The sequence below is a fragment of the Streptomyces sp. NPDC048434 genome (assembly GCF_043200375.1).
GTDB lineage: Bacteria > Actinomycetota > Actinomycetes > Streptomycetales > Streptomycetaceae > Streptomyces.
The window spans coordinates 1-227,616 of sequence record NZ_JBICXQ010000008.1; the positions used below are offsets into that span (position 1 = coordinate 1).

Genomic DNA, 227,616 nt, shown 5'->3' on the forward strand with positions numbered 1-227,616 from the left:
CAACCCGGCTCGGCCGGACACTCCCCGCGCGACGCTGGTCGGCCCGACCAAGACCAGACCTGCCAGCCGGAAAACAACCTAAATCACCGGTATTGGGGCTAGGGGGGTGATTGGAGGCGGGTTTCCACCGCCTTCCCGACAGCTCGCTCCTGGTAGGTTCTCGCAGAATCTCGTCACCAGATGCAGACGTCTGCCGTGATCATCTCCCATTCATCTCCCACTCCCCGGTACGTCAATGCTGCCCCAGGGCCACCCACTTGGGAGGTGGGACGGGGGCCCGGGGTCAGCGTCAGCAGGGGAGTGCGGCGCCCGCTGGCGAAGGTTCTCCAACCCCCTCCGATCGCACGGTACGGGTGGCGTGACTGAGCGCTTCAGTTGGTTCTGGCCGCTCTGCAGTGATGATCACGCATTGATAGAGAGCTCCACTCGACACGTCGGAATGGCTCTCAGCATGTGTCGCGTCACCGACGCAGGCGGAGCGATCAGCACCACAGCACCGGGGCGCACTGTCACTTTGTGTTAGCCTCAAACGTTTGGACGGCCATGACGGTCGGCAATTCCGTCCGTTCCGTCCGTCCGGTTCCCATTGTTCGTCGGCTGCTCATTCCTGCCGGGCCTTCCTCGGTATGTTCCCCACGCGGAAGGCTCTTCATGAACCACTCGGACCGCCTCGGCACCTCGCACGGCGACCTCGCCCGGCCGGTGGCCCTGACCCCGACGGTGTCCCCGGTCGCCTCCTTCGCCGAGCTGGAACTGCCGGCCGAGGTGCTGCGAACGCTCACCGAGCTCGACGTGCGCCAGCCCTTCCCGATCCAGGCGGCCACACTGCCCCACGGCCTCGCGGGACGCGACGTCCTGGGGCGCGGGCGCACCGGATCGGGCAAGACGCTCGCCTTCGGCCTGCCACTGCTCGCACGGACGGCCGGACGGCGCGCGGAGCCGAAGCAGCCCCTCGCCCTGATCCTGGTGCCTACCCGGGAACTGGCCCAGCAGGTCACCGAGGCACTCGCGCCGTATGCCGACGCGCTCCGGCTGCGGATGGCCACGGTCGTCGGCGGCATGTCGATCGGCCGGCAGGCCGCTGTGCTGCGCGACGGCGCCGAGGTCGTCGTCGCCACCCCTGGCCGCCTGCACGACCTCATCGAGCGCAAGGCCTGCCGCCTTGGACGGGTACGGATCACCGTCCTCGACGAGGCTGACCAGATGTGCGACATGGGCTTCTTGCCACAAGTCACCGAGGTGCTCGACCAGGTGCACCACGACGGCCAGCGGATGCTCTTCTCCGCCACCCTGGACCGCGACGTCGACCACCTGGTCCGGCGCTACCTCCATGACCCCGTCGTCCACTCGGTCGACCCGTCCGCGGGCGCGGTCACGACCATGGACCACCATGTGCTGGTCGTCCACGGCCCCGACCGGTACGCCGTCGCCACGGAGATCGCCGCCCGCGACGGCCGCGTACTGCTGTTCCTGGATACCAAGCACGCGGTCGACCAGCTCACCCGGCACCTGCGGGCCAGCGGGGTGCACGCCGCGGCCCTGCACAGCGGCAAGTCCCAGCCGCAGCGCACCCGGACCCTCGCGCAGTTCAAGAACGGCCAGATCAGCGTCCTGGTGGCGACCAATGTCGCGGCCCGTGGCCTGCACATCGACGACCTCGATCTCGTGGTCAGCGTCGACCCGCCCACCGACCCCAAGGACTATGTGCACCGCGCGGGCCGCACCGCCCGGGCCGGTGAGTCCGGCCGCGTCGTCACGCTGGTCCTCTCGGGCCAGCGCCGCGAGATGAGCCGCCTGATGGCCGAGGCCGGCATCGAGCCGACGACCACCAAGGTGCGCTCGGGGGAGGCGGAGCTGAGCCGGATCACCGGAGCCAAGGCCCCCTCCGGCACCCCGCTCGGCGGTGGGCCCGCCGCACCCCGGGCCAAGAACACCAACGCCCCCTTCCGCGGCCTGGGCACCAGCAAGGACACCTCCCGCGGCACCGGCGGCAAGTCCCGCAAGGCCGGCGAGGCCCGCAAGCTCGCCGAGGCCCGCAAGGCGGCCCGGGTACGCCGCGGCAACTGAGAGCCGCTGCACTGATAGCCGGATACTCCTCATGTCATGATCGAGAGCCACGGCCGCCTTGCCCGAAGCCCTCCGGTGAGTACACCTACGAGATGAACGCCCCCGTGGTGTGCCCGGCCGCGAGCGGGTCCTGTCGAGGCGAGAGCCGAGAGGGGGGACCGCGCCCAGGAGTGCGTGGTCAAGGACGCAGTCGGCAAGGCGCTGAGGCCACCATGCGTGGCGTCTACTCCGCCCACACCTGTACCCGGTGGATGGGGCTCGCTGGACACGGCTGTGACCGTACTTCCGTAGAGCTTCAACTCCATAAGGTGAGCCTGGTCGTGTATCCGCCCTAGCAGTCACGCAACCGCGGCCAGAACCCGTTAGTTGGCCACACTGAGCGCTGTACCTGGCCAGCCTGCCGTTGCTTGTGCAGTGAGGGGGCTGGCGAGATCGCGTCCACCCCAACTGGCTCCGTCCGTATGAATAACCCTGGGCGGAGGTGCGGTCCGCGAGCAGACCGCGACCGGACAGCGTGAGCGCCGATAAGGCGTCCAGCAACCGCAAGATCCGCACCTACCTTCGTGAGCGCGGCATCCGGCACGGCATCCCGGAGCAGAAGGACCCCAAGACCGCCCGCCTGCACGGGGGTTGACGGGGTGGGGTGGACCGGCCTCTGCCCTTCGACAAGGACCGGTACCAAGGTCGCAACACGGTGGAGCGGGCCATCGGCAAGCTCAAGCAGTTCAGTGCCGTCGCCACCCGATTCGACAAGCGAGGGTACGTCTCCCTCGGCACCGTCACCGCCGCCGCTCTCCTCATCTGACTCCGCTCGTGACAGGAGTCCATGAGAGGCGAGCACCACTATCCATAACCGGACCTACCGTGCTCGGATTCCCGATTTCGCTGTGACATTCACCCAACCCCAGGTGCCTTCTCATCATGGCTCTCACCTGGGCATACTCCACGCCTGCCGCGTCCAAAACCTCCACAGTACGGGGGGTGTTGGGAAGGCGCGTCCGTGATCGCACAGTCTTTCAACGAGCAGTTCGCCGCCTCGTGATCCTCGCGGCGAAGCAAGCCATGCGGCACACCGGCTTCACATGCACACCCCTGATCCCGGAACGCACGATCGACAGACATTACAGACTTTGGAGCACAGGGTGAGTCAAGCCCCGACCACGTCAACCCACAGCACCCCTGGGGAAATCGGCGACGCGAACCCATCCTGGCTGGTACGGCGAGGACTGCTGCTGGAGTCCGGCCCCCAACGGAAGCTGGCCCTCGCCGGCTTCGTCAACCAGCTCGGCACCGCAGCCTTCCTGGCAACCGTGCCGCTGTACGCCCTTCGGGCGATCCAGCTGTCCATCGGGCAGGTCGGCCTCGGCCTCAGTGTCGCGGGGGTGGTCGGTCTGATCGCCGGGATCCCGGTGGGACACCTCGCCGACCGCCGCGGCCCGCGGGACATCTTTCTGATCACTCTGCTGATCCAGACCCTGTCCATGACGTCGTTGCTGTTCGCCCACTCGTTCCTGGCGTTCACGCTGGCCGTGGCCGTGACAGACCTCGCCGGTTCGTCCGGCGGTGCGGCTCGTGGCCCGATGATCCGCCGCTTCGGCGGTGACGAGGTGCCGAAGTTCCGCTCCTACCTGCGATCGGTGGCCATGCTCGCCAGCACGTTCGGCGCGCTGGCGGCCGGTGCGGTGGTGCAGATCGACAGTGACTTCGCCTACCGCGCCCTCATCTTGGCCAACGCGCTGACGTTCATCGGCAGTGCCGCCGTCCTGGTCAAGCTGCCGAAGCTCGAACCCCTGCCGTCCCCGCGTGAGGAAGGCCAGTGGATCGCGCTCAAGGACAAGCCGTACGTGGCGTTCGTCGTGCTCGACGGCATCATGTGGATCCAAAGCGAGGTGCTGTCGTTCGCCCTGCCGCTGTGGGTGGTCCTGCACACGGACGCACCACGGTGGTTCGTCGGTCTGGCAATCGCCGTCAACACCGTGATGGTGGTGTTCCTGCAGATCCGGACCAGTCGCGGGATCAAGGGCGGCACGGTCGCCGGCCGGGCCACCCGCCGCGCCGGGCTGGCGTTCCTGATCGGCATGGCGGTCATCGCAACCGCCTCCGGACTACCCGGCTGGGTCGCCGTGACGATCATGATGGTCGGCGTCGCCATTCATACGGTGGGCTCACTGTGGCATGCGGCCGGATCGCTGGAGCTGCGGTTCCGGCTGGCTCCCGCACACGCCCAGGGCCAGTACTCCGGGGTGTTCGGCATGGGCATGGGCCTGTGCTACGTGGTCGCACCGAGCCTGCTGGGCCTGCTCTGCGTGACCTGGGGTGCGCCCGGCTGGCTCGTGATGGGCGGTGTGTTCGTCGCAGCCGGTCTCGCCATGCCGTACGTGATCCAGTGGGCAGGCCGCAGCCGGGAGATAGCGGACACCGCCGACTGAGATGCCGCCCAGTCTCTGGGCACTCCTCGATTGGGCGTGGACGCCACCTACAAGGAGGGGGTCGCCTCCGCGGAACGCAAGCGCGCCGGCACCATCGCCCGCGCCATCGCCGAAAGATGGGCGTCGAGTTCGCGTACACCCCGACCAGCAGTTCCTGCCACAACCGCATCGAGGCCCGTTCACCGCCCTGCGCTACTTCGTGCTGGACGGTACTGACCACGCCGGCCGTAAGGAGCAGGGCAGCATGATCCGCCGCCACATCAACTGGCGGAACAAGCACACCGCCGAAATTGGCTTGCGCACCCTCGTCACGCGGGTCAACGTCGCCTGATGACTACGCAGACCCCCCACGTCGACCACGAACTCATCCAGGCCGCCGCTCACGTCGCCCGCACTCGCTGCCGGGGCGACAACCACACCATGGCAGCCGCGGCCCGCGCCCAGGACGGCCGGATCGTCACCGCGGTGAACGCCTACCACTTCACGGGAGGCCCCTGCGCCGAGCTGGTCCTCATCGGCGCGGCAGCCGCCCAGGGCGCCTACGAACTGGACACCATCGTCGCCGTGGGAGACCGCGACCGCGGAGTTGTTCCCCCGTGCGGCCGTTGCCGTCAGGTCCTCCTCGACTACTTCCCCGCCCTCAAGGTCATCGTCGGCGAAGACGACCGCATCCGAACGGTCCTTATCACCGACTTGCTGCCTGAAAGCTACGTCTGGGCCGACCACCAGCTCGACGACGAGTGAACCGCACCACTCAGCACGGGCTGACACCGCCACACCGCCGGCCGGCAACAGGGCGACGTTGCCTGATGCGGCACTAGAGCGTGAGGACTGCCATCGTCATGACACGGCAGCGGAGGAAATGACACGGAGCCTGAGAACCTTCAATGGGATGTAGGGTCTCGCGCTCGGCCTCCTATGGCGGCTCTGTGACCTGTGCCTGCTGCGCTGCCTCAGACTTCTTCATCGGTGGGCCGTCTCAACTCCACTGCGTTTCCCCGAGGTTCGCCGGGTCACAGATGAAATTGCACGCCGCTGACCTGCCGCGACGACCTTCGCCTCCCTCGACACCGGCAGCTCACTGTTCTTCGACCACCACGACCCCGAGATCGTCACCTGGCTCGCCAAGCGCCGACTGGACGCCTGAAGCGCGTTCACCCGGGGCGAACAGCAGGCCGCACCGCCGGCCACCGCTCGCCCCTCCCGCTGCCAGATCCCTCCGCGAAGGGCACAGCTGTGAAGGGCACATCTGTGAACCAGCAGACCCCACCGCCACAGCCCGGCGACGCACCTTCACCCGGTGGCGGCGCGGGCGGCACGGGCGGCGCGGGCTACTTGATGCCCTGCGCCCGGGCGTTGGCCAGCAGGGCCTTCAGGCCGGCGGTGTCGAAGCCCGTGAGACGGCCCATGCTCGTAGAGGTCCGGTAGCCGCCGTTGGGCGAGCACATGACCGGCGTGTTGCCGTAGCGGGTGGCCACGCACTCGCCGTCGCCGGCCTTCCCGTCCTTGTTGAGATCCAGATTGGGGTGATCGAGGCCCAGCGCGTGGAGCGGCTCATGCACCAGCGTGTTGCGCAGCTTGTACTCCGGCATCGGCCAGCTGCCGTCCCAGTACTCGGTGTCGATGGCGACGATTCCGCCGGTGCCGACGCCCTTGGGCGGGTGGGGACAGGGCATGGCCTGGCTGTAGCCGCCGCGGCCGAGCGGCCGGTACATCTCGGTGTACTGAATGTGCCCCACGGGACCGCACTTCGCCGGGTTGACGGACTCGACGCCGCCGATGACGAGCTTCACCCCGGCCGCCTTGACCTGGGACACGGCAGCCGTCAGGTAAGGCGTGTAGCGAGACTTCATGGCGGCCGTGGCAAACGTGAGCGTGTACTGGCGGGACGGGCTGAGGCTGGTGACGCCGAGCCGGGTCGCGAGCTTCCAGCCGGAGCCCGTCGCGAGGAGCTCCGCCGGCCGTCCGGGCGCGGCCGTGAGCGCGCACGCCGCGAGGGCCGCGGCTACGGCCAGGGTCTTACGCATGGGAATTCCCCTTATGCAGTTGTGGGGATAACGTGACGGTCCTTTCACCAGTCAGACTCATGAGCCGCGCAAATGGTTACATCGTCAACTTGATCGTTCTCGCCGGGAGTTGAACTCCGCGCACAGGGCCGCGCACATTCACCGGTGCGGGGCGAGGTGAACACCGTCGTGGCGGCAGCGCCATCGGGACGGAGTCCTACGAGGCGGATCCTTGTGGCCGGGCCACGGAGGACCTGGCGACCGGCCGGCGACCACGCGGGCAGCCATCAGCGATAGCCCGTGTCATCGGCGGGAAGGCCCCGGTCCTGGACCTCGACGACATAGCGCCAGCAGTCCGGGCGGGTGCCGTCGGTGTCGGTGAACCCGTAGAGGGGGGCGAGTTGGCCGCTGGAGACGACCGTGCCCGTCCAGCGCGCGACGTCCGGGTCGGCGGCCAGGGCGACCACCGCCCGCGCGACATAGCTCGGGGACTCCGCGATGCAGAAATGCGGCACGTTCACGGTCGCCTCCCGCCAGTTGTCCTCGGTCACCCCGAAGGCCTCGAGCATCTTCTCCGAGCGCAGCCAGCCCGGTGTCACGGCGACGGCGGCGCCCTGGTGCGGGGCGAGTTCATGGCTCTGGGCCAGGGTCATCCGCTGTACGGCGGCCTTGACCAGGTCGTAGTAGAAGCCCTCGTGGTGACGGTAGGCGGCGTTGTACTCCGCGGTGCCGTCGGTCATCTCGATCACCAGCCCGCCGGGGCGGCGGATGAGCAGCGGCAGCGCGTGGTGGCTGGTGATCGCGTGGGTGTCGATGCCCATGCGCAGCATTCGCAGGCCGCCGGGGAGATCGTGCTCCCAGAGGGTGGTGCCGAACTGGGCGTATGCGTCGCCGCCGAAGATGTCGTTGACGAGGATGTCGAGGCGCCCGTGATCCCCGTCGATGCGCTGGACGAGGTCGCGGACCTGCTCGCTGTCGAGGTGATCCACCCGCAGGGCCGTGCCGGTGCCCCCGGCCGCGGTGATCAGTTCCCCGGTCTCCTCGATCGTTTCCGGCCGGTCGATCTCCGAGCGGCCCGCGGTCCGGCTGCTGCGTCCGGTGGCGTACACGACGGCACCGGCGCGCGCGAGTTCCACCGCGATCGCGCGCCCGGCGCCTCGCGTGGCGCCGGCCACCAGCGCGACCTTCCCGTCCAGCGCACCGGCCCACGCGTCATCCGTCGCCATGGCTTCGGGCTGCTCCCATCTCCTCGTCCCCGCTCAGGAATCCGGGCGGGGACGCGTCGTCCCCCGCAGGGCCGATGCCGGCCTGCGAGGCACGGTACGTACGCATCGCAAGTGAATCGTGCCGTGTCAGGAACTGAGGTGGTATTGGGCCCAGGGCTGGTGAGCCGGTGCGGAATCCTCGTGGGAGGGCGCGAGGGTCCCCCACGGCGCGAGAGCGTTGTCCCATTCCGAGGCCAGGGCGGCCATGTCCGGGACGGACTCCGCGGTCGGCATCGTGCCGGTGTGCCAGGCGGACGCCATCGGGTGTCCGGTGGGCGCGGCATTCCAGGCGGCCGTCTGCTGTGCGGGGATGGTGTATTCGGACTCGTGCACATCGCCGGGGCCGCGCCGGTGGCGTCCCGCATGGTTCTCCGCCGGGCCAGGATAGAACCGCCCCTGGGCGGAGAGCTGTTGGGCACGGGTGACCAGGCGGGTGAGGTCGAGCCCGAATTCGGCGGCAAGTTCGCGCAAGTCCACCCCGGTCTGCCAACTGCCGATGAGTACGGCGTCCATCGCCGGGGACCAGGTCTGTTCCGCTGTCCCCGTGCCGCCGGCACCCTCGCGGGGCAGGCCGGTGGGGCGCGTTCCGGCAGAGAGGTTCTGGTGGGAATATTCGGCGGCGGGATCGGGACCTGGCGAGGCCTCCTCCGCCTCCCGCGGTGCCGCGGCGGACGTGGTGGCCGCGAGCAGCTCCTCGGCGACGGCGCGGGCGTCGTCCTTGCCCACCGTGCGCCGGGCGATCCGCACTTCCCGCTCATTCAAACCGAACAGACCGGCCACCGCGCCGGTACTGCCCACCGTTACCGCAAATGCCGCCAATACGCGTGACCGGTCGGCCTGCGCCTCGTCAAGTCTGGCCTGCGCCTCGCGCACACGCTCATCGCCCAGACAAAACGCTTCTGCCAGCACGGCGTTGCGGTCCCACAACTCTCTAGGATCCATACCCATTCAACGGCTCTTGGGCAGAGGTGTCCCGATCTGGTTCAGCAAAGCACCCCAAAGCACCCATCGAACCACCAGATGAAAATCACTCCGGTGCGCGGCCCTTGATCGCCCTCAGCGTGGTCTGGATGTCATATTCCCTGGTCACGCGCCCGCGTAAATACGCAACGCGGATTGTCAGTGCCGTGGGCTACTGTCCTGATCGATGACATTTTCATAGTTCCATGTGTTCTTGGGGGGGCCATGACTCATTTTTCCCGTACCTCGTTCCGCGTCGCAGGGACGCTGCTCACCGGAGCCGTGCTGTGCGGCACGGCGGCCTGCACGGCGTCCGGCGGCCGCACCGCCGCGTCGGGGAGCATCAACGCCACGCCGGTCGCCGCGGTGCAGAAGGCCGTCAACAAGGGCGCCAAGCTCAACTCCGTCTCGTACTGGCTCTCCGGCCGGATCCCGGGCCAGGGGACGGTCGACGGCAAGGTGTCGTTCAGCATCCGCCCGCGCGCCATCGATATGCGGATGAAGGCCTCCGGAGGCAAGGAGGAGGGCGAGTTCTCGGTGCGGCTCGTCGGGGACACGGTGTATCTCGGCGGGGGCGGGAAAGCGGCGGCCGCCATGGACGGCAAGCACTGGATCAAGTTCGCCATGAAGGGCAAGGGGGCCGGCGGCCTCGGGGGGATGCAGCGGCAGGCCGACCAGGATCCGGCGGCACAGGCGTCCTTGCTCCCCCAGTCCGATGACGTCAAGAAGGTCGGCGAGGAGACCGTCGACGGGGTGCGGACGACGCACTATGCCGGCGTGGTCGAGGTGGCGGACCTGCTGAACAAGCGGGCCGCCAAGAGCGCGCTGGATGCCGAGCGCCGCAAGAAGGTGATCGAGCAGTACCGGCAGCTCGGGGTGAGCAAGCTCAACCTCGACATGTGGGTCGGTCCCGGCGACCGCACCGTGAAGTTCCGTGAGCGTGCGCAGGCGGCCCAGGGCCCGCTGGACGTGACCATACGGTTCTTCGACGTCAACAAGCCGGTCACGGTCCAGGCGCCGCCCGCTTCCGACACGGTGGATCTGGCGCAGAAGCTCAAGGAGGCCGGAAAACGGCTGGGTTAGAGCGCGTCCTTCGGATCGGCCCGGAGCGGGCCGCGGCGTCCGGTGCGGTGGGCCGCACGGCGGAGCGTCAGCCGCGTACGGGGCGTACTCGGGTGAGGCGACAACGCGGCGAGGTGCTGTGTCGGGCTCCGCGGCCCCGGGGGGACTCCATCGATGCGGTCCTACCGGGGGTTGGCGCCGCGCGGCGCGGGCTCATCGAGGTGCGGCAGACCGATCGGGTTGGGGAAGGGCAGCACATCCGCGGCCAGGAGGCGCCGGACCAGGGGTTCCAGCGCATGCAGCATCCGGTCCGTCTCCGCCTCGGGCAGCGGGTCCAGAAGCCGTCCGGCCAACCGGTCGGTCGCCTCCTCGATGCGCTCCCGTTCCTGCCGGCCGTGTTCGGTCGCGTCGCCCTGTGCGTCCACGAGGCCACGGGCGCGCAGCCGGTCCGCCGCGGCGGCCCAGTCCTCTTCGCTCCAGCCGCGGTCCTGCCGCATGGTGTCCCTGGGGACGCGGCCCGATGCGGCGGCCAGGACCAGGGCCTCGCAACCGTCGAGACCCTCGTCGGCGAGCACGGTGAGATGTGCGTCGCCCCTGAACTCCCTTACGGTGGTGACCAGTTGCCACAGGCGCTCGACAGGGTCGGCATGGTCGCAGAGCACACGGTTGGCGGCGAACAGGGGGCGGGCGATGGCCGGTGCCTTGTCGACGATCGTCTGGAGCGGGGGCAGCACTTCGGCCGCGGTGCGCTCCAGCTCGGGGTCGATCCCGCGCAGTGCGTGGGCCGCACGGCTGCCGCGCTCGTCGAGGACATGTGCCGGACTGACGACGCTCCAGGCCGCGGGCAGCGCACGGGCCACCATCCCCGGGGCGAACACACCGAGTACGGCCGTGGCGGCCGCGGGTTCCACGGCTCCCAAGGGCGCCGTGCGGGAGGCGAAATACCCCATCCAGAAGCCCTTGAGGCCGAGGTCCTTGCCCAGGCCACGGCACTCGTCGTCGAAGTAGAAGACCGCATGCAGCGGCTCGGTCAACAGCCAAAGCGATCGTGCGTGCGGCTCCATGAACCGCACGCTACCGCCGGCGGCCGCCGGGCGCACCGCACCGCAGCGCGAAGACACCCGCACCGGCGCCCTAAGGGCGCTGTCCCGACCCGAAGCGAGGATCAGCAGTGATGCCCGGCAACGCAGAGATCATCAACAGTGGCCTAGACCGGATAGTGGCGGGCTATGTCTTCCCCGAGCGCGCCGCGGAGGCCGACCGGGCGGTCCGCGCTCGGCTGGCGGCCGGTGAGTACGACGCCCTGAGCGGTGCCGCGTTCTGTGCGGCGGTGACCACGCATCTGCAGGAGGCCTGCCCGGACAAACACCTCAGGCTGTTGTGGCAGGACGAGCCCCGGTCCGTCGAGCCCGCGGACGACGACAAGGGCCGGGCAGCCTTCCTGGCGCTGATGCGGGCCGAGAACCAGGGGATCCGCCGCTCCGAGCAGCTCGACGGCAATATCGGCTATCTGGACGTGCGGTGGATACCCGACGCCGGGCAGGGTGCCCGCGCGATCGGTGCGGCCATGGAGCTGGTCACGCACACCCGGGCTCTCCTTCTCGATCTGCGGGGGTGCCGGGGCGGCTCGCCCGCGGGCGCCGCGATGTGGTGCAGCTATTTCTTCCCCGACGACGAGGTGCACCTCAACGACTTCTTCGAGCGCTCCACCGGCTCCACCCGGCAGTACTGGACCCTCCCGTATCTGCCCGCGCCGCGCTATCTCGACCGTCCGGTGTATGTGCTCACCAGCGCCACCACCTTCTCGGGCGGCGAGGACGTGGCGTACACGCTGCAGGCGCACGGGCGCGCCGAGGTGATCGGTGAGGTGACCGAAGGCGGTGCGCACCCCACCGACCGCCATCCGGTGACGGAACACATCACGGTCACCGTTCCGACAGCCCGCACCGTCAATTCCGTCACGGGCACCAACTGGGAGGGCGTCGGGGTGCAGCCGGACCGTGCCGTACCGGCTGACAAGGCGCTGGAGACGGCGTACGGGGAGGTCAGGAAGCGGCTGATGTAGCGGGCGAGCGACGGTGAGGAGCGGTGCGCCGGGCCGCGGGCGGCCGGTGGCGGTTCCGTACACGTCGGCGGTCCGGCGGCGGGCGGTTGCCCGGGGCGGCGTCAGCCGTCGGTGCGGCCGCCCGCTCCGAAGCCCGACTGCCAGGCCCACAGGTGGGTGCAGTTGGGGCACTGCAGATGCAGCACGCTGCCCTTGTTCGACAGGAGGTAGCGCCAGTGGTCGCCGCAGGTGCGGCCGTCGAGGCAGGTCGCGCAGTCCTGGTGGTCCTGGCAGCCGGGGCACGGGACCCAGGCGCGGCGGCCGATATCGGCGGTGGGGTCGAGCGGCAGCATGCTCAGGCCTGCCCGGAGGCCGGCAGCACGTCGGCGGCGACCAGCATGTCGTAGGTGGCCTGCTGCTCCGCGTCCAGGCCCGAGTAGAGGAGCCGGTACGCCTCGTCCTCGCCCTCCATCACCGCGATGGGGTCCCAGGTGTCACCCAGCGCCGCGACGACCTCGGCCCGCCGCCGGGCTTCGTGAGTGACGAGGTCGAGCTCGAATATCTGGTGGTCAGAGGTGTTGCGGTCGTTCATGGTGCGCGTCCTGTGCCACTTGCGGATGATGCGGATGTGTCTATCAAGCGGCGCGGCATTGAGGAAGCGTCAGACGGAGGGCGGCGGACCGGGGGGCCGGCAGACGGAAGGGCCGATAACTCAGTGCGATGCGGTGAAGCACAAGAGAAGCGGAGAAATGGGAATTTACGGGCAGAATGCGGCGTGAGCTATGCCCGATATTGCCGGGAATCTTCAGTGTGACGGAATTCATCCCTGAGATATCGGATCGTCCCCGTAGTCAGGTCCGCTGCCCGGTAGTCAGGCCGCCGGCCCCCCGGTGGGCTGTGGCCGGCCGGACAGGCGCCGCACCGCGACCGCGGCGGCGTCGTCGCCGAGCCGGCCGTTCGTATGCGCGAGCAGGTCCGCGCGCAGCCGGCGCAGCACCTGCTGCGGGCTGCCGTGGTTCCAGGCGCCGGCGCGCTCGACAAGGGGGTAGAAGGTGCCCTTGTCGTCACGGGCCTCGCTCACCCCGTCCGTGTAGAGCAGCAGCACATCTCCTGGCTCGAAGGGGAAGGTCTCGACCTCGTAGTCCGGGGCGCCTGCCAGGCCTCCGAGGCCGATCGGCAGCGCGGTCCGCTCGCCCCACAAGGGGATGGCCCGTCCGTCGCGCAGCAGCAGCGGAGGCGGGTGACCACAGTTGATGATGCGCAGCACGGACAACTGGTCGGGGATGTCCAGCAGGGCGACGGTCGCGAAGGTCTCGTCGTTGTCGACGACGGGGGCGGGGCCGGGCGCCGGAGCGGCGGGAAGGGAGCCGGCGTCCTTGCCGGGGTCGGGGGCCAGGTCGGGGGCGGGGTCCGGGTCCGGGGCCGCCTCCGTCTCGGTCTCGGCGCCCGGCATGTCGTACCACTGGCTGCTGTCCCAGCGGACGGCCCCGTCGAGATGGACGGCCAGTCTGGGCAGGGTGGCCTGGCGGTGGGCGGCCGCCCGGAAGGCGCCGAGGATGAGGGCGGTGTGACCGTAGGCGGGCAGCCCTTTGCCCCGGACATCGCCGATGATCAGCCGGGTACTGGTGGTGGTGCGCGCCGCCGCGAACAGATCACCGCCCATCCCCGCCTCCTCCTCGGCCGGGAGGTAGAGGGAGGCGATCTCCAGGGCGCCACTGCGCGCGGGCAGCGGCCGGAGCAGCACCTGCTGGGCGACCGCGGCCACCGAGCGGCTCTGTGTCAGCCGGCGCTCATTGCGCTCCCGTACGACGCTGAAGAGCACGACCAGCCCGGAGACCACCACCAGCGCGGCGATCTGGGCCTGCAGATTCGCGGTGAACAGCATCTGGCGCGCGATGCCGATGAATACCTGCGCGGCTACCGCCAGCGCACCGATCGCCGCCGTCAGGCGCGGCCCGGCGAAGGCCGCGGTGATCGCGGGAGCCGCGACGAGAAGCGGCCCCAGATGGATGTCGGGCGGCGCGAGAACATCGATCACGCAGACCGCCGCGATGAGCCCGATCGGGAGCAGCACCAGGACGTGGCTCAGTTCCCGCCGTCCGCGTAGCTGCATCCGCCGTGGAAGGGGCATGCCTCATGTTTGCACCCGGTTGCACGAAATGCCCGGATCGCCCGTCACCCCTCCCGCTCGCCCGCCTCCCGTCGCAGGGCCGCAATGAGCAGATCGAGCGCGGGCTCGACGGCCGAGCCCGCCATGAGCGGAAGGTGTTCGCGTACGCGGTGCAGGCTGGGGAAGTCCTCCGCGGGCAGACCGGCGTACTCCTCCTGCCAGGCCTGCTCGTCCGCCGCGCGCTGGGCGGGAGCCAGCCGCAGTACGCCGGCGTCCAGGGCCGCGTGACCGAGGGCGGTGTCGACGAGTGCGTGGTAGTGGCGGACGGCGGCGGCCTCGTCGAACCCGGCCTGGAGCAGCAGACCGATGCCCGTGTCGACCGCGTGCTGCTCATGGGGCCGGCCCGTGACCCGGACGGTGCTGAAGACGGCGATCTGCGGGTGGCGCAGCGCGGAACGGTAGGCCCGCAGCCCGAAGTCGCGCAGGTCGGCGGCCCAGTCGCCGGTGGGCGCGAAGCCGGTCATCGACTCGCCGATGAGACGGTCGGCGAGCGCCAGCAGCAGATCCTCGGTGTTGCGGAAGTAGCGGTAGACGGCCGACGGATCGGCGCCGAGAGCCGCGCCGAGTTTGCGCACGGTGAAGGCCTGCGCCCCCTGGGCGTCGATCAGTTCACATGCGGCGTCGACGATGAGGTCGGCCGACAGGACCACGCCTGAGCTGGTCGGCCGGCGCCGCTTGCGCTCCACCGGGACGCGCTCGCTCTCCGTCACGCCGAACCCCTCCGCTTCGCTCCGCCCCGGCCCCCGGGCCCTCTCGGGATCAGTTAACCACCAGGTTACGTCAACACCGTTGACACAAGGGTGAAGGGGCTGTTTCATCGGCGGACATACACGGATCACCGCGGTGCCACATCCCGCACCACTCCCCTTCCGTACGACGCAGCCGTCCCGCGACCCCGGGCCCGGCCCGCGCCGCCCTGCCCCGCCGCCCCACCCGCACCTCCCCGTCACCCTGGCCCGGCCGAGACCGGTCCGGCCCGCCGTCCAAGGAGTGAGTGCCATGCCTTCCGCAGTGCAGCAGGACCCCGGCCCGGCGAGAATGCGTCGCTCGCTTGGGGTGAAGGACGGGGTGGCGATCGCCGCGTCGAGCACCGCCGCGACCACCAGCATCGGCATCGGAATGGGCACACTGGCCGCCTACACCGGGCGGCAGACGCCCGCCCTGTTGCTGCTGGCCTTCGTGCCCATCCTCGGCATCGCGCTGTCGTACGCCCGGCTCAACCGCACCGAGCCGAACTGTGGCAGCGGCTACACCTGGGTGGGCCGGTCCATCGGCCCCTGGCCCGGATTCCTGACCGGGTGGGTGGTGCTGGTCGGAAACGTGATCTTCATGGCGTACACGGGTGCGGTGACCGGCTCCGTCGTGCTCCAGTTCCTCAACAAGATGGGCCTGCGCAGCGTTTGGGGACTCCAGCTGGACCCGGCCTCGACGGGCATCAGCACCGCCGTCGGTCTGGGCGCGCTGGTCGTCGTCACGGTCACCGCGATCACGGGCGTGCGGGCCGCGACCCGGCTGCAGATGTGGCTGCTGGTCTTCGAGTACACGGTCCTGCTGCTCTTCTGCGGCTACGCCCTCTTCACGGGTGACCAGCCGTTCTCGCTGTCCTGGCTCAACCCCTTCGAGATCTCCTCACCCCAGGCACTGGCCCAGGGGATGGTGCTGGCGGTGTTCTTCTACTGGGGCTGGGACGCCGCGTTCAGCGTCAACGAGGAGACCCGCAGCGCCACCGACGCGGCCCGCGGCGGACTGATCGCACTGGTGGCGATGCTCGGGCTGTTCCTCGTCGGAGCGCTCGCCTTCCAGCGGGTGATGAGCACGGGCGAACTCATCCACAACGGGCCGCAGGCGCTCACCTTCCTCGGCCGCGAGCTGGCGCCGGAACCCTGGGCCTCCCTGCCCCTGGCCGCCCTGATGTGCTCGGCCTTCGCCTCGCTCCAGTCCAGCGTCATCCCCACCGCCCGCGGCACGCTGGCGATGGCCCGCGACCGCACGCTGGGCCCGGTGTGGCAGCGGGTGCACCCGCGCTACGGCTCCCCCGCCGTGGGCACCCTCGTGATCATGGCGCTCGCCGCGCTGCTCGCCGTGCTCGCGGTCGGCATCCCCAAGCTCAACGACATGATCCTCACCGCCGTCAACTCGATCGGTCTGACCGTGGCCCTCTACTACGGACTCACCGCGCTCGCCTGCGCGGTGCGCTTCCGCGACAGCCTGCGCCGCGGAGCGGTGCGCGCGCTGCGGGACGTGGTCGTCCCGGCGATGAGCGCGCTGGCGCTGTTCGGGCTCGGCATCTACCTCGTCTGGGACTACGCGACCATGAGCGACCACTTCGAGGCGAGCCCGGACAACGGCTGGTTCATGCTGCTGCTGCCCGCGCTGTTCATCCTGCTGGGTCTGGCCACCGCCGCCTGGGCCAAGTGGGTACGCCGCGCCCCGTACTTCCGTACCGGCCGGGGGACGGATGCCGATGCGATCAGCCTGCCGATGGACGCGGAGGCCGCCGCCCTCCCCAGCCCGTCGGAGGGCTGACCGTACGCCCGAGCCGCCCTCCCCTTTCCCGTACGACACCGACGCCGGACACCCAGCACACCCGCAACACACCTGGAGCGACTGCCCTATGGATCTCAGCACCGCCGTGGACCCCGAGCCGAACCCGGACGCCGCCCCCCGTGGCACCACCGGTGACGGCGCCGCCGACCTCGTCTTCCTCTCCGGCCCCGTGCACACCGTCGACCCCGCGCGCACCCGGGCGAGCGCGGTGGCGGTACGCGGTGACCGCATCATCGCCGTCGGGCACGACGCGGAGGTCAGCGAGCTGATCGGGCCCGCCACGGAGGTCGTCGATCTGCACGGCAAGCTGCTCATCCCCGGTTTCCAGGACGCCCATGTCCATCCGGTCGGCGGCGGGCTGGAGTTGGCGCTGTGCGATCTGAGCGCGGCGGTCACCGCTGAGGCGTACCGCGAGCTGATCGGCGCGTATGCGGCAGCGCATCCGGAGGCGGCGTGGATCACGGGTGGCGGCTGGTCCCTGGAGGCGTTCCCCGGCGGCATGCCGACCCGGGAGTTCCTGGACGCCCTCGTGCCCGACCGCCCGGTGTTCCTCGTCAACCGTGATCACCACGGTGGCTGGGCCAACTCCTGCGCCCTGGAACGGGCCGGGGTCACCTCCCGTACACCGGATCCGGCCGACGGGCGCATCGAGCGGGACGCCGGCGGCCGCCCGACCGGCATGCTGCAGGAGGGGGCCATGCAGCTGGTGTCCGACCTGATCCCGGAAGCGACGCTCGCCGAACAGACCGCAGGCCTGCTCAGGGCGCAGCGTCTGCTCCACGGCTACGGGGTGACCGCCTGGCAGGACGCGATGCTCGGCCGCGGCCCCGGAACGGTCGAGTCCATCCCGGCGTATGCGGCCGCCCGGCGCGACGGGACGCTCACCGCACGGGTCACCGGGGCGCTGTGGTGGGACCGGTCCCGCGGGGCCGAGCAGATCCCCGAACTCCTCGCCCTGCGCGAGGAGTTGACGGGCGGGCGGCTGCGGGCGACCAGCATCAAGATCATGCAGGACGGCATCGCCGAGAACCACACGGCCGCCATGCTCAGCCCCTACCTCAGCGCCTGCGGCTGTGCCTCCGACAACAGCGGCATCTCGTTCATCGACCCCGCGGACCTGCGAAGCTATGTCACCCTGCTGGACGCGGAAGGCTTCCAGGTGCACTTCCACGCCCTGGGCGACCGGGCCGTACGCGAGGCGCTGGACGCGGTCGAGGCGGCCCGGCGGGCGAACGGCCGGCGCGACACCCGGCCGCACCTCGCCCATCTCCAGGTGGTCCACCCCGACGACATCCCGCGCTTTCGCCGGCTGGGTGCGACGGCGAACATCCAGGCGCTCTGGGCGGCCCACGAGCCGCAGATGGACGAGCTGACCATCCCCTTCCTGGGCCCCCAACGGGCCGCCTGGCAGTACCCGTTCGGAGATCTGCTGCGCTCGGGCGCCACCCTCGCGGCGGGCAGCGACTGGCCGGTCAGCTCCCCCGACCCGATCGCCGCCCTGCATGTCGCGGTCAACCGCCGTGCGCCGGACGGCCCGCCCTCGGCGCCGGTCTTCCTCCCCGAGCAGCGCATCGACCTGGGCTCGGCGCTCGCCGCGTACACGGCCGGCAGCGCCTACGCCAACCACCTCGACGACAGCGGCACCATCCAGCCGGGCAAGCTGGCCGACCTGGTCGTCCTCGACCGTGACCCCTTCGACGGCGCCGACGAGGAGATCGCCACGACCCGCGTGCTGCAGACGTTCGTCGGGGGGCGCCGGGTGTACGCGGCCGAGGACGCCTGAGGGGACAGCGCAGGGCTCGCCCGTCGGCGGGAGCGGCCGGCTGCGGCGCGTTCCCGCCGACGGGCTCAGGCCTCCCGCGCGGGCGCCGCACCACCGCGCCGCTTCACCCACCCCGCCCCAACGGCACCGTGCGCTCTCGCGGCGCCGCGGCCCGCTCCTCCGGCGTGCGGGCCGGTGCGGCGCGCCGCCCCCCGTGGGCGAAGAAGTCCGCCAGCGGCAGCGTCGCCGCGCCGACCGTGACGGCGTCGGGACCGAGCGTGCCGAGGCCGATGGTGACGCGGCCGGCGGGGTGCGCGAGGGAATAGGCGGTGGCGTAGGCGCGGACGGCGGGCAGGATGTGCGGGCCCAGCTGGAGACCGGCCCAGCCGCCGATGAGGACACGTTCGGGGCTGAAGAGGTTGATCAGGTCGGAGATACCGGCGCCGAGGTACTCCGCGGTCTCGTCCAGGACGGAGCACGCGACCGGATCGGCGGCGGCACTGCCGTCCCGCGGGTGGGCGGCGGCGATCAGGGCCGTGACCGCCGTCTCCTCATCGGCGTCCGTGGGCAGTTGACCGCCCGCTTCCTGCCAGCGCTGCAGCAGCGCCTCCGACCCGGCGTACGCCTCCAGACAGCCGCGGGCACCGCAGCGGCAGCGCCGGCCGCGGACGCTGACCGTCAGATGCCCCCATTCGCCCGCACTGTCGCGTGCGCCGCCGTCGATGATGCCGTCGGTCACGATGCAGGCACCGACGCCGGAGCCGAAGAGCACGATGACCGCGTCCTTGGTGCCGCGGCCGCCGCCGAACCACATCTCCGCCTGGCCGAGCGCCTTGGCGCCGTTGCTGAGGAAGAAGCCCACACCGGCGGGGAGTTCGACGGCGCCCCGCAGCAGCTCCTCCAGGGGTACGGCGTCCCAGCCGATGGTCTGGCCGTGCACGATCGCACCACCGGCCCCGCCCCGTTCGAGGATGCCGGGGACGCCGACGCCGATGCCGAGCAGCCGGCCGGGGGCCGTACCGCTCTCCCGCAGCACGGTGGCGATGCCGTCGGAGATATGGCGGACGATCAGATGCACGTCGTAGCCGTAGTGGGTCAACGGGAGTTCCGAGCGGGCCAGTTCGGTCATCGCGAGGTCGAAGAGCTCGACCCTGACCCGGGTCTCGCCGACGTCCACACCGATCAGGCAGCCGCTCGACGGGGCCACCCGGAGCAGGGTGCGCGGCCGGCCGCCGTCGGATTCGACCACACCGGCCTCCTCCAGCAGTCCGTCCTCGGTGAGTTCGGTGACCACGTTGCTGACGGAGCCTGAACTGAGGCCAGTTGCGGGCACGAGCTCCTGCCGGCTCATGGGACCGTCGAAATACAGCCGTTCCAGAACTGCGGTGCGATTGGCTCTCCGCAGGTCACGCACGGTCCGTTGGGGGCGCTCGGCCATCTGGTTCCCTTCCCGCCCGCAACCCGGCGGCGTCCGATCCCTTGACGCACCCTTCTCTCGGGCCTTAACTCACATCCTAAGTTAAGCCATGAGGCCGTTCAGGAACTGAACATGGCCGACCTCCGGACTCCTCAGAGAGAGGCGTATCCGTCATGCGCATACTCCGAGCCGCGACCGTCACCGCCACCGTCACCGCGCTCGCCGCCGTGGCATCCGGATGCGGGGGCGGGACGAGCCCCGGAGGGGGCAGCGACGACTCCCCCAAGACGCTGACGTATTGGGCGTCCAACCAGGGACCGAATGTCGAGGCGGACAAGAAGATCCTCGGTCCCGAACTGAAGAAGTTCGAGCGGCAGACCGGGATCAAGGTCAAGCTGGAGGTCATCCCCTGGCCCGAACTGCTCAACCGGATCCTCACCGCCACCACCTCGGGCCAGGGCCCCGACGTCCTCAACATCGGCAATACCTGGTCCGCTTCACTGCAGGCCACCGGTGCGCTGCTCCCCTGGGACAAGGCGAACTTCGACGCGATCGGCGGACGTGACCGCTTCCTGGCACCGGCACTGCACGCCACGGGCACGGCGGGCAAGGACCCGGCCGCAATCCCGCTGTACTCGCTGGCCTATGCGCTGTACTACAACAAGCAGATGTTCAAGGACGCCGGGATCACCAAACCCCCGTCCACCTGGGACGAGTTGGTGGCGGACGGCAAGCGGATCTCGAAGGACGGCAAGTGGGGCCTGGGCGCCGAGGGCGGTCAGCTGACCAACAACATCCATCAGGCCTTCGCCCTCGGCAAGCAGCACGGCGCCGACTTCTTCGACGGCTCCGGCAAGCCCACCTTCACCTCGGACGGCGCGGTCGCGGCGGTCAAGCAGTACATCGACTTCATGGCCAAGGACAAGATCATCGCCCCGGGCAACGCCGAGTACGGTCAGAACCAGTCGCTGAGGGACTTCGCCACGGGCCGGACCGCGATGGTGCTGTGGCAGGCCGCGGCCACCACCTTCACTGCCGACGGGATGAAGCCGGACGAGTGGGGCGTCGTCCCAGTGCCCGTCCCGGCCGGCACCCCGGGCACCGGCCAGCAGACCAACTCCATGCTCGCCGGCATCAATATCGCCGTCTTCAAGAACACCCACAATCTGCACGGCGCGCAGAAGTTCGTGAAGTTCATGACGAGCGACGGCGAACAGCGGCTGCTCAACAAGACCTACGGCTCCATACCGCCCGTCACCGCCGCCCAACAGGACCCGGCGTTCGACCGCCAGGACACGAAGGTGCTGCTCGACACTCTCACCACGAGTGCCACGCCGCTGCCGCAGGTCGTCGAGGAGTCGCAGTTCGAGACGTCCGTCGGCACCGCCATCAAGGACCTGTTCGCCGACGCTGCCGCCGGCCACCCGGTGACGACCGCCTCGGTCAAGGCGCGGCTGGCCAAGGCCGAGCAGCAGATGGCGAAATGAGGGTCGCCGCCAGGCTGCGCCGCGTCGGCCTGCCCTATCTGCTGCTGCTCCCCGCGCTGCTGCTGGAGCTGCTGGTCCACCTCGTCCCGATGGTCATCGGCATCGTGATGAGCTTCAAGGACCTGACCCAGCTCCATATCGGCAATTGGGGCACGGCCCCCTGGAAGGCGCTGGGCAACTACCGCGTCACCGTGGATTTCGACGCCCCGGTCGGCGCCACCCTGCTGCACTCGTTCTTCGTCACCTGTGCGTTCAGTGCGCTGACGGTCGGTCTGTGCTGGCTCCTGGGCACCGCGGCCGCGATCTTCCTGCAGGAGAACTTCCGTGGCCGTGGTCTGCTGCGCGCCGTCTTCCTCACGCCGTACGCGCTGCCGATCTACGCCGCGGTGATCACCTGGGCCTTTATGTTCCAAAGGGACAACGGCCTGGTCAATCATGTGCTGCACGACCAGCTGCACCTCACCGACGGCCGGCCCTTCTGGCTGCTCGGCAACAACAGCTTCCTCGCGCTGGTCGTGGTCTCCGTCTGGAAGACCTGGCCGTTCGCGTTCCTCGTGGTGATGGCCGGGCTGCAGAACATCCCCAAGGACCTCTACGAGGCGGCGGCGCTCGACGGGGCGGGCATCGTCCGGCAGATCCGCCGGATCACCCTGCCCTCCTTACGGCCCATCAACCAGGTGCTGGTGCTGGTGCTGTTCCTGTGGTCGTTCAACGACTTCAACACGCCGTATGTGCTGTTCGGCAGGGCCGCGCCGGAGGCCGCCGATCTGCTCTCCATCCACATCTACCAGTCCTCGTTCGTCACTTGGAACTTCGGTACCGGCTCGGCCATGTCCGTCCTGCTGCTGCTCTTCCTGCTGGTGGTGACGGCCGGCTATCTCCTGGCCACCTCGCGCGGAAGGAAGCATGCCGATGCCTAGCGCCACCGCCCGTACGGCCGGCCGCCGGCGCTCCCCCACCGCCCCGCCCCGCTCCTTCCTGTGGACCCGCCGGATCTTCCTCACCGCGCTGACCGGCTTCGTGCTGCTCCCGGTGTATGTGATGCTCAGCAGCTCGCTCAAGCCGCTGGAGGATGTCTCGGGCGCCTTCCGCTGGCTGCCGAGCCGGCTGACGATCCGCCCGTACCTCGACATCTGGCACACGGTCCCGCTGGCCCGGTACTTCAGCAACTCGCTGATCGTGGCGGGTGCGGCCACCGTCTGCTCGGTGGTCATCGCGGTCTTCGCCGCGTACGCGGTGAGCCGCTACCAGTTCCGCGGCAAGCGGGTCTTCACCGTCACCGTCCTGTCCACGCAGATGTTCCCGGGCATCCTCTTCCTGCTCCCGCTCTTCCTGATCTACGTCAACATCGGCAACTCCACCGGAGTCGCCCTCTACGGCTCCCGCGGCGGCCTGATCCTGACCTATCTGACGTTCTCCCTCCCGTTCTCCATCTGGATGCTGACCGGGTACTTCGCCTCGGTGCCGCGCGAGCTGGACGAGGCCGCGTACGTGGACGGCTGCGGCGCGCTCGGTGCGCTCTTCCGGGTCGTGGTGCCGGCCGCGCTCCCCGGGATCATCGCGGTCGCCGTGTACGCCTTCATGACCGCCTGGGGCGAGGTGCTGTTCGCCTCGGTGATGACCAACGACACCACCCGCACCCTCTCGGTCGGCCTGCAGGGCTACGCCACCCAGAACGACGTGTACTGGAACCAGGTCATGGCCGCGTCCCTGGTCGTCAGCGTCCCGGTGGTCGTCGGGTTCCTGCTGCTGCAGCGCTATCTGGTCGCCGGGCTCACCGCCGGGGCCGTCAAATGACCCACGCCGAAAGGACCTCCGTGACCGACCGGATCGACTTCGCCGCCCTGCCGGACGGCTTCGCCTGGGGCGTGGCCACGTCGGCCTATCAGATCGAGGGAGCGGTCGCCGAGGACGGCCGCGCCCCCTCCATCTGGGACACCTACGCGCACACCCCCGGAAGGATCGACAACGGTGACACCGGCGACCGGGCCTGCGACCACTACCACCGCTGGCGCGAGGACATCGCGCTGATGCGTCAACTGGGCGTCGGTGCCTACCGGTTCTCGGTGGCCTGGCCGCGGGTCGTGCCGGACGGCGACGGCCGGGTCAACGCCGCGGGCCTGGCCTTCTACGACCGGCTCGTCGACGGTCTCCTCGAAGCGGGCATCGCCCCGTACGCCACGCTCTACCACTGGGATCTGCCGCAGGCGCTCCAGGACCGTGGCGGCTGGCCCATACGGGAGACCGCCGAGCACTTCGCGGCATACGCCTCGGTGGTCGCGGAGAAGCTCGGCGACCGTGTCCCGCACTGGGCCACGCTCAACGAGCCACTGTGCTCGGCCTGGATCGGCCATCTCGAAGGCAGGATGGCGCCCGGCCTCACCGATCTCCCGGCGGCGGTACGTGCCTCCTACCATCTGCTGCTCGGGCACGGCCTGGCCGTACGGGCGATCCGGGCCGCTGCCCCGGGCGCCGAGATCGGCATCGTCAACAATCTGAGCACCGTCGAGCCCGCGACCGGGTCCGAGGCCGATGCCGCGGCGGCGCGGCGGATGGACGGGCACACCAACCGCTGGTGGCTCGACCCGGTCCACGGCCGCGGCTTTCCGGCGGACATGCGTGAGGTGTACGGCGTCGAGCTGCCGGAGCGCGCCGGCGATCCGGAGACCATGGCGGAGCCGCTGGACTGGCTGGGGCTGAACTACTACTTCCCGGCCGTGGTGGCCGCCGAGCCGGCCGGCCCGCCGCCGTTCGCCCGCCCGGTGCGCCGGCTGCATGTACCGCGCACGGGCATGGACTGGGAGATCGACGCGGGCGGCCTGGAGACGCTGCTGCTGCGGCTGACCGAGGAGTACGCGGCGCCCAAGATCTATGTCACCGAGAACGGCTCCGCCTACCCGGACGTCGTCCGCCCCGAGGGCACCGTCGAGGATCCCGAGCGCACCGCGTATCTGCACCAGCATGTGGCGGCCTGCGCCCGCGCGGCCCGCAAGGGCGCACCGCTCGCCGGCTACTTCGCCTGGTCGCTGATGGACAACTTCGAGTGGGCCTACGGCTACGACAAGCGCTTCGGCCTGTTCCATGTCGACTTCGCGACCCAGGCCCGCACGCTCAAGGACAGCGGCCGGCACTACGCGGAGCTGATCGGCGGCCGGCCGCACCGCGGCACCCCGCGCGCGGTCTGAGCTGTACCTGCCCGGCGGACCGGCCGACGACCTCGCCGGGGCCGGTCCGCCGGACACCCGCGTGCCTACTCGATGACCAGCTCGACATCGATGTTTCCGCGGGTGGCCTTGGAGTACGGGCAGTACTGGTGGGTCGCCTCGACCAGCTGCCGCCCGGTCTCGCCCGCGAGGGTGTCCGGCAGCTCCACCCGCATGACGACGGCCAGGCCGAAGCCGGTGTCGTCCTTGCCGAGGGAGACCTCGGCGGTGATCGAGACGTCCTTGGTGTCGAGCTTCATCTGGCGGCCGACATTGCCCATCGCGCTGGCGAAGCAGGCCGCGTAGCCCGCGGCGAAGAGCTGCTCCGGGTTGGTGCCGGCGCCGTTGCCGCCGAGGGCCGGAGGCATGGCCAGGGCCAGGTCGATCTGGCCGTCGGAGCTGACGGCCCGGCCTTCGCGGCCGTTGGCGGTGGCGACAGCGGTGTACAGCGCGTCCATCACAGTTCCCCTTCATTGGCGCGGCGGCCGTTCCCCGGCCGCTCGATGCCCTCACAGTGGCACACATTTAAATTGCTCGCAACTAGATTGCGCGCAACTTAATCGCTCGGGGCGAGCTAACCTGGACCCATGACCTCCGCGACCAGGCCTCCGGTACCCGACGCCGAACTGCTCCGCCTCGACCACCAGGTCTGCTTCTCGCTGCACGCCGCCTCACGGGCCTTCGGCGGCGTCTACCGGGATGCCCTGAAGGACCTGGGCCTGACCTACCCCCAGTACCTGGTCATGCTGGTCCTGTGGGAGCACGGCTCCCAGCCGGTCAAGGCCATCGGTGAACAGCTCCGGCTCGACTCCGGCACCCTCTCCCCGCTCCTCAAACGCCTGGAATCGGCCGGCCTGGTACGCCGCGAACGGAGCACCGAGGACGAGCGGTCGGTCACCATCCACCTCACCCCCGCCGGCGACAACCTGCGCGAAGCGGCCCTGCCGGTCCCCCGCAGGATGCTGGCCGCGACCGGCCTCACCATCGAGGAACTCCGTACGCTCCAGGGCCTGTTGGGACGGGTGACCAGCGCCCTCGACGAGGCCTGACACCGGAAGATTCCGGAGTCTGCCGGCGCGTGGCCCGTACCTCTCGCCGGTCCGCGGCGTTACGTACGTAGGTGCTTTCCGCGGCGTCCGCAAGGCGAGGCGCCAACGCCCTGTCCACCCCGGTGCGCTCATCACCCCATTGAGCTACCAAGGTTGGGGAGTCATCAGGACAAAGGCGTATAAAGGGTGGTCAAACCAGCCGGAGCCGCCGGTGAAATCCCGCCCACGACGCGGTTGGCAGCATCGCCTACGACAAGCGGAGGAGCGCCACGTGAATGCGGCAGAAGTTGTCAACACGTTGCTGGTCCAACGGTTCGGGGTCGCCCCGGCCGACATCACCGATGAGGCTCCGCTGCGCGGCCTGCGCCTCGACTCCCTGGCGCTGGAAGAACTCCGCGTCCTCATCGAGGAACGGCTGGACATCGACCTCGATGAGGTATCGCTGACCCCGCGGAACAGCGTGGGCCAGCTGGTGGCGGCCGTCGACGGCAAAGTGCCGGCATGACGGCCCGCCAGGAGCCGTTCTCCGCGGCCGTGACAGGACTGGGACTGGTGACCGCGGCGGGCGTGGGGGCGAAGGCCACCTGGCATTCCGTCACCCAGGAAACCGTGCCCGGCGGAGTGAGCCACCAAGAGGAACTCGCCGATCTGCCCTGCGACTTCATGTACACCATCGCCGATCTGGACACCACCGAGCTGCTCGGTGTGGCCACCCAGCGGCTGATGGACCGCTTCTCGCAGCTCGCGGTGATCGCCGCCCGGGAGGCCGTCGCCGATGCCGGACTGGACCCGGAAGCGTGGGACAGCAGCCGCGTCGCGGTGGTCATCGGCTCCGCGCACGGCGGGCTGCCGTTCTACGACCAGCAGCATGTCGCCATGGCCGGGCGCGGCGCTCGCCGGGTCTCCCCCAAACTCGCCCCGCTGACCGTCGTCAACAGCGCCGCCAGCAGTGTCTGCATGGATCTCGGCGCCCACGGCCCCAGCCTGGGCGTGGCCACGGCCTGCTCCTCCGGGACCGTCGCCCTGGGCACCGCGCACCAGCTGCTGCGCGCCGGGGCCTGCGATATCGCCATCGCCGGCGGGGCGGAGTCGGTCCTCTCCCGGCTGCTGATCGCCAGCGCCTGCCAGATGAAGGCGGTCTCCACCCGCCGGGACGATCCGGCCACTGCCTGCCGCCCCTTCGACGCGGGCCGGGACGGCTTCGTGGTCGGCGAGGGCGCCGGGCTCCTCGTACTGGAGCGGCCCGAGCACGCCAGGGCCCGCCGCGCCCCCGTCCGCGCCCACATCCGTGGCTACGGCGCGTCCAGCGATGCCTACTCGGCGGTGGCCCCGGAGCCCGAGGGCAAGGGCATCGAGCTGGCGCTGCGTACCGCACTGGCGGACGCGGGGGTGCAGGCCGACGAGGTCGGCCATGTCAACGCGCACGGCACCTCGACGGTCGCCAACGACCACATCGAGGCCGCCGTGCTGCGGCGGGTCCTCGGCGATCACCCCATGGTCACCTCGACCAAGGCGATGACCGGGCACGCACTGGGCGCCGCCGGCGGGATCGAGACCGCGCTCACCGTGCTCGCCCTGGAGCATCAGCTGGTGCCCCCGACCGCCAACCTCGAGGTACTGGATCCGCGGATCCCGCTCGACATCGTGCACAAGGAGGCCCGGCAGGCGGCGTTCGACTGCGCGGTCAAGACGTCGCTCGGCTTCGGCGGGCACAACGCCGCACTGGTGCTGACCCGCTAGACCGCCCCGCGCGCCGCGTCGGCGCGCGCCCGTTCCCGCCGGTGCCCCGAGAAGGAATCTCACATGTCCGAGGAAACGATCCGCTCCTTGTCGGTGCACGGGGTGTCCTATTCCTACCGGCGGTTGCAGCAGCCGGAGCGGATCACCGAGCCCGTGCTGGTGCTGGGCGGCGCGCTGCAAGGGATGTTCGGCTGGCCGCAGATGGAAGATCACGTGGGGCCCCTGGCGGACGTGGTGACCGCCGACCTGCCGGGAATGGGGAGCGCCGACCCGCTTCCCCCGGGGCCGAGCATCGATGTCGTGTGCGCGGCGATCGAGGGCATCATCGACGATCTCAAGGTCCCGCGGATCAATCTCTTCGGCTTCTCCTACGGGGCGGGCCTGGCCTACGGATGCGCCCGCCGGTTCCCCGGGCGTATCGCACGGCTCGCCCTGGGCGGGGTTCCGGCACACATCAGCGAGGCGCAGAGGGAGCTGTGGCGACGGGCGTCCGACCATCTCTCGCGCGGTGACACCGAGGCCTTCGCCACCCTGGTCGCCCAGGGCCTGATGTGCCTCGACGACCGTCGGCACGTCGCACACCGGAGGCTGGCGTACCGCTATGTCCGGCGCTCGATGCTGCATGCGGCCCGCAACTCCCGGCACGCCGTCGACTCGCTGCGGCGCGGGATCTCGGACCGTCCGGACTTCTCCGGCGGCCTGACCGGCATCCCCACGCTCGTCTTCAGCGGCGAGCACGACACGGTGACCTCCCCGGCCCGGCAACGGGCCTTCGCGGCCACCATCCCGGGCAGCCGCTTTCTGACGATTCCGGACGCCGATCACTGGGTGGTGCTCGAACGCCCGCAGGAAGTCGCGGACTTGGCTGCGCGGTTCTTCACCGATGGGCCGCTGAGCTCGGCGCCCTGCCTCGCGCCGGTGGTGCGCGAGGAGGCGGCGGCGGCCGATCCGGCGTGCGTGTGACCGGCCACGGACGATCACATTCCCTTGCAGTTATATAACCTCTACCGCATACTGGGGTCATGCCCCTACCGTTCGACGTACTCGCGGAGCCGAGTCGGCGCAAGATTCTCGACCTGCTCCTGGAGCGCCCACGGCTGGTCGGCGAGCTCACGGAGCAGCTCGGGCTGAGCCAGCCCGGCACCTCCAAGCATCTGCGGGTGCTGCGCGAGGCCGGCCTGGTCCAGGTCAGGCAGGACGCCCAGCGCCGCTGGTACGAGCTCCGGCCCGAGCCCCTGGCAGAGCTGGACGCCTGGCTCGCGCACTACCGGCATCTGTGGACCGGGAGCCTCGACGCCCTGGAACGGCATCTCGACGTCATGGAGGACGACCCCCAATGAACCCGCACTCCGACAGCCTCACCACCAGCGGCGGCCGCAACGCGCTGCGCATGGAGCGCAGGCTCGCCCATCCGCCCGCGAAGGTCTGGTCAGCGATCACCGACCCGGCGCACATCGGGCAGTGGTTCCCCTCCGAGGTCACCGTGGACCTCCGGCCCGGCGGGGCGATGACCTTCCACATGCCCGGCGTGAGCGGTATCGCCATGAGCGGTACGGTCACCGACGCCGATGAGCCCCGGCTCTTCGCCTTCACCTGGGGCGAGGACCATCTGCGCTGGGAGATCACACCGGACGGCGACGGCTCGCTGCTGACCTTGGTGCACACCTTCGGCGACCGGTTCGGCGGCGCGAGCTTCGCCTCCGGCTGGCATCTGTGCCTCACCGCGCTCTCGCAGCTGCTCGACGGCGCATCGACGGCCGTCCCCCGCGACACGGGGGAGCTGCACGAGGCGTACATCGAGCAGTTCGATCTCGGTCAGGGTGTGGTCGAGGACACCCCGGACGGCCCGCGGATCCGTTTCGAGCGCCAGCTCGTACGGCCCGCCGAGACCGTCTGGGCGGCGCTGACCTCGGGAGAAGAGCCCGCGGAAGGTGCGCAGGCGCCGGCGGGCTGCACCGCCCGGGAGGCGCCGGCCGGGCCCGTCACCGAGGTACGGGCCCCCGCGGCGCTCGCCTACCGCTGGCACCCGGAGGGCACGGTCCGATGGGAGCTGGGCCAGGGCACCGGCCACGGAGCCCGGCTCACCCTCACCCAGACCGGCCCGCGGGGATTTGACGCGGACGCCGCACTGGATGCGTGGCACGACCGCATCGAGCATCTCGCAGCGCGCCTGCTGGAGAACTGAATACCGCGGCCGGCTCAGCCGCATACTCGCGCCCCCTATGGATTCCATAGGGGGCGCGAGCGTTATCGCCGCCCTTCTCCGGGCGCGGTAACACCCCTCGCCGTAATGGCCCGATGACCCGCCGGCGCCCTTGGAGAATTGCCTCTTCCTGGTGTGAGCCAGACAACTTCGCGGTGCCTCGGCAGGGCCGTTGACGCCGGTGCCGGGTGATGCCCGGCACGCGACGTACGTCACGTACGAGCAGGCCTAGTCGATGCCCTGCCGCGTGTTTAAGGAGAAACACGGCATTTACAACGGACATCTCGCTCTATCTCACGAAGATAGGTAGTACAAGGCACCTTTGCCACCATCCAGGGCCCGCGCTAACCATGTTCGGCGTAGCACCGAGAACGAGCCTGCGACCTCGGCCAGACCGGCGAACGCGGCCATGCCCCTCGGTCTCACGCGCCAACCGAAGGCCGCCTCCCCCGCTGCCACGCCCTGGAAGAGGTCACATCCACATGCCTAACTTCACCCTGCCCCGCCCTGCCCGCATCACCCGCACCCAGAAGGTCTCCGCAGCTGTGGTGACCGCCGCGAGCTGCGCCGCCGCGCTGGCGTTCACCGCGGCGCCGAGCAACGCCGAGACCACCGCCGCCCACGCACCGGCCGCGGTCAAGCCCGTCAGCGCCAACGGCCTTCCGCTCACCGCGAAGGACCGCGCCGACGACGGCAAGAAGGACCAGCAGGTCGCCTCGTCCGTCGCCGCCCGCCTCAAGGTCACCGCGGTCGAGAAGCAGGGCCACGTCGCCAAGCAGGCCGCCAACCGGTCCGTCGAGCGCAAGGCCATAGCCACGCCGAAGCTCGCCCCCAAGGCGGCGCCGAAGGCTGCCCCCAAGCAGTACGCGAACAACCTCGACGGCTGGATCCGCGAGTCGCTCGACATCATGAAGGCCAAGGGCATCCCGGGCTCCTACAACGGCCTGCACCGCAACATCATGCGCGAGTCCAGCGGCAACCCGAACGCCGTCAACGACTGGGACATCAACGCCATCAACGGCGTGCCCTCCAAGGGCCTGCTCCAGGTGATCCAGCCCACCTTCGACACCTACCACGTGTCCGGCACGCCCAAGAAGCTCACCGACCCGATCGCCAACATCACCGCCGCCGCCAACTACGCGGCCCACCGGTACGGCTCGATCGACAACGTCAACTCGGCCTACTGAGCCGGAGAGACGCGACCGTGAGGACGGTCGGAGCAGACTGATACGGGTGCCGCAGTGCGGCCCCAGGCATGGCAACGGCAGTGGCCCTGCCCGCATCTCGCGGGTGGGGCCATTGCCGTTGCCGTTCGGCGCCGCTGCCGGTGCCGGGCATCAGTCGTGGTGCCGGGCGTCGCTGCCCGGAGCCGGGCGTCGCTGCCCGGTGTCGCGCGTCAGAAGCGGTCGCGTCGCGCCGTGCCGCCGCCGAAGAGGGTGTCGAGGATCTGGCCGGCGAAGCGGAGTCCCGCCCGCTCCCTGGGCGTGAGTTCATGCCGGCTGTGCTCAGCACGCTGGTGGTGGCCATCGGCCGGCGCCGCGGCGGCGACGCCCGTCGCGAGGAAGCCCGAGACGAGAAGACCGGTGAGAACGGCGGTAAGACGACGGAGCATGAGTACGTCCCTACGATGAGTGATGGCTGTGTGCGGTGTCACCTTCGGGGAGCGGAGGGCCCGTAGTCATGCGACAGCCCCGGGCGCTGCTGCGAACGGACCAGCAGCACCGCCGTATCGCCGTATCGGGGACTCACCAACGGCCCATCCGGCACACCCCCTTCCCCCGCGCCGCACTTCAGCAGAACCGGACTCCGGCCCGCTCGTGAAACAGGGCACAATTGCCGCCCTATTTGGCCCCGGACACAGTGCCCCGCACCACATTTGGGGATTCTCGGCCTTCCCCGTCAGGCAGTTGCCCGGATAAATCGGCTGCCGTCAGCGGGCGAAACGGTGCCGGAGACCGGTAATTCCGGTGTGAGCCAGGCAACTTATGCGGACCACGCAAGCGGCCTTTGTGGCCGCTCTCAGGTGACTCGGGGCACGCGACGTACGTCACTTACGAGCCTGCCTAGTTGATTTCCATGCGGCCATTCCGGTCCAACGCCGCCAGGAACGCTTATCACTTCAGGGATCCGGGTTTATCTCACGAAGATGAGTAGTACCGAGCACCATTGCCTCGATCCGGGACGGGCGTTAACCATGGATTCCGACGCACTGAGAGCGAGCTTGCGAATCACGCCCCACGGCGATCGCGGCAAAGACCTCCGGTGTGGAACGCGCCGCCAAAAAAGGCCGCCTCCCCGTCCCCAGTACCTGGAAGAGGTCAATCTGCATGCCTAGCTTTACCCTGCCCCGCGCTGCCCGCATTACCCGCATCACCCGCATCACCCGCACCCACAAGATCGCCGTGGCCGTTCTGGCCGCCGCGGGTGCCACCTCGGGCCTGGCCCTCACCTCGGCTCCGGACACCGCTCAGGCGGCGTCTGCGCACGCCCCGGCCGCGGTCAAGCCCGTCGATGCGAAGGGCCAGCCGGCCAAGGCGGACGACGCCAAGACCGGCCGTGCCGTGACCGCCTCGGCCGTCGACCACGTCAAGGTCGCCGACGTCGCGAAGCAGCGCAGCGCCCAGCAGGCCGCCAACCGCTCCACCGAGCGCGCGGCCGTCAAGGACTACCCGAACAACCTGGACGGCTGGATCCGCGAGTCCCTGGACATCATGAAGGCCAAGGGCATTCCGGGCTCCTACGAGGGCCTGCACCGCAACATCATGCGTGAGTCCGCCGGTAACCCCAACGCCGTCAACGACTGGGACGTCAACGCCGTCAACGGCGTGCCGTCCAAGGGCCTGCTCCAGGTGATCCAGCCCACCTTCGACTCGTACCACGTGTCCGGCACGCCGAAGAAGCTCACCGACCCGATCGCCAACATCACGGCCGCTGCCAACTACGCGGCCGACAAGTACGGCTCGATCGACAACGTCAACTCGGCCTACTGAGCCGACAGAGCCGAAGGGCCGTCGCCGGCCCTCACAGCCGGCCCGGCCGGATGAGGCAACGGGAATGACGGACAACACAAGCGAGCCGACAGGCTCTGCATAAGGCAGCTTGCGAAGCGGCGGAATGGCGCGTTCGCCGCTGCGCGGTGGAGCGGGTCCCGGCAGTAGCCGGGGCCCGCTTCGCTCTGTCGTGCGACACCTGGGCCCGGACCGGGGGCGTGGGCGACCGTTTCCGACCGCCAGACGGGTGAGATGCGGGGCCGGTCGGCGGACCGACGGCCTGTTGGGCCATAGAGTCAGGCGGTTCTGCGTATAAGTCTCTTATCGGCAGGATTCTGCTCAAAAGCTGCCGAACCTGACTCAACCGAAGGCCTTCGGAGGCATGCGATGCCCTTGCGCAGATCCGGTCCGGCCCGCCGTACAGTCCCTATTGCGGCCGGAACTCTCGTTTCTCTCTTCTCCGTGCTCGCTCTGCCCCTCGCGCTGCCCGGCTCAGCCACGGCGTCGGATGCCGAGAAGAGACCCGCCCACCCCGAACAGGACTGGATGGGTTCCACCATCGCGGCCCACGAAGGCAGCGGCGACCGGGCAGGGGGTTCCGAGCCACGGGCATCGTCCAGAAGGGCCGTGTCCGGCGTCGATGTCTCCAGCCACAACGGCAAGGTCCGCTGGAAGGCGCTGCACAAGTCCGGGGTGCGTTTCGCGTACGTCAAGGCCAGCGAGGGGACCAGCTATACGAACCCGTACTTCGCGCAGCAGTACAGGGGCTCGTACTCATCCGGCATGATCCATGGCGCGTACCACTTCGCGCTGCCCGACCACTCCAGCGGCAGTTCCCAGGCGGAGTACTTCGCCGACCACGGCGGCGACTGGTCCAGGGACGGCAAGACCCTGCCCGGCGCGCTCGACATGGAGTACAACCCCTACGGCGCGACCTGCTACGGCAAGAGCCACAAGGCGATGGTCAGCTGGATCCACGATTTCGTGCGGACCTACCGGGAGGAGGTCGGCCGCTACCCGGTCATCTACACCTCCACCAACTGGTGGAAGCGGTGCACCGGCAACTCCGGCAAGTTCGGCAGGACGAATCCGCTGTGGATCCCGCGCTACAGCTCCTCCGTAGGCTCGCTGCCGGCCGGCTGGCAGTACCACAGCATCTGGCAGCACACCTCCTCGGGCCATCCGGTCGGCGACCGTAACCGCTTCAACGGCACGTACACCCGCCTCAAGGTCCTCGCGAACGGCCACTGATCCCGCCGCGACCCCACGCTCCCCCGGCCGGTCCCCGGCGCCTCCCCCGGCGCCGGGGACCGGCCGTTGTTCCGCCTCGTCCGCCGCGGCACCGTTCGGGCACCGTTTTCGACAACACCGGTCGAACAACGGGCAATTCACTTCCGCGGTACAACCTTCCACGGCCGACCGCTGTCCAACACTGCGAAATGACCACGCGACGCACTCCACCCAACGGGGGTATTCCGATGAAGCGTTCACGTGCCATCGCAGGATCCGCAGTGCTGGCAGTGGCGAGTATCGCCACGATGACAGCGGCCACCACCGCATCCGCGACCACGAAGGCCGCCGCGTACAACGGAGCCTGTGGAAGCGGCTACAGCGTAGTGAATTCCGTGCCGGTCACCGGAAAGGGGACCGTGTACCTGACCTACAGCGCAAAGACCGGAAAGAACTGCGTCGTGACGGTGCGGAACAGCCCCGGTAAGCCGGTGTACATGTACACGTATCTCACGGCGACCGACGGCAGTTCCGATTGGGTTTACGACAGCGGGCAGTACACCTCCTACGCCGGTCCCGTCTATCTGCCCGCGAAGGGCATCTGTGTGGACTGGGGCGGCTCGATCGAGTCGGTCAGCGTCAGCGTTTCCGGCTCCAACTGCGGCCGGATGGCAGCCGGCGTCGTGAAGCACCACTGAGTCGGCCGTGACGGCGGGTTTCCGGGCAGCGCGCGCCCGGGAGCCCGCCGTCCGCGTGCCGCGCGACGGGTCGCCGTCAATGACGGCCACCGCGCACAGCGCCCGGCCGGTCACCGTGCGCGGTCAGGCCTGCTCATCGCCCGCAGCGCGGATCGTGCCGCGTTGTGGCCGCTCATCCCGTGGGCGCCGGCCCCCGGTGGGGTGGCCGCCGAGCAGAGGAAGACACCGGGGACGCCGGTGCCGTACGGGTCGAGGGCGATACGGGGGCGCATCGTCAGCTGCCGCGGGGTGTTGGCGCCGCCGATGATGTCGCCTCCGACGAGATTGGCGTTGCCCCGCTCCAGACCGGCGGTCGAGGTGGCGGTGGCGGCGACGATGCGCTCCCGTGTCCCCGGCGCAAAGCGCTCGAACTGCGCCAGCATCGCGGCGGTGGCGTCGCCGGTGTAGCCGTACGGCACATGCGCGTACGCGGAAACGGGGTGGCGCTCTCCTGCGGAGCGGCCGGGGTCGGCGAGGTACTGCTGTGAGACCAGGAGGAACGGCCGCTCGGGCATCCGCCCCTGGTGGACCTCCCGCTCCGCGTGGGCGATCTGCTCGAAGCTGCCGCCGAGATGCACCGTCCCGGCCCGCCGGCAGACCTCGGCGCGCCAGGGCACCCCGCCCTCGACCGTCAGATCGAGCTTGAAGGCGCCGGGGGCGGGCCGGTAGCGGGCGTAGGCGCGGCGCACCCGGGGCGGCAGCCGGTCGCCGATCACCGCTGCCGCGGCCGCCGGTGTCAGATCGAGCAACACCGTTGCGGCGGGCGGGAGTTGATCGAGCGAGCGGATGGGTACGCCGGTCTCGATCCGGCCGCCGGCCTCGGTGAGCAGTGCGGCCAGCGCCGCGGCGATCGCGGCGGAGCCGCCCTTGGCCACCGGCCAGCCGTAGCGGTGCCCGGCCGCGATGATCATGAGTCCCACGGAGGCGCCGAGCAGCTGGTCCAGCGGGCCGAAGAGATGGGCCGCCGCCCCGCCGAAGAGACCGCGGCCCGCGTCCGTACGGAAACGGTGGGCGACCAGAGTGGCCGGCTGCAGGGCGTGCAGCCCGAACCGGGCGAGCCGCAACGGGTGGCGGGGCACCTTGAGGAGCGGCCGCATGACCTCGTCGGTCAGCGCCTCCGCGTCGGCGGCCAGCGGCCCGAACAGCCGCCGCCAGGCAGGTCCGTCGGCGCCCAGCCCCTCGGCGGTCCGCCCGACGGAGCGGTACAGCGCTCCGGCGTCTCCGGAGTCCACCGGGTGCGCCAGGTCGATCTCGGGCCAGAGCCACTCCAGCCCGTACGGCGCGAGATCGAGCGTACGCAAATACGGGGAGCCGGCGCCCATCACATGCGTCGAGGAGCAGTGGTCGAACAGCACACCGGGGACGGACAGTTCGCCGCTGCGGACACCACCGCCGATCTCGTCGGCCGCCTCGAACACCGTCACCTGCAGCCCGCTGCGGGCCAGGGTGACCGCCGCGGCCAGACCGTTCGGCCCGGCCCCCACCACGACTGCCCGCTCGCGCGCACGCCCGGTCCGTTCCGTCATCGGCCCAGCATCCCAGGCGTGCCGAAGTCCGCCCGGAACGGCCGCGGAGCGCGCCTCGCTCCCTCCGGGCGGTTCATGCCGGACGGGCGTGCTCGGCCGCGGCGGTGGCCGCGATATTGCGGGCCATGCCGCCGAACACCGCGGCGTGGAACGGCGAGATGGACCACCAGTACGCGTGACCGGTCAGTCCGTGCGGGTGGAACAGGGCCCGCTGGCCGTAGAGCGTGCGGCCCTGGGCGTCCTGGCCGACCGTCAGCTCCAGCCAGGCCAGACCGGGGAGCCGCATCTCGGCGCGCAGCCGCAGCAGCCGGCCCGGCACGACCTCCTCGACGCGCCAGAAGTCGAGCGAGTCACCGACCCGGAGCCGGCCCGCGTCCCGCCGGCCGCGGCGCAGCCCCACCCCGCCGACCAGCCGGTCCAGCCAGCCGCGCACCGACCAGGCGAGCGGGAGGGAGTACCAGCCGTTGCCGCCACCGATGCCTTCGACCACCCGCCACAGCACCTCGGGCGGGGCGTCCACGGTCCGCTCCCGCCGGTCGGTGTAGAGGCTGCCGCCGGACCAGTCGGGGTCGGTGGGCAGCGGATCGCTCGGTGCGCCGGGCACTGCGGCGTTGGACCAGCGGGTGGTGACCTCGGCGTCCCGTACCCGGCGCAGCGCCAGTTCCAGCGCGTCGTCGAAGGCGATGGGGTGGCCCGGCGGGTCCGGGTCGGGGACGTGGCGGGTGATGTCGTGCTCGTGGCAGACGACCTCGTAGCGCAGTGATTCGGCCAGCGGGCGGGCCAGGCCGGGGGGCACGGGGGTGACCAGTCCGATCCAGAGGCTGGACAGGCGTGGGGTGAGCATCGGGACGGGGAGGATCAGCCGTTCGGGCAACCCGGCGACCCGTGCGTAGCGCTGCATCATGTCGCGGTAGCTGAGGATGTCGGGTCCGCCGATGTCGAAGGCCCGGCTGATGTCGTCGGGGAGGCGGGCGCAGCCCACGAGGTAGCGCAGCACATCGCGGACGGCGACCGGCTGGATGCGGGTACGCACCCAGCTGGGGGTGACCATGACGGGCAGCCGCTCGGTGAGATAGCGCAGCATCTCGAACGAGGCCGAGCCGGAGCCGATGATGACGGCGGCGCGCAGTACGGCGGTGGGGACGCCGGATGCCAGCAGGATGTCGGCGACCTCGGCGCGGGAGCGGAGGTGGGGCGACAGGTCCCGCTCGGGGATGCCCTGGGGACTGAGTCCGCCGAGGTAGACGATGCGGCGCACGCCGGCCGCGCGTGCCTGACGGGCGAAGATCTCCGCGGCCGTGCGGTCGGTGTCCTCGAAGGTCCGGCCGCTGCCCAGGGCGTGCACCAGGTAGTAGGCGACCTCGACGCCGTCCATGGCGGTGCGGACCGATGCGGCGTCGGTGACATCGCCGCGCAGGATCTCGGTCCGGGTGGCCCAGGGGTGGTCGCGCAGCTTCTCGGGTGTCCTGGCCAGCGCCCGTACGGCGTATCCGGCGGCGAGCAGCTCGGGCACCAGCCGGCCGCCGATGTAGCCGGTGGCACCGGTGACCAGGGCGCGCGGGCGGTGTGCGGGCGGCGCCGGGTCCTCGCCGTTGTCGGCCATGTGCACAGCCTCCTCCGGCTGGTGGCAGCACGATGAGCCTGCCCGCCAAGTGTGGCACCGGCGTCGGCGCGGAGCATCACGGCGCAGGACGGGCACGTCCGGCCGGATGAACGGCGCGGCGCCCCTCCCGGGGCGGTCGGAGCCTTTGCCGCCTACGGTGCGCCGGGCGGCCCGGTGCTCTCCCGTGCCTCCAGATGCGGCAGTTCACCCTGTACGGTCCGCAGCGGCCCGCCGTCGAGGACCGCGAGGAGTTCCTGGGCGGCGAGCCGGCCGAAGCCGGGGGTGTCACGGACGAGTGCGGTGAGCCGGGGGTGGGTGACCCGGCACAGGGCCGAGTCGTCCCAGGCCACGATCGACAGCGCGCCCGGTACGGGGATGCCGCGCTCGGCGGCGACCGAGGCACCGGCCACGGCCATCACATCGTTGTCGTAGATGAGCGCCGTGGGCGGTTCGGCGCCGTCGAGGAGGCGGCGGGTGGCCTCGGCTCCCTCGGCGTCGGAGTAGTCGGTGGTCACCGAGTGGACGTGCCGGTGGTCGAGACCCCGCAGGTCGGCTTCGGTGCGCAGCGAGCGGATCCGGCGTGCGGTGTGGGCGAGGCCCGGCATCCCCGCGATATGGACGATACGGCGGTGTCCGAGGCCGTAGAGGTGGTCGAGGACCCGGGCCATGGCCTTGGAGTCGTCGGCCCAGACGGTGGAGAGCAACGGGCGGGGCGGGGCGGCGGCCGCTCCGGGCGCGGCCGGCCCGGAGGCGCGGCCCGGTTCGTCGACCTGCCGCTCGCGGGTGGCCGGTCCGCCGACGACGACGGCGGGCAGGCCGAGTGAGGCGAGCAGTTCGGGCCGTGGGTCCTCGGTGCGCGGGTCGACGACGAGGACGCCGTCCACCCGGCGTTCGGCCCACCAGCGTCGGTAGAGCGCGCACTCGGCGTCGAGATCCTCGACGACCTGGAAGAGGAGCGCGATCTTCCGCGCGGAGAGCACTTCCTGGATGCCGGAGACGAGCTGGAGGAAGAAGGACTCCACGCCCAGGGTCTGCGCGGGCCGGGCGAGCACCAGCCCCATGGCGCCCGCGCGTTCGCCGGACAGCGCGCGGGCGGCGCTGTTGGCCTGCCAGCCGAGTTCCTCCGCGACACGGCGTACCCGGGCACGGGTGTCCTGCGAGACGCCGGGCCGGTCGTTGAGCGCGAAGGAGACGGCGCTCTCCGACACCCCGGCCCGACGAGCGATGTCCTTGATCGTCGGCCGGCGCGCCGGCTTGGGCCGGGCCGCCTCACCGGGCGCTGTCATGGCGGGCTCCCCCTCGAACTTAACCGCATTAGTGCACCTCAGTCTGATCAGCGCACAGTGGACTGTCAAACCTTGCACGGGACCGGGATCGGGAACACCTTCCCGGTCTCTTCCAGGGAAGCTTGGCACCGGGGTATTGACACCTACTAAAACGCATTAGTAGCGTCTGCCGCATCGTCGCCGAGGCCTCATGCAATAGGGGGCCCAACGGCCGGAAAACGTCCGCCGCATTCATTACGGCTGCCGAAAATCAAGGGGACACCCGGCCCGTCGCGGCCACCCCGTCTGTGTCTGGTCCGAGCAAATCCGAGCAAATCCAGGCTAAGGAGCCGCCAGTCATGCGTATATCCCGTCGAGCAGCCGCCGCCACCGCGGTCCTGGTCACCTCGGCGCTCGCCTTGACCGCATGCGGGTCCTCGGAGGGATCCGGCGGTTCGGACAGCGCCTCCGGGAAGGTCGAGGGGCAGGTCACCTTCCAGACCTGGAATCTCAAGGCCAACTTCAAGAATTACTTCGAAGGCGTTATTGCGGACTTCGAGAAGAAATACCCTGACGCCAAGGTGAAATGGGTGGACCAGCCGGCGGAGGGATATCCGGAAAAGTTGAGCGCGGACGCCGCGGGCGGCACCCTGCCCGATGTCGTCAATGTGTCACCAGATCTCGCGTATCCGCTGGCCAAGGCCGGGCTCGCGCTCGACCTGGAAAAGGCGGCGGGGAAATACCGTGGGGAGTATCTCGACGGGGCGTGGCGGAGCAACCGGATGCCGGGGATGCCGGGCGTCTACGCCTTCCCCTGGTATCTGAACACCGGGCCGACGTTCTACAACAAGGAGCTCTTCACCAAGGCCGGGCTCGATCCGGCGAAGCCGCCGACGTCCTACGACCAGCTGTTCAAGGACGCGGTGACGATGGCGAAGAAGAGCGGCCGCAAGATAGCGATGCTCGCCGGCACCCCGTCGGTCGAGGACTTCGGGCGCTATGGCGTGCGGCTGATGAACGCGCAGGGTACGGAGTTCACCTTCAACGAGCCCAAGGGCGTCGAACTGCTCCGGCACTACAAGGACCTCTATGCGGCCGGGGCACTGGACTCGCAGGCGCTCACCGCGCAGGCCGAGTCCGCCGGGCGGAAGTTCCAGCAGCAGTCCGTGGCCATGAATCCGGGCAGCGCGCACGATCTGGAGAACTTCAAGAAGGAGGCGCCGAGCCTCTACCGGCACATCGGCATCACGGACGCGGTCAACAACACCGGCAAGGCCAATATGTACGTCCAGGGCCTGATGGTGAATGCGCAGAGCAAGGTCAAGCCGGCGGCGGTCGCGTTCGCGCACTTCGTCACCGACAAGAAGAGCCAGATGGCCTTCGCCAAGGAGGTCACCATCTTCCCCAGCACCAAGGGCTCGCTGGACGACCCGTACTTCACCAAGGAGGACGGCACCGATGCGACCCGGGTGCGGGTGGCCTCGGCCAAGTCGCTGAAGACCGCGGTGAATTACACCCCGGTGCTGCTCAGCGACCAGATGAAGACCGTGCTGCGCAATGCGGTCGCCAAGGCGGTGCAGAGCAAGCAATCGCCCCAGGCGGCGCTGGACGGCGCGGTCGCCGCGTGCAATCGCCTGCTCAAGACCGGCTGAGACCGAGGCGCTTCGTGAAGACCGATACGACACCGCACAGGCGGGGCGCCACCGCCCTCTCGCCGGCCACCGCTCCCCCGCCGTCCCCGGCACCGCGGCGACGCAGCGGCATCCGTACGCATCTGCCGTCCAGCCCCTGGCTGTTTCTGGCCCCCGGGCTGCTGATCGTCGCCGCATTCAGCCTGTATCCGTTCCTGAGCACGGTGGCCCATTCCTTCACCGATGCGCGCACCCTCACCACGGGGCAGTTCGTCGGCGGCGCCAATTACCGGGAACTGATCCATGACGCCATGTTCTGGACGGGGCTGCGCAACAGCCTGCTGTACGTCCTCGGCGTCGTACCGCTGCTGGTGATACTGCCGCTGCTGCTGGCGATGCTGGTGCAGCGGCAGATTCCCGGGATCACCTTCTTCCGGGCCGCGTTCTACACGCCGGTGGTCGCCTCCGTCGTGGTCGTCGGGCTGATCTGGGTGTGGCTGCTGGACGACCGCGGGCTGATCAATGCGCTGCTGGAGGGCCTGGGCTTCGGCAGGGTCGGCTTTCTCAGCGATCCATGGCTGCTGCTGCTCAGCGCGATGGCGGTCACGGTCTGGAAGGGCCTCGGCTACTACATGATCATTTATCTGGCGGCGCTGGCCAATGTCCCCAGGGAGCTGCACGAGGCATGCGCCGTCGACGGTGCGGGGGCGGTGCGCCGCTTCCTGACCGTCACGGTCCCCGCGGTGCGCTCCACGATGGTGCTGGTGGCCGCGCTCTCCTCGGTCGGCGCCTTCAAGGTGTTCTCCGAGGTCTATCTGATGGCCGGTCCGACCGGCGGCCCAGGCGGTGAGGACACCACCTTGGTGATGCTCGTCCAGCAGATCGGCACCGGCCTCAGCGGGCGGGTCGGCTATGCCTCCGCGCTGTCCGTCGTGGTCTTCGTGCTCACGCTGGGCCTGATGCTGCTGGTGCTGCGCGCCAACCGCAAGGAGGACCGATGAGCATCCTCGCCCGGCAGGAGCCGGACCGCCGGGCCGGGCGGGAGCGTGCCGGGCGGCGGCGGATGCCGCGGTGGCAGCTGCTGCTCCGCTATCTCCTGCTGCTCGCCGTGCTGGGACTGACCATCGGGCCGTTCCTGTGGCAGCTGTCCACCTCGCTCAAGGGCGCCGGCGAGGACATCTACCGCTCTCCGCCGAGCCTGCTCCCGCACCGGGTCACGCTCGGCAACTACAGCGGCGTCGCAAGGATCATCCCCGTCTGGGACTTCGCCCTGAACTCCCTCAAGGTCGCCCTCGCCAATGTGCTCACCAACTGCGTGGGCGCGGCGCTCGCGGGCTATGCGCTGGCCCGGATGCGCTTCAAGGGCCGTCGGACCGCGCTGGTCGTCTTCGTCATGGCGATGCTGGTGCCGGTCGAGAGCATCATGATCGCTCAGTTTGTGACGATGCGGGAGCTGCAGCTCAACAACACCCTGCTCGGGGTGGTGCTGCCCGGCTGCATCGGGGCGATGAATGTGCTGCTGATGCGCAACGCCTTCGCGGGTCTGCCGTACGAGGTCGAGGAGGCCGCGTACGTCGACGGCGCCAACGCCTGGCAGCGGTTCGTGCGGATCGCGCTGCCGTCGGTCCGGGGCACCCTCGCGGTGGTGGCGATCTTCGCCTTCATGGGGGCCTGGGACGACTTCCTGTGGCCGCTGATCGTGCTGAGCGACCAGTCGAAGTTCACCCTGACCATCGGCCTGAACTTTCTGCACGGCACCTTCGCCGACAATCAGCGGCTGGTCGCGGCGGGCACCGTCATCGCCGTGCTCCCGCTGATCGTGCTGTTCGCCTGTCTGCAGCGCTCCTTCTTCCGCGGTGTCGGCGAGGGCGCCGTCAAGGGCTGACCGCTCACCCGGCCACGCCCCCGCCCCGCCCCGCTCCCCACTCACAGGAAGCTCCCTGCCCGTGCCGCACACCACCCGCCGCCCGGCGCACTTGTGCGCCGACACCCCACCCGGCCAAGGGCCCCGGCCGCGCTTCGGCGCCAACTACACGCCCACGCACGGCTGGTTCCACCACTGGCTGGACTTCGACCTGGACTCCGTACGCGCCGACCTCGACTCCCTCGCCGCCCTCGGCCTGGACCACATCCGGGTCTTCCCGCTCTGGCCGGTGTTCCAGCCCAACCGCACCCTGATCCGGCCGCGCGCCGTGGAGCAGCTGGTGCAGCTGGCGGACGCCGCTGCCGAACGCGGCCTCGATGTCAATGTCGACGGGCTGCAGGGCCATCTGTCGAGCTTCGACTTCCTGCCTGCCTGGACGCGGACCTGGCACCGCCGCAACCTCTTCACCGACCCCGAGGTGCTGTCGGGCCAGGAGGAGTATCTGCGGACGCTGGCGGCCGCGCTCGCCGACCGGCCCAACTTCCTCGGGATGACACTCGGCAACGAGATCAACCAGTTCTCGGACGGTCCGCACCCGGACCCCGACCGGATCACCGACGCGCAGGCCACGGCCTGGCTGGAGCGGATGCTGGCGGCGTGCGAGGCGGGCGCGCCGGGGCGGATGCATCTGCATGCCGCGTACGACGCCGCCTGGTACCGGGACGGTCATCCCTTCACCCCCGCCCAGGCCGCCCGGCTGGGCGCCGTCACGGCCGTGCACTCCTGGGTGTTCAACGGCACCGCCCAGCGGCACGGCCCCACCGGCACCGCCACCGAGCAGCACGCCGCCTACCTCATCGAGCTGTCCAAGGCCTGGGCGAGGGACCCGCACCGCCCGGTGTGGCTTCAGGAGGTCGGTGCCCCCGCACCGCACATCCCCGAGGGGCGGGCGGCACGGTTCACCGAGGCCACCGTCGTCAACGCGCTGGACTGCCCGGACGTCTGGGGCGTCACCTGGTGGTGTTCGCACGATGTGTCGCGCTCGCTGGCGGACTTCCCCGAGCTGGAGTACGGGCTGGGGCTGCTCGACAGCGACCGTACGGTCAAGCCCGCGGGGAAGGCGATGGCGGCGCTGGTCGCGGAGAGGCGCGGCCGTACGCACCGTCCGCCGGTACGGACCACCGCGCTGGTCGTCGACGTCGGCGGGGGCGAGGCCGCGCCGGACCGCTCGGTGTGCGCGCCCGGCGGCCCGGTCTTCGAGTCCTGGGCCGAGCTCACCGCCCAGGGCGCCCGCCCGGCCCTCGTACTGGCCGAACTCGCCGCCGACAGCGCACATTTGACGTCCCGTGGCATCACCGAGGTCTGCACACCCGACGCGGTCGGCCGCCGGCCGTCGCCGGCCGTCCCCCACCGGAGGAGCACCTCATGAACCGGCAGCCGTCCCCCGTCCCGCGCCGCCGTGTGCTGCTGGCCGGGGCGGGCGCCGCGGCCGCCCTGCTCGGTCCGTCCCTCGGGGGTGGCCCCGCGGCGGCGGCCGGCCGGCCCCGGGCCGGCGCCGCGGATTCCCTGCAGCCGTATGCGTCGTACTGGTTCCCCGACTCGCTGCCGTCTGGCACGCCCGGGGACGGCATCACCTGGCGGAGCCTGGCCGCCTGGACTCCCGGAGGCGACCGGGATCTGGCGTTCAACACGGCGACGGTGCCGCTCGCCGAGCGGTTCACCCCGGTCCCGGCGAACACCACGGCCCGCGCCTGCCAGGCCCGGATCAGCGCCCTTGCGGCCTTCGACCACACCGCGGGCAACCCGTCGCAGGGCTCGGCGACCGCCGACTACTACGCGCCGACCCACTGGGCGTACCTCGATGAACTCGTCTTCTGGGGCGGCTCGTCCGGCGAGGGCCTGATCCTGGCGCCGAACGCGCCGGTCGTCGATGCCGCTCACCGTCATGGCGTCCCCGTGCTGGGCACGGTCTTCCTCCCGCCGGTCGCCTACGGCGGGCAGCTGCGCTGGACCCGCGACCTGGTGCAGAAGGACTCGGCGGGGCGCTTCCCGCTCGCCGCGAAGCTGGTGCAGGTCGCGACGGTGTACGGCTTCGACGGCTGGTTCCTCAACGCGGAGACCGGTGGCGGCGACGCCGCACTGGCCGCCGATATGCAGGCCTTCCTGCGGGCGCTGCGCGCCGCGGGCGCCGGGCACGGTCTGCGGATCACGTGGTACGACGCCATGAACACGACCGGGCAGGTCGGCTGGCAGGGTGCGCTCGACGCGCTCAACCAGCCGTTCTTCCAGGACGCTGCCGGACCGGTCGCCGACTCGCTGTTCGTGGACTTCCGGTGGAACGCCCGGCGGCTGGCGGACTCGGGGCGGCTGGCGGAGCAACTGGGCCGTAGCCACTACGAGTTGTGGGCCGGGGTCGATGTCGAAGCGGCGGGCTGGGACAGCGACACGGACTGGGACGCCATCATCCCCGGCGGGCGTGATCATGTCGTTTCGTACGGCTTCTACCGTCCCGAGTGGACTCTCGGCCATCTGCCCGAGGGGCGTACGCCCGGCCAGTTCCATGCCGCTGACGACCGGTTCTGGTCCGGTGCGGGCCTGGATCCGACCCGCCCCGGCGGCAGCGGCTGGCGGGCGCCGGCCTCCGCCGTCGCCGACCGCTCGACGCTCACCACGCTGCCCTTCGCCACCACCTTCAACACCGGCCATGGTCTGCGCTGGTACGAGGACGGCGTGGCCACCTCCGCCGCCCCCTGGAACCACCTCGGCCTGCAGGACCGGCTGCCCCCGAGGCGCTGGGCGGTGCGGACGGCGGGGCAACGCCCCGAGGTGTCCCTCGACTTCGCCGAGGCGTGGCGCGGTGGCAGCAGTCTGCTGGTGCGGGGTGTGCTCGACGCCCCTGCCACCCTGGAGCTGTTCCCTGCCCGGCTGCCGGCCGGCGCCACCACGGTGCTCGACCTCACCCATCGTCTTGACCCGGCCTCGGGGCCGGTGACCGTCGAGGTGGCGGTCGCGCTGCGGGAGGCGCCGGCGCCGGGCGAACCGGCCCCGTACTCCTATCTGCCGGCCGGGGTCCTGGAGCCCGGCAGCGGCTGGCGCACCACGTCCCTGCGCCTCGGCTCCCCCGGCCCGGGGACCGTGCACGCCCTGGGGGTGCGGCTGACCGGCCGCGCGGGCGCCGCGGTGGCCTGGCGGCTGGGGGCGCTCGCGGTGCGCGATACCGCCGGATCCCCCGCCGCGCCCAGCGGGCTGACCGTCATCGGCACCGCCACCACGGACGGGGCGACCGCGGTACGGCTGAGCTGGCGGCGCGCCACGGGCCCGGTGCGCCACTACGAGCTGCACCGCCGATTCCCGGACGGGAAGCGGGAGTTCCTCGGCGGCACCTGCGGTACGGCCTTCTACGTACCGGGCCTGCGGCCTGCACCGGGCGAGCCGGCCGCCCGGCTCGAAGTGCGCGCCGTGCACGAACTGTTCACCGTCTCGAAGCCGTCAACGACCCAGCTGCCCTGGTAAGTCACGACGGTCACCGGTTCGCCGCCGCCCCACCCCCACCCCCACCCGCAACGCTAGGGAGCCCTCCCCCATGCATGACGACCGCGCACTGATCGAAGCCCGCCTCCAGCGGGTCCTGGACGAGCGCATCCGGCCCGCGCTGTATCCGGAGTCGGTTCCCCTGGAGGTCGCGGCCTGGGTCGCGCCGGGCGAGCCCGTGCCGGTGGCCGAGGGCCTGGCCGCCACCCATACGCCGGTGTCGGTGGGTGACGCCTGGGGCGCGCCCTGGGGTACGACGTGGTTCACGGTCCGAGGCGAGGTGCCGCGGGCGTGGGCGGGCCGCACCGTGGAGGCGGTGCTCGATCTGGGCTTCGACGAGCGGATGCCGGGCTTCCAGTGTGAGGCGCTGGTCCATCTGCCCGACGGCACCCCGGTCAAGGGGATCAATCCGCGTAATCAGTGGGTGCGGGTGGGCGCGCCGGTGCGCGGCGGTGAACGCGTCGAGTGGCATCTGGAGGCCGCGTCCAACCCCGTCGTCCTCGATGTCCACCCTTTCCGGCCCACCCCGTTGGGTGACCGGGAGACGGCGGGCAGCGAGCCCCAGTACCGGCTGGCACGGATGGATCTGGCCGTGTTCGACACCGAGGTCTGGGAGCTGATCCAGGATTTCGAGGTGCTGGGTGAGCTCATGAGGGAGCTTGCGCTGGACAGCCCGCGGCGCTGGGAGCTGCTGCGGGCGGTGGGCCGGGCGCTGGACGCGGTGGATCTGCAGGACGTCAACGCGACGGCGCTGGCGGCCCGTGCGGAACTGCGTGGTGTGCTGTCGGCGCCGGCCGGGGCTTCCGCGCACCGCATCAGCGCGGTGGGGCATGCGCATATCGATTCGGCGTGGCTGTGGCCGCTGCGCGAGACGGTACGGAAGGTGGCCCGTACGACGTCGAACATGACGGCGCTGCTGGAGGACGAGCCGGAGTTCGTTTTCGCCATGTCGCAGGCGCAGCAGTACGCCTGGATCAAGGAGCACCGGCCCGAGGTCTACGCCAAGGTCAAGAAGGCGGTCGCGGAGGGGCGGTTCGTGCCGGCGGGCGGTATGTGGGTGGAGTCGGACACCAATATGCCCGGATCGGAGGCGATGGCGCGGCAGTTCGTGCACGGGAAGCGGTTCTTCCTGGAGGAGTTCGGCGTCGAGAACGAGGAGGCATGGCTGCCGGACACCTTCGGTTTCGCCGCGGGGCTGCCGCAGATCATCAAGGCGGCGGGGTCGAAATGGCTGCTGACGCAGAAGATCTCCTGGAGTCAGATCAATGCGTTTCCGCATCACACCTTCCGCTGGGAGGGCATCGACGGCACCCGGATCTTCACCCACTTCCCGCCGGTGGACACCTACAACTGCCAGCTGGCGGGCAGCGAAATCGCCCATGCGGCACGGAACTTCAAGGACAAGGGGGTGGCCAGGCACTCGCTCGCACCGACCGGCTGGGGCGACGGCGGCGGTGGCACCACCCGCGAGATGATCGCCAAGGCCCGCAGGCTGCGTGATCTGGACGGTTCGGCGACGGTGGAGTGGGAGCGGCCCGCGGACTTCTTCGCGAAGGCCGAGGCGGAGTATCCCCAGGCGCCGGTGTGGGTGGGCGAGCTGTATCTGGAGCTGCACCGTGCGACCCTCACCAGCCAGGCGAAGACCAAGCGCGGCAACCGGCGCAGCGAACAGCTGCTGCGGGAGGCCGAACTCTGGTCGGCGACGGCGGCCGTGCTGGCGAAACACCCCTATCCCTACGGGGCGTTGGACCGCGTGTGGAAGACGGTGCTGCTCCACCAGTTCCATGACATCCTGCCCGGTTCCTCCATCGCGTGGGTGCACCGGGAGGCGGCGGCGACCTACGCGGCGGTCGCCGCCGAGCTGGAGGACATCATCACCTCCGCCGTGGCCGCGCTGGCCGGCCGCGGAGACGCGGAGCTGGTGGTGAACTCCGCGCCGCACGCCCGCGGTGGGGTCGCGGCCGGGGCCGTGGCCCCCTCGGTGGGCGAGGGGCCCGAGGTGGTAGCCGTGCCGCGCGACGGCGGAGGATTCACGCTCAGCAACGATCTGCTGCGGATCGAGATCGACGGGCGCGGCCTGGTGGTCTCCGCCTACGACCGGGCGGCCGGACGCGAGACCGTCGCGCCCGGCGGTGCGGCGAATCAGCTGCAGATCCACCCGGACTTCCCCAACATGTGGGACGCCTGGGACGTCGACGCCTTCTACCGCAATGTCGTCACCGATCTGACGGACGCGGACGAGGTCGTGCTCGGCGAGGTGTCCGGGGACGGCGCGACGGTGCGGGTCACCCGTACGTTCGGCGACTCCCGCGTCGTGCAGTCGCTGACGCTGGCGCGCGGGCAGCGGCGGCTGGACATCGACACCGAGGTCGACTGGCACGAGACCGAGAAGTTCCTCAAGGCCGCGTTCCCGCTGGACCTGCATGCCGGACGCTATGCGGCGGAGACCCAGTTCGGCCATCTGTACCGGCCCACCCACACCAACACCAGCTGGGAGGCCGCCAAGTTCGAGGCCTGTGCGCACCGCTTCGTCCATCTCGAAGAACCGGGCTGGGGCGTGGCCCTGGTCAATGACGCGACATACGGCCATGACGTCACCCGTACCGTCCGGGAGGACGGCGACCGTGGCACCACCACGACCGTCCGGCTCTCCCTGCTGCGGGCTCCGCGGTTCCCGGACCCGGAGACCGACCAGGGTCTGCACCGCTTCCGCTATGCGCTCGTCCCCGGCGCCGCCATCGGCGACGCGGTGCGCGAGGGCCATCGGATCAACCTGCCCGAGCGCCGGATCACCGGTGCCGGAGCGGTTGCGCCCCTGGTCACGGTCGACAACGACGCGGTGGTGGTCACCGCGGTCAAGCTTGCCGACGATGCGAGCGGCGATGTGATCGTCCGCCTCCACGAGGCACGCGGCGGGCGCGCCACGGCCACCCTGACCACCGCCTTCGAGCCGGCCGACGCCATCGCCACCGATCTGCTGGAGCGCCCCGCCGACGACGGTCCGGTGCTCGACCGGCAGGGGCACGCCGTCCGGATGAGGCTGCGCCCGTTCCAGATCGTGACGGTGCGGCTGGCCCGCGCGGGCGGCCGGTAGCAGCCGGGGAACGGCGGGCGGGCCCGGGGTGCGGCTTACGCCCCGGGCCCGCCCGAGGGCCGCCGTGCGTCACGGCAGGTGTCACGGCGCTGCTCCTGCCGCCGCTCACGCCCGGTGCCGCGCCCGGCTGCCCGGCCACGGTCCGGTGGGCGGCCGTACGCCGCTTCGTGGTCCGGATCGCGGCCCGGGTCCAGGCCCAGCATGTCCATCAACAACGACAGATCGTTCCCGTCCCGCGCACGGCCGGCCAGCGCCTTCCTGGCGAGCCGCCGTTCCTCGTCGCACGGCACGGCGCGCGGCGCGGGGTCATCGGCACTGCGGTGTTCATCGCTCACCGCTGCATTCTCGGCCGGACCGCACGGCCGTGCCCGTCGAGCGAGCCGACGGCCGCCCGGAGGATTCCGCCGGGGCCGCACTGCTCCACATGGGTGAACCAGGCCCGGAAAGACGGCTCACGGCAGGGGAACCCTCGACGCCTCTTTTCCCTCTTTATGGGCACTTGCACTTGATCATCCAGTCGCGGAGTCCCCCTTGAAACGCCCTTACGCCGTCGCGCTCGCGGCCATGCCCGTCGCCGCCTGCGCACTGCTCACCGGCTGCTCGGAGACCGGAAACCCGGTCGACTTCAACGCCGGCGCCAAGAATGACGGCGCCGCGCGGGTCCGGCCCGTCGACGACGACACCCTCATGCCGACCGGCCCCAAGAGCGACTTCCGTAGCACCCGGACACTGGACGACGGCACCCATATAGCGCGGACGACGCTGCGGGGCCCGAAGTCCGGCGTCACCGGAAGCGTCTGGGTCTGGGCGCCGAAGGAGTACCACGACCCGAAATACGCCAAGAGCGGATTTCCGGTGCTGATAGCCCTGCCGGGTGGCCTGGGCAGCCCGAAGGAGCCCGGCGGTGTCACGAATTACTGGGTGGGCGGAGATATCGAGCTGCCGGAGAACCTCACCCGGTGGACCGCGGAGGGCAAGAGCCTCCCGTTCATCGTGGTGATGCCGATGCTCAACCCGGACACCCGCTATCACGACGCCAGCGACATACCCGGCCGGCAGAAGATGGGGACCTGGCTGACGGACGACGTCGTCCAGCTGGCCAGGGCCAATTTCCGTACCTTCAAGTCCCGTGACGGCTGGGCCTTCATGGGGTCGTCCTCGGGCGGCTTCGCCGGGCTGAAGTCCGTGCTGAAACACCCGGAGAAGTTCAAGGCCGCGATAGCCAGCGGCCCGGACATGGTGCCGGATTCGCCGTTGTGGGCGGGGCATCGGGCACAGCAGGAAGCCAACAGTCCGGAAAAGCTCGCCCAGCGGCTGCTGCGGAAGGGCGGTCCGGACGTCTACCTCGCCTTCCAGGCCGGCACCAAGGAGTCCGCCGCCGTCACCGCCCCCGTACAGCGGTTCTGCCGGACCTACGGCAAGGGCCCGATCCACACCGCCCTGCAGCTGATACCCGGCGGCCGGCACAACGCCTGGGACTACCAGAAGGGCATGGCCGCCGGTTCGATCAAGTTCATCAGCGAGCGGATGAAGGCACCGGTACCGAGCGGCTCCTGAACCGTGCGCCACGGCGGGCCGGGGAAGCCCCGGCGGTGCCCCGCCGCGCGGATGCAGATCACCTGGGGGAGGGCGATGCTGGAGACGTGGGGGGTCCGTGGTGAGGAGGACGACTCATGTCCATGATGGACAAGATCAAGAACATGCTGAAGGGCCACGAAAGCCAGACGGACAAGGGCATCGACAAGGCCGGCGACATGGCCGACGACAAGACCCAGGGCAAATACAAGGGCCAGGTCGATACGGCCCAGGAGAAGATGAAGGACCAGTTCGGCGGACAGGGCCAGGACCGGCCCCCGCAGACCTGAGCCGGCGGCTCCTCGGCGGAGGCCCGCCCGCCCGCGAGGGCAGGCGGCCCTTTGCCGCCGTCCGCGGCCGATCGGGTGAGGCCCGCGGCGCACCACGCGTCGGCGCCCGCCCCCGGGCCGGGAACGGGCGCCGACGGCGAGTCCGCCGGACCTACGCCAGGCGGATCTTCTCCGCCTGGGGGCCCTTGTGCCCCTGGGTGACCTCGAAGGTCACCTTCTGGCCCTCCTGCAGCTCGCGGAAGCCCGTGGCATCGATGTTGGAGTAGTGCGCGAAGACGTCGGCGCCGCCACCGTCCTGCGCAATAAAGCCGAAGCCCTTCTCCGAGTTGAACCACTTCACCGTGCCGGACGCCATTTCCGTCTCCTTCGTTCAATGGGCTCGAATCGGGTTCCGCGCACTGCGGACCCCGGAGGTGATCGCCCTGGTCCGGAGACGCGCTACACAGCAAGGACGCCCGTGAATGCGACACGGGCGCCCGGCACTTCGGAACCACGACAGCTGATCAGGACGCTACACCGAGCGACGCCCGGCAGGCCGCACAACCGTGACGGACGCGTCGCCCTTCACCGGGCAAGGCCATCGTGCGTCCTCCGTATCCCTGACCGATCGGATGGATGTACGACGGCCGGCGGCGGGAGGGCACGGCCTCAGTCGGACTCCTCGCCCGCCCCCTCGGCCGGCTTGCGCCGACGCCACCACAGACCGGTGCCGAGCCCGGCGAGGGCAATGACCCCGACGGCTCCGGCGGCGGAGAGGAACCACCAGTACCGCGCATGGGCGTCGACGTCCGGCTGCGCCGCGACCGCTGCCCTGTGCAGCGGCATGACGGACCGCGGCCGGTGGGCGACGGGCTGCGACCGGCCGCTGCCCTCGCCGAGCTCCAGGGTGGGCAGTGCGCCGACGGCCGCGGCCCGGGGAGCCGCCTCGAATCCCCAGTCCAGCAGGTTGCGGGCCTCCTCGTAGACGGCGTTCCGGCTGCCGGACTGCGGGTTCATCACGGTGACCAGCAGCGTCCGGCCGTCGCGTCGGGCGGCGGCGATCAGGGTGTTGCCGGCGTGGCTCGTATAGCCGTTCTTCACCCCGATCAGGCCGTCGTACGGCTTGACGCCGTGCGAGCCGACCAGCAGCCGGTTGGTGTTCTGGATGCCGAACGCGTCCGGACCGCCTTCCTCCGGCAGCTCCGTCTGCTTCGTCGAGGCGAAGTGGGCGAAGTCGGGGTCGGTCAGGCCGGCCCGCCCGAAGAGCGTCAGGTCATAGGCGGACGAGAACTGGCCCGGCGTGTCGAACCCGTCGGCGGACGCCACGGTGGTGTCGCGGGCGCCGAGGCTGTACGCCATCTCCTGCATATCGTCGATGGTCTTGTCCCAGCCACCGTTCATGCCGGCCAGGGTGTGTACCGCATCGCTGCCCGAGCGGAGGAAGACGCCGTGCCACAGGTCGGCGACGCGATAGGGGAGGTCTTCCTTGAGGCCGGCGAGCGAGCTGCCCGCCTCGACACCGGCCAGGTCCTGGAGGGAAACGGTGTGGACCTCCCCCTGGGAGAACTTCGGCAGCACCGTCACGGCGAAGAGCGTCTTGAGGGTGCTGGCGGGGGGCAGTGGCCGGTGGGCGTCCTTGGCCGCGAGGACCTTGCCGCTCGCCATGTCCGTCACCATCCACGACAGGGCGGAGACATCCGGTGGCTCCGGCACGTCCGGCCTGGGCCGGAACCGCACCCCCCGGCCGTCCAGCCGGCTGGTGGCGTGGACCGGATCGGCCACGTGCGCGGCGGCCCGCAGGTCGTCGATGCCATGGGGGCCATCGGCGGCCGCCGGGCCGGGCACGGCCAGCAGGCTCACGGCACAAACGGTGGCTGCGGTAACGACTCTGACGGGGGCCCAACTCGCGGTCGACATGTGGCCCACGCTAAAAACGACCTCGGCCGGGCGCTGGTTGGCCTACGCCATCCGATGCGCGAGCGCCCCGACTGCCGTACGCGCCACGCCGGGACCGGCGAAATTGACCGCCGGCCCCGGCCCGGCTGGCCGGATGCGGTCTACCAGATCGCGTCGACCCACTCCGGGTGGTCGATGAACGGGTTCCGGTTGTGCTGGTACTTATCGAAGATCACCTGGTTGCGGCGCTGTTCGAAGGAGTCCGGCGGGTCCTGCTTGCTCCACTGCTTCAGGACGGAGAGCCGTCCGATGTGCGGCTGGGAGCCGTTGCCGACCTGGTCATTGGGCTCCAGGTCGGCGAAGCCGTCGCCACCGTCGTAGCGGACGGCCATATAGAGGATCATGCGGGCGACATCGCCCTTGACCGCGTCACGGGGCTCGAAGGAGTCGCCGTCGGTGTAGTTGCCCGGCGCCTCACCGACCTCCGTACCGCCCTTGTCGAAGTCCTTGTCGCCGCGGGCGCTGTTGACGGACACATCCGCCGGGCGCAGATGGTGGATGTCGGTGCCGGGACCGGTGGCGGTACCGAAGTCGCCATGGGACTTCGCCCAGACGTGCTCGCGATTCCAGTCGTCGGGATTTCCGCCGTGGGCGTCCTTGCTCTGCGATCGGCCGGTGTACAGCAGAATGACGTTCGCGCTGTTGGCCGGGTCCTGGTCGGTGTCCTTGAGGGCGTCCCAGACCTGGGAATACGTCAGCTTTCCGGTCTGGGTGGTGCTGATGATCCGGTGCAGCGAATCCTTGAGCGCCTGGCCGGTCTTGCCGATGGCGTCTTTGTAGTACGTGTCGTCAAAGGCGCCGACGGATATGGATGAGTGCCGGGTGACGGACGCGGCAGTGGCACGGTGATCTGCGGCCGGAGTGGCCGCCGCACCGGCCGGGATCTGTGCGACCACCGCCGTCAATACCGTTCCGGCGGCGACGGCCAGCGCGATACGGGCGCGACGGTTCACGCGGGTGTTGTCCACGAAGGGTGTCCTCTCCCCGATTTGTGGCACCGAGTCGCGAAAATGTGGGGCACGACCGGCGCCGGCCGTTGGGAATACGGCCGCAGAAAGCTTTCCATTGCGGTAATCACCACGGTGTGAACAAAAGGGGTGAGTTATGTGTCCACACCGTGGCAACCGCAGAATTCCCCCGAAAATGCCGTAGCGCCGTCGATCACCGATCGTTCGTCAGAAGTGCTTTACGCACCCCGTTTTCGGCTCGACGGGCCGAAAAGGCAGCCGGTCCCGGCGTCGGGTCCAGGAGGGGCGAGCGGCTCGGCCATCCGATGTCCGGCGCCCGGCCGCAGCCGTCCGGCACGGCATCCAGCGCCAGCCGGTGGTGGTGCACCGTGTGGTTCCCGTACGCATGCAACGGTGCGTCAGGGCGGGGCATCCGGCGACAGTGACGCGAGCGGCCGGTGCCCCTTGGGCCCATCGGGTGAACCCGAGCCTCATCCGCAACCGAACGGGCACCGTCCGGCTTCCGAAGAACTGACACAGTCTTCGCCGAATCCCATGAACCCTTCGGACCGCGAGTTGTGGAGGCCCCCATGTCGCCTTTCCGCCCCACTCCCCCGCCGTACGGTGCGACGCCGGAATATGTGCTCGCTCCCCCGCACCCCGAGGAGCGCCTCGGTGCGCCCGCGCACCCGCACGAACCGCCGCACCCGTCCACGTACGCCGCACACCCCTTCCTCCCGCCGCCCCGCCCGGAGGACCGACTGCCCTTCGAGCCTCCGCGGCCTTACGACCTGCCCGCTCCCCCGCGCCCCGAACAGCAGCGGCAAGGGCCGGTGGCGATGCCCGATCACCGGCGGCTGGAGCTCCAGGCCGCCTTGACCGCGGCCGGTGTCGCGCCGGCCGACGCGGACCTGGCGGCCCTGGCGGAGATCGCGCGCCTGGGTGACACCACGGTCGGTGCCGTTATCGGCTGGCTCGCGGTCGCCGCGCAGGCGTCCTGGCCGCGGTCGCGCGCGGTGTGAGCCGGTCCGCCGCCCGGGTCACCGCAGTCCGAGCAGGCTGCGCAGCTCACCGATCTTCATGGCGCGGGCCAGCGCCAGGAAGATCAGCGCCATGCTGAGTCCGCCGGCGGCCAGGGCCAGGGCGGGGAGCCAGCCTGCCGGGACGGGCACGCCGGTGCAGGCACGGGCCGCGAGCCAGCCGACCGCTGCGGCCGTGGCGGCGGACGCGGCCAGCTTGCCGTACGTGCGGCACAGGCGCCGGCCGTCGAGGCGTCCGGAGAGCCGCCGGCGCAGCAGCAGCGCGGTGACCACCAGCCCGACGCCGTACGCGACGGCGTAGGCGGCGGCCATACCGGTGACCGCCCAGCGGGTGGGCAGCAGCAGATGGCACGCGGTGGCCAGGGCTATGTTGACGGCGGCGATCCAGACGGCCATCCAGAACGGTGTACGGGTGTCCTCGAAGGCGTAGAAGCCGCGCAGCAGCAGGTACTGGGCCGAGTACGGGATCAGACCGAGCCCGAAGGCCTGCAGCATGTGTCCGGCGGGCGCGGCCGACACGGCGTCCACGGCGCCGTGCGCGAACAGGAGTTGGGCGGTCTGCGGGCCGAGGGCGAGGAAGAAGAAGGCGGCCGGGACGATGACGACCCCGCTGATGCGCAGCGCACGGGAGAGGTCACTGCGCAGCTCGTCCGGACGGTTCTCGGCGACCGCGCGGCTCATCCGTGGCAGCAGCGCCGTCACCAGCGAGACGGTGACGATCGACTGCGGCAGCGTCCAGATGATCTGGGTATAGCTGTAGGCGCTGTATCCGACGCCTGCGGTGGGGAGTTGCTGGTCCGCGGCGCCGGCGTAGTGCGTGACGACGACCATCGCGACCAGGTTGGCGAGCACGAACAGCAGGGTCCAGCGGGCGGCCGTGATGCTCTTGCGCAGACCGGTGCCACGCCAGTCGAAGCGCGGCCGGAAGCGGAAGCCGGCGGCACGGACGAAGGGGATCAGGGCCAGGCCCTGCACGGCGATGCCGGCGGTGGTGGCGAGGCCGAGGAGATCGATCTGGCCGGGGGTGATGTCCTCGATGCGGCCGGGCCCGGCCAGCAGGCCGAGGTAGATCCCGAACATCGTGATCAGCACGATGTTGTTGAGGACCGGCGTCCACATCATCGCGCCGAACTTGCTCCGGGCGTTGAGGACTTGGCCGAGGATGAAGAACAGACCGTAGAAGAAGATCTGCGGCAGCAGGAAGCGGGCGAACACCACGGTGAGTTCGAAGGCGGCGTGGTGTCGGGGCGTGTCGGGTGTGTAGAGGGCGACGATCCGCGGCGCGGCCCAGACCGAGAGCAAGGTGCCCACCGCCAGCACGCTCAGGACGAGGGTGACCAGGCGCTGCTCGTGGGCGCGGCCGCCGTCCGCGTGCTCGGCCCTGGCGCGTACCAGCTGCGGCACCAGCACCGAGTTCAGTGCGCCGCCGATCAGCAGGGTGTAGATGCTCATCGGGACCGTGTTGGCGGTGTTGTACGTCGTGGCGAGCAGTCCGGTGCCGAGTGCGCCCGCCTGGAGCACCTGCCGGATCAGTCCCGTGCCGCGGGAGACCACGGTCCCCAGCGCCATCAGGAGCGAGGAGCGCTGCAGTCCCCCGCCCTCGCCGCCGCGTTTGCCGTCGGCCTGCCGGTGCCGCCCCCGCCGCGGCGTCCGCCCGTCCGGTCCCCCCTCGGCGCCGGGCGCCGGCCCCTCGTCGGCTGTCCCGCCATCCGTCCACCGGTCCGGCAGGCGCAGCGGCAGTGTGTCGTGTGGTGTGTGTGGTGTCCCCTCCAACATGCCGTCAATCTACGTCGAACTCCGGGTGGGCCCGCGCCGATCGGGGGCCGTGGGCGCACGGGAGGGTGGGGATCCGGGCAGTGGGCGGGCCCGGTCGGGGTCGAGGAGCGGGACGAGCAGGTCGCCGTGGCGCGCGAGGCGGGGGGCGATCTCGCTGAAGAGGAAGGTGAGTTGCCGTGGTTCGGTGCACTCGGCAACCTCGTCCCAGGTGACCGGGGCAGAAACGGTGGGGGTGGGGCGGGCGCGCAGGGTGTAGGCGACGGCGGTGGTCTTGGCGGCGGCGTTCTGGGAGAAGTCGATGAAGACCTTGCCGGGGCGCAGGGCCTTGGTCATCTTGTGCACGACAAGGTCCGGTAGCGCCGCCGCGGCCTCGACGGCGAGAGTCTTGGCGTAGGCGGTGACCCGCTCGGAGGGGGTGGGTTCGATGGGCACGGTGAGGTGCAGGCCCTTGGAGCCGCTGGTCTTGGCGTAGGCGTCCAGGCCGTCGGCGGCCAGCCGGTCGTGCAGCCACTGCGCCGCGGCGCAGCACTCCACGATGGTGGCCGGAGCGCCGGGATCGAGGTCGAGGACGAGGCGGTCGGCGATGCCCGGGGCCTGGCACTTCCACTGCGGGGTGTGCAGTTCGACGACCAGGTTCGCGGCCCAGACCAGTGCGGGCAGGTCCTGCAGCAGGACCTGCCGGGTGGGCGCGGACGTCGAATGGGGGACCTCGCAGGTCTTCACCCAGGAGGGTGTGCCGGGCGGCACGTTCTTGGTGAAGAAGCGCTGGCCGTCCGGCCCGTCGGGGTAGCGCAGGAAGGAGAGCGGCCGGTCGTGGAGGTGGGCGAGCAGCGGGTCCGCGACGGTGGTGCAGTAGTGCAGCACCTCACCCTTGGTGGTGCCGGTCCCGGGATAGAGGACCTTGTCCAGGTTGGTCAGTGGGAGGCGCCGCCCCTCCACGACGGTGATCGGCGACATACGATGAGAATCCCACATAAGGGATGAAAGATGCGATCTATCTGGAATGGCTCCATATCGTTTGGTTTGGTCACCATCCCCGTGAAGACCTACAGCGCCACCGACCGCACCTCGTCGGTCTCTTTCGTACGCATCCATGAGAAGGACGGCGCGCAGATCCAGTACCGGAAGATCTGTGAGCTGGACGGCGAGGAGGTCCCGAACGAGGAGGTCGGCAAGGGCTATCAGCCGCCGGGCGACGAGACCGTCGTACCGATCACCGACGACGACCTGTCCCAGCTGCCGCTGCCGACCGCCAAGACGCTGTCGATCCTGTCGTTCGTCGACCCCGCCGAGATCGACCCGCTCCAGATGGACAAGGCTTATTACCTGGGACCCAACGGAGCTACCGCCACCAAGCCGTACACGCTGCTGCGGGAGGCGCTGGAGCACCATCAGAAGGTCGCCGTGGGCAAGGTGGCGATGCGGGGGCGGGAGTCGCTGGCGATGCTGCGGGCGTACGACGGGGCGATCGTGATGCATACGCTGCTGTGGCCGGATCAGATCCGGCCCGCCACCGGTGTGGCGCCGGACGATGTCGAGCTGCGCGAGAACGAGCTGACGCTGGCCGAGACGCTGATGGACTCTCTGGGTGAGCTGGACCCCGCCGAACTCCACGACGACTACCGCGAGGCCGTGGAGGAGCTGGTCGCCGCCAAGCTGGAGGGCGAGGAGCCGGCCGCCTCCGCCGCGTCGGACACATCCGGCGCCCAGGTCATCGATCTGACGGCGGCCCTGGAGAAGAGCGTCCGGGCGGCGCAGGGCGGCGGGGAGCCCGACGCGCAGGCGGAGTCGGCGTCCGTGACACCCATACAGGGACGGAAGACGAAGAAGAGCGAGGCGGAGCCGCGCGCCACCAAGGGGAGCGGCACGGCCACGAAGAAGGCGGCAACGAAGACCGCCTCGGCCACCGCGAAGAAAGCTCCCGCGAAGAAGTCGGCGGCCGCCCCCAAGGACTCCGGCGGCCGGGCGAAAGCCGCTTCGACGGCCAAGAAGAGCAGCACCGGCACCCGCAGCAAGGCCGCGGGCACGTCCGGGAAAACGGCGTCGAAGAGCACCGCCAAGAAATCCGCGGCCAAGAAGACGGGCCGTCGGTCGTCCGCGTAGGACCTGTCCGGCGGAAGGCCGGGACAGACCCCGGGCCCGTTGGGCCGCCGCGCACCGGGGCACCCGTTCTAGAGTCTTGGTATGGCTTCAGACGAGGGGACCACCCGCATCGACAGCTGGATCTGGTCCGTGCGGCTCACCAAGACGCGGTCGCTGGCGGCGGCGGCTTGCCGCGCGGGGCACGTGCGGGTCAACGGAGAACGGGTGAAGCCGGCCCATGCCGTACGCAACGGCGACGAGGTGCGGCTGCGGCACGCGGGCCGGGAGCGGATCGTGGTCGTCTCGCGGCTGGTGCGCAAGCGGGTGGGCGCGGCCGTCGCCGCCGAGTGCTTCATCGACAACAGTCCGCCGGCCCCGCCGCGCGAGGAGGTTCCGGTGATCGCGCTGCGCGAGCGCGGCACCGGACGTCCCACCAAGCGCGACCGCCGCGAGATCGACCAGCTGCGCGGGCTCTGAACGGGACGGCCCCGGGGCCCTGAGGAACTGTCGCCGGACGAAGCGGTGACAGGGGCTCGTCCGGCCTCGGTCCGCCGGGGACGCCCGGCGGACAGGGCTACACCGACGGCAGCGCGTCGAGATAGACCCACTGGCCGCCGTCGCGGACGAAGCGGCTGTGCTCGTACTGGCTGTCGGCGCGGCCGTGCAGGATGAAGTGCGCCCGGAATTCCACGGTGCCTTCGGTGTGGAAGGCACTGCCGCCGGTGGTGCCGAGGATGTCCAGGCCGGTCCAGCGCTGTGCCGGTTCGAGGTCGAGGCTGCCGGGGCGGGTCGTCGGGTGCCAGGTGCGCAGCAGGTAGCCGGTGTCACCGACAGCGAAGGCGCTGTAGCGCGAGCGCATCAGGCGCTCCGCGGTCGGGGCGGTGGCGTGCCCCTGATGAAACGGGGCGCAGCAGTCGCGGTAGGCCTCGGGGCGCCCGCACGGGCACGGTGCGGCGGGGGCGACAGCGGCGGCCGGGCGGCGCGGCGCGTTCTTCGGCCTGTTGGGCTTGTTCGGCTTCGACACCCCACGATTGTGCCGGGTCGGCGGAACCGGACCGCGACACGCCGAGCACACGCCGATGCGGCACGCCCTGGAACTACGCCCATTTGGGGAATTTCCACGACAAATCACCCATTTGCAGCTTTTCGTGGCTTGATAGGTGCTGTGAGGCTGGAAGAACTCATGGTGACCGTCCCCACCACCCAGGAGAGAACCCCCATGATTCTGTCCATTTCCGGCGTCGTCCTGCTCGGTGTCATCGTCTTCCTCTTCTTCCGCAAAGACGGCCTGAAGTTGTCGCATGCACTGGTCTCCGCGCTCTTCGGGTTCTATCTCGCCAGCTCCGCCATCGCGCCCAGCATCAAGGCCGGCGGGGCGAGCCTGGCGAGCCTCCTCGGGGGGATCAAGATCTAGGGCCCGGAGTCCTCGTCCGGTACCGCTCCACGGGTCCCGCCCGAACGGGCCGTACCCCCTACCGTCCGGGCGGCTCCGCGTGCGGCACCTCCCGGCTCGCCGCCCGCACCGAGCCCGCCCGCACGACCACCGCCACGAGCAACAGGAGACGATGTGGCCCGGCGCCCCCTGCCCCGCATCCTGACCGACAGCACACCGCTCGCCCGCATGGCCAACAGCACCTCGCTCGCCCGCAGCCGAGAACTCGCTCGGACCGCTGCCGACAGCGCCTCCGATGTGTTCCATCCGCTGATCACCATCGGCCGGGGGCTGCGCCGGCTGGCTGCGGCCGGCCGTGCGCGCTGGGTCGAGACGCCCCGGGACCACCGCGGCCCGCTGGCCTTCTTCGTCGGCGCATGTGTGCTGGTCATGTGTCTGGTGCCGTACGGGCCGCTGCTCGCCCTGATCGCCGTGATGGGTGCGGGGGCCTGGGCGGGGCGGGAGCGTACGCCCGTGGAGACCGGTCCCGGAGAGGCCGAGAGGGAACGGCTGAGGGCGCTCTACGAGGCGCTGGTGCCGTACTTCTCGGTCGATGGCGACCCGAGCCCCCTGTATGCGCACGACGGTGGCTGGGAGCGGGTCTTCACCGAGTACGCCTTCGACGGCAGCGGACGGCTCGACCGGCTGCAGCTGAAGTACCCGGCGTACTTCACCGACGGTGAGGACCAGTCCCGGGTCCGCATCGAGCAGGTGCTGTACGCCAAGGCCGGACGTGGCCGGGAGTACCACTTCGGGTGGGACGAGCTGGCCAATCAGCTCACCCTGACCGCGCTCGGCGCGCTGCCCGCCGATATCGGTGCGCAGCGCTTCGTCACCTCACCCGGCGAGACGGTGCTCGGGTTCACCGACCCCGACGCCGTCCAGCGGACCCTGCCGGTCACCGCCGGGGAGGAGACGCGGGATGCGCCGCCGGTGGTCTGGCGTACCGGGCAGCGCTCCACCGAGCCGCATCTGCTCGTCCTGGGGCAGCCGGGGACGGGCGCCACGACCCTGCTGCGCTCGATCGCGCTGCAGGCGCTGCAGCACGGGGATGTGCTGGTCATCGACGGCAGCGGCACCGGCGAGTACGGGTGTCTGGCCGGGCGCCGCGGCGTGCTGGGGGTGGAGAGCGGTCTTGCTGGGGCGCTGGCGACCCTGGAGTGGGCGTCCCACGAGACCGAACGGCGGCTGATCGCGGCGAACCGGGCACGGCAGGCCGGCCGGTCCGCGCCGGAGGACACCCGGCGGCCCCTGTGGATCATTGCGGACCGTCCGACGGCGCTGGCCCATGTCGCGGTCGCGGAGGGCCGGGACGATCCACAGGGGTGGCTGCAGCTGCCGCTGCGGCACGGCCGGGCCGCCCATGTCACGGTGGTCGTGGCCGACCAGTTCGAGAGCGCCGAGCTGCTGAGCGACCCCGTACGGGCGCACACCAAGGCGCGGGTGGTGCTCGGCCCCGCCACGGCGGAGGAGGTACGGGCGGTGCTCGGGGCGCCGCCGCACACCACACCGACCGCGAGCGTGCCGCCGGGCCGCGGCTATGCGCGCCTGGGGTCCGCTCCGGTGCTGCGCCTCCAGGTGCCGGCCACGCCCGACCCGCTCGACGACGCCACCGGGCAGGCGCACCGACAGGCCGTCCTGTCGCTGCTGCCGGAGCGTACGGTCCCGGCCGACGGGGCGGGCCCGGCCAAGCCGGTGGCCGGCGGCAAGCCGGGCGCCGCGAGCGCCTCCGCGGATGCGGATGCCAACAGGCCGGTGAGCGTCAGCAAACCCGCGGACGCCCGGAGGCCGGTGAGCGTCAGCAAGCCCGGGGACGCCGCTGCGGCGGAGCCGGACGGCGAAGCCACGGCGGCCGACGCGGCACCGGACGCCGGGAAGTCCGGGTCCGCCGCCGAGCCGGTGGGCGCGGCCCCGCGGGTGCGGACCGGCAAGGGCGGCGAACCCCGCGCGGTCAACGGGTCGGCGGAGGCCGTCCGCACGGAGAGGTGATCCCGGTCGGCCCGGCGGGCCCGCCGACCGGTCTGCCGTCAGGCCACGAACGTATGCCGCATCTCGGTGTCCACCGGTGCGCCCGTCGCGACCAGTTGCGCGGCGCCCGCCAGCCGGACCGCGGCCTCGTCGGCGACGGCTCCGTTGACCGTGAAGGGCAGCCGTACGAAGCCCTCGAAGGCGCCGTCGACACCGAACCTCGGGCCGGAGGGCACCCGCACCCCGAGCCGCTCCCCCGCCTCGGCGATCCGGGAGCCGGAGAGCCCGCCCGTACGCGCCCACAGGGTGAGGCCGCCGCGGGGCACGCTGAACTCCCAGTCAGGGAGGTGCCGGTGCAGCGCGGCGACGATCGCATCGCGGTTCTCGCGGGCCTGCTCGCGGCGGATGTCGACGGCCTGTTCCCAGCCGCCGCTCTCCAGGAGCGAGGCGATGGCCAGCTGTTCGAGTACCGGTGAGCCCAGATCGGAGTAGGCGCGGGCGGCGACCAGACTGCGGATGATGTCGGGGGCGGCGCGCACCCAGCCGATCCGCATCCCGGCCCAGAAGGCCTTGCTCGCCGAGCCGACGGTGATCACCGCGCTGCCGGCGGGGTCGAACGCGCAGACCGGACGGGGCGGCGCGGCGTCCTGGTCCAGCTGGAGTTCGGTCATGGTCTCGTCGACGACCAGCAGGGTGCCGGCCGACCGGGCGGCATCGACGAGGCGCCGGCGCTGCTCCTCGGTGGCGAGGGTGCCGGTGGGGTTGTGGAAGTCGGCGACGACATACGCCATACGGGGCGCGGCGTCGCGCATCACCTGGCGCCAGGCCGGGATGTCCCAGCCGGCCAGCTTCTCGGCGAGCGCGACCGGGACGAGCCGGGCGCCGGCGTCCCGCATCAGCTGGAGGATGTTGGCGTACGACGGGGAGTCGACGGCCACCCGCTCGCCGGGGCTCGTACACAGCCGGCAGATCGCGGCCACCGCGCCCATCGCGCCCGTGGTCACCATGATCTGCTCAGGCATGGTGGGGATACCGCGGGCGGTGTAGCGGTCCGCGAGGGCCTGGCGCAGGACGGGCAGACCGGCCGGGTAGTCGCCGTGGGTGTGGGCGTAGAGCGGCAGGTCGGCCATGGCGCCCTGGACGGCGCGGGTGAGCCAGGGCTCGGGAGCCGGGAGGGCGGCACAGCCGAGATCGATCATGGAGCCGGCGGCTTCCGGGGGCAGCGGTTCCAGGCCACGGGTGGGCAGCGGGTTGCCGGCCGGGACGGCGGTCCAACTGCCCGAGCCGCGCCGGGACTCCAGGAATCCCTCGGCGCGCAGCGCCTCGTAGGCGGCGGCGACGGTGGTGCGGCTGACGCCGAAGGCCGCGGCCAGCTCGCGCTCGGCGGGCAGCCGCGCGGCGACCGGTACCCGGCCCTCCAGTACGAGCAGGCGGACGCCGTCGGCGAGGCTGCGGTAGGCGGGCAACCGGCGCCCGGCGGCCGTGAGTTGGGCATCGCGCGGGTCCTGCGACCGGAGCAGCCGGGCGAGTTGGGGCGCACCCACCGCTGAAGTCCACTGAGCCATGAAGATCAGTCCACCTTCGCCGAATTGGCTCTACTTCCCGAGCCCGGACATGCCACATGGTGTCATGCGTCGGTCCAATCCTGCCAGGAGGGGGAAAAATCGTGTCCATATTCGGGGAAGCCGGCCCGGGGAGGGGCCTGCCGGTGCGCCGGCTGGTCCAGCTCTATACGGGACTGACGCTGTACGGCGTGAGCATGGGGCTGATGCTGCGGGCCGGGCTGGGCCTGGAGCCATGGAGCGTGCTGAACCAGGGCATATCCCGCCATACGGGACTGTCGATCGGCACGGTCACCATCGTGTCCGGCGCGCTGATCCTGCTGCTGTGGATCCCGCTGCGCCAGCGCCCCGGCCTGGGCACGGTGTCCAATGTGGTGATCCTCGGGCTGGTGATGGACGCGACGCTGGCCTGGACGCCGGAGCTGCACTCGCTGGGCGCCCGTATCCCGCTGCTGGCGGGCGCCGTGCTCCTCAACGGTGCCGCGACCGGTCTGTACATCGCCGCCGATTTCGGCCCGGGGCCGCGCGACGGGCTGATGACCGGGCTGCATCTGCGGACCGGCCGTCCGGTGCGGCTGGTGCGGACCTGCATCGAGGTGACGGTGCTCGCGGCCGGCTTCCTGCTCGGCGGGTCCGTCGGGGCCGGCACGGTGGTCTATGCGCTGGCCATCGGGCCGCTGGCGCAGTTCTTCCTCCGCCGCTTCGCGATCAAGGACGGGCCCGCGAAGCCCTCGCAGGTGGTGGCCCGCGGAGGGGCTTCACCCGAGCGCGCAATACTGCCGGAGTGACCTCAGCGATACGCACCCGCCACGCCTATCTCGACCACCCCGTGCCGCTCGCCTTCGCCCACCGGGGCGGGGCAGCCGAGGGCCTGGAGAACACCGCCGCCGCCTTCCGCCGCGCGGTCGGCCTCGGCTACCGCTACCTGGAGACCGATGTGCATGCCACATCGGACGGAAAGCTCGTCGCCTTCCACGACGCGACGCTCGACCGTGTCACCGACACCCGCGGCGCGATCGGGCAGCTCCCCTGGCGGGCGGTGAGCCGGGCCCGGGTCGGCGGCCAGGAACCGCTGCCGCTGTTCGAGGAGCTGCTGGAGGAGTTCCCCGGGGCACGCTGGAACGTCGACCTCAAGGCGGAGGCGGCGCTCGCGCCGCTGCTCGGCCTGCTGCGCCGCACGAAAGCCTGGGACCGGGTGTGCGTCGGTTCGTTCTCGGAGGCCCGGGTGGCCCGGGCCCAGCGGCTGGCCGGACGGCGGATGGCGAGCTCGCTCGGCACCCGTGGCGTGGCCGGTCTGCGGCTCCGGTCGTACGGCCGCGGGGTGCTGCCGCTGGACCGGCTGCTGGGTGCGGCGGTGCGGCGCAGCGCGATCTGCGTACAGGTCCCCGAGCGGCAGTCGGGCATCCCCGTCGTCGACCCGCTCTTCCTGCGCGCCGCGCATGCGCTGGGCATGCAGGTCCATGTCTGGACGGTCAATGACGCGGATCGGATGGCGGCGCTTCTGGACCTCGGGGTGGATGGCATCATGACGGACCACATCGAGACGCTGCGGACGGTGCTGACCGAGCGAGGGTGCTGGGTCTAGGCCACGGCCTGGGGGATGTCGCGAGCCGGACGGTAGTGCGGACACACCCCGGTACCCGGGTCCGTCGGCCGTCGTCCGCCGCCGTGAACGGGGACAGGAAGACGGGGTGGGCGTGGAGAGCGCACAAGTCGTGGCCGAGGACGTCGACGAGACGGCGGCCCGACGCCGTGAACAGCGCGGCTGGTACTGGTACGACTGGGCCAACAGCGTCTATTCGACGACCGTCCTGACCGTGTTCCTGGGGCCGTATCTGACCTCGGTGGCGAAGGCCGCGGCGGACGCGGACGGCTTTGTGCACCCCCTGGGCATTCCGGTGCGCGCGGGCTCCTTCTATGCGTATGCGGTGTCCGCCTCGCTACTGCTGTCGGTACTGGCGATGCCGCTCGCCGGGGCACTGGCCGACCGGACCGGCCGCAAGAAGCCGCTGCTGGGCTGCTGCGCCTACACGGGCGCCGTGGCGACGACGGGGATGTTCTTCCTGGGCGGCGAGCGCTATCTGCTGGGCGGGGCGCTGCTGGTCATCGCGAATGTGTCGTTCGTGGTGTCGATGATGCTCTACAACTCCTTCCTGCCGCAGATCGCCCGGCCCGAGGAACGGGACGCGGTCTCCTCCCGCGGCTGGGCGTTCGGCTACGCGGCCGGGGCCCTGGTCCTGGTCGCCAACCTGGTGCTCTACGGCGCGCACGACTCCTTCGGCCTGTCGACGGGCACCGCGGTGCGCATCTGTCTGGCGTCGGCGGGGCTGTGGTGGGGCGCGTTCTCGGTGATTCCGCTGCGCCGGCTGCGCGACCGGCGGGCGGCCGTCACCACGGGGCCGGCCGGCGCCGCGCTCGGCCACGGGTGGCAGCAGCTGCGGGGGACGCTGCGCGAGATGCGCCGCCATCCCCTCACCCTCTCCTTCCTCCTGGCCTACCTCGTCTACAACGACGGCGTGCAGACGGTGATCACCCAGGCGTCCGTGTACGGGTCCGAGGAACTCGGCCTGGACCAGACGACGCTGATCGTGGCGGTGCTGCTGGTCCAGGTGCTGGCCGCGGCGGGCGCCCTGCTGATGGGGCGACTGGCCGGACGGTACGGCGCACAGCGGACGATCCTGGGCTCCCTGGTGGCATGGGTGCTGACGATCGCGGCCGGCTACTTCCTGCCCGCGAAGGCACCCGGGTGGTTCTTCGGGCTGGCCGTCGGCATCGGACTGGTCCTGGGCGGAAGCCAGGCGCTGTCCCGTTCGCTGTTCTCCCATCTGGTGCCGCGCGGCAAAGAAGCGGAATATTTTTCCGCGTACGAGATGAGCGACCGGGGCGTGAGCTGGCTGGGACCGCTGGTGTTCGGGGTGGCCTATCAACTCACCGGGAGCTACCGGGACGCCATTGTGTCCCTGGTGGCGTTCTTTGTGATCGGTTTTGTCCTGTTGGCGAGGGTGCCGGTGGGGCGGGCGATCGCCGCGGCCGGAAATCCTGTGCCTGACCGGATTTAGTGCCAGGGCGTGCGGGCGGGTAGTGTACGCCTTTGGCTCACCAGGCGGACCGTTACTGCGCGCTCAACTAAGGATAGCGCTGGGTGACATCTGCTGCCAGATGTGACAAACCGGGCGCTGGTGGGTACAACAAGGGGCGGCACGAAGGAAGGCAGCGGCACACAGCGCCTCCATCATGGGCGGTGGTGGGCGACGGGTGGGCGCATGTCCCGAATCACGATTACGGGAATCTTCACCGCCGACCGGACGTTGACCGGATGACGACGACAGCGACACCTGTCCTGTGGGCGACAAGCCCGGGAGGCACGATTCATGAGTGAGCGAGCTCTCCGCGGCACGCGACTCGTGGTGACCAGCTACGAGACCGACCGCGGCATCGACCTGGCCCCGCGCCAGGCGGTGGAGTACGCATGCCAGAACGGACATCGATTTGAGATGCCGTTCTCGGTTGAGGCCGAGATTCCGCCGGAGTGGGAGTGCAAGGTATGCGGTGCACCTTCGCTTCTGGTGGATGGCGATGGCCCTGAGGAAAAGAAGGGTAAGCCCGCGCGTACGCATTGGGACATGCTCATGGAGCGGCGCACCCGCGAGGAGCTCGAGGAGGTGCTGGCCGAACGGCTGGCAGTCCTGCGCTCCGGCACCATGAACATTGCCGTGCATCCGCGCGACACCAACCGCAAGTCCGCCTGACAACGGACCTGCGCCAAGCAGCACGAAGGGCCGGGGCCACTGCACTTCGCAGTGGCCCCGGCCCTTGCTGCGTCCTCGGCCCGTACGCCACGGACACCGGCGTGCTCAGCCGGTCAGCGGCGGGTCCTGGCGGCGCGGCGGAGAAGGCTCGTCCTCGCGGATGACCTCGCCCTGGACGACCTTGCCGTCGGGCCGGTGCATCCGGGCCTGCTGGAAGGCGTCGCCGAACGAGCCCGGGGTGGGACCCGCCCGCCGGTTCAGCAGCTTCTCGGCGCGGCGCTGGATCAGCTTGCCCGTCGGGGGGAAGAGGCAGAGCAGCCCCAGTGCGTCGGACGCCAGCCCGGGGATCATCAGCAGCAGCCCGCCGGCCATCGGGAGCGAATTGCCGCTGCCCGGCTTGCCGTCGCGGGAGGTGCCGTTGCCGGACGAGGTGGAGTCGCCGGCCGCCGCCGGGTCGCCGGGGGTCTGCAAGCTCTCGGTGAGGTTGCGCCAGGCGCGGCGGCCGGCCCGCTTGACCACATAACCGCCGACGATCACCCCGGCGACCAGCAGAAGAAATACCGTCAGGCCGTTGGTGGCCCCCGCGACCACGGTCAGCAGCCAGATCTCCAGCACCATCCAGGCGGCGATGCCCAAGGGGACGAACCGGCGGGCGCGCGAGCGCTGGGGCGGGCGGGGACTCGGCGGTGGCGTGGCTCCGAACGTCATGCCTCAAGTGTGCCTGGCCCGCTTCGCCGCATCCCCTAAGGGTCGCGGGAGGGATCACCTCCGGGCGGCCGGGCGCGGGTCCGGCGTCAGCGGCCGCGGATCTTGTCGACCCGGGAGCCGACACCCCACGCCGTGACCCGCCACAGCGCCTCCACGACGATGTCACGGCTCATCTTGCTGTCGCCCAGTTCCCGTTCGACGAAGGTGATCGGCACCTCGACGACGTGATAGCCGGCCTGCACGGCACGGCGGGCGAGGTCGACCTGGAAGCAGTAGCCCTGGGAGGCCACGTCGTCCAGGCCCAGTCCCTCGAGGGCCGCCGCGCGAAAGGCCCGGTAGCCGCCGGTGATGTCGCGCAGCGGCAGGTCCAGCACCAGCCGGGAGTACGTACTGCCCCCACGGGAAATGAGCTGGCGGTACTTGGGCCAGTTGACGGTGCGGCCACCGGGCACCCAGCGGGAGCCGAGGACGAGATCGGCGCCCTTGAGGGCGGTGAGCAGCCGCGGCAGCTCCTCGGGCTGGTGCGAGCCGTCGGCGTCCATCTCGACCAGCACGTCGTAGCCGTTGTCGATGCCCCAGCGGAAGCCCGCGAGGTAGGCGGCGCCGAGGCCTTCCTTGCCCTTGCGGTGCAGGACATGGACCTGCTCGTCGCCGACGGCCAGTTCGTCGGCGAGCTTGCCGGTGCCGTCAGGGCTGTTGTCGTCCGCGACGAGGACATGCGCCTGGGGGACGGCTGACCGCACCCGCGAGACGATCGGCTTGATGTTCTCCGCCTCGTTGTAGGTCGGAATGATCACCAACGTGGTGCCGAGCGGACCGTACCGCCGCTGCCCGTCTGTCACTGCTGCCCCTTCTCGTCCTTCGTACGCCCGCGCCGGCCGACGACTACCGCGGCGGCGCAGGACAGAAGCCCCACGATAGCGAGCGCCCACTCAGGAGCGGCACCGACGCGGTCGGCGAGCGTCGTTTCGTCGCGCAGCGGAATACGCGCGGAGACCACGCCCTGGGTGAACTCGGGGATCTGGTGGGTGATCTTGCCGTCCGGGGCGACCACCGCGCTGATCCCGCTGGTGGCCGCGGTGACCACGGCACGGCCGTGTTCGACGGCGCGCAGCTTGGACATCGCCAGTTGCTGCTCGGGCTGGCCGGAGCGGCCGTAGGTGGCGTTGTTGGTCTGGATCACCAGGGCGCGGGCGCCCGCGTCGACGGTGTCGTGCACGATCTGGTCGTAGGCGACCTCGAAGCAGATGACGTCGCCGAGCCGGGCGGGGCCGACATGGAGCACGCCGGTGTGGTCACCGGGGTAGAAGTCGCGGGGCACCCGCTGAAAACGCGTGATGATCTTGCTGAGCTGCTCCCGGAACGGCACGTACTCGCCGAACGGCACCGGGTGCTGCTTGGTGTAGGAAGCGCCCGGCCCCTTCTTCGGGTCCCAGACGATGCCCTCGTTGAAGACATAGCCCTTCTTGGAGGGGTGGTCGATCAGGGCGCCGACGAGGACGGGCACGCCGATGGCCTTCACGGCCTCGTCGATCCGGTCGTAGGCCTGCGGGTACTTGTACGGGTCGAGGTCGGAAGAGTTCTCCGGCCAGATGACCAGGTCCGGCTTCTTGGCCCGGCCGGCCTTGACGTCGGCGGCGAGCTTCTCGGTGGCGGTGGCGTGGTTGTCGGTGATCATCATGGGCCGGCCCAGGAAGTCCATGCCGGGCTGCTCGACGTTGCCCTGGACGACAGCGATGTCGACGGTGTCGTCGGCCTTCGTGGGAACGGGTACCAGGACGCCGGCCAGGGTCACCGCGGCGGCGAGCCCGAACGCTTCCAGGGCCGGGACGGCCCGGCGCAGTGAACCGTTGTCGCGCAGCTGCCAGAGGGTGGCCACACACGCGGCGAACAGCGCGCCGGCCAGCGCGACGGCGAAGGTCACCAGCGGGGCGCCGCCGAGCGCGGCGAGCGGGGTGAACGGCGAGCCGGTGTTGGCGAAGGCGAGCCGGCCCCACGGGAAGCCGCCGAACGGCAACCGGTCACGGGCCCACTCCTCGGCGACCCAGAGGCAAGCGGCCCACAGCGGTCCGCCCGGCAGCCGGGAGGTGACGGCGAGCGCCGCGCCGAGCAGCGTCACGAAGAGCGCCTCGGCGACCGAGAGGCCGAACACGGCGTCCCAGCCGACGACATGCAGCCACTTCAGCAGGATCAGGAAGAACGGCAGCCCGAACGCGAAGCCGGTCCAGGCGCCTTGCCGGGCGGTCCGGCCACGGGTGAGCAGCGACAGCGCGGCGACGGCCACCAGGGACAGCGGCCACAGGTCGTACGGCGGGAAGGCGAGTCCGAGCGCGATGCCGCAGACGGCCGCGAGGCCGGTGCGCAGCGCCTCGCGGCGGACCAGGGCGGCGAGGCGCCGGGCCCGTCCCGGGCGCGGGGGTGCGTCAGCGGAACCCGTCTCGGCGCGCGGCACCGGGCCGTCGGGCGAGGTGCCGCTGACGGCTTCTTCGGTGGTGTCGGAACCCGATGGCACGGTCGCGGGCCTTCCTGCAGGTCGTGCGGTGGTGAGCTGACCGTACATCGGGAGGCCGGGATTGCGGATATGGGGTGCACAAAAGGTGAAGGGGGCACCGCGGGAGGGCGCGGGCGGGCCGCGGTGCGGTGCGGATAGGGGCCCGGTGCCCTTCGGGCCGACCTGGGACCCGCTGGCTGCGGGTCGACCGAGAGCCGTTGTCTACTGAGCGTCCGGGCCCCACCCGGGTCGCACCTGCCGACCGGCCGAAACTTTCCGTCGCCCCGTGTCGCTGGTGCTGGACCTGGCTCCCAGTGGTGGTGTGCCCAAGTGGCGCACCGCCCCATGGCCCAGCTGCGTTCGACGACTGCGCGGAGGTCTCCCGGTCGGACGTCCTGTGGTGGACTCGGCCGAACCTACCGGCCGTCGACCGCCTGCTGTCAACAGGTGCTCCGCCTGCGTCGTTTTCGCGTCGTCCCAGGTCAGCCGCGAGCGCCCTCAAGTGGGGCAAGGAGCGGCAAGCGCAGCCCGCGCCGGCACCTGCCCGCGCGATGTCACTCGTTCGGCGGCCCGAAGACCGTTCGCCCGCCGACGACCGTGGTCAGGCACACCGGGAGGTCGTTGCCGGGGGTGAGATCGGGCAGGCCGGGGGTGCCGGAGCGGGGGTCGGTGGACCAGCGCTGCACCCGCTCATCGGGTGCCTGGACGATCAGATCGCCGGTGCGCCAGACCGCGTAGTCGGCAGGGGCGCCGGGCACCAGGACGCCCGCGTCGTCCCGGCCGATGGCGCGCCAGCCGCCGCGGGTGTGGGCGGTGAACGCGGCGCGGGCGGAGATGCCGTGGGCGCGGGTGCGGTGGAAGACGGCGGCGCGCACGGTGCCCCAGGGGTCGAGCGGGGTGACCGGGCTGTCGGACCCGAGCGCGAGCGGGACACCGGCCTTGAGCAGCGCTGCGTACGGGTTGAGGGTGCGGGCCCGGTCGGCGCCCAGGCGGGCGGCGTACATGCCCTCCGCGCCGCCCCACGCCGCGTCGAAGGCGGGCTGGACGGAGGCGGTCAGGGCCAGGTCGGCGAAGCCGGCGATGGTGTGCTCGGTGAGCATTTCGGCGTGCTCGACGCGGTGCCGGGCGGCGCGGACACGGTCCAGGCCGACCCGGTCGGCGGCGGCGCGTACCCCGGCGACGACGCTGGTGAGGGCGGCGTCACCGATGGCGTGGAAGCCCGCCTGGAGCCCGGCCTCGGTGCAGGCGGCGACATGGGCGGCGACGGCCTCGGCGTCGAGCTGGGCCGCGCCGGTGTGGCCGGCGTCCGCGTAGGGGGCGTGCAGATGGGCGGTGTGCGATCCGAGCGAGCCGTCGACGAACAGATCGCCCGCGGCGCCGATGGCCCCGAGTTCACGGACCCGCTCCGCGTCCTTTGCGGATGCGATCACCTCCGCCCAGTAGCCGAGGACACGAGGGCCGTTGCCCTGCCGGGCGAGGGCGAGCAGCCCGGTGAAGTCGTCCTCGCCGGAGATGTCGGGACCCGCGCACTCGTGGATGCTGCCGATGCCGAGCGAGGCGGCGCGGGCGAGCGCGGCCGCCTGGGCCTCGGCCCGCTGGGCGGGGGTGACCGTGGCGTAGGCGGCCTTGCGCGCCGCGTGGTGGGCGGCACCGGTGAGCGGGGCACCGTCGTGGAACCCGTCCCGCTCGCGGATGCCGGGGACCAGATCCAGCAGCGCCGTCGTCACGACCGCGGAGTGCACATCGACACGGGTGAGATAGAGCGGACGGCCACCGGTGGCCTCGTCGAGCTCCGCGCGGGACGGGGGGCGCCCCTCCGGCCAGACGGCGGCGTCCCAGCCGTGTCCGAGCAGAATCCGGTCCGAGGGGCGCGCGTCCGCGAAGGCACGGATCCGGGCGAGCGCGCCGGAAAGCGTGCCGACGCCGACCAGATCGAGGCCGGTGAGGGCGAGGCCGGTCGCGGTGGTGTGCACATGTGCGTCCGTGAACGCCGGCGTGACCAGCGCACCGTCCAGCTGGACGACCTCGTCCACACCCTCGGCGAAGGAGTCGGCCGCGCCCTCCTCGCCGACCCAGGCGATGCGGTCACCTTCCACGACCAGGGCGGTGGCGAAGGGGTCCGCGGGGCTGTGCACCTCACCGCCACGCAGCAGGACCGTACGGGGCCGGGCCGGGCGGGAAAGGTGCTGCCGGGCCGGGCGGGAACGGTGCTGCCGGGCCGGGTCGGGATCGTGCTGCCGGGCCGGGTCGGGAAGGTGCTCGCTCATACCGGACAGTTTGGCCCCTGCCGACGGACGGGCCGCGCGCAGGGGGCGATTGCCGGTCAGATGCGCGGCGGGCGGGCCTCGTAGGGGGTGGAGAGCACGACCGTGGTGCGGGTCGATACGCCCGCGAGGGTGCGGATGCGGGTGAGCAGATGCTCCAGCTCCAGCGGGGTCGCGACCCGGACCTTGAGGATGTAGTTCTCGTCGCCGGCGACGCTGTGGCAGGCCTCCAGCTCGGGGACCTCGGCAAGGCGGTCGGCGATGTCGTCCGGCGCGCTGGGGTCGAAGGGTTTGACCGAGATGAAGGCGGTGAGCGGCAGGCCCACGGCTTCGGGGTCAACGATGGCGGCATAGCCCCGGATGACACCGCGCTGCTCGAGACGGCGCACCCGCTGGTGCACCGCCGAGGTGGACAGGCCGGTGGCCTTGCCCAGGTCGGTGTAGCTCATCCGCCCGTCCTTGACGAGCAGATCCACGATTTGTCGGTCCAACTCCTCCACCCGCTCAACCTACTGCGCGCGGGGGCGTATGCGCACCGCGCGCCGGATCGTGGACACCCCCGCGCCGGTCCATGTGACCAATGCCACACGCGTGACCCGGTGTCGATGGGGTGCCGGCGATTATGCGTGCGGCATGAAGGGAATTGCTGCTGGTGGCCGGGACCGCCCGTCACAGGAAGTCAGCGGTACGACCGGCCCACCCGAGGGGGATGGACATCATGCGACGCCTTAAGCAGGACTCCACTGCTGCGCACATCGGCACCCAGGAGGGCGACAGTCCCGGCAGCTCCGGCGACGACGGTGCGGACGACGCTTTCGACACCTACGAGATCTACCGCGTGACCTGCCCCGACTGCCTGCAGCCGATCGCGCTGCTGGCGGACGAGGACACGCTCCCGGAGCACGCACTGTGCGCCTCGCCCTGGGACCCGTTCGGTCTGACGGTGTGCCACGGCTCCGGGCGGACGGTGTCCGAGGCTCCGGAGACCGCTGACACCCTGGACGCCCAGGAGCAGGACGCGGCCATGCTGCTGACCCTCCCGGAGAGCCTGGACTGGCGCCGCCAGCCGTTCTCGCACCTCGGCGGGCCCGGCACCCGCCCGGTCCGGGTGCCGGGGATGCGCCCGCTCTCCTGAGCGTCCCGGCGCCAGGGCCCGTACGACCGGCGCCCCGCTTCACCAGTAGCGGCCCTCGATCATCGCTTCCAGGGTGTCCCGGTGCAGGATCAGCGCATCGGCGTCGGCCGGGACCGGTACCTCGCCGAAGTGGACCTGTCGGTAGGCCACTCGCAGCATGACGATGGCGTGCCGCAGGGCCGCGTAGAGGGTGTGGAACTCCATATCGCGGGGCCGGTGTCCGGTGAGGTCGGCGTAGCGGCTCTCGATGCGGTCGCGGCACAGGAATCCGGGCAGTCCCCGTTGGCCGCTGCTCTCGGTGAGGTCCTGGAAGAAGCGGTGGAGAAAGACCATCCAGCCCAGGTCGAGTTCGCGGGGGCCGAGGGCGGCCATTTCCCAGTCGAGTACGGCCGCCGGCTCGAAGCCGTCGTAGACGATATTGCCGATCCGGGCGTCGCCCCAGGTCAGAACGGTTTCACCGGGGTCCGAGGGCCAGTGGTCGGCCAGCCGGGCGAAACCGCGCTCGATGAGCCGGGAGCGAGGCCGCCCCTCAACGACCCAGTGGTAGTAGGCCCGTTGGGCTTCCATATGACGCTGCAGCGCACTTCCCGTCCCCGCGGTCGCGAGGAAGTCGGCCGCGCTGGAAGGGACTTGGTCGTGCAGTCTGGCGAGGACCGAGACGCTGGCGGCTTCCAGGTGGTCGCGCTGGGCGTCGGTGGCGTCGTACAGCCAACTCCCCTCGTACGTATAGGGCATGACGTCCGGTGGGACGCGGCCGGCCGCGCGGGCCATGACGAAGAACGGCGCGCCGAGATGCGACGGGTCCTCTTCGAGCCAGAGGGTGCGGGGCACGGGCAGGTCGCTGTGCTCGGCGACCAGGCGCATGGTGCGGTACTGCCGGGCCATGTCGTACCGCGGGAAGACGGTGTACGCGGCGGGGTCGGCGGCGAGGCGCAGTGCGCAGGCCGTTGGCGCCCCTCCCCGCTCGTGGGGGTTTCCCCGGTTCGAGGGGAGTGGGGAGCCTGGGGAAGAAGCCGGGAGCGTGGGGGACGGCGGCCGGGGGTGGTCGATGTCGAAGAGCAGTGTCTCGCTGGACATGCCGTTGGACTCCGGGACGGTCACCGCGACGGCGCGGGCGCCGGGGATCCGGGTGCCGAGCCAGGTGGTGAGCCGGCGGGCGAGCGCTTCGGGGTCACGGGTGGTGGTGCGGGGGCGAGGCGCCGTGGTCACTTTCCGGCCTCCCCCGCGACGGAGTCATAGCCGGTGAAGCCGCTCGGGTCGTGCCGGCCGAAGCTGCCGTGCTCGAAGATCCCGTAGCCGGTCCGGCCGTTGAGGGTGAAGCGGGCGGCGTGGTCGGTGACTCCGTAGGCGGCATGGGGGTGGGCGGCCGGGTCGGAGAGGTCGTAGCTGCGGCGATCGGTCCAGCCGCGCCCCTGCCAGGTGCCGTGCTGCCAGTCGTCGGCGGGTGGGTCCCCCTTGCCCGAACGGAGTTGGGAGCTTCGGGGAGGGTAGCCGGCGCCCACGGCGAGGGGTGAGGAGGTGAGGATCTCGGCGGTGAGTTCGAGGGGCTTACGGGCGGGGCCGGTGAGGTGGATGACGGCCCGTTCGGGGTGGCGGGTGCCGGGGCGGTAGCTGATGTCCGTGTGCGGCCAGCCGAGTTGGGCATCGTGGACGCCGTCGCGGACCATGGTGGCCTCGTTCAGGGTGCGATGGCCGTCGGCGTCCTCCTGGACGATGACCATCACGAAGCGGTCGTCGAAGCGCACCGGGCACCAGATCCAGTGGAAGCCCTCGGGCCGTAGCTCCTCGGCCGCCCGCCCGGCGTCCTCACCGGGGATCGGGCGTACGCCCCAGCTGCGGTCGCGGGTGCCGGTCCACTCCCCCGCCGTGACGGCGAGCTCCTGGCCGGCGACGCGGATGCTGCCGCTGCAGGTGCCCGCCTGGACGAACCGCCGGCCTTCGAGCAGCAACCGGTTGCCGCGGTACTGGGTGTGGTGCGGCTCCCAGGTGGCGGGAAACGCCGCGGTCCAGGTCAGGTCGTACGCCAGGCCGTCCGGGTCGTCGGGGTCCGCGGCGCAGGTCAGCCGCAGGCGGGCGAGCGGCTCCTCGACGGTGATGGTGAGCGGGCCGACGGTGAGGGCGAGGCGGTCGTCGCCGAGTGCGTCGGAGGCCCGTACGGCGTGCAGCCGGTCGCCGAGGCGGAGGGTGGCGTAGGCGTCGATGACGCCGGTGTTGGGATAGACGCCGAGGCCGGCGATCAGCAGGGCGCGGCCGGAGTGGTCCATGACGTGGAAGATGCACCGGTCGTAGGCGTTGCGGTCGCCGGTGGCGACATGCCGCATGGACAGCGGGACCTGGTGGATCGGGTACTCGTCGAGCGCGATCGGGCGGTCGGGCACGGTCTCCTCCTGGGCGCGCGGTCGGCAGGGCGTCGCCCGGGGTACGGTCCCCGCGGCGGGAGTTGACGGTACGTCAGCTCAGGGCGGACGGCCAGACCCACGGAAATCGTAGGGGTCCAAGCACCCCTTCACCTGTTACCTTTCGGAGTCGATGCCGAACCGATCCCTGGAGCCACGGTGACCTCACGACCTCCTCTGCACTGCCTGCGCTGCGCCCGCGCCGCGGAGGGATTCACCGGCTGCCCGACCTGCGCCGCGGAGGGCATCGGCGTCAATACGATGCCGCCGCTCGCGGATCTGGCCGGTGTGGACCTCGCCGCCTATCCGGGCGGGCCATGGGGCCTGCCCGCGGGGCTGCCGGTGCCCGGTCCGCCGGTCACGCTGGGAGAGGGCAACACCCCGTGCATCCGGCTGCGGAGCGGCCCGGACGGGACCCAAGAGAGCCGTGCCGGCGGGGAGTTGTGGCTCAAGTACGAGGGCGCGAACCCGACCGGTTCCCACAAGGACCGGGCGATGGCCGTCGGGGTGGCCGCGGCGGTGGCAGCCGGAGCCGGCACCGTGGTCGCCGCGTCCTCCGGCAATGCGGGGGCGGCGGCCGCGGCGTATGCGGCACGGGCCGGGCTGCGCTGTGTGGTGTTCACGAACGAGGCGGTGCCGGCGGGGCTGCGGGCCCAGATCGATGCGCTGGGCGCCGAGCGGAGGGTGCACCCGGGCACCACCGCCGCCCGGAACGCGGCGATGGCCCGCGCCGTCGAGGAACACCAGTGGTACCCGCTGACCAGCTACTCCTCGCCCTCGCCGGGCGGGAATCCGTATGCCAACGAGGGGTACAAGTCGGTCGCCTACGAGCTGGCGCGGGACTTCGCCGGGCGGCGGCTGGACGCGGTGGTGGTACCCACCAGCCGGGCGGATCTGCTGGCCGGAGTGGGCCGCGGCTTCCGGGAGTTGGCGGACGCGGGACTGATCGCCCAAGAGCCCCGGCTGGTGGCCGCGGAGCCCTCCGCCGCCGCGCCGTTCACGGCCGCGCTGCGCTGCCAGGACCGCGCGGACCAGGAGCGTACGCGGGTGGCGCACGGGCCGACGGTGGCGTTCTCCCTCGGGGAGGAGCGGCCCTGCTGGCAGGGGCTCGACGCGCTGTGGCGCACCGCGGGCACGGCCGTCGCCCTGGACGACGAGGCGATCACGGCGGAGCACCGGAGGCTGGCTGCGGAGGGCCTGGTCCTGGAGCCGTCCTCCGCCGTCGGGTCCGCCGTGGCGCGGGACCTGGCCCGTACGCCGGGCACGCTCGTGGTCGCGATCGGGACGGCGACGGGGCTCAAGGGGCTGGTGGACTGAGGGCGCGGGCCTGACGGGCAAGGAGCGCGTGGGGCGGCGGGGCGGACCGGAGAGGCCCCGGTCCGCCCCGCCCCCGCTCAGCGCGTTTCGGGGCCCGCGAGATGGCGGGCGATGACCATCCGCTGGATCTGGTTGGTGCCCTCGACGATCTGCAGGACCTTGGCCTCGCGCATATAGCGCTCGGCCGGGAAGTCGAGGGTGTAGCCGTAGCCGCCGAGGAGCTGGACGGCGTCGGTGGTCACCCGCATCGCGGCGTCCGTGCAGAACAGCTTGGCCATCGCCGCCTCCTTGGAGAACGGCAGACCGGCGTCGCGCAGCCGGGCGGCGGTGAGGTAGAGGGCGCGGCCGGCCTCGATCTGGGTGGCCATGTCGGCGAGCATGAAGCGCAGGCCCTGGAAGTCGACGATCGGGCGGCCGAACTGCTGTCGTTCGGCGGTGTAGGCGAGCGCCTCGTCCAGCGCCGCCTGGGCGACGCCGATCGCGCAGGCCGCGATGCCCAGGCGCCCGGAGTCAAGGGCGGACAGGGCGATGGCGAAGCCCTGTCCCTCGTCCCCGAGACGGCGGGAGTCGGGGACACGGACGGCGTCGAAGTGCAGCTGGGCGGTCGGGGAGCCCTTCATGCCCATCTTGCGCTCGGGCGCCGCGGCGCTGAGGCCCTCGGCGTCGCCGGGGACCAGGAAGGCGGTGATGCCATGGGCGCCGCTGCCGCCGGTGCGGGCCAGCACGGTGTAGAAGTCGGCCACGCCGCCGTGGGTGGTCCAGGCCTTGGTGCCCTCCAGCCGCCAGGTGTCGCCCTCCCGGGTCGCCCGGGTGGTCAGGGAGGCGGCATCGGAGCCCGAGGAGGGCTCGGAGAGGCAGTACGCACCGACGAGTCCGCCACCGAGCATGTCCGGCAGGTGTTCGGCGCGCTGCTCCTTGGTGCCGTATCCGGCGAGCGCATGACAGGCGAGGGTGTGCACGCTGACGCCGAGGCCGACGGTGAGCCGGGCGGCGGCGAGTTCCTCCAGAACCTGGAGGTAGACCTCGTAGGGCTGGCCGCCGCCACCGAATTCCTCGTCATAGGGCAGCGACAGCAGTCCGGATTCCGACAGCAGGGTGAAGGTCTCGCGCGGGAAGTGGCCGGCGTCCTCCTCCTCGGCGGCCGTTGGCCTGATCTCGCGCTCGGCAAGCTCACGTACGAGGGTCAACAGGTCGCGGGCTTCCTCCGTGGGCAGCCTGCGGTCCACCGGCCGGGGGCCGTACTCGTTCATGGCGGCGCTCTCCTCCTTGTCGGGCGCTGCGGCGACACGCGCGGGGTGGGCGGCGGCGCCGTTTCATCGTGCCAGGCCGATGATCGCGTTCCGGGTTGCGGAAGGCGATGACCTGCGGCGGTGGCGCTAGGAGTATGCCCGATCGGCGGCCTCGCGTCACGGGTTGATCATCACGGGCTGTGGGAATCCGGCCCCGTACCGACCGGTCAGGAAATTGGTCCGAACCATTGACTCACTGGTCTAGTCCTTCTAGCTTCTCCTCCAACGTTCAACGCGTTCATGCCAATTCGGAACGCAGGTCAGGCTCCACCCTCGCCCCCCTCCGAGGAGACGACATGCTCAGACCGCACCGGATGCGATCACCGCGCAGAGTGATCGCCGCCGCCACCGCGCTGTGTACGGCGGCGCTGGCCGGCACCCTGCTCGCCGGACCGGCCTCCGCCGACCCGGCCGGCGCCCCCGCCGCGCAGCACTCGTCCGCGGCCGCCGCAACGCCGGCGAAGCCCGCCGCGGCGGGCAACAAGGTCGTCGGATACTTCACCAACTGGGGTGTCTACGACCGCAATTACCACGTCAAGAACGTCGAGACATCGGGCTCGGCGGCCAAGCTGACCCACATCAACTACGCCTTCGGCAACGTGCAGGGCGGCAAGTGCGCCATCGGTGACTCCTACGCCGACTACGACAAGGCCTACACCGCCGACCAGAGCGTCGACGGCACGGCGGACACCTGGGACAACGGCGCGCTGCGCGGCAACTTCAACCAGCTGCGCAAGCTCAAGAAGCTGCACCCGGGCCTCAAGGTGATCTGGTCGTTCGGCGGCTGGACCTGGTCGGGCGGCTTCGGCGAGGCCGCCAAGAACCCCGACGCCTTCGCCCAGTCCTGCCTCGACCTGGTCGAGGACAAGCGCTGGGCGGATGTCTTCGACGGCATCGACATCGACTGGGAGTACCCCAACGCCTGCGGCCTGACCTGCGACACCAGCGGCAAGGACGCCTTCACCAAGGTGATGAAGGCGCTGCGGTCGAAGTTCGGCCAGAACAATCTGGTGACCGCGGCGATCACCGCGGACGCCTCGGCCGGCGGCAAGATCGACGCAGCCGACTATGCGGGCGCGGCGCAGTACGTCGACTGGTACAACCCGATGACGTACGACTACTTCGGCGCCTGGGACGCCAAGGGCCCGACGGCACCGCACTCCCCGCTCACGTCGTACAGCGGCATCCCGAAGGCCGGCTTCAACAGCACCGACACCATCGGCAAGCTCAAGGGCCTCGGTGTCCCGGCGGGCAAACTGCTGCTGGGTATCGGCTTCTACGGCCGCGGCTGGTCGGGCGTCACCCAGGACGCGCCGGGCGGTACCGCGACCGGCGCGGCGCCGGGCAAGTACGAGGCCGGCATCGACGACTACAAGGTGCTCAAGGACCGCTGCCCGGCCACCGGCAAGGTGGGCGGCACCGCCTACGCGAAGTGCGGCGACCAGTGGTGGAGCTATGACACCCCGGAGACCATCGGGACGAAGATGGCCTTCAAGGACGCGCAGGGCCTGGGCGGCACGTTCTTCTGGGAGCTGAGCGGTGACACCACCAACGGTGAGCTGATCAAGGCGATCAGGTAGACCTGGCCGGCGCGGAGCCGGGACGGGCGGGAGGCGGTGGGCCTCCCGCCCGTTCGTCGTGCGGGGGTGAGCCCTCCGGCGGCGTCGCCCGGCAGCGCCAGGACAGCCCTCTCCGTTTGCGGCTGCGCGCAGGGTGACCACCGTGACGCCCGTGGGTGACCGGGCGTGCCCGTGGGGTTTACGACCCCGCCCGGTACGAGCACCATCGGCCGTACGGGGAGCAGGAGCCGCATCGGAGAGGTGACACGTGGTCAACCCTTGGCTGGCGATGGAGACCGGAACCGATCCGGTGGAGCGCATCCGCACGGTGCGCCGGGCCCATGCGGCCTTCCTGACCGACGGGACGGTTGCGCCACCGGTCCGCCGGGTGGTCGCCGACTCCTGGCGCCGCTCCGCCGACGCCCACGCCGCGGCGGACGGCGCCGCCCCCATCGATCTGGACGAGGCCACGCTGGGCGCCTACCGGAACGGGCATCCACTGGCCCGCGCGATGCCCGTCTTCCGGGAGCTGCTGGGCAGCTTCGCGCAGGACGGCGCGCATCTGCTGGCCGTCTGCGATCCCCAGGGGCGGCTGCTGTGGGTCGAGGGGCACCGCGGGGTGCGGCGCAGTGCCGAGCGGATGAACTTCGTGGTCGGCGCCCGCTGGGACGAGCGGCACGCCGGTACCAATGCCCCGGGCACCGCGCTCGCCGCCGATCACGCCGTACAGATCTTCGCCGCCGAGCACTACAACCGGCAGGTGCAGCGCTGGACCTGCGCCGCCGCCCCGCTGCACGATCCACGGACCGGACGGCTGCTGGGCGCGGTCGACATCACCGGCGGCGACCATCTGGCGAGCCCGCACAGCCTGGCTCTCGTACAGGCCACCGCACGCGCCGCGGAGGCCCATCTTGCCGCGGACGTACCGGAGTTGGGCGTCTGCCTCGCGGCGCTCGGCCGGGACGAGGCGCTGCTGGTGGTGGACGGGGAGCGGCTGCGGCTCGGCCGCCGGCACAGCGAGATCATGCTGCTGCTGGCCCGGCACCCCGATGGGCTGACGGGCGAACAGCTCTCGGTGCTGCTGTACGGCGAGCGCGAGATGCGCCCGGTGACGTTGCGGGCCGAGCTGTCCCGGCTGCGTCACCTCGTGGGCACCCTGCTGCATTCGCGTCCGTACCGGCTGAGCCGGCCCGTCGAGACCGATCTGTGCGCGGTCGAGGAGGCGTTGGGGGCCGGCGAGCTGCGGGCCGCCGTGGGCGCCTACCGCGGCCCACTGCTGCCGCTGTCGGAGGCGCCCGGCGTGCATCGGCTGCGCGGCGCGCTGGAGGACCGGCTACGGCGTGCGCTGCTCGGCGCACGCGATCCCGGCCTGCTGCGCGAGTGGTCGCACACCCCCTGGGGCGAGGACGACCTGGAGATCTGGGAAGCCCTGGTGGACGCCCTCCCGGAGCGCTCCCCGGCCCGCAGCGCGCCGATGGCCACCGCGGACCGGCTGCGCGCAGCGTACGGCCTGACCGGCGCTTCCCCCCGTGCCGTGCACGCGCCGGCCGCCGCGCATGTCGCAACGTTCACGCAACCTCCGCCGCCCTAACCTGCGCACAACGCCCGTCACACGGGAGTGGCGGGCACCGCGCCGAGAGCGATTGGGAGGCCGCACCATGGCCCGTTACGCCAGCCCGGGTTCCGCCGATGCCGTCATGAGCTATCTGCCCCGCTACGACCACTGGATCGGCGGGGAGTTCGTGGCGCCCGCACTGGGCCGGTACTTCGAGAACCCGACCCCGGTCAACGGGCAGCCGTTCACCGAGGTCGCGCGGGGCACCGCCGAGGACGTCGAGCGGGCCCTGGACGCGGCGCACGCGGCCGCGCCCGGCTGGGCCCGTACGACCGCCGCCGAACGCGCCGCCGTCCTCAACAAGATCGCCGACCGGATGGAACAGAACCTGGAGGCGCTGGCGGTCGCGGAGAGCTGGGAGAACGGCAAGCCCGTAAGGGAGACCCTGGCGGCGGACATCCCGCTCGCCATCGACCACTTCCGCTACTTCGCGGGCGCCATCCGCGCCCAGGAGGGCTCCCTGTCGGAGATCGACGAGGACACCGTCGCGTACCACTTCCACGAGCCGCTCGGGGTGGTCGCCCAGATCATCCCCTGGAACTTCCCCATCCTGATGGCGACCTGGAAGCTCGCCCCGGCGCTGGCCGCGGGCAACGCCGTGGTCCTCAAGCCGGCCGAACAGACCCCCGCTTCGGTGCACTTCTGGATGGGCCTGGTCGCGGATCTGCTGCCGCCCGGCGTGGTCAACATCGTCAACGGGTTCGGCGCCGAGGCCGGCAAGCCGCTCGCGTCCAGCCCCCGGGTCGCCAAGGTCGCCTTCACCGGTGAGACCACCACCGGCCGTCTGATCATGCAGTACGCGTCCGAGCATCTGCGGCCGGTGACGCTCGAACTGGGCGGCAAGAGCCCCAACATCTTCTTCGACGACGTCTCGTCCGCGGCGGACGACTTCCACGACAAGGCGCTGGAAGGCTTCACCATGTTCGCCCTCAACCAGGGCGAGGTGTGCACCTGTCCGTCCCGGGCACTGCTCCAGCGCGGCCACTACCAGGACTTCCTTCAGGCCGGAGTGGCACGTACGGAGAAGATCGTCCAAGGGCACCCCCTGGACACCGACACCATGATCGGTGCGCAGGCCTCCAACGACCAGCTGGAGAAGATCCTCTCCTATCTGGACATCGGCCAGAAGGAGGGCGCCCGCGTCCTGACCGGCGGCTCCCGGGCCGAGCTCGGCGGCGAGCTGGAGGGCGGCTACTACGTCCGGCCGACGATCTTCGAGGGCAACAACGAGATGCGGGTCTTCCAGGAGGAGATCTTCGGCCCCGTGCTGGCCGTGGCACCGTTCTCCGACTTCGAGGACGCCATCGATATCGCCAACGACACGCTCTACGGTCTGGGCGCGGGCGTCTGGACCAGGGACGGCTCCACCGCCTACCGCGCGGGCCGTGGCATCCAGGCCGGTCGGGTGTGGACCAACTGCTACCACGCCTATCCCGCGCATGCGGCGTTCGGCGGCTACAAGCAGTCCGGGATCGGCAGGGAGAACCACAAGATGATGCTGGATCACTACCAGCAGACGAAGAACCTGCTGGTGTCGTACTCGGCGAAGAAGCTCGGCTTCTTCTAGACGCAGAAAAAGGGCGCCTGGCCAGGGCAGATGCCCGGCAGGCGCTCTGTCAGGATGCGGCTGGTGACCTGAGTTGGAGATTCGTCGCTGGTTCGGTATGAGTCGTCCGGGTCCGAAGATTCCGCCGTTGTCGGTGACCGATGCCCAACGGGCTGTACTGGAAGGCTGGGTGCGTCGTCGTAAGACGGCCCAAGCTGGAATCTCCGACTCAAGTCACTAGGACCTGCCGTTTGGCCAGGGCGTGTCGTTCGGATCAGGCCGGATCAGGCGGAAACCCGGTATGCCGGAGCGGCGCAGTCGGCCAAGCTGGGGAGATGCCTCGAAGAATCATGTTCGTGCAGCTCAAAACCGGCCACGGCACCGACCGCGGACCCTCGTGGATCGGGTGGGTGGACTTCTCCAGCACCTGGAAGACGGCCTACTTCCAGGGGCGGACCCTGCGCCGCGGCACGGGCCTCGGCTTGTCCGACGCGAACTTCTACGACGTCGACACCGATGAGGACTTCTGGATCTCCGGGCCGAAACGCGACCGGAGCGACACCCGCTACGGACCGGAAGGGCCGACCGTGGAGGAAGACGCCGCGGACGCCTACCGGACGTTCCTCCAGGGGGCGCCGCTGCCGGGCCGGGAGAACGGCTAGGGTCTGTCGTTCGGATCAGGCCGGGCTCGCGGGTCTGATCCAAACCACAGACCCTGGCCCCGCCCTAAAAGGCGTTGTCCAGCGTCAGGGTGAGCTCGGCGATCCGCCACCCACCGTCGGACCGGCGCAGGCCGAACGTGTAGATCCCGGTCGAGATCATCTGAATGCTCTCGCCGGTGTTCCTCGTCTGCACCAGATAGGCCCGCACCTCAGCGGTGGCGGCGTCCGTCGTCGTGACCACGACATTGCCCAGGTGGTGCAGCACCCTTCCGGTCCGGGCCGGGTGCCCGTCACGGATGAAGTCGAGCACCGCCGCGCGTCCGGCGACCGGGCCGAACACTCCCTGTCCGGGCATCGTAAAGGTCCAGGTGGTGTCTTCGGTCAGGACCGCTTCCAGCTCGGGCACATTCAGCTCGTCCAGGGCGTGGGCGTAGTTCGCCACCGCCTGCTGGAGTTCAGCGATCACGAGACCACCGTCAGCACGATCTTGCCTTGGAGGTGGCCCTGCGCGGCTCGCGTGTGTGCGCTGCCCGCCTCGGGCAGCGGGTAGGTGCTGTCCACCCCGACCTGGAGCTTGCCCTCGTCGAACAGGCGCCCGATCTCGGCGAGCTGGGGGCCGTTGGAACGCACCTGAATGTTCGAGACTGTGATGCCCAGACTCGCCGTCTCTTCCGGGTCGTACTGGGCGAAGAACACCGGAAGCATGGTGCCGCCGCGCTTGAGCACGGTCAGGAAGCGTGAGCTGTCCGGGCCACCGACGGTGTCGATCACCAGGTCGACACCGCTGACCACGTCCGCGGCCTGCGTCCTGGTGTAGTCGATGAACTCATCGGCGCCGAGCTTGCGCAGGAACTGCTCGTGCCGGCCCGAGGCCACCGCGATGACGTGTGCCCCCTTCCATTTCGCCAGCTGCACCGCGAAGTGGCCCACTCCACCGGCGGCCCCGTTGACCAGCACGGTCATCCCTGGCGTGATCGGCACCGGCTGGTGCACCTGGCCGGTGAAAGGAGACGGCACGTCGTGGCCGAGATCAACCAGGTACTGCCAGGCCGTAAGCACGGCCATGGGCGCCCCAGCCGCCTGCACGTGGTCGATACCGGCCGGCTTGTGAGCCAGGTCCGAAGCCCGCGCGGCCACGTACTCGGCGTACGTCCGGCCGTCGAATCCGGGGAACCGCAGCATGCCGAAGACCTCGTCACCGACGGCGAACCCCAGCACGTCCGGAGCGACCGCCTGGACCACGCCCGACATGTCCGTTCCAGGGATCAGAGGGAACTCCAGCGCCGGCCTCATCTCGGCCGGCACGACCTTCATCCCCTCACGCAGGTACCAGTCCGGCGGGTTGATGCCCGCCGCGTGCACCCGGACGAGCACCTCGCCCGGGCCGATCTCGGGAACCGGCACCTCGTCATGCTGCAGAACTTCCGGGCCGCCCGCTTCGTGGAACTGGATCGCCTTCATCGCGCCCGTCGCTTTCTTGGGGAAACGTTGCTCCTTCAGTCAAGGCCCAGGACGGCATGGCCGTCCAAGACCGGTTCGGCAACCTGGTCATTCCGAAACGGCATGACGCGTACGCTGGAAGGGTGAACGATCTCGGACAGGACCTGGAACTGCGGCTGGTGCGCTACTTCACCGTGGTGGCGGCGCACCAGCACTTCGGCCGGGCCGCCGCCGACTTGCACGTGGCCCAGCCGGCGCTGAGCCGCCAGATCCAGCGGCTCGAGAAGTATCTCGGCGCACGACTGCTGGACCGCGTACCCCAGGGCACCCGGCTCACTCCGGCCGGCCAGAGGTTCCTCCCCCGGGCCCAAGCCCTGCTGCAGGCCGCCCGCCAGGCCGAGCTGGCCGTGCGTGAACAAGCCGGGACCGAACGAATCGCCATCGGCTACGTCGAAGACCTGGTGATCACTGCCGCCGTACGGGAACTGCGCCGCCGTTACCCGGACGCCGAGATCGCCACCCGGTACCTGAGCTGCCGCGACCTCGGGGCGTTGTCCGACAAGCGCGTCGACGCCCTGGTCGCGCGGGCCCCGCTGCCGCTCGCCGCCGACGACGTGTTCACCACCCCGCTGTACGAGGAGCCCCGGATGCTCGTGGTCCCGCGTGGCCATCGCTTGGCCGACCGCGCGTCGGTGACCGCGGAAGAGCTGGCCGGCGAGGAGGCGGCGCCGTGCGCGTTCGAGACCGCGGACTGGGCTTCCTACCGGATCCTCGGGGCCGGCGTGCCGCCGATCGAGAGCTACGAGGACAAGCTCGAACTCGTCGCGAGTGGCAGGGCGATCGCCGTGCTACCGGTCGGCGATCGGCGTAGCTCACTGCGTCCCCACCTCGTCACCGTCCCGATCGAGGGCGCTCCCCCCAGCCAGGTCGTCCTGGTCAGCCGCAAGGGCGACCCGAATCCGATGATCAGGAATCTCCGGCTGGCGGCCAAGGCCGTCCTGACCGCCCCGGCAGCCTGACCGGGACCGGCCGACCCGCTTGGCGCTGAACTGCACCAAGCGGTGACGCGCGCCTTGTTCGTCGCGCATCTGCCGGTACCGCTCGGGGTAAGGCTGTGCCGGCTCAGCGTCCGACCCTATGGAACGGCGATCAGCACCTTGGTGAAGCGGCCTGTGTGGTAAGTGCCGGCGACCGCGCCGGAGTGCGAGCGGCACGGCGAGCCGGGCTATGCCTGGCAGCGCGGGCAGGGATGGCGCTCGGCGTCGTCCGCGTCGGGCAGGAGTGCGGTCTGAGGGGCCGTCATGACCCGGATGTCGTCACAAACCATTCCCAGAACATGCCCGGTTCCACTTTGAGTGAGAACGAGTTGTGACAGTGAAACGGTGATCCGGACCGCTTCCACGGGTCGCCCTTGATCTTGCTCCGGGAAAGGGTCGTTTATGACGGCTGCGGGAAGGTTGCGGGGCCGCGTCGCTGACGACTCTGCCCTCGGCTGGGTTGGTTACCGTGACGATCAGGTGTTTGGTCGTGCAAACAGTGCCTGGACGGTTTCGGTGGCCAGCTCGCGCAGCCAGATGTGGGCGCGGTCGTCGTCGTAGCGCTGGTGCCACAGCAGGTACAACGGGACATCGGGCAACGGCAGTGGCAGCGCCAGTGTGGTCAGGCCGAGTTGGTACCGGGCCGCGCGGGTGACCGCGTCGGGAAGGGTCACCACCAGGTCGCTGCCGAGGGCGAGTTGCAGCGCGAAGGCGGCCGTGGGCCCGGCGGCGACGACGCGCCGATCGAGGCCGCGCTTGGTCAGGGCTTCGTCGATCGGGTCGCGCAGGCTTCCGCGCCGCGAAACGGTGAGGTGTTCGGCGGCCGCGTAGCGCTCGAGGCTCATCGGGGTTTCGGTGAGCGGGTGGCCTGGGCGGACGGCGACGACCAGCCGGTCCCTACCGACGAGACGGTGGCGGATGTCAGGGAGTGTCGGCCGGCTGGAGCTGGATTCGAGGTCGATCTCACCCCGGCGCAGTTCGGGGCCGTCCGTGCCGGGTTCTGCGGACAGGCGCAGCCGGACGCCGGGGGCCTGGTGGTGGACGGCCGTAGTCAGGGCGGTGCCGCAGGCGGCGGTCAGGGCGTCGTGCCAGCGCACGGTGAACACCCGGTCCAGAGCTGCCAGGTCGAGTTCTTGCTCCGCGGACAGAAGGTGGTGTGCCTGCTGCACGAGGGCGTGGACCTCGGCGCGCATGGCCAGCGCGCGGATGGTGGGGACCATGCTGCGGCCGGTGCGGACCAGGATCTGGTCACCGGTGGCCTTACGGATGCGGCCCAGGGAGCGGCTCATCGCCGGTGAGGTGACGTGGAGGCGGGCTGCGGCGCCGGCGACACTGCCCTCTTCCAGCAGAGCGTCCAGGGCCGTGAGCAGATTCAAATCCAGTTGCATGGCAGTAACTCTACGAGTGAAAAGCATGCACTTGTTGTTAATCGATGGGCGGCCTACCTTCCAAGTGCGGGGGCGAGACAGACCGCCCGCATCGACAGAACTCAGGGAGCCCACCATGACTACACCCATGCCTTTCGACGCCGGTACGACGCTCATGTCCGAGGTGACCGCCGCGGTGAAGGCCGCCGGCGTCACGCTGCGCGACCGCTACACCCCGCAAGCCCGAGGCGTGAGTCTTGACGAGGTCGTCGATGAGATCCACGCCAACGACGACGCGGTGCTGGACGTGCTGCGCGAACCGCTGCTGCGGGCCCGGCAGGGATCGCAGTGGGCCGAGGACGAGCTGGCCGGCGGCGCGCTCCCGCCCGGGGAGTGGTGGGTCGTCGACCCCGCCGAGGGCAACATCAACCACGTCCACGGCATGGATGACTGGGCCGTCACCGCCACCCTGGTCCGCAACAACCGGCCGGTGCTCACCGTTGTCCACCTGCCGCTGACCGGCGACACCTACACCGCCGTCGCCGGCGGCGGTGCCCGCCTCAACGGCCAGCCCCTGACGGTGTCCGCCAAGACCGATCTGGGCGCCGCGCTCATCGGCACCGGTCAGGCCAAGCCCGGCGAGGACGAGCGAACCTTCCGGCGGATCGGTGACTCCGTCACCGCCATGCTCATCAACGGCCTGGTCGTGCGCGTGTCCGTTCCCGCCACCATGCAGCTCATCCACGTCGCCGCCGGACGCATGGACGCGTTCTGGCAGTTCTCCGACGTCCGCTCCGGCCTGGTCGCCGGCGCCCTGCTGGTCTCCGAAGCCGGAGGAACCGTCACCGACCTGGCGGGCGAAGCCTGGAACACGGGCAGCCGCGACTTCCTGGCCGCCGCCCCCGGCCTCCATGCCGCCGCCCTCAAGGTCCTGTCGCCGATCGCCTGACCGCACACCCCGCACTTCCCACCTGATACCGCAAGGAGTTTCGTCTCATGACCAACATCGGCATCCTGGGCGCCGGCCGCGTCGGGGCCAACCTCGCCAACAAGCTCTTCGCCGCGGGACACCACGTCACCCTCGGCAGCCGGGGCCCGGAAGACACCGCCGCCCGCGCCGCCGGGGTCGCCCCGCAGATCGCCTTCGCCGACCAGCGCACCACCGCCCGCACCGCGGACATCGTGATCAACGCGACACCCGGCGACAGCTCCCTGGACCGCCTCACCGGCCTGCGCACCGAGCTCTCCGGGAAGATCCTCATCGATGTCTCCAACGCCACCCGCGACGCCGACGACGGCCTGCCCGGCGACCTGTGCTACCCCGGCAGCAGCCTCGCCGAGAAACTTCAGCGCGCACTCCCCGACACCCATGTGGTCAAGACCCTCAACACGATGCTGTTCATGGTCATGACCGCTCCCGAAACTCTGGCCACCCCACCGACCGCCTATGTCTCGGGCGACGACGAGAACGCGAAGAAGACCGTCACCGGCCTGCTCGCCGACCTGGGCTGGCAGCCCGCATGGATCGAAGACCTTGGAGGCATCAGCACAGCCCGAGCCACCGAGGCCATGATCCTGGTCGTGCCCCACATCCTGCGCCGACACGGCTTCAAGCCCTTCGCCGTCTCCCTCTCCCGCTGAACCCGCCTCCCGGACCGAAAGAACTGCGCGCCGCGCCATGGCCGCAGCCAGGTCCCGGAGCCCGGTGTCACGCCGGGGCTGCCGCCGTCACGTCCTGCGGGGTGCGCGGGCCGAGGAATGCCTCGTGGATGTCGTCCCGTCGCTCCCAGCGGATCCTCAGCCGCCGGAAGCCGTGCAGCCAGGCGATCGTGCGCTCGACCACCCAGCGGAAGATGCCCAGGCCAGAGGCGTGTTCGACGCCTCGTTCGGCGATGACCGGGAGGATGCCGCGTTGCCAGAGCAGTTTGCGGTACTTGTCGTGGTCGTATCCGCGGTCCGCCAGGAGTGCGTCGGGCCGGCGTCTGGGTCGGCCAACGACACCCGACACGGCCGGGACCTTGTCCAGCAGAGGCAGCAACTGTGTGACGTCGTTGCGGTTTCCGCCGGTCAGCGACACCGCGAGCGGGATGCCCTGGGCGTCGGTGAGGACGTGGTGCTTACTGCCCGGCCGCGCGCGGTCGACCGGGCTGGGTCCGCTTGTGGGCCCCGCCGGGCAGCCCGCATCCCGCAGGCCGTGCACCCGTGCTGCCGTGCCGGGTCCGGTCCGTTTCTCCCGCCAGGCGGTGAAGACCGGCTCGATCAAGGCCCAGCGGGCATCGGACACGTCACTGCGGTACGGACGACGAGCACTCACACACCGAGCAACGACCACCAACGCCACCAATCACGAAATCATCCCGAACTACCCGGCTATCCAGATCAGATGCCCTCTAAGGGCTGACATGCCATCTGCTGCACGTAGCGTGCCGCGCATTCACGCCCGGCCACCTTCCTGAACCTCAGCAGTGGCCGGGGCTACCTCGACCTCACCGCAGGAGCCGGCAACCGACCCACCCGCCTGCGGGCGTCGGCCCGAGGGGGTGACGGGCAGCGAATGCGGGACTGACCGATGTCGGTGCGGCAGGGATCTCCGCACCTGAGCAGAGGTGGTGCGATCTTTGGTTGGTGCAGGTGTCGAGCATCGACGGCAGCGCCGCTCTTTCATGGCATCTCGCTCACTCGGTCGGCTCCTGGCCGGTGAGCAGGTGGAGCAGGCCGGTGGGGGTGTTGTCGCCGAAGATGAGCTGGTGATTCTTGTCGGATTCGGTGGCGAACCGGGCACTGCGGGCAAAGAGAGCCTGCTCGTACTCCGCAAGGGCGGCTTCGATGTCGTCGGAATGTGCGGCGATGGCTTTGCCGAGTTCGGCGCCGTCGAGCATGGCGAGGTTGGCGCCCTCCCCGGCGAACGGTGACATGAGGTGGGCGGCGTCGCCCAGCAGCGTCACTCCGGGAACGCGGTCCCAGCGGTGGCCGATCGGCAGGGCGCTGATCGGGCGCGGGGCGAGGGCGGTTTCCCCGTCAGTGATGAGCGCGGTAAGTTCCGGCGCCCATCCGGTGAATTCTGCCGCGACCTGGGCCGCCGCCGTTTCGGGACTGGCGAGGATGGCGGCGATCCATTCCTGCGGCTTGTTGAGTGCGACATAGGTGTGCAGGCCGGCGCCAGCCTCTCGATGGCCAAGGATCCCCTTGCCGGCCGTGACGGCGAACAGGGAACCGTCGCCGACGACCTTGGCCGCTGCGGGGTGGCGTTGGTCGGCGTCGTACAGGTAGGTCTCGATGAACGACGTGCCGACGTACTCGGGCTCCGCGTCGGAGAGCAGCGGCCGGACTCTCGACCAGGCGCCGTCCGCGCCGACGAGGAGGCCGGTCGTCACGGTCGGCCTGTCGGCGAACGTCAACTCGTGCCTCCCCTCTCCGAGGGGGCGGACACTGCTCACCTTGTGTCCCCACTGGATCGTCTCGTCGGGCAGCGAGTTGATCAGGATTCGACGCAGGTCTCCGCGGAGCACCTCGGGGCGACCGCCCGTGCCGTCGTCGGGCTGGTCCAGCAGGACCGCGCCGTGCTGGTCGAGCACGCGCACGGCCTCGCCGCCTTCGTGGATGATCGCGCGGAACTCGTCGGTGAGGCCGGCCGCTTCGAGGGCGAGCTGCCCGTTGTACTCGTGTATGTCGAGCTGACCGCCCTGCGTGCGGACGTCCGCCGATATCTCGGCTTCGTAGACGGTCGCCGGGATGCCGTGCAGGTGCAGGACCCGGGCGAGGGTCAGGCCGCCGAGCCCGGCGCCGATGATCGTGACGGGAGTGGTCATGGTGGTTTCCCTTTCGGCTGGACACCGCTCTACTGCGATACAGTGTTCGCAGTACCGGCGCCACGATAGCACTACTGCGAACAATGGGCGCAGTAGTGGGAGGGAGACCCGATGGACGACGCTCACACGGTGATCTGGAACCGGCCCGAGCGGGCCGCGAAAGGCCCCGCGCCCTCGCGCACCCGGGCGGAGATCACCGGCGCCGCCATCGCGATCGCCGACGCTGAAGGCATCGAGGCACTGTCCATGCGGCGCGTCGCCAAGGAACTGGGAACGGGCACAGCCTCGCTTTACCGCTACCTGGCATCCAAAGACGACCTGCTCGACCTCATGCTCGACGCCGTAGCGGCCGAAGACGGCGGCCCGCCTGCCCCTACCGGCGACTGGCGCGGCGACCTGCGGACGCTGGCCCATCGCTCCCGGGCCACCATCCACCGGCATCCCTGGACCACCTCCCTCGCGGCGGGGCGCCCATCACTTGGACCGAACTCCCTCGATGCCACCGAACACGCACTCGCCGCCCTCGAACCCCTCGGCTTCGACATCGACGTCATGATCACCGTCGTCAACACGCTGCACGCCTTCGTCCGCGGCTACGCCATCGGCGAGCTCGCCCAGCAGGAAGCCGTCCGACGCTCCGGAGTCGGCATCCAGGGATGGATGGACGCCCACGCGCCCTACCTCGACAGAGTCGTCAAGGCCGGGCGCCATCCACTCCTCGCCCGGGTCATTCGCGATGCCGAACTTCCCCACGCGGCCGACAGCGCCGAGCGCGGTTTTCAAATGGGACTCGAACGACTCCTCGACGGATGGGAGGCCAACCTCCCGGCCCGGCCCTGACGGTCCGGCAGCGCTAACTAGTAGGGCACAGCGGCCGCCCAGCCTCCGACTCCAAGCGCTCCCGACCATTTTGACGCCTGATGCAGCATCAGGCGTTACGTTCAGCTCGCCGCATGACGCACTGCTACCAGCCAGGCACCGACGATCAAGGCGCCTTCCAGGGCAGCGCCGACAACACTGCCCCAGCACTCAGGAAGCTCACGTCAAGGTCCGGACCATGCACGGACCAACGCTCTGCCGACGGCAGTCACAGCTCTCATTTCAGCAGGTCAGCAGAAATGAGAGCGCTGTACCACCAGCAGACGAAGAACCTGCTGGTGTCGTACTCGGCGAAGAAGCTCGGCTTCTTCTAGGCACCCCCGCGAGGGCGCCTGATCCGGACACCATCGGGCGCTCTCGCGGCGCAGCCCTGTCCGATCACAGCGATGTCATGACGTGCTTGATGCGCGTGTAGTCCTCGAAGCCGTAGGCCGAAAGGTCCTTGCCGTAACCGGACTTCTTGTAGCCGCCGTGGGGCATCTCTGCGACGAGGACCATGTGGGTGTTGATCCATACGCAGCCGAAGTCGAGGCGCTTCGACATGCGCATCGCGCGGGCGTGGTCCTTTGTCCATACCGAGGACGCGAGAGCGTAGTCGACACCGTTGGCCCACTCCACGGCCTGATCCTCGTCGGCGAAGGGCTGGACGGTGATGACCGGGCCGAAGACCTCGTTCTGGACGATCTCGTCGTCCTGCTCAAGGCCGGAGACGACAGTGGGAGCGTAGAAGTAGCCCCTGTCACCGAGGCGGTGACCGCCTGCCTCGACAGTGGCGTGCGAGGGGATCCGGTCGACGAAACCGCTCACCAGGGCGAGCTGGTTGGCGTTGTTGAGCGGGCCGAAGAGCACGCCCTCCTCGTCGATGCCACCGGTCTTGACGTCGGCGGCGGCCTTGGCCAGCTCGGTGACGAACTCGTCGTGGACGGCCTCGTGCACGAGGACGCGGGTGGCGGCCGTGCAGTCCTGCCCGGCGTTGAAGAAGCCCGCGGTCGTGACGGCCTCGACGGCCTGCACGATGTCCGCGTCGTCGAAGACGACCACGGGTGCCTTACCACCGAGCTCCAGATGGACCCGTTTGACGTCCTTGGCGGCGCTCTGGGCGACCTGGATGCCGGCACGGACCGAGCCGGTTATCGCGGCCAGGGCTGGAACCGTGTGCTCGACCATCAGCTGCCCGGTGTTCCGGTCGCCGCACACCACGTTGAGCACACCGGCCGGAAGATGCAGCTCCTTCAGTACATCGCCCACGATCCGGGCGAGCAGCACCGTGGACGCGGGGGTGGTGTCCGACGGCTTGAGGACCACGGTGTTCCCCGCGGCGATCGCCGGTGCGAACTTCCATACCGCGGTCATCATGGGGTAGTTCCAGGGCGCGACCTGTGCGCACACACCGATCGGCTCGCGCCGGATGATGGAGGTGAGGCCCTCCGCGTACTCCCCCGCCGCCTTGCCCTCCAGCAGGCGCGCCGCGCCCGCGAAGAAACGCAACTGGTCGACCATGGGAACGATCTCTTCGGTCCTGGTCACGGCGCGGGGCTTGCCGGTGTCGCGGCACTCCGCCTCGACCAGCTCCTCGGCACGTGCCTCGACGGCGTCCGCGATTTTCAGGAGCAGCCGCTGCCGGGTGCCGGGGGCGGAGTCGCGCCACACGGCAAAGGCCGCAGCCGCGGCTGTCATCGCCGCGTCCACGTCCGCCGGCCCCGAGAGCGGTGAACTCGCATAGACCTCACCGGTGGTGGGGTCGAGTACCGGCAGCGTACGGCGGTCTTTCGCGTCGACGAATGCTCCGTCGATGTAATTGCGCAGCACCTGGATTTCGCTCACGACGTTCTGTGCTCCTCGTGGCTCGGGAATCGTGGCAGGGGGAATGGGCGATCTGAGGGAAAGCACTGTCGGCAGATCTGTGCTCGGGCCGGCTGGACGATGGCGCTGACGCGGCGTCCCAAGGGGTGGGGGGACGCGGTGCGACTACGTTCCGGTCGTGCCGGGGCGAGGGGGCGACCCGGACGATGCGGAAAGGGCTGAGGACGACGCTATCCGTCACCCGACCAGCCAAGAAGTGGTGAATTCATCCATGATCCCGCCACCTCAATGGATGGTTTGCACACTGTCTGCGGGCGTTGACGCGCAGCGGACATGGCCATACTGTCGCCCAGCGGTCGCCGGGCTGGCGCAGACCGCGTGTACCGGCTCGTTGCCCTTTCCGCGGGTCGCCTGATCATGGCGGCGGATGTCAACGAGTTCCGGAATGTCATTTGCCATTGACGACGGTGGTAATCCGCAGGCCACACTCCGGCCTGTTCCCTCATGGCACATCGCAGTTCGCAGAATTCCCACTTTCCCCCCCGGGGCTGATTCCTGCCGCGCCCCTTCATTGCTGGAAAGGCATGCCCACCATGAACGCGCAGTCACCCAGAAGCACGAGCCGCCGGTCGATCCTGCGGGCGGCCGGAGCCTCCGCGCTGGCGGCACCCCTCGCGGGGAGTCTGCTCACCGCGTGCAGCACCAAGTCCACCCCTTCGGCCAAGCCGAACACCACGGTGACCGTCACCTCCTACGGCGGCTCGTACAACGACCAGCTGACCAAGACCCTGCTCAAGCCGTTCGAGAAGAAGTCCGGTGTGCGCGCGTCACTGCTGGCCAACACCAGCCTCGCCGGCCTCAAGGCCCAGGTGCAGTCCGGCGACGTCCAGTGGGACCTGGTGGAGCTGACCGCACCGGAGTACCTCCAGGCCGTCGACGAGGGGCTGTTGGAGAAGCTGGACTACGGCGTCATCAGCGACAAGGGGCTGCCGTCGTACGCGAAGGCCAACTACGGCATCAAGTACCTGAGTTTCCTGTTCGTGATGGCCTGGGACCAGAGGCACATTCCCGACGCGCAGGCGCCCAAGGACTGGGAGCAGTTCCTGGACCAGGGGCGCTACAAGAGCAAGCGTTCCGTCTATGCGCAGTTGTCCGACAGCTCGATCCTGGAGGCCGCACGGCTCGCCGCGGGCGTGCCATTGGACAAGATCTACCCGCTCGACGTCGATGCCGCCCTGAAATACCTGGCACAGCACCCCGGGCGCGACAAGCTGATCTACCACACCGCCAACCAGGAGCCGATCCAGCAGCTGACCTCGGGTGAACTCGCGCTCTCGACCAGCTTCAACAACCGGATCAGCGCCGCCCGCAAGGACGGGGCAAAGCTGAACTTCTCCGCCAGGAACAGTGTCGTCGCGGGCGACTACTTCGTGGTCCCAAAGGGCGCCAGGAACAAGGAGGCGGCCTTCCGGCTCCTTGACTTCATGAGCAACGACGCCGCAGCCGGCGCCGACTTCATGCTGACCACGAACCTCACCCTGGCCAACACCCCGTCCCTCGCCAAGCTGCCTGCCTCGGTCGCCGACTCCCTGCCCACCAGCCCCAAGCTGGCGGACTCCGTCCTGGTCCGCGACGACGCCTGGTGGGCCAAGAACCTCAAGGCGACAGAGCAACGCTTCAAGCTGTGGCAGGCGGGCAGCTGATGACGTCCACCGAGACGCCTGCCGCGGCCTCCGCATCCGCAGGCACCGCCGCGCCGCGTCGGCGCAGGCGCCCGCGCGGCGCCTGGTTGCTGCTGCTGGCGCCCGCACTCGCCTTCAACGCCGTACTCTTCCTGACGCCTCTAGGCAAACTGGTGGCGGCGAGCACCCACGACCACGCCTACCAGCGCGTGCTGAAGGACCCGCTGGTGTCCCGGTCGCTCCTCAACACCTTCGAGATCAGCGGGCTGTCCACACTCGCCGCGGTCGTGCTCGGCTACCTGCTGGCCATGGTGATCTGGCGGCGCGGCCCGCTGGCGCGGGTCGTCCTCTTCGCTCTGGTGCTGCTGCCCTTCTGGACGGGCGTCCTGGTGAAGAACTTCGCGTGGGCGGTGCTCCTGCAGGACAGCGGTCTGGTGAACACCGCACTGCAGGGGCTCGGCCTCACCGACGCCCCGCTGGGCCTGCTCCACAACCGCTTCGCCGTCGTGGTCGGCATGGTGCACTATCTGCTGCCGTACGCCGTCTTCCCGATTTTCGCGGCCCTGTCCGCGATCGACAACCGGCTCGAACTGGCCGCCCGGTCACTGGGGGCGGGCGAGACGTCGGTCTTCCGGCGGATCATCCTGCCCCTGACGGTGCCGGGGGTCTCCGCCGCGGGTCTCCTGGTGTTCATCATCAGTACGGGGTTCTTCATCACACCCGTCGTGCTCGGCGGCCCCGGCGACATGATGATCGCCAACCAGATCGATTTCTACGCACATCAGTTGACCGACTTCGCCGGTGCGTCGGCGCTCGCGCTGCTGCTGACCGTCGTCGTCAGCGTGCTCGTCGCCGTGTACCAGCGGATCCTTCGCGCAGGAGGCGAATATGAGGCTCACTAGACCTCGGCATGTGTCCTCGCTGATCGCCTCGGTGCCGGTCTTCGTCTTCCTCGTGGTGCCGACGCTGATTGTGCTGCCGGTGGCGTTCACCGGCAGCCGCTACATCACCTTCCCGCCCAAGCAGTTGTCCACGGAGGCGGTCACCGGGTTCTTCGGCGACCAGGCGTGGATGGCTGCCCTGTCCGCGAGTCTCCAGGCGGCCGTTGTCGCGGTGGTGATCGCGGTAGTGGTCGGGGGGACGGCAGCCGTGGCGCTGCACGGGCGGGCGTTTCCCGGGAAGGCGGCGGTGACGGGCCTGCTGCTCGCACCGATGATCGTGCCCCCGGTGGTGATGGCACTGGCGTTCTACCAGTTCTTCATCTCCCTGGGCATGGTGGGGACGGTCCTGCCGATCGGCCTCGCCCATGCCGTGATCGCGGTGCCGTACGCCTTCCTCACCGCGCGGGCCAGCCTCGCCGGGCTGAATCCGGCGCTCGTCCGCTCGGCGAGCAGCCTGGGCGCGGGAGCCTTCTCCGTCATGCGGTTCGTCTACCTCCCGGTCATCCGGCCGGGGCTCGTCGCGGGGGCCCTGTTCGCCTTCGCCGTGTCCATCGACGAGACGGTCATCGCGCTGTTCCTGCAGTCCCCGGACGCGACGACGCTGCCGGTGAAGATGTTCACCGACATCCAGTACAACCTGACCCCGAAGATCGCCGTGTCATCGGCGATGTTCGTCACCGTCGCCACGCTCGGTCTGCTCGTCCAGGTCTGCTTCACCATCCGCCGCCGCTCCGTCGCACGGCTGCTCCCCTTGACCACCCCCGAACAGACAGGGTGAACCATGACGACCACGACCACACGGCAGGCATCCGCCTCGACTCCCCGTGAAGAGCACCGTGGCGCCATCGAGTTGCGGGGCGTCCGCAAGACGTACGGCGACATCACCGCCGTCGACGATCTCGATCTGTCCGTCGAGCCCGGCGAGTTCGTGACGCTGCTCGGGCCGAGCGGCTCCGGCAAGACCACGACGATGATGATGGTCGCCGGCTTCGAGGAACTCACCTCCGGCACCGTGCTGATCGACGGCGAACCCGTGGACCGGCTTCCCCCGAAGGACCGCAACCTCGGCGTCGTCTTCCAGAGTTACGCCCTGTTCCCGCACATGAGCGCCGCCGAGAACGTCGAGTTCCCGTTGCGTATGCGGGGGGTCCAGCGCGGCGAGCGGCGCAGGCGCGCGGAAGGGGCACTCGCCCGCGTCGGACTGGCCGGGCTCGGCGACCGTCGTCCCCGGCAGATGTCCGGCGGCCAGCAGCAGCGGGTCGCGCTCGCCCGCGCCCTGGTGTTCAACCCGGCCGCCCTGCTGCTGGACGAACCGATGGCCGCTCTGGACAAGCGTCTGCGGGAGCAGATGCAGGACGAGGTGAAGACACTGCAGCAGTCACTCGGTATCTCCGTCCTGTTCGTCACCCATGACCAGGACGAGGCCATGTCCATGTCCGACCGGATCGTGGTCATGCGCGACGGCAGAATCGTGCAGGAAGGTGCCCCCGAGGACGTGTACGCCCATCCGCGTACCGACTGGGTGGCCAACTTCCTCGGCGACACCAACCTGCTGCCCTGCACGGTGCTGGAACGCAGGGACGGCGAGGCCGTCGTCGACCTCGGCGCCTGGGGAGTCGGCCGGGTACGGGACCGTGGGGCCAAGGGCGATGCGTACGCGGTCTCGGTCCGGCCCGAGCATCTGCGGTTCGTCGACGTCGACCGCACCGAGAACCGCGGCTCCGGCCGGCTGCTGTCGTCCACCGGCCTCGGCGCCACGATCCGTCACCGACTGCACGTGGGCGGCCAGGACGTGGTCATGCGCGAACTCGGCACGGGCTCGGGCGCGACCGGCGACCTCGACACCGAGGTGACGGTCGGGTGGTCACCGGAGGAGGCACAGCTGCTCGTACTGGAGTAGTGAGGGGGCCGCGGGGCCGCCGGCTGGGTGTCGTGGTGGATCGCCGTGGCCGCGGCCCGTGCCCGTCGTCGTCACTTTCGGTGGGTCGAGGGCGCGTTGGCGGTCTCCTCCGGGCGGCTCAGGTAGCCGCGCATCACGTGAGGGCCGCGCACCACCACCTCACCGGTCGCCCCCGCCGGCAGGATCCGGCCCTGCGGATCCATCACGGCGACCTGCCGGCCGGGGAGCGGCCGTCCGACCGTGTCGGGCCGTAGGCAGTCCGGCAGTTCGGCAGTTCGGCAGTTCGGCAGTTCGGCCGGCATCGAATAGATGGCCGGGACTGTGGAGAGGCAGGTCGTTGGCAACTGCTCGGGGGGCGTTCGGAGTTCACCAGCCGTCCCGCAAGGCCACCGATTTGACCGTACCCCCATAAGCCAATTTGGCCGGGGAGCCGCATCGACCCCGAACCGTAACGCCCAACGGACTTACGGGCGTTCCGACCAGTCGGTATCGTGCGCCGCCGGAACCCCTCCCCGTTCACCTCCACGGATGCGAGCCGTGATGGAAGGCCAGGCGATGACATACGCGGATGACAACCGGTACCCGCCACCAGCACCAACGGCATGGCCGCTGCCGCACACCGAGCCCCAGTCGTACGGATACGGCGCCGCTCCGTACGACTCGTACGGGCAAGCCCCTCGGCACGAGCCGTACGCCCACGCGCCCCCTCGGCGCAGTGCCGACCTCGCCGCCCTCCGCTCGGCCTACCGCCTGCTCCGTCGGGTCTCCACGCTCACCGCGCTCGGCTCCTTCGTGGCGTACGTGGTGCTGTCCTGCTACGTGCCGGACCTGATGGGGTCCAAGATTGCCGGAGAGCTGAGCCTGGGCATGGCCCTGGGGGTCCTCCAACTCGTCGTCACCTTCGCGGCGGTCCTCTGGTATGGCCGCAGCGCACGACGCTCCGTGGACCCGTTGGCGCAGGCAGTCAGGAAGCGGGCCGCCCGGGCGGCTGGGGGCGCCGGGGTGGCGAAATGAACGACTTCAGCTCCGGGACACAGGTCACCGTCCTGGCCCTGTTCACCGCACTGGTCACGTTCACGTTGTTGATGTGCGTGATGGCGGGACCGGACCGCGACGACCTGACGAACTTCTATACCGGCTACCTCTCGCTCACGCCGCTCAAGAACGGCCTGGCGATCGCGGGCGACTACATTTCCGCTGCCACGGTGCTGAGCACCACCGGCATCATCGCACTCGCGGGATACGACGGCTACGTGCTGGCGGTCAGCACCGCTATGTCGATGGTGCTGCTGATGTTCCTGCTGGCCGAACCCCTGCGCAACGCCGGCAAGTTCACCATGGGCGACGTCCTGGCCCGCAACATGCCCGGGCGGGCCGTCCGTGTCGCCTCCTGCGTGGTGACGCTTTCGGCGACCCTTCCCTTCCTGGTCGTCCAGCTCTCCGGGGCCGGGTCGCTGCTCACCTTCATCCTGGGCATCCCGCACATGGCAGGCGCCAAGACGGCCTGCATCGTCATCGTCGGCAGCCTAATGATCATTTACGCGGCGATCGGCGGTATGAGAGGCACCGCGCTCATTCAGATGATCAAGATCGTACTCCTGCTCGGCACCAGCGCCGTCGTCGCCGCCCTGGTACTGAACCGCTTCGACTGGAGCCCGGGCAACGTGCTCAGGGCCGCCCAGCACGGCAGCGGCGCGGGCCCTGCCTTCCTCCAGCAGGGCCTTCAGTTGGGCACCTCGGCCGCTAACCGTCTCGACTTCGTCAGTCTCCAGATCACCGTGGTCCTCGGCGTGGCCTGCCTGCCCCACATCACCATGCGTCTGTACTCCGCGCAGGACGTGCCGGCCGTGCGTCGTTCCATGTCGTGGGCGGTCGGTACGGTCACCTCGTTCTGTCTGCTCGTGATCATCATGGGCACGGGCGCCGCGGCGCTGGTGGGATCGCAGGACATCACCGCGGCCGACCCGCAAGGCAGGACGTCGGTGCTCATGCTGTCGCGGGCGCTCGGAGGGGATGCCGCCTCCCCGGGTGCGACGATTCTCTACTCGGCCATGGCGGGCATGGTGTTCCTCACCCTCCTGTCGTCGGTCGCGGGGATGACCCTGGCCGCAGCCTCGTCGCTCGCCCACGACCTGTTCGCCCATGCGGCGCGGCGGGGACGGGCCGAGCCGCGTACGGAGATGACGGTGGCGGTGTGGACGAGTGTGGCCGTGGGCACCCTCGCCATCGGGCTCTCCGTCCTGGTCCAGGAGTGGGACATCGGCGTGCTGACCACTCTGGCAATCTGCATAGGGGCATCGGCGGTGGCACCCGCGCTCACCTACTCCCTGTTCTGGCGGGGATTCACGCGCACCGGTCTGCTCGCCGCCCTCTACGGCGGCGCGGCCTGTGCGCTGCTGCTGATGGTCTTTTCCCGGGCCGTTTCGGGCACGCCGTCCGCCGTCTTCCCGGACGCCGACTTCGACCTGTTCCCCATGCGCTCCACCGGTCTGGTCTCCGTCCCGTTCGGCTACCTGGCAGGCTGGCTGGGCAGCCTTCTGGACCACCGGCGCCGTGCCGCCGACAGCCGCGAGACCCGGCGGCTGTACAAGGAGAACGAGGCACGGCTGCTCGCCGCAGCCGAATGACCCGCACCGCCACCCGTGTCCCGATCCTGCCCCGAGAACCTGATCACGGCCTGGTCGGCGGCCATGGAACCGGCTCGTGCCGTGCTGCCACGGGTTTCACGGCGACATGGTGCACGTCCAGCAGCCGGCCACCGGGTAAGTCTCGTCGGACGCCCGCTCAGGCGGGATCGGTTCACGGTGTCGGGTGCGCTGCGGCCGGCTCATGGCCTACGACGGGCCGATGGGCGTACCGGCCAGTGGCTGTTCGGTCCACACGGTCTTGCCCCAAGGATGCGGGCATAGCGGGTACAGCCGCCCGCATCCTTGGGGCAACAGGACCGGCCACAGCCCGACGACACCTCTCGCCCAGATCCCCGGCACCGGGTGCCGCGCCAGGGCAACAGCGGCCACGGGTGTACGTGTTGCAGGTACGTCTCCTCCAGATCCCGCATGTCTGCGACGGCGGCGCCCGCAACGGCCGCGTCCCACCACTGGACGGTCGCCGACCTCTCCCCGAGCGCACAGCCCCGCAGGCCCCCACGTCAGATCCCGGCTTCGCCTGCGATGCGACATGCTGTGTCCACGAGCGCATCGACGCGTTCCACGGTGGGCGTGCCTGTCGCGCTCCTGTTCCTCGGTTCGTCGATCGCTCGCCTCATCACGCCCTCGGCGATCACGGCCACCTTCCACAGGCCCAGCACGTGCCAGAATTTCAGGACTGCCGGGTCCCGGCCCGTTTCGGTCAGGTACACCTGAGCGAGCTCGGCACGGTCCGGGAAGCCTTCGAGGACGGAGGCGGCGAATTCGCCCCCGGTCTCCTCCTCCCCCTGTTCCGGCCAGTACGCCAGCAGGCTGCCCATGTCCGCCAGCGGATCCCCCAGCGTCGACAGCTCCCAGTCGAGCGCCGCGGTCACCTCACCGCTGTCGTAGGAGGTGATGACGTTGCGCAGATGGAAGTCGCCGTGTACGAGGGTCAGTTCGCGCTGCTCGGGGACGGCCCCGAGAAGGCGCCGGGTGAGGTCGTCGAGCGCGGGCAGCTCGCGGGTCCTGGACTTCTCCCACTGGCCCGACCACCGCTTGAGCTGACGCTGTGCATACGGCTTGTGGCTGGCCAGACCGGTCAGCCCGGTCGCCTCCAGATCGACCGCGTGGATCTTGGCAAGCGTCCGCGGCAACGACATCCCGATCGCCCGGCGGCGCTCGGGCGTCAATGACTGCGCGATCGACATCCTGTCGACGACCTGGCCGTCCACGAACTCCATGAGCAGCAGCGGGACGTCGGTCACGGCGGGATCATCGGTCAGCCCGAGCACCCGCGGGGTCGGGACGGCAGTGCCCTCCAGCGCGGTCAGAATCCGCGCCTCGCGGGCCACGTCGTGCGCCGACGCCAGGAGGTGGCCCAGCGGTGGGCGCCGCAGCACCCACCTGCGGTCGCCCTGGTCCCGTACCAGGTAGGTCAGGTTCGACTGGCCCAGCCCGATCCGGTCGAAGACAAGCGGCCCGGCGAAGTCGACGCCGAGGGTTTTGAACCAGCTGCGCACCGCCCCGGCGTCGATTCCGGCGATGTCCGCGCTACACACCGGTGCCGGCTCCTTGCCTGAACGGGAGCGCGTCACCGAGGAGTTGCCCGCCGTCGATCACCATGGCCTCGCCGGTGATCCAACTCGCGGCGTCCGAGACGAGGAAGGCGACCGCCGAGGCAATGTCGGCGGGCTCCCCTATGCGCCCAAGTGCCGTCGAGGCAGACACGGCCTGCTCGTGCTCCTGCCACAGGGCCTCGGCCAGCTTCGTGCGCACCACTCCCGGTGCCACCGCGTTGACGCGAACCTTCGGCGAGAGTTCCAGGGCCAGTTGCTTGGTGAGATGGATGAGCGCGGCCTTCGACGCGTTGTACAACCCGATGTTCGCCTCGAAGGCCATGCCGCCGACCGACGCGGTATTGACGACCGCCCCGCCGTGCTCGCCCATCCAGGCCCGGGTGGCCAGGCCCGTCCACAGGACGGGAGCCCACAGGTTCACGTCGAAGGTCTTGGCGAACCGACCGTGATCCTGGTCGATGACCGGCCCGAAGGCCGGATTGGTCCCCGCGTTGTTGACGAGGATGTCCAGGCTGCCGAAACGCTCAAGCGTCAGCTCCAAACAGCGCCGGGCCGCCTCTTCGTCGACCGCGTGCGCACCGACGCCGAGGGCTGTGCCCCCGACCTGGGCCGCAGCGGCGTCCGCCGCCTCCTGGGACCGGGAGGTGAGGACGACATTTCCACCGGCGGCGGCGATGGCCTGGGCGATCGCCAGCCCGATACCGCGCGAGGCGCCGGTGACGACGGCGGTGCGACCGTTGAGATCGAGTCCTGCCATCTCAGTTCACCGCTGCCCTGTGGCTGCCGGCGGTGCCCGTGCCGTTCGCCGCCGGGGTGGCCGGGTCGCGGTACTGCCGCAGTTCCTGTTTGGCGATGGCCCGCTTGTGGACCTCGTCGGGACCGTCTGCCAGCCGCAACGTCCGCAGATGCGCGTACATCATCGCCAACGGGAAGTCCTCGGTCACTCCGGCTGCCCCGTGCACCTGGATCGCGCGGTCGATGATCTTCAACGCGATGTTCGGGGCGGCCACCTTGATGGCCGCGATCTCGGTGCGCGCTTCCTTGTTCCCGACCGTGTCCATCAGGTACGCGGCCTTGAGCGTGAGCAGGCGGATCATCTCGATGTCGATACGCGCTTCCGCGATCCAGTCCTGGATGTTGGCCCGGTCGGCAACCGGACTGCCGAACGTCACCCGGGACTGCGCGCGTCGGCACATCAGCTCCAGCGCCCGCTCGGACGCACCGATCGCCCGCATGCAGTGGTGGATACGTCCGGGCCCGAGCCGGGCCTGGCTGATCGCGAAACCCTCACCCTCGCCCTTGAGTACGTCCGTGGCCGGCACCCGGACGTCGGCGAAATCGATCTCGGCGTGCCCCTCACGGTCCTGGTAACCGAACACCGGCAGCCCGCGCAGCACCGTGATCCCGGGGGCGTCGATCGGGACGACCATCATCGACTGCTGCCGGTGCGGGGCAGCGAGGGGATCCGTCTTGCCCATGACGATGAGCACCTTGCAATTGCGGTGCAGAGCATTGGACGCGAACCACTTACGCCCGTTGAGCACGTAAGTGTCACCGTCGCGCTCCATCCGCAACTCGATATTGGTGGCGTCGGAACTGGCGACACGCGGCTCGGTCATCGCGAAGGCCGAGGCCATCGTCCCGTCGAGCAGGGGCTTGAGGTACTTCTCCTTGTGCTCGTCGCTGCCGAACAGCGTGAGCACCTCCATGTTGCCGGTGTCGGGAGCGTTGCAGTTGCACGCCTCGGAGGCGAGGTGACTGCGGCCCATGATTTCCGCCAGCGGCGCGTACTCGAGATTCGTCAGCCCCGGGCCCCACTCCGGGTGCGGGTGGAAGAGGTTCCACAGTCCGCGCTTACGCGCCTCCGCCTTGAGTTCCTCGATGACCGGCGGCTGGAAGTGCGGGTCACCCGACGCGCGCATCTGCTCGTCGTAGACCGTCTCAGCGGGGTAGATGTGCGAATCCATGAACTCGAGCAGATCCGCCTGGTATTTCTTGGCGCGGTCCGACATCTCAAACAGGGACATCTGAACTCCTGACAGGTAGGGAAGGAAAACTCGGTGGGCGCTTGTCGAGGTGACTGGCCACGCCTTCGACGAAATCGGCCCCGCGGAAGGACTGGAGCATGACGCTTTCCGCCCGGGTCACGGAATCGGCGTAGGTGCCGTCCGCGTCGGCCTGCAGTTGGCTCTTGATGGTGGCCATCGATGCCGGGGAGCAGCGCGTCGCCAGCTCGGCGGCGTAGGCGACAGCGGCGTCGACCACACTGCCGGTGGGGACCAGATGGTCCAGGAGTCCGATACGGAGTGCCTCCTCGGCGTCCACCATGCGACTCGACAGCAGCAGGTCCGTTGCCCGGCTGTGCCCCACCAGCCGGGGCAACAGCCAGGAGATCCCGTACTCGGCGATCAGCCCGCGCTGTGCGAACGCCGTGGTGAACCGCGCAGCGGGCGAGCCGAAGCGGATGTCGCAGTAGAGCGCCTCCACCATGCCCAGGCCCGCGGCCACCCCGCCCACCGCACCGATCAGCGGTTTGCGCAGGGCCAGCGGCACATCGCGCGGCCGGCGCCGCGCCCTGTCCGCCTCGGACACCTCGGACACCTCGCCGACCGCCTGCAGCCGCTGGAGGTCGGCGCCGGCGCAGAATCCGCGTCCAGCGCCGGTGACCACGACCGCGCGTACGCCCGGGTCGTCTTCGGCGGCGTCGAGCAGTGTGAAGTAGCGGTCTTCGAGTTCGTCGGTCCAGGCGTTCAGCTTGGCGGGCCGGTTGAACGTGAGCACCAGCACGGGCCCCCGGTGTTCGGCGAGGACGAGCTCGTCCGTCGCGCCGGTCATGCCTGCGCCAGCAGGGAGCTTTGATAGCGGCGCATCCCACGCAGCCACCGGTCGTAGTCCGTGCCCTTCTGCCGGTACATCTCCAGAACGTCTTCGTGCGGCAGGATCAGGAAGCGCTCGTCCTCGATTGCGGCGAGCACGGCGTCGGCGACCTCGGCCGGTTCCAGGACGTCACCCGCGGACGTGACGGCCTGCGTGGCCGCTCTCCCCAGGGCGTCCCCGGAGTCCTTCCCAGAGGTCAGCATCCTGGTGTTCACCCCCATCGGGCACAGACAGCTGACATGGACCCCGCGATCGCCATAGGTCACACTCAGCCATTCGGCGAATCCGACGGCCGCGTGCTTGGTGACGGCGTACGTGGCGGAGCCGATCTGGGTGAGCAGCCCGGCCGCCGAGGCGGTGCTGACGAAGTAGCCCTCGCCGCGATCGAGCCACTGCGGCACGAGCAGTTGTGCCGCACGGATGTGGGCTCGCAGGTTCACGTCGATGGACAGGTCCCAGGCCTTCTCGCTCGCGTCGAGGCCGGTCGCCCCGCCGATGCCCGCGTTTGCGAAGTAGAGATCGACCGGACCGAACGCGCTCTCCGCCAGGTCGACCAGCCGTTGGATCTGGGCGGTGTCCGACACGTCCGCGCCGGCGCTGACGGTACTGCCCGGATGGTCGGCGTTGACTCTCTCCGACACCGCCCGCGCGGTGTCCGCGTCGAGGTCTGCGACGACGACCCGGGCACCCTCGCGAACGAGCCGCGCGACCAGCGCGCCGCCGATGCCGCCACCACCACCGGTGACGATGGCAACTCTTTGTGCAACATTCACAGCGAACCCTCTCTGTGGCGGGGCGTGCGGTCCAGGGGCACAGCCCCGAGGACCGCGGACTCCCCCTCTGTATAGTTGAACCCGGCGTCAAGTTCAACTGTTGGGTAATGGGACGCCCCGACGCAAAGCAAAAACGAGTCAACGCCTCCGCCAGACGCGAGAGATGGCCACTCGGCCGCGAGCGCCCAGCCGCGAGGCCGCTGACGGGCGCCATCGCGCACGCCGGAGACGGCACCGGCGGATCAGGGTGAATGAGTCAGGGATCGAGCGTGAAGGCTCGCGCAGGCCGGTCCTCGTCGCCGATGCGAGCGTCAGGATCCAGGATCGTCGAACGGCCGTAGGCGGCAGGCTCCACCCCGGCCGGCGCTACTGCGGATCAGCGGTGGCCGGGGAATCGCAGGGCGTTCGCCCAGAGCCGGGTGACCGTGGACACGAGTTCCTCGAAGGCCACCGGCGTACCTTCTCCTTGCCTTTCGCCGAGCACGAAGGCGTTATTGGCCATGACGCTGACCATGCCCGACAGCGCACGGGAGGCCATCATCGGATCGACCTCACCGTCTGCGACACCACGCGCCTGCAGGTCGGCGATGCCACGGGCGTTTCGGCGGATGAACGCATCCGCGCGCCGCCTTCGGAACTCATGGAACTCCGGCTCCACTTGTGCGACCTGCTCAAGCAGGCCCATCAGCTTCGCGTTCCGTTTGTAGGCCTCGAGATACGCGCGATTGCTCGCCTCGAGTACCGCATACGGATCATCGGTACTCTGCACCCGGCCCATGCCGGGGTGCATCATGTCCTCCTGCGCCTCCAGGAGGACGGCGGCAAGCACCTCTTCCTTGTTGGCGAAGTAGGTGTAGAAAGAACCCGTCGCGCAGCGAGCCTCTTTGGCGATGTCGGCCAGGCGGGCGTCAAGGTAGCCGTCCCGCTCGAACACCGTCCGCGCAGCCTTCACCAAAGCGGCGCGGGTACGCGCTCCGCGCTGCGTCGTCGGTGGCTCGCGCAGTGCCGAGAAAGGCGCCACCGGCGGCGCCTTCTCGCTGTAATTCTCCTCGGGCGCAGTAATGTCCATCCCCAAAAGGTTACTTGAATCCGACGCCAGAGTCATAAATGCGCAAGGTGCGCGCGGGGCTCGCTGACAACGGCACTCAGTTGTCCGGTGCGGCTGCGGCACTCCCGCTGTAGCCGGCCCTTCCCCTCGGCGTACTCACCGGAATTCAGTACCGGCGGGCGGGTACGTCGCCGAGTGCGGGATCGCGGGTCAGCTCCGTACGGTCGATGGAACGCTTGAGGATCTTCCCGCTCGGGCCCTTGGGCAGCGCGTCGACGAAGCGGATGATGCGCGGGACCTTGTAGGCGGACAGTCGCTCTCGTGCCCAGCTCGACACCTCAGCGGCACCCATCGCCGACCCTGGCCGGGTGGCGACGAGCGCGGCGACCTCCTCGCCGTAGTGGTCGTCGGGAACGCCGATCACGGCTGCCTCGATGATGTCCGGATGCTCGTAGAGAACCTCCTCGACCTCACCGGGGTAGACGTTGTAGCCGCCGCGGATGATCAGGTCCTTGATCCGGTCGACGATGCGCAGGTCGCCGTCCGTATCGGTTTCGCCCAGGTCGCCGGTCCGGAACCAGCCGTCGGGCGAGATCGCCGCGGCGGTGTCCGCGGGACGGTTCCAGTAGCCGCTCATCACCGTGGGTCCCTTGATATGGACCTCGCCGACAGTGCCGGGCGGGCACTCGTTACTGTCGATGTCACGCACCTGGACCTGCAGCCGCGGAACCGCCCGGCCGGTGTACCCGGTCTTGCCGCCGCGGTCGACGTCGTTGAAGGTACCGAACGCGGTGGTCTCGGTGAGCCCATAGCCTTCGAGAATGGTGCAGCCGAACCGGGTCTCGAAGGCTCGGGCAATCTCCCCGGGCAGCGACGCTCCGCCGGAGACGGCGATACGGAGCCCGGCGAAGTCCGCCGGGTTCGCCTCACCTGACGCGTGCAGCATCGCGTTCCACATGGTCGGTACGCCGGCCATGATGGTGAGTTGGTCGCGGCGCAGCATCTCCAGCATCGACGCCGGGTCGAAGCGGGCCAGCAACGACATCGAGCCGCCCACGGTCAAGGTCGCCATCATGACCGACGCCTGGCCGAACACGTGGAACAGCGGGAGTCCGGTGCCGGTGCGGTCGGCGCTCGATCCGCGGCTGCACGCGGCGCCGATCTCCCCGGCGGACAACAGGTTCCCGACGGTGAGTTGGGCCCCCTTCGGCCGCCCTGTGGTGCCCGAGGTGTACAGGATGGCTGCGGTCTCGTCGCGGTCGCGGTCGACGACGGGGGCGGGGGCGGCATCGGTGACCATCGCGCCGGGGGACAGCGTCCAGGAGGGCACCTTGAGCGTCGTGGCCGCCTCCGCGACAGCGGGACCGAGGGCGTGCCATGCGATCGCCAACGAGCACCCGGCGTCGCCGAGGACGTACGCGACCTCAGCCCGGGTGGACATCGTGTTGACCGGCACCACGACACAGCCCGCGGCCTGGATCCCCAGGTAGGCCACCACGAACTCGGGCACCGACGGCGCCGCGAGCAGCACCCGGTCCCCGGGGGACAGGCCCGCGGCGGCCACCGCGCCCGCGTACCGTGCGCCCGCGTCGTGCAGCTGCCGGTAGGTCCACTGATCCGCGCCGCCGCGCAGCGCGATGTTGTCGGGGGTGGCGGCCGCGTGGCGGCAGACCGGGTCGAAAACACTGGCCATGGACGGTGCCTCCGGGGATGTGAGCAGGTGATGCGTGCGAGTGTCACCCTCGCCCGTCAGTAGAATTGAATCCGGCCTCGACTTCAAGTCATTCGACGGCGGAAGTGTCCGGAGGTGCGTATCGCCCGGTCCGGCGGTGTCGATCCAGGGCACGACCGTTCTCCCGCGGCTGGTCAATCGGTCGACCGGTCAGGCGGTGATGCTGAAGTGTTCGGCGAGTTGGCGGCGGGTGTCGGCGGCCCCGGTGTGCAGCACGCCCCCGATGCCGATCCGCGCCGCTCCGTCGAGGTTCTGCTGCAGATCGTCGATCATGACTGCCTCCTCCGGAAGGATGCCGAGGCGTTCACAGGCGATCGCGTAAATCCGCCGGGACGGCTTGCGGATCCCGACCTCGGCGGAGATGACGACCGCATCGGCCACGGCGGCGAGGTCGACGCCCTCGTAGGTTCCGGTTCCGAACGAATTGGAGACCAGCGCAACGGGATGGCCGGCGGCACGAAGATCACCGAGCAGAGCAAGCATGTCCTGGTCGATCGACAGGCCCGCTTGCATCCGGGCCGTGAGCCCCTCAGCCGGGACGTCGGCGCCGTGCGCGCGGAGACGCTCGGCGAATCCTCGCTCGAAGGCCTCGGCGTCGATTCGGCCGCACTCGTGGTCTGCCAGCAGCGTGCGCGATGGCTGATCCCGGCTGAGGAGGTCCAGCGGCAGGCGCGGGTTACCGCCGAGCGAGGCGCCGAATTCGGTGAAAGCCCGCAACACACTGGAGGTGATGACGCCGCCGAAGTCCACGAGGACCGCGGTTCGGGCCTTTCCCACCACGTTCGACACAGTATCCACACCCTCTCGCGGCCGGCTTCCCACCGGCCCATTCGACGACAACCACATTCCGTCGGCCCTCAGTGAGAATCTAGGCAACCTCGAACAGCCCGGCCGCACCCATTCCGCCGCCGACGCACATCGAGATCACCACATACCTGACGCCGCGGCGCTTGCCCTCGATCAGCGCGTGCCCCACCAGGCGGGCACCGGTCATTCCGTACGGATGGCCGACGGAGATTCCACCGCCATTGACGTTGAACCGCTCCGGGTCGATGTTCAATTCGTCGCGGCAGTACAGCGCCTGGGAAGCGAACGCCTCGTTGAGTTCCCAGAGACCGATGTCGTCGAGGGTGAGGTCGTGCTGCTTCAGCAGTTTCGGAATGGCGACCACCGGACCGATCCCCATCTCGTCCGGCCCGCAACCGGCAACGGCCATACCCCGGTACACGCCCAGCGGCTCCAGTCCGCGGCGCTCGGCTTCCTTCGCCTCCATCAACACCGACGCCGAAGCACCGTCCGACAACTGCGAGGAGTTGCCCGCCGTCACGCTGGAACGCGCGGTCACCTGACCGTCCGGCAGCACCGGCGCCAACCCGGCCAGACCCTCGAAGGTGGTCGACGCGCGGTTGCCCTCGTCCCGGGTCAGGGTCACGGCCTCGTCCCGCACCTCCCCCGACTGCTTGTCCAGGACCTTCTTGACGCTCTCGAACGCGACGATCTCCTGGTCGAACCGCCCGGCCTCTTGCGCCGCCGCGGTGCGCTGCTGCGACGCCAGCGCGAACTCGTCCTGGCGCTCCCGGCTCACGCCGTAGCGTTCGGCGACGATCTCCGCCGTCTGCAACATCGGCATGTAGATGCTCGGCTTGTGCTCGACCAGCCAGGGATCCGCCGCGCGGTGGGTGTTCATGTGATCGTTCTGCACCAGCGAGATCGACTCGACGCCGCCGCCGACAGCGACCTGCATGCCGTCCGCGACGATCTGCTTGGCGGCCGTCGCGACGGCCATCAGACCCGACGAGCACTGCCGGTCGATGGTCATCCCCGACACCGTGTCCGGAAGTCCGGCACGGAGAGTGGCCTGGCGCGCGACATTGAAACCGGCGGCCCCCTGCTGCGCGGCGCAGCCGAAGATCACGTCCTCGACCTCGCCCCCTTCGAGCCCGGCGCGCTGCACCGCGTGCGAGAGCGCATGGCCGGCAAGTTCCTGCGCCTGGGTGTCGTTGAACGCGCCGCGGTACGCCTTCCCGATCGGCGTCCGTGCCGTCGAAACGATGACTGCTTCCCTCATGTCGCCTCACTGCTTTCTGTCGGTCCGGGTCGTCCGGGAGCTTCAGGGCTGGAATCGCGAGCTCCGTGCGCCGGGCTCGCTGCCGGTAGGCAGTGCCGAACGCCAACTGGGGCGCTGCGAGCAGTCGTTGGCCGTCTCCTCCGTCTTGCGGTGAGAGGTGCCACGGTCCCCGAGGTGACCGGAGCCAGCCTCTCGACCGGTTATAGTTGAATTCGGCGTCAGGTTCAACCTTCCTCCTGGGTGCTCGGAAGCGTAGGGTCACGATGCGGCACCGAGGGTGACGGGAGCCCTTCTTGAGGCTTTGCTCGTGGCGCGGCCCAGACAAGCGCCCCGCGGGCCGGAATCCGCTCGCCTGGCTCGGTGCCTGGCCAAAAGGGCGGCGTGCGGCTGCCGTTGCGAGAAGGCGCGCGCCCTCGACCTTGACAATCCACTTGCACGGCTGAAGGCTGACCAACCAGTCGGTATGAAGAGGTGGATTGTGACCGAGCTGAGCATCTCCACCGCCGCGGGCGTCTTCGACGCGATCGTGGCGGGTCCGCCCGAGGGCCGCCCGGTGCTGTTGTTGCACGGCTTCCCGCAGACGGGTCGGGTGTGGCAACGGCAGATCGCGGCGTTGACCGCCCACGGCTACCGGGTGGTGGCGCCCGACCAGCGTGGCTACTCCCCCGGGGCCCGCCCCGAACGGCCCGAGGACTACCGCATCAGCGCCCTGGTCCACGATGTGGTCGCGATCACGGAGGAACTGGGCTGGGCGACGTTCGACCTGGTCGGACATGACTGGGGCGGCGCCGTGGCGTGGTGGACCGCCGATGCCCACCCGGGCCGCATACGTACCCTGACGATTGTCTCGACCCCGCACCCCGGCGCTCTGGCCAGCACCCTGCGCACCGACCAGGACCAGCGCGAACGATCGCGCTACATGATCGACTGGCGCGAAACGCCCGCGACCGAAGAGCGCATGCTCGCAGGCGATGCCAAGGAGCTTCGCGCCGCTTACGCCGGAAAGATCCCACAGGCCAGTGCCGAGGCCTATGTGCGACACCTGTCCCAACCGGGCGCTCTCACCGCCGCGTTGAACTGGTACCGGGCCGGCCGCCCTGACGGCGTGATCGGCAGCATCGACGTGCCCACGCTGTACGTCTGGAGCACGGAGGACAGCGCGTTCGGCCCGGCGGCCGCGCAGGAGACCGGCCAGTGGATCAACGGACCGTACCGGTTCGAAACCCTCCAGGGCGTCAGCCACTGGGTGCCCGAGGAGACGCCCGAGACGCTGAGCCGCCTGCTGCTCGAACATCTGCGAACGCACGGCGAGTACGGAACCACAGCGCATACCCCGTCCATGGACTCTCAGAAGAGGTGACCGCATGAAGACAGCGCGAGCAGCCTGGCGCCGACTCGAGCCCGTTCACGCCATGATCTATTTCGCCCCCGAGGGAAGGCGGCGGTACGCGGACCTCGGGCTGAGCGCACGCGCCGGGTACTTCGCCTCCCGGAGCGCCGCCTTCGGCCGGGCATCCTCTGAGCTGGTCATCTCGACCTTCTACAACTTCAACCCTGGTCTCGTACGGAAGGCGATCGACGGGGCCTGGGACACGGCGACGCCGCAGCAGGTGCTGGACGCGCGGCACGCCGCCGCGAGCGAGGCCCTGCAACGGGCCGGGATCCACGAACTCCCCGCTTTGGACGAGGTCCTGGCGCTGACCCGCAGGGCCGCCGAGACGGCCCGCGAACACGCGCAGGGCCGCCCGCTGTTCGCCGCGCATGCCGCGCTGCCCTGGCCGGAGGAACCGGTACTGCGACTGTGGCACGCCCAGACGCTGCTGCGGGAGTTCCGTGGTGACGGCCATGTCGCGTGCTTGCTGAGCGAGGGCATCGGGGGCTTGGAGTCCCTGATTCTGCATGCCGCCACGGGTGAGGTCCCCGTCGACTTCCTCAAGGCAAGCCGCGCCTGGCCCGAGGAGGAGTGGGTCGACACCGAGGAGCGCCTGCGCACCCGAGGTCTCCTCGACGGCGACTCCTTGAGCGCGGAAGGCGTACGCCTGCGCCAACACATCGAGGACCGCACCGACCGCTTGGCCCTTCCCGCCTACGCGGCCCTGGGTGACGCGGACTGCGAACGTCTCGCCGAACTCGCAAGCCCCTTCGGTCGCGCCGTCGTCGACGCCGGCCTCCTCAAGCTCGACTGACCCTTCACGCCCCTCCGCTGCGTCGGCGAGACCTGGAAACGCTCGGCCGCCCGACGCAGCGGCCCTCCGTCCTCGACGACGCAGCGGGCCAGACGCAGCCGTCCGGTCTCGGTCAGAGGTGCATTACGGTGAGGCACGAGGGCCTTTCTGGTCGCCGGTGCAGATGTCGCAGTCCACACCAGGCCAGAGGGCCCTCACCCATTTCAAGACCCCCCAGCCGAGTCCTGCGTCACCAGCCTCCGTGGAAAGAACACCTGGGTCTGTTGTCCCAGCAGGTCAGCATGTGCACCCCGAGGGCGGCTTCGATGGCCGGACGGCAGCACTCAGGTCATGTCGTGGGGTCGATGACCTCGACCGGTACCCCGAGGTCGCGGATGGCCGCGATCTCGCTTTCGGGAGTGGCGGAGTCCGTGATGACCGTCTCGTAGGCGCTGATCGCTCCGAACGCGTGGGTGGCGGTCTTGCCGAATTTGGAGTGGTCGGCGAGCAGCAGGGCGCGGTCGGAACAGGCGATCATGGACTCCTTGACGTCCGCGTATTCCCGCAAGGGGTGGTAGAGCCGTCCTTCGAGAATGGCGGTGGCGGACATCAGGGCGATGTTGGCCTGAATCCGGGACAGTGCGCGGGCGACCTCGGGTCCGGTGCACGAGTTGAACTCGCCGCGGTACTGGCCACCCAGGAGCGTGACCGTCATGTCCGGTGCGGTGCCAAGGAGTTGGGCGATGCCGACCGAGTTGGTGACCACCGTGAGCTGCTCGATGCCCATGAGGTGGGCAGCCAGCGGGTACAGCGTGGTGGAGTCGTCCATCACCACCGTGCTGCCGGGCTGGATCCACGCTGCCGCGGTCGCACAGATGGCTTTCTTGGCCGACAGGTTTTCGCCCTCACGGAAGCGGGTGGCGGTCTCCATGGTCAGGGCGGGGAAGGCGACGGCCCGGCCGCGCTTCTTGCGGAGCAGATGACGGCCGGCCAGGTCGTCGAGGTCGCGGTGCATCGTCATCAGACTGACCTGGAAGCGGTCCGCCAGCTCGTCGATACGGCTCTCGCCGTGCTCGACGACATAGCGCAGGATGCTCTGGCGTCGCTGATCGACGGTGGCCTGCGACGACCGTGCCTTGTTGGGCACGTATGTCTCCCTTCCCGGCCCTGCCGACAGGGCGGTCAGTACTCCTGCGGACGCACGACGGACTTGATCGCGGTCCGGTCGAGGGCACCCGCGGTGAGTGCTCGTTCGGTGTCCTCCAGCCGGTGACGGTGGGTTACCAGCCGGTCGAGTGCGACCTCGCCGGAGGCAGCCAGTGAGACCGCCGTCGGCCAGGTGTTGGCGTAGCGGAATGTGCCGGTGACCTCGATCTCGAAGTTTTGCACATGTGCCAAGGGGAGCGGGATCGTGTCGCCGCCCATGCCGATCAGGACGACCTGCCCGGCGCGGCCCACCGCGCGTATCGCCTCGTCCGCGGCTGCCGGGGCTCCGGAGCACTCCAGAAGCACGTCGGGCTCGAATCCGGTCTCGGCGATCCGGGTGGTGCGGGCGTCCACGGTGTGCGAGGCGCCCAGCTCGCGGGCCAGGTCGAGGCGGTGCGGCGCGATGTCTGTGACCATGACCTCGGCGGCGCCGAAGGCGCGGGCGGTCTGGGCGGCAATCAGGCCGATGGGCCCGGCACCGGTGACCAGCACCCGCGACCCCGGGGAGACGCGGGCCTTGCGGCAGGCCGATACGCCGACGGACAAGGGCTCCAGCAGAGCGGCGGCATCCGCGCTCAGGCTGTCGGGGACGGGGTGCGCGAAGTCCTCGTCCACGGCCACGTATTCGCACAGGGCGCCGTCGACGGGCGGTGTGGCGTAGAAGGAAACCTCGGGACAGAGGTTGTAGCGGCCCGTCCGGCACTGGGCGCAGCGTGCGCACGGGATGCCGGGTTCGAGGGACACGCGTCCGCCGACGGGGTGAAAGCCGGCGCCCGGTCCGCGGGCGACGACCGTGCCGCTGGGCTCGTGGCCGAGCACCATGGGGGCGCGTACGACGAAGTCTCCTATCCGGCCGTGTTCGTAGTAGTGGACGTCGGAGCCGCAGATGCCGACCGCTTCGACGCGGACGAGTACCTGGCCGGGACCCGGGACCGGTACCCGCCGCTCCTCGATGACGAGGTCCTTGGGCGCGCGGAGCACGGCGGCGCGCATGGTGGCGGGGATGTGCGAGGGCAGAGGATTCACAGTCGTCCTTCGTGCGGGGTCGGCAGGTCGGGGCCGGCGGGTGCGGGCCAGGTCATGCGCGCTGGATGGTCCGGCCGGAGGTTTCGGTCGCTCACTTCACAGCGCCCAGGGACAGCCCCTGGACGAGCTTGTCCTGGGCCGCGAAGCCGGCGGCGAGCACGGGGAGGGAGATGAGGGTGGCTGCGGCGCAGACCTGGGCGAGGAACAGTCCTTCGCTGGTGACGAAGCCGGTCAGGAAGACGGGCGAGGTGGCCGCCGTCACGCCCGTGAGGACACGCGCGAACAGCATCTCGTTCCAGCTGAAGATGAAACAGATGAGCGCGGTCGCGGCGATGCCCGGAGCTGCTATCGGTGCCACGATGCGGCGCAGAGTGGTGAGCAGACCGGCGCCGTCGATCTGGGCGGCCTCCAGGATCGCGATCGGCACCTCGGCGAGGAAGGATCGCATCATCCACACAGCGATCGGCAGGTTCATGGACGTGTAGAGGATGACGAGCAGCCAGATGTTGTCCAGCAGACCGGTGTTCTTGGCGAACAGGTAGATGGGCAGCAGGCCCGCCACCGTCGGCAGCATCTTGGTGGACAGGAAGAAGAACAGCACATCCCGCCACTTGTGTACCGGCTTGATGGCCAGGGCGTAGGCCGCCGGTACCGCCAGCAGGAGCACGAGAGCGGTGGAGCCGATACTGGCGGACGCCGAGTTGATCAGCGCGGGCAGCGGGCTCTGGCCGGTGGTGCTGCCGAAGAATTCCCGGTAGCCGGACAGCGTCAGGTGGGCCGCGATCGACGGGGGATTGGTCGCGGCGTCCGTCTCGGAGTGGAAAGAGGTGAGCACCATCCACGCCACCGGGAGGAAGAAGAAGAGCCCGGTGACCCAGGCGGTCAGCCCCCAGACTTTGTGCCATCCCTTCTTCCGTCGGGCCGACGGGGGCTGTGGCAGGCGGTGGCGTGCGGTCCTGGTGGGCGGCGGCGCGCTGCTACCGGTGTGGAGCTGGGTGGTCATCGTTGGATCTCCTCGCGGAACAGCGACGACACCACGCGCAGGGCGAAGGTCGCGATGATGATCGTGGCGACGAGGACGACCACGGCGTTGGCCGATGCCTGGCCGTACTCGTGCGCCTGGTAGAAGGTCTCGTAGATCGAATACGGCAGGTTGGCGGTGCCGAGTCCACCGGACGTGATGGTGAAGACGGCGTCGAAGTTCTGCACGATGTAGATGGACCCGAGCAGCGTGCCCAGCTCCAGGTAACGGCGCAGATGGGGCAGGGTGAGGTGGCGGAAGATCTGCCAGGGGTTCGCGCCGTCGACCCGGGCGGCCTCGATGGCGTCCGCGGGCTGGCTCTGCAGGCCGGCCAGCAGGATCAGCATCATGAACGGCGTCCACTGCCAGATCAGGGATGTCTCCACCGCGGTCTTGGGCATGGTGGAGAGCCAGTCCGGCTGCGTCGGGTGGTGACTGCCGAAGAGCTGGCCGACCCAGGTAAGAAGCCCGTTGAGCAGGCCGTAGTTGGGGTTGTAGAGGGCGTCTTTCCACAGCAGTGCCGCGGCCACCGGCACGAGCAGGAACGGTGCGATGAACAGCGTCCGCACGATGCCGCGGCCGAGGAATGCCCGGTTGAGCAGCAGCGCGATGGCCAGACCGAGCACCAGGGAGACGGCGACGATGGCCACGGTCATGACGACGGTCGTGCCTACCGCGGCGCGCAACTCACCGTCGGTGAACACCCGCGCGTAGTTGGACAGCCCGGTGAAGTGACGGGACGTGGGATCGAGGGAGTTCCAGCTGAACGAGGAGATCACCAGGGTCACGACGAAGGGCAGTTGCGTGACGACGACCAGGAAGATCATCGCGGGGAGCAGCGGAGCACGCCGCGCCCAGGCGCCCGTTCTGGCCAGTCGGGTGCGCGGTTCGGGGCCGGGTGACCGGCTGCTCGCGGCCACCCGCGCGGTCGTGCTGGTGGCGCGGTTGATCAGGCTCATGTCTGTCTCTCATCTGGGGCTGAAGGGGTTCCGAGGGATGTCCGGCCCGACCCGGGCCGGGCCGGACGCCCTTGGGTCAGCGGTATTTCTTGGCGATCTGTTCGGTGAGCTGCTGGCCCTTGTTGAGCGCAGCCGGAACCGTCGTATGACCGGCTATGGCCGAGCTGACGCCCTGTGAGACCTGGGTGCCCAGGCTGGTGAATTCCGGGATGCCGACGAATTGGATGCCGGCGGTCGGCCGGGGTTGCACACCCGGGTGGCGCGGGTCTGCCGTGCTGATGGCGTTCAACGTCGGTTCCGCGAAAGCGGAAGCGGATTTGCGGTAGTCCACGTTCGTGTACGTCGAGGCGCGCTTGCCGGCGGGGATACGGGACCAGCCGAGCTTGTCCCCGGCCAGCTTCTCGTAGCCCTTGCTCGACGCCCAGGAGATGAACTTCCAGGCGTCGTCCTGGTGCTTGCTCGCCTTCTCGATGCTCCATGCCCAGGTGGCCAGCCAGCCCGAGCTATCGGTCTTCTCGACCGGCGCGGCAACGTATCCGACCTTTCCGGCCACCTTGGACTGCTTGGGGTCTTCCAGGGCGCCCGCGCCGGAGGTGGCGTCGTACCACATGGCGGTCTTGCCCTGGCTCATGTTGTTCAGGCACTCGGTGAAACCGGCCTGTGAAGCGCCGGCCTCGCCGTGCTTGCGCACCAGGTCGACGTAGAACTTCGTGGCCTTCTGGAATGGCTTCGAGTCCACCTGGGCCTGCCAGTCCTTGGTGAACCAGGTGCCGCCGAAGGTGTTGACGACCGTGGTCAGCGGTGCGAACAGCTCACCCCATCCCGGCTGCCCGCGCAGACAGATGCCGCGCATCCCCGGTTTGGCGCCGTCGGCCTTGGCAGCCAGGTCGGCCACCTGCTGCCAGGTCGGGTGGGCGGGCATGGTCAGGTGCTTGGCCGCGAAGACGTCCTTGCGGTACATGAGGAACGACGACTCGCCGTAGAAGGGCTCGGCGTAGAGCTTGCCGTCGGCCGCGGTGAGCGACTCGGCCATGGGCTTGAGGATGTCGCCCTGGTCGAACGCCTGGTCCTTTGCCACCTGGGAGTCGAGCGGGGTGAGCCAGCCGTTCTTGGCGTAGAAGGGCACCTCGTAGTTGGTGAGCGTGGCCACGTCGTACTGGCCGGCCTGGTTGGAGAACTCCTGGCTGGCCTTGTCCCGCAGGTCGTTCTCCGGGAGAACGGTGAAATTGACGTGGATGCCGGTCTGCCGGGTGAAGTTCTGCGCGGTGAGCTTCCGCAGGTCCTCCATCTGGGGGTTGTTCACCATCAGCACGCTGATCGAGCGACCACCGCCGCCGGCCGCGGTGCCGCCGGCGCCGGCACAACCGGTTGCCACCAGCGTCATGCCGGTGAGAACGGCTACCGCGCAGAACGGCTTTGACCTGAATCTGATCACTGCTCCTCCTTGAGAGGTGGGACTGAGTGACGCGCGAGCCGCGGGGCCCTGCACGGTGGTGCGCTGATGTGGTCCCGGCACCCGGGGTGGAAGGTGCCGGGACCACTGCCTGACTGGGGCGGTGTGAACCCGCGGTGGACTCGTACGGATCCGCGCAGGCAGGGGGTGGGGAGCGATCAGCAGACAAGAGGCCGGCGTGGATGACGCCGTACCCGTCACTGCTGGGGAGGGGATCCAGCGGCGCTCTCCGGACGGGGAAGGGAAGGCACCGCTGGACGTCGTTCCTCCAGGGCGCGGTCGGGAGCAGCGATTGCTGACCGAAGGGAGGCGCGCCTGGACGAGGTGGGGATGGCCGTACGCGCTCCGGGGGTGGCAGAACGCGAAGGGGCACTGAAGGCATTGTTACCGGAAGAGCTCGACATTGTTAACACTTCTTGCGAGAAATTGTTGCTAGATCTATCGTCGTGCCATCGCCCGGAGTCCAGCAGCGCACCGACTCCGACGCGGAACCCGAGCCCTCGGTCACAGCCCCGGAGAACAGATGATCACTGTCGTCGGCGAGGCCCTGGTGGATCTGGTGCAAGCCGCCGGAGCGCCGTCCCCCCACACCGGACATCCCGGCGGTTCCCCCGCCAACGTCGCCACGTCTCTGGCCAGACGACCGGAGCGGCGGCGCACGCTACGACTTCCGGATCAGCGGGGGTCACCTGTACGCGCCCCGGCGCCGATCCCCCCACGCTTCGGGAACTGCGCGGCTTCCGGCCCCAAGGACAGCTCGCGACCCCCTGACCCGTACCGCGGGATGCGTCCGCGCTGCCCGCACCACCTTCTACTCGGATCGTCCGGCACGTTCCTGCCGGTGAAGGGACCCACCACCATGGCCACTGTCACGTTCGACAAAGCGACCCGTAACTATCCCGGCTCCGACCGGGCGGCCGTCGACGCGCTGGAGCTCGACATCGCGGACGGCGAATTCCTCGTACTCGTCGGGCCGTCCGGCTGCGGCAAGTCCACCTCCCTTCGGATGCTCGCCGGGCTCGAAGACGTCAACGACGGAGCGATCCGCATCGGGGACCGCGAGGTGACCCAGCTGCCGCCGAAGGACCGGGACGTCGCCATGGTGTTCCAGAACTACGCGCTGTACCCGCACATGACCGTGGCCGACAACATGGGCTTCGCGCTCAAGATCGCCAGGGTGAACAAGGCGGACATCCGCACGCGGGTCGAGGAGGCCGCGAAGATCCTCGACCTGACCGAGTACTTGGACCGCAAGCCGAAGGCGCTCTCCGGAGGCCAGCGCCAGCGTGTGGCCATGGGCCGTGCCATCGTCCGCGAACCCCAGGTCTTCCTCATGGACGAACCGCTGTCGAACCTCGACGCCAAGCTGCGGGTCCAGACGCGTACGCAGATTGCGAGCCTGCAGCGGCGGCTCGGGACGACCACGGTGTATGTCACGCACGATCAAGTCGAGGCGATGACGATGGGTGACCGGGTCGCCGTGCTCAAGGACGGTCTGCTCCAGCAGGTGGACTCACCGCGCAACCTGTACGACCGGCCCGCCAATCTCTTCGTGGCGGGATTCATCGGGTCCCCGGCCATGAACCTGGTCGAGGTGGCGATCACGGACGGCGGGGTGAAGTTCGGCAACAGCGTCGTGCCGGTCAACCGCGAGGCGCTCGCCGCCGCCGGCAACGCCGAGGGCACGGTGACCGTCGGGGTACGCCCCGAGCACTTCGACATCGCGGACGGCGACGCCGCCCCGCTCGCCAAGAACGCACCGGCCGGTGTCGCGATCACCGTCAATGTGGTGGAGGAGCTCGGCGCGGACGGGTACGTCCACGGCACCGCCGACATGGGCGGTGAACACAAGGACATCGTGGTCCGCGTCGGCGGCCGCCGGATACCGCGCAAGGGCGACGTCCTGCACGTCGTCCCGCACCCCGGCGAGATCCACGTCTTCTCCACCTCCACCGGCGAACGCCTCAGCGACTGACGCCATGCCCTCCGGCCGTCCGTTGCGAGCTCCCAGCGACCGGTTGCCGGTCCACCGGTGGACGGAGAAGCGCCGTCCGGCGCCCGCGGGCCCGGGGCAGGGGACGGACATGCGGTCCTCGGCCGCGTGTCCGTCCCCTGCGGCAACCGGGGTCATGCGACGATCGCGCAACGAGCGGTCCACGAGCCGCAGTCAGCCTGCCCGACGGCTTCGGACCGGTCGCTGCTCAGCCGGCCGGTGCGCGTGCCCGTCGGCGGACAACGCGGCCGGATACGGCCGGAGTCACGAATCCTGGTGTGCTGCCGCACTTCTGACACCGGTCCCGTCGGCGTGCACCACCGGGGAGGAACCGGCATGTCCCAGCTGATCCGGGCACGGCGGCTGACGGCACCCGCGGCCACCGCCTTCGTGATGAGTCTCCTGGCGGCCGGTTGCACCGGATTCGGAGCGATCGGTGGCACCCCCGGCGGGACGACCGTCACCGTGGCCATCGTCGCCAATCCGCAGATGCAGGACGTGGAGACCCTCACGCCGGACTTCGAGCGATCTCACCCGGGCATCCGCGTGCACTACGTGACGCTGCCGGAGAACGAGGCGCGACAGAAGATCACCGAGTCGGTTGCCACCGGTAGCCGTGAGTTCGACGTCGTCATGATCAGCAATTACGAGACGCCCATGTGGGCGCGCAACGGCTGGCTGACCGACCTGCAGCCGCCGGCTGACCGAACCCCCGGCTACGACCCGGCCGACTTCCTCGGCCCGATCCGCAAGGCCCTCTCCTACCGCGGTCACCTCTACTCGGTCCCGTTTTACGGCGAGTCGTCGTTCCTGATGTACCGCAAGGACCTCTTCGCCGCCCGCCACCTGACCATGCCGCCCCACCCCACCTGGCGGCAGGTGGCGCATTTCGCCGACAGGCTCCACGACCCCCGGCACGGCCGGGCGGGGATCTGCCTGCGCGGCGCCCCCGGCTGGGGCCAGGTGCTCGCCCCGCTGGACACGGTGATCAACACCTTCGGCGGCCGCTGGTACGACATGCGGTGGAAAGCCCAGCTCATGTCACCGGCCGTGCGACGGGCCGTGGGCTTCTACGTCGATCTGGTGCGCCGGGACGGCGAGCCCGCGGCGGCCGCCGCGGGCTTCACCGAGTGCGCCACCCACTTCGCGCAGGGCAACGCCGCCATGTGGTACGACGCGACCTCGGCGGCCGGACTGCTGGAGGACCCGGCGAGCAGCAAAGTGGTCGGCAAGGTCGGCTATGTGGCCGCCCCGGTGGAGGCGACGGCGTCGTCGGGCTGGCTCTACTCCTGGTCGTTCGGTATCCCCACCACCACCCTGCACAAGGACGCGGCCTGGCAGTTCATCTCCTGGGCCACCTCGCGGGACTACATCAAGCTGGTGGGGCACAAGCTGGGCTGGTCCAGGCTGCCGCCGGGCAGCCGGGAGTCCACCTACACCCTTCCGCGGTACCGGAAGATCTCACGGGCGTTCAGCGGGCCGACGCTGGCGGCGATCCGCCAGGCCGACCCGGAACACCCGACCGTGCAGCCCGTGCCGTACACCGGCGTGCAGTTTCTGGACATCCCCGAGTTCCAGGACCTGGGCACCCGGGTGAGCCAGCAGATCAACGCCGCGATCGCCGGGCAGCAGTCCGTGCGGGCCGCGCTGGACCAGTCCCAGCAGTACGCGCAGACCGTCGGCCGTGGCTACCAACAGCCCAGTCACCGGGAGGGACACCGTGGTGGGTGACGCCGCCCTGCCGGCCGGCTCCGTGGCGGCGGCCGGACCGATGGCTCCGACGACGTGGCGTCGCAGGTGGCCGCTCCTGCCGGCGCTGCTCTACACGGTCGTCGTCACGCAGGTGCCCTTCGTCTTCACGGTGTTCTACTCGTTCCAGTCCTGGAACCTGGTGCGGCCCGGGTCGGAGCGCTGGGTCGGTCTGGCCAACTATGCGAACGTCTTCACCGACAACGCCTTCCGCAGCGCCCTGTTCACCGAGATCGAGATGACCGTGCTCGCGGTGGCCCTCGCCATGGCGCTCGGTGTGCCCCTGGCCGGGCTGCTCGACCGCCGGTTCCCGGGCCGTGGCGTGGCGCGCACCCTGCTGATCTCACCGTTCCTGGTCATGCCGACGGTATCGGGACTGCTGTGGAAGACCACGATGCTCGATCCGGCCTACGGCATCGTCAGCCATGTGCTGTCGTGGTTCGGCGTGCCGCCCACCGACTTCGTCAGCCGGTTCCCGATGGCGTCCGTGGTGGCCGTACTGGTGTGGCAGTGGACGCCGTTCATGATGCTGATCGTGCTGGCCGGGCTGCAGAGCCAGGCGGCCGATGTCCTGGAGGCCGCTCGGGTGGACGGCGCCGGCCCGTGGACGACGTTCCGGTGGATCACCCTGCCGCACCTGCGCCGCTACATCGAACTGGGCATGCTGCTGGGCGCGATCTACCTGGTCAACACCTTCGACGTGATCTACATGATGACTCAGGGCGGGCCGGGCACGCGCACCACCAACCTGCCCTACTACGTCTATCAGCGGGCCTTCCTCGGCTTTGACGTCGGCCAGGCGTCCGCGTTGGGCGTGGTCACCGTGGCCGGCACGATCGTGGTCGCCTCGGTGGCCCTGCGCTTGCTGTTCACCGTGTTCTCCGGCACGGAGAGGAGCGCGGGATGACCCCTCCCACCCACCGTCCGTCGCGCCGCCGTCGGCTCGGGCGCAGTGCCTGGACCACCGGCGCGTGGTTGGCCGCGATCGTGTTCTTCTTTCCGGTGCTGTGGATGGTACTCACGGCGTTCAAGCCCGAGTCCGCCGCCTACACCCGCACGCCGCACCTCGTCTTCTCCCCGACACTGGCCCAGTTCCGCGCGGTGTTCTCCAGTGGCATCGGCCCGTATCTCGCCAACTCCGCGCTGGCCTCGGTCGTTTCCACGGTTCTCGCGCTGATCCTGGCGGCCCCGGCGGCCTACGCCCTGTCCGTCCGGCCCGTGAAGAAGTGGCGCAACGCGCTGTTTTTCTTCATCTCCACCAAGATGCTCCCGGTCGTGGCCGCGATCATTCCCCTCTACCTGGCCGTGCGCGACCTCGGTGCGCTGGACGGCATCGGCGCGCTGATCATCTTGTACGCGGCCATGAACCTGCCCATCGCGGTGTGGATGCTGCGTTCCTTCTTCCTCGAAGTCCCCCGCGAGGTGCTGGAAGCCGCCCGGGTGGACGGTGCCACCACGCGCCAGGAACTGACCGCCGTGCTGCTCCCCATGGTCCTGCCGGGGATCACCGCGACCTCCCTGATCTGCCTGATCTTCTCCTGGAACGAATTCTTCCTCGCGCTCAACCTGACCTCGTTCCGTGCCGCCACCATCCCGGTGTTCCTCGTCGGCTTCATCACCAGCGAGGGCCTGTACTGGGCGAAGCTGTCCGCCGCCGCCACGCTGGCCTGCCTTCCGGTCCTGCTCGCCGGCTGGACCGCCCAGCGGCAACTCGTGCGCGGCCTGTCCATGGGCGCCGTCAAGTGAGGGCGCCACCCAGCACCCTCGCGGAAGGGACGGCCCCGCCGCGCCGGCCCCCGTCCTCGCGATCCGCCGCACTCCCACAGCCCCGGCGACACCGCGCTCCCACCGCAGGCCCCCGGACCCCGGCGCTGCCCGAACATTCAGGAGGTTCCCATGCACACACTCGTCGTCGGTGACCAGTTCGTCCCCGCCGCCCTCTACGTCGACGCCCTGACCGAGGTGTGTGGCCCGCGCTTCGGCCCGGTGCGTACCGTCGACTGGTCCGGCACCAAGGCCGACCAGCACTCGGCTCAGCAGACCATGGAACGCAACGGCCCGGCCGCTGTGCCGGTACCCGGCGAGATCATCGATGTGCTCGACGACGCGGAAGTGCTCGCCGTGCACTTCGCGCCGGTCTCACGGGCGGTACTTCAGGCCGCGCCGAAACTGCGGGCCGTGTGCGTGGCGCGTACCGGGCTGGAGAACGTCGACATCGCCTGCGCCACCGACCGGGGCATTGCCGTGGTGCCGGTGTTCGGCCGCAATGCCTCAGCCGTCGCCGAACTGGCGCTGGGGCTCATGCTCACCGAAGCCCGCGACATCGCCCGCGCGGACGCGTCGGTCAAGGCCGGTGGCTGGCGCAAGGACTTCGGCGGCCCGGGGCACGAGGTCGGCGGCAGCACCATCGGACTGGTCGGCATGGGCCACGTAGGGCGTGAACTGGCCCGAATTCTACGGGGTTTCGGCGCACGCCTCCTGGTGCACGACCCGTACCTGCCCGACGCGGTGATCGCCGAGCACGGTGCGTCGCGAGCCGATCTGGACACCGTCTTCCTGGAGTCCGACTTCGTGCAGATCCTCGCCCGGCTGACACCCGAGACCGAAAGGTTCATCGGACGCCGACAGTTCGCGCTGATGAAACATACGGCCTTCTTCATCAACACGGCCCGCAGCCGGCTGGTCGACACCGACGCCCTGTACGAGGCGCTGGCCGCGGGCAGCATCGCCGGAGCGGGCCTGGACGTGCATGACCAGGAACCGCTGCCCGCCGACAGCCCCTGGCGTGCACTGGACAATGTCACGCTCACCACCCACTACGCGGGCGACACCGTGACCACGAACCTGCGCTCGGCACGCCTGGTCGCGCAGGCCGTCGACGAGTTGGCACGCACCGGCCGATGCCTCGACGCGGTCAACGCGCGCGAGCTGGAATGGGTGTAATCGGACGTGCGGAAGCTGTTGCTCGGTGTGGACGCCGGCCAGACCGTGACCAAGGCGGTGCTGTTCGACGCCGCCGGACGGCAGGTGGCGAAGGGCAGCATCAAGGTCCCGCTGCACACCCCCCGTCCGTGCTGGGTGGAACGCGATATGCAAGAGGTGTGGCTGGCCGCGCAGCAGGCCATCCGGATGTGCCTGGCCGAGGGCGGGGTGACGACAGGGCGAGAGGTCGCGGCGGTCGGCCTTTCGGGCCACAACGACGGGCTGTACGCGGTCGACGAGCGCTACGAACCCGTGCGGGGAGCCATCGTCGCCATGGACACGCGCGCCCACACGGTGCTCGACCGCTGGCGGGACACCCCGGTCTGGCAGCAGGCGCTGGAGTGGTCCGGTCAGGTCCCGTTCGCCGCGTCCCCGGCGGCCGTGCTGGCCTGGTTGAAAAGCCACGAACCGGCAGTGCTGGAGCGGTCCAGGTGGCTGATGTTCTGCAAGGACTGGCTACGCCTCAAGCTGACCGGCGAGGTCGCCACCGATCCCACGGAGGCGAGTGCGTCCTTCACCGACGTGCATACCCACGCCTACTCCACGCAACTGCTGGATCTGTACGGACTCGGTGAATTGGCCGGGAAGCTGCCGCCCGTCCTGCCCTGCGACGCCGTGGCCGGGCGAGTCACCGCCGAAGCCGCGGCGGCGACCGGACTCACCGTCGGTACACCGGTCGTCACAGGTGCGCACGACGTCGATGCGGCGGCGATCGGCATCGGCGGCATCACGCCCGGAGACCTCTGCTTGATCGCCGGGACGTTCAGCGTCAACCAGGTGGTCAGCGACCGCGTGGTGATCGACCCTCGCTGGCAGGTACGCAATTTCGTCCGTCCGCACCAGTGGATGACCATGTCCACCTCGCCCGCCTCGGTCGCCAGCCTGGAGTGGTTCCTGCGGGTGGTGGATGTGCCCACGGCGTCCGGGGAGAGCGTGTACGACGTGATCACCCGAGAGGTCGGCGCACACCTTGCGGGACCGTCGGAGGTGCTGTTCCACCCCTTCGTCTACGGCTCTCCGCACAGCTGGCCCGCTTCCGGGACGTTCCTGGGCCTGCGTGGCTGGCACACCCGTGGCCACTTGTTGAGGGCGCTTCTGGAGGGCGTCGTGCTCAACCACCGATGGCACGTCGATGCCCTGTCCTCGGCGCTTCCCGTCACCGGGGCGACGCGGCTGACCGGCGGCGCAGCACGCAGCGAGACCTGGTCCCAGATGTTCTCCGACGCGCTGAACCGGCCGATCGAGGTGCCCCGCGTCGAGGAGAGTGCGGCCCGCGGTGCCGCTCTGCTCGCCGGTATCGCCATCGGGCTGCTCTCAGGAATCGATGACGCCCGTGCCCTCACCACGGCCGGCCGCTGCTACGAACCGGAGGCCGGCCGAGTCGCGGTACTGAGCGAGACCTACCAGGTGTATCTGGCGGCCATTGATGCTCTTGGTCCTGTCTGGAGCCGGCTTGCCGCCGACTGAATCCGCTGACGATCAGATGCCGAAGCGCCGTACGGAAGGCGGGCCAGGGCCGGGCATGCACGGATGAGCCCGGTGGCGGACGGGATCCGGTCCGCGGACTCCATGCTGGGTTCCCGGCGGAGGCGCGACAGACTTAACAGAGCTTCGGCAATAGATCACGTAAATTGTGAAATTTATTGCCCGAATATCTTGCTTACCCTGATGTCGAGGCGTAAACCGGAGCTAATGAGTCTCTAACGGCGGTGAAACCACATGTACGCGGAAGAGCGTCATCAGCTCATCGTGGAGCGGGCCCGGCACGACAGCCGGGTCGAGGTCACCACGCTGGCTGCCGAGCTCGATGTCACCCCGGAGACCATTCGGCGCGACCTGACCACGCTTGAGCGTCACGGTCTGCTCCGCCGGGTACACGGCGGAGCCATCCCGGTCGAGCGCTTCGGATTCGAGCCCGCACTCGCCCATCGCGCGACCATGCTGACCGAGGAGAAGCAACGCATCGCCACGGCGGCGCTTGCCGAGGTCCCCGAGGCCGGCGCCATCCTGCTCGATGCCGGCACCACCACCGGACGCCTGGCCGATCTGCTGCCCGACCGCGAGCTGACCGTCGTGACCAACGGCCTGGCCATCGCGGTTCAATTGGCACCCCGTCCCCACATCAACCTCTTCCTCGTCGGTGGCCATGTGCGCACACGCACGCAGGCCACGGTCGGCGAGTGGACCCGTGCCCCCCTCGCCGTCACCTACGTGGACGTCGCCTTCATCGGCACGAACGGCATCTCGGTGGAACGGGGACTGACGACCCCCGACACCACCGAGGCAGCCGTTAAGCGAGGCATGATGGCCAGCGCCCGGCGCGTCGCCGTCCTCGCCGACCACACGAAGTTCTCCATCGACCACTTCGCCCACTTCGGCCATCTGGACGAGGTCGACGTGGTCATCAGCGACTCGGGGCTGGACTCCGCCCTCGCCGACGAGCTGGCCGCTGCCGGTACCCGGGTGGTGCGCGCATGACCATCGCACCACCCACCGACCAAGCTCGACGGCATGCGGCAGTCCCGGGGAGGCATTCGGGCCCCGCCCCGAAGCCGGGTTCCCGCTCTCCCTCGTCGGCGCACTGTGAGTCGCCGTCACCCGTGGGCACACAGCCCGACGGTTACGGCGCCTTGGCAGCCCCTGACCATGGAAGTGACACCATGTCCGACACCGTGCCCTGCCCCAGGGCCACCGGCACGCAAGGCGTCTCGACACACGGCACGCCGCTGCCCACCCTCGTGCCACGATCCGCACAGCACGCCGTGCTGACACTGCCTGCGCGGGATGCCGGAGTCCGCAGCGCCCGGCACTTCACCGCCACCCTGCTCGCCTGGTGGCGCCTGCCCGACGACGAGCAGGACACCGCCGCGCTCATCGTGAGCGAACTGACGACCAATGCGGCTCAGCACGGGCACAGCGACATGACGCTCCACCTGGCCCTCGGCCCGGACCTGCTGCACATTGCGGTGGCCGACCACGGAGATGTGGGCCGGCCGACGACGTCGCCCGCCGACGACGATCCCGACGAGCACGGCCGCGGCCTTCGCATCGTGCACACCCTCGCGGCCCGGTTCGACATCCACCAGGACAGCTCCGGCTGGCAGGTCCACGCCAGCCTGCGGATCACCCAACCGCAAGCCGCCGCGGACCGCACCACCCCCCGTAAGACGCCCGAGGGAAGAGGCCAGGCCGGCAATCCACCACCCCGGCCGCGACGCCACGCGTACCAGAGCGGCACGGTCGGTACCGCGGACGGTGACCGCCCGGACAGCAGACGCCACCGGCCATGGCTCCCGGCGTACAGGCCCGCAACCTCCTGACGGACCTCAACCTGCCGCTCTGATCCGGGAGATGGGTACGGCGGCGGAGCATCGAAGAACTGGGCGAGGCAAGAGAAAGGGCGCCTGACCCGGGTTTCTGTCCGTCAGGCGCCTTTCGCTCGCCCCGAGCGCATTCCGGCGGGTCCACACCGGGCACAGCCAGCACGCGATCCCGGCGTGTCGCAGGTCGTAGGGCCGCGTGGGCAGGCCGGACGTGAGCTCGTGACAAGCCGGCACGGGGGCAGACGCGGGGGGCGACTTCAGCGTTTCGTCTGCGCCTCGATTCCATCGAGCAAAAACTCCAACCCGACCGCGAAGTTGGCGTCCCAGTCGTCATCGGCGAGGTAATTGTTCGCGACAACGGTCGGGTATTGGTCGCGCTGGCTCTCCAGGTATGCCTGGCCCAGCCGTGTTTCCTCAGCGGAGAGCTGCAAGCTGGACTGGGTGGCCGTGGCACCCATCACGTGGTTGTACAGGGCCCACGTCGCGGCGTTGAGACGCTTGTCTGTCAGTCCCGCGCGCAGCAGCGCGGATTGCAGGAATTCCATCCAGGTCAGGAAGTTGGGTCCCATCAGCGGCCGTTGCCGCGACGGCACGGTGGCTGCCCAGGGGTGTCGCAGCATCGCCTGTCGCCAGCCGTTGACCAGGGTCGCGATGTCGTCCCGCGGATTCCGGGCGTGGTGAGCCGGGACCGGGGTCTCCCCGAAGATCGCGTCGACCGCGAGATCGATGACGTCGCCCTTGGTCGCCACGTGCCAGTACAGAGTTGTCGCACCCACCTGGAGGCGTTCGGCCAGACGCCGCATCGTGAGCCGGTCCATCCCCTCCTCGTCCAACAGGGCGACGGCCGCATGGACGATGCGGTCCCGCGTGAGCGGTGGTTCCCCTTTTCTGCCACGTGAGGGCCGAAGCCAGACGTTGCCGGGGCCACCGCCGGACTGGCTCCTCGTGCGCTCTTTGTCTGCGATGACGTTCGCCTCCAGAATCACGCGGCTCACCCCCCAGGGCGCACTACGCGTTACCGATTGTTCGCGGTTGAGTTTGGCATGGCCGGGCACCCGGTCCGAGCCCTTCGGGTGCCCCTCACGACCTACGGCGTGCACTCGGCCGGACGGCGTTCCGACCGGTCGCACCCGTCCGGATGCCGTGTGCCCGCCCGCGCCGACCCTCCCTCCGGTCCGTGTCCGCAACTACTGCGGGAAACCCACAACTCCGCTGCTCACACGTCTGCTTAGCGCTCCCGGGCCGCTCCGCGAAAGGCGTCCCGCAGCCACCTTCTGTCATGGCCCGCTGCACAGAGTTGTAGTAGCGTCACCGCCACTAGACCAACGTTCGAGTCACCCGACCACTGTGCGAGAGTTGTTGTGACAGACATTCAGCAAGAAACTTCGGCGCCCCCAACTCAGCCCGCGAAGCGCTGGTGGACCCTTCCTGTAGTGAGCCTTGCTCAGCTGATGGTCGTGCTGGACGCGACCATCGTGAACATCGCACTCCCCTCGGCACAGCAGGACTTGGGGATGACGGACGCCGACCGGCACTGGGTGATCACGGCGTACGCCCTCGCCTTCGGCGGCTTACTGCTCGTGGGCGGGCGCGCGAGCAGCGCTCTGGGCCACCGGCGGTCCTTCGCCATCGGCCTGGTCGGCTTCGCGCCGGCCTCGGCGCTCGGCGGCGCGGCAAACAACGCGAGCACGCTGTTCGCCGCCCGTGCGACACAAGGCGTCTTCGCCGCGCTTCTGGCCCCGGCGGTACTGTCCTTGCTGATCCTGACCTTCACCGACGGGCGTGAGCGCGGAAAAGCCTTCGGTGTCTTCGCAGGCGTCGGCGCGGGCGGGGCGGCGCTCGGCGTGGTGGCGGGCGGACTGCTCACCGAGTACGCAAACTGGCGCTGGTGCCTCTACATCAACGTCCCGATGGCCGCGATCGCCCTGATCGGTCTCCCACTCATCCTGCGGGACCGCCCGAGCGGCAACCTGCGCCACCTCGACGTCCCCGGAGTGCTGCTCAGCGCGACGGGTCTCGTCTCGCTCGTTTACGGCTTCACCCGGGCCGAACCACAAGGATGGGACGACCCGAAGGTGCTCGCCCTACTCATCGGCGGCTTTATCCTGCTCGGCCTGTTCGTCTTGGTGGAGGCCAAGTCTCAGCATCCGCTGCTGCCGCTGCACATCCTCGTCCACCGGGCCCGGGGCGCCGCGTTCGTGTCCGTCTGCGTGATGTTCATCGCTATGTTCGGCTTCTACCTCTTCGTGAGCTACTACACGCAGACGATCCTCGCCTACTCACCCGTCAAGGCGGGCATGACGCTGCTGGTGAACGCCGTCAGCACCACTGTCGGCGCGATGGTGATCGCCGGGAAACTGCACCGCCGGGTCGCCCCGAACATCCTGATCGCGGGCAGTTTGCTGTCCTCCGCAGCCGGGATGCTGATCCTCACGCAGCTGGAAGTGGACAGCTCACACGTGTTCCTGGCGTACCTGACCCCGTCGATGATTCTGACCGGAATCGGTCTCGGCTGCCTGCTGGCGACGGCGACGAACATGGCGACGGTGGAGCTGAACCCGGCTGAGGCGGGTGTCGCCTCGGCGGCGTACAACACGGTGCAGCAGGTGGGCGCCGCGTTCGGTACCGCGCTGCTCAACTCCCTCGCGACGAGCGTCACCACGTGGTACCTCAAGGACCACGCGAACCGTCCGGAAGCCGGCAACGTCGGGACCGTACATGGCTACACGGTGGCGCTCTGGGCGGCATTCGGCATTCTCCTGGGTGGCGCGCTGGTCGTCGGCCTGTTCTCCCCAGGTGGTCAACGAACCACCCCGTCAGCTGCGGTGCTCAACACGTCGAACTAGGCCGAGAAGCAGCCGAACAGGAGAGATGAGTCATGCCGGGTAACCAGGTGGCCGCCACCGCTGCTTGCGGTTTCGTACCGGTCATCGACTTGTCTTCAACGGACACAGTTCCCACAGGCTTGCGGAGTTGGGCGTCACCGCAGTCGAGGCGGGTCCGCGCCTCCTTCAGGCCCGTGCCGTCGAGGACGGCCGCTTGGGGCCTTGCGAGCGCACCCCATAACTGTGGGTAAGTGATCAGTTTCACTCGGCATGGAGCCCCGCCCGGAGTCCATGCCGGTCGCCTGGCTGCGATCATCCCTACCGATGCGGGGTTCAGTTGACTCCGTACGGAGCGAAATGACGGCTGAGGCAGGGGTGTTGGCGTGAGATTAGTGTGGTCGCGGTGGGTTGGGCCGAGGCGGGCGGGCAGCGGTGCGGGGCCCGGTCCGGGCGGGCCGGGGGTGGCCCGTCGGTGGTTGACGGGGAGGCGTTTCGCGGCGGTCGGCGCGGTCGTCGTGCTCCTGGGCCAGCTCCTCGGTGGGCTCCCCGCCGCGGCGCAGAGCAGCGCCTTGCCGGGATCGGCGTTCCCCCTCGTCCTCGACGTGGACTTGACGCCGAATCCGGTGTGCAGCGGGCCCGTGCACGGTCGGGTGGAGGTCTACGACCCCGCCGCTGCGAAGGCCGGGGCCACCGTGGAGTGGCGCGTCCGCGCCGGCGACGAGCAGTTGGCCGGCGGGCGCCTCGACATGGCCGCCCGGGTCGGCACGGCCGAGTTCAGCATCCCCTTCGACCGGGTGCCCGCAACCGAGACCGCCTTGCAGGTCGATGCCCGCATCGCCGGCTCGTCCGGCGGCCCTGCACCCGGCCGCTACGGCAAGGTCTGGCGGGACACGGTACGCCGGGGGTGCCACCCGGTGCGGGTGGCGTCCGTCGGTGACTCCGTGGTCTGGGGTCAGGGTCTGGACCACGACCAGAAGTTCCCTTATCTGACAGGGCAGTTGCTCGGGCGGGAGACCGGCCGGGGCCATCAGCACATGGACTACTCGATCTCCGGCGCGGTGCTCGACGCGCCCGAGCTGCCCGCGGGCAACGATGACGCGGCCTGTCTGCACACGACGGAGAAGCAGGACCCGGACGGAGACGGGGAGATGGAGTTCGGCGAGGTCACCCAGCAAATGCCGGACGTGTTCTGCCAATTGGAGAAAGCGGGCGCACAGGCACGGGCGGGCGGCTACGGTCTCGATCTGGTCGTGATCAACGGATGCATCAACGACCTCGATCCCTTCTTCGGCATCGGTGTCGGCATCACCCCCGGCTCGGAGAACCTGCCCAAGGCCGTGAAGCGCGAGTGCTCCGGTATCGGCGCGGCAGCGGAGAACCCGGCCAAGGACGTGCCCTACTTCAGCGGCGCGAAGGTCGGATACGGCGGACGCGGGATGCAGAAGGCGATCGAGAAAGCCCATTCGCTGCCGGGGCGGCCGAAGGTGGTCGTGGCCGACTTCTACTACGCGCTGAGCCGCAGCAGCTCTCCGATCCCGGTGAAGAACTGTTCGGCCCCCGGAGTCGCCGGGGGGCGGCTGGCCTCCTGCAAGAGCGCCCTCGGCAGCGTGGCCGAGCGCTACGAGCAGTACACACAACTGGCCAATGCCGCCTACCATCAGGCGGCGGCCTCGGCCAACAAGGCGTCCACGGACGGTCCGTACGCGGTTGCCGCCGACGGACTGTTCACCGTGGACAATGCCCTTCTCACCCGGGACTCCAAGGTCTGGAACACTCCGGTGTCCGACCCGGCGTTCCCGCTGCGCACGCGGGCCTGCCCCGAGCTCAGCCCGACTCCGGCGCAGTGTTTGACCGCGGCCGTCGCTCACCCCGACATCGAGGGCGCCCGGCAGTACGCCGACGCCTTTCTTCTCAACCCGAGTGTGCGCGAGTGGTTCCATCTCCCCCGGCAAGGGCCGCGGGCGCAGCTGAACGTCCCGGAGAACGCGCATGCCGGCAGTGAGGTGCGCATGTCGGTGACGGTGAACGGAAAGCCGCCCGCCGTCGGGTACCGCTACCACTGGTACTTCGGCGACGGTACGCAGCGGGAGACCGGCGAGGCAGCCGTCACCCATGTCTTCGACCGTAAGGGGCCCTGGCTGCCGCGTCTCGTGATGACCGGTCGGGATGGAGGGAAGGTCCTGGTCGAGGCGCCCCGGGCCGTCACCGCGGACTGAGGGCTCCGTCCGAGGGGCGGCTCGCAGACGCGGGCCGCCCCTCGGCATGTCCGCCCCGTCACCCGATTTCACCCATCGGCGACAACCGTGGCGGGGGCCGTTCTGTTGGGTCCGGAACCCTTTGGCCGGGGGCGGGACCGTCATACGCGCCTTGCGGCGGCTGCGCCGGCAATGACCAGCGCCGACACCGGCCGCCCGGCAATACGCCCCCGCTGTCCGTTCCCGCTTGCGGTTCCCGCTCTCCGTTCCTGCTCCCGGTTCCCGCTCTCCGTTCGGCCCCGCGTCGACGACGCCATGAAGGGCAGTGCGCGCGCGGGGGCCATCGCGAAACGGGGTGTCTTGGCCCGGTTGTGAACGGCGTGCTTCACGCGCGTGACAGGAAATTCGGAGTGTGAGACGCATCCGGAAGAACCGTTGACGTGGCTTATTTTCGCTGCCAACCTCTCGGGTGTGAGCCAGTCCGAGAAATTCGCCGCACGCCTGCACGTCGATCTGCGACGTCAGGCCAGCGCCATCTGTGCCGCTGGTCGCTAGTCCTGCCGACCGGCGCCGCCTCCTGACTCCTTTCACGGTTGATGTGCACGCCAGGCCACTGATGCGGCCGATGGCGGGTAACGCCTGCTGATCCCGGCTGTCCGCGTCATCGGACGGCCGTACGGCAGAGCCGTCGGCGCCGCGGTTCTCTCGCCCGCTTCCGTGAATGGCGGGATTTCTCGCAGGCAACTCCGGGCGATTCCCCTTTCCCCCTTTCCCCCTTTCCCCCTTTCCCCCTTTCCTCCTTTCGGTGTTCGTCCTGCCCTGATGAGAACCCCGGGCGCACCACTTCCGGCCGGGGTGCCCCTCATACCGAGGAGCAGGCCTTGACGTGGGTTCTCCCATGTCGGAAACCCCGTACGCGGACTTCCGAACCGCCTTTGTGGCCGACCAGGCGGTGAGCGAGGCGGACGCCGCCGCGCAGCACGTCAGTCCTCCTCTACTCCAGCAGCTCAGGAACGCACACCAGCCGCTCCACCGATCCCGAACAGGACCTTTCATGACCACGCTGAACGCATCGACCCGACGACAGTTCCTCACTCTGCTCGGTCTTTCGGCGGTCGCGGTGAGCTGCGGCACGACTGCGACCGGAGCACCCGGCAAGGACCAGACCAAGACGCTCCGGTATCAGGGCTGGGCGGGCCAGGTCACCTTGCCGGAGCTGGCCGAGGATCTCGGCTATCTGGAGGACGTGAAGCTGAAGTGGGTCGGCAACACGATCAGCGGACCGCAGGACATCCAGTCCGCGGCCACGGGCCAGATCGACTTCGGCGGGGCGTTCAACGGCGCGGTCGTCAAACTGGCCGCGAACAAGGCCCCCATCAAGGCGGTCATCAGCTACTACGGCTCCGACAAGGGCGCCTACAACGGCTACTACGTGCTCGATGACAGCCCGATCCGCTCGGCCCACGACCTGGTCGGCAAGAAGGTCGGGATGAACACCCTCGGCGCCCACGCCGAGGCGCTGCTCGACACCTATCTGGAGCGGAGCGGCTTGTCCCAGGGGCAGGTGGGCAAGGTCGAACCCCTGGTGGTGCCGCCCGTCAACACCGAACAGAGCCTGCGCAAGCGCCAGATCGAGGTCGCCGTCCTCGGCGGCATTCTGCGCGACAAGGCCCTGGCAAAGGGCGGTATCCGCCCGCTGTTCACCGACTACCAGCTGCTCGGCGCCTTCAGTGCCGGCACATATGTGATGACGGACCGCTTCCTCGCGCAGAACCCCGACACCGCGCGGACCTTCGTCACCGGGGTGGGGCGGGCCATCGAGTGGTCGCGGTCCACTCCGCGCAAGGAGGTCATCGCCCGGATGACGGACATCGTGAAGAAGCGGGGCCGCAATGAGGAAGCCGATCCCCTGCAGTACTGGAAGTCGTTCGGCGTCGCCGAGACGGCAGGCCGTATCACCGGCAAGGAACTCCAGCTCTGGATCGACTGGCTGGCCAAGCGCGGCGACATCCAGAAGGACCAGGTAACGCTCTCCGAGCTCTACACCAATGAGTTCAACGCCAACCGTGGCGGCGGCGCACCGTCCGCTTCGCCGTCCTCCTCCGCCGCGAAGAGCGGGAGCTGACCCATGCCGGAATCCACCACACCCAAGATCGCGTTCGAAGGCGTACGGAAGGACTTCACCGTCAAGGAACGGGCGGGGAAGCGCCAGGGCAAGAGCCGGGCAGACAAGGACCGTGCGGGACAGGACCGTGCGGGGGCACGCTGGGCAACCACCCGGCTCACCGCCCTCGACGGCATCGACCTGGAGATAGCGGCGGGCGAGTTCGTCGTCCTGGTCGGTCCCAGTGGCTGCGGGAAGTCGACTCTGCTGGATCTGCTCGGCGGTCTCGCCAGTCCCACCGCCGGGCGGATCCTCCTGGACGGCGAGCCCGTCACGGGCCCGGGGCTGGACCGCGGAATCGTCTTCCAGCAGTACGCGCTGCTGCCGTGGCGCACGGCGCAGGGCAATGTCGAGTTCGGCCTGGAGGCCACCGGGGTCCCGCGGCGCGAGCGCGCCGCACGGGCCAGGGAGTTTCTGGAACTGGTCGGGCTGTCCGGGTTCGAGAACCGCCATCCGCACGAGCTGTCGGGCGGGATGCGGCAGCGGGTCGCGATCGCTCGCAGCCTCGCCTACGACCCCGATGTGCTGCTGATGGACGAGCCGTTCGCCGCGCTGGACGCCCAGACCAGGGAGTCGCTGCAGGACGAACTGCTGCGGATCTGGCAGCGCACCGGAAAGACGGTCGTCTTCATCACGCACGGGATCGAAGAGGCCGTCTATCTGGGCCAGCGGGTCGCCGTCATGACCTCCCGGCCCGGCCGGATCAAGCAGGTCGTACCGATCGCCTTCGACTCCCGCACGGCGACGGACGACCTGCGTTCCAGTACCGAGTTCGCACGCTACCGGCACGAAATCTGGTCGCTGCTGCACGACGAGGTGGCCAGGGCCCAGCAGTTGGAGAAGGAGGAGGTTTCCGTATGAGCCCCGCGATCGGCACGAGCACCGCAACCGGCACGAGCCCCGCGGCCGGCCCGGACCAGGCCGTTCCCGGCCCGGCCCCTGCCCTCCCCGCGCCCACGCCACCCCGGACACCGCCACCGGGCCGGCGCCGGGAGCCCGGAGCGGTTGCGGTCCGCTTGCGCCAAGCCGCGCGTCGGCTGCCGTCCCTGCTCCTGAAGGGGGCCACCAAGACCGCTGCCATCGCCGCCCTGCTGCTCCTCTGGGAGGCCGCGCCGCGGCTCGGCCTCGTCGACCGGACGTTCCTGCCGCCGTTCAGCGAGGTCACCGGTGCCTGGTGGGAGCTGGCGGCCGACGGCCGGCTGGCCGACAACGCGGGCGCCAGCCTGGCACGGTCGTTCAGCGGATTCGGTCTCGCGGTGGCCGTCGCCGTGCCGCTCGGTCTGCTGATCGGCTGGTACCGGCCGGTCGCCGACCTGCTCGGTCCGCTGCTGGAGGTGTTCCGCAACACCGCCGCACTCGCCCTGCTGCCGGTCTTCGTGCTGCTGTTGGGGATCGGCGAGACATCAAAGATCTCCATCGTGGTGTACGCCTGCGTCTGGCCGATCCTGCTCAACACCATCAGCGCCGTACGCACGGTCGACCCCACGCTGCTCCGCCTCGCCAGGTCGATGGACCTGTCCGCACGACGGGTGTTCCAGAAAGTGATCCTGCCGTCCGCGGTGCCGGTCATGTTCACCGGTATCCGGCTGGCCGGAGCGGCCTCGATCCTGGTGCTGGTCGCGGCCGAGATGATCGGCGCCAAGGCCGGTCTGGGCTATCTGATCAATGCCTCGCAGTACAACTTCGCGATCCCGCAGATGTACGCGGGCATCATCACGATCTCCGCCATCGGCGTGGCCTTCAACCAGTTCCTGGTGACCGTGGAACGGCGGCTCAGCTCCTGGCGCGTCCCGACTGCCGGCTGACCCGGCCGGCCCGGCGCCCCGCCCGGCCCACTCACCCCCGCTCCGAGGAGCCCTCATGCCCGCACCCACCCAACGCCGGCTGCATCTCAACGCCTTCCTGATGAACGCCGGCCACCACGACGCCGCCTGGCGCCACCCCCGTACCCAGCCCGAACGCGTCACCGATCTGCGCTACTTCCAGCAGCTCGCACAGACCGCCGAGCGCGGCCGGCTCGACTCGATCTTCTTCGCCGACGGTCTGGCCCTGTGGGGGAAGGTCCGCCACAACGCCCTCGGTGGCTTCGAACCGCTCACCCTGCTGTCCGCCCTGGCCGCGGTCACCGAGCACATAGGCCTGATCGCGACCGTATCGACCACCTTCAACGAGCCGTTCCACACCGCCCGTAAATTCGCCTCGCTGGACCACATCAGCGGCGGCCGGGCCGGCTGGAACATCGTCACCTCCGGCACCGTGAACGAGGCCCGCAACTTCGGGCAGGACGAGCATCTGGAACACCGGCTGCGCTACGAGCGGGCGCGGGAGTTCGTCGAGGTCGCCACGAAGCTGTGGGACAGCTGGGAGGACGATGCGATCCTGCTCGACCGTGAGCGCGGCGTCTATGCCGACACCGACAAGGTGCGGGCGATCAACCACCGCGGGGTGTACTTCGGGGTGCAGGGCCCGCTGAACGTACCGCGCACCCCGCAGGGCCATCCGCTGCTGGTGCAGGCCGGTTCGTCGGAGGACGGCAGGGAGTTCGCCGCCGAGTACGCCGAGGCCGTCTTCACCGCCCAGCAGACGCTCGCCGACGGCCAGGCCTTCTACAAGGACGTCAAGTCCCGGCTGGCGCGCCACGGCCGGGCCGAGGACGACCTGAAGATCCTGCCCGGGATCTGCCCGGTCATCGGCTCGACCGAGGCCGAGGCCCGCGCGCTGGAGCAGGAGCTGACCGAGCTGCAGGTCCCCGAGTACGGGCTCGCCCAGCTGTCCGGGATGCTCGGCACCGATCTGACCGGGCTGCCGCTGGACGGGCCGCTGCCCGAGCTGCCCGAGGAGCGGGACATCAACGGGAACAAGAGCCGTTTCACACTCGTCGCCGAACTCGCCCGCCGCGACGGCCTCACCCTGCGTGAACTCATCGCCCGGCTCGGCGGCGGACGCGGTCACCGGGTCTTCGCCGGCACCCCGGAGCAGATCGCCGACCAGCTCCAGGAGTGGTTCACCCAAGGGGCCGCCGACGGCTTCAACATCATGGCGCCCCATCTGCCGGGCGGCCTGGAGGACTTCGTCGACCAGGTCGTGCCCCTCCTCCAGCGGCGCGGTCTGTTCCGTACCGAGTACACCGGCCGCACCCTGCGGGAACACTACGGCCTGTCCCGCCCGGTCAACCGGCTGGCCGCGGCCGCCTCGGGAGAGGGGCGGCCGGCATGACCGGACTCGACCTCACCACCGAGGTGCTGGTGGTCGGCGGCGGGCCCGCAGCCACCTGGGCCGCGCTCAAGGCGGCCCAGGCCGGGGCGGACGTCGTCCTCGCCGACAAGGGCTACTGCGGCACCAGCGGCGCCACCGCCTCGGGCGGCACGGGCGTCTGGTACGTCCCGCCGGAGCCGGCCGCCCGCCGGGCCGCCCTGGAAAGCCGGGAGGCGCTGGGCGGATATCTGGCCGACCGGCGCTGGAAGGAACGCGTACTGGACCAGACGTATGCCGGCATGAACGAGCTGGCCGCAGCGGGCCGTTACCCCTTCCCGGCCGGCCCGGACGGCAAGCCGCTCAGGAACGGGCTGCAGGGCCCGGAGTACATGCGCCGGATGCGGATCCGGGTCCAGCGGGCCGGCGTGCGGATCCTCGACCACAGTCCGGTCACCGAGCTGCTCACCGACCCGTTGGGCGCGGCCTCCGGAGCCAGCGGCCACCGGCGCCAGGCCGGGTACCCCTATCGCGTACGCGCCGGGGCGGTCGTCCTCGCCACCGGCGGCTGCGCGTTCCTCAGCGGCGCGCTGGGCTGCAACGTCAACACCGGGGACGGGGCGCTGTTCGCCGCCGAAGCCGGCGCTGAGCTGTCGGGGATGGAGTTCTCCAACGCGTACGGCATCGCACCCGAAGGCACCTCGGTCACCAAGAGCGCCTTCTACTCCTTCGCGACCTTCTACCACGAGGACGGCACGGTCCTGGAGGGCGCGGCGAGCCAGGGCGGCCGGTCGGTGATCGCCAAGGCGTTGCTCGGCGAGAAGGTGTACTGCCGCCTCGACCGGGCCGACGCGGCCGCCCGGCAGGCGATGCGGCTGGCCCAGCCGAACTTCTTCCTCACCTTCGACCGCCTGGGCGTCGACCCCTTCACCGAGCTCTTCGCCGTCACACTGCTCGCCGAGGGCACGGTGCGCGGCACCGGCGGCATCCGCATCACCGGCGACGACTGCGCCACCACCGTCCCCGGGCTGTACGCGGCCGGGGACGCCGCGACCCGTGAGCTGATCTGCGGTGGTTTCACCGGAGGCGGCAGTCACAACGCCGCGTGGGCCATCTCCTCCGGCACCTGGGCAGGCCGGGGCGCGGCCCGTCACGCCCGCTCCCTCGGCGCCCGCGCCGGCACCCGGCGCCTGACGGCCGCGGGCGGGGCCGGGCTCCGGCCGACCGGCACGCCGGGCCCGGCCGACGGCTTCCGACATGCCGTCACCGCGGTCCAGGGCGAAGTGCTGCCGTACGAGAAGAACTATCTGCGCCACGGCGACCGGCTCGCCGCCTCGCTGCACCTGCTCGACGGCGTCTGGCAGGAGCTGCGCGCCGCCGTCCGGGCCGATGGCGGGGATGCCGTACGGGCCCGGCAGGCCGCAGCGATGACCGCCCACGCGCGCTGGATGTACGCCTCGGCGCTGGCCCGCACCGAGACCCGCGGCATGGCCAAGCGCCTCGACTTCCCGGAACAGGACCCCGGGCAGCACCACCGCATCGTCAGCGGCGGCCTCGACCGGGTGTGGACCCGGCCCGAACCCCTGACGGCGGTGGTGACCTCACCGACCGCGCCACTGGAGGCGGCTTCGTGATCGAACTGGTCTCGGCGGAACGGTGTATCGCCTGCGACAAGTGCATCAAGGTCTGCCCCACCGACGTCTTCGACCGCGGTACGGACGGCATCCCGGTGCTCGCGCGCCGCTCCGACTGCCAGACCTGCTTCCAGTGCGAGGCGAACTGCCCGGCCGACGCCCTGTATGTCGCACCCCAGACCCGGCCCCTGCCCGACGATCCGGCGGTGCGCGATGAGGAGCACCTGAACCGTACGGGCCTCCTCGGCAGCTACCGCCGCGCCATCGGCTGGGGAGAAGGCCGCACCCCCGGCGCTCTGCGCGCCATCGGCCCGGCACTCAACCCGCCGGGCTCCCAAGCCACCTCACTACCCATCACCTCTTGAAGGGATCACCACCCATGTCCAGCAGCAGCACCAGCTTCGACATCCGCAGGATCGGGGGACGCATCGGCGCCGAGATCGTCGGCGTGGACCTCGGCGCCGGCCTCGACCCCGCCCTCGTCACCGAGATCAACTCCGCGCTCCTGGAACACAAGGCGCTGGTCTTCCGTCACCAGCAGCTCGACGACGCCGGCCAGCTCCGCTTCGCCTCCCTCTTCGGCGAGCTCACCACCGCGCACCCCACCGTCCCCTCCGTCGACGGGCAGCCCAACATCCTGCCGGTCGACGGCGACGAAGGCATCCGCGCCAACCGGTGGCACACCGATGTCACCTTCGTCCGCACTCCCCCGAAGGCGTCCACCCTGCGCAGCATCGTGGTCCCGCCCTACGGCGGCAACACACTCATCGCCAACACGGCCGCCGCGTACCAGGATCTGCCCGAGCCGCTGCGCGAGCTGGCCGACAAGCTGTGGGCGGTCCACACCAACGACTACGACTATGCCGCCCCGAAGAACGACAAGGCCGCCGAGCACCGCAAGAAGTTCGTCTCGCGGAAGTACCGCACCGCACACCCCGTGGTGCGCGTTCACCCCGAGTCCGGGGAGCGGGGGCTGTTCATCGGCGGCTTCGCCCAGAGCATCGTCGGCCTCGGCCCGTCCGATTCCCGCGATCTGCTGCGCCTGTTCCAGTCCTATGTCACCCGCCCCGAGAACATCGTGCGGGTGGCCTGGACTCCCGGCGACCTCGTCCTGTTCGACAACCGCATCACCCAGCACTACGCCCCCGACGACTACGGCGATCTGCCGCGTCTGCTGCACCGGGTGACCGTCGCCGGCGATGTACCGGCCGGCATCGACGGCAGGCTCAGCCACGCCATAGAAGGCGACGACGCCACCCACTACACACCCGCCGCTGCCTGAGTCCGTCCGCCGGGGCGGAAACCGGATCTCCGGTTTCCGCCCCGGCCGCATGCCGTCCACCGGACTGGAGCGTGATGGCCTCGTCCGGCAGCGGGCCCCGGGCCGTCAGTCGGTGCCTCGGCCGACGGGGCGAATGCCGGCCGACCACTTCTCCTCGATGCGGCCGAATTTCCATAGGGCGAGCAGGTCCAGGAACGGCGGCGCGCCGCGCGGCGACGCGCCGCCCAGCGGGCAGCCGAAGTGGCTACGCCGCCTCTTCCTTGATGTAGTCCTCGTACTCGGCGGCGGTCAGCAGGCCGTCGAGCTCCTTCGGGTCGGACATCGTGATCACCATCAGCCAGCCGTCCCCGTACGGGTCGGTGTTGACGTTCTCCGGCTCGTCGTTCAGCGCCTCGTTCCGCTTGGTGATCTTGCCGCTCACCGGCATATAGACCTCGGTCACGGCTTTGACCGACTCGATGCTCCCGAACGGCTCGCTCGCCGTGAGGTCATCGTCAGCGCTGGGAAGCTCCACGTAGACGATGTCACCGAGCTGCCGCTGCGCGAAGTCCGTGATGCCCGTGGTCACCTTCTTCCCCTCGACCCGGACCCACTCATGATCCTTGGTGTACTTGAGGTCCTGCACCACGTTCGTCACGTCGTCTCCTCTATGTCGTGGCTGCCAACCCTGATCACCATGCGGCCGGCAGAGCCGCTTGAGAGGTGACCCCGGGGGCAAAACGCCGGACCGGACAGAGGTCTTCGCCCGGGCGGGCGAGTCCCGCGGCTTTCGGGCGGCACGGGCGCGCCCACGCTCGCCGAGTATCCGAACGAACTGGCCGGATCGGGCCCGGTGCCACTGGAACCATGTGCCGAGAGCGCGACCTACCTGCGGATTCGACGGACCGAATTGCCCTCGGTTCCGGATGACGTCAACGGTATTCGGAGATCCCATTTCGCGTCGGCGTGAAACCGTTCGACGAGGTGCGTACTGAAGAGGACGGACGGGCGTTCAGGTTCCGCACCGGGGCTCAACGGCGGGCCGTCCAGTACCGCTTGAACACCTCCAGCTGGAGGGAGCACTCCAGGGAGGTGACTTCCTCGCTGCCCTCGAAACCGCCGGTGAGGAAGTCCGCGAGGTGCTCCTCGTCGCGAAAGACGCCTCCGTAGGTGAAGACCGAAGCGGCCGCCGTGAGCGCGAGGAATCGCGTCGCGGGGTGGTCCGCGAGGGAGGCGGCGAGGCGCTTCACGGCGCCCGGGCGGCAGCCGATGCTCAGCACCGCCTCGACCGCGTAGCCGATGTCCCGTGGATCGACCTCGACACGGGGACGCAACAGGCCGGAGTCGAGCAAGGCGGCGACGGTGCGGCGGGCGCGGGACTCGGTGATGCCGAGGGTGCGGGCAAGGGCGGAGAACGGCATCCGGGCGTCGTTGCGCAGTACGGCGACGGTGTCGCGTTCCAGGCCGCTCAGCGGGGTGTCACGCGGGTGGGCGGCAGGCCGGCTGGTGTTCTGCCCCGCGAGCGCGGCGATTTGATGGGACGTCAGGCGAGGGAGGCGCCAGGCCGACGTGCTGGTGAGCCGGCGCAACATCCACTCGGTGCGCAGGGTGCGGATTCCCGGCACCGCGGGCAGTTCGGTGGTGAGGGCGCGGGTCGTGTCGGCCCGGGTGGGGCCGTGCAGCATGCAGAAGACGTCTGCGGCTCCGGACGCGAGTGACACGAACGGGGTGTCGGCGCGCGCGGCGAGGGCTCGTGCCACCTCGGGTGCCCGCCCGGGTTCGGTGCCGATCCATACGGTGGCGGGCAGGCCTTCGGCCAGCAGCGACCACTCGATTTCGCAGATCACCCGCATCGCCCCGTCGTCAACGAGGCGTGCGTAGCGTCGGGCGACGGTGCGGGCCGAGCTGTCGAGGACGCGGGCCAGCACGTCGAAGGACGCCCGGGGAGCCGTCTGCAGTGCGGCGATCAAGTCGAGATCGATGTCGTCGATCACGGTGTCCTCCATGGCTCCTGGCGCCTCGCCTTCCGTAGCTCGCGTCGACTGTCGACCCTAGCCGAGCGCCTGCCGGAATCGGGCATCAGGAGGGGCCTTGCGCGGGGATACGGCATCGGCAGCACGGTCTGCGCCCGGACGCGACACTTCGGCGCCTGAATCCAGCATGCCACGTGTTAGGGTGCAGGAATTCGGCGCACACAGCATGCTGCGCGCATGAAAACGGCACGCACACCGCGTCCGCAGCCACCGCGCCTGCGGCAAGCGCGGCGGCCGCGTCCCGCATCTGCCACCACCCGCCCGCGAGGAGAACTCATGAATGCGATCGCCCTTGGAGACGTCTCGGTACTGCGGACGGTGGAGTACGAGGGCACGACCCGGCTGCCGGAGGAGATGTTCGGCGACATCCCGGGCGAGGTCTGGGAGGCCAACCGGCACTGGCTCGCCCCCGATTTCTGGGACGTGCGGACGGGACTACTGAGGTCGTGCGTGCAGACCTGGGTGCTGCGCAGCGCCGGCCGCACGATCCTGATCGACACCGGGGTGGGCGACGCCAAGGAACGTCCCGGCATGCCGGCCTTCCACCAGCTGAACACGGGATACCTCGCGCGCCTCGCGGCCGCCGGGGTGAGGCCGGAGGATGTCGACGTCGTGGTCAACACGCACCTCCATGCCGACCACGTCGGCTGGAACACCCGCCGGGTGGACGGGGAATGGGTGCCGACCTTCCCGAATGCCCAATATCTCTTCCCGCGTGCCGACCACGACTTCTGGAATCCGGCCAACCACCACACCCGCCGTATGGAAGCAGCCAACCGCAACGTCTTCGAGGACAGCGTCGAGCCGGTCGTCCGCGCCGGCCTGGCGACACTGTGGGACGACTCGTTCGTGATCGACGAGAACCTGACCCTGGCCCCGGCGCCCGGCCACACCCCGGGCTCCTGTGTCGTGCTCCTCTCCTCCGGTCAGGACCGTGCCGTCTTCGTGGGAGACCTGCTGCACAATCCGGTGCAGGTGGTGGAGCCCCACTGCAACAGCTGCTTCTGCGAGGACCCCGCCGGCGCACGCGACTCGCGCCAGCGGGTCCTCGGCGAGGCGGCCGACGCGGGGCGGATCGTCTTCCCCGCCCACCTGCGCGGTGAGCGACCGGGGATGCGGGTCGAACGGTCCGGCAGCCGGTTCGCCATCCGCTCATGGGCGTCGCTGGCGGCCACGGCATGACCGGCACTCACCGCGGCGCCAGCCACCGGGACATGACCCGCCGGAGCACCACGCAGCCGCGCGACGCAGGGCCCGGCCCCGTCGTGCGCACGACCGGCGGACGGGTACGCGGCCTGCACCAGGACGGCGTGCAGGTGTTCCACGGGATCCCCTATGCCGCCGCACCCGTCGGTGCGGCCCGCTTCGCGGCGCCGGGCGCCGCCCCCACCTGGCACGGTGTCCGTGACGCCACACGGCCCGGCCCCACCGCGCCGGCCCCGGCCCGCCAGGGATTCGCCGGCATGGACCTCAGCCCGGTCACCGGCCCGCCACCGATACCGGGCGACGCATACCTCAGCGTCACCGTGACCACGCCGGACCCGGGCGCGGGCGGACTGCCCGTGCTGGTCTTCGTGCACGGCGGAGGCTTCCTCTCCGGCACCGGCCAGGCAGCCCTCTACGACGGAGGACCGTTCGCACGCAGCGGAGTCGTCCTCGTCACCCTCAACTACCGTCTGGGCATCCCGGGTTGGCTCACGCTGCCCGGCGCCCCGGAGAACCGGGGCCTGCTCGACGTGATCGCCGCCCTGCGCTGGATGGCGGACAACGCCGCGGCCTTCGGCGGCGATCCGCACCGTGTGACGGTGGCGGGCCAGTCCGCGGGCGCGATGATCGTGGCCGCCCTCCTGGCCGCTCCCCCGGCCACCGGACTCTTCCGCCGGGCCATCAGCCAGAGCGGCAACGGCCTGTGCGCCGTACCGACCGGCCACAGCCTCGCGATCACTTACCAGATATGTGCGACGCTCGGCCTGCCGCCCCGCGTCGAGGCGTTCCACGGTGTGGACGACGCCCGTCTGGCCGCCGCCCTACAAGAGCTCCCGCCCACCGGTCCCGCACTCTCCGGCCACCTCGATCCGTCCCTGGGCAACAGCCCCTTCAAACCGGTGATCGACGGTGTCCTGCTGGAACAACAGCCCGCACTCGCCCTCCGCACAGCAGGCCAAGACGGCACGGGCCCGGTGCCGGCACGAGAGCTCCTGATCGGCACCAACGCGGACGAGGCCGCTCTCTACACCGTCCCCGGCGGCGCGGTCAGCTCGATGACCACCCGCACACTGGCCGCCACCGCGGCGCGGCGCTCCGCCCGGCCGGAGGACCTGCTGGCCCACTACCGCACCCGGCTCCCCGATGCCGGGCCGGGCGAGTTGGCGACCCGCCTGATGACCGATCTGTACCTCGCCGGCAGCCGGGCACTCGCGGACGCCCACAGCACGCTCCCGGGCACCCGGACCTTCGCCTACCACTTCACCTGGCGGTCCACCGCCTTCGACGGCCGGCTCGGCGCCTGCCACTGCGTCGAGCTGCCCTTCGTCTTCGACCGCACGGACCTCCCCGCGCTGCACGGCAAACACGCCCTCCTCGGCCCCGATCTGCCGGACCGTGGCGTGGCGGACCTCGCGGCCCGCACACACGCCGCCTGGGTCGCCTTCGCCACCCACGGCGACCCCGGCTGGCAGCCCTACGACACCGACCAGCAGGCCACCATGCACATCGACCACACCTGGCGCCTGCACCACGGCACCCCCACCTCGGCCACCACAGGAGAACCGGCATGACCCAGACCTCCCGCAACCACACGGCCGCCCCCGGCCCCGCCACAGGGAACGCGGACGCACCGCAGGCGCCACCGGCATTCCCACCCTCCGCACGCAGAGGCCCCGTTGTTCAGGTCTCGGGACAGGGCGCGCTCGACCCGGCGACCGGCGCCGTCCTGCACACGGGAGACGTCGCGGCACAGACGACGTGCGCGCTGGAGAACGTCCGTGCCGCGCTGGCGGCAGGTGGTGCCTCGCTCACGGACGTCGTGATGCTCCGGGTCCATCTGACGGAACGGGCGCACTACGCGGCGATGAACGAGGCCTACGGACGCTTCGTCAACCGCTACTTCGGCACCGGACCACGGCCGTGCCGCACCACCGTCATGGTCGGACTTCCGCTCGCCGGCATGCTGGTCGAAATCGATGCACAGGCGGTGGTCGGTTACTGAGCGCCGGTTTCCCGCCCGGCGTCGGCAGGAGTACGGAGCCGCTGCCGACGTGGTCGAGCGGGCTCCCCCACCCGCCGGACCCACCGTCATGAGTCGCAGGGCCAACGCTCCCGGCCCCGGGGCGTTCGGACATGGCGCTGGACGCTGGACGCTGGACGGGGCGAGCTTTCCACATGCTCATGAGCGATTCGCGCTATTCCGCTTCCCGCTTCCCGCTTCCCGCTTCCCGCAGGTGCTGGAGGGCGCAGCACAGCACAGGACATCTCACCGGCAGATCAGAGCACCGCTACCCCCGGCTCACCGGACGAGGAAGCGCTGCGACTGCTGTCCGTCGTGGGCACGCAGCGCATGGAGGTGCCCGGCTGAGCCTCGCGGACCTGTCCACGGGCACCGGCATGGTGGCCCTGCTCCCGCGCCTGCGCAGGTAGGACCGGTTGCGGCGGGACGTGCAGACGGTGTCGGCACGTACTCGGTCCGGGTGCTCGCGGGGTCTGCCGCGACCGACCCGGCGGCTCTTCCCGGAGGCCCCCTTTTCGCCGTGGACCCTGGACGAGGGCGACGGCGAACAGCGCGAAGGCGAGCACGACGACGCCCACGCGGACGTAGTCCGCTTTCGCGGCAGCCCCTGAAGCGTGCCGCAGAAGGCATGGCGCGGACCGCCTTGGTCGACTCCACCGCGCACCGGGCCCACCCGCACACCGCCGTCGCCCGCAAAAGGGAGATACGGGCGGGGACGGACCGCAAGATCCAAACCGCGCGCAGCCATGCCGACCGGCAAAACACCAGGCCGCCGTGCCCGCCACTCTCACCCGGCGCCGCCCCTCCACGCTTGCGTTTTGGGCTGCCTCAGGGGAGGTATAGGCTGCGGACAAGAGGTACAAATGCGGCATATTCGACATGCCTGTAGGGCGGCCACCGCTCAGTGGCCTGCCTAGGGGCAGCACCCGAACCTCTCGTTCTCGCCTGCTGTGGGGACATCTCATCGGGTGCGGCCGCCAGATTCCTAGCGCTAAGAAGGTGTGGACCTATGTCCACCAATCGTTTGAAGCGAGCCATCGCTCTGACCGCGGGAGGTCTCCTGCTCGCCGGTGGCGCCGCCGTCGCCACCGCCGGAACGGTTTCCGCTGCCCCGACGCATGCGCCGTCCAGCTACTCCAGCCACAACGGCGGCCATGACTGGGGCGACCATGACGGCTTCAACCGTGGCGGCCACGGCGACTACTTCGGCTTCGACCATGGCGGTTACTACGGCTATGGCGACTTCGGTTACGGCGACTTCGGCTACGGCGACTTCGGCTACGGCGGCGGCTACTGACCATCGCTTCCTGACCGCCCAAGCATGCAGGTGCCCTGGAGCTCGCCTCCAGGGCACCACGCCGTTTGCACCTCTCCCTCGCCACGAGGGTGATGACACAGCCGATGCGGTACGTTCCGGCGCCGCCGCCGTCATTACCCACCCCCGGACAGTCGTGCAGCATCACCTTCGCCGCGCGCACCCCTCGTAGCCGCGGCCGGCGAAGACACGCCTGGGTCGTCGGCGGGGGCGTCCTCGGGTGCCACGGGTGTGCGGGATCATGTCCAGCAGCCCTGCCTTGCGCAGCTCGCCCAGGAGGACCTCGCCCAGGAGTACCTGGTGCAGATATGACCAGACTCCCGCCTCGGTCCAGTCGCGCAACTGCTGCGCGGCATGCGCGAAGTGGTCGGGCTGGCCGGGGACCTCGGCGTCCGGGCACCGCCGCCAGGCGCGATACGCGCCGACCTCACCTCGGCCTCCTCCAACTCGCTTGCAGCATCATCCGCTTACTGCAGCATCATCTGCTTACGACGCCTTCGAACCTCATTCAGAACGATCAGTCAGGGCCCTAAAGCTGCCGCAGGTAATCGCGGAGTGTGCGGGCGACCTGTGCCATGACGGCATCGGCATCGGGTTGGGTGCCGGCAGGTACGAGTGACTCGGTGAGGACGGCGATAGCGAAGGCCTGGCCGTCGGAGTGCTCGACGACACCGATTTCGTGCCGGAGGTTGAGGAGGGTGCCGGTCTTGGAGGACCAAGTGGAGGCGTCGGAGCTGAAGTCCGGGGCGAGTCGGTGCCGCAGCAGGTTGTCGGCCATGAGGCTGCGCACGCGCCCGGCCACCTCCGGGTGGATCGCCGACGGTGTCCACAGGGCCTGCAGCAGCTCGACGTACGAGCGCGCGCTGCCGGTGTTCGCGCGGGTCACGTCGAGCTGCGGCACCCGGTGTCCGCGGCCGCTGGTGCCGGCGTCTATGGCGAGAGCGTGGGCGAGGTGTACCTCTGCGGCATCGAAGCGTTCCACGGGGGTGTCGGTCAGCTCTCGGATGGTGTGCCGGACGGAGATGCCCTGGAGGCCGAGCTCTCGCAGGATGCCGGCCACCTGAGCGGGCGGGGTGAGTGCGAACAGCGCGTCGGCGGCCGTCCCGTCGCTCACGCCGGTGCTCAGGTAGAGCAGGTCGTCGACCGCGATGTGGGCGGGATGGCGGAACCGGCTCAGCCCGGTCGAACCGGGCGAGGTGAGGCGCCCGGGTTCCACCGTGAGCATCGTCGATCCGTTGATCTCGCCCCGCCGGATGCGCTCCACGGTCGCCAGTGCCAGTGGGACCTTCACCAGGGAAGCGGCGGGCAGTTGGGTGTCCGGCTCGATGCCCAGTTCCTCTCCCGTATGCAGGTCACGTACGAGAAGGCAACCGTGCAGGCCGCCGTCGCACAGTCGTTGGCGCATCTCGCGAAGCAGTGCCTCCGTGCTCACGTCAGCACCGCACCCTCCGTACCCACGCCCTCGTCGGCGCCGAGGCAGCGGGCGATGTCCTCGCCCAGACGCGCGCGGATGTGGTCCGGGTTGCCGGCCGCGGCTGCGGCCAGGACGAACCCCCGGGTGAGGGTGATCTCGCCGATGGGGCACCAGCACAGTGCGAGTTCCTCGGCCTGTGCGGGTGAGCACAGCAGCACATCGCGCGAGCACAATGCCTCTGCCGCAGCGGTCGTGTGGTCGGCCGCGACAGCGAGCTGGGCGGGCCGCAGGCCAACGGCGTCACGCAGCCGCGTCAGCGGGTCACGGATGTGCGGCACATCGTCCTCCGGCTGGATCCAGATACGGCGGGGCCGGCCGAGTGAGGCACGCCCCATGCGAAGTGTCTCGACGTAGAGGCGCTTCACTCCGGGATCCTGCGCGCCGGCAAGTCCGAGCGGAACGGACCATGTCGCCTCGTCCCGCGGCACGGCGAGCAATGCGGCACGCACCTGCTGGGAGTGGAGGAGCTCCGTCCGCTCCGCCGGCGCCGCGGCGCGGAGATCGAGGGTGACACCGTGACCTCGTGCATCGGCGATGAGGCGGGCGAGACGTGCCGTGGAGCAGATGTCGGGAACCGCGAGCCGCCAGGGCTTGAGCTTGGCCACCTCGGCCTCGTGGTGCAGCACATCGGCCGCGAGTACGAGCCGTCTGGCTGCCGGCAGCATGTCCCGGCCGAATGGGGTGAGAACGGCCCGCCGCGACGTCCGTTCGAACAATGGTTCACCGAAGCGTTCCTCAAGGGCGGCGACGCGACGGCTCGCCACCGACTGCGACATTCGCGCAGCAGCCGCTCCGACGGTGAAACTGCCGCGCTCGCTCACGCTGACAAAGGCACGACACGCTCCCACCAGATCCACGGCACGCACCCTATGCCATTTCGGCATGGAAACGCCCATGAGCGCATTGGACTGCATAGACGCTGGAACGCGAGGGTGATCACGGAAGCCGGGCCACCTCCCGCAGGGGCCGGCCACGACCCCTACCCCCGTACGCGCCGCGTGCCGGGGAGTCCCTGGAGGCATTGACATGCAATACACCCGAGCCCGGCGCCTCGTTCTTGCGGCGCTTGCCGCACTCGGCCTCGTGCCGCTCGCAGCCTGCGGCCACGGCGGCGCCCCGGTCTCTTCGTCTCCGTCCACGGAAGCGGCCCGCTCCGGCGCGGAACCGAAGTCTTCCGCCCGCGCATTCAAGGAACTTGAGCGCAAGTTCGATGCGCGGCTCGGCGTCTACGCCGTCAATACCGGCACCGGGCGCGAGGTCACCTACCACGACGGTCAACGCTTCGCCTATGCCTCCACCTTCAAGGCCCTGGCAGCCGGTGCCGTGCTGCGAAAGTACTCACTGCACGGAATGGACAAGGTGATCAAATACTCCCGCGGCGATCTGGTCTCCTACTCCCCCGTGACCGAAAAGCACGTCGGCACCGGGATGAGCCTGCGTGAGCTGTGTGACGCCGCCGTCCGCTACAGCGACAACACGGCGGCCAATCTGCTGTTCGACGCGATCGGCGGGCCCAAGGGCCTGGACGCCGTACTCGAAGAGCTGGGTGACGACGTCACACGGATGGACCGCCGCGAGCCACAGCTGAACCAGTGGTCACCGCGCGACACACGTGACACGAGCACACCCAGGGCGCTCGCCAAGGACCTTCGCGCATTCGTTCTCGGCAACGTCCTCCCTCAGCGCGAACGCGCGCAGCTCGCGAAGTGGCTGCAGACCAACACCACCGGAGCGGAACTCATCAAGGCCGGGATGCCCCACGACTGGGTTGTCGGCGACAAGACCGGAGCCGGCAGCACCTACGGCACCCGCAACGACATCGCGGTGGTGTGGCCACCCCACGCCGCCCCCATCGTCGTGGTGATCACGTCGAACCGCGGCAGCAAAGACGCGGACTACGACAACGCCCTGATCTCGAAAGCGGCATCGGTGGTCGCTGAGACGCTGTCGTAGCTGTCATAGCTGTCGTAGCTGTCGTTGACCCTCTCCACGGCTGTCCGCAGTCCCTCGTGACCCCCGTGGTCCCGAGGCCCGGCCGCCTGTTTGAGGTGTGATTGCCGTGCCGGGCGGTGTGCCGGCAGCGCGCTCGCCGTACCCGACCGCTTCGGGCACAGGATGTCGGGTCCGGCAGGGTGGGGCCTTCCTAACGTGAGTGAACGAAAGGGAAGGAGACCGGGATGCTGGAGCGGCTGAACCGGGCCATGGAGCACATCGAGTCGCGCCTCGACCAGCCGATCGACGTGGTCGAACTCGCGCACATCGCGGTGACGTCGGAGTACCACCTCCGTCGACTGTTCTCAGCGCTGGCAGGCCTCCCGCTGTCGGAGTACATCCGCCGCAGACGGCTGACCGTGGCGGGCGCCGAGGTGCTCGCCGGTGAACGGACACTGCTGGACGTCGCGATGCGCTACGGCTACAGCTCCGGAGAAGCCTTTGCGCGGGCGTTCCGCGCCGTCCACGGCGTGGGTCCGGGCGAGGCCCGGCGGACCGGTGCGGCTTTGCACTCCCAGCCTCGGATGTCCTTCCGGCTCATCGTCGAAGGGAACAGCAGCATGCGATACAGGATCGTGGACAAGGACGAGTTCCGTGTGGTCGGCAAGAAGGCCCGCGTCCCGCTCGTTCACGAGGGGACCAACCCCGCGATCGCCGAGTTCGTCCGGGGCATCGGCCCGGAGACGCTGGGGCGTATCACGGCACTGTCCGACCAGGAGCCGACGGGGATCGTCGCGGTGAGCGACAACCTCGATCCGAGCCGGGCGGAGGGGACCGAACTCGACTACTACCACGGCGTGGTGACACGCGCGGACGCTCCCGGGGATATGGACGTCCTTGCCGTCCCCGCGGGGACCTGGGCCGTCTTCGAGAACTCCGGCCCGTTTCCGCGTGCGCTGCAGTACCTGTGGCGGGACGTGTTCACGCAGTGGTTCCCGTCGAACCCGTACCAGAGCAGGCCGGGGCCCGAGATCCTGCAGGTGAGCCTGTCGCAGGACGGGGAGCAGGCGGACGCGGGGCTGTGGATTCCCGTGGAGCGTTCCGCCGCCTGAGCGGGCACCACACGGCGACCCGGGATCGGGCCCGGGTCGCCGCAGGGTGAAGATGCCGGCCGACGGCATCGAGCGGTCTGCGGAAGTCGCAGGTCAGGCGTTCTCGTTCGCCCCGGCGGCTTCCCCGGGTGGCGGCTTCGACCCCGGGCTGTCGCTGCGCGCTGTCGCCACGGCGGGGCCGCCCCGGGCGGGACGCGTCCACGGGATCAGCGCCGGGACGCGTGCGCGGTAGGCCTCGTAGGAAGCACCGAACTGACCGGCCATCAGGCCGTCCTCGATCCGGACCCGGCGTAGCAGCCAGGGGACGGCAACCACCAGAAAGGCCAGCCAGACGCCGAAGCCGCAGGCCAGCATGCCGCCGACGAGCAGGCCGAGGAGGCCGGTGTAGATGGGGTGGCGGACCAGCCGGTAGGGACCGTCGGTTCGCAGCTCGTGGCGCTCGTGGACCATCGGGACGCCGGCCCACATCGTGCCCAGAACCCAGCGGGCCCACAGCAGCAAGGCGGTGGAGACGACGGCGAGCAGGGCACCCAGCAGCGCGAGCTCAGGCTGCCAGTACTGGAAGTGGCGCCAGAGGGACGGCGGAGCGTGCCTGACCAGCGTGAAGAACACGGAGGCGGCCACGATCAGCAGAACCCGGCGGAGCATGGTGCGACGCAGTCCACGCAGCCAGCCGCCCAGACCGGCCTGGCTCTTCACACCGAAGTAGACAGCACCCACGATCCAGGCCACGAGAAAGATCACGACACAGACGCCGGAGAGAGCAACAACTACGGAATGAAGAGAGTCCATGCCCCCACACTGCTCCGCGTGTGGAGCGGGTCACCACCACCCACGGGTTGATTCAGAGTCTCCACCCACGGGCCGAGACCGCCGTCACACCCCGGCACGGCGGTGAGGACCGAGCCGCCGTCCGGACCGAGCCTCGTGCCACCGGCACAACGAGCCCGTGCGGCAGCCGTGGTGGCCGCGAAGGCGCCGAACGTCACCGCTCTGTACGGAGGTTCGGCGCAACGAGCAGGTGGGAGACGTCCCTCCGGCGCCCACGCGATCGCCAGCCACACGACTGCCGGGACCGCACGCACGATCCACCACAAGGCCCTTCAAAGCGTGTCCAACCCCTCACTACGAGTGAGCGAAATATCCGAATAGCGGGCGTTCGCCTCACACCCGCAACGTGCCCCCCAAACTCGTGAGGCTCACCGAACGTCTCGCTTAATGAACAGGTACGACCATGAGTCGGACAAACACCCAGTCGCCTCAGGGCTCCCCGCAGGCCGTGCAGGACTCCGCGCCCGCGTTGTCGCACGGCCTCAAGCAGCGCCATCTGTCGATGATCGCGCTCGGCGGGGTCATCGGCGCGGGGCTCTTCGTGGGCTCCGGGGTCGGCATCGCCGCGGCGGGGCCGGCAATCGTCCTCCTCTTCGCGGGTACCGGCGCGCTGGTCATGCTGATCATGCGGATGCTCGGCGAGATGTCCGCGGCCCGGCCCTCCACCGGCTCCTTCTCGGTGCATGCCGAGGAGGAACTCGGCTCCTGGGCCGGGGCCACCTCGGGCTGGATGTACTGGCTGATGCTCTGCGCCGGCGTGGCCGCCGAGGCCACCGCGGCAGGCGCCATCATGCACACCTGGGTGTCGTTCCTCCCTGCCTACGGCTGGGTGGCAGTCTTCATGGTGTTCTTCTGCGTCAGCAATCTGACCGCGGTCAAGAACTTCGGCGAGTTCGAGTTCTGGTTCGCCGCCGTCAAGGTCACCATGATTGTCGCCTTTCTGGTGCTGGGCGTGCTCGGCATTCTCGGGGTGTTCGGCAGCGCGCCCGGCACAAGCCATCTCACCGGCCACGGCGGCTTCTTCCCGACCGGCGCCGCCGGACTCGCCGCCGGGCTGCTGACCACCATTTCGGGGTTCGCCGGGCTGGAGACCGTCACCATCGCGGCGGCGGAGTCCGACCGGCCGAGCCGGAACGTGGCCCGTGCCGTCCGTACTGCCGTCTGGCGCATCGCCGTTTTCTACATCGGCTCCATGGCCGTGGTCGTCACCCTGGTGCCGTGGAACGACCCGAAGGTCGCCGCGGACGGCCCGTACGTCACCGTGCTCGACAGGCTCGGCATCCCGGGAGCCGGCACGATCATGCAGATCGTGGTGCTGGTGGCGCTGCTCTCCGCCATGAACGCGAACATCTACGGCTCATCGCGCATGGCGTACTCGCTCGTCAACCGGGGCCAGGGCCCGCGTTTCCTGAGCAGGGTCACCCGAGGCGTACCGGCGGCGGCGGTGCTGGCGTCCTGTGTGTTCGGCTTCGCGGCCGTGATCGCCGGGATCGTCTGGCCGACCACCGTGTTCGCATGGCTGCTGAACATCGCGGGCTGCTCGGTGCTGGTCGTCTGGTCCGTCGTCTGCCTCACCCAGCTGAAGATGCGCCGTCGCCTGGAGCGCGAGGCACCCGAGCTGCTCTCGGTGCGGATGTGGGGCTTCCCCTATCTCACCTGGCTGGCGTTCGCCGCCATCCTCGGCGTCTTCGCCGTCATGGCCGCCACCGCGGACGGCCGTCATCAGCTCGCCGCCACGGCCGTCGTGGCAGCGGCCCTGGCGGGCGCAGGCCATTTCGCGCAGCGCCGCAACCGACGGGCTGCCGTCACCCGCTGAGGCGTCGTTTCTGATGGTGGTGCACGGCGGAGAACTCTGCAGTTCCCGCCGGCCCTGCCGCTACGCGTGAGGCACCGGAACCCCTGTCGGCGAAGTCGCTTGGCCTCGTGGCCCGTCATGAACACAGGTGTCCGGCACGACGGGCCGGGGGAAGGATCGCTGGGTGCCCGATCCTTCGGCCCAGCCACTTGCTTCCGACGCCCGCGGCAACCTCCTGGCCTCCTTCACGCCCGGCGTCGAAGGTACGCCGCCTGGCGATGCCCCGATGCCCATGGCCCTGACGGCCCTGTGGCACGGGGACAAGGTCCTCATGGTCTACGACCGGTTCCGGGAGAACTGGGAACTGCCGGGCGGCATGATCGAACCGGGTGAGAGTCCTCGTCAGGCGGCCGTGCGCGAGCTATTCGAGGAGAGCGGGCAGGAGCCGGACGGTCCGCTGCGGTTCGTCGGCTATCCCGGCTTCTTGCTGGGAGCCGCGCAACATGCCGAATACGGTGCTCTGTTCACCGGCAACGCCCTCGGGCTCCGCGGTTTCGAGGCCAACGACGAGATCGCGTCCCTCTGCTGGTGGGACCTGAGTACGTCCCTGCCCGGCCGGGTCGCCCACCTCGATGTGTACCTCGCCCGGCTCAGCCGGGCCACGGTCTCCGACTGAGTTCGTCGTTTCACCGCGTGGTCCGCGGCGAGAGCCACGGCCCTCGTCCCGACCGAGAGCCACGACCCTCGGTCGGGCGGTCGCCATATGGGGAAGCGGACCGGCCAGGAGGGCCGGCGGGCCGTACCTGTAACGGCCGGTCCGGACAGCACGCGTTCCAGGGCCTCCCCTCCGGTGTCCCGGTCGCGTTCGGCGGCTTCGGCACGGCCGCCGCCGCGCGGGCCGTGCCCGAAGGTTCCGCGGGGAGACCGCCGATGCCGTTCTGAGGGGGTCCACGACCCGGTAGAACGGCGTTCTCAGCCTGTCGTGCTCGTTGGCGACGACAAGCACCCGGACGCGCAGCACGGCGAGCACCAGGAAGTGCAGCAGCCGGTCCAGCGCGATCAGCCGCAGCACGTACCGGTCCCGCAAGGGCTTGCCGCGCAGCGGAAGGATGCTCTCGCCACGCCCCGGCGGGAAGCCCCGGCCGAGGTGCCGCGGCGGCCACATCGACAGCCAGGCGTCACAGCGCGGACAGGGGTGCCGGCGCGGTCCGTCCCCCGGCTCGCGTACCAGCAGTGCGTCCTCGGCCCGCACGCGGACGGCATCGGTGCCGACCAGATGCTCGGGGTCTTCCCAAGGCTCCCCATTGAAGGCACCTGACCTGGGATGATGCCGGTCGGTGGCCCTGCTGCGCGAGTCACTCGCCGCTCGCCCGACTTGCGGTCGTACCTCCCGCCTCCTCACGCCGGGCTCCGGCTCCTGCTCCTGCTCCTGCTCCTGCTCCTGACCAGCGGAATCGCACGTCACGACCGCGCCGGCGCCGAGCCGGTCGCTCCGCTCCACCCGATTCGTGGCCGACGTGGACGTGTGCAAAGTCCTCCGAGCACCCCTAGTAAGGGTGCCGAGTTCATGAAGGTCCGCACCGGCCCGGACGAACGCGGACCGGCTCGACGAGCGCTGAAGCAGCCCGCCGGAGCGGATCGGCCGCACCACAGGTCGGCTCCCCACACCCCGTACTGGGCTGCGTCACGCGAGAGTCACGCCGGATCAACGCCTCGGTCATGCCGGAGCCTCCAGGCTGAGGGGGACCCACGGCCCTCTAGAGGAGGCATCATGACTAACATCCGGAAGCGCATTCCCCACGTGATCGGCGCGTCTGTCCTCGCCGTGACGCTCACCGGAACAGTGGGTGCGATCAGCGCCATGGGCGCTGATACAGCGCCCACAAAGGCTGCGACACAAACATCGGGCCAGGCGCCTGACGTGCGCTGCTTGTCGTTCCACTTCGACAAGCAGACCGGAAAGCTCGTCAAATTCCCGCCGAACTGCACGCTGCGCCGCCTGGGCGGTGGAACCACCGGAGCCACCACAACAGGAGCCACCATCGGCGGACGCACCGGTGGTTCCACGACCGGTGCCACCACAACTGGCGCGACCACCACCACGACCGGCGCCAGCAGCACGACCGGCGCCACCACCACCGGCGCCACCACCACCACGACCGGCGCCAGCAGCACGACCGGCGCCACCACCACCGGCGCCACCACTGGCGGAGGCGGCGGCACCACCGGCGCCACCAGCACCGGCGCCACCATCGGCGGAGGCGGCGGCGGTACCACCGGCGCCACCACGACCGGCGCGACCATCGGCGGAGGCGGCGGCGGCACGACCGGCGCCACCACGACCGGCGCGACCATCGGCGGAGGCGGCGGCGGCACGACCGGCGCCACCACGACCGGCGCGACCATCGGCGGAGGCGTAGGCGGCACGACCGGCGCCACCAGCACCGGCGCCACCACTGGCGGCGGCGGCACGACCGGCGCCACCAGCACCGGCGCCACCATCGGCGGACTCGTAGGCGGCACCACCGGCGCCACCACCACCGGCGCCACCACCGGCTGAAGCGAAGAGCCACTCACTGTGCAGAGTTCTCGGCTCATGCCGCTGGGCGGAGGAAATCCCCCCGCCCTGGCATGCGCTGTCCACAGCTGATCTCAACCCGCCTGGTCCCTCCGGCGGTTCGTCCCCCCACGGGCCGATTCGCCGGAGGGACGTTCGGCGTTGCCTACAGATGACGACCTGCGGATGACGATCTGCGGATGACGAACCTGCGGATGACGACCCGCGGATGGCGAGGAACGAGCGGTGCTGGCGATTCTTGAAAATCGCAGCCGGACCCCGGACCGGTAGGCCGGCTGCCAGGCCGCCCGGTCATGCGGGTCGTGGCCGAAGACCTGCTTCGTTTCCTCTTCGGGGCCGATCGCTGTACCGCGCTGATAGGCACACCAGGGTCGGGCGGACCAGAACGAAGGGCACTCCCAGAACGAAGGGCACTTCCCCGCTCACGAGACGGTGGACGAGTGGGGAACCAAGAGTGCGTCAGATGCTCACACTCTGGCCTTCGCTCCGGTCGCCTGTGGCTCGTTGCTGCGGCGGTGTCGCCCGGTGATGCGGTCCCGTACGCCTGCCGCCTTGGCCCCGACCCACCGCAGGGCGTTGGTCGGCAGGAAGACCATGTCCGCGAAGACCATCGCCAGCGAGAAGAACGGCAGGCCGCAGATCACCGCGATGGTGGCGTGTTCGGTGATCAGGATCGCCAGCAGCACGTTCTTCACTCGGCGGTTGAGGAGGGTGAACGGGAAGGCGACCTGCGCGAACACGGTGCCGTAGGTGATCAGCGTGACCATCAGCGAGCGGCTGTCGAGCGCCTGGGACAGAGACGTCCACGGGCTGAAGTAGTCCAGATGAAGCGGGTAGTGCAGGGCGGTTCCGTCCTGCCAGCGTGGCCCCTGAATCTTGTACCAGCCGGCCGTGGCGTAGAGCAGGCACACCTGGGCGGCGATCACCAGCATCGCCGCGTTGTGGACGAGGTTGGCGACGACGTCCAACACCGCCCGCACCTCGGAGAATCGACTGCGCCCTGCCCAGAACCACAGGGCCTGGACCAACCACAGGCCCCAGAGGATCAGCACCCAGCTCAACGGGATCTCCGCGAACCCCGTCACTTCTGCGAGGGCGAGGCCCGCACCGCAGACCACCCACAGGGTCACGCTCACCGCATTGCTGCCGTCCCCGCCCAGCGCCGCCGCGCGCTCCCGCCGTCGCGCGTCCAGCGACCACACCTGCCCGCACCGCGTGAGCACCAGGTAACTCGCCATCAGGTGAATGAGGGTGTCACCGCCGTCGCCCAGGAGGATGTTGCGGTTCATGAGCGACAACACACCGATCATGAACAGCAACGACATCGTGCGGGTGTGCCACCCCACGAGCAGCAGCAGGCACGCGACGATCGTCCCGTGGTAGACCAGCTCGAACCACAGCCTGTCGTTCGACCACAGCAGCACCGTGAACGCGTTGTTCGAGGCAACCAGGCGATGGGCCAGGTCGAAACCCCAGGGGCTGGTGGTGCCGTACAGCTCCAGCCGGTGCGGCCACTCGCGGATGAGGTAGAGCGCAAAGGTCAGCGCGAAGCCGATCCGGACGATCGCGGCCTGGTAAGGCGCGAGCGCCGCGCCCGTGGCCTTGTTCAGACCTCTGGCGATCGCCGTATCGAGCTTGGTGCCAATGCCCTTGAAGGGGGAAGGCGCCCGGGCGGTGTCCTTCTCGACGCTCACTGGAACTCCTTTTTGGAGACCGGCCACCACGGAAGTACCTGGTAGGTCGTCTGGGTGTTCCCGCGCTCGAGACTCCACTTCGGCGGGATGATCGGCTTGTTCGACGCGTAGACCTGCACCTTGACCACCTGGCCGCCGTCGAGCCGCGGCCCGAGCCGGTGAGTCACGATCCGGCGCACGTAGGCCTCGGAGAGCTCGCCCCGCAGGCCCATCGCTCTGCCCTTCTCGTCGTGCGTCCTGTTGTAGAAGTCCCAGGCCTGGCGAAGCATGTTCTGGTGCGCGTGGCTGGGTGCGGGGTTGTCCCTGATCTTCCTGATGTCCTGGGCGGTCAGGCCCACCCAGCCCGTCGTGCGCCTGGAGCCGTTGGCGAGCATGACCTCGGCGCGCGCGTGCACGGCGATGTTCTGCTGGAGCGGGTTCGGGGCGAATAGCTGCCAGTTCTGGTCGAACTCCGGATAGACATAGCCGTTGACCAGCCCGCCGTAGTCCCTGCTGATGGCGTTCGACGGGGCGACGAACAGGAAGACCAGGACCAGGTGGATCAGGACGCCGATCGACACCACCGCGATGGCGCCCGCGATCACGATCCGCGACAGCAGCGACCAGGACCCCTTCGGCGCGGGCGGCAGCCCGCGCACGACAGAGGGTTCTCTGGGCGCCTGGTCTTCACCGGCGCCTTCCGAGGCGGCCTCGACCGAGGTCTCGCGTGGTTCCACAATGCTCCCCCGATCACGGGTCCCGGAGATTCAGCGGATTCGGATTCACTGGCGGATCACCTGGCTACTTATCGGATCACCGCTGCCAAATCAGAATAAGTACACCCATTGCCGCACAAACACTCTATTGAGCCGAACGGTTGATGGAGCGTTCTCCCCGCGAGGCGACTGCGCACGACGAAAGCGCCGAACTCGCCGGAACGCCCGGCTCCCCGGGAGGCCGCCTCACATCACGAAAACAGGCGCCTTGAGGCGGCGGCCGCTCCCGGCCGGGACAACTCGACGGCGAAGGCCGATCTGTCGGCACGTGACCAAGCTGGGTAGGCAAGGCGCGGGAAGGAGTCGGGAGGGCGCCGGGAAGGGCCGGCCAACGGCGGGCGCAGGCCCGGCCGAGCAACTAACTCACCGCGATCGCCCCCATGGGGCGCAGCGCCGCGACCGACGCCTGGGGCGACGTCGGTCGGTGTGACGGCTGTGGGCTCGCAGTGGGTGCCTGGGTGCGCCAAGCCCCACCGGTTCAGGACCGGATGCCCGATGTTCACGGCGCCGACGGGGGGAATCCCGCCATGCCTTATCGCCCAGGGTGAGTTACCATCCGCAGTCCGGCTGCTGCAGCCCGTCGACCAGGTGGCACAGCCGCGGTGTGGGGCGAAGCCCGAGTTCGTCACGGAGACGGTGCGTATAGCGTTCGAAGTCGTCCAGCGCCTCGGACGGGTTGCCCTCCGCCAGGTGGGCGCGGATCAGCGAAGCCTGGCTGCTCTCCCGCAGCGGATTCGCCTGTACGGCCGCGTGGGCGGCCGCCACCGCGCCGGCGAACTGCTTCGTCTCGATGAATACTCCCGCCAGGGACTCAAGGGCGTGGAGTCGCAGCTGTTGCCATTGCTCCGCCTCCCGCAAGGCCCACTCGTCGTACCAGCCGGGCAGCAGGTCGTCGGAGAGCTGGTCGACGGTCGCCGCGCTGAGGTTGAGGTCCTCGACCGGGACTCCGGGGTCGAGTATGCGCTGGGCCAGGGACCGGGCGTGGTGCAGGTCGACGGTGACTTTTCGCGCGAGACGCACCTCCGCAGGGCAGACCTCCAGGGCCTTCCTGCCGATGCCGCGCAGGCGCGACAGCGCCGACCGCAGGTTCGCGTACGCACTCTGTTCGCATGCGTCGGGCCAAAGGCTCCCGGCAACCAGGGACCGAGGGGCGGCGACACGGCCGTTGAGCGCGATAAACGCCAGGAGCCGCTTCGAGCCGACGGGAACCGTTACCGGGACATCGCTCACCACAAGGTCGAAACCGCCAAGAAGGGCGATGTGCACGGATGGCCGACTGCTCGCGGGTGGCCAGGAAAATATCAGGTCATCGGAGCTCATGGCTGGTGATCGCGGAAGAGGTCGGTGTGCGCGGCACACGACCACCGGCCGCGCCGCCATCGTTTGAGGTTCGCAATCATCTGTGCACCTCCCACAACCACATGTTGCTCTGCCCGTGGAGGGTTGTCGAATTGTGCCAATTCAGGCGGATATATTCCCCCTGATGGCGGGTGGGTACGCGCACGGAAATCGCCTCTTCGGAGACCGCGTTCCCCTGTCCTGCGCGGCGCGCATGACGGGCGAACGGGTCACATGCACAGAACCTGCTGGTGCGCCACTCGGCGCAGCAGCCGGGCTTCTCCCAGGAGTCGCGACGAGGACGCCCGCTCCCGTATGCAGGTCGGGCGCCTTCCGCCCCAGTGCACTCGACCGGCTGCGCCCCCCTGATCCGCTGGACCGCATACCTGCACAGCGCCGGGCTCTGGTCACTTCAGGTATCGGGGCCGGGCCGGCGACTCCCAGAGGAAACAACGCGCACATGGCTGATGACTGGACGCGACAGATCGCGCGTCTCCACGAAGGCTTGGTACGCCGCGACGATCCGACCGGGTGGGTCACCGAGGCCGACGCGGTGGCCGCCTCGTACCGCTGTCCCAACTCGCGCTCGGCGGACCGGTCTTCGGCCTTGCCGCGCAGCCTCCCGAAACCGCGGCGGGCCGACGGCCGTTGAGGCCCGTCGTGAGGAGGACGCGCGCACCCCGTCAGCCGATGAGATAGAGATACACCCCGGGTGCGGTGGCGCTGCCGCCCGTGGTGGTGAGCGCGACAGTGACGGCACCCAGGGGGTGGGAGGGCGCGATGGCTGCGACCTCGGTGTCGGACAGGACGGCGAATGTGGCGGGGACGCCGCCGAAGGTCACGCCGGTGATCGTCGACAGACGGGTACCCGTGATGCCGACCAGTGTGCCGCCCGCGGGGAGACCCGTCAGCGGGCTGAAGCCGGTGGCAGTGGGTACACCCACGAAACCGAAGGTTCCGGAGGCGGTGGCGGTACCGCCCTGCGCGGTGACGACCAACGACACGGCACCGGCCGCGTGGGCGGGGCTCACGAGGGTGAGTTCGCTGTCGGACACCACCGTCGGCGTCACGTCCGTGGCGCCGAATGCCACGGAGGTCGTGGTGGCGAGGCCGCGCCCGGTGACGGTGACCGTCCCGCCGCCCGCGACGGGCCCCGACGACGGGGAGACGGCGACGACGACGGGTGGGGGGAGGTAGTAGAAGGGCACCGGGTTGCTGGTGCCCCCCGGCGTGCGCACCATGGCGTCGACCACACCGGCCCCCGAGGGGGCGACCACCGACACGGAGGTCGCCGTATTGGCCGTGATGGCGGCCGGCTTGGCCCCGAAGAGCACCGCAGTGGCGTCTGCGAGGCCGGTGCCGCTGAACGTCACCTCGGACCCACCGCCGGTGGATCCCTGATCCGGATTGATCGGCATGTCCCCGCCTCACCTCTGCGCCGGGTGAAACCTTCGAAAAACGCCTGTCGCCTACCAGTTACGCAGGGAGTTCGCCCCGAGGCGAGACAGCATCTCCCTCTTCACCCGGATGGCGCAGCCAAGGCTCGGCATCGCGCGGACCAGCAGCTTCAGGTCCGCAGGGCGGCTCCAAGAGCCCTGCCGACCAGGGAACTTGGAGCTGCGTAACCGTCCGGGGCGGTGACCTTCGCCCGATGAAGCTCGTCACGTAGATGTCCCGTCAGCTGTCGTGCCGCCCATGACGCGCGCTCGGTGGCCGCCCTGACAGCGCCCTGCCGCCGACTCCTCACGAGCCGACGACAGGGCGGGGCAGCAACGGGTCACGGCGGAAGCGGACTTCCCGGCCGTCGCAGCCCCGTGTGAGCCGGTGAAGGGGGACCGCTCACACGTAGGTGTATCCGCCGGCGACGGTCGTGCTGCCGCCCGGCGTGGTGACCACGACCGGAACGTTGCCGAGCGGCCCGGCCGGAGTGAAGCCCACCAACGCCGTACCCGAGGCATTGACCGAAACCCCCGTCGCCGCAACCCCGTTGAACGTCACCACCGCCCCGGACAGACTGCTCCCCGTGATCACAAACGCCGTACCACCCGCCGTACTGCCCGCCGACGGCGCCAGCAACGTCACCACGGGCAGTGGCGGTGCCGTGTAGGTATATCCGCCGGCGACCGTGGCGCTCCCCGCCGGCGTGGTGACCACGACCGGAACATTGCCGAGCGGCCCGGCCGGAGTGAAGCCCACCAACGCCGTACCCGAGGCATTGACCGAAACCCCCGTCGCCGCAACCCCGTTGAACGTCACCACCGCCCCGGACAGACTGCTCCCCGTGATCACAAACGCCATACCACCCGCCGTACTGCCCGACGACGGCGACAGCAACGTGACCACAGGCGGAGGTGCCGTGTAGGTGTATCCGCCGGGAACGGTGGTGCTTCCGGCCGGTGTGGTGACGACGACCGGGACGTTGCCGACGGGGCCGGGCGGCGTGACGCCGGTCAGCACCGTGCCCATGGCGTTGATGGACACTCCGGTGGCCGGCATCCCGTTGAAGGTGACCGTCGCGCCGGTGAGATGGGTGCCGATGATGGCGAACGCGGTGCCGCCTGCGGTGGAGCCGCTGTTGGGCACGAGAGCGCTGACCGTCGGGCCGCTCGGTGGGACGACGGTGTAGGTGTAGCTCACCGAGTTGGTGTTGCCTCTCGGTGTGGTGGCGATGATCTGGACGGTGCCCGCTGCGTGCGGGGGCGCGAGGACGGTGACCGAGCCGCCGGACGGGTCCTGGGCGACGATGGTGGCGGGGATGCCACCGAAGGTGACCTGGCTCGTGCCCTGCAGGCCCGCCCCGGTGAGCAGGACGGTATTTCCTCCGGAGGTCGGTCCCGAGTCCGGAATGGCCTCGTAGAGCCTGGGGTATCTGGGCCAGTTCCCGCCGTCCCCGCCGGGCCAGGAGCCCGGGGATTGCGGATCTACTTGCGGCTGTATGACTGCGGACATGGCTTCTCCCTGGGCAGCCGCCACTCCGTCTCCCTTCACGAGCCAATTCGTGAACAGATCTTTTCGGAGCGGAAGTTGCCGGCGTCGAATGTCGGGTGCCTGCGACGTTAGGGTTCCCGGAAGTTCGAAAGAAGGCGCGTACGTGTCAGCAATGACGCGTTCGGCAATCAAAATGACAATACGTAGATGAGCGTCACTCCCGCACTGCTGACCGGCGTGCGCCGGTATTCCGTCGCCCCGTTTCGCGAGCCGCCGGGCGCGCGCGTCGGACGGTCCACCACGGGGCGGCTCGTCCCCGGGCCGGTGCGCGCGGACGCAGCGCCGGCGACCGCTCGTCCGCGTCGGATCCCGTGGCACGAGCGGGTATGAACACCGGGTGCGCCGTGGCGTATTGGCGGGGTCGTCCGGCTCTGGGCGGTTCTCAGGGATGCGGAGATGCGCCCGCCGAGTCGTCGTCGAGGACGCGGCGGGCGGTCTCCGTGAAGTCCCTTACCTCGGTGGTGAAAACCAGCCCGGCTTCGGCAACGGCTTCGGCGGCGTCCGCGCACTCGCCGGACTCGGCGCCGAATCGCTCTCGCGCTCCGATGGAATTCCGCAAGGGCCTGATGCATCGGTGCGCGCACCTGATGAGTTCCTGTGAAGGGGAGACCACCGGCAGCGGCCCCTCAAGGAGCACTTGCACCCCGAGATGATCCAGCTTGTCGATTTCCTGGTGGAAGGCGTCCATGTCCCTCGTGTGCGATTCCCGGTACCTTCCGAGGGCCCTCTCGATGGCTCGTGCCTGCGCGACGAAATCCGCGTACACCATACGGCGCGGCTCATGGCGCTCCCGAACATGGTCGACGCGCAATTGGCTCCTCAACTGCACTTCCTGGAAAGCGAGTTGGCTCCGAGCAGTCCTGGCTCCCCACAGCCCGGTGACGGCTGCGGCCCCACCCGTACCGAGTGCGCCGACGGTCGCTCCCAAGATCGCTGCTATGCCTGAGTCCACTTCGGCAGCTTGTCGTAACACCCCTGCGCGGCGTGGAATACCCGGGAACAACGTGCCGAACGGTTCACCTTCGGTCATGAGTCGGTCCGACCTTTGCTCTCCTGGCCCGGAAGTGCGCTTGTCCCCGGGCGATTTGCGCGCCGGCAGGAGCCCTCGGCACGGGGCGATGTGAGCGGCAGGACAGCGGGCCGGTATCCGCCGACCGGACCACCTCAGCGGCAGAGCGTGTCGAGGTCCTCGGCGAAGGTCGCGAACTCTGCCCGTGCCTCGGTGATGATCTCCTGGGCGGGCCGACGCGGGGTGGCCGCATACCGCTCGGCGATCTCGGCCAGGGCCGCGTCCGGGCGCGCCTCGCGTTCCTCGTACACAACGGCCTCCATTGGCCCGAAGCCGTCGGCCAGCACCCACAGGAAGCCGGACAGGTCCCCGGCCACCACGCCGCACTCGCCCTCCGAGCCCATGAACACCACCGGTTGTTCGGCAAGGGGCCGTCCTGGCCGAACGCACCAGATGGCCGCGAGTCCGCCGGTGCCGTCCTGCCCGAAGATCCGGTAGGCGCCGCCGTCGAGTTCGTGGTTGCCGGTCCAGTGGCGCAGCCAGTCGGTGCTCTCCTCGGCGGAGTCGAAGGCGTGGTACGGCTCGAAGTCGACGCCCTCCCCCTCGTCGTAGTCGAACCGGATCCGGGCCACCTCGGCCAGGGCAGGCGGAAAGCGGCGGTCGTCGCCGGTCGTCTCGATCATCTGTGCAGGCTAACTGCCCCCACTGACACCGCGGGGCCGGCTTCCGGTGACACCATGGCTGTCGAGGACGCCGGGCACCTCGTACGGGTCGAGAACCGCCTCTCCGCGACGCCAACTCCCCGGTCGTAAGGAAACCTTGCGTGACCGGAGAGTGTGCGACAACCGCCGGAGCCTTAGGCGGCGAATCCCTCGACTATCCCTGCCACCAGGGCGACGACTCCGTCCAATACGGCGATCGCGACGCCGGCGAAGGAGACCAGCGCCAGCCCATTGGTCACTCTGCCGAGCCATGACGCGCCAGGGCCTTTCCGGCCGTCATCCTTGCGCGAAACGGGCAGGAAGACGCAAAAGGCCAGGACACTCAGGCAGAGCCCCACCTTCCAGACAGCGGACAGGACGGGCCAGAACCCCGTCGGCTGGTAAGTCTCCGCGTCCGCGCCTCGGCGCATCGCGATTTCGGCGCCGTCCGGGTAGTCGGCGGAGGCGTCTTCCCATTGCTGGTGGGACACGTCGCCCGGGTCGTCGTGCGGGGTGAAAGTACCGGTGCACACGTAGTGGGACCTGCGGTGACTGGTGTCCGTGTCATAGCACTGAGCCACCTTGAACGTGCCGGGAGTGCCGGACAGCCCGGTGGCGAGCGCCAGATCCCCCGTGAAAGAGACGCCCCAAACAGTTGCCTCGAGCGCCATGAAGAGACCGAAGAGCCAGCCGGGGATGCGCCATCTGAGCTTGCGTTCCTGCTGTCGTACCGTACGGCCCTTGGCTTGCTTCGCCTTTCGCTCCTCGGTCTGTCGCTCTGACATATGCGGCTGAAGCTCCGTCGTCGCTGGGTGGTGGTGTCGGTACGGGTGCCGGTGCACATTAGCCGGGAGCGCTGAGTGGTATCCGGGCGGGTGCCGGCGCCTGTTATCGACGAGAGGTCCGGCGGACGGGCCGGGCAGTTCCTGCGGCCCGGCCAGGATCTCCCGGAACGGCGTCCCCTACACGCACTCGGTCGCGACCGGTGCCGGGGGTCGCGCCTCGCCCCGGCGCTCGCGGATGTAAGGATGCCGTCATGAGTAACGACGTGTATTTCGACATCACCATCGACGGCGACCCGGCCGGGCGGATCGTCTTCACCCTGTTCGACGACGTGGTTCCCAGGACCGCGAAGAATTTCCGTGAGCTCGCCACCGGAGAGCACGGCTTCGGCTACGAGGGATCCGGCTTCCACCGTGTCATCCCCGACTTCATGCTCCAGGGCGGCGACTTCACCGCCGGCAACGGGACCGGCGGCAAGAGCATCTACGGCGAGAAGTTCCAGGACGAGAACTTCCAGCTCAAGCACACCAAGCCGGGTCAGCTGTCCATGGCGAACGCCGGCCCGCACACCAACGGCTCGCAGTTCTTCATCACCACCATCGTCACGGACTGGCTCGACAACAAGCACGTCGTCTTCGGCGAGGTCGTCGAGGGCATGGACATCGTCAGGAAGATCGAGTCCCTGGGCTCGCGCAGCGGCGGCACCAAGGCCGACATCGTCATCGCCAAGTCCGGCGTGGTCACGCAGTAACCAGCGCACAGCCGGCGTCGGCAGACCTCATCGACGCCACGGTGACCCCAGGGGGCAGCTGCGCCGCACACGCCGGCCGTCGCCCTGCCGCGGGGCGAGTGCGGCCTCCGTGCCCGCCCGCCCTGCTCGGCATGGCGATCAAGGCGGGCAGCTTCCGCCGGTCGTCGGCACGGGCCCCTGGGCGCCCGTTTTCCACCGCGGTGAAGCGGCACGAAGCGGCTCCCGGGTGACGGAACGGGATTCTGGTGTCAGCTCGGGCGGCCGCCGTATGTGCGGCGGCCGCCCGAGCCGAGCCGGTACGGGTGGCAGTTGAGCGCGGGTGCTCATACCTGCCTCCCCGTGCCCGGCGCACGATGCCCGCCCTGACACGGCGAAGCGCTACTGCCGCCGTCAACGCGCCCCACAGATGTCAGCCCCTGCGTGTGGCGTAGGTCAGCGCCCGTTCGCTCAGCAGGCCCTCGACGAGGTCGAGGAGGTCCAGCACGGCTTCGGCGATCGCGTCCGGCTTCTCGCCCGCGACGATGCGCCGGCCGATCTCGGCGTAGACCAGAGAGTGGAACCAGCCGATCTGACTCGCCACCAGGCGCGGCGTCTGGTCGTCCGACCTGGCCCCGGTCTCCTCCGCCAGCACGGTGCCGAGCGCGTCGGTCATCTGTCGGCCGAGGTCCTCCAGGCGGGCGGTGAGAGTGGGGGCGGCTCGCATCATGTCGAAGACGCGGCCGAAGCCCGCGGTCAGGCCCACCTTGCGGTCGCGGCGCTGCAGTTCGTCCCGTAGGTGGGCGAGGACGGCGCTGGCGGCGGACTCGCCGGGCTGCCGGGCGCGCACGATATCGGCAAGCCGTTGCGGGGAGGCCTGGTCCGGCGGCAGGACGAGGTCTTCCTTGGCCTCGTAATAGTTGTAGAGGGTGTTGACCGAGACCTCGGCCGCCGCCGCGACCTCGGCGATGGTGACGTGGTCAAAACCCCGCTCCACGAACAGGCCGATGGCCACCTCGGAGATGCGTTGCCGTGTCTGCCGCTTCTTGCGTTCCCGCAGCCCTTCAGCCATGAGGCAAGTCTAAGCGCATTCCATATTTACGGTGTGCTGCATCTTTGCGATGTATTGCGTCTTGGCGGTACACCGCGCTTATGGCCCCGGAATTCCGCAGGCATTTCCCGTCGCTGCGTGCCGGCAGCCGAGGAATCTCGCGGGGAGCCACCGGGCGGATATTTTCGCGCGGGCGGCGAGATGGGTGACATAGGCGTCGCGGAGCTCTTCCGGAGTCGTGAAGCCCGGCTCGTCGGTCAGCCATTCGTCCGGGACGGCGGTGACGATCTCGCGCAACAACTCCGGCGTCACACGGTGGGCGAATTCTGCGTCCGCCGCCGCCATGTCGGGGCAGCGCGAACCGAGCGCGTGGTGCTCGAAGTGGTAGGCCTTGCCGACGGCGTCCGCCGCGGTCTCCCAGCGGTGATGGAAGACGAGCGAGGCGCCGTGGTCGATGAGCCACAGGCGGGGCTCCTGGTGGCCGGAGGCCGGCCAGGCCATGAGGTTCGGGCTGTGCACCGTACGGTCCACATTGGCGGTGAAGGCGTCCAGCCAGATAATCCTGGCGGACTCCGCCGGATCGACGTCCAGTGCGTCCGGCGTGAAGTCGGCGGCTCCCGGCAGATAGTCCATGCCGAGATTGAGTCCTGCACTGGAGCGCAGCAGATCCTGCACCTCTTGGTGCGGCTCCTCCGCGGCGACCGACGGATCGAAGTGCACCAGGACCAACTCCGGTACCCGCAGCCCGAGTCGTCGGGCCAGCTCACCCACGATGATCTCGGCGACGAGCGCCTTGCGTCCCTGCGCCGAGCCGGTGAACTTGACGACGTACGTGCCCAGATCGTCGGCTTCGACGACGCCCGGGACGGAGCCGCCACTCCGCAGCGGGGTCACGTACCGGACGGCTGTCACCCTGCGCAGCGCATCCGATGGTGTAGCCATGCGTTCCTGCCTCTGTCCCTTCGCGGAAAGCCCCGAGCGGGCAAAGCTGAACTCTACTATAAATTTGCAGTGCGTTATAGTTTTTTGCGACGGCGCCGTGTTCCGGCCGTCTTCGGGTGACGGAACCCTTACGCCGAAGAGAGCGGTCGGGTCGGCGGGAGCGACTGACACCGCCCCTCCCCCGCTTGTCGCCTCCTCGGTATCAGCGGCGGCGGATGGCTGACCTCCGGGCCGGAGCCGGTCCGGCCTGGGCCGTGCCTTGCGGATCAGCGCGGGCCCGCGACTGCGACGACACGGCCTGGCGGCCGGATCGCCGACGACCGTGACGCGGGCGCAGGAACCGTTTCGTACGGATGGCACAAGAATCGCGCTGCTCATTGCTTTCGGACGAGGCGTCAATTGCACTGGTGGCGTGGACACCTGGGCCAGGCCGAACAGCGAATGCAGTCCGAGCTGGGCAACGACGACCGGGGAACCGGTGACGGCCCGTGCGGCCGTCGGTGCCCACCACGGCAGGGGTAGCCCGGACTTCAGCGTGGGCCGCGGAGCCGCCGTCGTCACGCACCAGGCCGCGAAGAGCGCGGCCGGGGACTGTACAGCGCGCCGGTCCGGTCCTGTTGTCGTGCCGGGCAGTGCACCCTCCCGTGTGCCCGGCCCGGGTGGATGGCGGGTGCGGGATTCGCCTCGACCGCCCGCCCTATGGGCCACCTCACACCACGTCGCCGGAACTCACCCGTCCAGTCGTCCGACTCCCTGAAGCGGCACGGCAGAGGACTGGGCCACATCACCTTCGAGCTGGGAGTATCCGCGTGACCACTGAACAACGTCTCGCGTCGAGCGCTGCCGACGATGCCCCGGACGCCGTGGGCTCCGGTGCCGAACGGGCGGCCGTACGACGGACCGGATGGTCCGCCCTTCGGCCGCTGGTGTTGCGACTGCACTTCTATGCCGGTGTGCTCGTCGCGCCTTTTCTTCTGGTCACCGCGGTCACCGGGCTGTTGTACGCCGGGGCGTTCCAGGCGGAGAAGGTGGTCTATGCGCACGAGTTGAGAGTCCCGGCCCGTGAGCACACGATGCCGCTGTCCCGGCAGGTGGCCGCCGCCCGCAAGGCACACCCGGAGGGCAAGATCGCCGCCGTACGCCCGGCACCGCAGCCGGGCGACACCACGCGCGTCCTGCTCGCCGATGTGCCGGGGGTGTCCGCCGAGCACCAGCTCGCCGTCTTCGTCGATCCGCACACCGGCAGCATCCGGGGAGCGCTGCCGACGTACGGCGCCACGGGTGCGCTGCCGCTGCGCACCTGGCTCGACGATCTCCATCGCAACCTGCACCTGGGCGAGAACGGCCGGCTCTACAGCGAACTGGCCGCCAGCTGGCTGTGGGTGGTCGCCGGCGGCGGGCTCGCGCTGTGGATCGGTCGTAAGCGGACGAACCGCAAGCTGCGGGCTCTCACGCTGCCGGACCGCACCGCCACCGGACGGCGCCGGACGCTGTCCTGGCACGGCGCGGTGGGGGTGTGGGCGGCCGTCGGCCTGTTCTTCCTGTCCGCGACCGGTCTGACCTGGTCCACATACGCCGGGGGGAACATCGACGCGCTCCGCCAGTCCCTGGGGCAGGCGACGCCGACCGTCTCCACGGCCGTGAGCGAGGACCATGCCCACCACGGCGGCTCCGGCGGGATGGCGGGGATGCCCGACATGCCGGGGATGGATGGGAAGAAGGGCGGCGCGTCGAGCGGATCCGCGTCCGCGGACGTGGGCATCGACAAGGTGTTCGCGGCGGCCCGCGCGAAGGGTCTGTCCCACCCCGTCGAGATCGATCTGCCGACGGACAAGGGCACCGCCTATGTCGTCAAGCAGGTCCAGCGCAGCTGGCCCGAGAAGCAGGACGCGGTCGCGGTGGATCCCGGCACGGGAAAGGTCACCGACGTCTCGCGCTTCGCCGACCATCCCGTTCTGGCCAAGCTCACCCGCTACGGCATCGACCTGCACACCGGCACCCTGTTCGGGGTCGTCAACCAGATCGCGCTGGCCGCGCTCGCCCTTGCGCTGATCTCGCTGATCATCTGGGGCTACCGGATGTGGTGGCAGCGCCGTCCCACCCGTGACCGCGCGCTGTCGTTCGGACGGCCGGTTCAGCGTGGGGCGTGGCGGCAGATTCCGCTGCCCGCGCTGATTCCGCTGGCGCTCGTCGTCGGGGCGGTGGGCTGGGCGGTGCCGCTGCTCGGCATTTCGCTCGTCGCGTTCCTGGTCGTGGACATCGCGCTGGGCGTCATCGCACACCGGCGGGTCCCCGCTGCTGCCCCCGTGGACTGACGGACCCCGGCGACCGGGGTCGCCGGGGAGCCGGTGATCATGGCCACGTGGCGGGCACGTGGCGCTACCAGTAGTGCTTTCGACCGGCGACCGCGTGCCCCATCGAGCCGAGGAGCCACAGAATCGCGCCGATGACGGCGAGAATGAGTCCGATGGTCCACAGGATGGAAATGCCGGTCAGGAATCCGACAACGAGAAGAATGATTCCGAGAACGACCACGATGCGCTCCGATCTCGTCAGAGTTTCCCTCCAACTTTGATCCTCGGAATCCGGCTCGGCAAGTCGTGGTAATGCCCCGACGCCTACCGTCCGGGCAGCTCACGCGCCGTCTGCATTCCTCGCTGATTTCCCGGGGCCGGTACCCGGCGCCGGCCACGCGGAGCGCGTATGCCCGCCGAGCCGGGGTGTCCCGGCGTATCCCTGTGCAGCCCGGCAGTGTGCGCGGGCGTGGGGGGATCGGCACGAGCGCCGGGCGAGAAGTATGCGGGCGGACGATCCGGGGGGACGATGGAAGGCACAGCACGCACCTGCCAGGGACAGGCCAGAGAGAGACACCTGGGCAGGCCGGGCCGCGGAACGGGGTGCGGGCACACCCCACGTGGTCCGGCGGACGGAAGGAGTGCCGGGGTGAGCGCAGACGAGGTGCGTCCGGCCGGCGCCGGTGCACCGGCGGGTAAGTCGTCGCAGCCGAGCGGGCTGATGGACCTCCTCGCCGTCGCCGCGGTGCTGGTGGACGCCGACGGACGGATCGTCCTGTGGAGCCCGCAGGCCGAGGATCTGTACGGCTACTCCGCCGAGGAAGCGCTCGGGCAGTACGCGGCGCCACTGCTCATCCACGAAGAGCACCGGGACCTGGTGATCAAGAAGTTCGCCGAGGTCATGGAGACCGGCCGGAGCTGGAGCGGCACATTCCCCGTCCGGCACAAGGACGGCACCGCACGGCTGGTGGAGCTGCGCAATATGCGGCTGCTGGACGACCACGGCGATTTCTACGCCCTCGGACTCGCCACCGACTCACCGACGCTTCGCGAGGTGGAGCGGGATGTCGCCCTGTCCACCCGGCTGATCTCCCAGTCGCCCATCGGGTTGGCGATTCTCGACACCGAGCTGCGTTATGTCGCCGTCAACCCCGCCCTGGAGCGGATGCACGGCATCCCCGCGAAGAATCACCTCGGCCGACGCTATCGCGAGATCATGACCGCCGCGAAGTTCGAGGTGCCCGAGGCCGCGATGCGGGAGGTCCTCGAAACGGGGGTCCCCATGGTCGACCAGGCCACCGTCGTCGGGCGCAGCCCCTCCGACCCGGAGCACCAGCGCGCCTGGTCCATCTCGCTGTACCGGCTGGAGGACCCCCAAGGGCGGATTCTCGGGGTGGCCGACCTGGTGGTGGATGTCACCGACCGGTACCAGTCGGCCATGGAGGCCAGCGAGGCCCGGCGGCGCCTGGCCCTGATCGCGGACGGCTCCGCCCGGATCGGCACCACCCTGGAGGTGGGACAGACCGCGCGAGAGCTGGCCGAGGTCACCGTTCCCGAACTCGCCGACATGGGCACGGTCGATGTGCTCGACTCCATCCTGGGCGAGCACCGCCCGGCCCGCGGCGAAGGCCCCGCGCTCTTCCGCGCCCTCGCGGTGAAGGGCGCCTACCCCACCGAAGCCCTCCGGGCGGCCGACCCTCCCGGCGGGACCGCCTCCTACGATGCCGACCGGCTGGCCACCCAGTGCGTGCGCACCGGCCGCCCGATCCTGGTCTCCCACGCTGACGAAGCGGACCTGGCGCGCATCGCCCGCGACGACCACGCCGCCACGCTGCTGGCCCGCGCCGGCGTGCACTCCTACTTGCTCGCCCCGCTCATCGCCCGCGGCCAGATCCTCGGCTGTCTGGGGCTCACCCGGGCCCGCAACCCGGTGCCCTTCGACGAGGACGATCTCGCGCTCGCCGTCGAGCTGGCCTCCCGCGCCGCCGTGTGCATCGACAACGCCCGCTCGCACCAGAGCGTGCGCAACGCCGCCGAGACCCTGCAGCGCAGCCTGCTCCCCGACCACCCGCCCCACCTGCCCGGTCTGCAGATCGCCTCCCGGTACCGGCCCGCGCAGGCCACGTATGAGATCGGCGGCGACTGGTACGACGTCCTCCCGCTCGAAGGGGACAAGACCGCACTCGTCGTGGGCGACGTCATGGGCAGCGGCATCGACGCCGCCGCCACCATGGGCCGCCTGCGCACCGCCACCAGCGCCTTCGCCGACCTCGATCTCGACCCGGCCCAGGTCCTCCAGCACCTCGACAAGATCACTTCGGGGCTGGAGCACTACATCGCCACCTGCGTCTACGCCACCTACGATCCACATCGCGCCGAATGCCATATCGCCACCGCCGGCCACCTGCCGCCCGTCCTGGTCCGCAGCGGCAAGCACCCCGAACTCCTCGACCTGCCCACCGGCACCCCGCTCGGAGTGGGCGGTGTCCCCTTCGAGACCAGCTCCTTCCGACTCGAACCCGGCGACCAACTGGTCCTGTACACCGACGGGTTGGTCGAAACCCGCAACCACCCCATCGACGAACGCCTCGAAACCCTGCGCCGCCTGCTCGACGGGCCCGACCGCGCCCTGGAGGAGACCTGCGACCGGCTCCTTCGCGAACTCCGGCGTCCCGACGACCCGGACGACGTCGCCCTGCTCATCGCCCGCACCCAGCCCTTCACCTCCGGCTCATAGCGCCGTCGGCGACGCTCCCCCGCCGATGAGCGGTCCGCTCGCGCTCGTATGCAATCCGTGCCGCCCGCTGCCGGGCCCCGACACCGGAATCAGGCCCCTCACGAACCCGTTGGGCGGGTTCCCGGCCGCCCCGTCGCGGGGAGCGGGGCGGGCACTCCTCCGCGCCCGCGCACCGCTAGCGCAGCCCCCGGCCCCTGCGCCCAGGGCCTCGGCACGCAGGTAAAACCTTTCCCTCGCTCCCGTATGGCGCAGCTCTTTGCCGGTCGGCCGGCCCGGCCGTGGAGCACGGCAAGGCGGCAGCTCAGGCGCCCTCGGTAAGGGGTTCTCCGAGCGGCGGACCACGGGCACCGTGCAGTCCCGGCGTGTTACGGCCAGGTTGACGGAGCGGCGTCCGAGGAACACGCTCGTTACATAGGTGCTCGATACAACTGACTCAGTGCGGGGCGGTCGGGCAACCGGGCATCGGTGTGCCCGCCCGCGATGTCCGGCGGCTCCTGGGTCGGATCAGGAGGACATGGCATGTGTGGCATCACCGGCTGGATTTCCTTCGACCGTGATCTGCGCTCCGAGCAGGAGACCGTGGACGCGATGACCGAGACCATGTCCTGCCGCGGGCCCGACGACCGTGGCACGTGGGTGCAGGGTCCCGCCGCTCTCGGGCACCGCCGCCTGGCGATCATCGACCTGCCCGGTGGACGTCAGCCGATGACCGCCGAGCGGGCGGACGGGACCCCGGTCGCCATCGTGTACTCCGGTGAGACCTACAACTTCGGCGAACTGCGCAAGGAACTCGCCTCCAGGGGCCACCGTTTCACGACCGACTCCGACACCGAGGTCGTGCTGCGCGGCTACCTCGAATGGGGCGAGGCGGTCGCCGAACGGCTCAACGGGATGTTCGCGTTCGCGGTCTGGGACGGGCAGCGCCAGCGGCTCGTCATGATCCGCGACCGGATGGGCATCAAGCCGTTCTACTACTACCCCACCCCGGACGGCGTGCTGTTCGGCTCCGAGCCGAAGGCGATCCTCGCCCATCCGCTCGCCGAGCGGAACGTCCGGCTCGACGGCCTCCGCGAGCTCTTCGCCTTCGTCAAGACGCCCGGCCACGCCATCTGGGAGGGCATGCACGAGGTGGAGCCCGGCACGGTGGTCACCGTGGACCGCAACGGGCTGCGCCGGCACGTCTACTGGTCGCTGCAGACCCGTGCGCACCACGATGACCAGGACACCTCGATCGCACAGGTCCGTACGCTGCTCGACGACATCGTCCGCCGCCAGCTCGTCGCCGATGTGCCGCGCTGCACCCTGCTGTCGGGCGGCCTGGACTCCTCGGCGATGACCGCGCTGGCGGCCCGTCAGCTGGGCGAGGTGGACGAGACGGTACGGAGCTTCGCCGTCGATTTCGTCGGCCGGACCGAGCACTTCGTGGCCGACGAGCTGCGCGCCACTCCCGACACGCCCTATGTCCACGACGTGGCCCGCTCCTCCGGCACCGACCACCAGGACATCGTGCTGGACTCGGCCGAGCTGGCCGACCTCGATGTCCGCGCGAAGGTCATCCGCGCGCGGGACATCCCGATGGGCCTGGGCGACATGGACGCCTCGCTCTATCTGCTGTTCAAGGCGATCCGCCGGCACTCGACGGTCGCCCTGTCCGGCGAGTCGGCCGACGAGGTCTTCGGTGGTTACCAGCAGTTCTTCGACGAGGAGGCCCGCCGGGCCGACACCTTCCCCTGGCTCGTGCGTTTCAGGGAGCACTTCGGCGACGACGGCAACATCCTCAACGCCGGTGTCACCGACGCCCTCGACCTGGACTCCTACATCCAGGACGGTTACCGCGCCGCCGTCAAGGACGTCGAGCGTCTCGACGGGGAGAGCGACTTCGAGTTCCGGATGCGCAAGATCTGCTATCTGCACCTGACGCGCTTCGTACGGATCCTGCTCGACCGCAAGGACCGGGCGAGCATGGCGGTCGGACTGGAGGTGCGGGTGCCGTTCTGCGACCACCGGCTGGTCGAGTACGTCTACAACACACCGTGGTCGCTGAAGTCCTTCGACGGACGGGAGAAGAGCCTGTTGCGCGAGGCCACGGCGGATGTGCTGCCGCAGTCGGTGTACGACCGGGTGAAGAGCCCCTACCCGTCGACGCAGGACCCGCAGTACGCGGTCGCGCTCCAGCATCACGCCAAGGACCTGTTGTCGCGCCGCTCGCACCCCGTATTCGAACTCGTCGACCGCAACTGGCTGGAGCGTGCGGCGAACCACGATGCGCCCCAGATCACCCAGGCGTCCCGGCACGGCCTCGAACGGACCCTGGATCTGGCCTTGTGGCTGGACATGTACTCCCCGACGATTACGCTCACTTGATCTGAAACGGGCGGCGCGATGGGCTGAGCGATGACAATCGGTGATGACGAGGCGCTGCAACTGGTGATCTCCCTGCACCGGCTCACCCGGAGTCTGCGCAGGGCCGCCACCACGGGCAGCATCCATCTGACGCATATCGCCGTCCTGGCGCTGCTGACGCGGCAGGGCCCGGCCCGGGTGGGCGAGATCGCCCAGTGGGTGCCCTGCTCCCAGCCGACCGCCACCGCGGCCGTCATGGGGCTGGAGGAGGCGGGCCTGGTCCGCCGCGAGTGCGACCCGGCCGACAAGCGGGCCAGCCGTGTCCTGCTCACCGAGCGCGGCAGCGCCGCGCTGACCGACGTCGCACGCAGCGAGGCCGAGGTACTGGCCACCCGCCTCGCTTCGCTGCGGCCCGACGAGATCCGCCAACTTGCCGAGGTGGAACCGCTGCTGCGACGGCTCACGGACGCGGCGGACTGAGGCGCCACGTCCCGGGAGGACCCTCGCAGGGGACGCGCCGCACCGTCAGCTACTACCCGGGGGGAGATTGCCGGCCGGGTTGAGTGGCGTCGTCACGTACGGGGCGACGCTGAGCAATACTCAGCCGACCGGACACGGCGACGCCGCCGGAAGCGGGGGCCCCGTCCACCCATGGAGCGCTGAGCAGATGACCGGCAACCCCGGCGAGACACCGGCTCCCCCGCCGGCCGGTACGGGCAACGGGCCCGCCGTCTCCCGCGAGGAGTTCGACGCACTCTTCGAGACGGTGCGTACGTGGGGCCGCTGGACCCCCGCCGACCGGGGCGCCTGGAACCGGGTGACCCCGGACCTCGTACGGCGGGCCACCGCCCTGGTCCGGTCCGGAACGGTCGTCCCGCTGGCGCGCCCCTGGAACACGACCCCCGGACCGGACAACAGCAGGCCCGCCTTGCACTACATGTCCGACCTCGGCGACATCGAGCCCCCGGAACCCTCCACGCACAAGGACTTCATCGCCGCCGACTACCACGGCAAGGCCGTCAGTCATCTGGACGCCCTGTCCCACGTCGCCTACCGCGGCCGGCTCTACGACGGCCGCACCGCGCGCGAGTGCGTCGACGCCGGCGGGGCCCGCTTCGGTGCCGTATCGGCGCTGGGCCCACTCGTGACCAAGGGCGTGCTGCTCGACCTGCCCACCGTTGCCGGGTGCGCCTGGCTGGAACCCGGACGGGCTGTGCACGGCGAGGACATCGTGTCCGCGGAGCGGGCCCTCGATGTGACGATCGACGAGGGCGACGCGGTGCTGCTGCGGTCCGGAAGCGTCCGCCGCCGCCGGGAGCTGGGCGCCTGGGACCCCGACGAGGCGAGCGCGGGCTTCCACGTGGATGCCGTGCCCCTGCTGGCCGAGCGGGGTATCGCCCTGCTCGGCGGCGACGGCGACAGCGATGTACGGCCCTCGCCGGTCGACGGCCTGCACTCCCCGGTCCATGCGCTGGCGCTCGCCGCGATGGGAGTGCCGCTGCTGGACAACCTCGACCTCGAAGCGCTCTCCGCCGCGGCCGCGGAGACCGGCCGTTATGAGTTCCTCCTCGTGGTGGCCCCGCTCAACATCCCGGGCGGCACGGGCTCGCCCGTCAACCCGGTCGCGGTCCTGTGACGGCCGGGCCGCGTCGCGGTGCGGCGACCGGGAGCGGTCCGCACCGTTCCCGGCCGTGACCGTGTGTGACGACCGGAGCTCTCAGGCGCCTCTTCCCCGTCGGCGATCAGTACCGATATATGTGCAAAGCTCTACAATGAGACGGACGGTACGGCTGCTCCGATATACGGGTGGCCATAGCAGCACGTACCGATGTGGGAAGTGATTGGGATGGGGCTCGTGGGAGATGACATCGGCCCCGCGCTCGCCCGTGAGCAGTTTCTTCGCGGTGGGGCGGTCGAGGGAACCGTGCGAAGCCCGATCCTGAATTCGTGGCAGCGTTCCCGGTCCCTGGGTCTCTCACCGGAAGGCTGCGAGCTTCCTTACCGTCAGGATCTCGACCTGGACGGCCGGCTCGTCCGCGCCGCCACACCCGTACTGGACCGGCTGCAGTCCAGGTTCGCGGGCAGAACCATGAATGTGTCCCTCGCCGATGGGGACGGCGTCGTGCTGCAGCGCCGTTTCGGCGAAGCGTCTCTCGTCAGACATCTGGCCCCGATCCAGAGCGTCCCGGGTTTTGTGTTCGCCGAGGAGTTCGCGGGGACCAACGGAATCGGGCTGGCCCTCGCGGAACGGCAGCTGATCAACGTTTACGGCGCCGAGCATTTCGCCGAACGCTCGCAGTCCAACGCGTGCGCGGCAATTCCCGTCCGGGACCCGCTCAGTGGACGCATCGAAGGCGTCCTCTGTCTCGGCTATCCGCCCGACGATGCGGATGTGGCGCTGAACCACGTGATCAGCAGGGCGGCCGGCGCCATCGAACGACGGCTGCTGGACCAGAGTTCGACACGAGAGCGCGCCTTGCTGCAGGCCTACCTCGACGCCAGGAGCCGTGCGCCGACCGGCGAGACGACGGGCAACGGTCAGCAGGGCGGGCTGGCCGAGAGCGGACTGGACTGGCGCGACGAGTTGATCCTCAAGGAGAAGGCCACCGAGCTGATCTCCTCGGCGCAGCGAGCCGCCGTCGAGGTGCCCCTGCCCGGCGGTCGGCGGATCACCCTGCTGAGCCGCCCGGTGACCAGCCCCTCCGGGGTGGAGGGCATCGTCATCGAGGCGGTCCTCCCCTCACCGCAGCAGCACCTCGCCGTCCTCACCGAAACCGGCACCGCGCCCGGCTCGCCGGTCCAGCAGGTACTCACCCCCGCCGTCCCGCGGCCCGGTCCCCTTCCGGGCACCGAACCGGGCCGGCCGGCCACATCGCTCCGCCCGCCCGGCACGCTCGGCACCGCCGAAAGTCCCGCCGACAGTGCAACCAGTGGGCTGGTGCTGATCGGTGAACCGGGAGTGGGCACGTACGCCGTGGCGGCCCGGCGCCGCCTGGAGCTGCTGTCCGAGGCCAGCACCCGCATCGGCACCACTTTGGATGTGGGCCGTACCGCCCGGGAACTCGCCGAGATGGCCGTCCCGCGCCTGGCCGACTACGTCACCATCGACCTTCCCGAGGCGGTGCTGCGCGGCGAGGAGCCGACCGACCCCAGCACCGGTCTCTACCGCACGGTGGTCCACGGGATTCGCGATGACTGCCCCTTCTACCCTGCCGGTGAGCGGGTCGACCTGCGCCCCACCACGCCCCAGCTCCGTTGTCTGGCCGACCGGCAGCCCGTACTCGAACCCGACCTGGGGGCGGCCGCCGGCTGGATCGCCCAGGACCCCGCGCACGCCGAGCGCCTCCTCGCACACGACATCCATTCGCTCATCGCCGTCCCCCTCCTGGCCCGCGGCATCGCCCTGGGCACCGCGAGTTTCTACCGCTCGCGGGACCCCGCCCCCTTCGGGGACGACGACCGTTCGCTGGCCCAGGAACTCGCCACCCGCGCCGCCATCTGCATCGACAACGCCCGCCGTTTCACCCGCGAGCACACCATGGTCCTTGCCCTGCAGCACAGCCTGCTGCCGCAGCGCTTCCCCGAGCTGAACGCCGTCGAGGTCGCGTACCGCTATATGCCCGCCGAGTCCGGGGTCGGCGGCGACTGGTTCGACGTCATTCCCCTCTCCGGCACCCGTGTCGCCCTCGTCGTCGGGGATGTCGTCGGCCATGGACTGCATGCCGCCGCCACGATGGGCCGGCTGCGCACCGCCGCGCGCAACTTCGCCGAACTCGACCTCGGCCCGGACGAAGTCCTCACCCATCTCGACAATCTCGTGGCGCGCCTCGACCGCGACGAGGGCACCGAGGACCCCTCCGCCGACAGCACCGGCATCATCGGCGCCACCTGCCTGTACGCCATCTACGACCCCACCACGCAGCAGTGTGTGATGGCCCGGTCCGGCCACCCGCCGCCCGCGCTGGTCCGCCCCGACGGCACCGTCACCTTCCCCGACCTCCCGGCCGGCCCACCACTGGGCCTGGGCGGTCTCCCCTTCGAAACCGCCGAATTCCCGCTCCCCGAAGGCAGCCAGCTCGTCCTCTACACCGACGGACTCATCGGTGGCCGCCACCGCGATTTCGATACGGCCCTCGACCAGTTGCGCCGGGCCCTGGCACACCCGCCCCGCCCGCCCGAGGACACCTGTGAGGCAGTTGTCCGGGCCGTGGTGCCCCAGCACCCCGCCGACGACATCGCACTGCTCGTCGCCCGCACCCACGCCCTGGACTCCCACCGGATCGCCACCTGGGAGCTGCCCGCCGACCCGGCCCGCGTCTCCGGCATCCGCGCCGCCGTGACCCGCCAACTGGGCGAATGGGGGCTGCACGAGGTCGTCTTCGCCACCGAACTGCTGCTCAGCGAGCTGGTCACCAATGCCATCCGCTACGGCACCGCCCCCATCCAGGTACGTCTGCTCCACGACCGCACGCTGATCTGCGAGGTCTCCGACGCCAGCAGCACGGCCCCGCATCTGCGCCATGCGGCCACCACCGACGAGGGCGGCCGCGGTCTGTTCCTCGTCGCACAGCTCACCCAGGCCTGGGGCACCCGCTACACCGCCGACGGCAAGGTCATCTGGGCCGAGTGCGCGCTGGAGGCGCCGACGGGAAAGTCGGACGCCGCCGAAGCGTTTTTCGACGACATCCCCGCCATCTGACAGCCCATCCGGCATCACGGCCAAAGCGGGCCGTAACATGACGGAATTGTGGTAACCGGTACGGGTGGTGCACCGCACCACCCGCCGAACGCGCCGTCCGCACCACCATGAAGCGCCCCTGCACCCGTGTCCCGTCAGCCGGGAAGAACCCAGCAGGACCAAGAGGCCGACCCCCGGAGAAGTCTGTGCATGACGCTCCTGACAGCAGCCCTCCCCCGCGCCGTGCCGCTCAGCCTCTCGTCCGCGTACACGGCCTCAGCAAGCGGTTCGGCGGCACCCTCGCGCTGGACGCGGTCGACCTCGACATCCACCCCGGCCGTATCCTCGCCCTGCTCGGCCCCAACGGTGCCGGAAAGTCCACCCTCATCAAGGTGCTCGCCGGCGTCCACCACGCGGACGAGGGCGAGGTGAGCGTTGCCGGGCACCCGCTCGGCACCGAAGCGGCCGCCCGCGCCATGTCCTTCATCCACCAGGACCTGGGACTGGTCGAATGGATGACGGTCGCCGAGAACATCGCCCTGGGCGCCGGCTATCCCCGCCGCGCGGGACTGCTGTCGTGGCGGATGATCCGCAGTCAGTGTGCCGCCGCCCTGGACATCGTGGCCGCGCATCTCGACCCGGGCACCCTCCTCGCCGACCTCCCGCGAGCCGAACGCTCCCTGGTGGCCATCGCCCGCGCACTGTCCACTCAGGCCGCACTCATCGTCCTTGACGAGCCGACCGCCAGCCTCCCGGCAGCGGACTGCGCCCGGCTGTTCGACGTCCTGCACACCCTGCGCGACCAGGGGCGCGCCATCGTCTATGTCACCCACCGGATCGACGAGGTGTACAAGGTCGCCGATGTCTTCGCCGTCCTGCGGGACGGGCACCTCATCAGCCAGGGACCGCTCGCCGGTTACCGTCCGGCCCGGCTGGTGCGCGACATCGTGGGCCACGAACCGGGCGGCTACCGGTTCGCCCCCGCCACGGGTCCGGCCGCACTGAGCCTCGACCACGTACGGACCGAGAACACCGCACCGGTCAGCCTGGAGCTGCGCGCCGGTGAGATCCTCGGCATGGTGGGCCTGACCGGCGCCGGGCACATGGAACTGGGCCGCGCCCTCGCCGGCTCCCGGCCGGTCCCCGAAGGACGGGCCCTGCTCGACGGCCGGCCGTACGCACCGCACACGGTCACGGCCGCCGTCGGCTCCGGCGTCGGCTTCGTGACCAGCAACCGTCAGGAAGAGGGCTGTGCCGCCGAACTGACGGTACGGGAGAACTTCTTGGCCAACCCCCGGGCGGGCGGCGTGCCGTCCTGGCGCCCGCGCGGACTCCGGCGCGAGCGCGCCGAGACCGCTGCCCTGATCGAGCGGTTCTCGGTGTCCCCGCGGGACACCGAGGCGCCGATCGCCACCTTGTCCGGGGGGAACCAGCAGAAGGTCATGGTCGGCCGGTGGCTCACGACGAGCCGACGCCTGCTGATCCTCGAAGAGCCGACCGCCGGGGTGGATGTCGGCGCCAAAACGGCGCTCTACCGCCTGCTCCGGGATGCGCTGGCCGAAGGCCTCGCCGTCCTGCTCATCTCCACCGACTTCGAGGAGGTCGCCCACGTGTGCCATCGGGCCCTGGTATTCGTCCGCGGGGCGGTGACGGCGGAGCTGAGCGGCGAGGCCCTCACGGTCGCCGAACTCGCCCGTGCCTCCTCGGCGATGCCTGCGCTCACCGGAACGAGGAGACGATGACCCCCGCCCCCCGCCCCCCGCTGGGCCGCCGGTTCGGGCACCGGCTCGGGGCCTATGGCCTCCTGGGCCTCGCCGCCCTGCTCTTCCTGGCCTTCTCCCTCGCCCTGCCGGACACCTTTCCCACCCTGGACAACATCTCCGAGATCCTGTCCAACCAGTCGATCCCCGCCCTCCTCGCGCTCGGCGCCATGATTCCCATCGTCACCGCCAAGTTCGACCTGTCCATCGGCTACGGCCTCGGCCTCGCGCACGTCATGACGATGCAGCTCATCGCCAACGAAACGTGGCCCTGGCCCCTCGCCTGCCTCGTGGTGGTCCTCGGCGGGGCCGTCGTCGGCATCTTCAACGGGGTCGTCGTCGAATTCGCGAAGATCGACTCCTTTATCGCCACGCTCGGCACCGGCAGCATTCTGTACGCCCTCACCGGCTGGATCACCAACGGGGCCCGGATCGTTCCCGGCCCTGCCGGCCTGCCCGCGGCCTTCACCGATCTCTACGACTCCAGGTTCCTCGGCCTGCCGGTATCCGCCTTCTACGTCCTCGCCCTGACCGCCGTACTGTGGCTGCTCCTGGAGCGGCTGCCGCTCGGCCGGTATCTGTACGTCATCGGCTCCAACCCCCGCGCCGCCGAGCTGGTCGGCATCCCCACCCGGCGCTACGTCATCTACGCCTTTGCCGGTTCGGGGCTGATCGTCGGTATCGCCGGTGTCCTGCTCGCCGCGCAGCAGCGGATCGGCAACCCCAGCGTCGGACTGGACTATCTGCTGCCCGCATTCGTCGGTGCGCTGCTCGGGTCCACCGCGATCAAGCCCGGCCGCCCCAACGCCCTGGGCACCCTGGTCGCCGTCATCATCCTCGCCATCGGCCTCGCCGGTATCGGCCAGCTCGGCGCCCAGTTCTGGGTCACCCCGCTGTTCAACGGCGCCACCCTGCTCATCGCCGTCGGCATGGCCGGCTATGCCGCCCGGCGCCAGCTGCGCCAACGACGGACGGCACCTCCCCGGCCCCGCCATGACGTGCACCACGTCAGCTCGTGACCTTCGGCCGTCACCACCGTGTCGTCCCTCCGCAAGGAGCGCCCGTGCATCCGCACCGCAAGACCGCCCTCGGCAGCGCAGTCGTCCTGGCCGCGGTGGCGGCCACCGTCCTCGCCGGCTGCGAGCGCGGCACATCGACCGGCGCCGGGCCCTCCTCGCCAGGGCCGGCCAAGACCGGCTGCCCCGCCGTCCTGGTCACGGCTCAGGCGGCCGTGGAACGGGCCGAAAAGCCCCACACCACTTGGGACGGCCCCACCACCGGCCCCAAGGCGGTCTCCGGCAAACGAATCGTCTATGTCGCGCAGACCATGACCAATCCCGGCGTCGCAGGCGCCGCCAAGGGCGTGCAGGAAGCCGCGCAAACCATCGGCTGGCACGTCCGGGTGATCGACGGTCAGGGCACCCCCGCCGGAATCCAGGCGGCCTTCAGCCAGGCCATCGCCCTCCGCCCCTCGGGCCTGGTCATCGGCGGTTTCGACCCCCACCTGACGTCACAGCAGGTCGCCAAGGCCAACGCCGAACACATCCCGCTCATCGGCTGGCACGCGGTCGACTCCCCCGGCCCGAGCAAGGACCCCGCACTCTTCAGCAACATCACCACCAGGGTCCAGGATGTCGCGAAGATCAGCGCGGACTGGATCATCACGCACTCCCACGGTCACGCGGGAGTCGTCGTCTTCACCGATGCCTCGATCCCGTTCGCCAGAAACAAGTCCGAACTGATCAAGAAACAACTCGCCACCTGCGCCGGTGTGAAGCTGCTGGCGGAGGAGAACATCCCGATCTCGGACACCAGCAGCCGCACCCCCCAGGAAGTCTCCTCGCTCCTCTCCCGCTTCCCGGACACCTGGACCCACTCCGTAGCCATCAACGACGTCTACTTCGCCGACGCCGCCCCCGCCCTGCGCGCGGCACGCAAGAAGGGCGGCGGCACCCCCTACAACATCGGCGCGGGCGACGGCGACCCCTCCGCCTTCCAACGCATCAACAACAAACAGTTCCAGGCAGCCACCATCCCCGAGCCCTTCTCCCAACAGGGCTGGCAAATCCTCGACGAATTCAACCGCGCCTTCTCCCGCAGACCCGCCAGCGGCTACGTCGCCCCCGTACACATCTCCACCGCCGCCAACAGCCGCGGAGCCACGACATGGAACCCACCCGGCTACCGCGCTGCGTACCGGAAAATCTGGGACAGGTGACGACGGGCACCGTGAATCCACCAAGTCGTAGGCCGGCCTGCTCCGTTCAGGCAAGTGCCGAAGGATGCGCGCCCGGGTGCTCGCGGTCAGCGACGGCGCCCTGGAATGTGGGGCCGCACTGCGCGAGGCGTTCCCCGAGACCCGCGAGCAGCGGTGCCGGTTCCACAAGATCGTCAACGTGCTCAACGGCAGGTCACCAACGGACCCGGCTCCCGCACCGCAGGCATCGCCATGGCCTTCAAGCTCATTGAGTCAGCACAAGCCCGCTGGCACGCGGTCAACGCACCATCACCTGGTCGCCCTGGTCCGCGCTGGCGCGAGGTTCGAGAACGGCCAGCTGGTCGAACGACCCGACGATCAGGAGGCGATCAGCCCCAAGCCGCGTGACCATGGCGGCCATGAGACCGGTCGGCACGTCGGTCAGCGGGAACTTCCGGTCAAGTTCGGCTGCTTGACCGGGTGTGGGGTGCATGGATGGACTCAGACATGCAGGGTGGGCCGGTAGATGAGCTCTTGGATGTGGCCGTCGAGCGTCCGGCGCTCGATCAGCTCAAGGTCGAAGTCGGCCGCACCCTGGAAGATCGGGTCCAGCCCGGTCTGACCTGTGATCACAGGGAAGAGCGTCACCTGGACGCGGTCGACCAGACCGGCGGCCATCAACGCCCGGTTCATCGACAGGCTGCCGTGCGAGCGCAACGGCACCTCGGACTCCTCTTTGAGCCGAGCGACGACGTCGACGGCGTCGCCGCTCACGACGTTCGCATCCGGCCAGTCCAGGGACCCTTCCAGTGTGGTCGACACCACCGTCGCCGGCAGGCTCCTCATGCGTGTCACCCATGGGTCACGCACCTCGGACTCCTCGGTACTGGAGGCCAGCATCCGCGCGAACGCCCGATAGGTGTTGGCCCCGAAGACCATCCGCTGCTCCTCGCGGTACAGGGCGAGGCGGTGGTCGAGGAGCTCGGGGCCTTGCTTGCCCCAGTAGCCGGTCCAGTGGTCACTGGCGGCGCCGAACCCGTCGAGGCTGGAAAAGACGTCGAACGTGTAGGTAGCGGTCATGATGCTCTCCTCGAATGCGGTTGATCGCGTGTTGGGGATACAGACTGACGACCACGGCGAGACTCATCGCCCTTGAACTCCTGGAGGTCGGCCGCCGCAGTGCGGCGAGATACCTCCCCTTGCTCGACCTCGGCCATTTGGCGCACGCGGTCCAGCTCCAGTCCCAGCCGCAGGTACGTCGCTATCGCCTGCAGGCTCGGCAGCCCAGAAGGCCATTCGCTCACACATTCGATTACAGGCACTCTTTCGGCCGCCATCCGCAAGACCCAAGCCGAGCGCCCTGCACCACCGGACCTTGATCATTGCCACCGGACCTTGATCGTCGCCACCGGACCTTGACGATCATTGGGTTTGCGCCATCGATTCCCAATGGCGCCTGTCGAGCTGCGAGAGCGGTGGGAGGCGTGAGCTCGTAGCACCGGCCGTCGCGCAACAGGGCCCAGCGGGCGTTGACACGGCAGCGGGCGAGCGCGAGGACGGCCCGGGTATGGCGCTTACCCTCGACACGCTTGCGCTCGCTGGGGGCGTCGCAGGTTTCCGCCGACCTTGCCGGAGCCGCACGCAACAGGTGCGACACCACCAAAGCCGGCGAGCCGGTCCGGGACGGGCGGCCGACTCTGATCCGCCAGAGCGCTATGTTCCCTTTGCGTAGATATTCTGTGAAGTGTGATCGAGTCTGGACGGCCGCGGCTCCGTCGTCGCCACGGCCGGGGGAGCCTTGTGCGGCTGTCGCCGGTCATCCTGACCGTCGTCATCGCCGGCCTGGCATATGCCACTCCCCCGGAAATGGCCTTCAGCCGCCTCCTGCCCGCGGCGCCGGCCCTCGCCGCCGCCATGTGGCCGGTGCTCCCCACCGTGCTGCTGGGGACGGTCTGCCTCTTTCTGATGATCGGCCTCAGCATCGTGTTCCCCGGTCTGGGGACGTGGTGGACGGCTGCGGGGATCATCGCGGTCACCGTGGCGGCCGCGTACGGAAGTCATGTCCGCCTCCAGCGGGAGCGGACCCTCTTTCATGTGCGGCTCGTCGCCGACGCGGCGCAGCAGGTGGTGCTGAGTCCGATGCCGCGCCGCTTCGGGAGCGTCGAGATCGAGTCGCTGTACCTCGCGGCCGCGGCGGAGGCCCGTATCGGCGGGGACTTCTACGAGGTGGTCGACACGCGATACGGGGTCAGGTTGCTCATCGGTGATGTGCGGGGCAAGGGCCTGCCGGCAGTAGGGGCGGCCGCGGCGATCGTCAACTCCTTCCGGGAGGCGGCCTACGACGAGGCCGACATGGTCAGCATCGCGCGCCGGCTGGACGCCAGCAGCACCCGTTACAACGCCGCCTTTCCCCCCGAGGGGACGATGGAGCGCTTCGCCACCGCCCTACTTGTCGAGATCCCGCACGGGGGCAGACGTATCGAGATCCTCAACTGCGGACACCCCCCGCCGCTGCTCCTGAACCGCGGGGAACTCCGTGCCCTCGAGCCCACCACCCCCTCGCCGCTGCTCAACCTCGCGGAGCTGATCGGCGATCACTACACCATCGACACCTTCGGCTTCGCCCCCGGCGACCTGCTGCTTCTCTACACCGACGGGGTCGCCGAGGCCCGCGCCCGCGACGGCGGGTTCTTCCCGCTGGCCGCCTGGATGCGCCAACAACCCCTGACGCCGCCCCACGAGTTGCTCACGGCTCTTCACCGCGACCTCCTCCGCTACAGCAGGGGACGCCTGGACGACGACATCGCCGCCCTCGCAGTGCGCCTGTGTGAACCCTCGGAGTGACCCCGGCCCAGATCGCGGCCTGTGATGCCTCCATGCGGTGTGCTGCCGGCCCCTTCCACGAACGACCGAGGCCGTCGGGGGGGGCGGGCCGGCACGGCCGAGGGGTATCGCGACGCGTGGCGGGAATTGGATGCCGCACTCGCCGCACGACCGGAGCGGTTCATCGGCTTCCTGCCCGCCCCTCAATCAGCACTCCGAAGGCGGCCGAGCGGGCCCGCCCAGCTGGGTTCGGCCGGGCAGGCCGACGTCGCGTGACGCTATCGGTTGCTGAGGCATGACCTGCGCGGACTGGATGCCGTGGCCGAGCAGATCGGGCGAGACGGCCGTGGCGAGCAGGGCCTTACCGGCGCGCTCCAGCACCAGGACAACAATCGACGGGCCGACAGTCAGGCGGGTAAAGGTCTCGGAGGCCAGCCGGCCAGCTCGTCCGGTGTGACGCCGGTGACCTTCTGGACAATGAGCCGCCCCGTCGCGGCCGAGGCTTCGGCGAGCTGGGCGGCCTGGGAGCGCAGTTCCGCTGCCCGCAGGCCGACGGCTTCGAAACGCAGTTCGGCACCAATCGCCTGGGCCACTTCACTCCGACCGGCCTGCTTCTGCCGGCCCTGCCGGCCCTGCCGACTACGCCCGACTCCCGCGTCATCACCGTCTCCAGCGGCGCCCACGCCCTCGCGAACGTCGACCTCGACGACCTCGACGACCTCGACGACCTCGACGACCTCGACGACCTCGACGACCCAACTATGAGCACCGCGCGTACCGCCGCCGGCTCGCCCGTGCGGCGGACAAAACCGGCCAACCTCCTCTTCGCCTACGCACTCGCGGCCCGCCTGGCCCGCGCCAGCTCCTCCGTAGCGGCCGCCGCCGCGCACCCGGCTAGGCCGCCACCAGTCTCCAGACCGCCGCTGCCCGTATGGAACACCGCATCGGCGCCGAACGCTTCCTGCAACTCGGCAACCGCCTCTTCGCCCAGCCCACCGGATCCGGCGCCCTCCCCACCCTCTGCGCCGCCACCGATCCCCACATGAAATCGGACGCGTTCATCGGCCCCGCAACGGCCTCCGCGGCGCCGCCGCCTCGTCATTCCGCGGCCCCTGGACCCGAAACAACGGGACCTGGCAAATCTGTGGACACTTTCCGGACAACCGACGAACACATCCCATGATTCTTCGTAGCAGACTTATTCGGGAGCTTAAGGGCGTCCGAATCCGCACTGTCCAACCCCTCGCGATCTTGACGGGAAACAGCAAGGACCGATAGCTAGTTGGGCGAGAAGAAGGAAACCCGAGAATCACGGGAGGCCTTACCCATGGCTGGTCCTTTCCGCCTCGCCCCGCAGGAAGTGCAGGGACACATTCCCACCTGGGGCTTCGGCAGGCAGACCAAGGTGATCGTCGACTGCAAGGCCGATGGAAACTTCGAGATGACGGCCGGCGGGTCCGCGACCGAGGTCAACGCGCTCAGGTTGGGACGAAATGAGTTCGAACGCGCCTTCGGTGGCGTCGAATTAGCCGTCAAAAACCTGACCCTTGAGGACATCACCGTGACGACGGAATAGGCGCGCGCCATGCCCTGGACGTTCGACAAGAGCCGGTTGGAAGTCGTCGGCCAGCTCACCAATTCCGAGCAAGAGACGTTCGATGTATTCCAAAACGCAATCCAGAGCGAGGGACTTCACCCCGCCCAGGCAGCCGCGCGGGCCGGGGACACGAACTACAAGAGGTTGCTGGGCGATCAGTTCCAGATCCGCCTGAGCCAGAGCTCACGCGCCACATTCCTGGTCCTGGACGACGGAGGAGGCAACGGAAGGGTCGAGATGCTCCAACTCGCCGGGCATACGTAACAGGTCTCGAGAGCCAAGACGAGCCCTCGCCCCTGCCCCGAGTCGGGCAGGGGCCCACTCGCACTCCCCGTCAGGGGACGAGGCCAAGGGCCGGACGGTACCGATAACTGATCGTAAAGAGCCGGCTGAGGCGATGAAGTCTCTTCGGCCGGCGACCGACGTCTCATCCGCGCTCGCGGAGGTACGCCTCCAGTTCTGCGGCCCCGTTCAGCATCGCCCGCCCGCGGGCGGACAGCCGACCGTGCCAGTCGCACAGTGCGGCCTCCAGCGGCTCAAGACCGCCGGCCGCCCGCACCTGGGCGATCAGCGGGGCGATCTGCTCCAGCAGATAGCCGCCCCGCCTGAGCTGGTGGGCCAGCCGGGCGTCCCGTACGTCGGCCTCGTCGTAGACGCGGTACCCGGTCCGCGGGTCGCGGCGCGGGCGCACCAGCTCGGCGCGCTCCCATTTGCGCAGCGTCGCGGGCCGGATTCCGAGCTTGCCCGCCAGCGGCCCGATGAACGTGCCGCCGAGCCCGGACACCGCGGCCGGCTCGGACCCCACACCGGGCTCGGGCGCCGCGGTGGGCTCCAGGTCGCGGATGGCGCTCTCCACGGCCTGGAGGGTCCGCCGGTCGTCGAGGAGCTGGGCGTGGCTCTCGTCGATCAGGCGGAACGCCTCATCGACCGCACCTCGGTTCACGGCCCGCATGATCGACGTCGCCGCCTGGTGGCCGTGGCCGGGCACCAGGGCAAGAAACGCGCGCAGGGCCCCCGCGTGCAGCGAGGTATAGGTGCGGTAGCCGTGGGGTGTGCGACCGGCGGCCGGAAGGATGCCGGCCTCCTCGTAGTTTCTGATCGCCTGCGTGGACAGACCGTGCCCGCGCGCCAGATCAACCGGCCTGAGCCGATCACCGCTTTGAAGGTTTCTCCCCATGGAGCTGACAATATCGCGGGAAAGTTTCAACCGAAGGTTCAACGATAGCGTTGAAGGCATGGCTACTGACATCAAGGACACCGCCCATGCCGTCGAGGCCGCCGCCGTCATGAGGCTGCTCCCGGCCCGGCCCCGGCTGCTCGCCCTGGGCGAGCCCACCCACGGCGAGGACGCTCTGCTCGACCTGCGCAACGAGCTCTTCCGGCAGCTTGTCGAGCAGGAGGGCTACCGGACGATCGCGATCGAGAGCGACTGCATCATGGGCCTGATCGTCGACGACTACGTCACCTCGGGCACGGGCACCCTCGACGAAGTCATGGAGCAGGGAATCAGCCACGGCTGGGGCACCTCCGCAGCCAACCGCGAGCTCGTGCGCTGGATGCGCGCCTACAACGACGGCCGGCCCGCGTCCGAGCGGCTCCGCTTCGCCGGGTTCGACGGCCCGCTGGAGATCACCCACGCCGCGAGCCCCCGGCAGGCCCTCACCGCACTCCACGCCTACCTCGCGGCCCGGGTGGACGCGGACCTGCTCCCCTGCACCGCGGACACACTCGACCGCCTGCTCGGCGCCGACGACCGGTGGACCAATCCCGCAGCGATGATGGACCCGTCCCAGTCCGTGGGGCAGTCGGCCGAGGCCGGCCAACTGCGGCTGCTCGCCGACGATCTGGTGGCACTGCTCGACCAGCAGACGCCGCACCTGCTCGTGACGACCTCGCCGGACGACTGGGACCGCGTGCGCCTGTACGGGCGCACCGCGACCGGCCTGCTGCGCTACCACCACTGGATGGCCGACACCTCACCGGCCCGCATGACGCGGCTGTGCGCACTGCGGGATCTGATGATGGCCCACAACCTCCTTGCCGTCGCCGCTCGGGGCCCGTCACTCGTCCACGCCCACAACTCCCATCTCCAGCGGGAGAAGAGCACGATGCAAACGTGGGAGGGGCCAGTGGAGTGGTGGAGCGCCGGTGCACTCGTGAGCGCCCAGCTCGGCGAGGAGTACGCCTTCGTGGCCACGGCCCTCGGCACGATCCGGCACCAGGGAGTGGACACGCCGGCGGCCGACACCGTCGAAGGACTCCTGTACGCGCTCCCGGAGGACCGCTGCGTCATCGACGCCCCGCGGCTGGCCACCACCCTCGGCGACACACGGCCCGCGCCCCGCGTATCCCCCTGGTTCGGCTACGCCCCGCTTGACCCGGCCCACCTGGCGGACAGCGACGGCGTGGTGTTCGTGAAGGACGTCCCGCAGAGTTAGCCCCGCCATCAGCAGCCCGGCCTGCCGGGGCGCCTCGGATGCGCGGGGGGCGTACCAGGGGTTGAGGAACATCGACGTCGGGTGTGGTGCAGTCGGTGCGGTGCGGTGCCGTCCGGGGCCGGGGTGTCCGTCATCATGCGCGTCAGGGCAGCCCGGACGGATCGGTGCCCGCAGATGTCTCCGTCAGGCTCACCCTGACAGATCCTCGGACGGCGAGTACTTTTCGCGCAGGCGGAGGCGAGCCGGGGGCACCGTGCCTATCGGTCCTGCGACGTGCATGCTCCCCGCGCGGCTCCGCGCCCAAAATCGTCAGTATTCGACGCGGGAGGTGGCAGGCACGTCGAGATCGTCCTCCAGGTCGGCTTCGAGGAAGCTGTTCCCGTAGACCGGCTCGATGAAGACGTTGCTGTAGTCGGGCTTCGCAGGACGAGGGAGGTTGGCAGCGAGCCTGTTGTGCGGCTGCGATGTTGAGGGGTGCATGAGATTCCTTGGTGTTCGAAGGGCGTAGACGGTGGTCGGGCTGCGATGGGTCGTACGGGCTGGCCGGAGTCGACAACCTTCTGGATGCGGCGCGAGCGGGCCATAACGTCGGGGGCCGATGCCGCGGCCCAGATGTGGGCGAGGTTCAGCTCCGCCGACGTAGCCGTTAAGACGGTGCTGTTGGGCCCGTCCGATGTGGTGTCGTACCGGGTGTCAGTGTCGGCGAGGGGCTGTGAATCGCTCCAGACCCGCGATTCGATGATCATGACACGTGGATCGGGCTCAGCGGAAGTTGTCGGGTGACGCGTGGGGTGAGCCGCCCTTCGTTTGTATTGGCGGACCGCAGGCCCTGCGCCCTCGGCGTGAGCGGAGGTGAGCCGGCCTTCGCCGGGGGCTGAGTGCGCGTGCTGGGATGCTCGCCGCCCCCGGGGGTAGCTCTTTCCCCTGTTGGTCGGCCGCTCTGCTGCCCTCATGCGTAGGGTAAAGGCACGCCTCAAGCATCTGCAACGAGGAAAACGTTCCCATCTACGCGCTTCGTCGGGCTCGGTGAAAGTGCTTCAAAACAGCGTTCTACCGATCTGAAGACATTTCCACCTCGCCCGGGCGGCCGGCTCGCCGGGCCACTCGCGTCTAAGCGTCATCGCGGCTCGTAGACATCTTCTCAGATGTCCCGGGTGCATGGGTGGTCGGCGACTGTGCCCCAGCCGAAGGACGCCGAGTCTATGTCGTCCTCCGCAAAGGAGGCAGCATCAGCTGACCGCGGCGGCCGCACGGCTGGATTCGCACACACCGGATGGGGCGGGCCGACTGCCGTGCTCCGGGCACAGCCCGGCTGCCGTCCGCGGCACCCGCCGCACGTGCTCCCGCTCAGGACGCCGGTCGGCGACCATTACCTCGCACACGGAGCAGCGCTCCCCGTTCGACCAACGCGCTCCGGACTCGCAGTCCAGGTGTCCACAGCCCTGGCGCGGCCGCGCCGGGGCTGTGTCCGATCAATTCGGCGGGCTGCCAGTGAGTCACGCGAATGCGTACCCAGCACGGCACATCCCGGTTCTGGCTGGTGTCTCACCCCGGGATGTCCCATGACAGGGCCGGTTAGTCGACGAGGGCGAGCTCCGGCTCGTCCGCCGGCTCGACCGCCAACTTGTCGATCTTGCGCCGTCCGAGCACTCCTGACAGTCCGATGAGCAGGCCGATGGCCGAGAGGATGGTGATCGTGAGCAGTGCCGGGGTGAAGCCGGCGAGCAGGGCATCGGGGCCGGTCCTGCCTTCGCCTCCGGCGGTGAGGACGGCCGTGACGATGGCGAGTCCGATCGCGCCGCCGACCTGCGTGGAGGTGTTCAACAGGCCGCCGGCCAGGCCCTGCTCATGGTCCGGGATGCCGGCGGTGGCCTGGATGTTGAAGGACGCGAAGGCCAGGGTGAACCCGATGCCGAGCAGGACCATGCTGGGCAGCACACCGACGACGTATGGGGCGTCCCGGTCGATGGCGACGAAGAGTACGTAGGCGAGGAGGTGAGCGATGACGCCGCCCGCGATGGTGCGCGAGGTGCCGAGCCGTGCTATCAGAGGCTCCATCTGCGGCGAACCGAAGGCCACGATCAGCGCGGCCGGAAGGAAGCCGAGCGCGGTCTGGAACGCCGACCATTGCAGCACCGACTGGAAATAGAGCATGGCCACGAACTGGAAGCCGATATAGCCGCCGAAGAATACCGATATGCCCAGGTTGGCCCGTGCCAGTGAGCCCGAGCGGAGGATTCCGAGGCGGACCAGCGGATGCGCACTGCGGCGTTCGATCACGATGAAGGCGAGCAGGAGCACCGCGGCGATCGCGAACTGGATCAGTGTGTTCGGCGCGGCCCAGCCGGACTCCGGCGCCTCCACGACGGTGTAGACGAGCAGCAGCATCGCACCGACCGAGGTGATCGCGCCGGGGATGTCATAGCCGCCGGAGGCGCGGGGGCCGTCCTTGGGGAGCAGGCGGTTGGCCGCGATCCATGCGATCACCGCGATCGGTACCGGCAGGAAGAACGTCCACCGCCAGCCAACCTGGGTCAGCAGGCCGGAGAGCACCAAGCCGGCCGAGTAGCCGCTGGCTCCGAAGACGGAGAAGACGCCCAGCGCCTTGTTGCGCGCCGGGCCTTCGGCGAACGTGGTCGTGACGATCGACAGTGCGGCAGGCGCGGTGAACGCCGCCGCCATGCCCTTGAGTATGCGGGTGGCGATGAGCAGGGCTCCGTCGTCGACCAGACCGCCGAGCACGGAGGCGGCGGCGAACACGGCTACCGCGGTCAGGAACACCCGGCGACGTCCGAGCAGGTCGGCGGCGCGTCCGCCAAGCAGCAGCAGTCCGCCGTAGCTGAGGACATAGCCGCTGACGATCCACTGCAGCGCACTGGTGGACAGGCCCAGGTCTGCCTGGATGGAGGGAAGGGCGACGCCCACCATCGAGACATCGAGCGCGTCGAGGCCGATGACGAGGGAAACCGTGAGCAGCACTCCCCAGAGTTTGGCGTTCCACGTGGATGTGGAGGCGGACAGGGGCGCGGAGGAAGTCATGCCGCGACTCTCACATGCACGCGCATCGAATGCAAGCGCATTTAATCTCTGTGCATCAAATGCTGGCGCATGTTATCTTGGCTTCATGATCGGTGGCTCGGAGCAGGAATTGGTCGACGCGTGGCATGGGCTTCTCGCCCGTCATGCCACCGTGCACAACGCTCTCGAGCACGAGTTGCAGGCACAGCACGGCCTTAGCGTCAGCGAGTTCGAGGCACTCGAGCTCCTCGCCTCCTCCGACCACGGCAAGTGCCGGGGCCAGGACCTCACCCACGCGGTACACCTGAGCCAGAGCGCCGCATCCCGCCTGGTCGCCAGGCTGGAACGAGGCGGCCTCGTCGAACGAGCCATGTGTGACCTCGACCGCCGCGGCATCTTCGTCGTCCTCACCGACGACGGCCACAAGCGCTTCAGCGACGCGAAACCGACCCACCGCTCCGTACTTGCGCGGACACTCCGCGAAGACAACTGACCAGCCCCCGCAGCAAGTCGATGCCGGGTTAGCGGCCGTTCCTGCGCAGCCGGGAGTGCGCCGACGAGCTCTGTCGGACCCAATGAGACTGACGAGACGTGACGTACGACGGTGACGCTCACCCCGTGCCGTTAGGAGGAGCGCCGTTCTCGTTCGGGGGCTCCGGCCTCGGCGGGTGCTCCGACCTCGGCGGGGGTTCCGGGCCTCGGCGGGGGCTCTGACTCCGCCACCGTTCCGTCATGGGCGAGCCGTTCGCCCAGGGCGAGGACCATCCGGCGTGTGGCATCTGCCCCTCGAAACGGCAGCCGCGCGAGGCGTTCGTCGTGTACGACCGGCCATCCGGGGAGTGCCCGTTCGACCCGGTTTTGCCGACACTCCCGAGCCGGTCGGCTAGCTCGGGCAGATTGCGGCCTCAATGTGGGCGAGTTGGGCGGCGAGGATCTCTTCGAACGCAGCGCGGCGGTCCTCCCCGAGGGGGCGGACGTCGCGGGCGAAGTGGGCCAGGGCCGGGAAGCGTTCGGGGTCGGCGCCGAGTACCGCGACGTGAAACAGCTCCATGCCCTGTTCGTACTCTCCGGGGGTGACGGTGCTGACCCCGGCCTCGGAGGCGATCAACGCGGCGATGAGGACCGCGATCCGGTGGTAGCGCGCCGGGATCTCCTCGTCGGGCAGTCCCGACGCGCGCAGAGCCTGCAGCACCTCTTCCATGACCAGCCGTGAACCGGTGCCGCCTGACGCGTAGCGTCCCCAGACCGCGGCGAGTTGGGGCTATTACGACATGTCATGGGTGGGGCCGTCGGCCTCGCTGATATCAACCGTCATCGACGACGCGCTTGCGGCTCTCTACCGCGTGGCGATGTACGGCTGACCGGGCCGGAGAGAGTCGCTTTCACCAAGCCGGCAAGTATGCCGAGACGGGAGAGCCGAGATGGCAGCAGGAAGGAACGCAGCACGTTCGCAGCCTCTTCCAGGGCGTCGGTCGCGCTCTGAGCGACGAGACCCGTTCCCTGCGCCAACTCGCAGCCGCCCATGAGACCCCGAACGGAAACAACGAACGCATCCGCACCACCTGGTTCGACCCGGCCAACTCCGAGGCCCTGTCCGGTGTACTTGACGCGCTCCTCGCCGACCTCACATAGCCACGTCGGCAGAGACGGGCGCCCCGCCTTGTGCGGCAGCCGCAAAGAGCTTCCGCACAACCGCGGCGGACGACCCTGTGGATCGCCCGGCGCAGGCCCGATGCGGCCCCCTGGGCCCGCTGCGCCGCCTCGTTCCTCCGAGAGCCGGTGAGGTCCTGGAAGTCGTGGAAGTCCGTCATCGGCTCTCCGGGAGCGCTCGGGCGGCGGTGTCTGCCCGGGGCGGGGCGCCGCCCCCGCCCTGCGCGCGGCACGCAAGAAATCGCGTTCTGCCGGCGGCGACTTCCCAGCGGCACGGGCCCCGGACCCGGTCAGCGGTGGGAGTCGACGGGGGCGGCGCCGGCTGCCTTGCCGGAGCGGTGCGGCGGGACACCGTAGCGGCGCTGGATGTAGAGCTCGGCGAGGAGCAGATTGACGGCCAGCCCCAGCCAGGCGCTGCCGCTGGCGATGTCATGGGATACCGCGATCTGGTCGCTGTTGTAGGCGGCCGAGGAGCTCTGCGGCACGGTGAGCAGGACCATGACCGGGATCCAGAAGCGCGACGCGATGGCTCCGAAAGTCAGTGAGAAATTGCGGATCATCCAGCGGCGGTGGTCGGCGTAGCGGCGCCGGCGTACCGCTCGATACCCGGCGATGCCGGTGGCGAGCCACAGCACGTCGAGCAGTCCCAGGGCTGCCTGGTTCGCCGCGCCGAAGGGCGCCATGACCGCGACGGGGATCGCCAGCACGGCTGAGGGGAAGACGCCGGCGAAGAAGTACGCGCGCCCCGCCCATCGGTGGACGGCCGGATGCCGGCCGCGCAGCCAGGGCCAGAACTGCGCCGGGCCGGTGAACGAGGCCACCGTGGCGGTGAAGACGTGGGCAACCAGCAGGTCGTAGTGCAGGGTGCCGCGGGTGGGGATGCGACTGGTGGCGACGTTCGGGGGCACGTACGCGGAGATCAGGTAGACCGCCATCGCGGCGGTGACGACACCGAGCACGGTGATCGGCCAGGGCGGGCGCCTGCGGTGCGGGGTGCCGGACCGCTGCGGGGCACCGGTGGCGTGGGGCGGTGTGGTCACGGTCATGGTCCGGCCTCTGTTCTGATGAGTGTTCGGGTGGCGGGTGGCGGGTGGCGGTGTCCGGGTGTCGCAGTTCGGATGGGCGGTCAGTGCTGGTGATCCGGGATCCTCCTCGTCGGAAGGGCGGGCGGCACGGGTCCTGGCATGTGGGAGGAAGGTGGTGCCAGCACTACCGACGGCCTTCGGGGAGGGCCTGAAATAATGGGTGGGTGGATGATGACCTCCGCTCCTCCCCTCAACTGCCCGCCGCTATGGTGCGAAAGGTTCGCGAGGCCCTGCTGTGGGCCGGCCGCGGACTGGTCGCCGCCGTGGTGTCGTTCGCGGGCGGTGTGGCGCTGCTGATCGCCTTCGTACTCGCCGTGGCCCTTCTGCCGCTCGGCATCGGCGTGTTCCTCGTTCCGCTCGTCGCCGCCGCGGTGCGAGGACTGCTGAACGAGGAACGCAGGCTGGCGGAGACCTGGTTCGGCGTGCGGATCCCGGTGCCGTACCGGCTGCCGTCGCGGACCGCGAAGCCGAACTCCGGTCTCCGGCCGCCGTCCGACGTGCCGCGAGGGTTGGCCGGCTCGTGGCACCGCTGCCGGGCGGTGCTGACCGACGTGGCGACGTGGCGGGACCTGCTGTGGATGGCGCTTGCCCCGGTCGCCCTGTCCCTCGGCATCCTTCCGGCCGCGCTGCTGTGCCACGGGGCGGAGGGCATCGTCCTCGTGCCGGTTCTGACGCCGCTGGTCCATGACTACGGGTACGGCATCGGCTGGTTCGTCGAGGGACCCGCGTGGCTGATGGTGCCGCTCTCGGTGGTCCAGGGCGTGTTGATGATCGCGCTCGGGGTGTCGGGCGGTTCCCACATCCTGCGGCTGCGCGCCCGGTTCGCGTACCGACTGCTGGCGCCCACCGACGCGGCCCTGCTGGCGATACGCGTACGGGACCTGGCCGTGTCCCGGTCGGAGGTCGTCACCGCGGAGGCAGCCGAACTGCGCCGCATCGAACGCGATCTGCACGACGGCGCCCAGGCCCGCCTCGTGGCGCTGGGCATGAACCTCGGCATGGCCGAGGACCTGCTGGCCAGCGACCCCGACACCGCACACCGCCTGCTGGTCGAGGCTCGCGAGGCCGGCAATCAGGCGCTGGCGGAACTACGCGACCTGGTGCGCGGCATCCATCCTCCGGTCCTGGCCGAACGCGGCCTCTGCGACGCGCTCACCGCGCTCGCGTTGGCCCTCCCGATCCCGGTGACCACACACATGGAGCTGACGCACCGGCTGGCGGCGCCCATCGAGACGGCGGCGTACTTCGCCGGTGCCGAGGCGCTCGCCAACGTCGTCAAGCACGCCCATGCCACTTCTGCCTGGCTCCACGTCCGGTACACCGACCGTATGCTCACGCTGGTCGTCGGCGACGACGGCCGAGGCGGAGCGGATCCCGCCGGCGGCAGCGGCCTGCGCGGCGTCGAGCGCCGCTTGCGGGCCCATGACGGAACGCTCGCCGTGACCAGCCCGCCCGGGGGCCCGACCGTGGTGACGATGGGGGTGCCGTGCGCGTTGTCATCGCTGAGGACCTCGCCCTCCTCCGTGACGGACTGACCCGGCTGCTGACCGCGTACGGATTCGACGTCGTCGAGGCCGTCGACGACGGCCCGTCCCTGCGCCGCGCCCTGCTCGAACACCGGCCGGACGTGGCCGTGGTGGACGTGCGGCTGCCGCCGACCTTCAGCGACGAGGGACTGCGGGCCGCGGTCGATGCGCGGGTCCGAGTGCCGGGGCTGCCGGTGGTGATCCTCTCCCAGCACGTCGAGCGGCTCTACGCCAGGGAACTGCTCGCCGACGCGCAGGGCGGCGTCGGGTACCTGCTGAAGAACCGGGTGTCCGACGTGCGGCAGTTCCTGGACGCGGTACGCCGGGTGGCCGCCGGAGGCACCGCGCTCGACGCGGAGGTGGTGGCCCAACTGCTCGCCGGCCGCCACGCGGGAGGGCCGCTGGGCAGACTCACACCCCGCGAACGCGAGGTCCTCGGCCTGATGGCCGAGGGCCGCTCGAACAGCGCCATCGCCGGCGGCCTCTTCATCACCGAGAAGGCCGTCAGCAAACACATCAACAACATCTTCAGCAAGCTGGATCTCCCCCCGTCCGACGACGACCACCGGCGCGTCCGCGCGGTCCTCGCCTACCTCGACGGCACCGGAACCCCGAGCTGACACCCTGGTGGCCGACGTGAGGGAGCGGGCCCGCAGCCATCCTCGGCCGGAGCATCGCCGCCACCAAGGTGCTCGCCGGCCGGGCCCGGGGACGGATCCGGCTCGGCGCGCCCACCGCCGACGCCCACTCGGCGGCCCGCGGCGTCTGTCGTTCCAGATCCTGTCCTGTCCCGTCCCGTCCCGTCCTGTCCCGCCTGATCGGCCCTGACATCGACCGCGTCGTCACACCAGTTGAGTTCGTTCCAGACGTGGAGGACGGTGTGGCGGAGGCCGTCGGCGGTGCGGTGGTTGCCGGTGTGCGCCGTGAAGCCGCGCGCGTCGAGCTCCACGGGGTCGATGTCGGTGAACTCGACCAGAAGGCCGCCGGTGCGGCGGTCGCTTGACCCTGCACCGCGGTGCAGGGTGCACCTTTGCCGGCATGACACACCCGCCACGTCCAAACCGCCGCCCGTGGACCGACCCCGTCCGGATCGGCGCCTTGTACGACCTCGCCGTCGCGCCCGTGTTCGCGACCCCCTGGACCGCCCGGCTCGCCATCGACGGGTTCCGCGCCTTGCACACCGCCCTCGACCTGCCGGGACGCGCCCCCGGCGAGTTCGGGCCGGAGCACCTGTTGTTCGTCACGTTCTTCGGCGTCCTGGTGACGATGTGGGCGGTGGTGCGCCTGGTGCGTGGCAATGTCGTGACCGCCGTCGCCGACACCGCTGGACGGGCGGCCTTCGCCTTGCTGATGATGTATGCCCTGGCCACCGGCGCGACGCCCGTGCTGGTGGTCTTCCTCGTGGTCGAGATCGGCTTCCTGCTCGCGCAGGGGTGGCAGCTGATCCGGGCACGGCGAGCAAGCGCCCTCCACCCCCGGGAGACCGTGACTTCATGACACCGACCGATGCCGCCCGCGCTGCCGGCGTGCCGTTGAGCACTCTGCGCTACTACGAGCGGCGTGGGTTCCTCTCCCCCGAGCGGGACCCACGCTCCGGCTACCGCCGCTACTCGGCGGACGACATCCGCCGCGTCCGCTTTGTGCAGAGGGCGCACCAGCTGGGGTTCGGTATGGGGGACGTCGAGGCCTTCCTGGCGCTTTCGGAGGAGGGCCTCGTCCCGTCCTCGCGCCTGCGCACCGTCGTCGACGCCAAGCTCGCGGACCTCGACGCACGCATCGTCGACCTCGCGCGGATGCGTGCGGCCCTCGCGGCACTGGCCGACGGTGCCACAGACGGCGGCTGCGCATGCCCCGTCGAGGCGGCGCTGACCGGGGCGGGACCCGGGGCCGGGGCTGCCCCGACCGGTGATCACGGCGTGCTGCGGTGATGGTCAGGGTTGTGGCGGGCGTGGTGGAGGTGGCGGGCTGGGCGGCCTGCGGCCCCGGAGTCACACGGTCAGCAACTGTTGGCGAGGCCCGATGGCGCGCTTGCCCACCGCGCGCAGGGCCGCCCAGATCGTGGCCTGGTTGACCGTGACGACGGGCTTGCCGAACTCCTCCTCCAACGGGGCGATGAGGTCGTAGGTCGGCAGCGCCGTGCAGCTGATGAACACGGCGTCGGCCCGCGGGTGGACACCGGCCCGGACCGCCGCGGTCACCTGCTCGTAGGACACGTCGTAGATCTCGTGGACGGAGCCCAGGCCGAGGTCGGTGAGGGACAGCACCTCCAGTCCCTCACCCGTCAGGTATTCGCCCAACCGCCTGCCCACAGGCGGCTCGTAGGGGTGCACCACGGCGATGCGCCGCGCCTCCAACGCGCGCAGAGCCGCCACCACCGACCCGGCCGAGGTCAGCGCCTGCGGGGCACCTGCGGTGCGCATCGCCTTGCGAAGTGCCCGTTCGCCGGCGGCTCCCCCGACAAAACTGCACGCCGTGCAAAGGTAGGTGACGACCTGGGAGCCGATTGCGCAGACCTCACGGGTGGGCCGGTCCACGCACCCGGGGCGGTTGAGGGACGAGACCAGTTCGAGGTTGTCGGAGAACGTCACAGGGTCGGTGCGCGCGATGAACAGCGACGCCGTCTCCGGCGCCCAGCGCCAGATCTCCCGGTCCCGGTCGAAGTCGAACGAAGCAACCACCCCCACCCTGGACCGGGGGTGCGAAACGTGCGCACCCTGCGCGTTGTTCGGGTCTGTCGCATCCGACATGTCACTCCCACACGTTGTGCTGCTGATCCACTCGCAGTAGGGCGGCGGGCCGGAGAGGAGCGCCGGTCCACCGTCCTGTCCACTGCGCGGCCCTCGAAGCGGTCGCCCGGCTGCTGCGCGCTTGCCACGACGCAATCGTCGGATCCCTTCCGCTTCCGGCCCGTACCACCCTGGCGAGGGCCGCATGACGTACCACTGCCCGGCGGGAGCGAGCACCCGCCGAGTCTTCCGCGGCCGATGGTTTCGCTGCCGTCCCTTTACGTGGACGCTTCGCCGGGCAGTGGAACGCTTCCAGCTTCAGCCATACCGCCGCCGCGCGGAGGGTCAAGCGCGCGATGAGCAACCCTTGACTGAAGGTTGACCGCTTGGGTGGCGAGCCCTTGACGGGATGCGAACTACGTTCCCTGCATGCCTCTACGAACCCCGGCCCTGCCCGTGCTCCCGTACCGCAAGCCGACCCGGGGCCGGGACTACTGGGTGCTGGACGACGTACTGCCGGACCCGGACGTCGTGCGGGAACGTTGTCTGGCCAGGAGCGACTGGACCGAGGGCTACCCCCACAAGCCCGAGAGCTGGCCGGGCCTGCGCACCATGCCGGCGCTCGAACCCGGCGAACTGGCCCATGTCGAGAAGCTGGTGAGAAGGACGACCGGCACCGCGCAGATCTGGGCCGAACGCCCCGCGGGCGGCGGTACGTTCAACCACAACTGCGTCCAGGTCGTCGGCGAGGGCGAGTGTGAGCCCCGCCCCCACACCGATTCCCGCAACCTCTGCCGGTACGCGGCCGTGCTCTACCTCAACCCCCTGGTTCCCAAGGACTGCGGAACCAGCTTCTACCGGCAGAGCCTGCCGGGCGGCACCCTCGGCGGCAACCAGGTGGCTCCGCCGCACAACAACCTGGTCGACGCCCTCGGCACCCGCTTCGTCACGCCGGACTCCTTCACCGAGGACGTCCGCATCCCGCACCGCGCCAACCGCTTGCTGCTCTACTCCGCCAACCTGATCCACACGGCGACCCGTTACTGGGGCACCACCCTGCAGGAGAAACGGATGACGGCGGTCTTCTTCTGGATGGCCTGACGCACCCAGAGGGCGCACCCTTGGCCGCCCGAAGGCCCATCCGAGAGGCAAAGATGCCATGGGGCTGTCCCCCCCCGGATCGGGATGGGCAGCCCACCGGATTCACAGCAAGTAGCCCATTGTGGCGGTATTCACAGCAACCGAACGGACGACGATTCCCCGAATGCCAGGTGCGTGAACAGCATGCGTCCCGGGGGCGGCGGACCGACTGCGGCAGCGGGGTCTGTGGCCGCCGCCCGGGGCTCAGGCGACCATGATCCTTCAGCCGTCGGACTGGTCCCCGGCGACCTCATCCAGGAGGTGAGGCCCGTTGTTGCGCACGTTGTTCACAGCGGTGGACACCGCCCGGGCGCCCAGGTGTCCTGCGGCCGGAGCCGTCAGCAGGGCGCGCAGTTCACCGGCGTCGTGGTGGGCGGGGTCGAGCCAGGCGCTCCAGTCGGCGGGGGCGATGGCCAGCGGCATGCGGGGGTGGACGCGTCCGGCGGCGTCGGTGGCATCGGTGGTGATGATCGTGCAGGTGGTCCACCACGCACCCGGTGCATCGTCGTCGGAGACGTCGGGCTCGCGCCAGAACTCGTAGAGGCCGGCGAGTGCCATGGCCTGGCCGTCCTCGGGACTGATGAAGTACGGCTGCTTGCGGGCCTTGGCCGTCCCGGTCGCGGCGATCGCCTGCCATTCGTAGAAGCCGTCCGCCGGCAGCAGGCACCTGCGCTTGGCGAAGGCGCGACGGTAGGCCGGCTTCTCCGCGACCGTCTCCACCCGGGCGTTGATCATCTTCGCGCCGACGCTCAGGCTCTTCGCCCACGACGGCACCAGCCCCCAGCGCAGCGGCCGCAGCTGCCGGGTGACCTCGCCGGTGTCGTGCTCGACACGCTCCAGCACCGACCACACACCATCGGTGGGAGCCACGTTCCAGCTCGGGTCGAGAACCTGGTCAGGGTCCCAGCGCGTGACGTCGAACAGGTCGACCAGATCCTGAGGACGGCGGGTGGAGACGTATCGACCGCACATGCCCCCACCCTGCCACGCGCCGGCCGCCGGCCGGCACCCGTGCCCCTGCCTGTGCCGTACAAAAGCGCCCCCAGCCCGCTGGCTCCTCAGCCGGCCGGGCCACAACTACGTCACGGGTGCCCGCTGACCAGCCAGTGCAGAGCGTGACGGCGGCCGGCCGGCCGTGAGGTCGGCGGGCCGCCAGGGTGTCTATGCGGTCAGCTGCAATCCTGCGAGGACGAGGCACCTGCCCCACATGACGACCCGCGGCGGCACAGGAGACCGTCCGCCGCCACGGGCCATGACCAGCGGCACGGCGGACAGCAACGCCATCAGCGCGAAGATGACGGAGACGAAGAAGGCCACGCCCCCGTCCCACGACCGGTAGTGGGCAAAGGTATGGGTCATCGATCCCGGAGCGTGCGCCCCCGTCGGGTCTGTCTTCGGGCAGAGAGGCCGTGGTCCCGGAGGGCGAGGTGGCCGCGGCGGTTCTGCCTTTGGGCAGGCGGTGCTTTCCCGACCTGAGAGCGATGAATCGGGGGGTGTACCGCGGCCACGATGGTCGAGAACGTGGACCTCTTCCAGGAGTCGCCATGCCGCACCCCGCCACCGCTGCCACCCGCCTCCTGCGGCGTCGCTGCCCGCGTGAGGGGGCCGACGACGGTCTACGGCGAGAGCGAGACCCGCGTCGCCGCCCTCGACTCGGTGGCTGTGGAATTCGGGCGCGGCCGGTTCACCGCGTGGGTCGGGCCGCACCCGCCGAGCCTCCTTCCGGCAAGGACAAGAAGGAGGGTTTCCGAGGCGTTTCTGCGAACAGCTCGCACCACCCGGTGGGGGAACCACAGCAATGCGGGTGTGCTCAACACCTGCAGAAAGTAGGGGAGATATCACCATGACGAATCCATTGTCCGCCCCGCGCAGGACGTCCCCCCGAGGGGTCAGAGGTGCCACGGCGCTGGCTGCGGCTCTGTTGGTGGCGGCGCCCCTGGTGGGCACTGCATCACCGGCCGCGGCTGCTGACGGCCAGAATGCGCCGACCATCGACAAGGAAAAGGTGTACGAGTCCGACGCGGACATCGACAAGGCGTTGGAACAGTGGGCACCCGTCGAGCCCGCGGAAAGCGTGATGGGCTATCCGAAGGGCGTCGACCGGGATAATCCCGTCAGCCTGCCGGACGTGATGTCCAAGTACGAGCCCACGAAGGCGCTTGCGGATGCCAAGGCGGCGGCGAAGAAGTTCGCGGAGAACAAAGATACCTCCAAGTGGGTTGGGGAGTCCGCCAAGCAGCTGGCGGATTCGACCATCACTGATCCCGAGACCAGCCAGAACACCAATGACGACAACATCGCGACGGCCATGAGCGAAAAGAACCCCGCCTCGTCGTACTGCGACGGGCGTCACCCCGACGGTTCGCAGAATTCCGCCGGAACAAATCCGTGTGTCTTCGCCGGCATTCTCGACGACAGGCCCGGCTCCAAATACCCGAAGCTGGGAACCGGTGGTGGCATAGCGGGCGGGGGAAAGAAGATCTACACGGTCTCGGGGCAGGTCACCGACGAGAAGAGCTCGACCTCGGGCTGGTCGGTGGGCGGCAAGTTCACGCCCAAGGTCACCAGCACTCCGGCCAATGGGGGCGCGGGGGGAGAGATCGGCGGTGAGGTCGGTTTCACCTACAGCTACTCCTCCACCACCCTCAACCGGGTAACGGGCACGCAGGAGGACAAGTTGGAGACGGAGTTCCCGTCTGACAAGAAGGGGAGCCTGCAAGGCCGGCGCGACGGTGCCTACTACATCGGCTACCTCTTCGTCGACTATCAGGCGGTTCCCGGGGCTCCCGGTACTGGTCCGGAGAAGGAGCACATCAAGGCCATCCCCGCCCGGGTCTACGTCCAGTCCCCCAAGACCAGCACTCCGGTCACCTACTTCAAGTACCAGGAGTCCGCACCGAAGTAACCCCGGACCGGCGCCCCTCGCCCGGCGGTTGGCCGCCTGTGCCCCTGCGGCACACGGATGCTGCCGGGCAACCCGGACGCGAGGTACGGCCCTTCCTGACACGCTCTCCACGGCCCCTCACCGCGCCGTGGAGTGCGCATGCGGGCCCCGTGACAGCACCCGTCACAGGGCCCGCAACCGCAAACCGCACCTGTCCTGCGACCGGTGCGATCGTCGCCGGTCCCGCGGACGCCGCAAGCGAATCATCCTGCTGAACACGGCGAAGGGGGTGGCCGCCGCCGTAGCTGACGGCGCTGCCGGCACCTCAGCGCGAGCGGGATGATCCTCGCCTGACCAGGGCCAAGTGGCCTGCGGGGACTGCTCCTCGTGCGTGCGGGAGGTCAATGCCGAGAACGCCGTCGGCTCGGCGCTAGAGGAACTGCTCGGATACCGGCCGGACGTGCTGAAGTGGAGAATCCGGAAGCGATCGCCCTTTCGGGTGACCTCGCACTCGGAGTGTTGCCTTCGCCGTCACCGGAATGGGTTGCGTCCGATTCCGGTGGCCGCCCATCCTCTCCGGGGGGGAAAGGCGTCCTGCCCTTGTCGGAGCCTCGTCATGACGAGTCGTCCGAGCGCGCTCCTTCGTTGAGGCATGCAGGTAACAGCCGTGTCGGCGCCCCAGCGTGCGCCAAATGGTGCGGCAGGCCCGCGAGCTGGTCTGGAGCCGTCATGCATGCTGTCCGTCCTGTTCGCCCCGCGCACCTCACCGGCCCGCGCCACACGGTCGGGAGGGCGCGCCCGCTCCCGTCCCGGCCCGTCCCGCCTCCCTTGGTGCGGTGCCCCGCGGGAGCCGTCGATGCGGTCATCGGAAGCATGACGCGAGCGAGGGCGGTCTCATGCTGATACCGGAGCGCCCGAATCGGCCCTTTCTGATCACCGACCGGGACGGGAACTGCATCGCCGTCATCGACCCGGCCTCCCACAAGGTCGTGCCCCTCTTGAGCGCCCCGGTCCCGCTCGTGGCGCGGGAGGCAGGGGACGACCTGGTGCTCCGCACCACAGCGGCCCGCGCCGACCTGCCGAGAGCGCTCGACAGCGGCATGCTGCTGCACGCCCTGCCCGGCGCACTGTCGCGCGCAACCGGCACACCGGGGCTGTTACGGCGGACCGACCTCGCCGGGCGGGCCGACGTGCCCGGACTGCCCAGACCGTCGGCAAGGCCGCCACGACCACCGCCGTGGTGTCCACGCCGAACCCCTCGACGACGGGCGACCCGGTGACCCTCACCGCGACGGTCTCCACGACGGCCCCCGGAGCGGGCACCCCCAACGGGATCATCACCCTCGCCATCGCCGGGCGCACCCCTCAGACCGTCCCCCTGGTCAACGGCCAGGCCAGTGCGGTGTTCAACCCCCTCGCGAAGGGAACCCACCTCGTCACCGGCAACTACAACGGCGAGGTGAGCTTCGCTCCGTCCAGCGGGACCACCATCCAGGTGGTCACCAACTGAGGCACCACAGACGGCCGTCGGCCAGGTGGTCCGTGCCATGTGGTGTCCGTGCCATGTGGTGTCCCAGCCACGTCGCCGACGGCCGTTCTACGGTCGTGATCTGAGACGGCTCAGTCAGGGGCGACTGCGTGGCGGAGCCACGACATGGAACCCGCCCGGCGGCCGCGCGGCGCCGTCGATCAGGACAGCCGACGAGGCGAGCCGCACGATGTCGTCGGCCGGTTACTCGAACCGCGCGGGGTCGCCTGCTCCTCGGCGTACGATCTCGGCGCCGTCGCCGGAGAAGTCGATGACCGTGGTCGGCTCGGTGCCGCAGTCGCCCGAGTCGATCACCGCGTCCACCACATGGTCAAGCCGTTCCTTGATCTCCCACCCCTGCGTCATCGGCTCCTCCTCGTCGGGCAGCAGCAGGGTGCTGGAGAGCAGCGGCTCACCGAGTTCGGCGAGCAGGGCCTGGGTGACGACATGGTCCGGGATCCGGACTCCGACGGTCTTCTTCTTCGGGTGCAGCAGCTGGCGCGGCACCTCCTTCGTCGCGGGGAGGATGAAGGTGTAACTGCCGGGCGTCGCCGCCTTGACCGCGCGGAAGACGTCATTGTCGACGTGCACGAACTGACCCAGCTGCGCGAAGTTCTGGCACACCAGGGTGAAGTGGTGGCGGTCGTCGAGGTTCCGGATCGACCGGATCCGGTCGATGCCGTTGCGGCTGCCCAGCTGGCATCCCAGTGCGAAACAGGAGTCCGTCGGGTACGCGATGAGCGCGCCGGAGCGGATGCTGTCGGCCACCGTGCTGATGGTGCGTCGCTGAGGATTCTCGGGGTGCACGTCGAAGTATTTCGCCATCCGTCGAGCCTACGGGATCAGGCCACTCGTGCCACGCGGCAGAGCGGTGGGCCCGGCCGGCACCTCGCGGCGTCGGCCGGGCCCACCGGTCCGAAGACGGGCGGCCGGGGGCTGCGGGGTTACGGCGCCATCTCGTACGCCCCGGCCAGTGCCTCGACGCGCTCCCAGACCCGCGCCGATCGGGCGTCGTCGACGACCGGGCGCCGGACCGCGCCGAGTGCCCAGCGCTGCTGATCCGCGGTGGCCGAATCCTTGCCGTGCAGCTCGACGGCGTGTGCGGAGAAGTCGCGTACGAGGACGGCGAAGAGTTCGTCGAGCACCTCGGCGTCGAGGCCGGTCAGACGCGCCTGTTCCAGGATCAGCTGGCCGTGCACGACCAGCGCGAACAGCTGGCCGACGGCGAGCAGCAGATCGAGGTCGCGGCTCTGCTCCTCGCCGGGCGCTGCGGTGGTGACGAACTCGCACAGGGCGTCCGCCTGCTCCCGGAAGCGGCCGACGTTGGGCACCTCGGCGTAGGCGTCGTAGGCGGCGCGCCAGTCATGGAAGCGGATGGCGCCCAGGCCGCGGGCCGGGCCCTGCCGGAAGAGGAACGCGTCGTCCGCCGCGTCGAGGCGGGTCGGCACCGCCTCGTAGTCGGCCGCGTTCAGCAGGTGGTTGCCCATGAACTTGAGGATCAGGGCGAGGTTGACGTGGACCGTGCCCTCCAGCTTCGGCAGGCCGCGGATCTCGGTGGCGGCCTGGGCGAAGTAGGTGTCCTTCTCGAAGCCCTTGGCCGCGATGACGTCCCACATCAGGTCGATGACCTTCTCGCCCTCGGTGGTCACCTTCATCTTCGTCATCGGGTTGAACAGCAGATAGCGGCGGTCGTCGGGCCCGGCGGAGCGGAAGTAGTCGACGGCGCGGTCGCTGAACAGCTTCATCCCGACGAGGCGGACGTAGGCGTCGGTCAGCTCGCGGCGCACGTGCGGGAAGGCGGTGACGGGGCGGCCGTAGAGGATGCGGTTCTGCGCATGATTGACGGCCTCGTACATCGCGTGCTCGCAGATGCCGATGGAGGCGGTGCAGAGGTTGAACTTGCCGACGTTGACGGTGTTGAGGGCGGCGTCGAAGGCGGCGCGGCCGGTGTGCAGTACGTCGTCCGGGCCGACCGGGTAGTCGTCGAGGCGGAATTCGCTGACGTACTTGGAGGAGTCGACGACGTTCTTCACGAGGTGGTACGCGGGGTGGCGACTGTCGGCGGCGAAGAAGACATAGCCGTCCGGGCCCTCGATGTCGGTGCGGCGGCCGAAGACGGAGACGAGTCCGGCGGCGTTGCCGTTGCCGATGTAGTACTTGGAGCCGCTCGCGCGGAAGCCGCCGTCACCGTCGGGCTCCAGCAGCATGTCGGTGGAGTAGATGTCGGCGCCGTGGGCCTTCTCGGACAGGCCGAAGGCGAACACCTCGCCCTGGGCCAGGAGTTCGGCCGCGCGGGTACGCGCAGCGGTGTTGTCGCTCTGCCAGACCGGGCCGAGCCCGAGGATGGTGACCTGCCAGGCGTACCAGTAGTCGAGCCCGTAGAAGCCGAATATCTCGTTGAGGGCGGCGATCCGGGCGGTGTCCCAGCGCTTGTCCTGCTGCCCGTCGGCGGCGGAGGCCGGGGTGAGGAAGGTCGCGAACAGCCCTTCCTTGGCGGAGAACGCGAGGAAGTCCGCCAGCCAGGCGCGGGAGCGGTAGTCCTCGATCAGCTTGCGCTTGCCGCGGTCCTCGAACCAGTCGACGGTGGCGCGCAGCAGCCTGCGGGTCTCGGGATCGAAGTGCGCCGGGTCGTAGGTGCGCGGGTTGAACAGCAGCTGGTCGGCCATGGATGTTCGCCTTTCCGGCTCGGGGTTGGGGGATGGGGCGGGAAAGCTTCGGATGCGTGCCGGTGAACGGTTCGGTGGATGCCGGGTGGAGGCTCGCGGGCGCCGGTTCAGCGCTCGGGGCCGAGTCTGCGGAGGGTGGCGAGCACGTCGTCGAGCCAGGCGAGGGTCATCCGCTCATACGCGATGCCGCCGCGCAGCACGACATGCTGGAGCTCTTGACCGGCGTCGGGCGTTGCGGGGGCCTCGGGTCCGGTGAAGTCCCGCCGCTCCCCCGCGAGATAGTGCGCGAGCCGGTCGGTGTGCGCCTGGTGGTGCCGCTCGACCTCGCGGATCAGCGCGGCCGGGTCGTCGAAGGCCGCGCCGCGGATCTTCACGGCGAGGTCGTGCCGGACGCTCTCGGGTTCGATCGGCTCGTGCAGCCACCGGGAGAGCGCGTCCCGGCCCGCGGCGGCGACGGAGTACTCCTTCTTGTCCGGCCGGGCCTGCTGCGGCACCTCGCGGACATCGATCCAGCCGTCGCTCTCCATACGTTTGAGGACGCGGTAGATCTGCTGGTGGGTAGCGGTCCAGAAGTATCCGATGGACCGCTCGAACCGCCGGGCCAGCTCATAGCCGGAGCCCGGCTTCTCCAGCAGGGAGACAAGGATCGCGTGGTCGAGCGCCATGCCCCGATCCTTCTATGCAACTCGTTGCATAGACAAGTGGGCACCGCCCGGGTGAGACACGGCTCACCCCGTGAGCCGGTCCGCGCCCGGCGGCGAGGAGCGCAGGGGCCTGCCCCGGCCGGCCTACGTGGACCCGGCCGTCTCCGTACCGCAGCGCGGCCGCCCCGCATGGCAACGCCTTCGGAAGCGGCAGGCCGACGGGCATCGCCGCGCCGGTCCTGACCTCATGAGATACCGAAGTAGGTCTTGATCCCGCCGAGCATGAGCTGGATGCCGATCGTGGCGACGAAGAGGCCGCCGAACCGCGTCATGAGGGCTGTGCTCTGGGGAGACAGGTTCACCTTGTTGGCCAGGAACAGATGCCCCACCGGTATCAGCGCCACGGTGATGCCCACCGCGATGAGCGCCGCGATCGGGCCGGACCAGCCACTGCCCGCCGAGGAAATCGTGATGACCGCGGTGATGGCGCCCGGCCCCGCCATGAAGGGAATGGCATAAGGCACCACGATCGAGTCCTCGGCCGATTTCGGCTCGGGCTCCTCGTGCGCCCGGGCACCGCCCTGAGCACGCGAGGGGTCACCGGCGAACAGCATCTCGAAGCCCATCAGGGCGAGCACCAGACCACCGGCGAGCCCGAAGGCCCCCAGGTTGATGCCGACCAGATCGAGCAACTCCTTGCCCACCAGGGCCGACACGCCCAGCGTGATCGCGATCGTCACCATGATCCGGCCGACGTACTCCCGTCGCCGCTCAGGCTCGTTCTCGGTGAGCAGGCGGAAGAAGACGCCGCGGATGAAGGGATCGACCAGCAAGATCATCGAGATCGTTGCCTGGATGGTGAGGTCAACTGTGCTCATGGCGTCTCCCGCAGAGTGCGGAGCAGCCGTCTCCGTCTGCACCGCGGCTGCGGTGCGTGCCGTCCTCCTCATCGTCCCGCCGACGGCGCCGCCTCGCTACCTGACCACGGCAGCGTGGGCCTCCGGTTGCCGGCGGCAGGCCGATCGGGCCCACGGCACGCGGCGGCCCGCCGGCGGAGTGCGCCGACGGGCCTCGGGGAGTCGGTCAGCAGTTCACGCTGAGGACGTGGATCCCGGACACCAGCGTGCCTTCGAGCTTGTAACAGTGGTTCTTGTCGGCCTCGTTGAGGTAGAGGGGTTGTGAGCCCCCCGACCAGTAAACGGTGACCACTGCCCCGGTCGCTTCCGCGGGAAAGTACCCTCTCCAGCTGGTCCCGATCGGCCTGTCGTGCTGGCAGTAGTTCTTGCTCTCTATGCCGGCCGGGCCCTTCCACTCGTAGCAGGTGTCGATGAGGGACCCCGCATTGTGCTCGAACGAGATGTAGTTGTCCGAGGCGGCAGCGGCGGACGGCGCGGACAGCACCGCGCCGGCCAGGGCGAGGCCCAGGGCCGCAGCACCGTATGTCAGGGAACGCTTTCTGCTTCGCATGCTGGAGTGCACCTCTCGCTTTGCTGGTCCGGACATGCTCTAGCAGTCCTTTTCGGTGATCTTCGGGTCGAAGGTGTAGCCGCTCAGCGCATAGCAATGACCCCGGCTCAGGTCCGTGATCTGCGGGGACACATTGCCGCCCCCGATTTGCGCCGCCACCGTCACCTCGACCTTGACGCCTTGGGCGTCACCGGGGATTTCCACCCGCCAGTCCGTACCCTTGGGCTTCGCGTAATCGCAGGAGTCCGGGGTCGCCGAGGACTTCCAGTGGTAGCAGGTGTCGACCAGGAACCAGCCGTTGTTGGTGAATCCGATGTAATTGCCCGAGCCCGCGGCGGCGGCGGACGGTGCCGTCATCGCCACGCCGGCCAGCGCGAGTCCCAGGGCGGCAGCGCCATAGGCCGCCGACTTCTTGATTTTCCGCACAGGATGATCCTTCGTGGAGGGTTCGCGAGGGGGACCGGCGCTCAGCGCCCGTTCTTCAGGGTGGCGTTGCAGGCGACCACGTCGGTGTCCGCCCGTGCCGTCACGTTCAGCGGAATTTCGGTGCGCAGCCCGCTGATCTTCGCGCCGCCGAACTCGCCGCCCTGGATGGTCACATCCGAGACGCGCTGTTCCATGTCATGGCCCATCATCAGCATCCCCTTCTGCCCGGGCTTGATGGTGATCCTGATGTCGCCGCTCTTCGTCTCGGCGTTGGTCTGGCTGTACTGCGCGCTGGCGCCGACCCCCAGCTTGTCCTTGACCAGGGTGATATCGACGCTGGCGCCGACGTTCCATCCCCACGTGAAGGTCTTGCTTCCGCTGAGCGTCTGGTTTATTTCCGCGCCCCCTCCGCCGCAATTCTGAATCGGACCGACGTCCATGCCGGCGTTGTCCACGTCGAACCACTTCGTCACCTGGTTGCTTTCCAGGGTCGTCGCGGCGCATGACACCTTGCTGTCATTGCACTGTTCCAGTGCACGCTTGACTTCGTCCGCGGAATCCACCTTGTAGCCGTTGTCATACGTGACGGAGGGGCTTCCTTGCTCCACCCACTTGTCGGAGTGGCCATTGACGTCGGTGGCCTGCGCGGCCGATGCCATGGGCGCCGCCATGGCAAGCGCGAGGGTGACGGCACCGAGGACGAGCCCCGTACGGGATGCGGATGTGGAGATCAACGTATTCCTCACTCTGATGCTGATGGAACCCGATGCGGCGGAGAGCGCGACGGCGGCGCTTCCCACGGTGTCTGCCGTCAGCAGCCCGTTTCCTGGAGCTTCGGCCGGTCGGCGAGACCGGTGATCTCGAAGCAGTGATTCCTGTTCGCGTCGCTCACCGCGGCGGTGTCCACCGTGTCGTAGGTGACCACGCTGGTACTGAGGTCGATCTTCACGCCGGTCGCGTCCGCCGGGAAATATGCTTTCCAAGTGTCGTTCACCGGCCGGACGTTGTGGCAGTAGTTCTTGCTCTCGGCGCCGTTCCACTTGTAGCAGGTGTTGGCGAGAATACCGGCGTGGTTGGTTATCTGAATGTAGTTGTCGGATCCCGCATAAGCCGCGGGGGCGGAAAGCACGGTCGAGAAGCACGCGGCACCCGCCGCGAGGAGACCGAATACGGCCCGATGGTTGACCTTCACGATGGCTACTTCCTCTTGCACTGTCTTCTGCCGCCGGGGGAATGCGGCATTGTCGGGTCCGAGTAAGTCATGGGCGAACCGCCGAATCAATTGGTTCCGGCTAAGACTTCGGTACCCGGAGAAAGACCCTCCGAGGAACCACGAGGAAGCCCGTGAGAAACCGGGAACCACGGCTTCGGACCACGAGGCCCCACGGCTCCGGAGCGCGGCGGACCACGGGAGCGGGGGACGCCCACGGACCTACCGAAAGCCCCGCATCCGAAGGTGAGGGGCTTTCCGGGGCGTTGGGGCGATGGGCCGAGGCCACGGGCGTCCGGGCACGGCCGGAGGGACGCGGCCCGCACGCCGGGCCGAGTGGTGGCCTCACGCCCCACGGGCAGCCCCGGCGCCGGCAGCCCGGCAACCCGGCAGTCCGGCAGCCCGGCCAGCCAATTGCACCACCGGCCATAGGGCGTTCAAGCGTTCAAGATCTCCCAGGAACGGGGCAGACCAGAAGCCGGATTCGGGATATCCTGAATCCGGCTTCTGGCATTATGCGCCGCAAACAGGGGGGCAAGATGTGGTCAGGCAGGCAGGCCGATTACTTCGAACAAACCGGGCAGGCGATCGCCGAGGAGATACAGCGAAACCGCTCCAGACAGCGCGCCAAGGCCGTCAAGTACAGCAGAGAGCAAGCAGAACAGAGCCGCAAGATCGCCCATGAGACCGAGGCCGTCGAGCTGGAACGCCTCGCGGTCCTCGGGCAGATCCCCCAGGCCGAATACAAGGCCCGTATGGCCTCCCTGGCGGAAATCACCGACGCCGGATCCGGCCGATAGAACCCGGACCCACCGTGGCCCCTGTAACCGAAGGTGCGGGAGCACCAGGCTCCATCAACGAGACACGCTCCAGGGGTCGGCGGGACCGCTCCCCCTGCGCACCCTGTCCGCTTGGGCCAGTGCGGCCGCCAGGTGCGGGCGGCCGGTGATGCCGAGCTTGCGGTAGGCGCCCGTGAGGTGGGTTTCCACGGTCCGCAGCGAGACGACCAGCAGTTCGGCGATCTGCTTGTTGCTGTATCCCTGGGCTGCCAGCGTGCCGACGCGTTCCTCCCCCGCGGTCAGCGCCCCGACTCCCGGCCCACTGGATCTGCCTACTCGCCCGCCGGCGAGGTGCAACCGCTCCCCCAGGCGCGTGGCGAGCGCCGTGGCGCCACTGCCCACGGCAAGGTCCAGGCCGTGGCGCAGTGCCGTGCGGGCGCCGCGTCTGTCGTCCTGCTGCAGCAACGCGGCCCCGAAGTCATGGAAAGCGCGGGCGAGTTCGAGGCGTGCCGGACTCGGCGTGAGTACGCTCACGGCTTCGGCCAGCATGTCCAGCCCCTGGCGGCCGCGCGTCACCCTTCCCGCCACGCGCAGCGCCACCCCGAGGGTCCGTGGGATCTGGCAGCGGCGGGCGAGATCGAGCTCCTGCTCGACCAGTGCATGGGCCGGCTTGGCCTCCCCCAGGGCGAGATGGGCGGCCGCGGCGCGGGAGCGCCACGGAGACATCGCGGGGCTGGCCGTCCCGGCGGCATCACAGTGGTGACCGCACTCGCGCAGCAGGGAGAGCCCCGCACGCGGCTGGCCCTGGGCGATCCGCAGTGCTGCCAGGCTCATGAGGAAGCGGGGCCGTTCCCAGGCCACTTCCGCCTGCCCGGCCACGGAATGTGTGCCGGCGACCCGCTCGGCCGCCTCGGTCCGGCCCTGGGCGAGAAGGGCGTCGATCCGGATGGTGTCCAGGGTCAGTGCGTACGGGATCCTCCCGGTGGAGGAGGCCTGGTCCGCGGCGGTCTGAGCGGTGCCGAGGGCTTCGGTGACATTCCCTCGGCGCAGCGCCAGCCCTGCTTGGTAGAGCATCAGGGAGGAGACGAGCAGTTCCATGCCCCGGCCCGAGATCTCCCGGGTCAGATGGCGGTTGAGCTGGTCGGCCGTATCGAGTTCGTCGAGGTACAGCAGTGTCTGGGCGACGAAGTAGTGCAGCGGGAACAGGTCATGGGAGAACGCCGGCAGATTGACGGACGCGCGCTCGATGAGACCGGCGACGTACGGGGCGGGCAGGGCGGCTCGCAGGGCGCGGAAGGCCCGGATCGCGAGCAGTTGGCGTTCGCCCGCGGTGCGGTCGGCCAGGTCGTCGTCCGTGCCGGGGGACGGCGCCGGGGCCGGCCTGCCGGCGGACGGCCGCTCGAACTCCATCCACGAGCGCAGCGCACTCATCCGCAGCGTCAGTTCGCGGTCGGCGGCCCCGGAGTCCGCCGTGCGCCGGTCGCACAGCGCCGCGATCTTCCGGTCCACGCTCGACAGGTCCGTACGGGAGCCGCGGGAGAGGAGCAGCGAATAGGCCAGCACCCCCAGGGCGTCGCTGCGGGCCGTTTCGTCGGTCAGCTCCTCGAGCGCGCTGGTGACACAGGAGATGGCCAGCGCGGCATCGTAATGGCTGGCCGCGGTGCCCAGTTCCAGGAGCACGCGGGCGCGCTCGGCGCCGTCCAGCGGCTGGTTCAACGCGGAGCGCAGACAGGTCACGGCGGTTTCCGGTGCGCCGCGGTGTAATGCCTGCGTGGCGGCTCTGCGCAGCACCGGCAGGACCCAGGAGCCGTGCACCGGACCGGCGGCCAGCAGATGGGCCGCGACTTCCTCGTCGGGACGTCCGTTGAGGCAGGACACCTGGGCCGCCCGCGCATGGCCGGCACCGAGTTCCTCGGGTGACAGCATGCCGAGCACCGTGTCGCGGACGACCAGATGGGTGAAGCGGAGGTCGCCGTCCGCCCGCAGCAGCCCCAGGGACCGCAGGTCCTCGGCTGCGGAGAGCACCACGGCCCGCCCTGTCCCGCAGTACGCCGCGAGCAGTTCCGGTGGTTTGCGGTCGCCCAGGAAGGCCAGCGCCCGCGCCAGCTCCACGACCTCGCCGGACGCCTGGCAGAGCCGGTGGGAGATCTCCCCGCCGAGCGTCGACAGCATGACCGTGGGGATCCGGTCCCGGAACGGCGTCGTCGGCCGCACCCCGCTGCGCTGCGCCTGGTGGAGCAGGGCACGGACGAACAGCGGGTGCCCGCCCGTGGCAGCGTGACAGGCGGCGCAGAAGGCCTCGTCGGGCTCCTCCGCGCCCCAGAGCGACCGCACCAGCTGCCCCACGCCGCGCACGTCGAGCGGCTCCACGACGATGGTGTGGCAGTTCGCGGGACGGACGAGCTCGGCGAACAGCGGATCGAGCCTCTTGACCTCGGCGCTACGAGTGGTCACGGCGATCAGCACGGGGTGACTGTCCGCCCGTCCGACGAAATGCACCAGCCAGCGCAGTGACGGCTGGTCGATCCACTGCAGGGCGTCGACCGCCAGGAGCAGGGGTTGCCGGCGGGAGAGCCGGGAGACGAGGGCGTCGAGTTCCCGGAGCGTCGAGGCCGTCACATTGGCTGCCTCCGGCAGCGGATCCGTGGCGGCGTCGTCGTCCAGCGCCCGCAGCGTGGCCGCTGCGGAACCTTCCAGGAGACGTGCACGGTCGGTCTCGGAGACTGCCGCCAAAAGGGGCTTGAACAGCTGCCGCACCGCACCGAAGGCGAAGTCGCGCTCAAGAGGATGGCAGCGGGCCCGCAGCACCCGGAACTGCTCGTTCCGTTCCCACCAGGTACTCAGCAGGACGGACTTGCCGACCCCTGCCGACCCTTCGAGCTGTACGACACGGGACCGGCCGGACAGGACGTCGGCGGCCACGGCGTCGAGGGCGGCGAGCTCGCGTTCGCGCCCCACCAACGGCCAGTCGTCACCGCATGCATCACGGGAATGTCCGAACGTCACCAGTTGCTCAACTCTCATCTTGTGCATCTGGCCTTCGAGACGTGCCCATGACCACCACGGTTGCCTGAGCCGGGCAGCCGGATGCGGCTTGCGGCCGGGTCCGCGGTCGCGGGGAATCTCCGACGACGCCGGTCCCCACCGGATCTCACGGCCCGCCCTCGTGTGCAACCACCTCGCAACGTTGCAGGGAGTTAACTGGGGCACTGCCTCGGTGGCGGCTCGGTGACCATGTTCCGGCCCGTTCCGGTCCGGTTCACCGCCGTCCCGGGAGCGGCATCCGTTGTGGCCGGTCAGGAAAGGACGGCACGTGTACCGACAAGAGATGAACAACCCGCAGGTCAGCGGCACCGTGAAGAAGTCGGAGCGCTCCTGATGAGCGGCGGCGAGGAGCAGGAGACGGCCGCCGGGGACGCGGTTTCGGCGGGCGCTTCGCGGATCGCGCTGAGCGCGGCGGCGAGCGAACTGCTGCGCCTGCTGCGCGATCAGCACGGCCCGCTGATGTTCCACCAGTCCGGCGGCTGCTGTGACGGCAGCGCCCCCATGTGCTACCCGGCCGGGGAATTCCGTACGGGATCGTCGGATGTGCTGCTGGCCCGGCTGGCCGTGGAGGGTATGCCGGAACCGGTGGGGTTCTGGATGTCTGCGGACCAGTTCGAGCGCTGGCGGCACACGCATCTGACGGTGGACGTCGTACCGGGGCGGGGCAGTGGCTTCTCCCTGGAGGCGCCGGAGGGCGTCCGCTTTCTGATCCGCTCACGGCTGTTCACCGACCAGGAACGCGCAGTTCTCGGCGACTGAGGCCGGGAGAAGCCGGGGAATGAGAGACAGAGCGAGGCCCCACACACGGGGGAGAGCGTGGGGCCTCACCCTGTAAAACGGGCGGACGGCGCCGCAGGTTCCCGTTCGGTGAAAATTCCGCAAGAAAATCTTGTGCGCGGCGTGTAGGCCCCTCAGCCCGGCCGGCCCCATGCCATCGCTCAGGCCTCGTCCTGCACCAACCGCTCCAGCAACTCCTGGAAGTCCGCGTCCGCCACCACCCGCAGCCCCTCGCCGTCCAGCTGGCTCAGCGGGGTCATCACACCACGGCGCCACCAGAAGACCCGGGGGCTGATGGCACCCGCCGCGTCCTCGTGACCGGCCGCCGCGAACTGCGTCATGGCCTGCAACGCCGGGATGACCTGGGCATCGTGAATACGGTGGAACGCCAGCTGGTGGCGGAAGGGCAGGGCGACCAGCGCACCGTCCGAGGTGAGCTCGGTGCCCATCAGGCGCTGCACCAGTTCGTCCAGCACCAGCACCCGGCTCGCCGTGAAGAAGGAGTCGCCGAGCAGCACCTCGAACGCCGAGCCGTCACCGCGCCGCACGGTCTCATGCCCTTCGACCGGCAGGGCGCGCAGATTGTTCATCGCCCGGATCCGCAGCTCCGCCACGTCCCCGAGGTCGGTCAGGGAGTCCTCGCTCAGCATCTGCACCGCCTCGGGCAGATCGAGCGCGAGCACTTCCCGCAGCCCCGGCGCCGGCGCGCGGCCGTAGCGGAAGGAGTCGGAGGCGGGCAGCGTCTCCTGGGCGACCACGCGAGGGTAGAGACAGGCCCGGATCTCGTCCGCGCTGAGGATCTCCAGCGGCTGCGGGCCGTCCATCGTGCGGAGCACCTTGCCGACGTGATCCCGGATCAGCGCGGGCCAGCTGCGCTCGCCGCGCCGGTCGCGGTGGCACACCGCGGCGAGGTTGCCGAGGCCGAACTGCCGGCCCGCGGCGTCGGTGACCACGCCCGCATACGCGGTGACTTCGAGCCCCTGTTCCGCGAAGGCCTGCCGGACCTGCGATCTGAAGACGCCGCCTTCGCGCTCGGAGAAGAAGCTGAACTCCCCGTCGCGTGCCAGATCGCGGGGATCCCGCTTCGGTCCTCGGCGGAACAGGCCCATCTCTTCCTCCCGGCAGCGGCCACGAACAACGGCCTTGAATGGGCCGATCGTAACGGGTGCACCGCCGCCCTCGTCGCCCTGTCGCCTGCCGTTCACGGCGGTGACCGGCGCAGGGAGACGAGGTGGTGGGGCCGGAAGGACGAGGGAGGGAGGAGGGGGCGGGAGGAGGGGGCAGGAGGACGGATGGGCCAGGTGTGCTCCCGTCACCCACGTGCCGGGACAGCACACTCAGGGCCTGGCCGATGAATCAGGACCCAGGGCGTGTCTTTCGGATCCTCGCGGCCCGTGCTGATCCGAAAGACACCGCCTAGCCGCCGATGTTGACGTCGATGCAGGCGTAGAAGGCATTCGCCGTATCGGCGATGTTCCAGACCGCGAGGATCTTCTGCTTGCCCTTAATGGCACCGAAGTTGACGGTGTGGGAGACGGTCTCCGGTGGCTGGGCACCGCCGTCGTTGAACTCGGCGACCTTCGTCCCGCCTACGAAGTACTGCCAGGTACTGGTGGAATGACGTGCCGTCAGTTTCCAGCTGAAGGTCTGTGAGCTGCCGATCGGGGTGACCTTCCAGCCCTTGGCGTCATCGTCGAGTTCGGCGAACCGGCTGTTGCCGCCGCTGCAGTTGGTGAGCCCCTTGGGGCCCTCGACGCTCTGCGGCTCCCATTTGATCGGGCCGCAGTCGATGGCGCCCGCGGCGCACTGCGCCTGCCGGCTGGGCGGCGAGGACACATATCCGTGCGCGCTTGCCGGGCTGACCGGCATGGTGACGACGAGCAGCGGGGCGATTCCCGCACCGATGGCGAGGGCCAGCTTTCTTTTCTTGTGCATGTCAACCCTTTCGCGAAGGAAGCCGCCGCGCGAGAACGGCGGATCCAACGCCACGGCGGGCGCCGAACGTCCGCCCCGGGAAGCCTCGTTGAGTGGGGGGTGGAAGACGCGAGGGTGCACCAATTGGTCTAGACTTTACTCTCTGACCGCGTACGGTCAAGAGTCGTGAGCGCTCCGGCTCTCCCCTGCCGGCCGTTCTTCGGGGCCGGTACGGGCATGCTTCGTCGCCGCGGGAGGAGCGCCCCCGAGGCGACCGCGGTCAGTGGAGGTCAGTGGATCAGTCCTGGTCAAGACGGCTGCGGTCAGCGGGGCAACGGAGCGCCGACGGGTGCGCTGGACGCCCGTACGACCAGCCGCGGTGCGAGCCGGACCGTGCGCCGCGCTCCCGGCTCCCCCGCGGCCGGGCCCCGGCTCAGCAGACGGGCGGCCTCGGCGGCCAGTTCGCCGACCGGCTGGCGGACGGTGGTCAGCGCCGGGTCGGCGAGACCCGCGAGCGGGATGTCGTCAAAGCCGGTGACGGCGACCTCGCCCGGTACCTCCGCGCCCAGTTGCCGCAGACGTTGCAGGGCACCGGCGGCGATGAGGTCGTTGGCGCAGATCAGGGCGTCCGGGCGGGACGGCCAGACGCGGTCGACGGCGGCCCGCCCCCACTCCACCGAGAAGTCACCGAGTTCGATGCGTCCAGGGGCCGTGGGATCCAGCGCCCCGGCCCCCGCCTCGTAGGCCGCGCGCCGTTCGACCGCCGCCGACGCGGTCCCGGCCGCGCCGACGAAGCACGGGCGGCGGCGGCCGGTGGCAGCCAGATGATCGAGCACCAGCGCCATACCGGCCGCGTTGTCGACGGCGACGGAGTCGGCGACGCCGGGACCGCAGCCGCGGTCGAGCAGCACCAGCGGCACCCGGGCGGCCGCGCTTGCCACCGCCTCCCGGCTGCGCCGTTCGTCGACGGGTATCAGCAGCAGGGCGTCGACCTGCCGCCCCAGGAACGCGCCGATCCGGGCCGCCTCGGTCACCGGGTCGTCGTCGCAGTCGGCGAGGAGTACGGCCCGCCCCTCGGCGTGCAGGGCGTGCTCCAGCTCCCGGACGAGGGAGGGGAAGAACGGGTTGGTGATCTGCGGCAGAACGAGTCCGACGGTGCCGGTGGAACGGCTGCGCAGGGCGCGGGCCACATGGTTGGGCCGGTAGCCCAGACGCTCGGCCGTCTCGCGTACGGTGCGTGCGGTCTCGGCGCCGACCGGACGGGTGCCGGCCAGCACACGGGAGACCGTGGCAATGGAACAGCCCGACGCCAGCGCGACATCCCGCAACGTGACTTCGGCCACCGTCTCCCGGCTCCCTTCGCTCGGCCCGCCCGAACCGGAGGGAGCATACGCCCCCTTGCTTATCTGGCAAACGTTGTCCCATGAATGGTGGATCCCCCGGCCGCCGCACCCACTCTTCGTCCCGATAACGGCCGGATGGCCAGAGATTGAACCATTGACAACCAGCAGGTCTATGGGTCAAGTTTCCGGAGAACGTTTTCCCATGCTGCTCGCTCGTCGGCTGACTCCACGCCCGGGCTCGCCGATGGGTGACCGCCGGGCGCGCTGTGCGCCGGAGCCCCTGCCGGCCCGCGCACACCACCACTTTCATCACCGCTGTTCCGAGCAGCAGAGCAAAGGGGCTCTTCCGTTGGCCAGAAAGATCATCCTCGACTGCGACCCGGGGCATGACGATGCGATCGCCATGCTCCTGGCACATGGCAATCCCGACGTCGAGCTGGTCGCCGTGACGACCGTGGTCGGGAACCAGACGCTGGAGAAGGTGACCCGCAATGCCCTGTCCGTGGCACGCATCGCCGGGATCACGGGCGTGCCCTTTGCCGCCGGCTGCCCGCGTCCGCTGGTGCGGGCCATCGAGACGGCACCGGACATCCACGGCGAGACCGGTCTCGACGGCCCGGACCTGCCCGAGCCGGCCATCGAGCTGGACCGCCGGCACGCGGTGGACCTGATCATCGACACCGTGATGTCCCACGAGCCCGGCGAGATCACCATCGTCCCGACCGCGGGCCTGACGAACATCGCGCTGGCCGTACGCAAGGAGCCGCGGATCGCGGAGCGGGTCCGCGAGGTCGTGCTGATGGGCGGCGGCTACCACGAGGGCAACTGGAGCGCGGTCGCCGAGTTCAACATCATCATCGACCCCGAGGCCGCGCACATCGTCTTCAACGAGCGCTGGCCGGTGACCATGGTCGGCCTCGATCTGACGCATCAGGCGCTGGCGACCCCGGAGGTCGATGCGAAGATCGCCGCGGTCGGCACCCGCCCGGCCAGGTTCGTCGGTGAGCTGCTGGACTTCTTCCGTGAGGCCTACCGCGAGAACCAGGGCTTCGAGTACCCGCCGGTCCACGACCCGTGCGCGGTGGCGTACGTCATCGACCCGGACGTCATGACCGTACGCAAGGCCCCGGTGGACATCGAGCTGCGCGGTGCGCTGACGGTCGGGATGACCGTGACGGACTTCCGTGCGCCCGCCCCGGACGACTGCACCACCCAGGTCGCGGTCAAGCTGGACCACGAGCGGTTCTGGAACCTCGTCGTGGACGCACTCAAGCGGATTGGCGACGTCGAGGCATGAACCTTTCCACCACACAGCGCCCGACCGAGGTGACGGACGGCGGCGGATCCGGTGTACGGATAGGCGTACTGGTCGCGGCACTGCTCGCGGCGTGCTTCGCCTTCCAGCTCAACGCCAGCATGCTCAGCCCCGCGCTGAAGAACATCGAGGACACCCTCGGCGCCAGTTCCGCCGAGATCGGCCTCACCCAGACCGCGTTCTTCACCTCGGCGGCGCTGTTCTCCCTGTTCCTCCCGCGGCTGGGCGATGTCATCGGCCGCCGCCGGGTGCTGGCCGGCATGCTCGCCCTGATGGTCGTCGGCTGTGTGGTCGCCGCGCTGGCGACCAGCGTGCCGATGCTGTTCGCCGGCCGCGTCATCCAGGGTGTCTGCGGTCCGGTCGTCCCGCTGTGTCTGATCATGCTGCGGGTCGAGGTGAAGGAGCCGAAGCGGTACGGCACCCTGCTCGGCGTGATCACCGCCGTCAACGGCGGTATCGCCGGTGTCGACTCCCTCGCGGGCGGCTACCTCGCCGACAACCACGGTTTCGGGTCGGTCTTCTGGGCGATGGCGGTCGTCGCGGCCCTGGCGACCGTGCTGGTCGCCACGCTGACCCCCGAGTCGACCTCGCCAGCGGCGACCCGTATGGACTGGCCCGGGGTCGCGCTGCTCGTCGTCTCCGTCGGCTCCCTGCTGATCGCGCTCAACGAGGCGGGCAAGCTGGCCGCCGCCAGCTGGCCACTGATCGCCGTCCTGCTCGTGCTGTCCGCGGTCGCCTTCGCCCTGTTCTGGCGGACCGAGAACCGCAGCGGGCACCCACTGGTCGCCACGCGGCACCTCAAGCAGCGCGCGACCTGGGCGACCCTGCTGACCACCGTGCTCACCATGACCGGTGTGTTCGCCGTGATGAACGGGCTGATCCCGGCCTTCGCCCAGGACGCACAGGCCGGTCTCGGTATGAGCGCCGAGGCCTCTGCCTGGTGGACGCTGTCCCCGTACGCGCTCGCCGGGCTGGCCATGGGCCCGCTGGCCGGCCGCCTCGCCGCCACCTTCGGCTACGGCCGCATCCTGCGGTTCGGCCTGGTCGGGTCGGTGGCGACGGTTGCGCTGATGCTGCTGACGATGCACAGCCATTCGCAGGTCCTGCTGCTGGTGACGTCGATCCTGGTGGGCATCGCCTACGCGGGCGTGGCGAACATCGTCCTCAACGGGCTGGGCATCGTCCTGTCCCCCAGCGAGAACCCGGGCTTCCTGCCCGGCCTCAACGCGGGCGCGTTCAACCTCGGCGCGGGGCTCAGCTTCGCGCTCCTCTACGCGGTCAAGACCGCCGCCTCGCCGACCGACCCGTCGTCATCCGGCGGCTACACCGCCGGCATGATCGCGGGCGTGGTCATTCTGGCCGCGGCCATTGCGACGTCCTTCCTGATTCCGAAGCCGGTGGCGGCCGAAGCCCAGAGCTGAGGCACCTGCCGGGTACCAACTCGCCGCCCGCCGCCGGATTCCCGGTCGGCGGGCGGTTCGACCGGCCGGGCACCGTCCGCCGAGGGGCGGGTCACCAGCTCACTCCGGCCCCGCTTCCCTCGTCCCCCGCAGCAGGGCGCCGAGCCCGCCGGACGGTGCGCGCTCCGGATCACGGACCACCACGATGTCGGCGCCGGTCGCGGCCGCCGACCGCACCAGGGCGTCATCCGCCCGTGCGACAGCTGGATGTTCCTCCCCCAGATACGTCAACTCCGTGCCGCGCACGGCGAGTTGGTCGGCTTCGGAGCCCACCCAGACCTGCCGGGCGATGTCCGCGCCGTGCGGGCTGACCAGCAGGGTGTCGATCCGGTGTTCCCGCGCCGCCTCGACCAGGGCGGGGATGCCGGCCGCGGCGTGCGGGGCGCTCTTGTTCCCGGGCCCGGCGCCCGTACGGAAGCGGTCCGCCACCTGCGCGATGTGTTCGCGTTCCTGGACCGCCCTGACCTGGGCGATGTCCCGGTCCACGAGCGCGCTCTCGGCGCCGGGCGCACGGCCGCCGTGTTCGCTCTCGTAGGTGAGGGCGCGCAGCGGTTCGGGCAACTTGCCGTGCACCAGGTGGCGTTCGCGTGCCTCCCCGACCAGGACGACGGCCTCGGCGCCGCTCTTCTCGAACGCCTCGCGCACCGCGTCGGCGATCTCTCCTGCGTTCTGCTCCCAGGTGTTCTCCACCTTGGCCTGGAAGTGCCGTTCGGACGGGTCACCCGAGGCGGTGCGATGGAGGGGCCAGTCGGCTCCGCTGACCCGGCCGGCGTCCTCGGTGCCCCGGTCGCCGAGGAGGGCGAAGTCCGCTCCGGCCCGGTCCAGGCGGACCACCAGGCAGACGGGATCGTCGCCGATGGCCGCCAGCAAGGGGGTGACCCTGGGTACCGGGCCCCAGGCCGCGAAGGGGGCGGCCAAGGGCCCGGGGAGCGGG

General features: G+C 69.9%; 199 protein-coding genes and 8 pseudogenes (1 of these 207 only partly in view). 113 read left to right on the forward strand and 94 right to left on the reverse strand.

Annotation, left to right across the window (positions count from 1 at the left end):
- The first annotated feature begins 651 nt into the window (after window positions 1-651).
- From ACGFWI_RS11450 to ACGFWI_RS11470, 5 genes and pseudogenes are all read left to right on the forward strand, one after another.
- Window positions 652-2,067: a DEAD/DEAH box helicase gene (locus ACGFWI_RS11450; protein WP_393905732.1), complete on the forward strand. Its 1,416-nt coding sequence runs from the start codon at window positions 652-654 to the stop codon at window positions 2,065-2,067.
- Between the two features lie 496 nt (window positions 2,068-2,563).
- Window positions 2,564-2,872: pseudogene (locus ACGFWI_RS11455) on the forward strand (IS5/IS1182 family transposase); the annotation flags it as partial.
- Window positions 2,873-3,209: 337 nt separating this feature from the next.
- Window positions 3,210-4,496, forward strand: a complete 1,287-nt coding sequence (locus ACGFWI_RS11460) for an MFS transporter (protein ID WP_393905733.1) — start codon at window positions 3,210-3,212, stop codon at window positions 4,494-4,496.
- Window positions 4,497-4,618: 122 nt separating this feature from the next.
- Window positions 4,619-4,827: pseudogene (locus ACGFWI_RS11465) on the forward strand (transposase); the annotation flags it as partial.
- Entirely contained in the window at window positions 4,827-5,240 is a 414-nt protein-coding gene (locus ACGFWI_RS11470) for a cytidine deaminase family protein (RefSeq protein WP_393905734.1), read from the forward strand. The pseudogene ACGFWI_RS11465 and the gene ACGFWI_RS11470, both read left to right, overlap by 1 nt.
- Before the next feature lie 587 nt (window positions 5,241-5,827).
- Here ACGFWI_RS11470 and ACGFWI_RS11475 read toward each other — a convergent pair.
- From ACGFWI_RS11475 to ACGFWI_RS11485, 3 genes are all read right to left on the reverse strand, one after another.
- Complete coding sequence (locus tag ACGFWI_RS11475) at window positions 5,828-6,523, reverse strand: hypothetical protein (RefSeq protein ID WP_393905735.1); 696 nt, start codon at window positions 6,521-6,523, stop codon at window positions 5,828-5,830.
- A 266-nt stretch (window positions 6,524-6,789) separates the two neighbouring features.
- Window positions 6,790-7,728: an SDR family oxidoreductase gene (locus ACGFWI_RS11480; RefSeq protein ID WP_393905736.1), complete on the reverse strand. Its 939-nt coding sequence runs from the start codon at window positions 7,726-7,728 to the stop codon at window positions 6,790-6,792.
- Between the two features lie 126 nt (window positions 7,729-7,854).
- A complete protein-coding gene (locus ACGFWI_RS11485) occupies window positions 7,855-8,715 on the reverse strand; it encodes a hypothetical protein (RefSeq protein ID WP_393905737.1) in 861 nt (286 codons plus the stop codon).
- Between the two features lie 237 nt (window positions 8,716-8,952).
- Between ACGFWI_RS11485 and ACGFWI_RS11490 the strand changes: the two genes are divergently transcribed.
- A complete protein-coding gene (locus ACGFWI_RS11490) occupies window positions 8,953-9,810 on the forward strand; it encodes a hypothetical protein (RefSeq protein WP_393905738.1) in 858 nt (285 codons plus the stop codon).
- 161 nt (window positions 9,811-9,971) lie between these two features.
- Here ACGFWI_RS11490 and ACGFWI_RS11495 read toward each other — a convergent pair whose 3' ends face one another.
- Window positions 9,972-10,853, reverse strand: a complete 882-nt coding sequence (locus tag ACGFWI_RS11495; RefSeq protein WP_393905739.1) for a hypothetical protein — start codon at window positions 10,851-10,853, stop codon at window positions 9,972-9,974.
- Window positions 10,854-10,963: 110 nt separating this feature from the next.
- Between ACGFWI_RS11495 and ACGFWI_RS11500 the strand changes: the two genes are divergently transcribed.
- Window positions 10,964-11,854, forward strand: coding sequence for a S41 family peptidase (locus tag ACGFWI_RS11500; RefSeq protein ID WP_393905740.1), 891 nt, complete (start codon window positions 10,964-10,966; stop codon window positions 11,852-11,854).
- A gap of 101 nt (window positions 11,855-11,955) precedes the next feature.
- Here ACGFWI_RS11500 and ACGFWI_RS11505 read toward each other — a convergent pair whose 3' ends face one another.
- The 4 genes from ACGFWI_RS11505 to ACGFWI_RS11520 all read right to left on the reverse strand — a co-directional run bounded on the left by ACGFWI_RS11505 (window position 11,956) and on the right by ACGFWI_RS11520 (window position 14,713).
- Complete coding sequence (locus ACGFWI_RS11505) at window positions 11,956-12,186, reverse strand: hypothetical protein (RefSeq protein ID WP_393905741.1); 231 nt, start codon at window positions 12,184-12,186, stop codon at window positions 11,956-11,958.
- Between the two features lie 2 nt (window positions 12,187-12,188).
- Window positions 12,189-12,425 (reverse strand): DUF6400 family protein, encoded by a 237-nt coding sequence (locus ACGFWI_RS11510; RefSeq protein WP_393905742.1) that lies wholly within the window; start codon window positions 12,423-12,425, stop codon window positions 12,189-12,191.
- Between the two features lie 279 nt (window positions 12,426-12,704).
- A complete protein-coding gene (locus ACGFWI_RS11515) occupies window positions 12,705-13,964 on the reverse strand; it encodes a PP2C family protein-serine/threonine phosphatase (RefSeq protein ID WP_393905743.1) in 1,260 nt (419 codons plus the stop codon).
- Window positions 13,965-14,008: 44 nt separating this feature from the next.
- The gene (locus tag ACGFWI_RS11520; protein ID WP_393905744.1) at window positions 14,009-14,713 is read right to left on the reverse strand and encodes a helix-turn-helix domain-containing protein; all 705 of its coding nucleotides are present in this window, start codon (window positions 14,711-14,713) and stop codon (window positions 14,009-14,011) included.
- Window positions 14,714-15,002: 289 nt separating this feature from the next.
- On the opposite strand from ACGFWI_RS11520, the gene ACGFWI_RS11525 reads away from it, so the two are divergent.
- Together ACGFWI_RS11525 and ACGFWI_RS11530 are read left to right on the forward strand one after the other, a co-directional pair.
- Window positions 15,003-16,529: an APC family permease gene (locus ACGFWI_RS11525; RefSeq protein ID WP_393905745.1), complete on the forward strand. Its 1,527-nt coding sequence runs from the start codon at window positions 15,003-15,005 to the stop codon at window positions 16,527-16,529.
- Window positions 16,530-16,617: 88 nt separating this feature from the next.
- On the forward strand, window positions 16,618-18,333 hold the full coding sequence (locus ACGFWI_RS11530) for an amidohydrolase (protein WP_393905746.1): 1,716 nt from the start codon (window positions 16,618-16,620) through the stop codon (window positions 18,331-18,333).
- Window positions 18,334-18,436: 103 nt separating this feature from the next.
- Here ACGFWI_RS11530 and ACGFWI_RS11535 read toward each other — a convergent pair whose 3' ends face one another.
- Window positions 18,437-19,750 carry an ROK family protein gene (locus tag ACGFWI_RS11535; protein WP_393905747.1) on the reverse strand — a complete coding sequence of 438 codons (1,314 nt, stop codon included), beginning with the start codon at window positions 19,748-19,750 and terminating at the stop codon, window positions 18,437-18,439.
- Between the two features lie 152 nt (window positions 19,751-19,902).
- On the opposite strand from ACGFWI_RS11535, the gene ACGFWI_RS11540 reads away from it, so the two are divergent.
- From ACGFWI_RS11540 to ACGFWI_RS11555, 4 genes are read left to right on the forward strand one after another with little or no spacing between them, the layout of a single operon-like run.
- On the forward strand, window positions 19,903-21,216 hold the full coding sequence (locus ACGFWI_RS11540; RefSeq protein ID WP_393905748.1) for an ABC transporter substrate-binding protein: 1,314 nt from the start codon (window positions 19,903-19,905) through the stop codon (window positions 21,214-21,216).
- On the forward strand, window positions 21,213-22,136 hold the full coding sequence (locus tag ACGFWI_RS11545) for a carbohydrate ABC transporter permease (RefSeq protein ID WP_393905749.1): 924 nt from the start codon (window positions 21,213-21,215) through the stop codon (window positions 22,134-22,136). The genes ACGFWI_RS11540 and ACGFWI_RS11545 overlap by 4 nt, the downstream gene beginning before the upstream one ends.
- A complete protein-coding gene (locus ACGFWI_RS11550; protein WP_393905750.1) occupies window positions 22,123-23,013 on the forward strand; it encodes a carbohydrate ABC transporter permease in 891 nt (296 codons plus the stop codon). Before ACGFWI_RS11545 ends, ACGFWI_RS11550 begins: the two co-directional genes overlap by 14 nt.
- Complete coding sequence (locus tag ACGFWI_RS11555; RefSeq protein ID WP_393905751.1) at window positions 23,010-24,401, forward strand: GH1 family beta-glucosidase; 1,392 nt, start codon at window positions 23,010-23,012, stop codon at window positions 24,399-24,401. The genes ACGFWI_RS11550 and ACGFWI_RS11555 overlap by 4 nt, the downstream gene beginning before the upstream one ends.
- A gap of 65 nt (window positions 24,402-24,466) precedes the next feature.
- On the opposite strand, the gene ACGFWI_RS11560 is transcribed toward ACGFWI_RS11555, so the two are convergent.
- Entirely contained in the window at window positions 24,467-24,877 is a 411-nt protein-coding gene (locus ACGFWI_RS11560) for an organic hydroperoxide resistance protein (RefSeq protein WP_393905752.1), read from the reverse strand.
- Window positions 24,878-25,006: 129 nt separating this feature from the next.
- Between ACGFWI_RS11560 and ACGFWI_RS11565 the strand changes: the two genes are divergently transcribed.
- The 7 genes from ACGFWI_RS11565 to ACGFWI_RS11595 all read left to right on the forward strand — a co-directional run bounded on the left by ACGFWI_RS11565 (window position 25,007) and on the right by ACGFWI_RS11595 (window position 30,598).
- Window positions 25,007-25,468, forward strand: a complete 462-nt coding sequence (locus ACGFWI_RS11565; RefSeq protein WP_393905753.1) for a MarR family winged helix-turn-helix transcriptional regulator — start codon at window positions 25,007-25,009, stop codon at window positions 25,466-25,468.
- A 271-nt stretch (window positions 25,469-25,739) separates the two neighbouring features.
- Window positions 25,740-25,973: an acyl carrier protein gene (locus tag ACGFWI_RS11570; RefSeq protein ID WP_393905754.1), complete on the forward strand. Its 234-nt coding sequence runs from the start codon at window positions 25,740-25,742 to the stop codon at window positions 25,971-25,973.
- The gene (locus ACGFWI_RS11575; protein WP_393905755.1) at window positions 25,970-27,208 is read left to right on the forward strand and encodes a beta-ketoacyl-[acyl-carrier-protein] synthase family protein; all 1,239 of its coding nucleotides are present in this window, start codon (window positions 25,970-25,972) and stop codon (window positions 27,206-27,208) included. Before ACGFWI_RS11570 ends, ACGFWI_RS11575 begins: the two co-directional genes overlap by 4 nt.
- A 63-nt stretch (window positions 27,209-27,271) precedes the next feature.
- A complete protein-coding gene (locus ACGFWI_RS11580) occupies window positions 27,272-28,171 on the forward strand; it encodes an alpha/beta fold hydrolase (protein WP_393905756.1) in 900 nt (299 codons plus the stop codon).
- A 59-nt stretch (window positions 28,172-28,230) separates the two neighbouring features.
- Entirely contained in the window at window positions 28,231-28,548 is a 318-nt protein-coding gene (locus ACGFWI_RS11585) for an ArsR/SmtB family transcription factor (RefSeq protein WP_393905757.1), read from the forward strand.
- The gene (locus ACGFWI_RS11590) at window positions 28,545-29,393 is read left to right on the forward strand and encodes an SRPBCC family protein (protein WP_393905758.1); all 849 of its coding nucleotides are present in this window, start codon (window positions 28,545-28,547) and stop codon (window positions 29,391-29,393) included. The genes ACGFWI_RS11585 and ACGFWI_RS11590 overlap by 4 nt, the downstream gene beginning before the upstream one ends.
- 500 nt (window positions 29,394-29,893) lie before the next feature.
- Window positions 29,894-30,598 (forward strand): transglycosylase SLT domain-containing protein, encoded by a 705-nt coding sequence (locus ACGFWI_RS11595; protein ID WP_393905759.1) that lies wholly within the window; start codon window positions 29,894-29,896, stop codon window positions 30,596-30,598.
- Window positions 30,599-30,807: 209 nt separating this feature from the next.
- Here the strand turns inward: ACGFWI_RS11595 and ACGFWI_RS11600 are convergent, their stop codons facing one another.
- Window positions 30,808-31,023 (reverse strand): hypothetical protein, encoded by a 216-nt coding sequence (locus tag ACGFWI_RS11600; RefSeq protein WP_393905760.1) that lies wholly within the window; start codon window positions 31,021-31,023, stop codon window positions 30,808-30,810.
- A 715-nt stretch (window positions 31,024-31,738) separates the two neighbouring features.
- On the opposite strand from ACGFWI_RS11600, the gene ACGFWI_RS11605 reads away from it, so the two are divergent.
- The 3 genes from ACGFWI_RS11605 (at window position 31,739) to ACGFWI_RS11615 (ending at window position 34,329) form a co-directional block, all read left to right on the forward strand.
- Window positions 31,739-32,401, forward strand: a complete 663-nt coding sequence (locus ACGFWI_RS11605) for a transglycosylase SLT domain-containing protein (protein WP_393905761.1) — start codon at window positions 31,739-31,741, stop codon at window positions 32,399-32,401.
- A gap of 387 nt (window positions 32,402-32,788) precedes the next feature.
- The gene (locus ACGFWI_RS11610) at window positions 32,789-33,652 is read left to right on the forward strand and encodes a lysozyme (RefSeq protein WP_393905762.1); all 864 of its coding nucleotides are present in this window, start codon (window positions 32,789-32,791) and stop codon (window positions 33,650-33,652) included.
- A 227-nt stretch (window positions 33,653-33,879) separates the two neighbouring features.
- Entirely contained in the window at window positions 33,880-34,329 is a 450-nt protein-coding gene (locus tag ACGFWI_RS11615; RefSeq protein ID WP_393905763.1) for a spore-associated protein A, read from the forward strand.
- A gap of 110 nt (window positions 34,330-34,439) precedes the next feature.
- On the opposite strand, the gene ACGFWI_RS11620 is transcribed toward ACGFWI_RS11615, so the two are convergent.
- The 3 genes from ACGFWI_RS11620 to ACGFWI_RS11630 form a co-directional block, all read right to left on the reverse strand.
- Complete coding sequence (locus ACGFWI_RS11620) at window positions 34,440-35,894, reverse strand: phytoene desaturase family protein (RefSeq protein WP_393905764.1); 1,455 nt, start codon at window positions 35,892-35,894, stop codon at window positions 34,440-34,442.
- Window positions 35,895-35,967: 73 nt separating this feature from the next.
- Window positions 35,968-37,497: an SDR family oxidoreductase gene (locus ACGFWI_RS11625; RefSeq protein WP_393905765.1), complete on the reverse strand. Its 1,530-nt coding sequence runs from the start codon at window positions 37,495-37,497 to the stop codon at window positions 35,968-35,970.
- Between the two features lie 152 nt (window positions 37,498-37,649).
- The gene (locus tag ACGFWI_RS11630; RefSeq protein ID WP_393905766.1) at window positions 37,650-38,783 is read right to left on the reverse strand and encodes a LacI family DNA-binding transcriptional regulator; all 1,134 of its coding nucleotides are present in this window, start codon (window positions 38,781-38,783) and stop codon (window positions 37,650-37,652) included.
- Window positions 38,784-39,121: 338 nt separating this feature from the next.
- Between ACGFWI_RS11630 and ACGFWI_RS11635 the strand changes: the two genes are divergently transcribed.
- The 6 genes from ACGFWI_RS11635 to ACGFWI_RS11660 all read left to right on the forward strand — a co-directional run bounded on the left by ACGFWI_RS11635 (window position 39,122) and on the right by ACGFWI_RS11660 (window position 48,882).
- Entirely contained in the window at window positions 39,122-40,414 is a 1,293-nt protein-coding gene (locus ACGFWI_RS11635) for an ABC transporter substrate-binding protein (protein ID WP_393905767.1), read from the forward strand.
- 14 nt (window positions 40,415-40,428) lie between these two features.
- On the forward strand, window positions 40,429-41,394 hold the full coding sequence (locus ACGFWI_RS11640; protein ID WP_393905768.1) for a carbohydrate ABC transporter permease: 966 nt from the start codon (window positions 40,429-40,431) through the stop codon (window positions 41,392-41,394).
- A complete protein-coding gene (locus ACGFWI_RS11645) occupies window positions 41,391-42,278 on the forward strand; it encodes a carbohydrate ABC transporter permease (RefSeq protein ID WP_393905769.1) in 888 nt (295 codons plus the stop codon). The genes ACGFWI_RS11640 and ACGFWI_RS11645 overlap by 4 nt, the downstream gene beginning before the upstream one ends.
- A gap of 91 nt (window positions 42,279-42,369) precedes the next feature.
- Complete coding sequence (locus ACGFWI_RS11650) at window positions 42,370-43,686, forward strand: glycosyl hydrolase (RefSeq protein WP_393905960.1); 1,317 nt, start codon at window positions 42,370-42,372, stop codon at window positions 43,684-43,686.
- The gene (locus tag ACGFWI_RS11655) at window positions 43,683-45,770 is read left to right on the forward strand and encodes an endo-beta-N-acetylglucosaminidase (RefSeq protein ID WP_393905770.1); all 2,088 of its coding nucleotides are present in this window, start codon (window positions 43,683-43,685) and stop codon (window positions 45,768-45,770) included. Before ACGFWI_RS11650 ends, ACGFWI_RS11655 begins: the two co-directional genes overlap by 4 nt.
- Before the next feature lie 70 nt (window positions 45,771-45,840).
- The gene (locus ACGFWI_RS11660; RefSeq protein WP_393905771.1) at window positions 45,841-48,882 is read left to right on the forward strand and encodes an alpha-mannosidase; all 3,042 of its coding nucleotides are present in this window, start codon (window positions 45,841-45,843) and stop codon (window positions 48,880-48,882) included.
- A 35-nt stretch (window positions 48,883-48,917) separates the two neighbouring features.
- Here ACGFWI_RS11660 and ACGFWI_RS11665 read toward each other — a convergent pair whose 3' ends face one another.
- Window positions 48,918-49,217: a hypothetical protein gene (locus tag ACGFWI_RS11665; RefSeq protein WP_393905772.1), complete on the reverse strand. Its 300-nt coding sequence runs from the start codon at window positions 49,215-49,217 to the stop codon at window positions 48,918-48,920.
- 196 nt (window positions 49,218-49,413) lie between these two features.
- Between ACGFWI_RS11665 and ACGFWI_RS11670 the strand changes: the two genes are divergently transcribed.
- Window positions 49,414-50,439 carry an alpha/beta hydrolase gene (locus tag ACGFWI_RS11670; RefSeq protein ID WP_393905773.1) on the forward strand — a complete coding sequence of 342 codons (1,026 nt, stop codon included), beginning with the start codon at window positions 49,414-49,416 and terminating at the stop codon, window positions 50,437-50,439.
- 116 nt (window positions 50,440-50,555) lie between these two features.
- The gene (locus tag ACGFWI_RS11675; RefSeq protein WP_393905774.1) at window positions 50,556-50,747 is read left to right on the forward strand and encodes an antitoxin; all 192 of its coding nucleotides are present in this window, start codon (window positions 50,556-50,558) and stop codon (window positions 50,745-50,747) included.
- Window positions 50,748-50,898: 151 nt separating this feature from the next.
- On the opposite strand, the gene ACGFWI_RS11680 is transcribed toward ACGFWI_RS11675, so the two are convergent.
- From ACGFWI_RS11680 to ACGFWI_RS11690, 3 genes are all read right to left on the reverse strand, one after another.
- On the reverse strand, window positions 50,899-51,102 hold the full coding sequence (locus ACGFWI_RS11680; RefSeq protein WP_006601696.1) for a cold-shock protein: 204 nt from the start codon (window positions 51,100-51,102) through the stop codon (window positions 50,899-50,901).
- A gap of 293 nt (window positions 51,103-51,395) precedes the next feature.
- Window positions 51,396-52,643, reverse strand: a complete 1,248-nt coding sequence (locus ACGFWI_RS11685) for a D-alanyl-D-alanine carboxypeptidase family protein (RefSeq protein ID WP_393905775.1) — start codon at window positions 52,641-52,643, stop codon at window positions 51,396-51,398.
- 140 nt (window positions 52,644-52,783) lie between these two features.
- Entirely contained in the window at window positions 52,784-53,650 is an 867-nt protein-coding gene (locus tag ACGFWI_RS11690) for an endonuclease I family protein (protein WP_393905776.1), read from the reverse strand.
- A gap of 569 nt (window positions 53,651-54,219) precedes the next feature.
- On the opposite strand from ACGFWI_RS11690, the gene ACGFWI_RS11695 reads away from it, so the two are divergent.
- Window positions 54,220-54,651, forward strand: coding sequence for a hypothetical protein (locus ACGFWI_RS11695; RefSeq protein ID WP_393905777.1), 432 nt, complete (start codon window positions 54,220-54,222; stop codon window positions 54,649-54,651).
- Window positions 54,652-54,669: 18 nt separating this feature from the next.
- On the opposite strand, the gene murJ is transcribed toward ACGFWI_RS11695, so the two are convergent.
- Window positions 54,670-56,445, reverse strand: a complete 1,776-nt coding sequence (gene murJ / locus ACGFWI_RS11700; RefSeq protein ID WP_393905778.1) for a murein biosynthesis integral membrane protein MurJ — start codon at window positions 56,443-56,445, stop codon at window positions 54,670-54,672.
- A gap of 9 nt (window positions 56,446-56,454) precedes the next feature.
- On the reverse strand, window positions 56,455-57,402 hold the full coding sequence (ligD, locus tag ACGFWI_RS11705) for a non-homologous end-joining DNA ligase (RefSeq protein WP_393905779.1): 948 nt from the start codon (window positions 57,400-57,402) through the stop codon (window positions 56,455-56,457).
- A 30-nt stretch (window positions 57,403-57,432) separates the two neighbouring features.
- Here ligD and ACGFWI_RS11710 point away from each other — a divergent pair, with 30 nt between their 5' ends.
- Window positions 57,433-58,548 (forward strand): Ku protein, encoded by a 1,116-nt coding sequence (locus ACGFWI_RS11710; protein WP_393905780.1) that lies wholly within the window; start codon window positions 57,433-57,435, stop codon window positions 58,546-58,548.
- Between the two features lie 81 nt (window positions 58,549-58,629).
- Window positions 58,630-59,004 (forward strand): RNA-binding S4 domain-containing protein, encoded by a 375-nt coding sequence (locus tag ACGFWI_RS11715; protein WP_311622382.1) that lies wholly within the window; start codon window positions 58,630-58,632, stop codon window positions 59,002-59,004.
- A gap of 97 nt (window positions 59,005-59,101) precedes the next feature.
- Here the strand turns inward: ACGFWI_RS11715 and ACGFWI_RS11720 are convergent, their stop codons facing one another.
- Window positions 59,102-59,551, reverse strand: a complete 450-nt coding sequence (locus ACGFWI_RS11720; protein ID WP_393905781.1) for a YchJ family protein — start codon at window positions 59,549-59,551, stop codon at window positions 59,102-59,104.
- 195 nt (window positions 59,552-59,746) lie between these two features.
- Between ACGFWI_RS11720 and ACGFWI_RS11725 the strand changes: the two genes are divergently transcribed.
- A complete protein-coding gene (locus ACGFWI_RS11725; protein ID WP_018092434.1) occupies window positions 59,747-59,941 on the forward strand; it encodes a hypothetical protein in 195 nt (64 codons plus the stop codon).
- Window positions 59,942-60,094: 153 nt separating this feature from the next.
- Window positions 60,095-61,948 (forward strand): hypothetical protein, encoded by a 1,854-nt coding sequence (locus ACGFWI_RS11730; protein ID WP_393905782.1) that lies wholly within the window; start codon window positions 60,095-60,097, stop codon window positions 61,946-61,948.
- A 38-nt stretch (window positions 61,949-61,986) separates the two neighbouring features.
- Here the strand turns inward: ACGFWI_RS11730 and ACGFWI_RS11735 are convergent, their stop codons facing one another.
- Window positions 61,987-63,492, reverse strand: a complete 1,506-nt coding sequence (locus ACGFWI_RS11735; protein WP_393905783.1) for a PLP-dependent aminotransferase family protein — start codon at window positions 63,490-63,492, stop codon at window positions 61,987-61,989.
- A gap of 194 nt (window positions 63,493-63,686) precedes the next feature.
- On the opposite strand from ACGFWI_RS11735, the gene ACGFWI_RS11740 reads away from it, so the two are divergent.
- The 4 genes from ACGFWI_RS11740 to ACGFWI_RS11755 all read left to right on the forward strand — a co-directional run bounded on the left by ACGFWI_RS11740 (window position 63,687) and on the right by ACGFWI_RS11755 (window position 67,238).
- A complete protein-coding gene (locus ACGFWI_RS11740) occupies window positions 63,687-64,277 on the forward strand; it encodes a YitT family protein (RefSeq protein WP_393905961.1) in 591 nt (196 codons plus the stop codon).
- On the forward strand, window positions 64,274-65,074 hold the full coding sequence (locus tag ACGFWI_RS11745) for a glycerophosphodiester phosphodiesterase family protein (protein WP_393905784.1): 801 nt from the start codon (window positions 64,274-64,276) through the stop codon (window positions 65,072-65,074). The genes ACGFWI_RS11740 and ACGFWI_RS11745 overlap by 4 nt, the downstream gene beginning before the upstream one ends.
- Before the next feature lie 112 nt (window positions 65,075-65,186).
- The gene (locus tag ACGFWI_RS11750; protein WP_393905785.1) at window positions 65,187-66,548 is read left to right on the forward strand and encodes an MFS transporter; all 1,362 of its coding nucleotides are present in this window, start codon (window positions 65,187-65,189) and stop codon (window positions 66,546-66,548) included.
- A 312-nt stretch (window positions 66,549-66,860) separates the two neighbouring features.
- Window positions 66,861-67,238, forward strand: a complete 378-nt coding sequence (locus ACGFWI_RS11755) for an RNA polymerase-binding protein RbpA (RefSeq protein WP_006601711.1) — start codon at window positions 66,861-66,863, stop codon at window positions 67,236-67,238.
- Window positions 67,239-67,343: 105 nt separating this feature from the next.
- On the opposite strand, the gene fxsA is transcribed toward ACGFWI_RS11755, so the two are convergent.
- The 5 genes from fxsA to ACGFWI_RS11780 all read right to left on the reverse strand — a co-directional run bounded on the left by fxsA (window position 67,344) and on the right by ACGFWI_RS11780 (window position 73,201).
- Window positions 67,344-67,946, reverse strand: coding sequence for an FxsA family membrane protein (fxsA, locus tag ACGFWI_RS11760; protein ID WP_393905786.1), 603 nt, complete (start codon window positions 67,944-67,946; stop codon window positions 67,344-67,346).
- An 86-nt stretch (window positions 67,947-68,032) separates the two neighbouring features.
- Window positions 68,033-68,788 carry a polyprenol monophosphomannose synthase gene (locus ACGFWI_RS11765; RefSeq protein WP_393905787.1) on the reverse strand — a complete coding sequence of 252 codons (756 nt, stop codon included), beginning with the start codon at window positions 68,786-68,788 and terminating at the stop codon, window positions 68,033-68,035.
- Entirely contained in the window at window positions 68,785-70,458 is a 1,674-nt protein-coding gene (gene lnt / locus ACGFWI_RS11770; protein ID WP_393905788.1) for an apolipoprotein N-acyltransferase, read from the reverse strand. The genes ACGFWI_RS11765 and lnt overlap by 4 nt, the downstream gene beginning before the upstream one ends.
- A 533-nt stretch (window positions 70,459-70,991) precedes the next feature.
- Window positions 70,992-72,704, reverse strand: coding sequence for an amidohydrolase (locus ACGFWI_RS11775; protein ID WP_393905789.1), 1,713 nt, complete (start codon window positions 72,702-72,704; stop codon window positions 70,992-70,994).
- 56 nt (window positions 72,705-72,760) lie between these two features.
- Window positions 72,761-73,201, reverse strand: coding sequence for an Lrp/AsnC family transcriptional regulator (locus tag ACGFWI_RS11780; protein ID WP_026170119.1), 441 nt, complete (start codon window positions 73,199-73,201; stop codon window positions 72,761-72,763).
- A gap of 209 nt (window positions 73,202-73,410) precedes the next feature.
- On the opposite strand from ACGFWI_RS11780, the gene ACGFWI_RS11785 reads away from it, so the two are divergent.
- Window positions 73,411-73,836 carry a hypothetical protein gene (locus ACGFWI_RS11785; protein ID WP_393905790.1) on the forward strand — a complete coding sequence of 142 codons (426 nt, stop codon included), beginning with the start codon at window positions 73,411-73,413 and terminating at the stop codon, window positions 73,834-73,836.
- A gap of 39 nt (window positions 73,837-73,875) precedes the next feature.
- Here the strand turns inward: ACGFWI_RS11785 and ACGFWI_RS11790 are convergent, their stop codons facing one another.
- Entirely contained in the window at window positions 73,876-75,045 is a 1,170-nt protein-coding gene (locus tag ACGFWI_RS11790) for a phosphotransferase family protein (RefSeq protein ID WP_393905791.1), read from the reverse strand.
- Window positions 75,042-76,214: a hypothetical protein gene (locus ACGFWI_RS11795; protein ID WP_393905792.1), complete on the reverse strand. Its 1,173-nt coding sequence runs from the start codon at window positions 76,212-76,214 to the stop codon at window positions 75,042-75,044. Before ACGFWI_RS11795 ends, ACGFWI_RS11790 begins: the two co-directional genes overlap by 4 nt.
- Window positions 76,215-76,391: 177 nt before the next feature.
- Between ACGFWI_RS11795 and ACGFWI_RS11800 the strand changes: the two genes are divergently transcribed.
- Window positions 76,392-77,549 (forward strand): pyridoxal-phosphate dependent enzyme, encoded by a 1,158-nt coding sequence (locus ACGFWI_RS11800; RefSeq protein ID WP_393905793.1) that lies wholly within the window; start codon window positions 76,392-76,394, stop codon window positions 77,547-77,549.
- Between the two features lie 77 nt (window positions 77,550-77,626).
- Here ACGFWI_RS11800 and ACGFWI_RS11805 read toward each other — a convergent pair whose 3' ends face one another.
- Complete coding sequence (locus ACGFWI_RS11805; RefSeq protein ID WP_393905794.1) at window positions 77,627-78,799, reverse strand: acyl-CoA dehydrogenase family protein; 1,173 nt, start codon at window positions 78,797-78,799, stop codon at window positions 77,627-77,629.
- Window positions 78,800-79,134: 335 nt separating this feature from the next.
- Here ACGFWI_RS11805 and ACGFWI_RS11810 point away from each other — a divergent pair, with 335 nt between their 5' ends.
- The 4 genes from ACGFWI_RS11810 to ACGFWI_RS11825 all read left to right on the forward strand — a co-directional run bounded on the left by ACGFWI_RS11810 (window position 79,135) and on the right by ACGFWI_RS11825 (window position 84,220).
- Window positions 79,135-80,418 (forward strand): glycoside hydrolase family 18 protein, encoded by a 1,284-nt coding sequence (locus ACGFWI_RS11810; RefSeq protein ID WP_393905795.1) that lies wholly within the window; start codon window positions 79,135-79,137, stop codon window positions 80,416-80,418.
- A gap of 247 nt (window positions 80,419-80,665) precedes the next feature.
- The gene (locus tag ACGFWI_RS11815) at window positions 80,666-81,988 is read left to right on the forward strand and encodes a GAF domain-containing protein (protein ID WP_393905796.1); all 1,323 of its coding nucleotides are present in this window, start codon (window positions 80,666-80,668) and stop codon (window positions 81,986-81,988) included.
- Window positions 81,989-82,055: 67 nt separating this feature from the next.
- On the forward strand, window positions 82,056-83,579 hold the full coding sequence (locus ACGFWI_RS11820) for an aldehyde dehydrogenase family protein (protein ID WP_393905797.1): 1,524 nt from the start codon (window positions 82,056-82,058) through the stop codon (window positions 83,577-83,579).
- A 314-nt stretch (window positions 83,580-83,893) separates the two neighbouring features.
- Window positions 83,894-84,220: a hypothetical protein gene (locus ACGFWI_RS11825; protein ID WP_393905798.1), complete on the forward strand. Its 327-nt coding sequence runs from the start codon at window positions 83,894-83,896 to the stop codon at window positions 84,218-84,220.
- A gap of 64 nt (window positions 84,221-84,284) precedes the next feature.
- Here ACGFWI_RS11825 and ACGFWI_RS11830 read toward each other — a convergent pair whose 3' ends face one another.
- Together ACGFWI_RS11830 and ACGFWI_RS11835 are read right to left on the reverse strand one after the other, a co-directional pair.
- Window positions 84,285-84,686 carry a nuclear transport factor 2 family protein gene (locus tag ACGFWI_RS11830; protein ID WP_393905799.1) on the reverse strand — a complete coding sequence of 134 codons (402 nt, stop codon included), beginning with the start codon at window positions 84,684-84,686 and terminating at the stop codon, window positions 84,285-84,287.
- Window positions 84,683-85,681 (reverse strand): NADP-dependent oxidoreductase, encoded by a 999-nt coding sequence (locus tag ACGFWI_RS11835; protein WP_393905800.1) that lies wholly within the window; start codon window positions 85,679-85,681, stop codon window positions 84,683-84,685. The genes ACGFWI_RS11830 and ACGFWI_RS11835 overlap by 4 nt, the downstream gene beginning before the upstream one ends.
- 122 nt (window positions 85,682-85,803) lie before the next feature.
- On the opposite strand from ACGFWI_RS11835, the gene ACGFWI_RS11840 reads away from it, so the two are divergent.
- Window positions 85,804-86,679 (forward strand): LysR family transcriptional regulator, encoded by an 876-nt coding sequence (locus tag ACGFWI_RS11840; RefSeq protein ID WP_393905801.1) that lies wholly within the window; start codon window positions 85,804-85,806, stop codon window positions 86,677-86,679.
- Between the two features lie 494 nt (window positions 86,680-87,173).
- Here ACGFWI_RS11840 and ACGFWI_RS11845 read toward each other — a convergent pair whose 3' ends face one another.
- A complete protein-coding gene (locus tag ACGFWI_RS11845; protein ID WP_393905802.1) occupies window positions 87,174-88,085 on the reverse strand; it encodes a LysR substrate-binding domain-containing protein in 912 nt (303 codons plus the stop codon).
- 115 nt (window positions 88,086-88,200) lie between these two features.
- On the opposite strand from ACGFWI_RS11845, the gene ACGFWI_RS11850 reads away from it, so the two are divergent.
- Together ACGFWI_RS11850 and ACGFWI_RS11855 are read left to right on the forward strand one after the other, a co-directional pair.
- Window positions 88,201-89,013 (forward strand): inositol monophosphatase family protein, encoded by an 813-nt coding sequence (locus tag ACGFWI_RS11850; protein ID WP_393905803.1) that lies wholly within the window; start codon window positions 88,201-88,203, stop codon window positions 89,011-89,013.
- A gap of 47 nt (window positions 89,014-89,060) precedes the next feature.
- A complete protein-coding gene (locus tag ACGFWI_RS11855; protein ID WP_393905804.1) occupies window positions 89,061-89,705 on the forward strand; it encodes an NADPH-dependent F420 reductase in 645 nt (214 codons plus the stop codon).
- Between the two features lie 67 nt (window positions 89,706-89,772).
- Here ACGFWI_RS11855 and ACGFWI_RS11860 read toward each other — a convergent pair.
- The 3 genes and pseudogenes from ACGFWI_RS11860 to ACGFWI_RS11870 form a co-directional block, all read right to left on the reverse strand.
- Window positions 89,773-90,234: pseudogene (locus ACGFWI_RS11860) on the reverse strand (IS5 family transposase); the annotation flags it as partial.
- 12 nt (window positions 90,235-90,246) lie between these two features.
- A pseudogene (locus tag ACGFWI_RS11865) lies at window positions 90,247-90,378 on the reverse strand (IS5/IS1182 family transposase); the annotation flags it as partial.
- 361 nt (window positions 90,379-90,739) lie between these two features.
- The gene (locus tag ACGFWI_RS11870) at window positions 90,740-91,873 is read right to left on the reverse strand and encodes an FAD-dependent oxidoreductase (RefSeq protein ID WP_393905805.1); all 1,134 of its coding nucleotides are present in this window, start codon (window positions 91,871-91,873) and stop codon (window positions 90,740-90,742) included.
- A 111-nt stretch (window positions 91,874-91,984) separates the two neighbouring features.
- On the opposite strand from ACGFWI_RS11870, the gene ACGFWI_RS11875 reads away from it, so the two are divergent.
- A complete protein-coding gene (locus ACGFWI_RS11875; protein WP_393905806.1) occupies window positions 91,985-92,713 on the forward strand; it encodes a TetR/AcrR family transcriptional regulator in 729 nt (242 codons plus the stop codon).
- Between the two features lie 417 nt (window positions 92,714-93,130).
- On the opposite strand, the gene ACGFWI_RS11880 is transcribed toward ACGFWI_RS11875, so the two are convergent.
- Complete coding sequence (locus ACGFWI_RS11880) at window positions 93,131-94,576, reverse strand: gamma-aminobutyraldehyde dehydrogenase (protein WP_393905807.1); 1,446 nt, start codon at window positions 94,574-94,576, stop codon at window positions 93,131-93,133.
- A 572-nt stretch (window positions 94,577-95,148) separates the two neighbouring features.
- On the opposite strand from ACGFWI_RS11880, the gene ACGFWI_RS11885 reads away from it, so the two are divergent.
- The 4 genes from ACGFWI_RS11885 to ACGFWI_RS11900 are packed head-to-tail and all read left to right on the forward strand — an operon-like array spanning window position 95,149 to window position 99,078.
- On the forward strand, window positions 95,149-96,258 hold the full coding sequence (locus ACGFWI_RS11885; RefSeq protein WP_393905808.1) for an extracellular solute-binding protein: 1,110 nt from the start codon (window positions 95,149-95,151) through the stop codon (window positions 96,256-96,258).
- Complete coding sequence (locus ACGFWI_RS11890; protein WP_393905809.1) at window positions 96,240-97,139, forward strand: ABC transporter permease; 900 nt, start codon at window positions 96,240-96,242, stop codon at window positions 97,137-97,139. The genes ACGFWI_RS11885 and ACGFWI_RS11890 overlap by 19 nt, the downstream gene beginning before the upstream one ends.
- Complete coding sequence (locus ACGFWI_RS11895; protein ID WP_393905810.1) at window positions 97,126-97,956, forward strand: ABC transporter permease; 831 nt, start codon at window positions 97,126-97,128, stop codon at window positions 97,954-97,956. Before ACGFWI_RS11890 ends, ACGFWI_RS11895 begins: the two co-directional genes overlap by 14 nt.
- Window positions 97,957-97,959: 3 nt before the next feature.
- The gene (locus tag ACGFWI_RS11900) at window positions 97,960-99,078 is read left to right on the forward strand and encodes an ABC transporter ATP-binding protein (protein ID WP_393905811.1); all 1,119 of its coding nucleotides are present in this window, start codon (window positions 97,960-97,962) and stop codon (window positions 99,076-99,078) included.
- A 71-nt stretch (window positions 99,079-99,149) separates the two neighbouring features.
- Here the strand turns inward: ACGFWI_RS11900 and ACGFWI_RS11905 are convergent, their stop codons facing one another.
- Window positions 99,150-99,380: an AMP-binding protein gene (locus ACGFWI_RS11905; protein WP_393905812.1), complete on the reverse strand. Its 231-nt coding sequence runs from the start codon at window positions 99,378-99,380 to the stop codon at window positions 99,150-99,152.
- 253 nt (window positions 99,381-99,633) lie between these two features.
- Here ACGFWI_RS11905 and ACGFWI_RS11910 point away from each other — a divergent pair, with 253 nt between their 5' ends.
- Both ACGFWI_RS11910 and ACGFWI_RS11915 read left to right on the forward strand, forming a co-directional pair.
- A complete protein-coding gene (locus ACGFWI_RS11910) occupies window positions 99,634-100,092 on the forward strand; it encodes a DUF485 domain-containing protein (protein ID WP_393905813.1) in 459 nt (152 codons plus the stop codon).
- Window positions 100,089-101,705 carry a cation acetate symporter gene (locus ACGFWI_RS11915; protein WP_393905814.1) on the forward strand — a complete coding sequence of 539 codons (1,617 nt, stop codon included), beginning with the start codon at window positions 100,089-100,091 and terminating at the stop codon, window positions 101,703-101,705. The genes ACGFWI_RS11910 and ACGFWI_RS11915 overlap by 4 nt, the downstream gene beginning before the upstream one ends.
- 521 nt (window positions 101,706-102,226) lie before the next feature.
- On the opposite strand, the gene ACGFWI_RS11920 is transcribed toward ACGFWI_RS11915, so the two are convergent.
- The 9 genes from ACGFWI_RS11920 to ACGFWI_RS11960 all read right to left on the reverse strand — a co-directional run bounded on the left by ACGFWI_RS11920 (window position 102,227) and on the right by ACGFWI_RS11960 (window position 111,780).
- Entirely contained in the window at window positions 102,227-103,264 is a 1,038-nt protein-coding gene (locus tag ACGFWI_RS11920; RefSeq protein ID WP_393905815.1) for a phosphotransferase family protein, read from the reverse strand.
- Entirely contained in the window at window positions 103,257-104,039 is a 783-nt protein-coding gene (locus ACGFWI_RS11925) for an SDR family oxidoreductase (protein WP_393905816.1), read from the reverse strand. Before ACGFWI_RS11925 ends, ACGFWI_RS11920 begins: the two co-directional genes overlap by 8 nt.
- A gap of 1 nt (window position 104,040) precedes the next feature.
- Window positions 104,041-105,309: an acyl-CoA dehydrogenase family protein gene (locus ACGFWI_RS11930; RefSeq protein WP_393905817.1), complete on the reverse strand. Its 1,269-nt coding sequence runs from the start codon at window positions 105,307-105,309 to the stop codon at window positions 104,041-104,043.
- Entirely contained in the window at window positions 105,296-106,117 is an 822-nt protein-coding gene (locus tag ACGFWI_RS11935) for an enoyl-CoA hydratase-related protein (RefSeq protein WP_393905818.1), read from the reverse strand. The genes ACGFWI_RS11930 and ACGFWI_RS11935 overlap by 14 nt, the downstream gene beginning before the upstream one ends.
- A complete protein-coding gene (locus ACGFWI_RS11940; RefSeq protein WP_393905819.1) occupies window positions 106,114-106,932 on the reverse strand; it encodes an SDR family oxidoreductase in 819 nt (272 codons plus the stop codon). The genes ACGFWI_RS11935 and ACGFWI_RS11940 overlap by 4 nt, the downstream gene beginning before the upstream one ends.
- Window positions 106,933-107,308: 376 nt before the next feature.
- Complete coding sequence (locus ACGFWI_RS11945) at window positions 107,309-108,001, reverse strand: TetR/AcrR family transcriptional regulator (protein WP_393905820.1); 693 nt, start codon at window positions 107,999-108,001, stop codon at window positions 107,309-107,311.
- Between the two features lie 145 nt (window positions 108,002-108,146).
- Window positions 108,147-109,673 (reverse strand): AMP-binding protein, encoded by a 1,527-nt coding sequence (locus ACGFWI_RS11950; protein ID WP_393905821.1) that lies wholly within the window; start codon window positions 109,671-109,673, stop codon window positions 108,147-108,149.
- Between the two features lie 189 nt (window positions 109,674-109,862).
- Window positions 109,863-110,462, reverse strand: a complete 600-nt coding sequence (locus ACGFWI_RS11955) for an HAD family hydrolase (RefSeq protein ID WP_393905822.1) — start codon at window positions 110,460-110,462, stop codon at window positions 109,863-109,865.
- A 118-nt stretch (window positions 110,463-110,580) separates the two neighbouring features.
- Window positions 110,581-111,780, reverse strand: coding sequence for an acetyl-CoA C-acyltransferase (locus ACGFWI_RS11960; protein WP_393905823.1), 1,200 nt, complete (start codon window positions 111,778-111,780; stop codon window positions 110,581-110,583).
- 478 nt (window positions 111,781-112,258) lie between these two features.
- Here ACGFWI_RS11960 and ACGFWI_RS11965 point away from each other — a divergent pair, with 478 nt between their 5' ends.
- Window positions 112,259-113,140: an alpha/beta fold hydrolase gene (locus tag ACGFWI_RS11965; RefSeq protein ID WP_393905824.1), complete on the forward strand. Its 882-nt coding sequence runs from the start codon at window positions 112,259-112,261 to the stop codon at window positions 113,138-113,140.
- A gap of 4 nt (window positions 113,141-113,144) precedes the next feature.
- Window positions 113,145-113,966, forward strand: a complete 822-nt coding sequence (locus ACGFWI_RS11970; RefSeq protein WP_393905825.1) for a hypothetical protein — start codon at window positions 113,145-113,147, stop codon at window positions 113,964-113,966.
- A 20-nt stretch (window positions 113,967-113,986) separates the two neighbouring features.
- Here ACGFWI_RS11970 and ACGFWI_RS11975 read toward each other — a convergent pair.
- From ACGFWI_RS11975 to ACGFWI_RS12000, 6 genes and pseudogenes are all read right to left on the reverse strand, one after another.
- A pseudogene (locus ACGFWI_RS11975) lies at window positions 113,987-114,103 on the reverse strand (IS481 family transposase); the annotation flags it as partial.
- 191 nt (window positions 114,104-114,294) lie between these two features.
- Window positions 114,295-115,092 carry a DeoR/GlpR family DNA-binding transcription regulator gene (locus tag ACGFWI_RS11980; protein ID WP_393905826.1) on the reverse strand — a complete coding sequence of 266 codons (798 nt, stop codon included), beginning with the start codon at window positions 115,090-115,092 and terminating at the stop codon, window positions 114,295-114,297.
- 35 nt (window positions 115,093-115,127) lie between these two features.
- Complete coding sequence (locus ACGFWI_RS11985; protein WP_393905827.1) at window positions 115,128-116,177, reverse strand: NAD(P)-dependent alcohol dehydrogenase; 1,050 nt, start codon at window positions 116,175-116,177, stop codon at window positions 115,128-115,130.
- Window positions 116,178-116,268: 91 nt separating this feature from the next.
- A complete protein-coding gene (locus ACGFWI_RS11990) occupies window positions 116,269-117,180 on the reverse strand; it encodes a carbohydrate ABC transporter permease (RefSeq protein WP_393905828.1) in 912 nt (303 codons plus the stop codon).
- Window positions 117,177-118,157, reverse strand: coding sequence for a carbohydrate ABC transporter permease (locus ACGFWI_RS11995; RefSeq protein WP_393905829.1), 981 nt, complete (start codon window positions 118,155-118,157; stop codon window positions 117,177-117,179). Before ACGFWI_RS11995 ends, ACGFWI_RS11990 begins: the two co-directional genes overlap by 4 nt.
- A gap of 76 nt (window positions 118,158-118,233) precedes the next feature.
- Window positions 118,234-119,541, reverse strand: coding sequence for an ABC transporter substrate-binding protein (locus ACGFWI_RS12000; RefSeq protein WP_393905962.1), 1,308 nt, complete (start codon window positions 119,539-119,541; stop codon window positions 118,234-118,236).
- Between the two features lie 928 nt (window positions 119,542-120,469).
- Here ACGFWI_RS12000 and ACGFWI_RS12005 point away from each other — a divergent pair.
- The 8 genes from ACGFWI_RS12005 (at window position 120,470) to ACGFWI_RS12040 (ending at window position 129,654) form a co-directional block, all read left to right on the forward strand.
- Window positions 120,470-121,585, forward strand: a complete 1,116-nt coding sequence (locus ACGFWI_RS12005; protein ID WP_393905830.1) for an ABC transporter ATP-binding protein — start codon at window positions 120,470-120,472, stop codon at window positions 121,583-121,585.
- 354 nt (window positions 121,586-121,939) lie between these two features.
- Entirely contained in the window at window positions 121,940-123,334 is a 1,395-nt protein-coding gene (locus tag ACGFWI_RS12010; RefSeq protein WP_393905831.1) for an ABC transporter substrate-binding protein, read from the forward strand.
- A gap of 40 nt (window positions 123,335-123,374) precedes the next feature.
- Window positions 123,375-124,259: a carbohydrate ABC transporter permease gene (locus ACGFWI_RS12015; RefSeq protein ID WP_393905963.1), complete on the forward strand. Its 885-nt coding sequence runs from the start codon at window positions 123,375-123,377 to the stop codon at window positions 124,257-124,259.
- Window positions 124,256-125,098: a carbohydrate ABC transporter permease gene (locus ACGFWI_RS12020; protein ID WP_393905832.1), complete on the forward strand. Its 843-nt coding sequence runs from the start codon at window positions 124,256-124,258 to the stop codon at window positions 125,096-125,098. The genes ACGFWI_RS12015 and ACGFWI_RS12020 overlap by 4 nt, the downstream gene beginning before the upstream one ends.
- A gap of 150 nt (window positions 125,099-125,248) precedes the next feature.
- Window positions 125,249-126,295 carry a 2-hydroxyacid dehydrogenase gene (locus ACGFWI_RS12025; RefSeq protein WP_393905833.1) on the forward strand — a complete coding sequence of 349 codons (1,047 nt, stop codon included), beginning with the start codon at window positions 125,249-125,251 and terminating at the stop codon, window positions 126,293-126,295.
- A gap of 6 nt (window positions 126,296-126,301) precedes the next feature.
- The gene (locus ACGFWI_RS12030) at window positions 126,302-127,801 is read left to right on the forward strand and encodes an FGGY-family carbohydrate kinase (protein ID WP_393905834.1); all 1,500 of its coding nucleotides are present in this window, start codon (window positions 126,302-126,304) and stop codon (window positions 127,799-127,801) included.
- Between the two features lie 252 nt (window positions 127,802-128,053).
- Entirely contained in the window at window positions 128,054-128,812 is a 759-nt protein-coding gene (locus tag ACGFWI_RS12035; protein WP_393905835.1) for a DeoR/GlpR family DNA-binding transcription regulator, read from the forward strand.
- Between the two features lie 182 nt (window positions 128,813-128,994).
- The gene (locus tag ACGFWI_RS12040) at window positions 128,995-129,654 is read left to right on the forward strand and encodes an ATP-binding protein (protein WP_393905836.1); all 660 of its coding nucleotides are present in this window, start codon (window positions 128,995-128,997) and stop codon (window positions 129,652-129,654) included.
- 260 nt (window positions 129,655-129,914) lie between these two features.
- Here ACGFWI_RS12040 and ACGFWI_RS12045 read toward each other — a convergent pair whose 3' ends face one another.
- A complete protein-coding gene (locus tag ACGFWI_RS12045; RefSeq protein WP_393905837.1) occupies window positions 129,915-130,643 on the reverse strand; it encodes a TetR/AcrR family transcriptional regulator in 729 nt (242 codons plus the stop codon).
- Between the two features lie 384 nt (window positions 130,644-131,027).
- Between ACGFWI_RS12045 and ACGFWI_RS12050 the strand changes: the two genes are divergently transcribed.
- The 10 genes from ACGFWI_RS12050 to ACGFWI_RS12095 all read left to right on the forward strand — a co-directional run bounded on the left by ACGFWI_RS12050 (window position 131,028) and on the right by ACGFWI_RS12095 (window position 142,949).
- A complete protein-coding gene (locus tag ACGFWI_RS12050) occupies window positions 131,028-132,503 on the forward strand; it encodes an MFS transporter (protein ID WP_393905964.1) in 1,476 nt (491 codons plus the stop codon).
- A gap of 455 nt (window positions 132,504-132,958) precedes the next feature.
- Window positions 132,959-134,698, forward strand: coding sequence for a PKD domain-containing protein (locus ACGFWI_RS12055; protein WP_393905838.1), 1,740 nt, complete (start codon window positions 132,959-132,961; stop codon window positions 134,696-134,698).
- 450 nt (window positions 134,699-135,148) lie between these two features.
- Window positions 135,149-135,232 (forward strand): putative leader peptide, encoded by an 84-nt coding sequence (locus ACGFWI_RS12060; RefSeq protein ID WP_393905965.1) that lies wholly within the window; start codon window positions 135,149-135,151, stop codon window positions 135,230-135,232.
- Window positions 135,233-135,731: 499 nt separating this feature from the next.
- Window positions 135,732-136,802, forward strand: coding sequence for an ABC transporter substrate-binding protein (locus ACGFWI_RS12065; RefSeq protein WP_393905839.1), 1,071 nt, complete (start codon window positions 135,732-135,734; stop codon window positions 136,800-136,802).
- A 3-nt stretch (window positions 136,803-136,805) separates the two neighbouring features.
- Window positions 136,806-137,702, forward strand: a complete 897-nt coding sequence (locus tag ACGFWI_RS12070) for an ABC transporter ATP-binding protein (protein WP_393905840.1) — start codon at window positions 136,806-136,808, stop codon at window positions 137,700-137,702.
- On the forward strand, window positions 137,699-138,646 hold the full coding sequence (locus tag ACGFWI_RS12075; RefSeq protein WP_393905841.1) for an ABC transporter permease: 948 nt from the start codon (window positions 137,699-137,701) through the stop codon (window positions 138,644-138,646). The genes ACGFWI_RS12070 and ACGFWI_RS12075 overlap by 4 nt, the downstream gene beginning before the upstream one ends.
- 55 nt (window positions 138,647-138,701) lie before the next feature.
- Window positions 138,702-140,057, forward strand: a complete 1,356-nt coding sequence (locus tag ACGFWI_RS12080; protein ID WP_393905842.1) for an LLM class flavin-dependent oxidoreductase — start codon at window positions 138,702-138,704, stop codon at window positions 140,055-140,057.
- Window positions 140,054-141,667 (forward strand): FAD-binding protein, encoded by a 1,614-nt coding sequence (locus tag ACGFWI_RS12085; protein WP_393905843.1) that lies wholly within the window; start codon window positions 140,054-140,056, stop codon window positions 141,665-141,667. Before ACGFWI_RS12080 ends, ACGFWI_RS12085 begins: the two co-directional genes overlap by 4 nt.
- Window positions 141,664-142,032 carry a 4Fe-4S dicluster domain-containing protein gene (locus ACGFWI_RS12090; protein ID WP_393905844.1) on the forward strand — a complete coding sequence of 123 codons (369 nt, stop codon included), beginning with the start codon at window positions 141,664-141,666 and terminating at the stop codon, window positions 142,030-142,032. Before ACGFWI_RS12085 ends, ACGFWI_RS12090 begins: the two co-directional genes overlap by 4 nt.
- A gap of 14 nt (window positions 142,033-142,046) precedes the next feature.
- Window positions 142,047-142,949, forward strand: a complete 903-nt coding sequence (locus ACGFWI_RS12095) for a TauD/TfdA dioxygenase family protein (protein ID WP_393905845.1) — start codon at window positions 142,047-142,049, stop codon at window positions 142,947-142,949.
- A gap of 244 nt (window positions 142,950-143,193) precedes the next feature.
- On the opposite strand, the gene gcvH is transcribed toward ACGFWI_RS12095, so the two are convergent.
- Complete coding sequence (gcvH, locus tag ACGFWI_RS12100; protein ID WP_393905846.1) at window positions 143,194-143,586, reverse strand: glycine cleavage system protein GcvH; 393 nt, start codon at window positions 143,584-143,586, stop codon at window positions 143,194-143,196.
- A gap of 373 nt (window positions 143,587-143,959) precedes the next feature.
- Window positions 143,960-144,934 (reverse strand): Lrp/AsnC family transcriptional regulator, encoded by a 975-nt coding sequence (locus ACGFWI_RS12105; protein WP_393905847.1) that lies wholly within the window; start codon window positions 144,932-144,934, stop codon window positions 143,960-143,962.
- Between the two features lie 303 nt (window positions 144,935-145,237).
- Between ACGFWI_RS12105 and ACGFWI_RS12110 the strand changes: the two genes are divergently transcribed.
- The 4 genes from ACGFWI_RS12110 (at window position 145,238) to ACGFWI_RS12125 (ending at window position 149,484) form a co-directional block, all read left to right on the forward strand.
- Window positions 145,238-146,143 (forward strand): MBL fold metallo-hydrolase, encoded by a 906-nt coding sequence (locus ACGFWI_RS12110; RefSeq protein ID WP_393905848.1) that lies wholly within the window; start codon window positions 145,238-145,240, stop codon window positions 146,141-146,143.
- A gap of 32 nt (window positions 146,144-146,175) precedes the next feature.
- Window positions 146,176-147,738, forward strand: coding sequence for a carboxylesterase/lipase family protein (locus ACGFWI_RS12115; protein ID WP_393905849.1), 1,563 nt, complete (start codon window positions 146,176-146,178; stop codon window positions 147,736-147,738).
- On the forward strand, window positions 147,735-148,169 hold the full coding sequence (locus tag ACGFWI_RS12120; RefSeq protein WP_393905850.1) for a RidA family protein: 435 nt from the start codon (window positions 147,735-147,737) through the stop codon (window positions 148,167-148,169). Before ACGFWI_RS12115 ends, ACGFWI_RS12120 begins: the two co-directional genes overlap by 4 nt.
- A gap of 1,027 nt (window positions 148,170-149,196) precedes the next feature.
- The gene (locus ACGFWI_RS12125) at window positions 149,197-149,484 is read left to right on the forward strand and encodes a hypothetical protein (RefSeq protein ID WP_393905851.1); all 288 of its coding nucleotides are present in this window, start codon (window positions 149,197-149,199) and stop codon (window positions 149,482-149,484) included.
- A gap of 547 nt (window positions 149,485-150,031) precedes the next feature.
- Here the strand turns inward: ACGFWI_RS12125 and ACGFWI_RS12130 are convergent.
- Complete coding sequence (locus ACGFWI_RS12130) at window positions 150,032-150,934, reverse strand: serine hydrolase (RefSeq protein WP_393905852.1); 903 nt, start codon at window positions 150,932-150,934, stop codon at window positions 150,032-150,034.
- On the reverse strand, window positions 150,931-151,833 hold the full coding sequence (locus ACGFWI_RS12135; RefSeq protein ID WP_393905853.1) for a LysR family transcriptional regulator: 903 nt from the start codon (window positions 151,831-151,833) through the stop codon (window positions 150,931-150,933). Before ACGFWI_RS12135 ends, ACGFWI_RS12130 begins: the two co-directional genes overlap by 4 nt.
- A 169-nt stretch (window positions 151,834-152,002) precedes the next feature.
- Here ACGFWI_RS12135 and bla point away from each other — a divergent pair, with 169 nt between their 5' ends.
- Window positions 152,003-152,929 (forward strand): class A beta-lactamase, encoded by a 927-nt coding sequence (bla, locus tag ACGFWI_RS12140; protein WP_393905854.1) that lies wholly within the window; start codon window positions 152,003-152,005, stop codon window positions 152,927-152,929.
- 224 nt (window positions 152,930-153,153) lie between these two features.
- The gene (locus tag ACGFWI_RS12145; protein WP_393905855.1) at window positions 153,154-154,020 is read left to right on the forward strand and encodes a GyrI-like domain-containing protein; all 867 of its coding nucleotides are present in this window, start codon (window positions 153,154-153,156) and stop codon (window positions 154,018-154,020) included.
- Window positions 154,021-154,113: 93 nt separating this feature from the next.
- Here ACGFWI_RS12145 and ACGFWI_RS12150 read toward each other — a convergent pair whose 3' ends face one another.
- On the reverse strand, window positions 154,114-154,812 hold the full coding sequence (locus ACGFWI_RS12150; protein WP_393905856.1) for a methyltransferase family protein: 699 nt from the start codon (window positions 154,810-154,812) through the stop codon (window positions 154,114-154,116).
- A gap of 442 nt (window positions 154,813-155,254) precedes the next feature.
- On the opposite strand from ACGFWI_RS12150, the gene ACGFWI_RS12155 reads away from it, so the two are divergent.
- The 3 genes from ACGFWI_RS12155 to ACGFWI_RS12165 all read left to right on the forward strand — a co-directional run bounded on the left by ACGFWI_RS12155 (window position 155,255) and on the right by ACGFWI_RS12165 (window position 159,206).
- Window positions 155,255-156,667: an amino acid permease gene (locus ACGFWI_RS12155; protein WP_393905857.1), complete on the forward strand. Its 1,413-nt coding sequence runs from the start codon at window positions 155,255-155,257 to the stop codon at window positions 156,665-156,667.
- Between the two features lie 163 nt (window positions 156,668-156,830).
- A complete protein-coding gene (locus ACGFWI_RS12160; RefSeq protein ID WP_393905858.1) occupies window positions 156,831-157,322 on the forward strand; it encodes an NUDIX hydrolase in 492 nt (163 codons plus the stop codon).
- Between the two features lie 1,095 nt (window positions 157,323-158,417).
- Window positions 158,418-159,206 (forward strand): hypothetical protein, encoded by a 789-nt coding sequence (locus ACGFWI_RS12165; RefSeq protein WP_393905859.1) that lies wholly within the window; start codon window positions 158,418-158,420, stop codon window positions 159,204-159,206.
- A 485-nt stretch (window positions 159,207-159,691) separates the two neighbouring features.
- On the opposite strand, the gene ACGFWI_RS12170 is transcribed toward ACGFWI_RS12165, so the two are convergent.
- The 8 genes from ACGFWI_RS12170 to ACGFWI_RS12205 form a co-directional block, all read right to left on the reverse strand.
- Complete coding sequence (locus ACGFWI_RS12170; RefSeq protein WP_393905860.1) at window positions 159,692-160,918, reverse strand: HTTM domain-containing protein; 1,227 nt, start codon at window positions 160,916-160,918, stop codon at window positions 159,692-159,694.
- The gene (locus ACGFWI_RS12175) at window positions 160,915-161,634 is read right to left on the reverse strand and encodes a DUF5819 family protein (protein WP_393905861.1); all 720 of its coding nucleotides are present in this window, start codon (window positions 161,632-161,634) and stop codon (window positions 160,915-160,917) included. The genes ACGFWI_RS12170 and ACGFWI_RS12175 overlap by 4 nt, the downstream gene beginning before the upstream one ends.
- A gap of 588 nt (window positions 161,635-162,222) precedes the next feature.
- A complete protein-coding gene (locus ACGFWI_RS12180) occupies window positions 162,223-162,693 on the reverse strand; it encodes a BTAD domain-containing putative transcriptional regulator (RefSeq protein WP_393905862.1) in 471 nt (156 codons plus the stop codon).
- A gap of 1,001 nt (window positions 162,694-163,694) precedes the next feature.
- Entirely contained in the window at window positions 163,695-164,429 is a 735-nt protein-coding gene (locus ACGFWI_RS12185; RefSeq protein WP_393905863.1) for an IPT/TIG domain-containing protein, read from the reverse strand.
- 421 nt (window positions 164,430-164,850) lie between these two features.
- Complete coding sequence (locus ACGFWI_RS12190; RefSeq protein WP_393905864.1) at window positions 164,851-165,960, reverse strand: IPT/TIG domain-containing protein; 1,110 nt, start codon at window positions 165,958-165,960, stop codon at window positions 164,851-164,853.
- 421 nt (window positions 165,961-166,381) lie between these two features.
- Window positions 166,382-166,768 carry a hypothetical protein gene (locus ACGFWI_RS12195; RefSeq protein ID WP_393905865.1) on the reverse strand — a complete coding sequence of 129 codons (387 nt, stop codon included), beginning with the start codon at window positions 166,766-166,768 and terminating at the stop codon, window positions 166,382-166,384.
- 395 nt (window positions 166,769-167,163) lie between these two features.
- Entirely contained in the window at window positions 167,164-167,691 is a 528-nt protein-coding gene (locus tag ACGFWI_RS12200; protein ID WP_393905866.1) for an SMI1/KNR4 family protein, read from the reverse strand.
- A 173-nt stretch (window positions 167,692-167,864) separates the two neighbouring features.
- Window positions 167,865-168,494: a hypothetical protein gene (locus ACGFWI_RS12205; protein ID WP_393905867.1), complete on the reverse strand. Its 630-nt coding sequence runs from the start codon at window positions 168,492-168,494 to the stop codon at window positions 167,865-167,867.
- Between the two features lie 251 nt (window positions 168,495-168,745).
- Between ACGFWI_RS12205 and ACGFWI_RS12210 the strand changes: the two genes are divergently transcribed.
- Window positions 168,746-169,243 carry a peptidylprolyl isomerase gene (locus ACGFWI_RS12210; protein ID WP_393905868.1) on the forward strand — a complete coding sequence of 166 codons (498 nt, stop codon included), beginning with the start codon at window positions 168,746-168,748 and terminating at the stop codon, window positions 169,241-169,243.
- A gap of 409 nt (window positions 169,244-169,652) precedes the next feature.
- Here the strand turns inward: ACGFWI_RS12210 and ACGFWI_RS12215 are convergent, their stop codons facing one another.
- Complete coding sequence (locus ACGFWI_RS12215; protein WP_393905869.1) at window positions 169,653-170,291, reverse strand: TetR/AcrR family transcriptional regulator; 639 nt, start codon at window positions 170,289-170,291, stop codon at window positions 169,653-169,655.
- A gap of 78 nt (window positions 170,292-170,369) precedes the next feature.
- Window positions 170,370-171,212, reverse strand: a complete 843-nt coding sequence (locus ACGFWI_RS12220) for a HipA family kinase (protein WP_393905870.1) — start codon at window positions 171,210-171,212, stop codon at window positions 170,370-170,372.
- Between the two features lie 809 nt (window positions 171,213-172,021).
- On the opposite strand from ACGFWI_RS12220, the gene ACGFWI_RS12225 reads away from it, so the two are divergent.
- Window positions 172,022-173,527, forward strand: a complete 1,506-nt coding sequence (locus tag ACGFWI_RS12225; protein WP_393905871.1) for a PepSY-associated TM helix domain-containing protein — start codon at window positions 172,022-172,024, stop codon at window positions 173,525-173,527.
- 64 nt (window positions 173,528-173,591) lie between these two features.
- On the opposite strand, the gene ACGFWI_RS12230 is transcribed toward ACGFWI_RS12225, so the two are convergent.
- The gene (locus tag ACGFWI_RS12230; protein ID WP_393905872.1) at window positions 173,592-173,747 is read right to left on the reverse strand and encodes a DUF6131 family protein; all 156 of its coding nucleotides are present in this window, start codon (window positions 173,745-173,747) and stop codon (window positions 173,592-173,594) included.
- Between the two features lie 408 nt (window positions 173,748-174,155).
- On the opposite strand from ACGFWI_RS12230, the gene ACGFWI_RS12235 reads away from it, so the two are divergent.
- From ACGFWI_RS12235 to ACGFWI_RS12275, 9 genes and pseudogenes are all read left to right on the forward strand, one after another.
- Window positions 174,156-176,243, forward strand: coding sequence for a SpoIIE family protein phosphatase (locus tag ACGFWI_RS12235; RefSeq protein WP_393905873.1), 2,088 nt, complete (start codon window positions 174,156-174,158; stop codon window positions 176,241-176,243).
- A gap of 519 nt (window positions 176,244-176,762) precedes the next feature.
- The gene (gene asnB, locus ACGFWI_RS12240) at window positions 176,763-178,607 is read left to right on the forward strand and encodes an asparagine synthase (glutamine-hydrolyzing) (RefSeq protein WP_393905874.1); all 1,845 of its coding nucleotides are present in this window, start codon (window positions 176,763-176,765) and stop codon (window positions 178,605-178,607) included.
- Window positions 178,608-178,637: 30 nt separating this feature from the next.
- Window positions 178,638-179,066 (forward strand): MarR family winged helix-turn-helix transcriptional regulator, encoded by a 429-nt coding sequence (locus ACGFWI_RS12245; protein ID WP_393905875.1) that lies wholly within the window; start codon window positions 178,638-178,640, stop codon window positions 179,064-179,066.
- 187 nt (window positions 179,067-179,253) lie between these two features.
- Window positions 179,254-180,222: a cyclase family protein gene (locus ACGFWI_RS12250; protein ID WP_393905876.1), complete on the forward strand. Its 969-nt coding sequence runs from the start codon at window positions 179,254-179,256 to the stop codon at window positions 180,220-180,222.
- Between the two features lie 210 nt (window positions 180,223-180,432).
- The gene (locus ACGFWI_RS12255) at window positions 180,433-183,285 is read left to right on the forward strand and encodes a SpoIIE family protein phosphatase (protein ID WP_393905877.1); all 2,853 of its coding nucleotides are present in this window, start codon (window positions 180,433-180,435) and stop codon (window positions 183,283-183,285) included.
- Between the two features lie 185 nt (window positions 183,286-183,470).
- Window positions 183,471-185,006: a sugar ABC transporter ATP-binding protein gene (locus tag ACGFWI_RS12260; protein WP_393905878.1), complete on the forward strand. Its 1,536-nt coding sequence runs from the start codon at window positions 183,471-183,473 to the stop codon at window positions 185,004-185,006.
- Window positions 185,003-186,043, forward strand: a complete 1,041-nt coding sequence (locus tag ACGFWI_RS12265; protein ID WP_393905879.1) for an ABC transporter permease — start codon at window positions 185,003-185,005, stop codon at window positions 186,041-186,043. Before ACGFWI_RS12260 ends, ACGFWI_RS12265 begins: the two co-directional genes overlap by 4 nt.
- A 44-nt stretch (window positions 186,044-186,087) precedes the next feature.
- Complete coding sequence (locus ACGFWI_RS12270) at window positions 186,088-187,242, forward strand: substrate-binding domain-containing protein (RefSeq protein WP_393905880.1); 1,155 nt, start codon at window positions 186,088-186,090, stop codon at window positions 187,240-187,242.
- 1 nt (window position 187,243) lies between these two features.
- Window positions 187,244-187,618, forward strand: a pseudogene (locus ACGFWI_RS12275) (transposase); the annotation flags it as partial.
- A gap of 104 nt (window positions 187,619-187,722) precedes the next feature.
- Here the strand turns inward: ACGFWI_RS12275 and ACGFWI_RS12280 are convergent.
- The gene (locus ACGFWI_RS12280) at window positions 187,723-188,301 is read right to left on the reverse strand and encodes a dihydrofolate reductase family protein (RefSeq protein WP_393905881.1); all 579 of its coding nucleotides are present in this window, start codon (window positions 188,299-188,301) and stop codon (window positions 187,723-187,725) included.
- Between the two features lie 382 nt (window positions 188,302-188,683).
- Window positions 188,684-188,903 (reverse strand): annotated as a pseudogene (locus tag ACGFWI_RS12285) (IS110 family transposase); the annotation flags it as partial.
- Window positions 188,904-188,967: 64 nt separating this feature from the next.
- Here ACGFWI_RS12285 and ACGFWI_RS12290 point away from each other — a divergent pair.
- Window positions 188,968-190,065, forward strand: a complete 1,098-nt coding sequence (locus ACGFWI_RS12290) for a PP2C family protein-serine/threonine phosphatase (RefSeq protein ID WP_393905882.1) — start codon at window positions 188,968-188,970, stop codon at window positions 190,063-190,065.
- A 386-nt stretch (window positions 190,066-190,451) separates the two neighbouring features.
- On the opposite strand, the gene ACGFWI_RS12295 is transcribed toward ACGFWI_RS12290, so the two are convergent.
- A complete protein-coding gene (locus tag ACGFWI_RS12295) occupies window positions 190,452-190,934 on the reverse strand; it encodes a hypothetical protein (RefSeq protein ID WP_393905883.1) in 483 nt (160 codons plus the stop codon).
- 392 nt (window positions 190,935-191,326) lie between these two features.
- Between ACGFWI_RS12295 and ACGFWI_RS12300 the strand changes: the two genes are divergently transcribed.
- Together ACGFWI_RS12300 and ACGFWI_RS12305 are read left to right on the forward strand one after the other, a co-directional pair.
- Window positions 191,327-191,620: a hypothetical protein gene (locus ACGFWI_RS12300; protein WP_393905884.1), complete on the forward strand. Its 294-nt coding sequence runs from the start codon at window positions 191,327-191,329 to the stop codon at window positions 191,618-191,620.
- A 9-nt stretch (window positions 191,621-191,629) separates the two neighbouring features.
- Window positions 191,630-191,905 (forward strand): hypothetical protein, encoded by a 276-nt coding sequence (locus ACGFWI_RS12305; RefSeq protein WP_393905885.1) that lies wholly within the window; start codon window positions 191,630-191,632, stop codon window positions 191,903-191,905.
- A 163-nt stretch (window positions 191,906-192,068) separates the two neighbouring features.
- On the opposite strand, the gene ACGFWI_RS12310 is transcribed toward ACGFWI_RS12305, so the two are convergent.
- Window positions 192,069-192,818 (reverse strand): TioE family transcriptional regulator, encoded by a 750-nt coding sequence (locus ACGFWI_RS12310; RefSeq protein ID WP_393905886.1) that lies wholly within the window; start codon window positions 192,816-192,818, stop codon window positions 192,069-192,071.
- A 58-nt stretch (window positions 192,819-192,876) separates the two neighbouring features.
- On the opposite strand from ACGFWI_RS12310, the gene ACGFWI_RS12315 reads away from it, so the two are divergent.
- Complete coding sequence (locus ACGFWI_RS12315) at window positions 192,877-194,079, forward strand: erythromycin esterase family protein (protein WP_393905887.1); 1,203 nt, start codon at window positions 192,877-192,879, stop codon at window positions 194,077-194,079.
- 309 nt (window positions 194,080-194,388) lie between these two features.
- Here ACGFWI_RS12315 and ACGFWI_RS12320 read toward each other — a convergent pair whose 3' ends face one another.
- Both ACGFWI_RS12320 and ACGFWI_RS12325 read right to left on the reverse strand, forming a co-directional pair.
- Entirely contained in the window at window positions 194,389-194,559 is a 171-nt protein-coding gene (locus tag ACGFWI_RS12320) for a hypothetical protein (RefSeq protein ID WP_393905888.1), read from the reverse strand.
- Window positions 194,560-195,654: 1,095 nt separating this feature from the next.
- Window positions 195,655-197,118 carry an MFS transporter gene (locus tag ACGFWI_RS12325; protein ID WP_393905889.1) on the reverse strand — a complete coding sequence of 488 codons (1,464 nt, stop codon included), beginning with the start codon at window positions 197,116-197,118 and terminating at the stop codon, window positions 195,655-195,657.
- An 85-nt stretch (window positions 197,119-197,203) separates the two neighbouring features.
- On the opposite strand from ACGFWI_RS12325, the gene ACGFWI_RS12330 reads away from it, so the two are divergent.
- Window positions 197,204-197,590, forward strand: a complete 387-nt coding sequence (locus ACGFWI_RS12330; RefSeq protein WP_393905890.1) for a MarR family winged helix-turn-helix transcriptional regulator — start codon at window positions 197,204-197,206, stop codon at window positions 197,588-197,590.
- A 390-nt stretch (window positions 197,591-197,980) separates the two neighbouring features.
- On the opposite strand, the pseudogene ACGFWI_RS12335 reads toward ACGFWI_RS12330, so the two are convergent.
- Both ACGFWI_RS12335 and ACGFWI_RS12340 read right to left on the reverse strand, forming a co-directional pair.
- Window positions 197,981-198,358: pseudogene (locus tag ACGFWI_RS12335) on the reverse strand (TetR/AcrR family transcriptional regulator); the annotation flags it as partial.
- Between the two features lie 679 nt (window positions 198,359-199,037).
- Window positions 199,038-199,793, reverse strand: coding sequence for a DUF2306 domain-containing protein (locus tag ACGFWI_RS12340; protein ID WP_393905891.1), 756 nt, complete (start codon window positions 199,791-199,793; stop codon window positions 199,038-199,040).
- A 203-nt stretch (window positions 199,794-199,996) separates the two neighbouring features.
- On the opposite strand from ACGFWI_RS12340, the gene ACGFWI_RS12345 reads away from it, so the two are divergent.
- The 5 genes from ACGFWI_RS12345 to ACGFWI_RS12365 all read left to right on the forward strand — a co-directional run bounded on the left by ACGFWI_RS12345 (window position 199,997) and on the right by ACGFWI_RS12365 (window position 203,286).
- Window positions 199,997-201,367 carry a sensor histidine kinase gene (locus tag ACGFWI_RS12345; RefSeq protein ID WP_393905892.1) on the forward strand — a complete coding sequence of 457 codons (1,371 nt, stop codon included), beginning with the start codon at window positions 199,997-199,999 and terminating at the stop codon, window positions 201,365-201,367.
- Window positions 201,319-201,978 carry a LuxR C-terminal-related transcriptional regulator gene (locus ACGFWI_RS12350; RefSeq protein WP_393905893.1) on the forward strand — a complete coding sequence of 220 codons (660 nt, stop codon included), beginning with the start codon at window positions 201,319-201,321 and terminating at the stop codon, window positions 201,976-201,978. Before ACGFWI_RS12345 ends, ACGFWI_RS12350 begins: the two co-directional genes overlap by 49 nt.
- Window positions 201,979-202,226: 248 nt before the next feature.
- A complete protein-coding gene (locus ACGFWI_RS12355; RefSeq protein WP_393905894.1) occupies window positions 202,227-202,361 on the forward strand; it encodes a hypothetical protein in 135 nt (44 codons plus the stop codon).
- Between the two features lie 35 nt (window positions 202,362-202,396).
- Complete coding sequence (locus ACGFWI_RS12360) at window positions 202,397-202,855, forward strand: hypothetical protein (protein ID WP_393905895.1); 459 nt, start codon at window positions 202,397-202,399, stop codon at window positions 202,853-202,855.
- A complete protein-coding gene (locus tag ACGFWI_RS12365) occupies window positions 202,852-203,286 on the forward strand; it encodes a MerR family transcriptional regulator (protein WP_393905896.1) in 435 nt (144 codons plus the stop codon). The genes ACGFWI_RS12360 and ACGFWI_RS12365 overlap by 4 nt, the downstream gene beginning before the upstream one ends.
- A gap of 60 nt (window positions 203,287-203,346) precedes the next feature.
- Here the strand turns inward: ACGFWI_RS12365 and ACGFWI_RS12370 are convergent, their stop codons facing one another.
- The gene (locus ACGFWI_RS12370; RefSeq protein ID WP_393905897.1) at window positions 203,347-204,105 is read right to left on the reverse strand and encodes an Asp/Glu racemase; all 759 of its coding nucleotides are present in this window, start codon (window positions 204,103-204,105) and stop codon (window positions 203,347-203,349) included.
- Between the two features lie 408 nt (window positions 204,106-204,513).
- Between ACGFWI_RS12370 and ACGFWI_RS12375 the strand changes: the two genes are divergently transcribed.
- Window positions 204,514-205,185 (forward strand): DUF6445 family protein, encoded by a 672-nt coding sequence (locus ACGFWI_RS12375; RefSeq protein ID WP_393905898.1) that lies wholly within the window; start codon window positions 204,514-204,516, stop codon window positions 205,183-205,185.
- Between the two features lie 261 nt (window positions 205,186-205,446).
- Here the strand turns inward: ACGFWI_RS12375 and ACGFWI_RS12380 are convergent, their stop codons facing one another.
- Together ACGFWI_RS12380 and ACGFWI_RS12385 are read right to left on the reverse strand one after the other, a co-directional pair.
- Window positions 205,447-206,196 (reverse strand): SOS response-associated peptidase, encoded by a 750-nt coding sequence (locus ACGFWI_RS12380; protein ID WP_393905899.1) that lies wholly within the window; start codon window positions 206,194-206,196, stop codon window positions 205,447-205,449.
- Between the two features lie 189 nt (window positions 206,197-206,385).
- Window positions 206,386-206,583 (reverse strand): hypothetical protein, encoded by a 198-nt coding sequence (locus ACGFWI_RS12385; RefSeq protein WP_393905900.1) that lies wholly within the window; start codon window positions 206,581-206,583, stop codon window positions 206,386-206,388.
- A gap of 580 nt (window positions 206,584-207,163) precedes the next feature.
- Between ACGFWI_RS12385 and ACGFWI_RS12390 the strand changes: the two genes are divergently transcribed.
- Both ACGFWI_RS12390 and ACGFWI_RS12395 read left to right on the forward strand, forming a co-directional pair.
- Window positions 207,164-208,129 carry a hypothetical protein gene (locus ACGFWI_RS12390; protein ID WP_393905901.1) on the forward strand — a complete coding sequence of 322 codons (966 nt, stop codon included), beginning with the start codon at window positions 207,164-207,166 and terminating at the stop codon, window positions 208,127-208,129.
- A 1,216-nt stretch (window positions 208,130-209,345) separates the two neighbouring features.
- Window positions 209,346-209,618: an Ig-like domain-containing protein gene (locus ACGFWI_RS12395; protein WP_393905902.1), complete on the forward strand. Its 273-nt coding sequence runs from the start codon at window positions 209,346-209,348 to the stop codon at window positions 209,616-209,618.
- Between the two features lie 222 nt (window positions 209,619-209,840).
- Here ACGFWI_RS12395 and ACGFWI_RS12400 read toward each other — a convergent pair whose 3' ends face one another.
- The 8 genes from ACGFWI_RS12400 to ACGFWI_RS12435 form a co-directional block, all read right to left on the reverse strand.
- A complete protein-coding gene (locus ACGFWI_RS12400; protein WP_393905903.1) occupies window positions 209,841-210,461 on the reverse strand; it encodes an L-threonylcarbamoyladenylate synthase in 621 nt (206 codons plus the stop codon).
- Window positions 210,462-210,580: 119 nt separating this feature from the next.
- Window positions 210,581-212,302 carry an acyl-CoA dehydrogenase family protein gene (locus ACGFWI_RS12405; protein ID WP_393905904.1) on the reverse strand — a complete coding sequence of 574 codons (1,722 nt, stop codon included), beginning with the start codon at window positions 212,300-212,302 and terminating at the stop codon, window positions 210,581-210,583.
- Window positions 212,303-212,409: 107 nt separating this feature from the next.
- On the reverse strand, window positions 212,410-212,967 hold the full coding sequence (locus ACGFWI_RS12410; protein ID WP_393905905.1) for a PadR family transcriptional regulator: 558 nt from the start codon (window positions 212,965-212,967) through the stop codon (window positions 212,410-212,412).
- Window positions 212,968-213,191: 224 nt separating this feature from the next.
- The gene (locus ACGFWI_RS12415) at window positions 213,192-213,866 is read right to left on the reverse strand and encodes a MarC family protein (protein ID WP_393905906.1); all 675 of its coding nucleotides are present in this window, start codon (window positions 213,864-213,866) and stop codon (window positions 213,192-213,194) included.
- 163 nt (window positions 213,867-214,029) lie between these two features.
- Window positions 214,030-214,413 (reverse strand): hypothetical protein, encoded by a 384-nt coding sequence (locus ACGFWI_RS12420; RefSeq protein WP_393905907.1) that lies wholly within the window; start codon window positions 214,411-214,413, stop codon window positions 214,030-214,032.
- A gap of 39 nt (window positions 214,414-214,452) precedes the next feature.
- On the reverse strand, window positions 214,453-214,839 hold the full coding sequence (locus ACGFWI_RS12425) for a hypothetical protein (RefSeq protein ID WP_393905908.1): 387 nt from the start codon (window positions 214,837-214,839) through the stop codon (window positions 214,453-214,455).
- A 41-nt stretch (window positions 214,840-214,880) separates the two neighbouring features.
- Window positions 214,881-215,639, reverse strand: coding sequence for a hypothetical protein (locus ACGFWI_RS12430; RefSeq protein ID WP_393905909.1), 759 nt, complete (start codon window positions 215,637-215,639; stop codon window positions 214,881-214,883).
- An 11-nt stretch (window positions 215,640-215,650) separates the two neighbouring features.
- Window positions 215,651-216,031: a hypothetical protein gene (locus ACGFWI_RS12435; RefSeq protein ID WP_393905910.1), complete on the reverse strand. Its 381-nt coding sequence runs from the start codon at window positions 216,029-216,031 to the stop codon at window positions 215,651-215,653.
- 533 nt (window positions 216,032-216,564) lie between these two features.
- On the opposite strand from ACGFWI_RS12435, the gene ACGFWI_RS12440 reads away from it, so the two are divergent.
- A complete protein-coding gene (locus ACGFWI_RS12440; protein ID WP_393905911.1) occupies window positions 216,565-216,849 on the forward strand; it encodes a hypothetical protein in 285 nt (94 codons plus the stop codon).
- A 54-nt stretch (window positions 216,850-216,903) separates the two neighbouring features.
- Here the strand turns inward: ACGFWI_RS12440 and ACGFWI_RS12445 are convergent, their stop codons facing one another.
- Window positions 216,904-219,852, reverse strand: a complete 2,949-nt coding sequence (locus tag ACGFWI_RS12445; RefSeq protein ID WP_393905912.1) for an AAA family ATPase — start codon at window positions 219,850-219,852, stop codon at window positions 216,904-216,906.
- 354 nt (window positions 219,853-220,206) lie between these two features.
- On the opposite strand from ACGFWI_RS12445, the gene ACGFWI_RS12450 reads away from it, so the two are divergent.
- Window positions 220,207-220,632, forward strand: coding sequence for a DUF779 domain-containing protein (locus ACGFWI_RS12450; RefSeq protein WP_393905913.1), 426 nt, complete (start codon window positions 220,207-220,209; stop codon window positions 220,630-220,632).
- Between the two features lie 179 nt (window positions 220,633-220,811).
- Here ACGFWI_RS12450 and ACGFWI_RS12455 read toward each other — a convergent pair whose 3' ends face one another.
- From ACGFWI_RS12455 to ACGFWI_RS12465, 3 genes are all read right to left on the reverse strand, one after another.
- On the reverse strand, window positions 220,812-221,759 hold the full coding sequence (locus ACGFWI_RS12455; protein WP_393905914.1) for a hypothetical protein: 948 nt from the start codon (window positions 221,757-221,759) through the stop codon (window positions 220,812-220,814).
- A 307-nt stretch (window positions 221,760-222,066) separates the two neighbouring features.
- Window positions 222,067-222,585: a lytic polysaccharide monooxygenase auxiliary activity family 9 protein gene (locus ACGFWI_RS12460; protein ID WP_393905915.1), complete on the reverse strand. Its 519-nt coding sequence runs from the start codon at window positions 222,583-222,585 to the stop codon at window positions 222,067-222,069.
- Window positions 222,586-222,887: 302 nt separating this feature from the next.
- Window positions 222,888-223,907: a LacI family DNA-binding transcriptional regulator gene (locus ACGFWI_RS12465; RefSeq protein WP_393905916.1), complete on the reverse strand. Its 1,020-nt coding sequence runs from the start codon at window positions 223,905-223,907 to the stop codon at window positions 222,888-222,890.
- 349 nt (window positions 223,908-224,256) lie between these two features.
- Between ACGFWI_RS12465 and ACGFWI_RS12470 the strand changes: the two genes are divergently transcribed.
- On the forward strand, window positions 224,257-225,204 hold the full coding sequence (locus ACGFWI_RS12470) for a nucleoside hydrolase (RefSeq protein ID WP_393905917.1): 948 nt from the start codon (window positions 224,257-224,259) through the stop codon (window positions 225,202-225,204).
- Entirely contained in the window at window positions 225,201-226,643 is a 1,443-nt protein-coding gene (locus ACGFWI_RS12475; protein ID WP_393905918.1) for an MFS transporter, read from the forward strand. Before ACGFWI_RS12470 ends, ACGFWI_RS12475 begins: the two co-directional genes overlap by 4 nt.
- Before the next feature lie 99 nt (window positions 226,644-226,742).
- On the opposite strand, the gene ACGFWI_RS12480 is transcribed toward ACGFWI_RS12475, so the two are convergent.
- A protein-coding gene (locus ACGFWI_RS12480) for a Vms1/Ankzf1 family peptidyl-tRNA hydrolase (protein ID WP_393905919.1) crosses the window boundary here: on the reverse strand, window positions 226,743-227,616 show its 3' portion. 266 nt of this gene lie beyond the right edge of the window; 874 of the gene's 1,140 nt are visible here — the last part of the coding sequence; its start codon lies beyond the right edge, outside the window; it ends in the stop codon at window positions 226,743-226,745.

Excerpts from the sequence above, each read along its gene's own strand:
- ACGFWI_RS11450 (WP_393905732.1), top strand. The coding sequence starts at position 652 with ATGAACCACTCGGACCGCCTCGGCACCTCGCACGGCGACCTCGCCCGG.
- ACGFWI_RS11470 (WP_393905734.1), top strand. The coding sequence starts at position 4,827 with ATGACTACGCAGACCCCCCACGTCGACCACGAACTCATCCAGGCCGCC.
- ACGFWI_RS11475 (WP_393905735.1), bottom strand. The coding sequence starts at position 6,523 with ATGCGTAAGACCCTGGCCGTAGCCGCGGCCCTCGCGGCGTGCGCGCTC.
- ACGFWI_RS11480 (WP_393905736.1), bottom strand. The coding sequence starts at position 7,728 with ATGGCGACGGATGACGCGTGGGCCGGTGCGCTGGACGGGAAGGTCGCG.
- ACGFWI_RS11485 (WP_393905737.1), bottom strand. The coding sequence starts at position 8,715 with ATGGGTATGGATCCTAGAGAGTTGTGGGACCGCAACGCCGTGCTGGCA.
- ACGFWI_RS11490 (WP_393905738.1), top strand. The coding sequence starts at position 8,953 with ATGACTCATTTTTCCCGTACCTCGTTCCGCGTCGCAGGGACGCTGCTC.
- ACGFWI_RS11495 (WP_393905739.1), bottom strand. The coding sequence starts at position 10,853 with ATGGAGCCGCACGCACGATCGCTTTGGCTGTTGACCGAGCCGCTGCAT.
- ACGFWI_RS11500 (WP_393905740.1), top strand. The coding sequence starts at position 10,964 with ATGCCCGGCAACGCAGAGATCATCAACAGTGGCCTAGACCGGATAGTG.
- ACGFWI_RS11505 (WP_393905741.1), bottom strand. The coding sequence starts at position 12,186 with ATGCTGCCGCTCGACCCCACCGCCGATATCGGCCGCCGCGCCTGGGTC.
- ACGFWI_RS11510 (WP_393905742.1), bottom strand. The coding sequence starts at position 12,425 with ATGAACGACCGCAACACCTCTGACCACCAGATATTCGAGCTCGACCTC.
- ACGFWI_RS11515 (WP_393905743.1), bottom strand. The coding sequence starts at position 13,964 with ATGCCCCTTCCACGGCGGATGCAGCTACGCGGACGGCGGGAACTGAGC.
- ACGFWI_RS11525 (WP_393905745.1), top strand. The coding sequence starts at position 15,003 with ATGCCTTCCGCAGTGCAGCAGGACCCCGGCCCGGCGAGAATGCGTCGC.
- ACGFWI_RS11530 (WP_393905746.1), top strand. The coding sequence starts at position 16,618 with ATGGATCTCAGCACCGCCGTGGACCCCGAGCCGAACCCGGACGCCGCC.
- ACGFWI_RS11535 (WP_393905747.1), bottom strand. The coding sequence starts at position 19,750 with ATGGCCGAGCGCCCCCAACGGACCGTGCGTGACCTGCGGAGAGCCAAT.
- ACGFWI_RS11540 (WP_393905748.1), top strand. The coding sequence starts at position 19,903 with ATGCGCATACTCCGAGCCGCGACCGTCACCGCCACCGTCACCGCGCTC.
- ACGFWI_RS11545 (WP_393905749.1), top strand. The coding sequence starts at position 21,213 with ATGAGGGTCGCCGCCAGGCTGCGCCGCGTCGGCCTGCCCTATCTGCTG.
- ACGFWI_RS11550 (WP_393905750.1), top strand. The coding sequence starts at position 22,123 with ATGCCGATGCCTAGCGCCACCGCCCGTACGGCCGGCCGCCGGCGCTCC.
- ACGFWI_RS11555 (WP_393905751.1), top strand. The coding sequence starts at position 23,010 with ATGACCCACGCCGAAAGGACCTCCGTGACCGACCGGATCGACTTCGCC.
- ACGFWI_RS11560 (WP_393905752.1), bottom strand. The coding sequence starts at position 24,877 with ATGGACGCGCTGTACACCGCTGTCGCCACCGCCAACGGCCGCGAAGGC.
- ACGFWI_RS11565 (WP_393905753.1), top strand. The coding sequence starts at position 25,007 with ATGACCTCCGCGACCAGGCCTCCGGTACCCGACGCCGAACTGCTCCGC.
- ACGFWI_RS11575 (WP_393905755.1), top strand. The coding sequence starts at position 25,970 with ATGACGGCCCGCCAGGAGCCGTTCTCCGCGGCCGTGACAGGACTGGGA.
- ACGFWI_RS11580 (WP_393905756.1), top strand. The coding sequence starts at position 27,272 with ATGTCCGAGGAAACGATCCGCTCCTTGTCGGTGCACGGGGTGTCCTAT.
- ACGFWI_RS11585 (WP_393905757.1), top strand. The coding sequence starts at position 28,231 with ATGCCCCTACCGTTCGACGTACTCGCGGAGCCGAGTCGGCGCAAGATT.
- ACGFWI_RS11590 (WP_393905758.1), top strand. The coding sequence starts at position 28,545 with ATGAACCCGCACTCCGACAGCCTCACCACCAGCGGCGGCCGCAACGCG.
- ACGFWI_RS11595 (WP_393905759.1), top strand. The coding sequence starts at position 29,894 with ATGCCTAACTTCACCCTGCCCCGCCCTGCCCGCATCACCCGCACCCAG.
- ACGFWI_RS11600 (WP_393905760.1), bottom strand. The coding sequence starts at position 31,023 with ATGCTCCGTCGTCTTACCGCCGTTCTCACCGGTCTTCTCGTCTCGGGC.
- ACGFWI_RS11605 (WP_393905761.1), top strand. The coding sequence starts at position 31,739 with ATGCCTAGCTTTACCCTGCCCCGCGCTGCCCGCATTACCCGCATCACC.
- ACGFWI_RS11610 (WP_393905762.1), top strand. The coding sequence starts at position 32,789 with ATGCCCTTGCGCAGATCCGGTCCGGCCCGCCGTACAGTCCCTATTGCG.
- ACGFWI_RS11615 (WP_393905763.1), top strand. The coding sequence starts at position 33,880 with ATGAAGCGTTCACGTGCCATCGCAGGATCCGCAGTGCTGGCAGTGGCG.
- ACGFWI_RS11620 (WP_393905764.1), bottom strand. The coding sequence starts at position 35,894 with ATGACGGAACGGACCGGGCGTGCGCGCGAGCGGGCAGTCGTGGTGGGG.
- ACGFWI_RS11625 (WP_393905765.1), bottom strand. The coding sequence starts at position 37,497 with ATGGCCGACAACGGCGAGGACCCGGCGCCGCCCGCACACCGCCCGCGC.
- ACGFWI_RS11630 (WP_393905766.1), bottom strand. The coding sequence starts at position 38,783 with ATGACAGCGCCCGGTGAGGCGGCCCGGCCCAAGCCGGCGCGCCGGCCG.
- ACGFWI_RS11635 (WP_393905767.1), top strand. The coding sequence starts at position 39,122 with ATGCGTATATCCCGTCGAGCAGCCGCCGCCACCGCGGTCCTGGTCACC.
- ACGFWI_RS11645 (WP_393905769.1), top strand. The coding sequence starts at position 41,391 with ATGAGCATCCTCGCCCGGCAGGAGCCGGACCGCCGGGCCGGGCGGGAG.
- ACGFWI_RS11655 (WP_393905770.1), top strand. The coding sequence starts at position 43,683 with ATGAACCGGCAGCCGTCCCCCGTCCCGCGCCGCCGTGTGCTGCTGGCC.
- ACGFWI_RS11660 (WP_393905771.1), top strand. The coding sequence starts at position 45,841 with ATGCATGACGACCGCGCACTGATCGAAGCCCGCCTCCAGCGGGTCCTG.
- ACGFWI_RS11675 (WP_393905774.1), top strand. The coding sequence starts at position 50,556 with ATGTCCATGATGGACAAGATCAAGAACATGCTGAAGGGCCACGAAAGC.
- ACGFWI_RS11680 (WP_006601696.1), bottom strand. The coding sequence starts at position 51,102 with ATGGCGTCCGGCACGGTGAAGTGGTTCAACTCGGAGAAGGGCTTCGGC.
- ACGFWI_RS11685 (WP_393905775.1), bottom strand. The coding sequence starts at position 52,643 with ATGTCGACCGCGAGTTGGGCCCCCGTCAGAGTCGTTACCGCAGCCACC.
- ACGFWI_RS11695 (WP_393905777.1), top strand. The coding sequence starts at position 54,220 with ATGTCGCCTTTCCGCCCCACTCCCCCGCCGTACGGTGCGACGCCGGAA.
- murJ (WP_393905778.1), bottom strand. The coding sequence starts at position 56,445 with ATGTTGGAGGGGACACCACACACACCACACGACACACTGCCGCTGCGC.
- ligD (WP_393905779.1), bottom strand. The coding sequence starts at position 57,402 with ATGTCGCCGATCACCGTCGTGGAGGGGCGGCGCCTCCCACTGACCAAC.
- ACGFWI_RS11710 (WP_393905780.1), top strand. The coding sequence starts at position 57,433 with ATGCGATCTATCTGGAATGGCTCCATATCGTTTGGTTTGGTCACCATC.
- ACGFWI_RS11715 (WP_311622382.1), top strand. The coding sequence starts at position 58,630 with ATGGCTTCAGACGAGGGGACCACCCGCATCGACAGCTGGATCTGGTCC.
- ACGFWI_RS11725 (WP_018092434.1), top strand. The coding sequence starts at position 59,747 with ATGATTCTGTCCATTTCCGGCGTCGTCCTGCTCGGTGTCATCGTCTTC.
- ACGFWI_RS11735 (WP_393905783.1), bottom strand. The coding sequence starts at position 63,492 with ATGGCTCAGTGGACTTCAGCGGTGGGTGCGCCCCAACTCGCCCGGCTG.
- ACGFWI_RS11740 (WP_393905961.1), top strand. The coding sequence starts at position 63,687 with ATGGGGCTGATGCTGCGGGCCGGGCTGGGCCTGGAGCCATGGAGCGTG.
- ACGFWI_RS11755 (WP_006601711.1), top strand. The coding sequence starts at position 66,861 with ATGAGTGAGCGAGCTCTCCGCGGCACGCGACTCGTGGTGACCAGCTAC.
- fxsA (WP_393905786.1), bottom strand. The coding sequence starts at position 67,946 with ATGACGTTCGGAGCCACGCCACCGCCGAGTCCCCGCCCGCCCCAGCGC.
- ACGFWI_RS11775 (WP_393905789.1), bottom strand. The coding sequence starts at position 72,704 with ATGAGCGAGCACCTTCCCGACCCGGCCCGGCAGCACGATCCCGACCCG.
- ACGFWI_RS11785 (WP_393905790.1), top strand. The coding sequence starts at position 73,411 with ATGGACATCATGCGACGCCTTAAGCAGGACTCCACTGCTGCGCACATC.
- ACGFWI_RS11805 (WP_393905794.1), bottom strand. The coding sequence starts at position 78,799 with ATGAACGAGTACGGCCCCCGGCCGGTGGACCGCAGGCTGCCCACGGAG.
- ACGFWI_RS11810 (WP_393905795.1), top strand. The coding sequence starts at position 79,135 with ATGCTCAGACCGCACCGGATGCGATCACCGCGCAGAGTGATCGCCGCC.
- ACGFWI_RS11820 (WP_393905797.1), top strand. The coding sequence starts at position 82,056 with ATGGCCCGTTACGCCAGCCCGGGTTCCGCCGATGCCGTCATGAGCTAT.
- ACGFWI_RS11825 (WP_393905798.1), top strand. The coding sequence starts at position 83,894 with ATGCCTCGAAGAATCATGTTCGTGCAGCTCAAAACCGGCCACGGCACC.
- ACGFWI_RS11835 (WP_393905800.1), bottom strand. The coding sequence starts at position 85,681 with ATGAAGGCGATCCAGTTCCACGAAGCGGGCGGCCCGGAAGTTCTGCAG.
- ACGFWI_RS11845 (WP_393905802.1), bottom strand. The coding sequence starts at position 88,085 with ATGCAACTGGATTTGAATCTGCTCACGGCCCTGGACGCTCTGCTGGAA.
- ACGFWI_RS11850 (WP_393905803.1), top strand. The coding sequence starts at position 88,201 with ATGACTACACCCATGCCTTTCGACGCCGGTACGACGCTCATGTCCGAG.
- ACGFWI_RS11855 (WP_393905804.1), top strand. The coding sequence starts at position 89,061 with ATGACCAACATCGGCATCCTGGGCGCCGGCCGCGTCGGGGCCAACCTC.
- ACGFWI_RS11870 (WP_393905805.1), bottom strand. The coding sequence starts at position 91,873 with ATGACCACTCCCGTCACGATCATCGGCGCCGGGCTCGGCGGCCTGACC.
- ACGFWI_RS11875 (WP_393905806.1), top strand. The coding sequence starts at position 91,985 with ATGGACGACGCTCACACGGTGATCTGGAACCGGCCCGAGCGGGCCGCG.
- ACGFWI_RS11885 (WP_393905808.1), top strand. The coding sequence starts at position 95,149 with ATGAACGCGCAGTCACCCAGAAGCACGAGCCGCCGGTCGATCCTGCGG.
- ACGFWI_RS11895 (WP_393905810.1), top strand. The coding sequence starts at position 97,126 with ATGAGGCTCACTAGACCTCGGCATGTGTCCTCGCTGATCGCCTCGGTG.
- ACGFWI_RS11900 (WP_393905811.1), top strand. The coding sequence starts at position 97,960 with ATGACGACCACGACCACACGGCAGGCATCCGCCTCGACTCCCCGTGAA.
- ACGFWI_RS11905 (WP_393905812.1), bottom strand. The coding sequence starts at position 99,380 with ATGCCGGCCGAACTGCCGAACTGCCGAACTGCCGAACTGCCGGACTGC.
- ACGFWI_RS11910 (WP_393905813.1), top strand. The coding sequence starts at position 99,634 with ATGACATACGCGGATGACAACCGGTACCCGCCACCAGCACCAACGGCA.
- ACGFWI_RS11915 (WP_393905814.1), top strand. The coding sequence starts at position 100,089 with ATGAACGACTTCAGCTCCGGGACACAGGTCACCGTCCTGGCCCTGTTC.
- ACGFWI_RS11925 (WP_393905816.1), bottom strand. The coding sequence starts at position 104,039 with ATGGCAGGACTCGATCTCAACGGTCGCACCGCCGTCGTCACCGGCGCC.
- ACGFWI_RS11930 (WP_393905817.1), bottom strand. The coding sequence starts at position 105,309 with ATGTCCCTGTTTGAGATGTCGGACCGCGCCAAGAAATACCAGGCGGAT.
- ACGFWI_RS11935 (WP_393905818.1), bottom strand. The coding sequence starts at position 106,117 with ATGACCGGCGCGACGGACGAGCTCGTCCTCGCCGAACACCGGGGGCCC.
- ACGFWI_RS11945 (WP_393905820.1), bottom strand. The coding sequence starts at position 108,001 with ATGGACATTACTGCGCCCGAGGAGAATTACAGCGAGAAGGCGCCGCCG.
- ACGFWI_RS11950 (WP_393905821.1), bottom strand. The coding sequence starts at position 109,673 with ATGGCCAGTGTTTTCGACCCGGTCTGCCGCCACGCGGCCGCCACCCCC.
- ACGFWI_RS11960 (WP_393905823.1), bottom strand. The coding sequence starts at position 111,780 with ATGAGGGAAGCAGTCATCGTTTCGACGGCACGGACGCCGATCGGGAAG.
- ACGFWI_RS11970 (WP_393905825.1), top strand. The coding sequence starts at position 113,145 with ATGAAGACAGCGCGAGCAGCCTGGCGCCGACTCGAGCCCGTTCACGCC.
- ACGFWI_RS11990 (WP_393905828.1), bottom strand. The coding sequence starts at position 117,180 with ATGACCACCCAGCTCCACACCGGTAGCAGCGCGCCGCCGCCCACCAGG.
- ACGFWI_RS11995 (WP_393905829.1), bottom strand. The coding sequence starts at position 118,157 with ATGAGCCTGATCAACCGCGCCACCAGCACGACCGCGCGGGTGGCCGCG.
- ACGFWI_RS12000 (WP_393905962.1), bottom strand. The coding sequence starts at position 119,541 with ATGACGCTGGTGGCAACCGGTTGTGCCGGCGCCGGCGGCACCGCGGCC.
- ACGFWI_RS12005 (WP_393905830.1), top strand. The coding sequence starts at position 120,470 with ATGGCCACTGTCACGTTCGACAAAGCGACCCGTAACTATCCCGGCTCC.
- ACGFWI_RS12010 (WP_393905831.1), top strand. The coding sequence starts at position 121,940 with ATGTCCCAGCTGATCCGGGCACGGCGGCTGACGGCACCCGCGGCCACC.
- ACGFWI_RS12015 (WP_393905963.1), top strand. The coding sequence starts at position 123,375 with ATGGCTCCGACGACGTGGCGTCGCAGGTGGCCGCTCCTGCCGGCGCTG.
- ACGFWI_RS12020 (WP_393905832.1), top strand. The coding sequence starts at position 124,256 with ATGACCCCTCCCACCCACCGTCCGTCGCGCCGCCGTCGGCTCGGGCGC.
- ACGFWI_RS12025 (WP_393905833.1), top strand. The coding sequence starts at position 125,249 with ATGCACACACTCGTCGTCGGTGACCAGTTCGTCCCCGCCGCCCTCTAC.
- ACGFWI_RS12035 (WP_393905835.1), top strand. The coding sequence starts at position 128,054 with ATGTACGCGGAAGAGCGTCATCAGCTCATCGTGGAGCGGGCCCGGCAC.
- ACGFWI_RS12040 (WP_393905836.1), top strand. The coding sequence starts at position 128,995 with ATGTCCGACACCGTGCCCTGCCCCAGGGCCACCGGCACGCAAGGCGTC.
- ACGFWI_RS12065 (WP_393905839.1), top strand. The coding sequence starts at position 135,732 with ATGACCACGCTGAACGCATCGACCCGACGACAGTTCCTCACTCTGCTC.
- ACGFWI_RS12070 (WP_393905840.1), top strand. The coding sequence starts at position 136,806 with ATGCCGGAATCCACCACACCCAAGATCGCGTTCGAAGGCGTACGGAAG.
- ACGFWI_RS12075 (WP_393905841.1), top strand. The coding sequence starts at position 137,699 with ATGAGCCCCGCGATCGGCACGAGCACCGCAACCGGCACGAGCCCCGCG.
- ACGFWI_RS12080 (WP_393905842.1), top strand. The coding sequence starts at position 138,702 with ATGCCCGCACCCACCCAACGCCGGCTGCATCTCAACGCCTTCCTGATG.
- ACGFWI_RS12085 (WP_393905843.1), top strand. The coding sequence starts at position 140,054 with ATGACCGGACTCGACCTCACCACCGAGGTGCTGGTGGTCGGCGGCGGG.
- ACGFWI_RS12095 (WP_393905845.1), top strand. The coding sequence starts at position 142,047 with ATGTCCAGCAGCAGCACCAGCTTCGACATCCGCAGGATCGGGGGACGC.
- ACGFWI_RS12105 (WP_393905847.1), bottom strand. The coding sequence starts at position 144,934 with ATGGAGGACACCGTGATCGACGACATCGATCTCGACTTGATCGCCGCA.
- ACGFWI_RS12110 (WP_393905848.1), top strand. The coding sequence starts at position 145,238 with ATGAATGCGATCGCCCTTGGAGACGTCTCGGTACTGCGGACGGTGGAG.
- ACGFWI_RS12115 (WP_393905849.1), top strand. The coding sequence starts at position 146,176 with ATGACCCGCCGGAGCACCACGCAGCCGCGCGACGCAGGGCCCGGCCCC.
- ACGFWI_RS12120 (WP_393905850.1), top strand. The coding sequence starts at position 147,735 with ATGACCCAGACCTCCCGCAACCACACGGCCGCCCCCGGCCCCGCCACA.
- ACGFWI_RS12125 (WP_393905851.1), top strand. The coding sequence starts at position 149,197 with ATGTCCACCAATCGTTTGAAGCGAGCCATCGCTCTGACCGCGGGAGGT.
- bla (WP_393905854.1), top strand. The coding sequence starts at position 152,003 with ATGCAATACACCCGAGCCCGGCGCCTCGTTCTTGCGGCGCTTGCCGCA.
- ACGFWI_RS12145 (WP_393905855.1), top strand. The coding sequence starts at position 153,154 with ATGCTGGAGCGGCTGAACCGGGCCATGGAGCACATCGAGTCGCGCCTC.
- ACGFWI_RS12150 (WP_393905856.1), bottom strand. The coding sequence starts at position 154,812 with ATGGACTCTCTTCATTCCGTAGTTGTTGCTCTCTCCGGCGTCTGTGTC.
- ACGFWI_RS12155 (WP_393905857.1), top strand. The coding sequence starts at position 155,255 with ATGAGTCGGACAAACACCCAGTCGCCTCAGGGCTCCCCGCAGGCCGTG.
- ACGFWI_RS12165 (WP_393905859.1), top strand. The coding sequence starts at position 158,418 with ATGACTAACATCCGGAAGCGCATTCCCCACGTGATCGGCGCGTCTGTC.
- ACGFWI_RS12185 (WP_393905863.1), bottom strand. The coding sequence starts at position 164,429 with ATGCCGATCAATCCGGATCAGGGATCCACCGGCGGTGGGTCCGAGGTG.
- ACGFWI_RS12190 (WP_393905864.1), bottom strand. The coding sequence starts at position 165,960 with ATGTCCGCAGTCATACAGCCGCAAGTAGATCCGCAATCCCCGGGCTCC.
- ACGFWI_RS12195 (WP_393905865.1), bottom strand. The coding sequence starts at position 166,768 with ATGGTGTACGCGGATTTCGTCGCGCAGGCACGAGCCATCGAGAGGGCC.
- ACGFWI_RS12200 (WP_393905866.1), bottom strand. The coding sequence starts at position 167,691 with ATGATCGAGACGACCGGCGACGACCGCCGCTTTCCGCCTGCCCTGGCC.
- ACGFWI_RS12205 (WP_393905867.1), bottom strand. The coding sequence starts at position 168,494 with ATGTCAGAGCGACAGACCGAGGAGCGAAAGGCGAAGCAAGCCAAGGGC.
- ACGFWI_RS12210 (WP_393905868.1), top strand. The coding sequence starts at position 168,746 with ATGAGTAACGACGTGTATTTCGACATCACCATCGACGGCGACCCGGCC.
- ACGFWI_RS12215 (WP_393905869.1), bottom strand. The coding sequence starts at position 170,291 with ATGGCTGAAGGGCTGCGGGAACGCAAGAAGCGGCAGACACGGCAACGC.
- ACGFWI_RS12220 (WP_393905870.1), bottom strand. The coding sequence starts at position 171,212 with ATGGCTACACCATCGGATGCGCTGCGCAGGGTGACAGCCGTCCGGTAC.
- asnB (WP_393905874.1), top strand. The coding sequence starts at position 176,763 with ATGTGTGGCATCACCGGCTGGATTTCCTTCGACCGTGATCTGCGCTCC.
- ACGFWI_RS12245 (WP_393905875.1), top strand. The coding sequence starts at position 178,638 with ATGACAATCGGTGATGACGAGGCGCTGCAACTGGTGATCTCCCTGCAC.
- ACGFWI_RS12250 (WP_393905876.1), top strand. The coding sequence starts at position 179,254 with ATGACCGGCAACCCCGGCGAGACACCGGCTCCCCCGCCGGCCGGTACG.
- ACGFWI_RS12255 (WP_393905877.1), top strand. The coding sequence starts at position 180,433 with ATGGGGCTCGTGGGAGATGACATCGGCCCCGCGCTCGCCCGTGAGCAG.
- ACGFWI_RS12265 (WP_393905879.1), top strand. The coding sequence starts at position 185,003 with ATGACCCCCGCCCCCCGCCCCCCGCTGGGCCGCCGGTTCGGGCACCGG.
- ACGFWI_RS12280 (WP_393905881.1), bottom strand. The coding sequence starts at position 188,301 with ATGACCGCTACCTACACGTTCGACGTCTTTTCCAGCCTCGACGGGTTC.
- ACGFWI_RS12305 (WP_393905885.1), top strand. The coding sequence starts at position 191,630 with ATGCCCTGGACGTTCGACAAGAGCCGGTTGGAAGTCGTCGGCCAGCTC.
- ACGFWI_RS12310 (WP_393905886.1), bottom strand. The coding sequence starts at position 192,818 with ATGGGGAGAAACCTTCAAAGCGGTGATCGGCTCAGGCCGGTTGATCTG.
- ACGFWI_RS12315 (WP_393905887.1), top strand. The coding sequence starts at position 192,877 with ATGGCTACTGACATCAAGGACACCGCCCATGCCGTCGAGGCCGCCGCC.
- ACGFWI_RS12320 (WP_393905888.1), bottom strand. The coding sequence starts at position 194,559 with ATGCACCCCTCAACATCGCAGCCGCACAACAGGCTCGCTGCCAACCTC.
- ACGFWI_RS12325 (WP_393905889.1), bottom strand. The coding sequence starts at position 197,118 with ATGACTTCCTCCGCGCCCCTGTCCGCCTCCACATCCACGTGGAACGCC.
- ACGFWI_RS12330 (WP_393905890.1), top strand. The coding sequence starts at position 197,204 with ATGATCGGTGGCTCGGAGCAGGAATTGGTCGACGCGTGGCATGGGCTT.
- ACGFWI_RS12340 (WP_393905891.1), bottom strand. The coding sequence starts at position 199,793 with ATGACCGTGACCACACCGCCCCACGCCACCGGTGCCCCGCAGCGGTCC.
- ACGFWI_RS12360 (WP_393905895.1), top strand. The coding sequence starts at position 202,397 with ATGACACACCCGCCACGTCCAAACCGCCGCCCGTGGACCGACCCCGTC.
- ACGFWI_RS12365 (WP_393905896.1), top strand. The coding sequence starts at position 202,852 with ATGACACCGACCGATGCCGCCCGCGCTGCCGGCGTGCCGTTGAGCACT.
- ACGFWI_RS12370 (WP_393905897.1), bottom strand. The coding sequence starts at position 204,105 with ATGTCGGATGCGACAGACCCGAACAACGCGCAGGGTGCGCACGTTTCG.
- ACGFWI_RS12375 (WP_393905898.1), top strand. The coding sequence starts at position 204,514 with ATGCCTCTACGAACCCCGGCCCTGCCCGTGCTCCCGTACCGCAAGCCG.
- ACGFWI_RS12380 (WP_393905899.1), bottom strand. The coding sequence starts at position 206,196 with ATGTGCGGTCGATACGTCTCCACCCGCCGTCCTCAGGATCTGGTCGAC.
- ACGFWI_RS12385 (WP_393905900.1), bottom strand. The coding sequence starts at position 206,583 with ATGACCCATACCTTTGCCCACTACCGGTCGTGGGACGGGGGCGTGGCC.
- ACGFWI_RS12400 (WP_393905903.1), bottom strand. The coding sequence starts at position 210,461 with ATGGCGAAATACTTCGACGTGCACCCCGAGAATCCTCAGCGACGCACC.
- ACGFWI_RS12405 (WP_393905904.1), bottom strand. The coding sequence starts at position 212,302 with ATGGCCGACCAGCTGCTGTTCAACCCGCGCACCTACGACCCGGCGCAC.
- ACGFWI_RS12410 (WP_393905905.1), bottom strand. The coding sequence starts at position 212,967 with ATGGCGCTCGACCACGCGATCCTTGTCTCCCTGCTGGAGAAGCCGGGC.
- ACGFWI_RS12420 (WP_393905907.1), bottom strand. The coding sequence starts at position 214,413 with ATGCGAAGCAGAAAGCGTTCCCTGACATACGGTGCTGCGGCCCTGGGC.
- ACGFWI_RS12440 (WP_393905911.1), top strand. The coding sequence starts at position 216,565 with ATGCGCCGCAAACAGGGGGGCAAGATGTGGTCAGGCAGGCAGGCCGAT.
- ACGFWI_RS12445 (WP_393905912.1), bottom strand. The coding sequence starts at position 219,852 with ATGAGAGTTGAGCAACTGGTGACGTTCGGACATTCCCGTGATGCATGC.
- ACGFWI_RS12450 (WP_393905913.1), top strand. The coding sequence starts at position 220,207 with ATGAGCGGCGGCGAGGAGCAGGAGACGGCCGCCGGGGACGCGGTTTCG.
- ACGFWI_RS12455 (WP_393905914.1), bottom strand. The coding sequence starts at position 221,759 with ATGGGCCTGTTCCGCCGAGGACCGAAGCGGGATCCCCGCGATCTGGCA.
- ACGFWI_RS12460 (WP_393905915.1), bottom strand. The coding sequence starts at position 222,585 with ATGCACAAGAAAAGAAAGCTGGCCCTCGCCATCGGTGCGGGAATCGCC.
- ACGFWI_RS12475 (WP_393905918.1), top strand. The coding sequence starts at position 225,201 with ATGAACCTTTCCACCACACAGCGCCCGACCGAGGTGACGGACGGCGGC.